This is a genomic window from Pseudomonas arvensis (genome assembly GCF_056688935.1).
On sequence record NZ_CP162038.1, the window covers coordinates 4,635,625 to 4,860,198 of the forward strand.

A 224,574-nucleotide genomic window follows, 5' to 3' on the forward strand; every position below is an offset into this window, starting at 1 on the left:
ACTGATGGTTTGGGTGGAAAAGGCGGATATCTGGGACATCTGGCGTCGCATCAGAGGGGGCACCTGATATGCCGAACATCGAACTGGCCGTGCAGTTGATCGCGGCGATCGCTTACCTGCTGAGTGCCCTGCGCCTGGCCTGCTATACCCGAGGCGATGCGCGGTACCGGCGCAGCATCTCTCTGCTGGCAAGCCTGTTTGGCGCCACATTGTGCATCTGCGGTCTGGAGATCCTGCTGGAGCGCCAACCCACCAGCCTCGGGCAAGCCGCTGCCATCGTGCTGCTCTGCATCCTGATTTTCCGTTCACGCGGCAATGTCGCCGCCCTGTTGAGGCCCAGCGCATGACCACCACCCTTCGCCATGGCGACCGCTCGCAAGCGGTGCTGATGTTGCAAAAGAACCTCATCAAGCACGGCGCCAAGCTGTTACCGGACGGACACTATGGCGATGTCACTGAATCCGCCGTGCGTGCGTACCAGGCGAAAGCCGGCCTGGTCGCCGATGGCGTCGCCGGTACCAAGACGCAAACCAGCCTTGCAGGCGGCGACTGCGCCCAGTTGCTGCGCAACAACGACCTGGTGGCCGCAGCCGAACGCCTCGACGTGCCTTTGGCGAGCATCTACGCGGTCAATGAGGTGGAGTCCAAAGGCAAGGGCTTTCTCGACAACGGCAAGCCGGTGATCCTGTTCGAACGGCATATCATGTACCGCCAGCTCGCTATGGTTCGGCACCCTGGTGATGACCCGGCTGAACTCAAGCGGCACGCCGACCAACTCGCCACCGCCAACCCTGCCCTGGTCAACCCGAAGGCCGGCGGTTACATCGGCGGTACCTCCGAGCACCAGCGCCTGGCCATGGCCCGCCTGATCGATGACAAAGCAGCCCTGGAGTCTGCGTCCTGGGGTGCCTTCCAGATCATGGGGTTCCATTGGAAGCGTCTCGGCTACGCCAGCGTGCAGGACTTTGTGGCGGCAATGAGTGCCGGCGAATCGCAGCAGTTCGAGGCATTCACCCGCTTCATTGAAACCGACCCGGTACTGCATAAGGCGCTGAAGGCCCGCAAATGGGCCGAGTTCGCCAAGCTCTACAACGGGCCGGACTACCTGCGAAATCTCTACGACACCAAGCTCCAGCGCGCCTATGAGCGGCACGCCGGCTGCGAGTGCGGACAAGGGGTGGCGGCATGATTGACTTCGAAGCGCTGCAAAAACTGCGGGTGCAGGACGGCGATCTGCTGGTAGTGCCTGAGTCGACCGAACAGAGCGACATGGAACTGTTGGCCGAATCCATCCAGATCATGAATGGCTCACGCGCTGTCATCGTGCGCGGCCCTATCAAGCTGCTCGACACTGCGGCCATGAACAAACTCGGGTGGTACCGCGCATGAGCACCCTGCGCCAGGCCTTGTACGGCATCGCCCTGCTCGGTGTCCTGGTGCTGCTGATCTGGGCCCAGGAAACACGCATCGACGTCGCTGAAGGCGAAACTGAGCGGGCACAAGCTGCCGCAAAGACCGCCCGCGACGATGCCGACCGCAACCTGAAAACCGCCAACACGCTCACCGACACCCTGAAACAGGAACGCGACGCACAGAGCAACCTGCGCGCCCAGCAGGATCAGTTGCGCCAAAGCCTGGCAAAACGCGAGCGAACTATAGAGGAGCTGAAACGTGAAAACGACGAACTACGCAACTGGGCTGGTCAGCCTCTGCCTGACGCTGCTCGCCGGCTGCGCGAGCGCCCCGCCCTCACCGGCGCCGCCGCTTATCGTGACTGGCTGTCCGGCCGTAGTTCCGTGCCATCTGCCGGCGACCAGCCCCCTCAACAACGGTGACCTCCTGACCGACGGAGACCGCGCCGAAGCCGCCTGGGCTGACTGCGCAGATCAGGTCGACATGGTCTACAAACACCAGCAGGCCAATCCATGAACAAGCCCGAAAGCCTACGCGCTCACCTGCTGGCCACCGTCGCCGACTTCAAACACGACCCCGACCGCCTGTTGATCTTCATCGACAATGGGAAGGTCCGTTGCACGGCCGCACGTACACTGTCTTTTGAATACAGCTTTGACCTGCAGATCATCCTCACCGAGTTCGCCGGCCACCCTGACAGCGTGATGCTGCCAATTCTGGGCTGGCTCAGTGTCAACCAGTCCGAGCTGCTGGAAAACCTCGACAAGGTCAAAAACGGCATTCAGTTCGAAGCCGATATCCTCGACAAAAATAAGGTAGACCTCAGCATTACCCTGGCACTTACAGAGCGCGTAGTCGTTGGCAAGGATGACCAAGGTGTCACCACCGTGAGGCATCAGAACGAACCGCAGTACGTGGCGAGCTACCTCGATCCGAACTGGACGCCAGGGGCACAAGGCAACACCAGTGAATGGATGTTGCCTGATGGCAAGTAACCTGGAAGCGCTGGAGACCTGGGCAGCGGTCCTGCTCGATCGGCTGGAGCCGGTGGAGCGCAGCAAGCTCGCCCGGAGCATTGGGCAGGAGCTGCGTCGCAGTCAGCAGAAACGCGTGATGGCTCAAGAGAACCCGGACGGGTCCAAGTTTGCGCCGCGAAAGCAGCGAAACCTGCGCGGAAAGAAGGGCCGTATTCGTCGGAAGCTGGCAATGTTCAAGAAACTGCGTACGGCGTCGTACCTGAAAGCACGGTGCGATAGCAATACCGTAACGGTTGGCTTCACTGGACGAATCGCTCGGATTGCTAGGGTCCACCAGTACGGTCTGAAAGATCGTGCAGAGCGCGGCGCGCCCGACGTCCGTTACGAACAACGTGAGGTACTTGGCTTCACAGATGCAGACCTTGATGTGATTCGTGATGGTTTACTCGCACACCTGACACTGTAACGCCCCTTCTTACAAGTCGACGAAGCTGCACTCGCACGCGCGCAACGCCACCATCGGCGCCATGAACGACTTCGCCGCCCTCTCCCGCATGCTCGAAAACCTCATCCGCTTCGGCGTCATCGCCGCCGTGCAGATGGACCCCCCGCGCGTGCAGGTAAAAACCGGAACGCTGACTACTGCCTGGCTGCCGTGGCTCGCCCTGCGTGCTGGAGCCGATCAGGAGTGGGATCCGCCCACCGAAGGCGAACAGGTGATCCTGTTCAGCCCATCAGGCCAGCTCGCAAACGGCATCGTCGTAACCGGCCTCTTCAGCGACCACATCCCCGCCAACGGCAACCGCGCCGGCCTGCACCGTCGCACCTACGCCGACGGCGCGGTGATCGAGTACGACAGCGTAGCCCATCACCTAAACGCCACTCTGCCCGACAGCGGTACCACCAGCCTGGTCAGCAAGGGCGGGATCAACATCATCGGGCCGATCAATCACCAGGGCGACTACAACCAAACCGGCAACCAGAACGTGGTCGGCCTGGTGACCGTCTCCGAAGACGTGATCGCAGCCAACATCAGCCTGGTCAAGCACCCGCACGGTGGGGTACTGGTGGGCAGCGCGAAGACGGGGAAACCAGAATGAACCGAGAGACCGGCGCAGCCATGAGCGAACTGGACCACATTGGCCAGGGCATCGCAGACATTCTCACTACCCGCATCGGCACCCGAGTGATGCGCCGCGAATACGGCAGCCTGTTGCCCGAGCTGGTAGACCATCCTTTCAACGACGCCACACGTCTGCGCGTTTACGCCGCTACCGTAATGGCGCTGATGCGTTGGGAGCCGCGTATCAGCCTCAGCCGTGTGCAGTTCCTCGGCGCGAACCTGCAAGGGCAGTCGGTGCTGGAGCTGGAAGGTTCTGTCGTCGACAGCAATGAGCCGTTGAGCTTGAGCGTGCCGCTGCAAATGGGTGGCAGCGTATGAATTCTTTTGCCGCTATCGACCTCAGCCAGCTCCCCGCGCCGCAGATCGTCGAGCAGATCGACTTCGAATTGATCCTGGCCGAGCGCAAGGCCTACATGATCAGCCTGTGGCCGATCGAGGAACAAGCGCAGATTGCCGCCCGCCTCGAACTGGAATCGGAGCCCCTGGCCAAGCTGCTGCAAGAGAACGCTTACCGCGAGACCATCTGGCGTCAGCGGGTGAATGAGGCGTCCATGGCGAACCTGCTGGCCCTAGCCAAAGGCCCCGACCTGGACCAACTGGCGGGTAACTTCAACGTCCAGCGCCTGGTGGTTCAGGAAGCCAAGCCGATGGCTGTCCCGCCGGTAGCGCGGCTGATGGAAAGCGACGAAAGCTTGCGGGAGCGAGCGCAAATGTCCTGGGAGGGACTGAGCACCGCCGGCCCACGCCAGAGCTATATCTTCCATGCCCGAGGGGCTGACGGCCGTGTTGCCGATGCGACAGCTGAGAGCCCATCACCCGCCGTGGCAGTGGTCACCGTGCAGGCCTTGCTCGGCGACGGCACTGCCTCGGCCGACTTGCTCGCCGCAGTCAAAAAGCACTTGAGTGACGACGACCGCAGGCCCGTGGCCGACCGCCTGACTGTTCAGGGCGCGCAGATCCTGCGCTACCAGGTCAAAGCCAAGCTGTACCTCCTGACCAGCGGCCCCGAGTCGGAGCCGATTCTGGCTGCGGCTGAGCAAAGCCTGCAGGCGTACGTCAATCAACGTCGGCGCCTAGCGATGGAAGTGTCGGAGTCGGCCCTGCATGCGGCGCTGTTCGTCGAAGGGGTGCGCAAGGTCGAGCTGGAAAACTGGGTCGATATCGTCGCCACCAAAGCACAGGCGCCGTACTGCACCGGCGTCACCATTACACGGGGCGCCGAGTAATGGGCGCGCAGCAGCTGGTGCCGAGAAACTCCACGCCGCTTGAGATCCAGGCTGCACAGGCGCTTGCGGAAATTCAACGCGTTCCGATCCCATTACGGGATCTGTGCAACCCGAACACCTGCCCAGCGGTGGTGCTGCCCTACCTGGCCTGGGCCTTCTCCGTCGATCGCTGGGACAGCAATTGGACCGAAGCCACCAAGCGCGCAGCCATCCGTTCATCCCGCTACATCCACGCGCACAAAGGCACCATCGGCGCCCTGCGCCGCGTGGTTGAGCCGCTGGGTTACCTGATCGAGGTGATGGAGTGGTGGCAGACCGTGCCGGAAGGCGTTCCCGGCACCTTTGCCTTGAAGGTCGGCGTCCTGGACACCGGTATCACCGAAGAAATGTACCAAGAGCTGACCTGGCTGATCGATGACGCCAAGCCACTCACCCGCCCACTAACGGGCCTGGCGATCAGCCTGGAAAGCACCGGCACCGTTTTTATTGGGGCCTGCGTGTACGAAGGCGACGAACTCAGCGTTTACCCACCGACACAGCGCGACATTGACGTAAGCGGTGTGACCCGCATCGGTGGCCGCGAACATCATATCGACACGATGGACATCTACTCATGACCGATCAAAACAGCCAGTTCTTCGCGATTCTCACCGACATTGGCAGAGCCAAGCAGGCCAACGCGACTGCCCTCGGCACTACGTGGACCTTTGCCCAGATGGCCGTGGGTGATGCCAACGGCACAGAGCCCATTCCCAACAGCTCGCAAACCAAGCTGATCAACGAACGCCGCCGGGCACCGTTGAACCAAGTGAAGGTCGACCCAGCGAATGCCAACGTGATCATCGCTGAGCAGATCATTCCCGAGAGCGTTGGCGGCTGGTGGGTTCGCGAGCTTGGCCTGTACGACGCTGCCGGTGACATGGTCGCGGTAGCGAACTGTGCTCCGACATTTAAACCGCTGCTGGCACAAGGATCAGGCCGGACGCAGGTGATTCGAATCAACCTGATCGTCAGCAACACGGCGAACATTGAGTTGAAGATCGATCCGAGCGTGGTACTGGCAACACGCGAGTATGTCGACCTGGCGGTCACCGAGGTTATGTCGCGGCTCGACTTCAAGCACTCGGTGTTGGTGGCCACCACGGCGAACATCGTGCTGAGCGGGATTCAAACCGTCGACGGTGTGTTACTTGCGGCAGACTCACGCGTTCTGGTGAAAGACCAGGCGCAGGCGAAAGATAACGGTATCTATGTCGTGCCGGCAGCCGGCGCCTGGAAGCGCGCCCAGGATGCTGACGCGAGTGTCGAGGTGACGCCGGGGCTGTTCGTCACCGTCGAGAAAGGTACTGCAAACGGCGACAGCGTTTGGCAGCTCGTGACGGATGCGCCGATTGTGCTGGGCACCACTTCGCTCACCTTTGAAGTGGTTGCAGGGCGCACGGGCATTATCGCTGGCACCTACCGCAGCTTGACCGTGGATAAGCTCGGTCGCGTTATTGCGGGCACCAACCCCACGACGCTTTCGGGCGCGGGTATTACTGATGCCCTTTCGTCCACCCCGCAAGGTGTTCTTGTTGGGGCAATTGCTGATATTGCAAAACATGATATCGGTACGTACTCCGGACCTACGACCGACAAGCCGACGGCAGGCGGTATTTATTTGCGGTTGAAATATCCCGGCATTAATACATTGGCGTTCGATTTTTACGCTCACATGGCTAGTGGTGCGGATACATTCGGATTCAGGCGAGTAGGTGCGGACGGAACTTCTACTTGGCGTGAGGTTTATCACTCCGGCAACTTTGACCCGTCTTCAAAAGCCGATAAGTCGCAGCTTGGAACTGCTGCTGCTCTGACGTCTACAGTTTCAACAACAGACTCGACTCCGGGGCGTGCTCTTCGGGTTGGCGATTTTGGTTGGGGCGCGCCAACCGCTGTAACTGCGACTGACGCTAACCTCATAGAGGCGTCGGGTATCTACTCCATCGGCTCTGGCACCTTGAACGTTCCTGCTGGTGCCGGATCTGGCTCAATGCTCTTTCACATGAACTATACGGTTAACACCGGAAATCGGACGGCGACTCAAGAGGTAGTTTCGAGGTCTGCTCCTGCACGGAAATTCTGGCGTGCGCGTGTTGTTGATGTTTGGGGGGCTTGGGTTGAGGCGGCAGCGAGCGGCGTTAACAGCAGTATTACTGCCCTTACAGGCCTGACTGCGCGACCTTCGTTTGGGGGTAACTTGGCGTGGGATGCCGGAAACTTCGACCCGTCGTCGAAAATCAACAAAGACCAATCTCAAGCAGTCGGTTTTTTTGGGGGAGCTAAGACTGCGCCTTACCTCCTGCACGCTGACGGGACATTTGTTTATTTGCAGGTTGATCGGCCCAAAGATACCGCTCTACTTACGGCAAATGGCTGGAGTAAGAACGCAGACACCGGTGAAATTACTCAACGAGCAGAGGTTGCTATTGGCGACTCCGTTGGTTCAATGCAGGTGTCAGTAACCTGGCCTTTTCAATTCCCGACCAAATGTTTGAGGGCGGATTATTCCTTAAGAGTTGCAAATGGCTCTCCTATTGCAATTATTGCGGGGTTTTATGACATCACAACTACAGGCGCCACGGTAAAATTCGAAGAGCTGAACTCTGCTGTTCAGTCAGGTTTGGTTTTAATGGTAGAGGCCGTGGGGTACTAATAAATGAAGATCTTCTATAGCGCACAAGAGAATACTTTCTTCAATGAGGTATTCCACGGTACTCGAACGGTTCTGGTACCCGATCCCGAGTGGGTGCGACCAACCGTGCCTGTTCCAGATCCCGAGTGGGCTCGGCCAACCGTGCCTGTTCCAGATCCCGAGTGGCTTCCGCCAATGATTTCAGCTCCTAATCCGGCGTGGGTTGTGGGTGAGGAATCAGAGTCTCAATCTGAGCCTGAAACTATTCAGATTCTTGATCCTGATGCTGTCCAGCCAACGATTAATGTGCCTGATCCTGATGCTGTCCAGCCAATGATTGAAGTGCCAGATGAGCAAGCCTCGGCCCCGCTCATTACCCTGCCTAACCCAGCGTGCTTGCTTCCACCCGAGTCTGAGCTTGTCGACGTATCGCAGGATGAACACGACGAGATATTCCGCGTGCTGGCCCTCGGCGGCTCGGTGCTTGCGCCTGACGAGAATGGGCGACCAACAACTATCCCCGCGCCAGGCCCTACGGTGGAGGAGCTGAAAGCCCGCGAGCGTGCAATCCGCGACCGAGTATTACTGCTCACTGACCCGTTAATCTCGCGCCACCGTGACGAGGTAGAGGCCGAGCGACCAACGACCTTCACCGCCGAGCAGTACAAGCAGTTGCAGGGCTACCGCCAGGATCTGCGGGAGTGGCCTGAATCGGTGCTCTTTCCTGCACTTGAGCACAGGCCGGAACAACCAGCCTGGCTTGCAGATCAACTCGGCTAATCAACTCGCACCTGTAACACCCGATCCTACAACCCGCCGCGCTCGCCCAACCGGCGCGCGCGCGGCAGCCTGTGCACTGTCATTCCATCACAGCGCAGGCAACCACCCATGGCCGGTTCAGACTATCTCCACGGCGTGCGGGTTCTCGAACTCAACGACGGCACCCGCCCCATTCGCACCATCGCAACCGCAGTCATCGGCCTGGTTTGTACGGCTGAAGATGCGGACCCGCTCGCCTTTCCTCTGGACACACCTGTCCTGCTGACCAACGTGCAAAGCGCCATCGCCAAAGCCGGCGTGAAAGGCACCCTGGCGTCCAGCCTGCAAGCCATCGCGGACCAGACCAAGCCCTACACCATCGTGGTGCGGGTGAAGGAAGGCGCAGACGCAGCCGCTACCACCACCGCGCTGATCGGCACCACCACCGCCGACGGCAAATACACCGGCATGAAAGCCCTGCTAGCTGCCAAGGCCCGTGTGGGCATGACGCCGCGCATTCTTGGTGTGCCAGGTCTCGACAGTCAGCCGGTGGCCACCGCCCTGGTATCGATCGCCCAAGACCTGCGCGCCTTCGCCTACGTCAGTGCGTGGGACTGCAAAACCAAGGAAGAGGTGGTCGCCTACCGCGAAAACTTCGGTGCCCGTGAGGTTATGGTGATCTGGCCGGAGTTCCAGAATTGGGACACGGTCACCAGCGCGACCGTTACCGCGTCGGCGGTGGCCCGAGCCCTGGGCCTGCGGGCGAAGATCGATAAGGAAACCGGCTGGCACAAGACCCTGTCCAACGTCGCGGTCAACGGCGTGACCGGCATCAGCGCCGACGTGTTCTGGGATCTACAAAACCCGGCGACCGACGCCAACTACCTCAACAGTAACGAGGTCACCACCCTGATCAACGAGGGGGGCTTCCGCTTCTGGGGTAGCCGTACGTGCAGCGAGGATCCTCTGTTCGCGTTCGAAAACTACACCCGCACAGCGCAGATCATCGCCGACACCATGGCTGAGGCGCACATGTGGGCAATGGACAAGCCGATGCATGCGTCCCTGGTCAAAGACATCATTAATGGGATCAACGCCAAGTTCCGCGAGCTGGTTACCCAGGGCTACCTCATCGGCGGTGAATGCTGGTATCCGGAAGATATCAACGACAAGGACACCCTCAAGGCCGGCAAGCTGACCCTCGACTACGACTACACCCCCGTGCCGCCCCTGGAAGACCTCACCCTGCGTCAGCGCATCACTGACCGCTACCTGATGCAGTTCGCCGCCGCCGTCAACGCTTAAACCGGGCCTCCCCGCGAGGGGAGTTAACCCCGTGCCATAACTCCGGAGATTCCCGCCATGGCCATGCCTCACAAACTGAAAAACATGAACCTGTTCAACGACGGCGGCAGCTACCAGGGCAAAGTCAAGACCGTCACCCTGCCCGCCTTGGGCCGCAAAATGGAAGCTTGGCGCGCCGCCGGCATGAATGGCCCGGTCAAGGCTGACCTGGGTATGTCCGATGACGGTATCCAGATGGAATGGAAACTGGGTGGCCTGGACCTGATCGTGCTCAAGCAGTTCGGCGCGGTCAACGCAGCGGGGATTGCCCTGCGCTTCGCCGGTGCTTTCCAACAGGACGACACTGGTGAAATCAGCGCCGTCGAGGTGATTGTTCGCGGACGTCACGAAACCATTGAAATGGGTGACGCCACACCTGGTGAAGACACCGAGCACTCCATCACCACCACCTGCAGCTACTACAAGCTAACCGTCGATAACGAAGACATCATCGAAATCGACCTGCTCAACTTTATTGAGAAGGTCGGCGGCGTCGACATGCTGGAGAAACAGCGTAGCGCTATCGGCCTCTGAGCCCTGTCCTCGATCGATAACTAAGAACCCTCAGCACTAGGAGCTCTACCCATGAAAGACGAAGCCATCGAACAACCCGACGTTAAGCCGGTCGACGACAACACCGTCATCCTCGACACGCCGATCCGCCGGGGCGTCACCACCATCGAAAGCATCACGCTTCGCAAACCCAACTCGGGCGAACTGCGTGGCGTGAGCTTGTCTGAGCTGTTGCAGATGGACGTCAACAGCCTGGTAAAGGTGGTGCCGCGCATTAGCAACCCCACCCTCACATCAGTCGAAGTTACGTCGATGGACCCGGCAGACCTGTTCGCACTCGGCACCAAGGTGTCTGGTTTTTTGCTACAGAAATCGATGAAGACGGACGCATCCCTCGTTGCGTAGAGGACGCCATGGCCGATCTGGCCGTGGTCTTTCACTGGGCGCCGGCTGACATGGATCAACTGGGCCTGAACGAACTGATGGAATGGCGCGAGCGCGCCAGGGTGCGGAGCTCCACCGATGGCAAATGATCTGAGACTTCAGGTGCTGCTCAGTACCATCGACAAGGCCACCCGACCGCTAAAGCACATCAGCGAAGGGGGTATTGAGACAGCTCGGGCCCTCAAAGCCGCTCGCGACCGCCTGAAGGAACTCACATCCCAACAAAAGGACGTCAGCGCCTGGAGGGCTCAGCGTGCGGCTGCTGAGCAAACCAGCGCGTCTCTCACTGCCGCACGGGACCGCGTCAAATCCCTCAGTCAAGAACTCGCCGCTACCGACACGCCGACCAGAGCAATGACCCGCAGCTTCCAGGCAGCGGTGCGCGAGGCCACTCGGCTCAAGCAGCAGCACCAACAGCAGAGCGAGCAACTGCAGGGCCTTCGATCGAAGCTCTACGACGCTGGCATCAGCACCAAAAACCTTGGCACCCACGAGCGCCAGCTGCGCGAGCAAATCAACGCCACCAATGCCAGCATCAGCACGCAAGGCAAGCGCATGGCAGAGCTGAGCGCCCAGCACAAGCGCGCGGCGGCAGCCCGAAGTCAGATGGAAAAATCCCAGCGCGCCGCCGGCAATCTCGCGGTGAACGGCGCCTCAGGTCTGGGGGTTGGCTATGCAGCGAGCCGCCCCATCGCCTCCGCAATTAGGGCCTTCGCGCCGAATGAGGATTCCGCCACACAGCTCAAGGTGTCGATGATGGACGACACCGGCAAGGTAGCCGAAGACTTCCAGAAGATTACGAACCTGGCCACAAAGCTGGGTGACCGTTTGCCAGGTACAACGGCCGACTTCCAGGAAATGATGACTATGCTGAGGCGCCAAGGCCTTAGCGCACAAAGCATTCTCGGTGGTACGGGTGAGGCAGCCGCATACTTGGGCGTACAGCTAAAAATGCCGGTGGCCGAGGCCGCTGAGTTTGCGGCCAAAATGCAGGACGCTACCCGCACCTCCGAGAAAGACATGATGTCGCTGATGGACACCATCCAGCGCGGTTTCTACGCGGGTGTTGACCCGACCAACATGCTCCAGGGCTTCAGCAAGATCGCGCCGGTGATGGACACCATCAAAAAATCGGGCATCGACGCCGCCGCTGAACTGGCACCGCTGCTGGTCATGATGGATCAAGCGGGCATGGAAGGCGGCGCCGCCGGCAACGCCTACCGGAAGATCTTTCAGGCAGGCCTGGACAAGGACGGGGTTAAGGACGTCAACGAGATCATGGCGCTGGAGGGAAAGTCCATCCGCTTCAAGTTCACCGATGACAAGGGCAACTTCGCCGGCCTGGAAAACCTGTTCGCCCAGGTCGAAAAGCTCAAGACCCTGAACGACGAAGATCGAACCGCCACCATCAAGGCTCTGTTCGGTGATGATTCCGAAACGATGACCACCTTGAACACCATGATGAACAAGGGGCTGGATGGGTATAAAGAGGTTCAGCAGAAGCTGCAAACCCAGGCCGATCTGCGTACTCGCGTCAACGAACAACTCAGTACCCTCACCAACGTCATGGAAGCCGCAGAAGGCAGTTTCACCAACGCCATGGCAGAGTTCGGTGCAGCAGTAGCGCCGGAACTCAAGGATCTGATCAACACGCTGGGCGAGATCGCCAACAGCGTCGGCACCTGGGCCAGGGAGAATCCAAAGTTGGCCGGTGGCCTGGTCAAGGTAGTGGCCGCGATTGCTGCGCTGGCATTCGTTTTCGGCGGCTTGGCGTTGACCATGGCGAGCATGCTGGGACCGTTCGCGGTACTGCGCTACGGGATGGCAATGTTCGGCCTTCAGGGTGGTGGTATCACCAGTATGCTGGGCCGCTTAATGCCCACACTGACCGGACTGGCCCGTAACGTTTTCCCAATGTTTGCCCAGGGTGTTCGCATGCTCGCCATGACAATGGGCGGTGCGCTGGTCACTGCTCTGCGCACCGTAAGCATTGCACTGTGGGGGCTGTCCGCGAACCCGATTGTCTTGATCATTGCAGCTGTCGTAGCCGCACTGGCCGCCGGTGCCTACCTGATCTACAGAAACTGGGACGCGGTGAAGAGTTACTTCACCAACGCATGGACAGAGATCAAGGCAGGTTTCGACGGGGGTATCGGCGGCATCATCACCACGATGGTCAATTTCAGCCCGCTCGGCCTTGTGTACCAGGCGTTTGCGGGTGTGCTGAGTTATCTGGGCATCGAACTGCCCAGCCGCTTCACTGAGTTCGGCAACATGATCGTCAACGGCCTGGTGAATGGTTTGATGGCAGGTCTCGGCAGCGTCAAAACGGCCATCAGCTCAATCGGCGACGCCAGCATCGGTTGGTTCAAGGAAAAGCTCGGTATCCACAGCCCGTCGCGGGTGTTCGCGGAGCTGGGTGGTTTCACCATGGCCGGCCTCACCCAAGGCCTGGAAGTTGGGCAGAAAGGCCCGCTTGACGCCCTGAGCAGTATGACCAAGCAGATGACAGCGGCAGGCACCTTGGCCCTCGGCGCCACGGCCATGCCGGCGTTTGCCGTGGACAACACGCCGCCAATCAGCAGCTCGCCTTCAGCAGCGGTTTACGACAGCCACGACACCTACGAAATCAGCATCACAGCAGGCCCTGGCACCGACATGCAAAGCCTGGAAAAGAGCGTGCGCGCCATGATGACCCGCATCGAAAACGAAAAGAAAGCGCGTCAGCGCAGCAAACTCTCGGACCTGGATTAACCACCATGATGATGGCCCTCGGCATGTTCGTGTTCAGCCTGCACACCGCTGCCTACCAGGAGCTGCAGCGCCAAACGGATTGGCGCCATGCCAGCAACAATCGAATCGGCGCGGCGCCCGCGCGGCAGTTTGTAGGCCGTGGGGACGACGCCATCACCCTCCCCGGCGTCATCTTCCCCGAGCTGGCCGGTACCGCCCTCAGCCTCGACGCCATCCGTTTAATGGCAAACACTGGTAAGGCCTGGCCCATGGTCGAGGGCACCGGACGGATCTACGGCCTGTGGGTGATCGAGAGCCTGAGCGAAACCAAGACCCTCTTTTTCAGCGACGGGACTCCACGGCGTATTGAATTCACCCTGAGCCTCAAGCGCATCGACGACGACCGCATCGACCTGCTAGGCGCCGCTACCAGCATCGGCGTCAACATCCTGCGGGGCCTGCTGTGATCGAAGCCATCATCTCCAAGGTCACGGGTTACGTGCGCAACACGGCCGAGCGCTACATGCGTGACGCGGCCTATCCCGTGCCGGCCTTCCGGCTCACCGTCGACGGCCTCGACATCGCTCAACTGATCAGCCCGCGGCTGATGAGCCTGGAGCTGACCGACAACCGCGGCGTCGAGGCCGACCAACTGAGCATCACCCTCAGCGACCACGACGGCCTGCTGACAATCCCACCCAAGGGCGCGGTGCTGCGACTATGGCTGGGCTGGAGTGACACCGGCCTGGTCGACAAAGGCACGTACACTGTCGACGAAACCGAACACAGCGGCGCGCCGGACGTGCTCAGCATCCGCGCCAGATCGGCAGACTTGCGCAAGGGCCTGAAAACCAAGCGCGAGCGCAGCTGGAGCAACACCACACTCGGCGACGTCCTGGGCGATATCGCCATCGGCAACGGCCTCACCGCCACGATCGCCAGTGCACTGCACGGCTTGCCCATCCTGCAGCTAGACCAGGCGAACGAATCCGACGCCAACCTGATAAGCCGCCTGGCCGAAGAATTCGACGCGGTGGCCAGCGTCAAAGCCGGCTGCCTGCTGTGCCTTCCGGCGGGCGGCGGCAAGACCGCCAGCGGCATGGATCTGCCACACATCACCCTCACCCGCGCCGACGGCGACCAGCACCGCTACCTACAAGCCGACCGTGACAGTTACGACGGCGTGCGTGCCTATTACTACGACGTGAACAGCGCCAAGAAACAGGAAGCCATTGCCGGCGGCGGCGACAATCTCAAAGACCTGCGCCACACCTACAGCGACCAGCAGTCAGCCCTGCGCGCTGCCCGTGCAGAGTTCCGGCGCCTGCAACGTGGTAGCGCCACGCTTAGCTACAACCTGGCGATGGGCCGGCCGGATCTGATCCCGGAGCTGACCTACACACTCCAAGGCGTGAAAGAGGAAATCGACGAGATCATCTGGTACGGCGGGAATGTGCAGCACAGCCTGAGTGCGGATGGTGGCTACACCGTCAGCCTGGAACTGGAGAGCAAGCTGCCGGAGGACAACGTTGAGGATCTGGCGGAGGAGAACAAGGGGGATTACACGGGGATCATCGCGTACTACCGCGACAAGAAAACCGGGAAGGAAAAGACGATTACTGCGGGGGATCAGGCAAAGCCAAGGCGGTTGCGGTGGTTGTATGCCAGTGAAAGGACGGCTAAGCGGGCGGTGGATCGGGAGTGGAAGAAAATGCAGATGGCAGCAACATGAGAGTTCAAGCGACCCTAAAAAACCCGGCATTAGCCGGGTTCCTCATTCACTTCGCGTGCAACAGAACATCAATGAACCGCAGAATGTCCTTTTGCTGCTCCTGATCAAGTTGCCTGAACATCTGCAAAACCAACCTTTCGCGATGATTCAATTTCTCAAACTCAACGCTCTCGGCCTGCTTGGCTTGCATATCGTTACTCGCGGACATGTGTCACTCCCTTCAACACCTCCAGGTGCCCGGCACCAACCTAGGTGCCAACCAAAGCACCCTGAGGGGCGAGGGATTGTCAGCGTGTGTAGATGTGCCACCAGCCTACGTAAAAACTTTCAGAAAATGGATCAAGGCTTCGAGCATAAATCCTGCGCGAGTGCGACGAAGTCGCTGTAGTCCATCTTTATCGACGGAATGGTCGGGGATGGCTTTGTTATGTCCTGACCGTCTGCCCAGCCACGACTTTTAGCCTCGCTTCGGGCACTTCCACTTAACGCATAAACAGTGCCGTCGGCGGCTCGTGCCAGCGCTTTAGGTGAAGGGCCATCACACATTAGATCGACGCTATCGACCGTGAAAGGCCAGGCATCCCCGAAATCTTTACTCGATACGGTCTGGACCTTTTCGTCGGCATCACACCCCGCGAGCGCTGACAGCAATATGATCAGCGCAGCAACCTTGTTTCCTTGGCTCAAATGTAGCTCCTTATTTTTTTTGGCTGAACGCACGTAGAAGCCTTTTCACTGCTCCCTTGTCATCCTCATCCAACGTCCTAACGTGCTCGACCATCTCGACTTCATCAGGTGACAACGTTGGCTCTGCTACTGGCACGCGTTGGCCGATGACCACGTAAAGGATGTCCACGCCTTTCTCCGACACAGCTGCGAGATACGCTGCATCAGGGCTTCTATCACCCTTTTCGTAGTTGAACTGAGAGGTCTTGGCAACGCCCGCAATTGCGGCGAAATCCGCTTGGTTGAAACCCAAACGGACACGCTCCTCCCTCAGCCTTTCACCAATATTCAACAAAACGACCCCTTATTGAGTTGACTATTCAACGCTCGTTGAATATTCTCCCCATGTCATCACACGAAACCACACGAAACGAGACTATGCCGAACGCATCCCCCATTGAGCAAGCATGCCAACAGGCCCGTGATCGTCTCGCACGTCTCGGGATTACGGCCAAAGACTGGGCTAAAGAAAATGAATTCAACCCATCGACGGTCTACGCGGTTTTGAACGGACAGAAGAAATGCCTGCGTGGTGAAGCTCACCGCGCGGCCGTACTGCTCGGAATCAAAGACGGCGTGATTACAAACTAGGGGCTCTGGCTCCAAGGGGAAACCAGAAGATGAAACGCCCAGTTCTAGACAGCAGAAAGAGCGTCGTAATGGCCGTCATAGGCGCCTACCCAGGCGGTCGGTCGTATGCCTCGGCAGACCTCGGTATGCCGCTGAAGAAGTTCGACAACCAGGCCTACGAGAACGCCGGCAGCCGCCCGCTGACCGATGAACACATTCACCGTTTGGAGCAAGTAGCCGGGACCACATTCCTGGCCGACTACATCGCCTCAATGTACGGCGGCATGTTCGTACCGCTGAGCGTCCCGGAGAACCTGGACAACGTGGAGTTGTACAGCCGGTCCCTGAAGGCCTCGGCCCAGCGGGGCAAAGTCGACCAGATCATGTCTGCGGCCCTGGATGACGGTGTTATCGAAAGGCGTGAAGCCGACGCGATCATCGCTGCCCTGATCACTTACATGTCCGCCCGCTACGCCGAGGTGTTTGCGACTATCCAGCTGTACAGCCAGGGAGCTGTTTAGTGAGCACTTACAAACTGGTCTGCCCCTGCTGCAACAGCTCGATGCGCATCCGTACTTCCGAAGGCCAGACGCCTTGCTTTCGCTCTATGTACTCGGAATGCACCAACCTGCTGTGCGGCGCCACGTTCTCCGGCTCATTGGTTTGGGAATACCAGCTCAGCCCATCGGGCATTGACCGCCCCCTTACGGTCCTGCCCATGGCCCCAACAAAGGTGCGTTTGCTTGCACGTCGAAACCTCACGGTAAACAACGATCAACCCGATCTGCTGGACCAACTGGAAATGGAGCGCGCGTGATGAACCTCGATCAACAGACTCATGACTACCGCAGCAGCATGCAACAAGCTGCTTTCGCTTACCTGCAACGCCATGAGGCAGAACACCTGGTGGATTCCGATCTGTTGTTCGATCGCTGCATTCGCCATCTGACCCTTGCATTGGAAGTGCCTGTATTCATGGCACCCAAACTTGTCCACAACGCTTGGACTGAACTGCAGGTGATCAAAAAGCGCCGCTGGATTGGCATTGACTGGGCCAGTGGATCGGACAGCACCCGTGTCCTCTTGGTGGATGTTCTCGCCGGCAAAGCCTTCCCAATGTCGGCTAGGTTTCTGCCGCAGAAACTGCTCGACCAGCGCAACACCGCATACAAGCCACACCCTCAGTAACGCTCCCTTTTAAACCCCGCCCTGCCCCGTTCCCAATGGGTTTGGGTGAGCTTTGCCCGCAATCCGAGGTGGACCATGGAAATCGACATCGCCATCACCGCAAAACTGCCCCGCGACCAGGCCGAGGCACTGCTCGTTGAGCTGCGCGCTCAGTACGCGTTGCTGTTCAACGAGCATTGGTATGACGACCGTTTTCGCTTGATCCCCGAGGGTTTGCGGCACGGCTCGTTGCTGGTGGCCTTCCCTGGATTGGCCGCACGAAAAAGCCTGATTGGCGCCCTTAAACACAGTCTCGACGAAGCGAAGTAAGCCACGATGGAAATGGAACAAAGGCTGCGAGCCGACGTCATCCAACGCATTGAGCGGGACTACCAGCTCAAGCACATGGCCAACACCAATTACATGCGCAAGGGGGTGTGCCCTGCCTGCCGCCAGAAAACCCTTTACACCTTCTACGACTCGCCCTGGACGTTGATCTGCGGACGGCCGGAAAAGTGCGACCACCGCGTCTACGTGAAAGACGTCTACGACGATCTATTCAACGACTGGAGCAAGACCGCGCCGTCGACAGCGGAAAACCCCCAGGCCACAGCACGCGCCTACCTTGAGTTTGCGCGGGGTTTCAAATTTGAGCTGATCGCCGGCTTGTTCACTCAGGATAACTACTGGGATGGACGGCTAAACATCGGGAGCGCCACGGTGCGTTTCGCCTTGGAGAAAGGTGGCTACTGGGAGCGCCTAATAGATCGGCCTGACCGCTTCGGCAAGATGAAGGCACGCTTTCGTCCTACCGGCGAAGGCTTGACCGGTTACAAAGGCGTCTGGTGGTGCCCACCGAGTGTGGACCTGCTGGAAGTCGACGAGCTATTCATAGTCGAGGGAATCTTCGACTCCATCGCTCTGCTGCACAACGAAGTGCCGGCCGTGTCGATGATGTCCAGCGCTCCCTGCCCCATCGACTCACTCAAGGCCCTGGTCAAGTTACGTCAGGACGCTGGCAAACGTCTGCCGCGCCTGGTGTGGGCACTGGATAACGAGCCAATCGCCAAGGCCAACATGCGCCGTTGGGCGAAGGAAGCGAGCGAGCTGGGCTTCACCTCTAAAGCAGCCGTAATCCCGCAGCCCAACGGAAAAAAGGTCGATTGGAACGATCTGCACTTGCGGTGGAAATCGATCGAGGGCGACGACAAACGCGCAGACCGCATTGAGCAAGACCTTAGCGAAGCGCGCCACCAAGGCGATTTGCTGCTGGCTGATTCGGCGGAGGAAAAAGCGTTCCTGATCTACGTCCGCAACGAACGCAAGGAATTTCACTTCACCTTCCGCAAGCGCCTGTACTGGTTTCGGCTGGACCTTGAAAAGTACGACCGAGCAATGACCGATCTGGAAAGCTCGGAACGCCACGAAGACCAGTTGCTCACTGAGGAACAGCGACGCTACAAGGCACTGCGCCAATCTGGCTCAGTCACTAGCATCGCCAACTGCAATTTCCAGGCGCTGTACTACATGCGCAACGACCTGACCGACGAGGCCTGGTACTACTTCCGCATTGAGCGCCCGCAGGGGCCGGCTATCAAAAGCACGTTCACGGCCAAACAGCTCACCTCGGCGCCTGAGTTTGCGAATCGCCTGCTCAATGTCTCCAACGGCGCAATGTTCGAGGGCAGCGCCCAACAACTGAAACGGATCCTGGCCCCCCAACTGGATTGCCTGAAAACCGTCAACACCATCGAATGGATCGGCTACAGCCGCGACCATGGCGCCTATGTCTTCAACGACCTGGCCTTTCACGGCGGCAAGGTGCAGGTGCGCAACAAGGAAGACTTTTTTGACCTCGGAAAACTGAGCATCAAGTCCCAGAGCCAGTCGCCGGTGCTGCATATCAATACAGACCTCAACGCCTACAACGAAGGGTGGTTCGACATCTACTGGCGCTGCTTTGGCGTACAGGGTCTGGTGGTGCTGGCCTGGTGGCTGGGCGCGTTGCACGCCGAGCAGATCCGCCAGATCCACAAGTCACTGATGTTCTTGGAGCTGGTTGGCGAAGCCGGCTCGGGCAAGACCACTCTGGTGGAGCTGCTGTGGAAGTCGGTCGGGCGCACTGATTACGAAGGCTTCGACCCGTCCAAAGCGACTGCCGCAAGCCGTGCACGCAACTTTTCGCAGGTCAGCAACTTGCCGGTGGTGCTGATCGAGTCCGAGCGTGAACAAAAGGAAGGCCAGCCGGTTAAACACTTCGACTGGGACGAACTGAAAACCGCTTACAACGGCCGCAGCGTTCGCTCCACCGGTGTGAAAAACAACGGCAACGACACTCACGAACCGCCGTTCCGCGCCGCCTTGCTGATTGCGCAAAACAACCCGGTGAACGCATCAGAGCCAATCCTGCAGCGTATTTGCCACGTCCACCTGACACGCGAGCACCACACGCCGGAGACCAAGCAATACGCCGAGCAGCTGGAGCGCATGCCGATGGACAGCATCAGCGGCTTCCTGGTCAAGGCGCTGCAACGCGAAGCCGAAACCATGCGGCTGTTGGAGGAAAACACCTCCGGCTACGAACAGGAACTGCTGGCCTTGCCTGGCGTGCGCACCGTACGTATCGCCAAAAACCACGCACAACTGCGCAGCCTAGTGGACGCACTGGCCGGCGTCGTACCACTCGGCGATCGCCGCAAGGCCCTCGCCCACGCTGAAATCAGCCGCATGGCGCTGGAGCGGCAGCAGGCAATCAACGCCGACCACCCGACCGTGCGCGAGTTTTGGGACCTTTATGAGTTCCTCAATGGCATGGACGAGAAAGCCGCGCTGAACCATGCGCGTCGCGATGGGCTGATCGCAGTGAACCTTAACGAGTTTGTGGAAATGGCTGCCAATAAACGCCAGCAAGTCCCGCCGCTGAGCGACCTGAAACGCCTGCTCAAGACCAGCAAGTCACCCAAGTTTCTGGAATCGAACAAGCCCGTCAACTCGTCGCGCCAGGTCGACGCCTTCGACAAGCCAAAAACCATTCGCTGCTGGGTTTTCCAGGGCGCGTAACCACCGCAACAACAGGAGCAGCACCATGCAAAACGAACTCAAATCAGCCATTCGCTTCAACGAATTTGCCGCGTACTTCGGCGCGCGCGGGGTACTGGCTATGGCTTGGTGGATGGGGGCCGTGCATGCCGCCCGAATTCGTCAGGACCAGAACAGCTTCCCGTTCCTTCAGATCGTCGGTACCGCCGGCAGCGGCAAAACTCTTCTTTTGGATTACCTCCAAAAGCTGAACGGGCAAACGCCTTACTCCCATGCACTTTCCCATGCCACTCCGGCCGGGCGAGCGCGCACATTTGCCGGCGCAGGGCAGCGGATTGTCATTTGCGAGGAACACGGTGAATTAGGCCAGTCCATTGATTGGGATGAACTGAAGCCGCTTTTTAGCTCAGGCAGCATGAGCCTGCGATCTGGGGACGGGCGGAGTGAAGAGGTGACATTTCGCGGGGCTCTGGTGATAACCGCAAACCAGCAACTGGACTGCAGTGATGCGGTCACCAGCCGAATGGTTATGCTCGATCTTTCAGCTGCCGACGCCCATACACCTAAAATCCGGCCGGAAGACATCAGCAGCCTCAACGCTTCGGAGGCAAGTGGATTCGGTATCGCGGTTTCTCAGTCAGGAGAATGGATTTGCGGCAGTCTTCGGGCTTTTTTGCCTTCCTACCAAGGCCAGCTCACTCGTAAATACGGGACAGGCCTGAACGCGCGTACAGCACTCAACTGCGCACAAATGATCTGTCTGATCGATCTGCTTTGCAATCTTCTGGCGATTCCGCAGGACCTCCAGCTTGAGGCCAGGAAGCTGGTTCACGACATCGCCTTCCTTGACACGATCCCCTATTGATCCGGCCTTCGAAAGGAGAATCCGCATGAATACGCCTGCCCAAAAACCGCAGCCCAACTGGTTTCAGCAGCTGCAGGAGTTTGAAGCCAACCGCCCCGCCATCCGTAAAGCAGGTATCGAAGCACTTAACCGCTTGGTTCCTGTCGCCCAGCGGGATACAGGCCAGAGCGCAGTCATCGGTCGCTTTCTGCTCGGGCTCTACAACGGCCGCGACTACCCCTTCGTCCTGACCAGCTTGCGCGGCCTCGACACCGCACTGTTCGACGACTGCCTGGCAGTGCTGCAACTGGACTACTCGCCTGAGCAAGAGGTGCACACGTACCTCCCCGACGGCGATGCGATCTGGGAAGAACTGATAGGTACCTGGGCATGAAATGGGCGCCGAAACGCAATAGAGACGGGCAAGTCCAGCAGAACTGCTGGGTTACCGACAACGGCTACACCGTCGCGCTGTGCCGGTTGCCTGAGTCGCGTTACCCCGTTACTCGGCCTGGGGGCGAACTGCCCTTCGCTTATGCGAAAGACAGAGACGAAGTCATAACGATCATTGAGCAAGACCAGGCCAAACCGGCCTGAAAGATGGTGTTGAGGAGCGCCAACTCCCCGACACCTACCACTACAAAGGAGCAGCACCATGCAAGCACAGAACCTAAGCAGCAGCGCCGGAGAGGCTAACACAACCCCATTCGCCGTCGGCGACAAGGTCAGCTACGTCGCAATCAGCGGTGGTGGCCGCAGCTACCGTTTCAGCGCCCGCAAAGCCGTAATCGAGGCAATCACTGACGATGTCGCGACATTGCGCAGTGCAAATGGCCGAACCACCACACAGCCGCTGAGTAAATTGACACCCGACGGCCAGCCCAACGCCCTGACGCGCATGCTTATGGGAGGGGAGTGATCATGGCTGACTACTTTTATAAGTCCAGCGAGCCAGCAACCGTCGAAATTGTTCGGAGCTATTACGTCATGAGGGATGCTTTCAGCGCTCTACTGATCGCGCTGGGTGTGCATTTCGGCGGCAAGGTCGCACCAATGCGTGACGTCGACTCCCATTTCGCAGGCGGCGTGAAGCTCAGCGGTGGTGCCGAGCTGGATGTGCACTGGTGCCGTCCTGACGACCATGGATATCGGAAACTGCGCACTGCTGCCAAGCCTGGAAAAGGCATATCGAAAGACGAACGAACTGCCATCCGGGCGGAACATCAGCGTCTTGTCGCACTGTGGAACGAGCATTGCCCAGCACGCTTGAGCACCACCGAATACTGGGATCGACTCGGCGTGAATAGCGGCAGCCTTTGGCTGTGTGGCGGCGTCAAGTTTGAACTCGATGGCACCGCCTACTTCCACCTGGGATTCCAGATAAACAAAGCCGAACACCACTGCCAGATCGCAGCAGGCCAACCAACAAACGGATGGATCGAAGGTGCAGTAGAGATCCTGGCCAGCGAGTACGAGACCGCCCGCCTTGCGAAAGTCGGAGGTACAGCATGAAAGCACTGAGCATCCGTCAGCCTTGGGCCTGGCTGATCGTCAACGGTCAAAAGGACATCGAAAACCGTAGCTGGCCGACCCGCTTCCGCGGACCGGTGCTGATCCACGCCGCCAAGGGCATGACCAGCGCCGAGTACAACGACGCCTACTTCTTCGCCCTCGAACAGGGCATCACCATCCCGCACTTCAACGACTTGGAGCGCGGCGGCATCGTCGGCCAGGCCACAGTCACCGGCTGCGGCGACGACTGCCTGTCGCCCTGGTTCTTCGGCAAGTTCGGCTTCGAGCTGGCCGACGCCAAGCCCCTGCCGTTTCTCCCATACAAGGGCCAGCTGGGCTTCTTCGATATCGACTATCAGGAGGTGGCCCATGGCTGATCCGTGCGACTGCCTGAACCAGTGCGGCGATGACGAGCGCGTCATCCAGTATATGGTTGAACCATGCGAGTGGCGGATGAACCGGGCTCTTCGAGAAAAAGCACGGCTAGAGGCTGAAGTTTCTCTGCATGAAAACGCCGCAAAGTGGCGAGCTTTCTGCGCCGACGTGGAGGTGGCCAATGTCTGACCTCTTCTTCTTGCAGGACAGCCGCAATAACGTCGGTAGCCGGGCGATGTTTTGGCGTAACGGCGGCGGCTACACCTCGAATCTCGACGAGGCAGAACAGTTCTCGTGGGAACAAGCTCTGAAGCAATACGAGTGCAGGGAAACCGATTTGCCCTGGCCAGTGGAGTACGTCAGCACTCGCGCAGAGGTCGGCGTTGACTGCCAGTACCTCAGCAGGTCAGAGGCCGAGGCCTACCGCAACGAAGACGGCCGCGTATATGTGGCCTACGCACGCGAGTGGGACGGCAATGATCTGGTGTGGCGCGGCGGCACAGGCCCAACCGCCAATCTGGATGACGCCATCCACCCGGGAGCGGCAGACGCCGCTGGGTACCTGGCCCAAGGCTTGGAGCTTTGGCCGTGCGGGTACATCGTCGAGCGTTCCCGGCCAGTGGCCCAGGTCGCGCAGCTCGACCACAGGCAGGCACTTCGCTCAGTCGGCCTCAAGCTGCCCAAGCTCAAGCGCCCGCGCAACCGTATCTACCGCGACCGGATCAACTGCGAAGGCTGCGGGCGTTTTCTCAGCGAGCGCCAGCGCTTCGACGACTGCCCGAACTGCGGCGCGGGGAACGCACCATGACCGTTTTCCTTTTGCTTTACCTGTGCGCGGATGCGACCCGAACGGATTGCCAGGTGGTTAGGGCTGATAGCTGGAGTGGCCCTAGCGCCTACGAGCTATGCACCGACGTCGTACCTGGGCTGACAGAGGCGCTGACGGCGCCCAACCAAAAGCGGCATCGGTTTGTATGTGAGGTCCAAGGCCACACCGCAAAACCCGCAGAACACAAAGCTCCGCCGGGCTTTGCTCATCAATCATTTCGGATGTAACGGAGAGAACTCATGACCAGAATTGTCACTGAGCGAGACTTCAGAAAACCAGAGTTCGCCAATGCTGACCCTATCGACTACGAGTTTCGTGAGGACGGCGCAGTTGTACGCAAGGATCGCTGGCAAACAGCCGTTCACCAAATTCGCAGCTTAGTGGGTCCCAAAGGCCGTGAGTTCGAGATTGCGGATGTGATAACGGCCGTTGAGAAACTGACCGTTAGCTGGTGCGACGCAGACCCTGATGACTTCCCGGATGCCCCAGCATTCATTGACGTAAGGCTCTCTTGCGGAAGCGTACTGAAACGACTGGAGCGTTTTGGCGATAAGTACGCTTGGACATTTAGCACGCTGGAATTCGTTGCCGTGGATTTTGGAGCGGACATCGTCCAATGGACCAAAAGCGAGGTAGCCCCTTGAACAACGGTAAATCCTTCCCCTGGAACCTCGACCTCACCGGAGTCTGTGACCAGTGCGGTAGATCCCGTGCTCACGGCAACCACCAGAAGTGCAGCAAAGCGCGCCAGGCTGCCAACGCCAAGCGTCGGGCCGAGGAGTCTCAAGCCGGAGTCACACCGGTACCTAGAAAAAGTGCCAGCCTGTTCTGGTTACTTCGCCAGCAGTGATCGGCAACACTAAAACCGCAATACATCAGGCCCGGCGACGGGCCTTTTTTCTGCCTGTCGGCAGAATCTTTCAATACATCGCGTGGGGACGCATATGGCAGATGGCGTAGAGGCCCGTGGCAATTCGGTACGGGTCTATTTCCGTTTCAATGGCGAACTGTGTCGGGAGCTGGTGCCCGGTGGTAACACACCGGAAAATAGGGAGCATGCAAAGCGTCTGGTAACGGTGATCGAGTACGAGATACAGGCCGGCACCTTCGATTACCGCCGGCATTTTCCCGAATCGACCAAGCTGGCCGAGAACACTTTCGGGCATTACCTGGACCTTTGGCTCACGATCAAGAGCAACAGCGTGGCCGCTACCTCTTTCCGGGGGTACAAGAACAAGGCTGAGGTCCATGTTAGGCCGCGCTGGGGTGACGTTCAGATCGATCAGATTGACCACCTTGACCTGCAAGAGTGGATTCAGGGGCCGCTGTCGAAGCGCCTGAAAAACAAGACCATCCGCGACATCATCAGCAACGTGCGCCAGGTGTTCCGGCTTTACCGCACCCGGAAGAAGGTCGCACACGACCCAACCGAGGGGTTATTCGTTCGCCTGCCCGACCCAGAAGCCCCGGACCCGTTCACCAGGGCGGAAATCAAGCAGATCCTCGAAACACCCACCAGCCGCACCCAAGAGCTGTTAATGGTGCAGTTCATGATTTGGGCAGGCCCACGGGTGTCGGAGACCATTGCATTGGCATGGGAGGATGTCGATCTGAAACAGGGGATGGTGACTTTTCGCCGATCCAAAGTGCGTGGTGCCTATCGGGTGACGAAGACCCGGCGATCTACTCGCAAAGTGCGCCTGCTGGAGCCGGCGTGGGATGCACTGCGCAAACTGGACGCTATCAACCAGCTCAAAACGGTGGACACGGTCGACGTCGTCGAGCGGGACAACAAGACCGTCCGGAAGCACAAGCTGCACTTTGTATTCCTGAATACCAAGAGTGGTCTGCCGCACGTCAGCGACTTTGTGGTGAGGGACAGGTTCTTTAAAGCGCACTTGAAAGCGGCCGGCGTTCGTTATCGCGGGCCAGGCCAGTGCCGACACACTTACGCCAGCCAGTTGCTCACCACCGGCGTGGCTTCGGTTGACTGGATCGCGGAGCAGATGGGCCACACCAGCGCTAACATGATCCGACAGCACTACGGCATGTGGATCAACGAGGACGGCCCGGATGTCATTGGCATGCTGCATCTAGCCTTGAAGATATAACTACTTAATCAGTTTGATCCAATCACAATATCGTTAAGCGATGGCTGCGATCACGCAGCCATCCCAACAACATGAGCAATTAACCGAGAAGCTTTACTAACCCGCCTACAGCAGAGCCAAGAATTGAGGTAACCAACGGATGTTTAAGCATATCTGCTACACCTTTCTTGGCATCCTCTATCTCCGCTTTAGACCCACCACTCTGTTCAATCCGAGTAATCAGCTCAGAGACGCCCTGCTCAATATGCAGAGTATTGTGATCGCCTACTTGGAAAGACGTAGAGTTATTGATGTTGATCGTGGTCTGTTTTACAGAGGAGTCACTTTTCGCCGGACCTTTACGCAACTTCAAAGTCCAATGAGGGCCGATTTGATGGAGGCCAGGGGAATAATGCGCATCTATTACGGTATGCAACTCAACTTTATTTCCTGGAAGAATTCTTTCTAGAAAGTCGTCTACATCAACATCCAACTCTTTTTCGTAAATCGTGGCTCCCTTAGGCCCTATATTCGTTTTATAGGGACCTAAACGGCGACCATCTTGTTTAACGATTGTGACGCTGTCTTTCTGCATAGATGCGAATGGATTCATTTCCAGCATACCTCCCGTTGTGATGCCACGGTAATACCACAACCCACGCGTTTCCAACCAGCACTACGTCTGCGGAGGGGCCCCAACTGGCCCAAGGGGGGACTCCCCTGGCGCTCGGACCGATTTGGGCTGATACCAAAGGACCCGCGCTCATTCCCATGGATGTTCCCATAGGTGCCTTTTTTGACCCTCTGAAAACACAAAACCCCTGAAAACTTTAACGTTTTCAGGGGTTTAGTCATTTCAAATTTGGCGGTGAAGGAGAGATTCGAACTCTCGATACAATTTCTTGTATACACACTTTCCAGGCGTGCTCCTTAAGCCACTCGGACACTTCACCGTATCTCGTCAAACAAGTTCAGTCTGTCGAGGCGCGCTAATGTAGTCGAAAGCCTTTCTGATGGCAAAGGTTTTTTTGAGAATTTTCATGCGGTTAGGCAGTTATGCAGGAATGGTCCCGGTGCAGGGCGGTGATTGTGCCAATCTCGGGCAGGGTTTTGATGGTCTAGGCTGGGTGCTGTGCCCTGCCGCGGGCCATTTGCGGCCGGGGATGCGGGAAAAGGCTGACTGGCCAGTCAGTCACGGCGCTTTACCGGGGCGGGCGTGGTGGGTAACGTCTGCTGCATTCTTCTATAACAAGTCCTACAAGGAACCGCGTCATGAGTGAGTTGATTGCCTACCACCTCGAAGACGGTATTGCGACCCTGACCCTGAGCAACGGCAAGGTGAATGCCATTTCTCCGGATGTGGTCAGTGCGTTTAATACGGCGCTGGATCAGGCCGAGAAAGATCGGGCAGTGGTGGTGATCACCGGGACGCCGGGGATTTTGTCGGGTGGTTATGATTTGAAGGTGATGACGGCAGGCCCTAAAGAGGCCATCGGCCTGGTGACGTCGGGCTCGACGTTGGCGAGCCGCCTGTTGTCGCACCCCTTCCCGGTGATTGTGGCGTGCCCAGGGCATGCGGTGGCCAAGGGCGCGTTCCTGTTGCTGTCGGCGGATTACCGGATTGGTGTGGAGGGCCCGTTCAGCATCGGCCTGAATGAAGTGGCGATCGGCATGACCATGCACCACGCCGGGATCGAGCTGGCGCGGGATCGCCTGCGCAAATCGGCGTTCCACCGCTCGGTGATCAATGCCGAGATGTTTGACCCGCAGGGCGCATTGCAGGCCGGGTTCCTCGATAAGGTGGTGGCGCCTGAAGAGTTGCACGCGGCCGCACTGGAAGCGGCGCGCCAGTTGAAGAAGATCAATATGAACGCCCACAAGCACACTAAGCTGAAGGTGCGTAAGGCTCTGCTTGAAGCCTTGGACGATGCGATTATTCAGGATCAGGGGCACAACCTGAGCTAAATCCTACACCTGCCGTGCCAGAGCCCGACCTTGTGTCGGGCTTTTTCTTACACGCAAATCCGAAACGCCCTCAACCGCTCTAGCCAGCCAGTGTTGGCACATGTTGAAACATGCACTTAAACATCGCCTATCTCCGACCTCTACCCGGCTAATTGCCGAAGACAGTGCACATCCGTACACTGCGCCACCTTTTGTCCCGATAGGCCGTGTCGATGCTTTTTCTGCTGCGTATGTTGTTGATGAGCCTGCACTTTATGGTGGCGGGCGTGCTGGGGGTGCTGCTGGGTATCTGCCGGCCGTTCAACCCGGACAACAGTCGCCTGTGCGCGCGTTTATATGCACTGCCCGCAATGCGCATCTTGGGGCTGAACGTGAAGGCCGATGTCGACTCGTTGCGCAACAAGCCCGGCACCTGTGTGGTGATCGCCAACCACCAGTCCAACTATGACCTGTTCGTGGTCGGCAATGTGGTGCCCTACCGCACGGTGTGTATCGCGAAAAAGAGCCTGAAATGGGTGCCGTTGTTCGGCCAGTTGTTCTGGCTGGCGGGCAATGTGTTGATTGACCGCGGCAATGCGCACAAGGCGCGTCGTGCGATGTTGACCACCACCCATACGCTGCAACACAAAGACACGTCGATCTGGGTGTTCCCGGAAGGCACGCGCAATCTGGGCAAGGGCCTGCTGCCCTTCAAGAAAGGCGCGTTTCATATGGCGATTGCGGCGGGCGTACCCATCGTGCAGGTGTGCGTCAGCAATTATGTTGTCCATATGAAGCTCAATCGCTGGAACAGTGGTGATGTGCTCATACGTTCGTTGCCGCCAGTTCCTACAGCCGGGCTGACGGTGGATGACGTCCCGGCGTTGATGCAGGCGTGTCAGGCGCAGATGGATGAATGTATTGCGCAGATGGATCGCGAAGTGCAATCCGCCTGAACACCGTTGAGGCGCGCTTCGCACCCCAGCACGAGCCAGCTCGCTCGCCACACAAAGCGCACCGCAACGGCGGCTACAACGGAACGTCATTCAGGCTAAGCTGCCCAACATCTGTCCTCCTAACAAGAAGTGATCAGCACCATGGGTAGAGTTGTTGCGGCCGCCGTCTACAGCGCCGGTAAGAAAGTCACTGATATCACCCTTGATGAAGGCGCCGCCTGGGCCGCCAAGCCCGGGCACTTTGTGTGGATCGGCCTGGAAGAGCCCGACGCCCAGGAACTGGCGAACCTGCAACGCCAGTTCAACCTGCATGAACTGGCCATCGAAGACGCGCTGGAAAAACACAGCCGCCCCAAGCTCGAAACCTTCGGCGATGCGCTGTTTATCGTCACCTACTCACCGGTGCGCGAGAACGGCAAGCTGGAGTTTATCGAGACCCATATCTTTGCCGGCAATGGCTACATCATTACCGCACGCAACGGGCATTCGGCGTCCTACGGCTTTGTGCGCCAACGCTGTGAGGCACGGCCACTGTTGTTGGAGCACGGGGAAGATTTCGTACTGTATGCGTTGCTGGATTTCGTCACCGAAAACTACCAGCCGGTCAGCGAGGCGATCCACGCCGAGATCGATGAACTGGAGCGCAACGTGCTGTGCAGCTCATTGAGCGAGCGCGATATCCAGAAGATCCATGGCCTGCGCCGCGATGTGCTGCGGCTCAAGCGCCATGTGGCGCCGATGGTGGAGATCAGCCAGGAGTTGCAGAAGCTGAGTTTCCCGTTTATCGACAAGAACATGCGCCCGTACTTCCGTGATGTGCAGATCCATGTGACCCGGCAGATGGAAGACCTCACCACCCTGCGCGACATCGCCAGCCAGACCATCGAGATCGGTGTATTGCTGGAGGCGTCGCGCCAGAGCGTGGTACAGCGCAAGTTCGCCGCATGGGCGGCGATCCTGGCATTCCCCACCGCGGTGGCAGGGATTTATGGGATGAACTTCCAGAACATGCCCGAGCTGCAATGGCACTACGGCTATTTTGCGGTACTCGGGTTTATCGCGGTGGGGTGCACCAGCCTGTGGGCCAGTTTCAAACGCTCGGGCTGGCTTTAGGCTTTGTGCGCGACAAAGCGCATCATCCATTCCGCCACGGTGGCGCCGTGGTGGTCGCGCTCCAGGCTGGCGACGCCGTTCGTGTAGACCGTTTCACCCAGGGTTGTCTGAAGAATCTCCAGCAGTTCGCGGGAATAATCGTGGATAAACTCCGGGTGGCCCTGGAAGCACAGTACCTGGTCGCCGATGTGGTAAGCGGCGAACGGGCAAAAATCGCTGGAAGCGATCACCGTGGCATTGTCCGGCAAGGTGGTGACCTGATCCTGATGACTGATCAGCAGCGTCAACTCGGGCACCTCAGGGCTCATCCACGGGGCCTTGGCGTCGAGTTTGTAGTCGTGGATGCCCATGCCCCAGCCTTTGCTGGCGCGCTCGGTCTTGCCGCCCAGCAGCAATGCCAACAATTGATGGCCGAAGCAGATGCCGAGTAATTTGTCGCCGCGCTCATAGCGCTTCAGCAGGTAGGTCCTGAGGGTCTGGATCCAGGGGTCGGTGCCGAAGGAGTCGGCCTTGCTGCCCGTCACGAGGTAGGCGTCAAACACCTCGTCGTCCGACGGGTATTCGTCCTGCACCACGTTGTAGACCACAAATTCGGCGGCAATCGGCTGCTTGGAGAACAGGCGCTTGAACATCTGCCCGTAACCTTGGTACTGATCGATCAAACCTGGACGCAGGATATCGGTTTCCAGGATGCAGACGCGTAGCGACATAAAAAATACCTGACACGGCGATGGGAATATTGAACACCCAGAGCCTGCCTTGAAACACCCCTTCAAGGCAAGCCCCTCCCTTGATCACCGAAACACTTCACCCCTCGCCGCTTTCTCCAGCAACAACACCGGCGGCGCAAACCGCTCACCGTACTGTTCAGCCAAGTAGCGCGCCCTGGCAATGAAATCATTCAAACCGTACTGATTGATAAACTGCAACGCGCCGCCGCTCCACGCCGCGAAACCAATCCCAAAGATAGAACCGACGTTGGCATCAGCCGTCGACATCAACACGCCCTCCTCCACGCAGCGCACGGTTTCGATGGCCTGGATAAACAGCAATCGGTCGCGCACATCCTGCGCTGAAATCCGCTGGCCGGGCCGTTCAAAGCGGTGTTTCAACTCAGGCCACAAGTACTTCTGCCCTCCTGCGGGGTATTCGTAAAAACCGCCTCCCGCCGCCTTGCCTGTGCGCTTGTACTCATTCACCAACAGATCGATGACCGCCGTTGCCGGATGCCCAGGCACCGACTTACCTTCGGCTTGCAGATCCTTCGCCGCCTGCTGTCGGATATGGCTCATCAGGCTGAGGGACACTTCATCGGAAACCGCCAGCGGCCCCACCGGCATACCGGCCTTGCGCGCCTCGGTCTCAATCATCGGCGCAGCCACACCTTCACCCAGCATGGCGATGCCCTCGTTGGTGAACGTGCCAAACACCCGCGACGTGAAAAAGCCGCGACTGTCGTTGACCACAATCGGAGTCTTCTTGATTTGCATGACGAAATCGAACCCTCGGGCCAGGGTTTCGTCCGAGGTCTGCGCGCCCTTGATGATTTCTACCAGGGGCATCTTGTCCACCGGGCTGAAGAAATGCAGGCCGATAAATCTGCCTTGATCAGGCACGGCCTTGGCCAGGCCGCTGATGGGCAAGGTGGAGGTATTGGAGGCGATTACCGCATCGGCGCCGACCACGCTCTGGGCGGCGGCTGACACCTTGGCCTTGAGTTCGCGGTCTTCAAAGACGGCCTCGATGATCAGGTCGCAGCCTGCCAAATCAGCATCCGAATCCGTAGGATAAATCCGCGCCAACGTGGTTTCCCGCTGCTCGGCGGTCAATTGCCCACGGCCAACCTTCTTGTCCAGCAGCGCGGCCGAGTGAGCCTTGCCCTTCTCGGCGGCAGCGAGGTGGATGTCCTTGAGCACCACCTCGATCCCTGCGCAGGCGCTGACATAGGCGATTCCCGCCCCCATCATCCCGGCGCCCAGCACACCCACTTTACGAGTCACATAAGGTGCAAAGCCCTGGGGCCGCGAGCGGCCGGCGTTGATGTCATTGAGCTGGAACCAGAAGGTGCCGATCATGTTTTTCGCCACTTGCCCGGTGACCAGCTCGGTGAAGTAACGGGTTTCGATCAGGTGTGCGGTGTCGAAGTCCACCTGGGCGCCTTCAACGGCGGCACAGAGGATTTTCTCCGGGGCCGGGAAACAGCCGTTGGTTTTACTGCGCAGGATCGACGGCGCAATCGCCAGCATCTGCGCGACTTTTGGGTTCGAGGGTGTGCCGCCGGGAATCTGGTACGCCTTATTGTCCCAGGGTTGTTTAGCCTCTGGATTGCCGAGAATCCAGGCGCGGGACTTGGCCAGCAGCTCATCGCGGCCCACCGCCAACTCGTTGATCAACCCGGCCAGCAGCGCCTGCTGCGGCCGTACTTTTTTACCTTCCAGCAAATACGGCAGAGCTTTTTCCAATCCCAGCATGCGCACCATACGCACCACGCCACCGCCGCCCGGCAGCAAGCCGAGGGTGACTTCCGGCAAGCCAAGCTGCACCGATGTGTCGTCCAGCGCGACGCGGTAATGACATGCCAGGCAAATCTCCCAGCCGCCGCCCAGGGCTGCACCATTGATTGCAGCCACCACCGGCTTGCCGAGGGTTTCCAGACGGCGCAGTTGTGCTTTGAGCAGTTGCACGTTGTCGTAGAAATCCTTGGCGTGGGCCTTGTCGACCTTGATCAGTTCATTGAGGTCACCGCCGGCGAAAAAGGTCTTCTTGGCCGAGGTGATAATTACACCGGCAATGTGGTCCTTTTCCGACTCCAGGCGCAGGACCGTGGCGGCCATGGCCTCGCGGTAAACACTGTTCATGGTGTTGGCGCTCTGGCCTGGCATGTCGAGGGTCAGCACCACGATCCGGTCCTGGCCTTTTTCGTAACGAATGGCATCGGTCATCAGAAATTCCTTAGGCTCAGAGGCGTTCGATAATCGTGGCGATGCCCATGCCACCGCCAACACACAGGGTGGCCAGGCCGTAGCGCTGCTGGCGCACTTCAAGCTCGTCGAGCAAGGTGCCAAGGATCGCGCAGCCCGTTGCCCCCAACGGATGGCCCATGGCGATGGAACCGCCGTTGACGTTGACCCGTGCAGCATCAATGCCCATGTCCTTGATGAACTTGAGCACCACTGAGGCAAAGGCTTCGTTGACCTCGAACAGATCGATGTCTTCCACGCGCAAACCGGCCTTGGCCAGGGCTTTTCGGGTGGCTGGCGCGGGGCCGGTGAGCATGATGGTGGGGTCGGTGCTGGTGACCGCCGTGGCGACAATGCGCGCCCGGGGTTGCAGGCCCAACTCGCGGCCCTTCGCTTCGGAGCCGATCAACATCAGTGCGGCGCCATCGACGATGCCGGAGCTGTTACCTGGAGTATGTACGTGGTTGATGCGCTCTACCTGGCTGTAGACCCGCAGTGCAGTAGCGTCGAAGCCCATCTGCCCCATCATCTCGAAGCTGGGCTTAAGCTTGCCCAGACCTTCAAGCGTCGAGTCGCCACGGATAAATTCGTCATGGCCCAGCAGCACAATCCCATTCTGGTCCTGCACTGCAATCAGCGACTTGCTGAAGGAACCGTCGGCACTTGCCCTGGCCGCTTTCTGCTGGGACTGTAGGGCAAAGGTATCGACGTCTTCGCGACTGAATCCCTCCAAGGTGGCGATCAGGTCCGCGCCGATGCCTTGGGGCGTGAAGTGACTGTGCAGATTGGTCTGCGGGTCCAGCACCCAGGCACCGCCATCACTGCCCATGGGCACGCGGGACATGGACTCCACACCGCCGACCACGACCAGATCCTCAAAGCCGGAGCGCACTTTCATCGCGCCCAGGTTGACTGCTTCCAGGCCCGAGGCGCAGAAACGGTTGACCTGTACGCCCGCGACGCTGACGGCCCAGTCCGCCACCAGGGCAGCCGTCTTGGCGATGTCCGCGCCTTGGTCGCCCACCGGGGTTACGCAGCCGAGCACGATGTCATCGACTTGCTGGGTATCGAGGTCGCTGCGTTGCGCCAACGCCGTGAGCAAACCCGCCACCAGGTTTACCGGCTTGACGCTGTGCAGGGCGCCGTCGGCCTTGCCCTTGCCTCGGGGCGTGCGGATCGCATCAAAGATCAAAGCTTGGGTCATGACATCCTCGAACCATTACGCAGTAGTGCCCTTACCTTAGGCCCGATTGACACGGTTTCAATGACGGATGCGCTCATTGCTTTTGACCCCCACGCTCGGACGAACGGTAGGCCCCTAAGTGCCGAAGCCGATTAATCGTTTTAGCTGTCTAGCCAAGGCATTGGCGCCAAGATGGCGTTCTGCCTCATGCGCTTTTAAGCAGAAATACTGATTAGCTGATATGAAATGGATCTAAGCCGCGAAGAACGAGGGCTCTAAGGTTCAATCAGTAAGAGGTTGCTGCCGGGTTTTGCTGGAGCAGCTGTAAGAAAAGTGACACGTCAAAGCGCCATACTGAAATAAAACGGCACGTATTTGACGCTCAGGAATAACAACAAAAGGCAGTCAGCCATGTTCAAGCACTCGAAAGTACGTCAGGCGGGACTTATTCTTTTCGCCACCACACTGATTCTGATCTTGCCCAACTTGACCAAGGTCATTGGGTAACCTCCTTATCCTCCGCATTTTTTGCATCAGGATTGCAGCTTTTGGCAGCACCCGCCGGGACTTCGTGCATAGCGCCCCCGTTGCAGGGGCTGCCTTTTTACGGGCGTTTTTCCGGTATCGTGAGCCCTATCGCCACTTAACACGGGGCCTCTGTCTTGAAACCGATCATCGCACTCCTGGCCTTGCTGCTCGCCCTCCCCGCTGCTGCGGCGCAATTGACCATCGAGTTGGACCACAGCCGCAAGACCTGGCAGACCGCCGACTTGCTCAAACACCCGGATGCGCAGATGGTGCAAATCATCGATGACGTGTCCTACAAACGCAGCATGACCTATCGTGCAGTGCCGCTGGCGGTGCTCCTACCAGGCCTTACACCGCAGAGCCATCTGCAAGCGGTTGCCCTGGATGGCTTCGCTGCCGAACTCAGCGCCGCACCGCTGCTGGAACAGCACGGCGCCCGCGCCTGGCTTGCGGTGGAAGACCCCGCCCAACCGTGGCCCGCCCTGGGCGAAGGCAAACACAGCGCCGGGCCGTTTTACCTGGTGTGGACCGACCCGCAAGCCGGGCCTATCAGCCCTGAGCAGTGGCCGTTCCAAGTCTCGGCGATCAAACAATTAAAGACCGTGGCGGAGCGGTTTCCGGCGCTGTTGCCCGACCCGAAACTGGCAGCGAATGATCCCATCAACCAGGGCTTTGCACTGTTCCAGAAAAACTGCCTGGCCTGTCACCGCCTCAATGGCGCGGGCGATGCGCAGGTGGGTCCGGATCTGAATATTCCCTACAGCCCTACGGAATATTTCAGCGCAGATTTCCTCAAGCGCTATATCCGTGACCCACAGAGCTTGAGGCATTGGCCACAGGCGAAGATGCCAGCTTTCGCTGCCAGCGTGTTGCCTGACAGCGAGCTGGATTTATTGGTGGGCTATTTGAAGCATATGGCGAGCCGTAAGCAGCCGTGAAGCAAGTGAACTGGCTGGTTAGGTTGAGCGAGCAGTTTGTGGTGAGTAGGCTTCTGTGGTGAGCGGGCTTGCCCCGCGCTGGGCTGCGAAGCAGCCCCAATAAAAGCAGAATGCGGTGTGCCAGACATTACGCAGCGGATGGTTTTGGGGCTGCTTCGCACCCCAGCGCGGGGCAAGCCCGCTCACCACAGAAGCCTGCTCACCACAGAAGCCCGTTCACCATAGAGGCCGGTCACCACCGAAACCGCTATCAACTTGTCGCTTACTGCTGCTGTACGGACACCAGCGGCGTCGGCGCCACAAACACTTTGGCATGCATTTGCTCATGCCCGCCGCCACGGCGCATGCCTCGAACCGGGCACGCATCCAGGTAATCCAGGCCGACCGCCAGTTTGAGATGCCGCTCCGGGCGCGCCAGTTGGTTGGTCACGTCGAAGCTGTACCAGGCGTCATCCAGCCAGGCTTCGGCCCAGGCGTGGCTGGCCAGGTGCGTGCTGTCTTCGGTGTACAAATACCCCGACACATACCGCGCCGGAATCCCGAGGCTGCGCGCGCAGGCCAGGAACGCGTGGGTATGGTCCTGGCACACGCCCGCAGCACCAGCAAAGGCCTCGGCGGCGCAGGTGTCGACTTCGGTGACACCCGGCGTGTAGACCATCGCCTGGTGGAGCGCGTGCATCAGGTCGATCAACGCCGTGCGGTCGCGACGCTGGTGACAATGCTGCGCGGCAAAGCCACGCAAGGCTTCATCCGGCTCGGTCAGGCGGGTGCAACGCAGGAACGGGAACGCCGACTGACTCTCGTGCTCGGCCTCGCGTAATTCGTCGATATCCACCTGGCCACGGGCGCCGATGATGATGGCGTCGTGGGGTTCGTCCAGGGTCAGCACATGCAGGATGTTGCCGAAGGGGTCGACCTGGGCACGCACCGGGCGCGGCAGGTCGAGTTGCCAACTGAGCACATGCTGACGCTCGCTGTCATGGGGCGTCAGGCGCAGATACTGGATGCTGGCGCGCACCTGGTCGTCATAGTGGTAGGTGGTTTCGTGACTGATGGAGAGTCTCATGCAGCCTCCAGGTAGGAACCGTAGATGGCGTCGCCCAACTGGCGGACCAAGGGGATAAAGTCGGTCAGCCAGGCGTGCAGGCCTTCCTCAAGGATTTCATCGATGGCCGTAAAGCGCAGGCGGGCATCCATCTCGGCGGCCAAGCGCTGGGCCGGTCGACCGTTGAGGCCAGGCAGGCTGGCGAGGATCTGGTCGATTTCCTCGCTGCACGCCCGCAGTGAGCGCGGCACATCGGCGCGCAACAGCAGCAACTCCGCCACTTGCCGGGCGCCGGGAGCATCGCGATAAATCTCGGTGTAGGCCTCGAACGACGACAACGCCCGCAGCAAGGCGCTCCATTGATAGTAAGCGTGGGCCGTGCCATCGGTGACGGCTTCGGCACGGTCGCCGGCCATTTCATAGCGCGCATCGAGTAACCGCAATGTGTTGTCGGCGCGCTCGATAAAGGTGCCCAGCCGAATGAAACGGAAAGCATCGTTACGCATGATGGTGCCGTAGGTCGCGCCCCGAAACAGATGGGAGCGTTCCTTGACCCACTCACAGAAGCGACTCATGCCATAGCGACTCAGGCCTTGCTGGGCGATATCGCGGATATCCAGCCAGGTGGCGTTGATGTTTTCCCACATGTCGGCGGTGATTCGCCCACGCACCGCGTGGGCACTGGCTCGCGCCGCGCCGAGGCAGCTATAGATGCTCGCCGGGTTGGCCGCGTCCAGGGCAAAGAAGTGCAGCAAGTGCTCAGCGTGCAATTCACCGTGGCGCTCGCGGTAATCCTCCAGGGTGCCGGTGATCAGCAGCGGCATGGCCAGTTCGTGCAAGCCATCGCCGCGCCCATCCTGAGGCATCAGCGACAGCGAATAGCTGACATCGAGCATGCGCGCGAGGTTTTCGGCGCGCTCCAGATAGCGCGACATCCAATACAAATCCGAGGCAGTTCTACTCAACATGGCATTCAGTCCTCAACCACCCAGGTGTCTTTGGTGCCGCCGCCCTGGGACGAGTTGACCACCAGCGAACCTTCGCGCAGCGCCACGCGGGTCAAGCCGCCGGGTACCACGCGGGTTTCTTTGCCGGACAATACAAACGGGCGCAGGTCGATATGGCGCGGGGCGATGCCGTTTTCGACAAAGGTCGGGCAGGTGGATAAACACAGGGTCGGCTGGGCGATATAGGCATGGGGCTTGGCCTTGATGCGCGCACGAAATGCTTCGATTTCCGCCGCCGTCGACGCAGGGCCGACCAGCATGCCGTAGCCGCCCGAGCCTTGTGTTTCCTTGACCACCAGGTCCGGCAGGTTAGCCAGCACGTGGGACAATTCGTCAGGCTTGCGGCACTGGAACGTAGGAACGTTCTTCAGGATGGGTTCTTCATCCAGGTAAAAACGGATCATCTCGGTGACGAAGGGGTACACCGACTTGTCATCCGCCACCCCAGTGCCGATGGCGTTGGCCAGCACCACGTTGCCGCAGCGATAGGCCGCCAGCAGGCCGGGCACACCGAGCATGGAGTCCGGGTTGAAGGCCAGCGGGTCGAGGAACGCGTCATCAAGACGGCGATAGATCACGTCTACCGCCTTGGGGCCGTCGGTGGTGCGCATGAAGACGCGGTCATCGCGCACGAACAGGTCGGCACCTTCTACCAGCTCTACGCCCATTTCCCGGGCGAGAAACGCATGTTCAAAGAACGCACTGTTGAAGCGCCCCGGCGTCAGCACCACCACGCTGGGGTTATCCAGTGGGCTGGAGCTTTTCAGGGTGTCGAGCAACAGGTTGGGGTAATGGTCGATGGGCGCAATGCGCTGGGCGGCGAACAGTTCGGGGAACAGGCGCATCATCATCTTGCGGTCTTCGAGCATGTAGCTGACGCCGCTCGGTGTGCGTAGGTTGTCCTCCAGCACGTAGTAGGTGCCGTCACCATCGCGTACGAGGTCGACTCCGGAGACGTGGGAATAAAGATCGCGGTGCAGGTCCAAGCCCTGCATCGCCAACTGATATTGCTCGTTGGCCAATACCTGTTCGGCCGGGATGATGCCGGCCTTGACGATGCGTTGTTCGTGGTACAGGTCGGCAAGGAACATGTTCAGCGCCTTGACCCGTTGAATGCAGCCGCGCTCGACAATTTGCCATTCACTGGCGGGGATACTGCGGGGAATGGTATCGAAGGGAATCAGGCGTTCGGTGCCCTGCTCGTCCCCATAGAGCGTGAACGTGATCCCGGCGCGGTGAAACAGCAAATCGGCTTCACGCCGGCGCTGGGCCAGCAGTTCTGCGGGGGTTTCGGCCAACCAGCGGGCGAACTCGCGGTAATGGGGGCGGACCTGCCCTGCCCCGTCGTACATTTCGTCGTAATAAGTGCGGATCATGCCGTACTCCTTGTCACCCGGACGCAAGAACCATCGCAAGGCCCGTGCCAGCGGCATAAACACTTAAAAAACAGTGAGTTAAATATAAGCGAACAGCTGACCGCACCGTCCTGGTGCGCGGAATGCCCGTCGCATTGCTGCACGCTTCATCGCAATGCAGGCTTTGCCTATCAACAGCATAGTCAGAGTTGATTTCACTGCCCGGCCAAGCCTGCGGATAATCGCCTCCATCAGCTGAACAGGATGTGTCCTACAGCTTTAACCCTTACGCACTCGGTACCGTGACAGCTCGTGTACCGACCGGCTCCTCGGTCTTCCCTTTCAGCCACCCACTTTGGGTGGCTTTTTTTTGTGCACGAAAAGGCAGCTCAAGTTCCGGGAGTTTTCATACAGCGCACACAAAATCGGCCGACCCTAAGGTCAGCCGATACGCTGCGTTACTCATACAATCTCGCTACATGGGTAACCCACGCACCTCCTGCTTGACGCCCCATCCTTCGATAATCCCGCCCAACGGCTCGACCACCGCCTCAAAGTCTTGCTCGAAGTCTCCTATGCCGTCGTAGGTGGCGAACATGATTTTGCTCAGTTCCAGGTACCAGGCGCCATCATCGCGCGCACTGACCTGGGCATTCAGGGATTCTCCACGAAACTCACCCGCAGCCCTGCGCGCCCGTTCCTCATCCGGGAAAATGGCGTAGAACTCGATGGGGTGGAAACGTGAAAAGTCGAAGCCGCCTTCTTTCATGCGGCGCAGAACGTTGGTGCTGATGTCTTCTTGATAGGCTGTGCTCATGAAACGTCCTCCTCAAACCGATGGATAGACTTTCCGTGCTTCCCCAATCCGCGCCTGGCTGGCGCGGAATCTATGGCAATGAAACAAGTCACTGAGGGAAAACAAGCATGTAGCTGACAAGACCAGACCTTAGCGATTCATTCGCTGATCTCTCTTGCAGAGTAGCGCGAAGCTACCACCTCCACCAGAGGCGGTTGGATGGCATACAAGGAATATTCAGGCGGCGGGGGAAATGTCGAGGATCTGGATGCTGTTCTGGTCTTTCAGGATCTTGACCGTAGGCTCGGGCTGGCGGCCCTCAAGGTCATTGAGGTCGAGTTCGGCGGCGACGGGCACCAGCTTGCTGCGGATCATGTGCGCAGCATCTTCGAGGCTGGGCTTTTGTTCGCAGGTGAACTGCTCCACGGACGTTTCGCCGTGATCATCAACGAAGGTAATTTGCCACGTTTGCATCGGTGCCTCCTCGATAAAGCCCGTGTGTGGGCTCACATCTATCTGGACCTTGAGGGATCGCCAAACGTTCCACTCAAGGTCACAGGCACCGGATCAACTGCGCTTACTTCTCGGCGTGATCCTTGAGGGCTTTCAAGGTGTTGAACGGCGCATCCACCACGAACTTGTTGGCCAGCCACGATGGCACGCTGCCGCCTGGCTCGGTGTGGACCTGATACGTAACTTCGGTCTGGTTGTCGCCTTTGGGCACCAGTTTCCAGAAGCCTTCAACCTGGGCCACACGCACGTAGCCTTTTTCTTCCGGCTTGTAGGTCGGTACGCCCTCCAACTTGCGCGTTACACTGCCATCTGCATCCTTGGTGGTGGTGACATGGATATACGAATCGCGATCGGTCACCGGGAACGGCGCCTTGAATTGAGTATAGGTCCAAGCCTCATCGCCTTTCTTGTCCACCAGCTTCTGGGATTTGCACTCGTGAATCCACGAACAGGCACCGGCCACATCTTCCTGCAGCGCCTGGATCCTGGCCACGGGCGCCTTGATCACCGTCACACCGCGATAGGCCTTGTACTTGGAGCCAGCGACTTCGCTTAACGACACCTTGATACCGTCTTCATCCTTGGCGACTTGCCAATCCTCAGCCTGCGCAGTAGCCGCGAACAACACCGTAAACCCGCACAGCACAGCCATTCGTTTCAGCGAACCCATTGTTGTATTCCTTATTGTTGACGTTGCGATAGTAAAGCCCATCAAGCCGCCGTCATCTGCTCCCACCAGCCGATCAACCGGATCGCATCGGCCTGGTCGGTGCCGCAGACATCGATATCCGCCTTGAAATCACTGCACACCGCCGGACGCTCCGGTTGGCCGAACAGTTGGCACAGCTGTTCGACCGATAGGTGCAGGCAGCGTTCGCCCGCCGGTTTGCCATGGGGCATTCCGGGTAACGGCGAACTGATGGAGGGGGCGATGCAGCATGCGCCACAGCCTTCACGGCAATTCATGACCAGCAGGTCCTCGACGACTCAATGGGGATGGCCGGGCTAGACTACGCCCTTAAACAGCCGTTTTAAAATGGTCTAACAGGGGTTTTTCGCACAAAACAAACATGACTGACCAGTCTGCGACAGATGGTCGGTGGCCTGCGTCACGTCTGTGGGAAAAGTTTACTGCTTGAACTCGAATTCCAGCGCAGCACCTTCCACGTCACGGCGTTCTTCGTTGCGCAGTTGCAGTTTCATCTCGTTACTGAGCAAACGGCCGTTGATCTGGAACGCACTGTTGTCGGTGGGCTTTTCGCCAAACATCGGCGGCAGCAACGGCACGCTCTGGGGCTTGGGCATCGTACCGAGGGGTTGCAGGTGCCTGACCATGTCCGATGGCAGTGTCAGGTCCAACTGTGCCGGTGGCAATTTGGTTTGCGCGACCTCTTGGGCCGACTTGGATTTTTTCGCCTTCGCGGCACGTTTTTTCGCCGTGGCGGTTTGCTTCTTGGTAGCGGCGGCTGGCTTGGCAGCGCTTGGCTTTTTCGCGGGAGTGTTCTGCTCGGTCGTGGCAGCAGGCTTGTTTTCAGTCACAGGTGCCGCCGCCAGCACTGTGCTGACGTTGCACAGGCTCAACAGGCCAATCACCAAAGCAGCGCGAACAATCGAGGTCATAGTGCCTACAGCATTAACGGCAGAGGGCCATATGCTCGCTTGTTGTGCGCGGCATGACAAGCCCGGTGACTAGCCCGCTATCGGAGTTGTCCCCTTTCTGCGCCTCAAAGTCCTGCTGCGGTTTCCTGACACAACTGGCTGGCCAACATCCCCAGCGTCATCAGCGCCCGCTCTGCCTCGCGGTTCCACGGCGTGCCGCAGTTAAGGCGAATACAGTGGTTGAACTGTTCGGTGTTACTGAAGATCAACCCCGGCGCAATGCTGATGCCCTGCTGCAGGGCGCGCACGTGCAGTTCCTGGGTATTGACCCGGCCGGGCAAACTGACCCACAGGATAAAACCGCCGGTCGGACGGGTCATCTGGGTGCCTTCGGGAAAATACTGCTGCACTGCCAGTTGGAAGGCGCTGAGGTTCTTGCGGTATTCCTGGCGGATATAGCGCAGGTGCCGGTCGTAGCCGCCGTTCTCCAGGTACGCCGCCACGCCCATCTGGGTGACGCTGCACGCCGAATGGGTGCTGAACATTTGCAGACGCTGGATTTCCTGCTGGTACTTGCCGGCGATCATCCAGCCGATGCGCACACCCGGCGACAACGTCTTGGAGAAGCTGGAGCAATAGATGACCCGGTCCAGGCGGTCGTAGGCCTTGAGGGCCTTGGTGCGACCGATTTCGAACATCAGCTCGCCGTAGATATCGTCCTCGACAATCTGAATGTCGAAATCCGAGGCCAGGCGCAGCAACTGTTTCTGCCGCTCCTCGGGCATGGTGCCACCCAATGGGTTGCTCAGGCGCGTGGTCAGCACCAACGCTTTGATCGACCATTGGTTGGCGGCGAGTTGCAGGGCTTCCAGGCTCATGCCGGTGGACGGATCGCTGGGGATCTCAATGACTTTGAGGCCCAGCAAGTCGGCCAGTTGCAACAAGCCGTAATACGTCGGTGATTCCGCTGCAATCAAATCGCCAGGGCGCGTCAGCACGCGCAAAGACATCTGCAAAGCATCGACGCAACCGTGGGTGATGACCACCTCGGACGGGTCCACCACAACGCCTGCATCACGCATGCGGATCGCCACTTGGCGGCGCAGCGGTTCAAACCCCGGGCTGAACATATAGCTGAACGCGCGAGGGCTCTGGAACCGCGTGACCTTGGCCAGTTGCTGGTGCAGCGCGCGCACCGGCAAGTAGTCGACACTCGGCACGGCGGCACCCAGCGGGAACACACCTTCGCGGCGCGACTCGCCCAATACCTGCTGGATGATGCTGCTGCGCGTAACCAACCCCGGGCGCTCGACCCGTGCAATATCCGGCGTCGGCGCCGTGAGGGCCGGCGTCTGGTGCACGTAGTAGCCGGACTGCGGCCGCGCCCGGATCAGCCCCTGGTCTTCCAGGTTGGCGTAAGCCTGCAAGACCGTGGCGTGGCTCACATTGAGCTGGGAGCTCATCTTGCGCACCGAAGGCACACGCTCACCCGGCTGATAGACACCGCGTCGGATGTCCTCAGCCAGTTGCTGGGCGATACGTTGGTAAAGCAACAGATTGGTCATGACGCAGCACTCGATTTCACGGGTATTTTATTTTTGTGTGAAACATACCGGCACAGTTTAGAAGTGTACGGGGACAGTTGCCACAATAGTCGAGCGCGCGCGGGAGTGACAGTAAAAACTGTAAGGGTGGCGGATAGAGTTTTCAGGTGTGTGCAGCGCTTTAGCGCGCGGCGCCCAGTTGGCCTTTCTCGTCAGAGAAGACTATTTCAACACGACGATTCTGCGCCCTGCCCCGCTCGGAAGCATTGGCTTCCACCGGGTACTGGTCGCCATAGCCTTCTACCTGGATGCGTTTTTCATCGATCCCCAGGTCCACCAGCACATCGGCTACCGACTGCGCACGGTCGCGGGACAGTTTGAGGTTTTCCTGCTGGCCGCCGGTATTGTCCGCATAACCCTCGATGCGCACTACGCGCTTGGGGTTCAGTTGCAAGAACTGCACGATCTTCAGCACAGTGCGGTTGGCCGAGTTTTTCAGCTCCGCCTCGCCGGTATCGAACAGCACGTCGCCCAAGGTCATCACCAAACCGCGATCGGTCTGAGTGGTGGTCAGGCTGGCGATTTGCTCTTCAAGCCATTTGCCCTGTTGCTGCACGCTGATCAGCTTGCTTTCTCGCAGGGCCAATTGCAGGCGCTGGCGTTCCAGTTCGAGCTTGGCGGCGCGTTCTTCGTTGAGTGTCTGCTCAGTGTGCTCACGGGCGATGGCACTGTATCGCTGGCTCAGGTAAGCGTAATGCACCACGTCTGCGCCGCTGCCCCAGTAGCTGGACAAACGGTCGGCGCGAGCCAGGGACTCACCGGCACGAATCACGTCCTTGGGCGCGATGCGCAGCACGTTGGCGTCTTCCTTGACCTTCTGGAAATCGCTGCCGGCCTGTTGCAAGGCGTGCTCGCCATTCGGATGACTGGCGCAACCGCCCAAGACTGCACTGCCCAGCAACACGGCACAGCCCAACCCACGGATCATCCGGCTCATTGGGCTTCTCCCAACTGCAATTGCTTGCGCAGGCGCGTGATGCGGGTGTTAAGCACGTTAAGTTGCTCCTGGCTCTTGCGGGTCAGCACCTGGGCTTCGGCCAGGCGCGCGTCCAACTCGGCCTGCTCGGCCTGCATGCGCGCGTCCTTGTAGGACTCGTCGGCCATGTCGGCCTTGGCCTGGGCGAATTTGTCTTCGGCCAGTTTCAGTTCGGCGGATTCATCGGCGCTGGCGCCCACCGCATTGGCTTGCTCCAGGGCTTGCTGGGTAAGGCGAATCTGTTCATTCGGCGCAGGATCGGCCGCACATCCCGCCAGAGCGACAACGGCGAGGGCCGCGAAAAAAGGTCGAAGAGTCACTGAAAATCCCTACTTTGTTGGGGTGCCCACGGGTTGTTGCAATTGCGCTTTCCAACGCTCCAGATTGCGCTGCAGCGCGGCTTGCGCCACACCAGACCCGGGCAATTCTGTCATCTTTTTGGTGAGCTGTCCGCGTAACCAAGGATCATTGCAGGCCGAGTTGTGGGAAATCGCCAGGTACAGGCCCGGCTGGTCGACAGGCATATCACGGGCGATCAGGTCGTTGCTCATGCCCAGTGTCTGGGCCATGGCCATGCCGGAGTAACGTCCGGCCAGCACGTAGTCCACTTCCCCCAACAGCAGTTTCTGGAACGCCGGAGTCAACGTTGGCAGACGCTGCAAGGTCAGTTGCTCGCTGGCAAAGATTTCAAATCCGGCACTCAAACGTGAACGTTCCGACACTGCACCCTTGTGCCCGTGCAGGTCGGCAGCCGTGGTGTAGACCAGTGCCGAATCCTTGCGCGTCCAGACCAGATAATCAGTCTGCACCAACGCCGGGTGGATGTAGTCGAGGTTGTCCAGCTCGCCAAGGTTCAGCGGCGTATCCGCGAGGATATCCATGCGACCGCTGCGCACCTCGTCCAGGGCCAGGGAGCGTTTGCCGCCATAGAGCAGGTCGATTTTCAACCCGAGGTCCTTGGCCACATATTGCAGCACGTCAGCGGTGGCGCCGATCAAGTGCGTGGGGTCTTGGGGGTCACGCCATAGCAACGGCGGTGCGTCAGGGCTGCCGGTGATGACCAGGCGCTCACATTTGCCGGCGGCCAGGGTCAGGCTCGGCAGCAGCGACAGGCCCAGCAGCACGGCCCAAGGGCGCAGTTCCATGGCGGTTTCTCCGATATTCACAAAAAGCCGGGCAAAAAAAACCCGGTCACACGACCGGGCTCTTTATAAGTGAAGCGGCTGGATTAGACCAGCTTCTCCAACTCAGGTACGGCTTCGAACAAGTCCGCCACCAGGCCATAATCAGCCACCTGGAAGATCGGTGCTTCTTCGTCCTTGTTGATCGCAACGATCACTTTGGAATCTTTCATACCGGCCAAGTGCTGGATCGCGCCGGAGATACCGACCGCGATGTACAGCTGTGGCGCAACGATTTTGCCGGTCTGGCCGACCTGCATGTCGTTGGGTACGAAACCTGCGTCGACGGCAGCGCGGGAAGCGCCGACCGCAGCGCCCAGCTTGTCGGCCAGGGCGTACAGGTGCTTGAAGTTGTCACCGTTCTGCATGCCACGTCCGCCCGAAACGACGATCTTGGCAGCGGTCAGCTCAGGACGGTCCGACTTGGCCAGCTCTTCGCCGACAAAGCTGGAGGTGCCAGCGTCGTGTGCAGCAGCGACGGCTTCAACGGCAGCCGAACCACCTTCAGCGGCAACCGGATCGAAACCGGTGGCGCGCACGGTGATGACTTTGATGGCAGCGGTCGATTGCACGGTGGCAATGGCGTTACCGGCATAGATCGGGCGCTTGAAGGTGTCGGCGCTTTCAACCGAAACGATCTCGGAGATCTGGTCAACGTCCAGCTGCGCGGCAACGCGTGGCAGGATGTTTTTGCCGTTGGAGGTGGCGGCGGCCAGGATGTGGCTGTAGCCAGCGCCGAGCTCTGCAACCAATGGCGCAACATTCTCCGGCAGCTGATGCGCGTAAGCGGCGTTGTCAGCGTTCAGTACTTTGCTCACACCAGCAATCTTCGCAGCGGCTTCAGCCACGGCGCCAGCGCCTTGGCCTGCAACCAGAACGTGGATGTCGCCGCCGATTTTGGCAGCAGCAGCCACGGTGTTCAGCGTGGCCGGGGCCAGCACTTTGTTGTCGTGTTCGGCGATTACCAAGATAGTCATGATCAGGCTCCTAAGCTCAAAGCACCTTCGCTTCGTTTTTCAGTTTCTCGACCAGTTCAGCCACCGACTTGACCTTGATGCCCGCGCTGCGTGCAGCCGGCGCTTCGACTTTGACGGTCTTGTTGGTAGAGGCGGTGGAAACGCCCAAAGCGTCCGGAGTCAGCACTTCAAGAGGCTTCTTCTTGGCTTTCATGATGTTTGGCAGGGACGCGTAGCGCGGCTCGTTCAAACGCAGGTCGGTGGTGACGATGGCCGGCAGTTTCAGGGAAACCGTCTGTGCACCGCCGTCGATTTCGCGGGTCACGGCAACGCTGTCGCCGCTCACTTCCACTTTGGAAGCGAAGGTGCCCTGGCCGTAACCGGTCAGTGCAGCCAGCATCTGGCCAGTCTGGTTGTTGTCGCTGTCGATGGCTTGTTTGCCGAGGATCACCAGCGAAGGCTGTTCCTTGTCGACAACGGCCTTGAGCAACTTGGCCACGGCCAGGGAGGTCAGCTCTTCAGCGGACTCAACCAGCACGGCGCGGTCGGCGCCCAGTGCCAGAGCGGTACGCAGTTGCTCCTGGGCAGTGGTCGGGCCGATGGAAACCACGACGATTTCAGTCGCCACGCCTTTCTCTTTCAGGCGTACGGCTTCTTCCACGGCGATTTCACAGAAAGGGTTCATCGACATCTTGACGTTAGCAAGATCGACGCCGGAATTGTCCGCCTTGACGCGAACTTTCACGTTGTAATCGACAACGCGTTTGACAGCTACAAGAACCTTCATGGATTCCTCGTTACTCTCCGGTGAAAAGAAAGTCGCCTAGGCGAACCTGGCGGTTGATGCTCATCGGCACACAAGGGCACCTCCAAAAACCTGGACAAATGACCTTGCTCACGGGAAATGATGACCGTTCGTCAGTGGTGACTGAGAGGTCATTCTTTATCGCGGCGTGTAAACTGCGCGCCGGTGCTCGGGCGTGCGTCACCTGTTTCGCTTTTGGACGTGCTCTTGAAACCTGCTGTCTGCCTACGGTAAGCGCAAAACCGACCGTATATTGACCGGAACGCCTATTCTGGTCAATACGGCAAAATGGTCAGTCATAAGCCGCGTTGCTTTGATTTACCTAGCCTGCGGGCAATTCAAACAAACGTTTGTATTGGACGCTGACAGTGGTCTATATATAATGCGCCACCTAGAGAGAAAGGCGAGTCTTGCCGTTGCCGCAAGACGACACCGAACCTCCACCCATTAGAAAAAAAGCCTGTTGAGCCTTGAGTAGGAGATAGCCTGTGGAACGCGAATACATGGAATTCGACGTGGTCATCGTCGGCGCTGGCCCGGCTGGCCTGTCCGCCGCCTGCCGACTGAAGCAGAAGGCCGCCGAAGCCGGTAAGGAAATCAGCGTCTGCGTGGTCGAGAAAGGCTCCGAAGTCGGCGCACACATCCTCTCCGGTGCCGTGTTTGAACCGCGCGCCCTGAACGAACTGTTCCCGGACTGGAAAGCACTCGGCGCCCCGCTCAACACTCCTGTGGTGCGCGACGACATCTATGTACTGCGCAGCCCCGAAGCCTCCACCAAGGTCCCTGACTTCTTTGTGCCCAAGACCATGCACAACGAAGGCAACTACATCATCTCCCTCGGCAACCTGTGCCGCTGGCTCGCCCAGCAGGCCGAGAACCTGGGCGTGGAAGTCTACCCAGGCTTCGCCGCCCAGGAAGCGCTGTTCGACGAGAACGGCGTGGTGCGCGGGATCATCACCGGTGACCTCGGCGTCGACCGCGAAGGCAATCCCAAAGAAGGCGTCTACACCCCCGGTATGGAACTGCGTGGCAAGTACACGCTGTTCGCCGAAGGCTGCCGTGGCCATATCGGCAAGCAACTGATCCAGCGCTTCAACCTGGACAGCGACGCCGACGCCCAGCACTACGGCATCGGCCTCAAGGAAATCTGGGAAATCGACCCGGCCAAGCACCAGCCAGGCCTGGTGGTCCACACCGCCGGTTGGCCGCTGGACATCATGAGCAACGAGAACACCGGCGGCTCCTTCCTTTATCACCTGGAAAACAACCAGGTGGTCGTGGGCCTGATCGTCGACCTGTCCTACAGCAACACCTTCCTGTCGCCGTTCGATGAGTTCCAGCGCCTCAAGCATCACCCGGTGCTGGCCCAGTACCTGGAAGGCGGCAAGCGCATCAGCTACGGCGCACGTGCGCTGGCCAAGGGCGGCATCAACTCGTTGCCGAAAATGGTCTTCAAGGGCGGCGCGCTGATCGGCTGCGACCTGGGCACCATGAACGTGGCCAAGATCAAAGGCAGCCACACCGCCATGAAGTCCGGCATGCTCGCCGCCGACGCCGTGGCCGAGCGCCTGTTCGCCGAGTCCGAAGGCGGTGACGAACTGACCAACTACGTCGACGGTTTCAAAGCCAGCTGGCTCTACGAAGAACTGTTCGCCACCCGTAACTTCGGCCCGGCGATGCACAAGTTCGGCCCGATCATCGGCGCCGGCTTCAACTGGTTCGACCAGAACATCCTCGGCGGCAAAATGCCGTTCACCCTGCACGACACCAAGCCGGACTACGCCTGCCTCAAGCTGGCCAAGGACAGCACGAAGATCGACTACCCAAAACCCGACGGCAAGCTGAGCTTCGACAAGCTGAGCTCGGTGTTCATCTCCGGTACCAACCACGAAGAAGAGCAGCCGTGCCACTTGAAGCTCAAGGACCCGAGCATCCCGATCGGCACCAACCTGCCGCTCTACGATGAACCGGCGCAGCGCTACTGCCCGGCCGGTGTGTATGAAGTGATCACCAAGGAAGACGGCGAGAAACGCTTCCAGATCAACGCCCAGAACTGCGTGCACTGCAAGACCTGTGACATCAAGGACCCTTCGCAGAACATCACCTGGGTCACGCCGGAAGGCGCAGGTGGGCCGACTTACCCGAACATGTAAGACGGTTGCCAGAAACACAAAAAGCCAACGCCCCAGCGCGTTGGCTTTTTTGTTTGCGTCAGCTCAGCAGGTAAACCGGAAAGCATTCACACAGGTGCATCACCCGGCGCCGGGTATTCTCAAGCAGCGTCGGGTTGTTCGGTTGCTCCAACAGGTCGGCGATCAAATTCGCGACTTCCGCACACTCAGCCTCCCCAAAACCCCGCGTCGTCAGCGCCGGGGTGCCGATACGGATGCCGCTGGTGATCGCCGGTTTTTGTGGGTCGTTGGGGATCGCATTCTTGTTCAGTGTGATGTGCGCACTCTCCAGCAACGCCTCGGCATCCTTGCCGGTGATGTCCATCGCACGCAAGTCGAGCAGGAACATGTGGCAATCGGTACCCCCGGAGACCACGCGCAAACCACGGCGAGTGAGGATATCGGCCATGGTGCGGGCGTTGTCGATCACCCGTTGCTGGTAATGCTTGAACCCCTCGCTCAGCGCCTCGTTGAACGCCACGGCCTTGGCCGCGATGACATGCATCAGCGGCCCGCCCTGATAGACCGGGAAGATGGTCTTATCGAGCAGCGCCGCGTATTGCGCCTTGGCCAGGATCAGCCCACCCCGCGGGCCGCGCAGGGTTTTGTGGGTGGTCGAGGTGATGAAGTCGGCAATCCCCACCGGCGATGGGTACAGCCCCGCCGCGATCAAGCCTGCGTAGTGCGCCATGTCCACCATCAGGTAGGCGCCAACTTCATCGCAAATCTTGCGAAAGCGCTGGAAATCGAGGGTGCGTGAATAGGCGGAGGCCCCGGCGATGATCATCTTCGGTTTGTGTTGCCGGGCCAGGGCTTCCATTTCGGCGTAGTCCAGGGTCTCGGTGTCCGGGTCCAGGCCGTAGGAAAACGCCTGGTAGAACTTGCCCGAAAAATTCACCGAGGCGCCATGAGTCAAGTGACCGCCGTGGGCCAGGGACATCCCCAGAATGGTGTCTCCAGGCTCCAGCACTGCAAGGAACACCGCCTGGTTGGCCTGCGACCCGGAATGCGGCTGAACGTTGACGTATTCGCAATTGAACAGCTTGCGGGCGCGTTCGATGGCCAGGTTTTCAATCTCGTCGACCACCTTGCAACCGCCGTAATAGCGCTTGCCCGGATAGCCCTCGGCGTACTTGTTGGTGAGCACCGAGCCCTGGGCCTGGAGCACTTCGTCGCTCACATAGTTTTCTGAAGCGATCAGCTCCAGGTGGGTTTCCTGGCGATTGCGTTCACGGTCGATCAGGCGGGCAACGGCGGGGTCGAAATTTTGCAGGCTCATGATGAGGTTCCTAGGTCAGCAGGTCGGCCAGGGGCTGGGATTGCAAGCGTGTCTGGCCCCTGGTCGAGTTGGAGAGAAAAATCGAGGTGTCTTTCAAACCGCTGCCGGTGATCAGGATCACGGCGGTCTGCGGGGTATCAGGGTGGGCTTCGGCGTACTTGAGCAGCCCGGCGAAGGCACTGGCGGCGCCGGCTTCGGGAAACACACCGGTGCTGGCGGCCAAGCGGGACGCCGCCGCGACAATGCTCGGGTCGCTGACGCACATGAACTCGCCGCCGCTGGCCGTGACGGCGCGCATGGCTTTGAGACGATCACGCGGCAAGGCCACATTGATGCTGCTGGCCAGGCTTGTCGGCGCAATGCGTTCTATCTGCTGCATCGGCCGCTCACTGCGCCAGGCCCGGTACATAAAGTTGCTGTGCTCGGCCTGCACGCCGATCAAGCGCGGGATGCGCTCGATCCAGCCCAGTTGCAGCAGGTCGTAGAACCCCTTGTAGACCGAACCGAGAATGCAGCCATTGCCGACCGGCACGAACACCAGGTCCGGCACCTGCCAATTGAGTTGCTCGCACATCTCGAAGGCGACGGTTTTCTTGCCTTCGCTCATGTAGGAGTTGATCCCGGTGGTGCGGTTGTACCAGCCGTGGGTTTCGCAGGCGTCGAGGCATTGGTCGAAGGCTTCGTCGTATTGGCCGTCCACCAACACAATCTCGGCGCCATAGCCCTGCATCTGCGCGAGCTTTTCGCGGGGTGCACTTTTTGGCAGGTAAATCACGTTATGCAGGCCCAGGCTCGCACTCATCCCGGCCAGGGCCGAGGCGGCGTTGCCGGTACTGGCCACCGCCACGGTGCGCGCGCCGGACTGCAAGGCATGGGCCACCGCCAGGGCGCTGGCGCGGTCTTTCAGCGAGCCGGTGGGTTGGCGGGATTCATCCTTGATAAAGACCTTGATCTGCGCGCCCCTGCCGAGCAGTTCCGGGCGCGAATAAAGCGGCGTGTTCCCCACCAGTAGCGGCGGAATGAACTGCGTCGAACGCAACGGCATCAGCCGGTCATAGCGCCACATGCCACGGGCGTGGTCTTGGGCCAGGCTGTCCTTGGACCATTCGCGCTTGAGCGTCGAGTAATCGTAAAGCGCATCGAGGGCACCTTCGGTTTTGCAATGGGGGCAGTAGTAACTGACCTCATGCGGCTGGTAGCTGCGATCGCAGACCAGGCACTGCAACACATATTCGCTGTACGAATGCTTCATGGCCAAGCCCCTGAAAATACGCGGTGCGGGTGCTTTTGCTGCCGACGTCGGCCCATTGCTGCGGACCGACGGGCACTGCACGCGGAGAGTGGGCTTCAGACCACCATGATGGCGTCGATGGCGACCAGGGTATTGCGCGCCAGGGCGCTGGCACCGGCGGTGGTGCGCGCCGGGTATGGCTGGGTGAAGTACTCCTCCATCACTCGGTTGAGGGTCGGGAACTCGCTCAAGTCCGTGATGAATGCGGTGACCTTGACCACGTTCGCCAGGGTACCGCCTGCGGCTTCGGCCATTTGTTGCAGATTGTCCAGGGTCTGACGCAATTGGCCTTCGAAGTCATGGGCCAGTACCTCGTTGTTCAGCGCCGAGACCGGGGTCTGTGCCGACAGGTAGATGGTTTGCCCGTGACTGACCTTGATCCCTTGGGAATACGTGCCCAGGGGCAGCGGCGCCTTGTCGGTGAAGATCACGTTTTCTTCGCCCAGGAAAGGCTTGGCGACGGACTGGAGTTGAGCGTTGGTCTGCATGGTGACGTTCCTTGTGAAGTGGGTGAAGGGTTAGTGCAAATCAGCAACCTGTTTGACGGCCAGGCTGGAAAACGCCTCGTCGCGGCAACGCGCCGGGGAGAAATGCTGGTAGTTGAGTTGCAGCGCCGCCAGGTCCGCCGGCATGGCGACCCCCAGTGCCGCGTGGCTGCACAACCGGGCGATGGCCGGCGCGGCTTGAATGCCATAGCCACCGAGGGCAGCGAGCCAGATAAAGCTCTCGTGCTGCGGGTCCTGGCCGAGCACCGGGGAGCGGTCGGCGACAAAAGTGCGCAGGCCCGCCCACTTGTTGATGATCGAGCGTGGCCGCAGGCGCGTGGTGCTTTGCAGACGGTCCATGGTGATCGCCAGGTCCAGCTCGTCGGGCAGCGCATCACAGGGCAACGACGGGTTTTCATCGCAGGGCGAGACGATCAGGCGCCCGGCTTCCGGCTTGATGAAAATGTCTTCGTCCACGGTGCCCAGGTACGGCGTGTGGTGCACGTCGCACTGTGGGTCCACCGCCAGCACCGTGCGGCGCAGCGGCCGCACACCGACCTTGGGCACGCCGCAACGCTGGGCGAACTCATCAGCCCAGGCCCCGGCCGCGTTGACCACGATCGCCGCCTCCAGCCGTTGGCCGTGCGCGGTGTGCAAGGTCCAGTGACCGTTGCGGTGTTCGCCGCGCAGCACTTCGGCTTCGCGCTTGACCACACCGCCGCGAGCCCGCAGGCCGCCGAGGTAGGCGCCATGAATGCCGTGCACATCCAAATCGAACGCGCTGGGCTCATAGATGCCGGCGCTCCAGGCGCCTTCCGCCAGGTAGGGCACCAGTTCGAGCACCTGTTTGTCGTCGAGGAATCTCGCCGTGGGCACTTGCCCGAGTACGGCGGTAAACCGGGCGGCCAGTTTGTCCACTCGCGCCGCTTGCGCCACGATCAACGCACCCCGTGGCGACCACAACGGGTGTTCGGCCAGGCCTTCGGGCGGGTTCTCGAAAAAGCCTCGGGAAGCGCAGGTCAGCGAGCGGATCTGCTGGTTGCCGTAGCTTTCCATCGAGATCGCCGCCGAGCGGCCGGTGGTGTGATAGGCCAGTTGCTGCTCCTGCTCCAGCAGGCAAACGCTGCCGTGGGCCGCCAGCTCATACGCCGCAGAAACGCCAGCGATGCCGCCGCCCACCACAATGAAATCGTAACGTGCGGTCATGGTCGGCTGCCCTGCGCCATCGCGACGGCCTTGCTTTCGCGGCTGTAGGTCAGCACGAAGTGCGCGACGAGACCGAAGATCAAGCCCCAGAACGCAGCAGCCAGGCCGAGGAAACTCATGCCCGAGGCGGTGACCAGGAAGGTGATCAACGCGGCTTCCCGTTGCTTCTCATCGGCCATCGCGCCGGTCAGCCCGGCGCTGATAGCACCGAACAGTGCCAGCCCGGCGAGGGACGCAATCAGCTCTTTAGGCAAGGCGGAAAACACCGAGGCCAGGGTTGCGCCGAAGGTGCCCATGAGGATGTAGAACACCCCGCAGGCGATCCCGGCGATGTAGCGCTTGTCGCGATCTTCGTGGGCTTCACGGCCGGTGCAGATGGCGGCGGTGATCGCGGCCAGGTTGAAGCCGTGGGAGCCGAACGGCGCCATCAGCACCGAACCAATGGCTGTCACCGAAATGATCGAGCGCGCCGGGGTGTTGTAGCCCGAGGTGCGCAACACGGCCATGCCTGGCACGTACTGCCCGGTCAGCGTCACCAGCGCCAACGGCAGGCCGATGTTGATAATGGCGTGCCAGCTCCACTCTGGCGCGATAAACACCGGGTGCGCCACGGCAATGGTGATTGCACCGCTGTTCAATTCACCAAACGACGCGGCGACGGCGCAGCCGACAATCAGCACCGACAGAATCGCGTAGCGCGGCGATAGACGTTTGAAGATCAGGTACGCCGCAATCATCGCCAGCACCAACGCGGGTTGCAGCTTGATCGAGGTGAACAGCTCGGCGCCGAAGCGGAACAGGATGCCCGCAAGCATGGCGGCGGCGATGGCCTTGGGCAGACGACTCATCAACTTGTCGAAGGCGCCGGACAAGCCCACCACGGCAATGATCACCGAGGCGACCACATACGCGCCGATGGCTTGTGGCAGCGTGACCGTCGGCAGCATCGACACCAGCAATGCCGCACCGGGTGTGGACCACGCGGTAATCACCGGAACCCGCAGGCGCCAGCTGAGAAACAGGCCGGTGATGCCGCTGCCGATGGAGATCGCCCAGATCCACGAAGACACCACGTCATTGGGCAGGTGCGCTTCCTTGGCCGCCTGGAACACGATGATCAACGGGCCGGCATAGGAAATGATCACGGCAATAAAGCCCGCGATGACGGCTGACAGGGATAGATCCTTTCTGAGTGTGTCCATGATGTCTCGACTTGGCGCGGCGGTGCCGGCGGTGAACGTGGGGAGATTGAGTCGATTGCTTCGATTCGAGATGAGTGTATTTGAAGGAATTGAGTTGATTCAATAGGCGACAAGGTTGTTACGAGATGTTTTTTTGCCGTTGACGCCGGTTTTCCCGCGATTAAGCAGTTAATAGATTGATTTATAAGGCGATTAAAAAACCAAAAAATATCTGAACCTGGCGATCAACATCGATTCAATCACGGCATCAATCGACTCAATTTATCGATTGTGTCGATTTATTAGTTGCCTAACCTCCCTGTGATATGCTCGGATATTCATCATTTCTACGATGGGCAGTGATCATTCATGTGGGTTCCCCAGCTAAGCGAATTCGGCCAGCCGATGTATTTGTCGATTGCCGATGCGTTGGCACGCGATATCGGCAACGGTGTATTGAACGAAGGCGATCGCCTGCCGACCCTGCGGGAGCTGGCCACGACCCTGAATGTCACGCCGGGCACCATCAGCCGCGCGTACAGCGAAGCCCAGCGCCGTCGCCTGGTGCAGGGTGAAGTGGGGCGCGGGACGTATGTGCTCAATCAGAAGCAGCTGGAGTTACCGGCGAGTAACAGCGCGTCGATGCCGTTGAACCTGGGGCAGTCCGAACTGCTCGACCTGTCGATCATCAAGCCCTACAGCGAAACCCTGGAATACTGGCTGCGCGACGCGCTGGTGGGCATGGCCAAGAGCACCGATTTCGCCCGTGCCCTGGACTACGCCCCGGATGGCGGCCATCCGGCGCATCGCGAGGCGGGCGCACAGTGGTTGCGGCATTCATTGCCCGACGCGCAGTGGCAGCAGGTGATCATCACCGCCGGCGCCCAGCACGGTTTGATGGTGGCAATGAGCGCCCTGACCAACGCTGGCGACCTGGTGCTCTGCGAAGCACTTTGCTACCCCGGCATCATCTCCCTGGCCCATGGCCTGGAGCGCCGCCTGCGGGGCGTGCCGATGGATGACGAAGGCATCATTCCCGAAGCATTGCGCGAGCTGTGCCAGCGCGAAAAACCCGCGATGCTGGTGTGCGTGGCAACCTGCCAGAACCCGACGGCGGCGATCATGTCGCAAAAGCGCCGGGCGCAAATCGCGGCGCTGGCCGAAGAGTTCGACTTCATCATCCTCGACGACGACATCTATGGTTTTCTCGCCACCGATCCGTCCATCAAACCGCTGTCGGCGTTTGCCCCGGACCGCTCGGTGTACCTCACCAGCCTGTCGAAGTCGGTGATGCCGGCGCTGCGTATCGGCTACCTGTACAGCCCGCCAAAACTGCTGTCACGCCTGACCTCGATGGTCCGCAGCAGTGTGTGGATGCCATCGCCACTGACGGCGCAACTGGCCAGCAATGTCGTCACCGAAGGCCTGGACAAGAAACTGATCCGCATCCAGCGCAACGAAGCCGCCGGACGCCAGGCGATTGCCCAGGAGATCTTCGCCAATTACGAACTCAAGACCCAGCCGTATTCCTACCATGTGTGGCTGACGCTGCCCGAGCCCTGGACCGCTGACGAATTCACCATGCTGGCGCGGGCCAATGGGGTGCTGGTGCTCAGTGGCACACAGTTCCAGGCCGAACGTTCCGGGGTGACGCGCAGTGTGCGGCTGGTACTGATGTCGCCCACCAGCCAGGACGAGTTGCGTTTCGCCCTGACCAAATTGGCCAGCCTGATCGATTCCGACCCGCGACGTTACTACTAGGCTGCGCGCTCTTCGCCCGGATTGCGCTCGAAGTAGCGCTTGTACTCGCGGCTGAACTGCGACGTGCTCTGATAGCCCACATTGTGCGCTGCCTGGGCCACGCCCATGCCTTCGACCAGCAGCAATTGCTGGGCCTTGAGCAGGCGCAGGCGCTTGAGGTACTGCACCGGCGACAGCAAGGTGCAGCGTTTGAAGTGCTCGTGGAAGGTCGACGCACTCATGTGCGCATACCCGGCCAACGTCTCGATATTCAGCGGTTCGGCGAAATGGGCATGCAGGTGATTCAGTGAAGTGGCGATCCGCGAGAACTGCCCCTGCTGCTCCACCAGCGCACGCAGCACATCCGCCTGCGGCCCGCGCAGCGCGGTGAACAACAACTCGCGCACCCGCGCCGGGCCCATGATCCGGCTTTCCAGCGGATCGTGCAGGCACTGCAACAGCCGCTCGACGCAACCGCGCATGGCGTCATCGAGTATCACCGAACTCATCGACTCCAGGGTTTGCGCGGTCGGCGGCGGCCCGGCCTGCATACCCATGGCCATCACCAATTCCCCCAGCACCACACGGTCGATCCCCACCGACACCCCCAACAGCGGCGCGCCAGGCGCCATGGCGAATGTCTCGCACTCAAACGGCACCGGCATCGCCTGGATCAGGTAATGCCCGGCGCCATACTCCAGGGTCCGCGGCCCCAGGTACGCGAGTTTGCTGCCCTGGGCCACGAACATCAGGCTTGGCTCATAGATCTGCGGCCCACGCGCCACGTCACAACTGGCGCGCAGCACCTTCACACCGGGCAGGTGGGTCGGGGAAAAACCGTCACAGGGCGTAAGCCCCTCAATCAGGGAAACCAGCGTGGCGTTGGCGTCGAGATGGCGGGTCAACAACATGGCAAAAAACTTCGCGAAAAAGGGATGTGAACATCATCGCAGGTCTGGCGACACATAAATCCAAACAAGGGGCACTCCCGGACGAATAGGCATGAGACTCGGAGCAATCGCCATGGCTGCCCCGAGGGTCGATGGGGAGAATGGCCCGCCTCACTTGTCACTGCTTTTTGCGAGGTTTCATCATGTACACCGCCATCGGTTATGCCGCCCAGTCGGCCACCACTCCCCTCGCCCCCATGTCGTTTGAACGCCGCAGCCCGCGCGCCGATGACGTGGCGATCGAGATTATGTACTGCGGCGTCTGCCACTCCGACATCCACCAGGCACGCAACGAATGGGGCATTGCCGTGTACCCACTGATGCCGGGCCACGAGATTGTCGGCAAGGTCACTGCCGTCGGCGCCAGCGTCACCGCGCATAAAGTCGGCGACCTGGTCGGCGTGGGCTGCATGGTCGATTCGTGCCGTCACTGTGAAGCGTGCCAATCGGACCTGGAGCAGTACTGCCTCGAAGGCCCGACCATGACCTACGCCACCCCGGACCGCGTGGACGGCAGCAACACCATGGGCGGCTATTCGGACAGCATCGTGGTCAGCGAGCACTTTGTGGTGAAGATCCCGGCCAAGCTCGACCTGGCCAGCGCCGCGCCGATTCTGTGCGCCGGCATCACCACTTACTCGCCGCTCAAGCACTACGGCGTAAAAGCCGGCGATAAAGTCGGGATTCTGGGCATGGGTGGCCTGGGTCACATGGGCATCAAGTTCGCCAAGGCCATGGGCGCGGAAGTCACGCTGTTCACCCGCTCGGCGAGCAAAGCTGAAGAAGGCCGTCGCCAGGGCGCCGATCATGTGATCGTGTCCACCGACGCCGAGCAGATGAAAGCCGCTGCCGGGCACTTCGATTTCCTGCTGGACACCATCCCGGTACAGCACGACCTCAACCCCTACCTCGACGTGCTGCGCTTTGATGGCGTGCACATCCTGGTCGGTTTGATCGAGCCGGTAGACCCGCCGGTGAACGCCGCCAAACTGGTGCTCGGCCGTAAGGTACTGGCCGGCTCGCTGATCGGTGGCATTGCCGAAACCCAGGAAGTCCTGGATTTCTGCGCCGAGCATGGCATCACCTGCGACATCGAAATGCTCGACATCCGCCAGATCAACGAGGCCTACGCCCGCATGATCGCCGGTGATGTGAAGTACCGTTTTGTCATCGACATGGCGACCCTGAAGGCCTGATCAGGCCTTCGCGCCCAACTCCGCTGACAGCCGCGCTGCGACCTGTTTGATCACAGGGATCAGCTCGGCCATTTTCTCCAGCGGCATGTAGGGCACGGTACTGGCGATGCTGATGCCGGCGACGATTCGCCGGCTGGCATCGCGCACCGGTGCCGCGACGCAACGGATCGACGGTTCGTTGTCTTCCAGATCGAACGCATACCCGCCCACCACGTATTCATGCATGCGCTGCTCGAACTGTGCCCAGGATTGTTCCGGGTGCTGCGGCCACTGCAGGTTTTTTCCGCCCGCCGGCAGGCTGGTTTCGTACAAGCGTTGCCACTCTTGCACCGTGTCATCCAGCAGCATCGCTTTGCCCACGCCCGTGCGCGCCAGCGGCATGCGATGGCCGACCCGCGAGCGCATTTCCGGGCCGTTACGGCCAGGGTTCTTGTGCAGGTACAGCACGTCGTCGTATTCGCGAATCGCCAGGTGGATGGTGTCGCCGGTCAGTGCCGACAGCTCGTCCAGGTACGGCACCGCCAGGCTCACCAACGGCAGCTCTTCACGGGCCTGGAACCCCAGCTCGATCAACTTCGGCCCCAGCAGGTAACCGACTTGCGGCACCACGCGCAGATAACGCTCGTCCACCAGGCAACTGGCCAGGCGATGGGTGGTGCTGCGGGTGGTGCCGATGCGCTTGGCGATCTCTTTCAGATCCCGTGCTCCGGCCGCCACTGCCTGCACCACGCCAAGGCCACGCAGCAGGGTCTGGGTGCCGGTGGGGGCGGTGTCTTTGCTCGGGCTGTCGGGAGGTTGTTGCATATCAGGCCTATAAGTAAAAAAGCGCGGGCATTATGGCAAAAACCTCAATGCAGTGGAGATCCAAATGTGGGAGGGGGCTTGCCCCCGATAGCCATGGGTATCTACACAACTCTCAAAGGCTTACACATAACACTGTGGTGAGCGGGCTTGTCCCGCGCTGGGCTGCGAAGCGGCCCCAATAAGGTCACAGCAGAGTGCCAGAACCAATCGAGGTGAAGGTTTTGGGGCTGCTTCGCAGCCCAGCGCGGGACAAGCCCGCTCACCACAGAGTTTTGTATAAACCGGTGAGAGTTGTGTAGATACGCACCCTCATCGGGGGCAAGCCCCCTCCCACATTTGGCCTTCATATGATTCAAATCAGCGTTGTTTCATGCGGTCGATGACGACGGCCAGCAGCAGGATCGAGCCGCGAATTACGTACTGGTAAAACGTGTCGATGTTCTTCAGGTTCATCGCGTTTTCGATGATCGCCAAAATCAGCACCCCCGCAATCACATGCCGGATCATGCCGATCCCGCCGCTCAACGACACCCCGCCCAGTACGCATGCCGAGATCACCGTCAGTTCAAAACCCTGGCCGATCATGGGCTGGCCCGAGGTCATGCGCGAGGCGAGGATCACCCCGGCCAGTGCGCCGATCAAGCCGTGTACGGCGAAGATCAGGATCTTGGTGCGGTCAACGTTCACCCCGGCCAATAGCGCTGCTTCCGGGTTGCCGCCGATGGCCATGGTGTTGCGCCCGTAGGTGGTGTAGTTGAGCAGCCAACCGAAAAACACGAAGCACACGATGGTGATCAGGATCGGCACCGGCACGCCGAACAACTGGCCGTTGCCGAACACGAAGAACTGCTCCTGGGACACGCCGACCGCCTTGCCGTCGGCAAAGATGTAGGCCAGGCCGCGCACGATCTGCATGGTCGCCAAGGTGGTGATCAGCGCGTTGACCCGCAGCTTGGCGATGACGATGCCGTTGATCAGCCCGACGATCAGGCCCATCAGCAATGCGGCGCCGATGCCGAGCATGACGCTCTCGGTGTCGCGCATGACGATAGCTGCGACCACACCGGCGCACGCAATTACCGAGCCCACCGACAAGTCAAAGTGACCCGACGCCAGGCAGAACAGCATGGTGCAGGCGGCGATGCCGACGGTGGAAATCGCCAGGCCCAGGCCGCGCATGTTCAGCGGCGAGAGGAAGTTGTCGATCAGCAAGGCGCACAGCACAAAGATGCCCACCGCCGCCAACAGCATCGCCCAGTTGTCGAGCAGTGCGCGCATATCGAGGGGTTTGCGTGCGGTTGGCAACGCGTTGTTTTGAGTGGTCATGGTCGTCTCTCAGTTCGTCACGCGGCGCGGCAGGGCCAGCTGCAGCAGGTTGGATTCGGTGGCGTGTTCACGGGTTTGCTCACCGCGCAGAGCGCCTTCGCACAGCACCAGGATGCGATCGGAAATCCCCATCACTTCCATCAAATCGCTGGACACCACAATCACCGCAATGCCGCTGGCCGCGAGGTTGTGGATGATCTGGTAAATCTCCGACTTGGCGCCGATGTCGATGCCCCGCGTCGGTTCATCCAGCAGCAGGACCTTCATCGGCATCGACAGCCAGCGGCCCAGAATGGCCTTCTGCTGATTGCCGCCGGACAGGTACATGATTTTCTGTTGCGCATCCGGGGTTTTGACCTTCATCGCCTTGATTTGCTGGTCGGCGTTGCCCTTTTCCCAGGTCTCGCGCAGCAACCAGCCAAACGAGGAATGGGCGCCACGGGCGCTGATGTTGATGTTCTCGGCGACACTGGAAAGCGGAATGATGCCCTCCTTCTTGCGGTCCTCGGGACACAGCAGAACACCGGCGGCGATGGCGTCGCGCGGGGAGCGCAGTTGCAGGTTTTCACCGCACAATTGCAGGCTGCCAGCGCTGCTGCGTTCCAGGCCGCTGAGCAAGCGGAACAGCTCCGTGCGCCCTGCCCCGACCAAGCCGAACAGGCCGAGAATCTCGCCTTTGCGCACGTCAAAACTGATCGGTTCACGCAGGCCGGGGCCGAGCAAACCATCGACCTTGAGCGCCACCTCGCCCTGCTCACGCGGGCGGTAGTCGTAGATGTCCTGAATGTCGCGGCCGACCATGCAGGTCACCAACTGGTCGTGAGTCAACGCGCTCATGTCGTCAAAGGTGCGCACGTAACGGCCGTCCTTGAACACCGTCACCGCGTTGCAAATGCGGAACACTTCTTCCATGCGGTGCGACACGTAGAGCACCACTTTGCCCTCATCGCGCAGGCGCGTGATGATCGCCATCAAGCGGTCGATCTCCCGCGCCGACAGGCTGCTGGTGGGTTCGTCGAAGGCAATCACATGGGCGCCACGGGACAACGCCTTGGCGATTTCCACCAGTTGGCGTTGGCCCAGGGACAGCCGCCCGAGCTTTTCTTCAGGATCGATCTCATCCGCCAGCCCCTTGAGGCAAGCCAGGGCCTGCTTGCGCAGCAGGCCCCGATTGACCACGCCGAAGCGCGACGGCAGATGGCCGAGGAACAGGTTCTCGGCGACGCTCATTTCCGGCACCAGGTGCAGCTCCTGATGGATCACCGCGACACCGCTGGCGATGCTGTCCGCCGCGCATTTGAACGCCATGGTCTGCTCGCCGATTTGCACGGTGCCGGTGCTTGGGATGTAAGCGCCGCCGAGAATTTTCAGCAGCGTCGACTTACCCGCGCCGTTCTCGCCCATCAACGCGTGCACCTGCCCCGGCTGGGCGCTGAAGCTGATGCCGTCCAGCGCCTTGACCCCGGGAAAGGTCTTGCCGATCCCCTCGAACCGCAGGGCCGCCGTACTCATTTCCACAGCCCGATCTTGGTCAGTTCTTCCTGGAAGTTGGCGCGGGTGATCAGGGTCACTTCATCCATCGCGGTGTACTTGGCGGGTTCCTTGCCGGTGGTCACCCACTCGTACATCGCCAGCGCGGTGTTGTAGCCCTCGATATGCGGGCTTGGCAGCATCGAGCCGAAGAAGCCGCTGTCGGCCTTTTTCAGTTCGCCGATGGCGTCGGTGCCATTGATGCCGATGCCGATCACGTTGGCCGCCTTGAAGCCGGCGCTTTCCGTGGCGCGCACGCCGCCGAGCACGGTGTTGTCGTTCATGCCGCCGATGATCAGGTTTTTCGCGCCGCTGGGCAGCTTGACCAGCGCCGAGTTGGTGGCGTCCATGCTGCCGGGCACGTCGAGGGTTTTCAGCGCGGCGGTGAGGATATGGTCTTTCGGGATGCCAGCTTCTTCGAGGGATTTGATCGAGCCGTCGGTGCGTTTTTTGCCGGTGTCGAGTTCATTGAAGGTGTTGATCACCGCGTAGGTGTCTTTCCAATCCCAACCGCGTTTTTTCGCTTCGGCGGCCATGGCGGCGCCCTGTTTCTGGCCGACTTCAAACGCGGCCATGCCCAGGTACGGCACGTCCTCCATGAAATTGCCCTTGGCGTCGACAAAGCGGTCATCCACGGCCATGACTTTCAAGCCATTGAGCTTGGCCTTGGCCACGATGGCCGGGCCGAGCGACACGTCCGGCGGGCAGATCACAAAGCCCTTGGCGCCGTTGGCGGCCAGGCTGTCGATGGCAGAGAGGGTTTTTTCGCCATCGGGCACGGCAATCTTGATCACGGTAAAACCGTGGTCCTTACCGGCTTTTTCGGCGAAGGCCCATTCGGTCTGGAACCAGGGTTCTTCGGCTTGTTTGACCAGGAAGCCGATCTTTACTTCTTCGGCCGATACCACCCCGCTGAATGCCAGGGCGAGTGCCAGAGTGCCAACTGCTTTCTTGAACATGGACCACCTCTTGTTGTTATTGAGCGTTACAAGTTCTAGTCGTGATACATCACAGACCGCCCGCCATCGATCATCAGGCAGGTGGCATTGATAAAGGGCGCCTCGTCGGTGGCCAGGAACAACGCCGTCATCGCCACCTCGACCGGCTGGCCGATGCGTTTGGGCGGGTGCAGGTCAAAGGCACGCTGGCGCTCGGCATGAGGGTCGGGGAAACCGTTCCAGTAGTCGACGTTGAGTTGGGTTTCGATGTAGCCCGGCGCGATGGCATTGACGCGAATGCCTTTGGGCGCGTACTCGATGCCGAGGGCGCGGGTAAGGCCCAGCAGGCCATGTTTGGCCACCGGGTACGGGAAACAACCGGGAATAATGTGGCTGGAATGGGTGGAGGCGATGTTGATGATATTGCCGATACCCTGCTCGATCATGTGCGGCAGCACCGTGCGACAGCCAAACCAGGCGCCGTCGAGGTCGATGGCGAAGCAGCGGCGCCAGTCTTCGTCGGTCATTTCCAGGGGGTCACGGAACACATTGACGCCCGCGCAGTTGACCAACACATCCACGCGGCCGAAGCGCTCGATGGCCACATTGACCAGAGCCTGCCATTGCTCTTTTGAAGTGATGTCGACGGCTTGCGCGACAATTTCAGCGCCGCGTTCGCGCCAATGGGCGGCCACCTTCTCGACTTTTTCGCCCTGGATATCGGCGATGACCAAGCGCGCCTGCTGGGCCTGAAAGCACGCGACGATTGCCTCGCCAATGCCTTGGGCGGCGCCGGTGATGATCACCACCTTGCCTTTGAGCCGCTCGCCGTAAGTGGGCTCGGGCACGGCGGGGAGTGACAATGGTTGTGCCTGCATCGCTTCACCTGTTTTATTTTTGGTAGTGAGTGCTGATGCCGCCGACTATAAACCCAGATCTTGAAACATCTCAATATATAAATTTGCATCCCATATTGTGAGCTAACCCATAAAAAAACCGGCCTTGGATTAGCCGGTTTTTTTGAGACGGGATGCCCCTCAGCCTAGGGCAAAATCGCGCAATGCGTCACCTTCCATGCGATAGCGCACCCACTCTTCCTGTGGCTGGGCGCCGATGGATTTGTAGAAAGCAATCGCCGGCTCGTTCCAGTCCAGCACGCTCCACTCAAAGCGCCCGCAGCCGTTATCAAACGCGATCTTGGCCAAGTGGCGCAGCAGCTTCTTGCCCGCCCCGCCACCGCGTTGCTCGGGGTTGATGTAAAGGTCTTCCAGGTACAGGCAGTTGCTGCCCAGCCAGGTGGAATAGCTGAAGAAGAACACCGCAAAACCAATCGGCAGGCCATCGCGCAGGCAAATCAGGCCATGGGCGGTGGCGCCCTCGCTGAACAGGCTACGCTCGATATCCACCACGCTGGCGATCACTTCATGCCGGGCTTTCTCGTACTCGGCGAGTTCGGTGATGAACGTCAGGATCTGCGCAGCATCGCTGGGCACGGCGGGGCGAATCTCGATGGTCATGGGCACGCCTTGGGCAATTTCAAAGCCGACATACTAAGGCGCTTTGATGACGGATTGCAGCGCATTTTCATGCGCCGCGCCGTTACTCCGGCCGGCACTGATGCAAGCACCAGCAACTACAGAACAAACCCGCTCAAGGTGCGTGATAAACAGTGGCCACTACTCCAACCATCTCCAGGCGGCCCCAATGCAGTCCACGTCCCCGGTGAGCACCCAACTGTTCGCCCTGTTTTGCCTCGCCAGTTTCCTGTTGTCGCTGTCTTACGGCTCGACGTTTTTGTTGTCGTTGCTGATTCATACACGCGGTGGCAATGAACACGATGCCGGCAGTGTGATTTCCACGGCGATGCTCAGCACCTTCGTCGCAGTGCTGCTTTCCGGGCACTTGGCGGATGCCTTGGGCGCGGCGCGGGCCATTGCCGGGATGGGCGTGTTGCTGGTGGTGGCGTGCCTGGGCTTTGCGTTGATGCCGGGGTTTGGTGAAGGATTGATGCTGTTCGGATTGTCCCTGGGCTTGGGTTGGGGGGTGTTCTACACGTTAGGGCCAATCATCGTGACCATGTTGGTGGAGCCCCGGCAGCGCGCCAAATATTTCGCACTGTTGTCGGGCAGCATGATGAGCGGCATCGGTTCTGGCCCTCTGCTGGGCCGGGCCGCGAATGCACTGGGGCTGCCTCTGACAAGCGCCTTCTACATTGCCGCATTGGCCAGCCTGGTCGGGGTGGGGATGTTCTGGTTGCTGGGCTCGGCACTCAAGCGTCATGCCACGGCGCCGGTGTCGAAAATTTCCTGGGGCGCCTGCCGTCGCGTGCTGTCTTCACGGGCAGTGTTTGCCATCGTCATGGTCGGGCTCGGGGGTTGCGTGTTTGGTGGGTTGTCTTCCTTCCAGACCAGCTGCGCGGCGGCCCACGGCCTGGATTATTCGCTGTTCTTTGCCGGTTTTGTCAGTGCGGCGATCAGCAGCCGCCTGTTGATCGCCGGCTATGTGGTCAAGCGTGATGCCTATGTGGCCGCCTGCGTGCTGTCCGGGGTGATGCTGGGGTCGATTCTGCTGTTTGCCTTTGGCGTCAGCGGCAACGCGAGTTACCTGTTGGCTGCCGTGACGCTGGGGGTCGGATACGGCCTGACGTATTCGGTCATCAACGGCTTGGTGGCCAATGAGGCGCCAACCGGCACCACGTCCCAGGCGCTGCTGTTGTTCAGCCTGGCGTATTTTGTCGGGGTCTTCGGGTTTCCCTGGCTGGCGGGCTGGATCATCGTCGATTTCGGTCTGCCGGCGCTGATGCTCAGCGTGCTGGCCGTGGCCTTGGGCAATTGGTTGATCAGCGTGGCGCGTCTGATTTGGCGTCGGGCAACGTCACACAAAATCTTACAGGTAGTCTGATACCGTTCGTCGCCATCCAGGCACCTTCAACAAATGACGGCTGACCAATAAAGGGTAAGGACATTAATTCTACGGAGATATCCTCATGAAGCCTTCAAAGTTTGCTGCCTTCGCCCTCACCGGCCTGCTGTCCGCTGCCTCGCTGAGCGCCATCGCTGCCAGCTCGACCACCGGCCCGACCGATCCGACGCCGGACGCCACCACCGAGTCGCAGAAATCCATGGGCACCGGCCTGGATACCAATGGCGGCGCCATCATCGATAACACCAACGGCGCCGACCCGCACACCAAGGGGCATGACACCGAGCGCCAGGCTCCCGCCGCAGTCGGCAACGGCAAGATGGGCCCGTCGGTCAATGAGCCGAAGATCAACAAAGGCGACGACTCGAACCTGCCGGGCGCGCCAAAACAACCTGCGCCCTAAGCCCTCGACCGTTAGACGAACACCCGATCATTTCCCCGTGAAGAGGTACGCATGAACGTCGATAGAAACCTTGAAAAAGAAGTCCTCACCCGCCTGCTGCACGCCCACCCGCAAGGTTTGGGCAAGGAGGTGCTGGATAATTACCGCGGCGAAAAAGAGGTGGCCAGTGTGTTGGCATTTCTGCAGGACCGCGGGCTGATCAAGGATGGGCATGTGACCACCGACGATGCCGGTGAATATTCACTGAATCTGCCGATCAAGCTGACGGCGTCCGGGGTAGATGAAGCGCGTAAGTTGGACGCCCTTCAGTAGCCTTCACGCAAACCCAATGTAGGAGGGGGAAAGCTCCCTCCCACATTTTTGATCTGCGTTTATTGGGTGAGCAAGGCGTCAACTTCTTCGGTGCCCGGCGAGGTTGCAGGGCCCCACCGTGTCACTGCCAGCGCCGCTGCCGCATTCGCCCTGCGCGCCGCCTCAGCAGGTTTCAAACCCGCAGCCAACCCGGCAATAAACACCCCTGCGTGCGCGTCACCCGCCCCATTGCTGTCCACCGCCTTCACCTTGAAACCCGGCACATGCTCGGCGCGCCCGGCGCGGCTGACCCAACACCCGTTCGGCCCATCACGCACTACCAGCAGCGCCTCCTTAGGCAGATGCCGATTGAGGTCAAGCAGTGCGTCCGCCAGTGTTTTCGCACCGGTAAATGCCAAGGCTTCCGGGCCATTGCTGGTCCAGATATCGATGCGTGGCAACAAGGCAGCCATCAGCGCTGAATCCGGCGCCTTGACCAACGGGCCCGGGTCGAATACCACGGTGATCTCACGCGGCAAACCCAGCAACCAGTCGAGCAAGGCCTGGGCCTTGCCCTCCAGCAACAGGCTGTACCCGCTGACGTAAACATAGTCGTCGGCTTGCGGCACAACGCGAGCCAAATCCTCAGCACTCAAGTCGCCCTCAACGCCGATATGGGAGATAAAGGTGCGCTCGGTAGTGACTTCGGTCAGCGAGACACACAACCCGGTGTCCTTGCCCTCACTCGCCGCCTGAGCCATTTCCACGCCTTCGGCCTGCATCGCCGCGCGGGCCAGGTCGCCAAAACGGCCATCGCCGTGGCGGCCCAGGTAAACCACCGGCAACCCGTTGCGTCGCGCCGCCGCCATCACATTAAAGCCGCCGCCGGCTTCGAAACTGGCCGATCGCGCCAGCACGTCGCCGCCGCTGGCGGGCAAGGTATCGAGGGCCATGACCAGGTCGACGATGACCTGGCCGGTGTGCAGCAATCTAGACATTGGGGCTCTCGACTAACGCCGGGCGACGATCAGCCGCGCCGCCCAGTACGGCATAAATCCCGCCTGCCACCAGGAAGGTGACGATCCAGCCCAGGCCGTTGTGGCCCAGCCAGGAGTCGGACAACGGCCCGGCGAACCAGATGTTCTCGGCGGTGGTGCCAATGGTGGTGAAGCTGAAACCCAGAACAATCGCCACGGCCCAGGCGCCAAACGCACGCCATTCCACACCACCGCGGTACCAGTAGGCGCTGCTTGGGCTGACGTCGAGCAGATCCTTGGGGCTGTAGTAGTGACGGTGGATCAGGTCGACCACAAAGATCCCGACCCATGCGGTGATCGGCACCGCCAGCAACGAAATGAAGGTGATGAACGGGCCGTAGAAACTGTCGGCGATCAGCATGAAGTAGATCGAGCCAGCGAAGATCGCCACGATGTCGACGATCACCGCGTGTACGCGCTTGACCTTCAAACCGAGGGTCAAGGTGGTGAGACCGGCCGAGTACACCGACAGGTTATTCGACAGCAGTAACCCACCGAACGCGGTGATCAGGTACGGCACAGCCATCCAGGTGGGCAGCATGTCGCGGATCGCAATGATCGGGTCGGTGGCCGAAGCCAGGTCATTGTTGCCCACCGACAGCAGGCCACCGAGGGTGATCAGCAGCACCAGTGGAATCCCCGCACCAAACGCGGCGGATGCCACCAGGCGCACGGCCTTGACGCTGCGGTGCTGGTAGCGCGACATGTCGGCACCGGCGTTGGCCCAACCGATACCGGTGCCGGCGGCCATGGTGCCGACGCCGATGATCATTGCGCTCAGCGGTGCAGGCGTGGCGTTGAACACGGCGCTCCAGTCGATGGTGGCGCACAGGAAACCGCCGACCAGGATGTTCAAGGCGCCGAACACATAGGTGGCCCACTTCTGGATCACCAGCAAGGTAGCGTGGCCCAGGCCGGAAACGGACAGGGTCAGCAGCACGAAGATGGCGATAAAGATCAAGGTCAGCACCGGCGCGCTTTTGGCCTCGACTGGCGAGCCGAACAGAATCGAACACAACGACAGCAGCACAAAGGCGGCGGTGGTGGTGTTGACGGTTTCCCAGCCCAGGCGCGACATCAGTGACACCAGCGTCGGGCCGATATTGCCGCGCACGCCGAAGATGGCGCGGGACAGGGTCAGGCTCGGCGCACGGCCACGACGACCGGCGATGGAGATGATGCCCACCACCGCAAAGGAGCCAGCAGCGCCGAGGATCGCCACGATGATTGCCTGCCAGATCGCCAGCCCCCGGAACGCCACCAGCGTCGCGCCCAGCGGCAAGCCGAGGATGCTGATGTTGGCGGCGAACCACACCCAGAACAGCTGCACCGGATGGCCATTGCACTCGCCTTCGGGGACGGGCTCGATGCCGCGTGTTTCCAATTGCCCGGCGTTTTGGCCGGAAGATGTGCTGCTCATGAGGGGCGCTCCTGGTGCCTGTATTATTGTGGTTGTGGCAGGTATGCAAGGTGAATCGGTATTCCGGTCGTCCTGGCTCAGCGCAGTTTCAACAGCGCTTCAACCAACGGCTGCAAGTCCAAGCTGTTCACGGCCTTGACCTGTTCGATCATTGCCACAGGCCAGCACTGCATGCCCAGACAAGCGCCGAGCATCGCCCCCAGAATCGCCGCGATGGTGTCGGTGTCTCCGCCCAGGCTGGCGGCCAGGCACAGGGCTTCGAAGGCGTTCATATCCCCCACCGCCACTTGCTGGGCCAAGGCAAACGACACCACCACCGATTCCTGGGAGGCAACGGAGGTGCCGATCAATTCGTAGAGCAGGTCGGCAAACAGCGCTGTGTCGCCACTGCCGACACTCAAGGTGCGCGCCCAACTGATGCGGGTGGATACACGCCCGCCGGCAACCCAATGCCCGTGGCCTTCCGCCTGCTGGGCGATCTGTGTGCCGATGTTCAAGGCTTCGCCGAGGTCCACACCGTTGATGCCAGCGGACACCACTGCCGCCACCGCCGCCGCACTGGAGATGCCCAGCGTGGTGTTATGAGTGACCTGGCACGCCTGGATCACCGCCTGGATAAACGCTGCCGGCTCGCTGACATCGGCGGCGATGCCCACGGGCGTGATGCGCATGGCAGCACCATTGGTGGTGCCGTAGCGGCCGGATTCCTCCGGGGTATGCCCGGCCAGGATCATGTCGATAGCGCGTTTGGTCGACGGGCCGAGCAGGTCCTGGGAACCCTTGGCACGCATCACCGCTTCCCAGTCGATCAGGCGCTGGGCGAGCACGATGGGCTCGATCGTGCCTTGGCCTTCGACCAGCAACTCGCCGACCAGAATGGCCTGTTCGGTATCATCAGTGATGGAACCAGCGGGCATATTCGGCGCGATGGGTTGATCGGCACCGGCATCCTCCAGGGCGGTGATCGCACCGAAGCGCTGTCGCACCAGCTCGCGGCTCAGGGACTGAGTGGGCATGCCCAGAGCATCGCCCAGCGCGAGGCCGTAGAAAGCGCCGAGGGCGCGAGTATCCGTGGTCATTTCGAAGATCCAAATTGCAGGTGCAGGCGAAAGTGCAGAGGGTCGAGCAAGCTTTCGACGTATTCCATAAAGCGCTCGCGCCGGTCGTAGGTGGTGCGCGAGGCCTTGAGGAACACGCTGCCCGCCGGGCGGCCGAGCAACTGGGCGTCTTCATCGCTGAGGGGTTCGGCGCCTATCCACTGGTCCCCTTCAGCGCCGATATAGCCGTATGCCGCGAGGGTGATGGTCAGGGAATTGTCGATCAGGCCGACACGGGGCAGGCTTTCCAGGCCACCGGACTCGGGCATCAGCGAACGCTCCAGGGACACCGCAGTGCCATCGCTGGTGCGCCGGCGACGGTCGAGGGCGATAAAGCGCTCGGTGCCGAACCGGCTGAACAGATCGGGGCGCGTCACCGCTTCCAGGCGCAGGATATCGGTGGTCACCAATGCACCGGTGTCCGCCAGAGCCTGTGCCCACCCGCTGTTTTGATCGAGCACCATGCCGTCAAACGTGACGATGGAGCCGACGCCACTCTGGGTCGCGATGTAATTGCGCCGCTTGAGTTCGGCCAGGGCTTCGCGCAAGGTGCCGCGGCTGACCGCAAACTCCTCGGCGAGCTGGTGCTCGCCCGGCAGCAGGAAACCGTCGGCCATCACTCCACCCTCGATACGGCGGATGAGCTCGTCGACGACACGTTTTTTCTTGTCAAATCGGACATGTCTAATCATGTACAAATTGATAACCGAAACGGTCCTTATGCAGCAAGCGAATTATTTCAGGGAGATGAAAATAGCGGCCTCAGGGTTCCAGGCCAATCGGGAAAAACTCGCCGCCGCTCCAGACGCCCAGCCAGTTCTGACCGTTGATCGGGCGGCGTACAGCAAGCTCCACCAATTGGTAGAACACGTTGCGATGCACCAGGGCTTCGAGGTTGGTGCGTACCCGTAGATAGGGCGCAGGTTCCTGGGTGACGGGGTCGATGACCACCCGCAGCGGGTGTTCGATATCGGCTTCGATCTGTTCATCGACGTTGGTGGTGAAGCGCAGCAACTGGCTTTCGCCCTGCCCTTCGACCTCCAGGGTCAGTGCGACAAAGGGCGCATCGTCGACGGTGATGCCGACTTTTTCCACCGGAGTAATCAGGAAGTAATCATCGCCGTCGCGGCGGATGATGTTGGAGAACAACTTGACCATCGGCTTGCGCCCGATGGGCGTGCCTTGGTAGAACCAGGTGCCATCGCGGGCGATGCGCATGTCGATATTGCCGCAGAAATCCGGGTTCCACAGGTGCACCGGCGCCGGTCCCTTGCCTTTGGGCAACTGGGCCAACAGGTCGTTGGCCTTGGCGGAATCGGTCATGAGGTTCTCCCTTTTTTTGATCTGGCCCTACTGATCACCCATGCCCAGCAGACCTCGGGCGTACTGCGCGAGCGGGCGGGCAATCAGGTCTTGTGGCCGATTGTCGTGGAACGTCAGTAAACCGCCACGACTGCGAATGCGTGCAGTATCAATCAAATACTGGGTGCTGGTCTCGATCAACATGATCTGGATCACGCCGCTGTCCAGCCCAACCCGGTCCAGGGCCTCTTGATCGGCCCACTCATCGGCGTTGCCGATCCGGTCATCCGCCTTGGCGAATCGGCAGTACAGCAGGTAGTGGGCACCGGCCGCACGGGCTTCGGCCATCGCCTGCTCCAGACCTTCGGGCTGACGGGCGCGGCGCACCATAGGGAAGTATTCGACGAAGCCGTTGAAGGCTTCCTCGGCTACCACGTTCGGACGCGGATAGGCGCTGCCCGGCGGCACGAAGGCGCCCTGGGCGATAAAGACAAAGGAGTCCGGCTGTATGCGAACCGACGCCGTACGGCGGGTATCGCTGTGGTCGAGCAACCCGGCATCGCTCATCTGATAGCGGGTGCCTTCGGCCATATCGCTGACGGTCATGCAACCACTCAGCGTCAACGACGCCAGCAACAAAACCAGACTACGCATCCTAATCCTCCAGAAGCCGGTGACGGAAAACCGGCGAATGGGCATGAGATGCAGGTTCTGGGCCAGGGGAGCAGCTTGAAGCTACACGCTCGGCGTCAGCCGCCGATGATCTTCATGATCGTGGCCCCGCCCGAGAACGCCACCTCCTGTTTGTCGCCCAGGGCCTTCATCAGCAATCCTTGCAGCGCCGGCAGCGCTTGGTGGCGCGGCTTGTCGAGCAGGTCGCCGACGTAGTGACGGTTGCTCGACGACAGGCAACCATGCAACCAGCCGGTGGACGACAGGCGCAATCGCGAGCAGGTACGGCAGAACGGCACGCTTTCATTGGCGATCACGCCAAAGTAGCCCTTGCCCGGCACCTCGTAGCGAACGGCGGTTGCATCCACAGGGGCGTTGGCTTGCAGGTATTCGTGATGTTCGCCGATCAGGCTGAGCAGTTGCTGCAGGCTGACGAATTGTTGCAGGAACGCATTGGAATCCTTGGCCAGGTGGCCCATGCGCATCAACTCGATAAAGCGCAGTTCATAACCACGCTCCAGGCAGTAGTCGAGCAGCGGCATGACCTGGTCGAGGTTCTGGCCGCGCAACGGCACCATATTGACCTTGATCTTGATTCCAGCGGCGCGAGCCTGGTCCATGCCATCAAGCACGGTGGCCAGGTCGCCGCCACGGGCGATGCTGCGGAAAGCATCGGCATCCAAGGTGTCGAGGGAGACGTTGATACGTCGAATGCCGGCATCCACCAGCAATGGCAGTTTGCGCGCCAGCAACTGGCCGTTGGTGGTCAGGCTGATATCGCTGAGCCCCATGCCGCCGACTGCGCCCATAAAGGCTTCCAGCTTGGGGCTGACCAACGGCTCGCCGCCCGTGATGCGCAGGCGGTCGATGCCCGCCGCTTCGATCAGGTAAGCCACGCCACGGGCCATGGCCTCGGCCGAGAGTTCGTCCTGGGCAGCCACCAGCCGCTTGCCGTTGGGCACGCAGTACGTACACGCGTAATTGCAGGCTGAGGTCAGGCTGATCCGCAAATTGCGAAAACGCCTGCCTTGACGATCAACGATCATGGATCACTCCGGCAGAGGATGATTCGGGCGCGCTAAAAGCTGACTGATAAATCAGCTTTTAGCAAGATCCTTGCCTGAGTATATTCCTGGGGTACTACGCCTGGCAGTAAAGATTACGACGCCGGCGTCTCAACACGCGCAGAGTCGACAGCTGCTGGCTCGGTGCTGTGCTTGCGCTTGTTGCCCATGCGCACGCCGATGTCCATCAGGAACTGGAAGAACCCTTCCTGGTCTTCCAGCACATTGCTCCAGAACGGCGAGTGGTACAGCGCCACGGCGCCGTGCACCAAGGCCCAGGCGGCGCAGTAATGGAAGTACGGCGGCACGTCTTCAAGCTTGCCTTCGCTGATGCGACCCTTGATCAACAGGGTCAGGCGTTCGAAGTTCGAGGCGCGGATCTTGTGCAGTTCCTCGACCATCTCCGGCACCTGATGGCCCTTGACGACTTTCTCTTCCAGGCGGTCGAACAGGCGGTACCGCTGCGGGTCGCGCATGCGGAACTCGAAGTAGGCGCGGGACAGGGCTTCCTTGTCCTTGTCGACATCGGCAGAGTGCAGCAGCTCGTTCAAATCGCGCTCGTAGTCGAGCATCAGGCGCAGGTAGATCTCGGCCTTGGACTTGAAGTGCTTATAAATGGTGCCTTTGCCGATACCCACGGCATCCGCGATCATCTCGACGGTGACGCTGTCTTCGCCCTGTTCGAGGAACAATTTGAGTGCGGTGTCGAGAATTTCCTGCTCACGGCGGCGAAACTCACGGACCTTACGGGGTTCTTTGTGCATGAGGAAGAGGTCTGCAAAGGTCGGAATAGGGAGGGTCGCGCAGGGCCACGAATACATGGCGATACGATTTACCCAGTGCGAGGGATTATCCCGACTGAACGGTCGTTGGGCAACGTCTATGTGAACCCGCTACGCACTTTACTTTCAGAGTGCCAACGAATTCATGGCTATCAGTCAGAAATAATACGCAACAACTGCACCCGTGCACCGGCCCAATGAGAACTCAAGCGAAGCCCCTGTATTCCAAATCTGTTTAAAAAACGATCAGTCGCGACTGGACTGAATCAGATACTGATCAATACTTGAACTGTTGGCGTGACATCTCCCCCAAGTGAAGCGCCGACCTGGGTACCGACGGACTGTGTGCCCTTGTTTTACTCCTAATGGTCTTAACCCGGATTCACCCCCCAGAACCCGGGTTTTTTTTGCCTGCGATTTGAGCGCGGGCCTACGCAGCAACGTGAGCCAATGGAAACAGACGCTTGAAGTTCTCGGTAGTCTGCTCGGCAAAACGCTCGTAGGACTCACCCCGCAGCATCGCCAGAAACTCCGCCACATCACGCACATACTCCGGCAGGTTCGGCTTGCCACGATGGGGGATGGGCGCCAGGTACGGCGAATCGGTTTCCACCAACAGGCGATCGGCCGGGACTTGACGCGCCACATCGCGCAACGCGTCGGCATTGCGGAAAGTGACGATGCCCGACAGGGAAATATAGAAACCCAGGTCCAACGCCGCCTTGGCCATGCCCCAGTCTTCAGTGAAGCAGTGCAATACGCCGGCCTGTGGCAACGCGGCTTCGCGTAGCAACGTGAGCGTGTCGGCACGGGCGCCACGGGTGTGGACGATCACCGGCTTGCCCGTCTGCTGGGCGGCTTGCAGGTGCAAACGGAAGGACGCCTGCTGCAACTCGGCGGCTTCGGGTTCGTAGTGGTAGTCCAGGCCGGTCTCGCCGATGGCCACCACGCGCGGGTGGTTGAGTTCACCGAGCAACCAGTCGAGGGCCGGCGCTTCGCCGGGCTTGAGGTCCAGCGGGTGGATACCCACGGAGCAATCCACGTCGGTATAACGATCAGCCAGGGCTTTGACGTCGGCGGCGTTGTCCGCGCTGACGCCGATGCACAGGAAGTGCCCTACCCCACGCTGGCGAGCAGCGTCCAGGGCGGCGTCGAGGGAGCCGCCGTGCTGGGCGAGGTCAAGGCGATCAAGGTGGCAATGGGAATCTACGAGCATAGGAAGTTACAACTTGAGTCACGGAGAGGGTCTGGCCGACGATACACCCGTCGGCCACGAAAATTAACGGCGGCCGAGCAAGCCCACCCACTGCACCAGCAGCGCTTCAAGCAACAGCACACGGTTGAGGTTGGCCTTGCCGAGGACCTTCTGGCGCTGGGCGAGGATCCAGTCCTGGATGGACAGCACCTTGTCCTGGGCACTTTTCTGCGCGAGGTACTGCACCACCTTGCGCATGTCCGGCAGGCCCAGGCCATTTTCATCCTGGGTCAGTTGGTAGCGCAGGATCAGGCTCGACCAGTCACAGAACCAGTCGAACAGCAACAACAGGGGAATGTCTTTCCAGGCGCTTTCAGCCAGTTGAGTCGCGGACATTTCCTGCTTGAGCAGTTTTTTAACGCCATCCACCACCAGCGCACGTTGCTCACGGACACCTTGGGCTTGCAGCTTCACGGCGGCCAGGGGCGAACCGGCAGCCAGGGTCAGCAGTTCGACGCGCTCGTCTGCGGAGCAGTCCGGCAGTGCCTGCGCCAGCCATTGCAGGCTCATCGCCTCGCTTGGCAACGGACAAGCCTGCTGCACGCAGCGGCTGCGGATGGTCGGCAACAGGCGGCTGGACTGATGGCTCACCAGCAATAGCACCGTGTCGCCGGAGGGTTCTTCAAGGCTTTTGAGCAGAGCGTTGGCGGCGTTGATGTTCATCGCCTCCACCGGCTCGATCAGCACCACCTTGCGCCCGCCCATCTGCGCGGTTTGCACCACGAAGCTGACGAGGTCACGCACCTGGTCGACCTTGATCGCCTTGTCGGCTTCCTCAGGCTCCAGCAGGTAATTGTCGGGATGGCTGCCGGCCTTGAGCAACAGGCAGGATTTACACTCGCCGCACGCCTCCAGGTTGACCGGGCGCTGGCACAGCAGGCTGGCCATCAGGCGCTCGGCAAGGGCCCGTTTACCAATCCCGATCGGGCCGTGCAGCAAATAAGCGTGGGCGTGCTGGGCACGACCGGCCAGTTGTTGCCAGAGACTGTCCTGCCACGGGTAGGCTTCAGCCACGGGCGCGCTCCAACAGCGTTGGCATCAGGCCGTCGATGGCCTGCTGCACCTGGGTCAACGGCTGGGCCGCGTCCAACAGGTGATAACGCGCAGGTTCTGCGCGGGCACGCTTGAGGAACGCGCTGCGCACAGCGTCGAAAAACGCCTGGCCTTCCAACTCGAAGCGATCGAGACGACCACGGGCACTGGCGCGGGCCATGCCCACTTCCACCGGCAGGTCGAACAACAGGGTCAGGTCAGGGCGTAGATCACCCTGCACAAAGGTTTCCAAGGTAGCGATGCGCTCCAGGGATAAGCCGCGGCCGCCGCCCTGGTAGGCGTAGGTAGAATCGGTAAACCGGTCACAAATCACCACGGCACCGCGTGCCAAGGCCGGGCGTATCACTTCGGCCAGGTGTTGCGCACGGGCGGCGAACACCAGCAGCAGCTCGGTGTCCGGGTTCATCTGTTCTTCGCCTGGGGCCAGCAACACTTCGCGGATGCGCTCGGCCAGCGGCGTACCGCCGGGCTCACGGGTCAACACCACCTCGATCCCTTGCGCGCGCAAACGCTCGGCCAGGTAATCGCGGTTGGTGCTCTTGCCGGCGCCTTCGGGGCCTTCCAGGGTAATAAACAAGCCAGTCACAGGCAGTCCTTAGTCAGAGTCATTGCGGGCTTTGCGGCGCTGTGGTGTCCGGCGCGGGCTCGGCGGGAGCATCCGTTGGCGGCGCTACATCTTCCGGCGGCGTGACCACCGGTGCCGGGCTGGAGCGGTAATCGGCGCGGCGCTTGAGCTGGAACTCACGCACGGCGGCATTATGCGCACCCAGGTCATCGGAGAAAATATGACTGCCATCGCCACGGGCGACGAAATACAGGCTGCTGCCCGGCACCGGGTTCAACGCGGCATGGATCGCCTCGCGGCCGACCATGGCGATGGGCGTGGGCGGCAGCCCGGCAATCATATAGGTGTTGTAAGGGTTGGCTTCCTTGAGATGAGCACGGGTCAACTTGCCGTTGTAACGCTCACCCAAGCCGTAGATCACCGTAGGATCGGTCTGCAGCAGCATGCCGATCTTCAGGCGGCGCACGAATACGCCGGCAATCTGGCCACGCTCTTGCGGCACACCGGTCTCCTTTTCCACCAGGGAGGCCATGATCAGCGCTTGGTAAGGGTCGGTGTATGGCGCATCAGCGGCGCGCTTGCTCCACTCCTGAGCGAGTACATCGTCCAGGCGGTTGTAGGCTTTTTTCAGGAATTCGACATCGGTCATGCCGCGCACGAAGCGGTAAGTATCCGGGAAGAACCGCCCTTCAGGAAACACGCCAGGGTGGCCGAGCTTCTCCATCACTTCGCTGTCACTCAGGCCGGAGAGGCTCTGCACGATCTTTTCATGCTTGGCCAGGGCCGAGCGCACCTGGCGAAAGTTCCAGCCTTCCACCAGGGTCAGGCTGTATTGCACCACTTCGCCACGCTGCCACAGGCCGATCAGGCCCTCGGCGGTCATGCCAGGCGTCATGCGGTACTCGCCGCTGTGCAGCGGTTGGCCGTCAAGGTTGAAGCGCCAGTACAGGCGCAGCCAGAACGCACCGTCGAGCACGCCGTCTGCTTCCAGGCGATTAAAGGTGCCGGTCGGGGTCGCCCCTGCCGGCACATCGAGCAACTGCTCCTGGGTCAGGTTCAACGGCTGCTTCAAGGCAGCGTCGTATTTCCAGGCGGAAAACCCCAACAGCAAAGCCGCCGAGAACAGAGCAATCAGCAGCAGTACAACCAGTTTTCGTATCAACTCAAATATCCAATAGTGCGCGAACAATGCCCTGCAGTTTACGGGTGAGCGGCCCAACCGGCCAGCTCATCGCCGCACAGCCGCGCACCGGCCAAATGCCATATACGCTGTTGCAGACGAAGACTTCGTCGGCCTGCTGCAACTGCTCGACCGTGATGTCAGCCACGGCCAGCGGGATACCCAGCGCTTGTGCCTGGTCCAGAATCTCGGCGCGCATGACGCCCGCAACCCCGCAACGAGTCAGATCGGCGGTTAGTAACAAGCCGTTGCGTACAAGGAAAAGGTTGCTGAATACGCCCTCGATCACACGCCCGGACATATCCAGCATCAGGCCTTCGGCGTGCTCGACATCTTGCCACTCGGCGCGGGCAATCACCTGCTCCAGGCGGTTGAGGTGCTTGAGACCGGCCAGCAGCGGCTGCTCGGCCAAGCGCGTCGTACACGCAAACAGACGGATGCCTTCGGTTCCATGAACGTGGGGATAGGTCGCGGGCGGATTGCCTTGCAGGATACGGCGCACCGGTGCGCCGGGATTGACGCCATAACCGCGCAGGCTATCGCCACGGGTCAGGATCAATTTGAGGACACCGTCGCCGAGGGCGGCGGCATAGGAAAGTACTTCGTTGCGGATCACACCGTGATCCACCTCGAACGCGAAACGCCTGCAGCCCTCATCGAGGCGCTGCAGGTGGCGGTCGAGCAACATGGGCTGCCCGACCTTGACGGCGATGGTCTCGAACAGGCCATCGCCATACGCCAGGCCGCGATCTTTCAGGGGCACGCTGTCCGCTGGCTGACCGTCGACCCAGCTGTGCATCACTCGGCGAACCGGCGGAACACCAGGGAACCGTTGGTGCCACCAAACCCGAAGGAGTTGGAGATCGCGACGTCGATCGGCATCTGTTGCGCTTCGTGCGGCACGAAGTTGAGGTCGCAGCCTTCGTCCGGCTCATCCAGGTTGATGGTCGGCGGAGCGACCTGGTCCTTGATGGCCATCACACTGAAGATCGCCTCGACCGCGCCCGCCGCACCCAGCAGATGGCCGGTCATGGACTTGGTGGAGCTGACCGCCAGCTTATAGGCGTGCTCGCCGAACACCGACTTGATGGCCTCGGCTTCCGCCAGGTCACCGGTCGGCGTGGAAGTGCCATGGGCGTTGATGTACTGCACCTGGTCGACATTGACCTTGGCATCCCGCAGGGCGTTGGCGATGCAACGCGCAGCGCCGGCACCGTCAGACGGCGGCGAGGTCATGTGGTAGGCGTCGCCGCTCATGCCAAAGCCGATCAACTCGGCGTAGATGGTGGCACCACGCGCCTTGGCGTGCTCCAACTCTTCCAGCACCAGGGCACCGGCGCCATCGGACAGTACGAAACCGTCACGGCCCTTGTCCCACGGACGGCTGGCACGGGTCGGCTCGTCATTACGGGTCGACAATGCACGGGACGCGCCGAAGCCGCCCATGCCAAGACCGCACGCAGCCATTTCTGCGCCACCGGCGATCATCACGTCAGCTTCGTCATAGGCGATATTGCGCGCCGCCATGCCGATGCAGTGAGTACCCGTGGTGCACGCCGTGGCAATCGCGTAGTTAGGCCCCTGTGCGCCCAAATGGATGGACAGGAAGCCGGAAATCATATTGATGATCGAGCCAGGCACGAAGAACGGTGAAATTCGACGAGGGCCGGAATCATGCAGCGTGCGGCTGGTTTCTTCGATATTGGTCAGACCGCCAATACCCGAACCCATGGCCACGCCGATGCGTTCACGGTTGGCGTCGGTGACTTCCAGGCCGGCGTTACGCACCGCCTGAAAACCGGCTGCCAGGCCGTATTGAATGAACAGGTCGAGCTTGCGGGATTCCTTGACCGAGAGATATTCCTCGACATTGAAACCCTTTACCGAGCCGCCAAAACGGGTGGAATAGGCAGAAAGGTCCGTGTGTTCGATCAGACCAATACCACTGCGGCCAGCCAGAATGCCCTGCCAACTGCTCGGCACATCCGTACCCAGTGGCGACAACATACCCATACCGGTGACTACGACGCGTCTACGCGACACAGCACTCTCCTTTTTCTAATGACGACACTTTGCTTCAGGGCTTACTTTTCATCACCGCTTAAAGAAAAAACCGCACGCCGTTACAGCAGTGCGGTTTTCCCTAACAGCAAGCGACGACTACAAACTATTACGCCTGGTGGCTAGTAACGTAGTCGATAGCAGCTTGAACAGTAGTGATTTTTTCAGCTTCTTCGTCCGGGATCTCGGTCTCGAATTCCTCTTCCAGAGCCATCACCAGCTCAACGGTGTCAAGGGAATCGGCACCCAGGTCTTCGACGAAGGAAGCAGTGTTGACCACTTCTTCTTCTTTAACGCCCAGTTGCTCGGCAACGATTTTCTTGACGCGCTCTTCGATGGTGCTCATACCTTGTTTAACTCCTAATGGACAAATTCAGGCAGCTGGCCAGTGGGTAAGTGTATAGAAAGCCATTTCAGCTTTTCAACTGAAAGCTTCACGCTGTACCCGGTCGGCCACCTGCCTATAAATTAAGTTGCAGCTTTATAACGGATTTTAGACAGCTCGTATGACATTTTTTTGAAGCGATCCGTCACAATTTAACTCATGTACATCCCGCCGTTCACCGGGATTGTAGCCCCAGTCACGTATGCCGCACCGTCGGATGCCAGGAAAGTGACCACATTCGCGATCTCTTGAGCCTGGCCCAGACGGCCCAGCGGAATCTGCGTCAGCAAGCCTTCACGCTGTGCTTCCGGCAGTTCGCGGGTCATATCGGTGTCGATGAACCCTGGGGCTACCGAGTTGACCGTAATCGACCGCGAACCGACCTCACGCGCCAACGCACGGCTGAAACCTTCCAGACCAGCCTTGGCGGCTGCGTAGTTTACTTGGCCTGCGTTGCCCATGGCACCCACTACGGAGCCAATATTGATAATTCGGCCCCAACGCGCCTTGGTCATACCGCGCAAAACACCCTTGGACAAGCGAAACAGACTGTTCAAGTTGGTATCGACCACGTCGTACCACTCGTCGTCTTTCATGCGCATCATCAGGTTATCGCGGGTGATACCGGCATTGTTCACCAGAATAGCCGGCGCACCGAACTGTGCAGTGATCTCGGCCAATACAGCCGCCACGGATTCATCGCTGGTTACGTTCAATTCAAGACCAGTGCCTTGCACGCCGTTTTCCTTCAGGGTTGCGGCGATACGCTCGGCGCCCGAAGCAGAAGTGGCGGTACCGATCACAACGGCGCCCTGACGGCCCAGCTCCAGGGCGATCGCCTGGCCAATGCCACGGCTCGCGCCGGTAACCAGTGCAACTTTACCTTGCAGACTCATGCAGGCTTCTCCTAATTCTTCAGGGTTCTGAGTTCAGGCCAGTGCCGCACGAGCGGCAGCGAAGGCATCCGGGGTATTCAGGTTGGCGGTCGACACGCCGTCAGCGCAACGCTTGTTCAGGCCGGCCAGGACTTTGCCCGGACCACACTCGACCAGCTCGGTCGCGCCGTTGGCGGCCAACGTCTGGACCGACTCAACCCAGCGTACCGGCTTGTAGAGCTGCTCCAGCAGGTCGCGCTTGAGAGTGTCGAGGTCGGCGGCGACGGCCGCGCTGACGTTCTGCACCAGCGGGATCTGCGGTGCCTGCCAGTTGATGGCTGCAATGGACTCAGCAAACCGCTCGGCCGCCGGGCACATCAATTCGCAGTGGGACGGCACGCTCACCGGCAACGGCAGCGCACGCTTGGCGCCACGGGCTTTGCAGCCTTCGATGGCACGCTCGACCGCCGCCTTGGCACCGGCAATCACCACCTGGCCAGGAGAGTTGAAATTCACCGCGCTGACGACTTCGCCCTGAGCCGCTTCGGCACAGGCTTCGATCACCACCGCGTCGTCCAGCCCCAGGATAGCGGCCATGCCGCCCTGCCCGGCCGGAACGGCTTCCTGCATCAACTGACCACGGCGCTCGACCAGCTTGACCGCTTCCGCGAGAGTCAGGCTGCCCGCCGCAACGAGGGCGCTGTATTCGCCCAGGCTGTGACCGGCGACGAATGCCGGGCGCGCGCCGCCTTCGGCCAGCCACAAGCGCCACAGGGCGATCGAAGCGGTCAGGATGGCCGGCTGGGTTTTATCGGTTTGATTGAGCTGTTCTTCCGGCCCCTGCTGGGTCAGCGCCCACAGGTCATAACCCAGGGCCTCGGAAGCTTCCTTGAAAGTATCCAGGATCAGCGGGTATTGCGCGCCCAGCTCGGCCAACATGCCGAGGGACTGCGAACCCTGCCCTGGAAAGACGAATGCGAGGGATGTAGACATGTAACAAGCCCCTAATGATCTGGTCGTCAAAAATGCGCGCGCCGACTGTGGGAGCGCACGAAACTGACAGATTGGATGGTCAATTGAACTGGCCGGTCACATTTAAGCACTCCGGGGCCAATTCGCCTAAGGCAACAGATCCTCAAGACGTCCGTGCAAGCGTTGCGGCAGGTTCTCCTGGATTTCGATCAAGGCCCGCGCAATCGCACTTTGAAAACCTTCCACGCCAGCCGAACCGTGGCTTTTCACCACGATGCCCTGCAACCCGAGAAAACTCGCACCATTGTGCCGCGCCGGAGCCAGGTCAGCCTGCAGACGCCGCATCAACGGCAGCGCCAAGGCCCCTACGAGGCGCGATGCCAGGTTGCGCTTGAACAACGTCTCGATGCGCGTGGCGATCATGGTTGCCAAGCCTTCGCTGGATTTAAGCAGGATATTACCGACAAAACCGTCGCACACCACCACATCCGCTTCGCCACGGTACAAGCCGTCACCCTCGACAAAACCGATGTAATTCAAGCCCCGAGCGCCCTGCAATAGCGTGGCGGCAAGCTTGACCTGCTGATTGCCCTTGATGTCTTCGGTGCCGATGTTCAGCAAGGCCACGCGCGGTCGGGCCACACCCAGCGCTTCGGCGGCCACCGAGCCCATCACGGCAAACTGGAACAAGTGCTCGGCACTGCAATCCACGTTCGCGCCCAGGTCCAACAACTGGCAATAGCCTTTCTGCGTTGGAATCGCCGCAACCATCGCCGGCCGGTCAATGCCGGGCAGCGTCTTGAGCACATGCCGCGACAACGCCATCAACGCTCCGGTATTACCGGCACTGACACAGGCTTGCACTTTGCCATCACGCAATAATTCCAAAGCCACGCGCATTGAAGAGTCAGGCTTGCCGCGCAGGGCCGTCGCCGGCTTGTCATCCATGCTGATGGTTTCGCTGGCCGGCGTAATTGTCAGGCGCGCGCGATCCACAACCGGATGGCTGGCAATCAATTCTTCAAGGAGTGAGGGTTGACCGACAAGGGTCAGGTGCAGCGAGGGCGTAGCAATCAGGCTGGCAATGCAGGCCTGAACAATGCTGCGGGGACCGAAGTCCCCGCCCATTGCGTCAATCGCGATGACTTGAGCAGACAAGTGATTACTCGTCAGCGCCCTTGTCGATCACTTTACGGCCACGGTATACGCCTTCTGGCGATACGTGGTGACGCAGGTGAATTTCACCAGTGGTTTTTTCTACAGACAGAGTGCTCGCCGTCAGGGCATCGTGCGAACGACGCATGTCACGGGCGGAACGGGATTTTTTGTTCTGCTGAACAGCCATAATTGATTAACTCCTAAACGTTTGGGTCACGCTTTAACTGCGCCAATACACTGAACGGGTTGGACCGCGTTACCTCGTCCTCGCTCGGTTCGGCCTCGTCATCGAGACCCTCCGGCTGCTGGCATTCTTCCGGATGATGAGCAGGCACAATGGGCAAGGCGAGCAGAAGCTCCTCCTCGATCAGTGCATGCAGATCCAATGGATCTTCGCCCAGTTCCAGCACGTCATAACCTTTCGGCAACGACTGGGTATTCGCACCCTCCTTCACCACAGCGTAACTGCATTCGCTGTGAATCGGCAGGGTGACCAGCTCAAGACAACGCTGGCAAACCATTTTGACCTCGGTGTCGATAAAGCTGTGGATTACCACAGATTTACGTTCATCTCGTTCAAAAACGAATTTGGCCTGCACCGTACCGACAGTGTCGGAAAGCGGGTCGCAGAGTCTCTCCAAATCGGCCAGCAGCAATTCACCTTGAAGGGAAGTGCCACGATCAGCCAATTTGCGCGGGTCAACGTGAGGTGGAATCGGGTCATTCAACATAGGCGCAGCATTATAGGGATGCACCCAGCCATGTCAAAGGAAATTCAGCCCTGTGCGTCAGCCGGTCGCCCCGCTAGAATCGGCGGCTGCCTTGAGGAGTCGTATATGTTGCCTTTATTGCTCGCTTCCAGCTCGGTTTACCGCCGGGAATTGCTCAGCCGACTGCAGCTGCCGTTCACCTGCAGTTCGCCGGATATCGACGAAAGCCACGGCGCAAATGAATCCGCCGTGGAGCTGGTCAAGCGCCTGGCAGAAGAGAAAGCGCGCGCCCTCGCCGCCAGTCACCCTGGCCACTTGATTATCGGCTCGGATCAAGTCGCTGCGCTGGACGGCCGCATCATCGGCAAGCCGCACACGTTCGAAAACGCCCGCGAGCAGTTACTGGCCGCCAGCGGCAAGCGCGTGAGCTTCCTGACTGGCCTGGCGCTGCTCAATGCCGAGACAGGCCGCTGCCAGGTCGACTGCGTACCTTTTACGGTGCACATGCGCGAGTTGGACGCTGAACGCATCGAGCGTTACCTGCGCATAGAGCAGCCCTATGACTGTGCAGGCAGTTTCAAGGCTGAAGGGTTGGGCGTGAGCCTGTTTCAAAGCACCGAAGGACCGGATGCGACGAGCCTGGTAGGCCTGCCACTGATCCGACTGGTAGACATGCTGCTGGCCGAAGGCGTACAGACCCCCTGAGAACGCCACAAAACCAAATGTGGGAAGGGACTTGCCCCCTCCCACATTTTGATCTGCATGTACCTGCGGCTCAGCGCAAGGTCGGGCCTTGGAAGCCCATATAGAAGGCCAGCTTCTCCGCCACGCTGGCACCGAGCTTCTTGGAGAAGCGATCAAACGGCGATTCCTCAACCGTGAAATCCACCAATTCCTTCTCGCCAATCACGTCCCGCGCCACCGAACTGGCACTGCCCAGGCCATCGATCAAGCCCAGCGGCAACGCCTGCTCGCCGGACCACACCAACCCGGAGAACAGCTCCGGATGGTCTTTATCCTTCAAACGATCGCCACGCCCCTGCTTCACGCTGGCAATGAACTGGCGATGAGTAGTATCGAGCACGCCTTGCCAGAATTGGGTTTCATCGGCCTTTTGCGGCTGGAACGGATCCAGGAACGACTTATGCTCGCCCGACGTGTAGGTGCGACGCTCAACGCCAAGCTTCTCCATGGCACCGACAAAGCCGTAACCGGCCGCCGTCACACCAATGGAACCCACCAGGCTGGCCTTGTCGGCATAAATCTGGTCAGCAGCACTGGCAATGTAATAGGCACCCGAAGCACCCAGGTCGGAAATCACCGCGTACAGCTTGATATCCGGATGCAGGCCGCGCAGACGACGAATCTCGTCATACACATAACCCGACTGCACCGGACTGCCGCCAGGGCTGTTGATGCGCAGGATCACGCCTTTGACCTTGGGATCTTCGAAGGCAGCGCGCAGGCTGCCGACGATGTTATCGGCGCTGGCTGGCTCCTTGTCGGCAATCACGCCGCGCACTTCGATCAACGCGGTGTAGTTGGCGCCACGGGTTGCGCTTTTCTCCATATCCATCAGCGGACTGAACAGCGCCAGCATGAGCAACAGATACGTGAAGGTCAGCAGCTTGAAGAAGATCCCCCAGCGCCGTGCGCGACGCTGCTCCTGGACGCCAGCCAGGAGGGTTTTCTCCAGCAGCTTCCAGCTTTTATCGTCACTACTTCCAGCCTTTTCAGGCGCTTTCCACTCGTCACTCATACCATCAACCCCAGCAAAGACTTATTGGGCCCGACTCAGCCAGGCCTGCAATTCGGAAAAATGATCAATCGTCAGCCGGGGCTCGTATTGCTGCAAGGCCTCGGCAGCCTGGGCGCCATAGCTGACCGCCACGCTGTCCATGCCAGCGTTGCGCGCCATCATCAGGTCGAAGGAGGCATCGCCCACCATCAGCGCCTGACGCGGCGACACGCCGCAATGAGCCAGGATCTGCTCCAGCATCAGAGGGTGAGGTTTGCTGGCGGTTTCATCCGCTGCGCGGGTGATGTCGAAGTAATCTTCCCAGCCATGAGCCTTGAGCACCCGATCCAGCCCGCGCCGGGCCTTGCCGGTGGCGACAGCCAAGTGATAACCCTCGGCGCGAAACACCTCCAGCGATTGCACAACGCCCTCAAACAGCGGCGAAGGCTCAGCTTCCAGCGCAATGTAGTGATCAGCGTAATGTTCGCGAAAGGCGATCAGCTCAGCGTCACTGATTTCGGGGTACAGGCTACGGATCGCTTCAGGCAGGCCCAGACCAATAATGCCCTTGACCGCCAAGTCGCTGCACAGCGCAAAGCCTGAGCGGGTGGACGCCATGTGCATCGACTCGACAATGCGACCAATGGAGTTGGCCAGCGTCCCGTCCCAATCAAAAATCAGCAGCTTGTAGTCAAGGTGCGACACTCAAACGCTCCACGGTCTTGGCCCACATCTCGTCCACCGGCGCCTGCAATTTCAGTTCGCCACCATCCGGCAGCGGTACAGTCAGCATGTAGGCATGGAGAAACAGGCGCTTACCGCCCAAGTCCCGAATTTCCTTGGAAAAGTCTTCGTCGCCGTATTTGGTATCGCCAGCGATGCAGTGGCCCGCATGCAAGGTGTGCACACGAATCTGGTGGGTACGGCCAGTCACCGGCTTGGCCTCGACCATAGTGGCGAAGTCACCGAAGCGGCGCAGCACCTTGAACAGGGTCAGGGCTTCTTTACCCTCCTCGTCCACTTCAACCATACGCTCGCCGGAACGCAGGTTGCTCTTCTGCAACGGTGCACGAACGCTTTTGATGGAGCTGGCCCAGTTGCCACGCACCAGCGCCATGTAGCGCTTGTCCACGCCATCACCACGCAGGGCGGTGTGCAGGTGGCGCAACATGCTGCGTTTCTTGGCGATCATCAACAGCCCGGAGGTGTCGCGGTCCAATCGGTGGACCAACTCCAACTCCTTGGCGTCAGGGCGCAACTGACGAAAGGCTTCGATCACCCCGAACGTCAGGCCGCTGCCACCATGGACCGCAATGCCGCAGGGCTTGTTGATCACGATGAGCTTGTTGTCTTCGAAGACAATCGACGCCTCAAGGCGTTGCAGCAGGCCCTGGGCCAGGGGCACAGGTTCGTCCCGCTCAGGCACGCGTACCGGCGGCACACGGACGATATCGCCCGCCTGCAGCTTGTACTCGGGCTTGATCCGCCCCTTGTTCACGCGCACTTCGCCTTTACGCAAAATGCGGTAAATCAAGGTCTTGGGCACGCCTTTGAGCCTGGCCAGGAGAAAGTTGTCGATGCGTTGGCCGGCATATTCCGGCGAGACCTCAAGCAGTTGGACGCTGGGGGTCTGGGGGGCGGTAGTCGTCATGGCGGCGATGATAACAATTTTTTATGGAATTGAAGCACTTAATCATTGCTGCTATAGTCGCGAACGCCGCCAAAAGCGGCCTGGACAGAGGACTTGCGGCAAACTGCCGGCCCTGACCATCGCAATTCATCAGGACGCGAGGCCGTCCTACGGGGCTTTCGTCACCCTGGAAGGTTCGAGATTGTAACAAGCGCAGGTGACATGAGGCCTGAAGCGAGTGCAGAAAGCAGAGTGAATACTCGCGTTCTGCGCCGATATTTACGGCCAGTTCACAAAGTGCAGTCAGTCTTGTGCCAGACCACGGCGAATGCGTCGGAAACAACGCCTGTTAAGAGCTGAGTGTGAGCGCAGTCGCCCACATTCAGTCTTGTTTAGCCATGAGCGTGAACTCCCCATTGGAGAACACGGTAAATGCCAACCCGCTGCGGATTCTGCGCGCGGCAGCACCCGAATTATCAGGGATACGTGTAGGGTGGAGATGCACAACCGTCGGACCGTGTAGCACTAGGCTTATATTTAGACGCTTCATCTCGTCCACAGTCGCCGGTTGATTCCTCCTCCTGACCTTAGCTTTTGTTGAAGTGGTGCCTTTGTCACCACCGCTAACAAGCAGGACGCGTCCGTCGCGATACCGGCCCACATTGGCCGATTTTGCTGGACACTGGAGTGGCCAACCACTCTTGACGCACCTGACACCGACCGTGAGAAGTCGTGTGTGCCGAACGCCGTTTCCGGCAGCCCGGAAACCGACGGTACAACATGAAAAGAATGCTGATTAACGCAACTCAACCCGAAGAGTTGCGTGTTGCACTGGTAGATGGCCAGCGCCTCTACGACCTGGACATCGAATCCGGTGCACGCGAGCAGAAGAAGGCCAACATCTATAAAGGCCGTATTACTCGCATCGAACCAAGCCTTGAGGCTGCCTTTGTCGATTTCGGCTCCGAGCGCCACGGCTTCCTGCCCCTCAAAGAAATCTCCCGCGAATACTTCAAGAAAGCTCCTGAAGGCCGCGTGAACATCAAGGACGTCCTGAGCGAAGGCCAGGAAGTCATCGTCCAGGTCGAAAAAGAAGAACGTGGCAACAAGGGCGCTGCCCTGACCACCTTCATCTCCCTGGCCGGCCGTTACCTGGTGCTGATGCCGAACAACCCACGTGCCGGCGGTATCTCCCGTCGCATCGAAGGCGAAGAGCGCAACGAACTGCGTGAAGCGCTGAACGGCCTGATCGCACCAGCCGACATGGGTCTGATCGTTCGTACTGCCGGCCTGGGCCGCAGCAGCGAAGAAATGCAGTGGGACCTCGACTACCTGCTGCAACTGTGGACCGCCATCAAAGAAGCGTCCCTGGATCGTTCCGCGCCGTTCCTGATCTACCAGGAAAGCAACGTGATCATCCGCGCCATCCGCGATTACCTGCGCCAGGACATCGGCGAAGTGCTGATCGACAGCGTTGAAGCCCAGGACGAAGCCCTGACCTTCATCCGCCAGGTGATGCCGCAGTACGCCAGCAAGATCAAGCTGTACGAAGACAGCGTTCCGCTGTTCAACCGTTTCCAGATCGAAAGCCAGATCGAGACCGCCTTCCAGCGCGTGGTCGAACTGCCTTCCGGCGGCTCCATCGTGATCGACCCGACCGAAGCCCTGGTGTCCATCGACATCAACTCGGCGCGTGCGACCAAAGGCAGCGACATCGAAGAAACCGCCCTGCAGACCAACCTGGAAGCGGCTGAAGAAATCGCCCGCCAGCTGCGCCTGCGTGATATCGGCGGCCTGATCGTGATCGACTTCATCGACATGACCCCTGCCAAGAACCAGCGCGCCGTGGAAGAGAAAGTCCGCGAATGCCTGGAAGCTGACCGTGCCCGCGTGCAAGTCGGCCGCATCTCGCGCTTCGGCCTGCTGGAAATGTCCCGTCAGCGCCTGCGTCCATCCCTGGGCGAAAGCAGCGGCATCGTCTGCCCGCGTTGCAACGGCACCGGCATCATCCGTGACGTTGAATCGCTGTCCCTGGCGATCCTGCGCCTGATCGAAGAAGAAGCCCTGAAGGACCGCACCGCCGAAGTCCGCGCACAAGTGCCGATCCCGGTTGCAGCCTTCCTGCTCAACGAAAAACGCAACTCGATCACCAAGATCGAACTGCGCACCCGTGCCCGTATCGTGATCCTGCCGAACGATCATCTCGAAACGCCGCACTTCGAAGTACAGCGCCTGCGTGACGACAGCCCGGAAGCCCACAGCGGCCAGTCCAGCTATGAAATCGCCGCTGCCGCCGCCGAAGTGGAAGAAGTCCAGCCGGCCGCCGCGACCCGCACCCTGGTTCGCCAGGAAGCTGCCGTGAAAACCGCGCCAGCCCGTGCCAACGCACCGGTCCCGGTTGAAGCTGCCGCCCCGGTTGCCGCGCCAGCCGCCCTGCCTGAGCCAAGCCTGTTCAAAGGCCTGGTGAAGTCGCTGGTCAGCCTGTTCGCCACCAAGGAAGAGCCTGCGGCTCCGGTTGTGGTTGAAAAACCAGCTTCCGAGCGCCCTGCACGTAACGAAGAGCGTCGCAACGGCCGTCAGCAAAGCCGTAACCGCAACGGTCGCCGTGACGAAGAGCGCAAGCCTCGCGAAGAACGTGCACCGCGTGAAGAACGCGCGCCACGTGAAGAGCGCGCACCTCGCGAAGCCCGTGAAGAAACCCCGGCCGTAGCCCGTGAAGAACGTGCACCGCGTGAAGAGCGCGCACCACGTACCCCACGTGCTCCGCGTGAAGATCGCAAACCGCGTGGCGAGCGTGAAGAACGCGTGCGTGAACTGCGTGAGCCACTGGACGCTGCACCTGCCGTTGCCGCCGCCGCTGCAACCACCGAAGAGCGTCCGGCCCGCCAGCCGCGTGAAGAGCGCGCCCCACGTGAAGAGCGCCAGCCGCGCCCACCGCGTGAGGAGCGTCAACCACGCGCCGAGCAAGCTGCTGCTGCCAGTGACGAAGAAGAAGTACTGACCGGCGAAGAGCAACTGCAGGAAGACGGTCAGGATAACGCCGAAGGCGATCGTCCACGCCGCCGCTCCCGTGGCCAGCGTCGTCGCAGCAACCGTCGTGAGCGTCAGCGTGATGCCAACGGCAACGTGATCGAAGGCTCGGAAGAGACCGGCGAGAACGCTGAAGGCGCGACCCACGAAGCCAACGAACCAACAGGTGCCGAACTGGCTGCCGGCTTGGCCGTTACCGCTGCCGTTGCCAGCTCGGTCATCAGCGCACCTGCTGAAGCCCAGGCTCACGAGCAAGCTGAACGCGCTACCGCCGCGGTTGAAGCTCCTGCTGTAGAAGAAGCACCCGTTGCCGAGGCCCCAGTGGTTGAAGCTCCAGTTGTTGAAGCCCCTGCTGTCGAAGCCACCACCCCGATCGAAGCCCCAGTGGTTCCGGAAGTGGAAGTGGAAGTAGCACCGGTTCGCGACGCACAGCCAGAAACCGAAGGGGTTGCCGTTGAACCTGCACCGGCTGCTGAGCCTCAACCAGTGGTTGAAGCCGTAGCAGAAGCTCCGGTTCAAGCCCCGGCTGCCGAAGAAGCTGCCCCGGCGGTGCGTGAAGTTCGCGAAGAACAGACCGCCTTCCAGTGGACTGCCGAACCTGCCGCCCCGGTTGAAGAACCTGCTCCAACACCTGTTGTAGAAGAAGCGCCAGCGCCGGTTGTCGAAGCCGTGGTTGTCGAGCCAGCCCCAGTCGTTGAGGCCGCGCCAGTGGTTGAAGCGCCAGTGGTTGCCGAAGTCGCCGCCCCGGTGGTTGAAGCCGCGCCGGCCAGCGCCCTGACCGAAAACGGCCGTGCGCCGAACGACCCACGTGAAGTGCGTCGCCGTCGCAAGGAAGCTGAAGCCGCCGCTGCGGCAGCTCAGGAAACAGAAGCACGAGACTAATCCCTCGTCTGATTCCAGCAGCTACTAAAAAGCCCCGCCTGAGTGATCAGGCGGGGCTTTTTTTATCTGCCGATTTATCGGTATTGCAACTTCGCGGGCACGTCCACATCCCACAACACGCCTGGATCCTCCACCTGCACCTCCCGCAACGCTGCCTGGTCAAACAACAGCTTGGCACCGCGATCACCGGTCAGCGCCATCAGGTGCGGCCCGAACGCCCGGCCAAACGCGACGGGATGCCCATACTGCCCCACCTGCACCGGCACACTAATACGCTCTGCCGACACCGCGCCAATCACCTGCTCAATACTCGCTGGCTGGATAAACGGCATATCGCCCAAGACCACCAGCCAACTCTCGGCTGATGCACTGGCCGCAACCGCAGCCGCGATGCTGTCGCCCATCCCCGCTGATTGCAACAGCAAGACCTGACAGCCATAAGCCTCGGCCAAGCGGATAACCTCCACACGCCCCGGCGAGGTCACCACCCAGCGATCCACTACACGCGCCGGCAAATTCATCAGCACCTGCTCGATCATTGGCCGCGTCACGCCGTCCAGGCCGATACATTGTGCCAAGAGTTTGTCCTGACCCGTCTCGGCACGGAACCGGCTGCCCTGCCCCGCCGCCAGCACAATAGCCGTCACGGTCACTCAGCCACCGCCGGCAACGGTTTTTTCTGCATCGGCGCCACGCCGTTCTTGATCGCGACAATTTCCGCCAGCAGCGACAGCGCAATTTCCGCCGGCGTGTGACTGCCGATATGCAAGCCAATCGGCCCATGCAAACGGGCAATCGCCTCTGCCGACAGACCCAGCGCGGCGAGGTTTTCGCGGCGCTTTTGGGTATTGACCCGTGAACCTAGCGCGCCGATATAGAAGGCACTGGAATTCAACGCCGTCAGCAACGCCATATCGTCCAGGCGCGGGTCGTGGGTGAGGCAGACAATGGCCGTGCGTTCGTCGGTCTGGATATTCAGCACCGCTTCATCGGGCATGCCCGGCACAAAGCGGCCATGTTGCTCTTCCCAGCCGTACACGAACTCTTCGCGTGGGTCGCAGATCAGCACTTCGAAATCCAGCAGGCGCGCCATTTCTGCCACATAGCGCGACAGCTGCCCGGCGCCAATCAGCAGCAGGCGCCAGCGTGGGCCGTAGATGGCGCGCAGGCGTTCGCCGTCGAACGTGACCACATCGGTCTTGCTCGCGCCGCTAAGTGTCACTTCGCCAGTTGCCAGATCAAGCTCCCGCGCAACAATCTGATGATCCTCGCAGCGCGCCAGCAACTGCGCGACCCAGCCCCAGTCGCCCACCCGCTCTTCCGTCAGGCGCAGCGTACCGCCACAGGGCAAGCCAAAACGCGCCGCCTCATCGCGGGTGACACCGTAGGTCACCAACTGCACCGGCGGGCCGTCATCGGGCAAGCGGCCGTCCTGCAGCCGGGCGATCAAGTCATCCTCGATGCAACCGCCGGAGACCGAGCCAATCACCACCCCATCGCCCCTCAGGGCCAGCATCGCCCCCGGTGGACGCGGAGCACTGCCCCAGGTCTGGACCACGCTGTACAACACCACTCGCTGCCCGGCGCGGCGCCATTCCAGCACGCTGCGCAGGACATTCAAATCCACACTGTCCATTCAGTCTCCCGCCAGCGTTGTTGATGAAGTATTCATTTACTGTAAAGCAAACCGATTCAAAAGTGGCCGGGCAGAAACGCAAACGCCCCGAACCAGTCGGGGCGTTTGCGGATAGCTGTTGGCGTGGATTCACGCCATCAGCGGCTTACTTGACGACAGGTGCCGGGCCTTCGGCCACGCCCAGGTCATCGATTTCGCGGGTTTCCGAGATACCGGTACCGCCGGACGCCAGCTCGCTTTGCAGCTTGTCGGTGTCCAGTTCCTTGACCCACTTGGCCACAACGATAGTGGCAACCGCGTTACCGACCAGGTTGGTCAGTGCGCGGGCTTCGGACATGAAGCGGTCGATACCCAGGATCAGCGCCAGGCCGGCAACCGGGAGGTGGCCTACGGCCGACAGGGTTGCAGCCAGTACGATGAAGCCCGAGCCGGTCACGCCAGCAGCGCCTTTGGAGGACAGCAGCAACACCAGCAGCAGGGTGATCTGGTGGGTGATGTCCATGTGGGTGTCAGTCGCCTGGGCGATGAACACGGCAGCCATGGTCAGGTAGATCGAAGTACCGTCGAGGTTGAAGGAGTAGCCAGTCGGGATGACCAGGCCCACTACGGATTTCTTCGCACCCAGACGCTCCATCTTGATCAGCATGCGTGGCAGCGCGGATTCCGAGGAGGAAGTACCCAGCACGATCAGCAGCTCTTCACGGATGTAGCGGATCAACTTGATCACGCTGAAACCGTGAGCGCGGCAGATACCACCCAGCACCACCAGCACGAACAGCAGGCACGTGATGTAGAAGCAGATCATCAGTTGGCCCAACTGCACCAGGGAACCTACGCCGTAGGCACCGATGGTGAACGCCATGGCGCCCAGGGCACCGATTGGCGCGAGCTTCATGATCATGTTGATGATGTTGAACATCACGTGGGCGAAGCGATCGATGAAGTCCAGCACCGGCTTGCCGTAGGCACCCAGGCGATGCAGGGCGAAACCGAAGATCACCGAGAACATCAGCACTTGCAGGATATCGCCGTTGGCGAAGGCGCCGACGATGGTGTTCGGAATCACGTTGAGGATAAAGCCGACGATGCTCTGGTCTTTACCGGCGGTCACGTAGGCCGCGACTTTGGAAGCGTCCAGGGTCGCGACGTCGATGTGCATGCCGGCGCCCGGTTGCACAACGTTCACCACGATCAGGCCGATCAGCAGGGCAACGGTGGAAACAATTTCGAAGTACAGCAGCGCGTAGCCGCCGGTTTTGCCGACCGATTTCATGCTTTGCATGCCAGCGATGCCGCTGACAACGGTGCAGAAGATGATCGGGGCGATGACCATTTTGATCAGTTTGATAAACCCGTCACCCAGCGGCTTGAGGGCCACACCGGTCTGCGGGTAGAAGTGACCGAGCAAAATACCGATAACGATTGCAACGATCACCTGGAAATACAGGGATTTGTAGATTGGCTGACGAGTCGTCATTGCAAAATTCCTCAATCGTCCCGTGTGGCAAATATCCGCCATTGCCCACGACACTTGAATTGCGAACCCTCCTGCACTGGAGGGATTTGTTGTTTGCGAAGCCTGTAGGTTCAGGCCTGCGCTGTAATCCTTATCGCAAACGTCGTGCCACTTTGCCGAAAAACGCCAAACGCCTTCAGGCATAAGGGCTGAGGGTTTTCAGGCGCCCTCCCAAGCGCCAGATCCGTTGGCGAGTTTCCGCCACTGTGCCCAATCGCGTCCTACAATTTGGCGGATATCCGCCTTGTCGCCCTGCCGGGTGCTGACTACCATCCGCCATTCCATGGACGAGGGCCCCGCATGCGTGAACGTACCATCGCCAGTCACTACGCCCGGGCCGCCCTCGGCGGTGCGCGTCGGGCCGGTTACGATTATTCGGCCCTGCTGCAACAACTGGGCATCACCCCGGAGCTGCTGACTGAACCTCGCGCCCGAATGGCGCCGGAGCAATTTACCCGGCTGTTGCAAATGCTCTGGTTGGCATTGGACGACGAGTACCTGGGTTTTGCCGACGGCCCAAGCAAACGTGGCACCTTCGCCATGATGTGCCATGCGTTGATCCACTGCCGCACCCTGGAGAAGGCTCTGGAACGCGGCTTATTATTTTATAGCCTATTCCCGCAAGGCCCGCGCTGGCAGCTGACGCGGGAAGGCGAAATGGCCCGACTGAGCCTGGATGACTCACAACTCTGGGACCCGGATCACTTCCTCAGCGAATGCCTGCTGGTGATCTGGCATCGCCTGGGCAGTTGGCTGATCGGCCAGCGTATTCGCTTGCACCAGGCCACGTTCAGTTACCCGATGCCTGCCCACGCCGGGGAATATGACCTGCTGTTTCCCTGCACCCAGGTGTTTGGCGCACCGAGCAGCAGCCTGGTATTTCCCGCCCGCTACCTGAGCCTGCCGCTGTTACAGGACGAGCGCACCCTCAAGCACTTTCTGGAGCGCTCCCCCGCCGACCTGCTGTCACGCCCGGACGAAGGCGACAGCTTGAGCAGCCAGTTGCGTCGCTTGCTGAGCCGCGACCGCACGCCCTGGCCAGACCTGGAAGCCGTTGCGCAGCACCTGCACATCAGCCCGCAGACCCTGCGTCGGCATTTGCGTGAAGAAGGCACCAGCTTTCAGGCGCTCAAGGATGAGTTGCGACGGGACATCGCCATCTACCATCTGGGACGGGCGGATTTGTCGTTGCAGGAGATTGCCGAGCAGTTGGGGTTTTCCGAGCCGTCGGCGTTTCATCGGGCGTTCAAGAAGTGGACGGGGCTGACGCCGGGGGCCTATCGCGCGCAGGAGAGTTAGAAGTGTGTTGTGTGTGAGGGGCTCATCGGGGGCAAGCCCAGACACTGCAGATTACACCGCCGGAAAATGAATCTTGAACGCCGCCCCACCCAACGGCGAATCCCCCAAGGTCAGCCGCGCGCCGTAGCTTTCGATGATGTCCTTGACCACCGCCAACCCAATCCCCTGCCCCGGATGCTGGCGGTCCAGCCGCTCGCCCCGTTGCAGAATCCGCGCGCGCTGGTCGGGCGGCACGCCTGGCCCATCATCTTCGATGCACAACTCGATGCCTTCGAGATTCTCCGTCAGGCTGACGCGCACTTCGCTCAGGCACAGTCGATAGGCGTTTTCCAGCAGGTTGCCGAGCAATTCGAGCAGGGCGCCCTTCTCGATCGGTACGTCGCAGGCGTGCGGCAACTCAAAGGACACCCTGACGCCCTTGTCGCGGTAGACCTTGCCCAGCGTATCGCACAGGCTTTGCAGCACCGGTTCCAGGCGCACCTGATGGCGTACCAGGCCGCTTTTGCGCAGGCTGGCGCGCTGCAACTGGTAGCTGATCTGCTGGCTCATACGCTCGATCTGCGATTGCAGCACCCAGGCCTGGTCGCGGTCTTCGGGGCGCTTGGCCATGTCTTCGCTCACGCCTTGCAACACCGCGAGCGGCGTTTTCAAGCTGTGGGCCAGGTCATCGAGTGAATCGCGGTACCGCGCCCGTTGTTCACGCTCGCTGTGCAGCAAGCGGTTAAGGGAACCGGTGAGGCGCAGCAGTTCGCGCGGGTGTTGCTCGGACAGGCTTTCGCGGGTGCCGCCTTCGATCTGGTCAAGCTCTTGGCTCAAGCGCCGCAGGGCTTGCAAACCCCAGGTCAGGCCCAGCCACAACAATGTGAGCAGCACCAGCAAGGCGGCACCGAAGCCCAGGTAGAGGTTTTCGCGCAGGCCTTCGAGGGTCAACTGATATTCACGCACCGGTTGCAGGGCAACGATACTGAACGCCGCGCTCTTGCCGCCGAGCAGTTTGACTTCCACGTCGTAGACGAAGAACTCCTGGCCGTCCGCCTCGCGAATCCGCGCAAACTCATTGCCGCGTCCGTCATAGCGCGGCTTGTAATTGATGTTTTCTTCCCGAGTCGCCCGCGAGCGCCACACCAGGTGGCCTTCGCGGTCGTAGATATAGCCGAGCAAGCGGCTGTCGGTGAGGTTGAAACGTTCGTCCGGCAACTGCGCCGGCATCATCAGGCGATTATTTTCGACCCGCGCGGCGGAGATCAGCGTCGTCACGTCCGACGCCAGGCGCTGCTCGATGGAATCCTGCAACGCCAGGCTGAATGCGCCCTGCATGGCTGGTAGCAGGCCGAGCATAAACAACACGGCCAAGGTCGCGGCCGCCAGCATCAAGCGCACGCGTAACGAGCGGATCAACGGCAGCGCTCATTGAACAGGTAGCCCAGGCCACGCACGGTGTCGATCGGCTTGAACCCGGCCGGGCCTTCCAGCTTGCGGCGCAGGCGACCGACCAAGACTTCAATGACGTTTGGATCGCGCTCGTCGTCATCCGGGTAGAGCTGTTCCATCAAGCGATCTTTGGCGACGACTTGCTGGTGATGGCGCATCAAGTATTCAAGGATGCGGTATTCGTAGGCAGTCAGCGCCAGCGGCTGTTCGTCGAGGGACGCTTGCTTGCGGTTGAGGTCCAGCAGCAAGGGCCCGGCAACGATGGTCGACTGGGTGAACCCGCTGGAGCGACGCAGCAAGGCGTTCATGCGCGCCTCCAGCTCTTCGAACTGAAACGGTTTGACCACGTAGTCGTCGGCGCCGGCGGCCAGGCCTTCGACCTTGTCCTGCCAGTTGCCGCGCGCGGTGAGGATCAGGATCGGAAACGTCTTGGCCTGGCTGCGCAGTTGGCGGATCAGGTCCAGGCCGCCCATGCCGGGCAAGCCGAGGTCGATGATCGCCAGGTCATGGTTGAATTGACCGGTCTGGTACAGCGCCTCTTCGGCATTGGCCACAGCCTCGACCACGTGGCCGCTGTCGGTCAGGCGGGTAAACAGGTGATGACGCAGCAGCGCCTCATCTTCCACCACCAGCAATTTCATAAGGCTCTCCAAAGCAAATCAACTGTCCGACAGGGGGACATCATAGCGGCCCTGCAGGTCTTGCGGGCGCAGTTTAATGCCATTGAACCGGCCGCTCAGGTGCGCATAACCGGTGCGGTACGCCGGCTGTGGTGCAGTAACGCCCAGTGACTGGCCCCAAGGCGCAGGCTGACTGCTTGCGTCATCAAAGCTGACGCGTTGAATCAAGGTGCTGGTTTTCTTGGTTTTCTCGCGACCGAATGCTGCAAAGTCACCATCAGAGGCCTGGACCCCGGCGGTGGCACCGAGCATGGTCAACGCCAACATCAGCTTTTTGATCGCAGTCATGGTGTTACCTCATACGCGTTTGGCTGTTGGAACCAGCCTACGCAAACGCCCCTGAACTCCCCCTGAACAGGCGGCACACCGCTGCGGGCTATCCTCTGGCGCCTCAACTCGGCAAACTACCGCACATGAACCGTCTACCTGCTTGCTGCACCCCACTCAACGACCACTGGCCGCTGCCCGAACCTTTACCGGGCACGGTGTTTATCGGCACCCGCTTCGACCCGGCGTTGTTAGCGGCGGGTGATTTCGAGCACTGCGCCGTGCCGCCACCGGCGAGCATCCAGCGCTCGGTGGCCAAGCGCCAGGCCGAGTTCCTGGCCGGTCGCCTGTGCGCCCGCGCAGCCTTGCAACAGCTTGACCACCTTGAATGCGTCCCGGCCATTGGCGAAGACCGTGCACCGGTCTGGCCTGGACACATCAGTGGCTCCATCACCCACAGCACCGGGCATGCTGCGGCGGTTGTCGGGTACAAGGCGCAATGGCGCGGGCTGGGAATGGACCTGGAAAATGTACTGACGCTGGAACGGGCGGAGCGGCTGGCCGGGGAAATTCTGACGGCTGATGAGCTGCAACGGATGGCCAACGTGCCGCGAGAGCAGATTGCGTTGCTGGTGACGCTGACGTTTTCGGTCAAGGAAAGCCTGTTCAAGGCGCTCTACCCGATTGTGCAGAAGCGCTTCTATTTTGAGCATGCCGAGGTGGTTGAATGGACCGAGGCCGGCCATGTGCGCTTGCGGCTGCTGACTGACCTGTCCAGCGAGTGGCGCCACGGCAAGGAGCTGACTGGGCAGTTTGCGGTGGATGACGGGCAGTTGTTGAGCCTGGTGGCCGTTGGTGCCTGATTGATCGCTATCGGGGGCAAGTCGAGTCGTCGATGAGGATGTCAGGTTTTGTCCTGATCCCTCGGCCAACTCAGGCTGAAGCACGCCCCGCCCAGATTGTTGCTCTTGCTGATCAGCGCCCGCCCGCCGTGCCAATAGATGATCCGCCGCACAATCGACAAGCCCAGACCGTGGCCGCCGGAAGCGCGGGTGCGGCTGTCGTCCAGTCGCAGGAACGGCGTAAAGATACGCTCCCATGCGCTTTCCGGCACACCAGGGCCGTCGTCCTCCACATCGATGCGACAGCGCACCTGCCCCACCTGATAACTGATCAGCACCTGGCCCTTGGCATGGCGCATTGCGTTGCTCACCAGGTTTTGCAGGGCGCGGTGCAAATAGCGGGGCTCGGCGTCGACCCAGGCGTCGTCCCAATGGGCCGATGACAAGCAGATTCCCCGCGCCACCGCCACCTGCGCACGCAGTGGCGATAATTCGCCAATCACCTGATCCAGCAACGCACTAAGGTCGACCCGCTGAAAAGTCAGCTGCGGCGCGCCCTGTTCGAGCCGTGCGTAGGTGAGCATTTCATCCACCAGGCCATCGAGGTCCTGGATATCGCCGTCCATGCCTTCCAGGTACTTGCGTCGGGCCTCGGGGGTGGCAGCATCGCCGATCATCTCCAGGCCGAAGCGCAGGCGCGCCACCGGTGTGCGCAGTTCGTGGGACACCGCACGCACGAGCTCGCGCTGGATCGCCAGCAATTGCTGCAAGTGCTCGGCCATGCCGTTGAAGGCGGCGGCGAGGCGGCCCACCGAGTCCGCGCCCCGGGCCGGCACGCGCACTTCCAGGTTGCCCTTGGCGATGCGTGTCGCCGCGGCTTCCAGGCCACGGAGCCGGCGCTCAAGCTGGCGTACCAATAAATAGACGATGAGGCCGATCAGGGTCAGGCCGATCAAGGCGATAAGGACCAGCCATTGCACCGGATACGGGTTCATTTGATACAGCGGTCCAAGTTCCAGTACCCAGGGCGTGCCAACGATGCCGGAGAACACGCGGATCGAGTCGCCGCCCTTGCCCAGGGCCATCACCGTGTCACCCTCCGACACACGACGGCGCTGGTCGTCGTCCATGTCGGCCTGATCGACGGTCATCAGGTGCATTTCAAAGCCAAAGCCCTTGGCTTGCTTTATATCCGCCAACCGTTGCGGCTGCTCGGCCACGGGGAAGCGCACCAATTCGTCGGCCAGCAGGTAAATAGTCGCACGGGCCAGTTGTTCGCTGATCTGCTGCACCTCACCCGTCAGCACCCATTGCTCTTTATCGCTGACCAGGCGCAGCACCCGGGCGGCATGGGGCCCAGTCTGCTCGACCAGTACCTGGCCGCGTTGCAGGCGGTTGCGCTGGCTGAGGTCCAACTGCGCGTCGGTGAGGCTGCGCAGCTCCAGGGGGATGCCCAGCAAACGCTCCCACACTGCCAGGGCGCGCTGGCGTTCGATGGCGCTCATGGGCTGCAGGTTGTCGCCCATCAGGGCGAAGGTGCCGTGGGCCAGGCGCTCGCGGTACTGACCGCTGCGCACCTCGTTAAGCAGGTGCAGGGCCAGCACGCCCAGCAGCGCCACCAGGATCAGCGCCGCGCACATGCCGCCATAGATGCGCAGGAAGATCGAGTTCACAGCGGCACGTCGGCGCAGGCTTCGGGGACGAACAGGTAGCCTTTGCTGCGAATGGTCTTGATCAGGCGCGGATGGATCGGATCGTCGCCGATTTTCGGGCGGATGCGTGAGATGCGCACATCGATGGAGCGGTCCTGGCCGTCATAGCCAATGCCGCGCAGGGCGATAAAGATTTCTTCGCGGGACAAGATGCGTCCGGCATTCGCCACCAGCAGCCACAGCAGGTCGAATTCGGCGCTGGTCAGTTCGATACTGCCGTCGTGCAGCCAGGCTTCGCGCAGGGCGTTGTCTACTACCAATGGGCCGAATTGCAGGCGCCGCTGGTTTTCCACGGTGGCGGGTTCGGCCGGCTCGCTGCGCCGCAGCAGCGCCTGGATGCGCGCCAGCAACAGGCGCGGGCGCACGGGCTTGCACACGTAGTCATCGGCGCCCATGTCCAGGCCCAGCACCTGGTCCATGTCGTCGGTGCGGGCGGTGAGCATCAGGATCACCCCATCGTAGCGCTCGCGTACCTTGCGGCAGATGCTCAGGCCATCTTCGCCGGGCAACATCAGGTCGAGGATCACCAGATCGGGTTGCTCGGCGATGATCCGCGCGGCGGCCAGGGCTCCGTCGCCTTCAACCGCCACGCGCAGGCCGTTGCTTTCCAGGTACTCACGGGTCAGTTCAGCCAATCGCTCGTCATCCTCGACGATCAGGATTTGCCAGGCTTCTTGCTCCATGCGCTACCTCGATTCTAATTATTGTCATGTACGGGAAGCACACTACTGCCTCTATTGAAGGTCGATTGTAGCCATGCCCCAACCCTCAAGTACAAGCCGGTAAATCCATTCGGTGATCGCGTTTTTTTGTGATAGGGTTCGCGCCCTCAAAAATCCAACCGGCTGTTTTTAACTTGGAATATTCAGTGACAAACGGCCGAATCCAGCAGCACTGCGGCCTACACGGGTGTTCTACGTTTCATACACATTTTACCCACAGCGTTATCCACAGGCAGTGCGTTGCTAAGCCCCCCAAAACGCATTATCTTGTACCTCGGCGCTAAAAAAACCCTACATGTAGGGTTTTGAGCGAAAAGACCCAACACAAATCAGACAAGAAACTCAAGCCCTTTCTTGCTCCTGTTTGGTCGAACCCAAGCATTTTTTGAAAGCCCAAACCGCTCAAGCGGATGGCAGCCGTTTTCAAGCTCCAACAGCGGAAAACGGTACGGGTGTTGCAGTGCTGGAAGCTGGCAACTGTCACCCATCAGGAATACGGCCAGGGGCATTCAAGCCCCGAACCGAAGACTTCGGCATGGAAGCGGCGCGAACAGCTCCCTTCCTCCTGTCCCGAAGTTGTTATGCCAGGCCCAGGCCTGCTGTAAGTGCTTCAGGACGGAACGGTGGGCACCGTGATGGTGCCCAAATAAATATAGAATGTGGAGACAACCCCCCATGCAAACCGACACAACTCGCGAGAACCCGCAGGGCTCCGTGCCGCAGGCAGCAGATTCGAATATGGATCTGTCCGCCACTGCACCTGGCCAACTGCGCGTGATCAAGCGTAACGGCACTGTCGTTCCTTACACCGATGACAAAATCACCGTCGCCATCACCAAAGCGTTTCTTGCAGTTGAAGGCGGCACCGCTGCCGCTTCGTCGCGCATCCACGACACCGTTGCCCGCCTGACCGAACAAGTCACCGCGACCTTCAAGCGTCGCATGCCATCGGGCGGCACGATCCACATCGAAGAAATCCAGGACCAGGTCGAACTGGCCCTGATGCGTGCCGGCGAGCAGAAAGTCGCACGCGACTACGTGATCTACCGCGACGCCCGCTCCAAGGAGCGTGCCGTGCGCACCCCGGCCGAAGAAGCAGCCGTGCAAGCGCACCCGTCGATCCGCATCACCCTGGCCGACGGTTCGTTTGCACCGCTGGACCTGGGCCGCCTGAACACCATTATCACCGAGGCCTGCGAAGGCCTGGAAGAAGTCGATGGTGACCTGATCCAGCGCGAAACCCTGAAGAACCTGTACGACGGCGTGGCCCTGACCGACGTCAACACCGCCCTGGTGATGACCGCCCGTACCCTGGTTGAACGTGAGCCGAACTACTCGTTCGTGACCGCGCGCCTGCTGATGGACACCCTGCGTGCCGAAGGCCTGGGCTTCCTGGGCGTGGCCGACAGCGCCACCCACCACGAGATGGCTGACCTGTACGCCAAGGCCCTGCCTGCCTACATCGCCAAGGGTATCGAATTCGAATTGCTGAACCCGATCCTGGCCACCTTCGACCTGGAAAAACTGGGCAAGGCGATCAACCACGAGCGTGACCAGCAGTTCACGTACCTGGGCCTGCAAACCCTGTACGACCGTTACTTCATCCACAAGGACGGGATCCGCTTCGAACTGCCGCAAGTGTTCTTCATGCGCGTGGCCATGGGCCTGGCGATCGAAGAGAAGCACAAAGAAGACCGTGCGATCGAGTTCTACAACCTGCTGTCGTCCTTCGACTACATGTCGTCGACGCCGACCCTGTTCAACGCCGGTACCCTGCGTCCACAGCTGTCGAGCTGCTACCTGACCACCGTGCCGGATGACCTGTCGGGCATCTACCACGCGATCCACGACAACGCCATGCTGTCCAAATTCGCTGGCGGCCTGGGCAACGACTGGACTCCGGTACGTGCCTTGGGTTCGTACATCAAGGGCACCAACGGCAAGTCGCAGGGCGTCGTGCCGTTCCTGAAAGTCGTGAACGACACCGCCGTAGCGGTCAACCAGGGCGGCAAGCGCAAAGGCGCTGTGTGTGCGTACCTGGAAACCTGGCACATGGACATCGAAGAGTTCATCGAGCTGCGCAAGAACACCGGTGATGACCGCCGTCGCACCCACGACATGAACACCGCCAACTGGATCCCGGACCTGTTCATGAAGCGTGTCTTCGATGACGGCCCATGGACCCTGTTCTCGCCATCCGAAGTGCCGGACCTGCACGACCTGACCGGCAAGGCTTTCGAAGAGCGTTACGAGTACTACGAAGCCCTGTCCCAGTACCCAGGCAAGATCAAGCTGTTCAAGACCATCCAGGCCAAAGACCTGTGGCGCAAGATGCTGTCCATGCTGTTCGAAACCGGCCACCCTTGGCTGACCTTCAAGGACCCATGCAACCTGCGCAGCCCGCAGCAGCACGTGGGCGTGGTTCACAGCTCGAACCTGTGCACCGAGATCACCTTGAACACCAACAAGGACGAGATCGCCGTTTGCAACCTGGGCTCGATCAACCTGCCGAACCACATTGTCAACGGCAAGCTGGACACCGCCAAGCTGGAACGCACCGTCAACACCGCAGTACGCATGCTCGATAACGTAATCGACATCAACTACTACTCGGTGCCACAGGCGCAGAACTCCAACTTCAAGCACCGTCCGGTCGGCCTGGGCATCATGGGCTTCCAGGATGCGCTGTACCTGCAACACATTCCTTACGGTTCGGATGCAGCAGTCGAGTTCGCCGACAAGTCCATGGAAGCGGTCAGCTACTACGCGATCCAGGCTTCCTGCGACCTGGCCGACGAGCGCGGCGCCTACGAGACGTTCCAGGGTTCGCTGTGGTCCAAAGGCATCCTGCCGCTGGATTCGCAACAGATCCTGATCGAGCAACGTGGCCAGAAGTACATCGATGTTGACCTGGAAGAATCCCTGGACTGGGCGCCGGTACGTGCCCGTGTGCAGAAAGGCATTCGTAACTCCAACATCATGGCCATCGCGCCGACCGCGACCATCGCCAACATCACTGGCGTATCGCAGTCGATCGAACCGACTTACCAGAACCTGTATGTGAAATCGAACCTGTCGGGCGAATTCACCGTGATCAACCCGTACCTGGTTCGCGACCTCAAGGCCCGCGGCCTGTGGGACTCGGTCATGATCAACGACCTGAAGTACTACGACGGTTCCGTGCAGCAGATCGAGCGCATCCCGCAAGAACTCAAAGAGCTCTACGCGACTGCCTTCGAAGTGGACACCAAGTGGATCGTTGACGCCGCCAGCCGTCGTCAGAAGTGGATCGACCAGGCTCAGTCCCTGAACCTGTACATCGCCGGCGCTTCGGGCAAGAAGCTGGACGTGACCTACCGCATGGCTTGGTACCGTGGCCTGAAAACCACTTACTACCTCCGTGCCCTGGCCGCGACCAGCACCGAGAAGTCGACCATCAACACCGGTAAGCTGAACGCTGTGTCCAGCGGCAACCATGGTGATGATTCGGTACTCGCTGCTCCAGCCGGCCCGGCACCTGTGCCAAAGGCCTGCGCGATTGACGAGCCGGATTGCGAAGCTTGCCAATAAGCTGAATCCGCCTTGGGCCTGATTTCCCAAGGCTGAAAAGCCCTCGATATGCCTACGGTGTATCGGGGGCTTTTTTTGCCAGATACATTTCCACCGTGTCCCGTCCTGAATAAGGTTTACACCTTCTGACCTTTGTTCAGGAGGACTCAATGGATACGAGAAAAAGGCGCAGCCAACGCGATTACACGCTAGCTTTTAAATTGTCGGTCGTAGACCAAGTCGAAAAAGGCGAGTTGAGTTATAAAGAGGCTCAACGGCGCTTTGGCATCCAGGGCCGGTCCACGGTACTGGTTTGGCTACGCAAGCATGGCCGACAGGACTGGAGCCAAGGCGCCTCAATCCGAGCGCCGCGGAGCAGGCCGATGACCGACCCCAACCTCCCGCTGACACCCGAGCAGCGGATTAAAGAGCTTGAAGAACAGTTGGCGCTGAGCAATCAAAAGGCCCAGTTCTTTGAAGCTGTCGTGAACGTCTTGAAAAATGATTACGGTGTGTCCATCGTAAAAAAGCGACCCGGCAAGTCCTCTCGCAAGGGCAAATCCAAGACCTGAGCATTACCAGGGCTTGCCTGTTCATGGGAATTTCGCGCCAAGCGTATTACAAACGTAACCGAGCCGTTGATGCGAGAGCTCACCAAGACCAGCAAGTAGTGGACTTTGTTCTGGAAAAGCGGCGTCGCCAGCCGAGGCTAGGCACGCGCAAGCTGCATTATCTGATGAGCACTGAGGCTGAAGCGCAGGTAATTGTTGGTCGAGACCGTCTTTTTTCCATCTTGCGCGAAGCGCGAGAGCTGGTTCCTCGAAAGCGTGCTTATCATAAAACTACGCATAGCCATCATCGGTTCCGCCGCCATCCCAACCTGCTCAAAGCAGGCCCGGAACAAGTTGTCGCTGGCAGGCCCGAGCAGGTTTGGGTTGCAGATATTACCTATCTGCCCACGCGGGAAAGTGTTGTTTAGGTCAGCCTGATAACAGACGCGTACTCACGCAAGATCGTGGGTCATCATGTGCATGACAGCCTGCATACGGAGTCGGTGGTCAAAGCATTGCAGAAAGCTGTTAACCAGCGAAAATCCATGCAGTCGCTGATCCATCACTCGGATCGCGGGGCCCAATACTGCTCCGACCTGTACCAGCAAATGCACGCCAAGCATGGGATCAAGTGCTCAATGACTGACGGCTACGATTGCTATCAGAACGCGATGGCAGAGCGGGTAAATGGGATTTTGAAAACTGAGTTTTTGCTGCACCGACCCAAAGATTTGGCGGATGCCGTAAAAATGGTGGATGAGTCGGTGCTGATCTACAACGGGGAGCGGCCGCACTTATCCCTGAAATACAAAACGCCCGATGCGGTGCATCAGGCGTTTTGAGACTCAAACAGGTGTAAACCTATTTCAGGACTAGACACCGTCCATAAAAAAGCCCCTCTTGCGAGGGGCTTTTTTGTGGAGCGTTACCGCATCACGTCATCTGGATGATGGTCTGCATGATGGTGCTCTGGGTGGAGATAGTCTTGGCGTTCGCCTGATAGTTGCTCTGGGCCTTGATCAGGTCCACCAACTCGTTGGTCAGGTTAACGTTGGAGTTCTCCAGGGAGTTAGCCACGATCGAACCCAGGGTGCCGGCTTGCGGGGTGTCGTAACCCGGCTGGCCCGAGGAGAAGGTCTCTCTCCAGGTAGTGCCGCCTGCCGGTTGCAGGCCCTGTTCGTTGTTGAAGCTGGCCAGGGAGATCTGGCCGATAGCCTTGCTCTGCTGGTTGCTGAACGTGGCGAACAGTACACCGTTGCCGTCGATTTTCAGGCCGGTGATCTGGCCGGTAGCGTAACCGTCAGTGGTCGGCGGGTTGCGGTAGCTGGCCGAGTTGTACTGGGTGATATTGCCCATGTTCACGGCAATAGGACCGGCAGTCGCGTCGTTCGGCGTCCAAGTGCCATCGGTCACCGACCCTGGAACCCAGCCAGTGAGCGTCAAGGTCTTGCTGCTCACGCCGCCGGTCACAACGTCCTTGAGCTTACCCGCGCCATCAAAGGTAATAGTCGACGGCACAGGGGCAGTGGTGCCGGTCGTTGTCGGCGTCGAACCATCCAGGTTACGGCCGTCGATCAACGTGTAGGCGTTCCACTCGTTGGCGTCGGTTTTCACCATGTACTGCACCATGGCGTGGGAGTTGCCCTGGGAGTCGTACAAGGTGGTGCTGTACTGAGTGGTAAAGGTGGTGGTGTCGGTTGGGTTGAACGGCTTGGTAGTCTGGTTGATCACCGGCTCCGACGAGTTCAGGTTACTGGTGGAGTCCACTTTGGTGGACGCCTTCGGCGGCAGGTAAGACAAGTTCAGTTGCAGGTCGGTCAAGCCGCCCTTGATGATCTTGCCGTCGTCATCCGCCGCGTAGCCTTGCAGGCGCGAGGTGCCGGTGTTGTTGGTGATGTAGCCGTCTTTGTCGGCGCGGAACGCACCGCTACGGGTGTATTCCAGGGAACCGTCGCTGCCCTTCTGCACGAAGAAGCCGCCGCCCTGGATCGCCATGTCCAGCACGCCGCCGCTGCCGTTGACGTCACCCTGGGTGAACTGCTGGGACACCGCCGCCAGGTTCACGCCGTTGCCGATGCTGTTCTGCCCGGTGCCCAGTTTGGACGCGGCGTAGATGTCGGCGAATTCCGCACGGGACGACTTGAAGCCAGTGGTCGCGACGTTGGCGATGTTGTTGCCGGTCACGTCCAATTGTTTGTTGGCCGCATAGAGGCCGCTAAGGCCGATATTAAAAGACATGTTTCTCTCCCTCTGCCGTAGTTAGCCGGCTCTATGTACCGATAGTCTGAATTTGCGACAGTTTGACGCTGCCCATGCCGCCTGCAAGGTTCAGCAGCATTTCGCCGCCGGTCTTGCTCAATGTAACGCTGGTCACTGTTGCAGGCAGCGAAGTGGCCAGGGCCACTGAATCGCCCTTGTCGTTCTTGGTCGTGGCCGCGAAGGTGTAGGTGCCCGCTGGAGCCACCTCACCCGCGTCGTTCTTGCCATCCCAGATAAAGTCCGAGGTGCCGGCGCTCTGGGCGCCCATGTCGATGGTGCGCACCACGTTGCCGTCTTTGTCGGTGATCTTGATGGCGACGTTGCCGGTGGCAGCAGTCACCGCCACCGAACCGTTCATGCTCTTGCTCGTATCCACCAGGGCCTTGTCGGTCTGGGTGATGATCGAACGCCCTACCAGCGACGAAGCTTGCAGCGCCTGCGAAGAGCTGAAGTTGCTGGAGATTGCATTCACCGAGTCGTTCAGGGTGTTGATGCCTTCCAGGCTGCTGAACTGAGCCAACTGGGCCACGAATGCACCGTTGTCCTGAGGCGACAGCGGGTCCTGGTTTTTCAGTTGGGTGACCAGCAGCTGCAAGAATGCGTCCTTGCCCAACGACTGATTGCCGGTGGCCGCAGAAGCCGTGCTTGCGACATTGTTTGTTGCAGTGCTGACCTTGGAATTGAAAAGGTCCTGGACTGCTGAATTAGTAGTCGTATCAACGATGGCCATTATTTGGCGCCCCTTATCACTGACCCAGGGTCAGGACCTTCTGCATCATGGTTTTGGCGGTGTTCATCATTTCCGCGTTGGTCTGGAACGAGCGGCTGGCGGAAATCATGTCGGCCATTTCCTCGACCACGTTGACGTTCGGGTAGTACACGTAGCCTTTTTCGTTCGCGGCCGGGTGGTTAGGCTCGTAGCGGGCTTCGAGGTTGCTCTGGTCTTCGACCACGCCAAGCACCTGCACGCCTTTGCCGGCTGCGTCCTGCTCCTGGAACAGCGAGTCGCTGCCGCCGTTCTGACCGGCCTGGAACATGGTGGCAAACACCGGGTGACGGGCACGGTACGTCTGGTCAATGCTCGACGACACGGTCTCGGCGTTGGCGATGTTACTGGCGACGGTGTTGAGCCGCGTGGTCTGGGCGCTCATGCCGCTACCGGCAATATTGAAAACACTGGACAGGGACATGGCTTACTCTCCACGCAGGGCTGACATCAGCCCTTTGAATTTGCTGTTGAGCAGGGTAAAGCTGGCCTGGAAGTTCACCGAGTTCTCGGCATACGCCGATTGCTCCAGCTGGGCGTCGACGGTGTTCTGATCGATCGACGGCTGCATCGGCGTGCGATACAGCAACGACTCGTCACCACTGCTCAGGCCTTGCGCTTCGATATGACGGTTGTTGGTCATGTTCAAGGCGAAGGTGCCGTTCTTGGTCTTGTCCTGCTGTGCGGCGAGCACGGCGGAGAAGTCCAGATCCCGAGCCTTGTAGTTCGGGGTGTCGGCGTTGGCAATGTTATTGGCCAGGACTTCAGCACGCTGGGCGCGGAAGCCCAGGGCTTGTTCGTGGATACCGAGCGCTTTATCGAAGCTGATGCTCATGGCGGAAACCTTTAGGCTGACCTGCTGTTCGTTAACTGGGTTATAGCAAGGCGCATGCCAGTTTCTGAAAAGCCCATGAATCAAGGGTTTGCGAGGAGGTTGCCGGCGGCAATGCCAGAAAAGCGGCAACGGGTTTCCGCGTGGCGCCAGTAAAGCGGCAATGGGGAGTTGCCGCTTTCATCAACTTTGCCGCAGAAACAAATGTGGGAGGGGGTTTGCCCCCCTCCCACATTTTTATTTGGCCTGGTAGATGATGCCCGGGCTGCACTGCACCATCTGGAAGTGATCCGGCAGGCCGTTCAGCGCCTCGGAAGCACCGAGGAACAAGTAACCGCCACGCTTGAGGGTGCCGTGGATGCGCAACAGGATGTCTTTCTTCACTTCTGCCGAGAAGTAGATCAGTACGTTGCGGCAGAACACCATGTCGAACTTGCCCAGGCTGGCGTAGCTGTCGAGCAGGTTGAACGAACGGAACTCCACGCGGCTCTTGATCGGCGCCTTGATCGCCCAACGCCCTGCCCCTTTGGGGTCGAAGTAACGTTGCAGGCGCTCCTGGGACAAACCACGGCCCAGGGCCAGGCTGTCGTACTCGCCGGTCTTGCAGTTGGTGAGCATGGTGCCGGACAGGTCAGTGGCAACAATCTGCGCCCCGGCCTTCAACTGGCCCATGTTGGTCCGCTCGAACTCATCGATGGACATCGAGATCGAATACGGTTCCTGCCCCGAAGAGCAGGCCGCCGACCAGATGCGCAAGCGCTGGCCCGGGCTGGCCTTGATGGCCTCCGGCAGCACTTTGCTCTTGAGCACTTCAAAGGGATAGGTATCACGAAACCACAAGGTTTCGTTGGTGGTCATGGCATCGACCACCATCTCTTTGAGGCCACTGCGCGGCTGCCCCTGGATCCGTTGAACCAACTCGCCCAGGGACTTGATGCCCTGCTGCTCCATCAGTTTATTAAGACGGCTGGATACCAGGTATTGCTTGTTTTCACCGAGCAATATGCCACAGGCTTTTTCCAGGAAGACCCGGAACTGTTCAAAATCCAAATTACCCGTAGACACTGATACCGCCTCTAAAATCGTGTGATCGCCAGGGGAAAAAAGCCCTTAGCTGTGATCTGCTGCCTTGATCCGGGCGACTACCCGGGATGCCAGGTCATCAGGACGGAATTTGGCCAGGAAGTCATCGGCACCGACCTTCTTGACCATCGCCTGGTTGAATACGCCCGACAACGAAGTATGCAGGATGATATGCAATTTTTGCATGCGTGGATCGCTGCGTATCTCAGCCGTGAGGGTGTAGCCGTCCATTTCCGGCATCTCGATGTCGGAGATCATCATCAAGAATTCTTCTTCCGGTTTCTTGCCTTCATCTACCAGCTTGCGCAGGTAATCCAGCGCCTGGCGGCCATCATTGAGCGCCACCACTTCCACGCCGACGGTTTGCAGGCAACGGGTCACCTGCTTGCGCGCCACCGAGGAGTCATCCACCGTCAGCACACGCAGCGAGACTGCCTTGTGCGCCGTTTCGGCATCCACCACACCCACGGAAATCGATTCCGAGGTCGGCGCCACTTCGGCGAGGATCTTCTCCACGTCGATGATTTCCACCAATTGGTTATCGACCCGCGTCACTGCCGTGAGGTAGTGGTCGCGGCCGGTGCCCTTGGGCGGCGGATGAATCTCTTCCCAGTTCATGTTGACGATGCGCTCCACCGAGCGCACCAGGAAACCCTGGGTCTTGGTGTTGTACTCGGTGATGATCACGAACGGGTTTTCGCGGTCCTGCAGGCCAGCCGAACCGGTGGCCAGGGCCAGGTCAAGAATCGGGATGGTCGCGCCACGGATGTTGGCCACGCCACACACCACGGGGCTGGACTTGGGCATGATCGTCAGCTTGGGACATTGCAGCACTTCCCGCACCTTGAACACGTTGATGCCATATAGCTGTTTGCCATCCAAGCGAAAAAGCAACAACTCCAGGCGATTCTGCCCTACCAGCTGTGTGCGCTGGTTTACTGAATCCATTACTCCTGCCATGCCCAGACTCCTACGCTAAAACCTTGAAGGTGCGACGCGCACCCAACACTAAACGGCACGAGCTTTGCTATTTATTGGCCATGGATATTAAAACGACAGTTTCCCGACGCCTTCGATTCCCACAGTACCGCAGATTGCTCTGCGCCTTGGTGGCGCTGCTTGCGTTGAGCCTGAACACCACGGCCCGCGCAGATAACGTCACCTTGCCTGATCTACTTATCGGCGTCACTCAGGGCTTTCTTGAGTTCACTGTAGAAGATTATCTGGCAACCACCCAGACACCGGGGCGTTATGAAATCCAGGTCAACCAGTTGGACCCACGGCTGCGCATGCCCATGTGCGACAAGGAATTGACAGCCACCCTGGAAAGCCCCGCCCAGCCCATCGGCCGCGTAACGGTGCGGGTGCGCTGCGACGGCGCCTCGCCCTGGACGGTGTTTGTGCCGGCTCAGGTCAAGCTGTTCCGCGATGTAGTGGTAGTGGCCCGGCCGCTCAAACGCACCGGCATCATCGGTTTTGAGGACGTTGTACTGCGCGAACGCGACATCAGCCTGATCAGCCAGGGCTACTTGACGTCTGTGGACCAGGCCGTCGGGCAAAAATTAACCCGACCAGTGGTCACCGACCAGGTCATCACGTTGGTGCATCTGGAGCAGGCCGAGGTAATTCGCAAGGGCGACCAGGTGGTGATTTCCGCCAGCAGCGGTACGCTGAACGTGAAAATGCCCGGTGAAGCGCTGTCCAACGGCGGCATGAGTGAACAGATTCGCGTCAAGAACCTCAACTCCAACCGCGTGATCAAGGCGCGGGTAACAGCCCCAGGGCAAGTCGAGGTCGCTCTATAGATGACTGGTACAGGACGCCGGGTTTTCCTACACTGTGCAGGAGGTAGCCCATACGCAGATTTATTGTCATTTGCGTCTAAAGTTTATCCGGGTATGGCCGAAAACATGGCAAGCGTCCAAATACCCAGAGGTTTTTTATCATGGTCATCGATTTCAGTCGTTTAAATAACACCCCGGCAACGTCAGGCACTACGCGTACCACCGGCACCAAGGAAAGCGTAGAAGCCAAGGCCCCGCCACTGCCCGCCAAGGCAGAACAGGCCAGCCAGAGCGGGGAATCCGTACACCTGAGCAATGAGGCTCAACAGTTGCAGAAGGTCACTGACTCGCTGCGCGATCAACCGGTGGTCAATAAGGCCCGTGTGGCCGAATTGAAACAGGCAATCGCCGATGGCAGCTATAAAGTCGACAGCAACCGTGTAGCCAGCAAGCTGCTTAATTTCGAAGCCGAGCGCTAGGCAAAGGCCTGCGCAGGGCTTTTGGACGCTTAAAACCCAAGGCCAGCCATGCATCACGACGAACATTTGCTGCAACTGATCATTGATGATCTAGCGCCGACGCAACAATTGCTGGAGCTGCTAAGAGAAGAGTCACTGGCCCTTTACGGCCGGGATATGCCGCTGCTGGAAGAAATTCTGGCGCGCAAGCAGTCGTTGATTGTCCTGCTGGAACAGCACGGCAAAAAACGCAGCCAGATCCTGATCAGCCTTGGCTTGCCGGCAGACCACGATGGCCTGGCGCAGTTGGCCAGCCACTCTTCGGTCGGCGATCAGTTACTGAGCCAGAGCAAAGAACTCAATCAAGTGCTCGCCCAGTGCCAGGAAGCCAACCTGCTTAACGGTCAATCGATCCAGCTTCAGCAAGCCACGACCGCCAACCAGTTGCGTATACTCCACGGCGGCGAGCCGCCGGCACTGTATAACGCCCAAGGTTCCACCTCGCGCCTGGTCAAGCCAAGCACCCGCAGCCAAGCCTGACGCCGGTTTACCGTGCGCCCTATCCAAGGCGCGCCACATGCTGGCAAAATGCCGGTTCTTGCGTGTAGTCGTATTTTGTCTGGAGATGGAAGAACCGTGTTCAACGCCCTTAATGCGGAAGATGCCCCGCAGCCACCGAAGGTCCTCACCACGCCTCTGGAAATCGCCGGCACCTTGCGGATGCTGCAAGACAGCCATGACCCGCTGATCATCACCTTCCACGAGCGCAGCCAGCGCTTCCAGAGCTATCTGGTGGACGTCAACCGCGACAGCAACACGCTGGCGCTGGACGAAATGATCCCCCGTGATGGCGAACGCTACCTCGAAAACGGTGAACCCTTTCGTATCGAAGGCTTCCACGACGGCGTGCGCGTCGCCTGGGAAAGCAGCGGCACCCTGACCATCAGCGAAAAAGATGGCCACCGTATCTACACCGGCAGCCTGCCGGACGAGGTGGTCTACCATCAGCGCCGCAACGCCTTCCGCGCCGCGCTGAAGCTGGCGCAATTGGTGAACATCGAACTCGGCGGCGAAAAACTCAAGGCGCCGGTCAACGGCAAATTGCTGGATATCTCCGCCACCGGCTGCAAACTGCGCTTTGAAGGCGACATCTCCGAGCGGTTGCAACTGGGCCAGGTCTACGACCGCTTTATCGCCGCCCTGCCGTTTGGCAGCATGACGACCTCGGTCGAACTGCGGTACCTGCACTTCGAAGACAAGATCAACACCACCTTCGCCGGTGTGCGCTTCCACAACATGAGCGGCCTGGTGCAGCGTCAGGTCGAGCGCTTTGTATACCAATTGCAACGTGAAGCGCGACGCTTCGACAAGGACGACGATTTTTAATCCTTGAAGATCGCGGCAAAAAAAACGGGCAGATCCTTTGGGGATCTGCCCGTTTTTGCTTTCAGGGGCGCGCCCTGCTCAAGTCGTGAGGATGCTCCTCCGGCCCCAGGGGTTCCGGGGGCCCAACAAAGGCGGGCTCGTCCACCGGCGGCTGCGGATCAACTTGCGGCTCGGGGTCGGGGACAGTCTGCATCTGCTCCTGTACCACTTGCTCATCGACGCGCGGGTCAAGCGCGGCCACCAGCGGCGAACTCGACATGCTGTCGGGCATCGCCACGTGATGCAGCGGTGCGTCTTCCACCTGATGCAGGTTGGTCACCGCCTTCGGCCGGATGCGCCATACCAGGATCAACGCGCACAGGCTGAAGAAGGCATACAGCATGTGACTGCCGAACATCTTCATGATCACACCGGCCAGCAACGGCCCGATACTCGCGCCGACGCCGTAAGTCACCAGCAGCATGGCGGTCAGCGACACCCGACGATCGCCTTCCACATGGTCATTGGAAAACGCCACCGCCAGCGGGTACAGGCAGAACTGCACCAGGGAACACAGGAATCCCGCGACGAACAGCACTTCCAGCGGCACCTGGGTCATGATCGCCAGCGGTAATGCCGCTACCGCCAGGCACAGGGCAAAGCAACGGATCAGCAGCGCACGGTCATAGCGATCCGACAACCAGCCCAACGGCCACTGCACCAACAGCCCGGCAAAAATGCAGCTACCCATGAACAGACCGACTTGCTCCGTCGTCAGCCCCTGCTGAGATGCATAAAGCGGCGCCAGGCCGTAGAACGAACCAACAATCAGCCCCGCGCCCAACACCGTACTCAGCGACTGCGGCACGCGCTTTATGAAGAAGCGCGGCTCCATCGGCGCCGGATGCAGGGGGGCCGGGTGAATGCGCCGAGTCATGGCCACCGGCACCAGGCACAGGGCAAAGCACAGCGCCACCAACATCAGCAGTTCAAGGCCGAGCTGGGGATGCATGACCAGGATCAGTTGACCCAGCACCAGCCCAAGGTAGGACGCGATCATATAGCCACTGAACACCACGCCCCGCTGCTTGGCATCCGCCTGCTCATTGAGCCAGCTCTCGATGACCATGTACTGGCACATCATGCCCAGGCCGACGATCATCCGCAGCACGATCCACGCCGGCAACCAGTCGACCAGGCCGTGCCCCAATACCGCGGCGCCGACGATTCCGGCGCAGGTGGCATAGGCACGGATGTGCCCGACACGGGCAATCAGGCGGTGCCCGATTTTGCCGCCCAGCACCAGGCCGAAGTAGTTGGCCGCCATCAGCGCACCGACCCACAGGCTGTCGACATGGTCGGCCGCCAGGCGTAAAGCCAGGTAAGTGCTGAGCAGGCCGGAGCCGATCAGCATCATCAAGGAGGCGAAATAAAGGGCTCGAAAAGATTTCCAGATCTGGCGCATCGGCGTTCCGAGCGGCTCCTTGCAGTGAGAGACAGGGCTATCGGCATGATAGTCCTGGGTGGCCGGTTCCGGACAGGCGGTACGAGCTGTTTCCGGGGATTATTTTGCTTGAACAGCTCAGACGACGCGGGGTGGCGTGAGAGGTACACCGTGGCGAAAAATACCCGGCAACACCTGCTGTGAACATTGATCGGCGGCAAGGTTCGATTGATGTTTGAAAAGACCGCACACGCACAAAAAAGCCCCGCACAGAATAAGCTGTGCGGGGCTCTGAATCTGGTGTCCCAGGGCCGGTTCGAACGGCCAACCTTCCCCTTAGGAGGGGGATGCTCTATCCAATTGAGCTACTGGGACTTATGACAGCCGTCGGGCCAGTGGCGTTGTGACGGACGGCGTGCATGTTAACGGCCGAGGTCGGTTTTGTCATGTCGTCCGTGGGCTTTTTGAGTGTAGGACGAGATGCGGCCGGATAGTTGCCGTTTCGCCCCATAAATACGGGCACTTCGCCCAATCGTGCAAAATGCACTCCCCCAAAATGCCGGCATTGCAAATTGCAACCTCCCGACGCTTAAATCAAGTCTCAAGTCATTGATTATATTGACTTAATAGATTGGCACGAGACCTGCAATACTTCTCCTGCAACACCCCTTTCAACTACGGCGTTAAGCGGAGAACATGACCATGAACAGTGCCCTTCTGTTAGTCCTTAACGCCGTTGCCCTGACGGCACTGGTGACATTTCACTTTCAGTCGACTGGCAGCAACGACCCGGCTCAGATCAGCCAAGCGGTACCACATCACCTGCAACAACGCCCGCAACTGGCAGTCATGACGCCGAATGCACAACCGCCCGTACGCTTGGCCCAAGCTACCCAGGCCGCCCCAGCCGCTGAACACTGGGTTTTCTGAGGAACCGCTCATGACCAAATTTGCCTGGCTGTTTGTGTGCATGACCACCGTGACTGGAATCTATGGTTTGGTGGCCGACTCCCAAGACGTTCAACTCACCTCACTGATCGCCAGCGGTGTGTGCGCAAGCCTTCTGCTGCTAAGCCTGGTTATGGGTCGCCGCATCAAATTCGACCCGGTTTTGCGCTGATCCCCTTCCCCTTCGCCCTACCTTATGTCGCCTCGCCCTAGTAAATCGGCAAATTGCCACTAGTCTTAACACAAGGGCAAAAGGCCACTTTGCTATACCATGTGCGGCCTCAAAACCCCGTTGCGGCCCGGCCTGCGGGATGATCGAGTATCTGTCGTCCTCGCAGAAAAGATTTCCAACCAGTCCGCAAAAATACAAATGAGTGCTGGCATAAAGCCTTTAGGCAGTTCAATATTTGTCACAGAATTGACGCCAAGGAACTGGCAAATCTGAGGCATGATGCGGCCTCTTTGCAATTCGGGTTGAACTTTGGTCGTGAGTCTTGTCTTAACTCTCATCGCTTGCGGCCAATTCCAAAAACCGCTCCCCTGAACTAACCGGTTAAATATATGCGCCCATTGAAACAGGCAATTTATTCCAGCCGTACGGCTGACAAGTTCGTCGTACGTCTGCCAGACGGAATGCGGGAACGCATTGCCGAGGTGGCTCGCAATCATCACCGCAGCATGAACTCCGAAATCATCGCGCGCCTGGAACAGAGCCTTATTCAGGAAGGTGCGCTGGGTGACGAGCTAAGCATGCGCCTGGACAGCCCTGAGCTGTCGCTGCACGAACGCGAACTGCTGCAGCGTTTTCGTCAGCTCTCCCACCGCCAGCAAAATGCCCTCGTCTCGCTTATCGCGCACGACGTCGAGGCGGCCGCAGAAGCCAATTGATCTGCAACTGAAAGCCGAAGCCAGCCATGTGCTGGCTTTTTTTTGCCTGGGATTTAGACAGGCTTCGACAGCGTTAGCACGTAGCAGCTGTCGAGCCTTTTCGAGGCGGCGTAGCGGACGCATTGACACCCCGCGACCAGCGGGGACGCCAACGCAGGGGAGACAGGTCAGAGCAGGAAAATCGTCGCCAAGCCCAGGAAGATGAAGAAGCCACCACTGTCAGTCATGGCCGTGATCATCACGCTGGCGCCCATGGCCGGGTCACGACCGAGGCGCGCCAGGGTCATGGGGATCAGCACCCCCATCAGCGCGGCCAGCAGCAGGTTGAGCGTCATGGCGGCGGTCATCACCACCCCGAGCGACCAGCTGCCATACAGCAAGTAGGCCACCACACCAATCACGCCGCCCCACACCAGGCCGTTGATCAGGCCCACAGCCAGTTCCTTGCGCAGCAGCCGAGAAGAGTTGGCAGTACTCACCTGATCCAGCGCCATGGCGCGCACGATCATGGTGATGGTCTGGTTGCCGGAGTTACCGCCAATACCCGCCACAATCGGCATCAGCGCCGCCAGCGCCACCAGTTTTTCGATGGAGCCTTCAAATAGCCCGATCACACGGGAAGCGATGAACGCCGTAATCAGGTTAACGGCCAGCCACGCCCAGCGGTTATGCAGCGAACGCCAGACCGACGCAAAAATATCTTCCTCTTCACGCAGACCCGCCATGTTGAGGACTTCGGTTTCACTCTCTTCACGAATCAGGTCGACGATTTCGTCAATGGTCAGACGGCCAATCAGCTTGCCGTTCTTGTCGACCACGGGCGCCGAGATCAAGTCGTAACGCTCGAAGGCCTGAGCCGCGTCGTAGGCGTCTTCATCCGGGTGAAAACTCACGGTATCGCTGGCCATCAGGTCAGCAACCCTTTTTTCCGGATCGTTGACCAGCAGCCGCTTGATCGGCAGCACGCCCTTGAGAATGCCTTCGTAATCGACCACGAACAGTTTGTCTGTGTGGCTAGGCAGCTCTTTCAGGCGGCGCAGGTAACGCAGAACCACTTCCAGGCTGACGTCTTCGCGAATGGTGACCATCTCGAAGTCCATCAGGGCGCCGACCTGATCCTCGTCATAGGACAACGCGGAGCGCACGCGCTCACGCTGCTGGCCATCAAGAGCCTCCATCAGCTCATGGACAACATCACGGGGCAGCTCAGGCGCGAGGTCAGCCAGCTCGTCGGCGTCCATCTCCTTGGCCGCAGCCAGGAGCTCGTGATCGTCCATGTCGGCGATCAGGGTTTCACGAACCGAATCGGACACTTCGAGCAGGATGTCGCCGTCGCGGTCAGCCTTGACCAACTGCCAGAGGGTCAGTCGATCATCGAGCGGCAACGCTTCGAGAATGTAGGCAACGTCGGCGGAGTGCAGGTCATCGAGTTTGCGTTGCAACTCGACGAGGTTTTGCCGGTGGACCAGGTTTTCAACGCGGTCGTGGTTCGGACCTTCCTGGCGATGGGTAAGGTCTTCGACCACGCGCTGGCGCTGCAGCAGCTCGATGACTTGAGCCAGGCGATCCTGCAGGCTGTCCTGTGTTTTCTTTACTTCTACTTCGGTCATAGGCGAACTCCACTCCCAGCAGCGGGGCACGCCGGAAGGATCAATCAGTCAATTCATGATTGGTAAAGCGGGGTACTGAGTAACTACTGGGTAAGTCCATGGAGGTATTCCACAAGCCCCGGCGGGGCTGACGGGCGCAATGATACACCGCCCGGCCGTCTTTAACGTCAAAAAACTGGAAAGAACAAGCGCTTGCGAGCCAAAGCTGAGTATTGGCTGCATATAAGAACTGCGACGCCACCGCCTGAACGGAAAACACATGAGGAAGGAGAAAAAGATAAAGTCCGACACAAACGCCAGACGGCAAAAAGCCCGCACTAGGCGGGCTTTTTGTTTGTATGGTGCACTCGACAGGATTCGAACCTGTGACCGCTCGGTTCGTAGCCGAGTACTCTATCCAGCTGAGCTACGAGTGCAGATTGTGTTTTTAGACCAGGTCACAACTGGTTGAAGCCAAGTTACCTGCATTGCTGCAGTTAACTCTTAAATGGTGCACTCGACAGGATTCGAACCTGTGACCGCTCGGTTCGTAGCCGAGTACTCTATCCAGCTGAGCTACGAGTGCATTTGTTGCCGCGCATTATAGGCCGTTCAATCTCTATGTAAAGCTATTTTTTCGTTAATTTTCAACAACTTACCGAAAAAACCAGATTGCAACGTACTAAGCAAATAATGGCGGAGAACGGGGGATTCGAACCCCCGACACCCTTTTGAGGTGTACTCCCTTAGCAGGGGAGCGCCTTCGGCCACTCGGCCAGCTCTCCGCAACACGGGGCGTATATTAACCACGTTCCTCCCCGTTTGCAAACATAAAAAACGATAAAAATTAAAGGCTTGGTTCTTCGTCCTTCTCTTTCTTGATCCGCAGGTAGATTTCCTCGCGGTGGACCGCTACCTCTTTCGGAGCATTAACCCCGATACGTACTTGATTGCCTTTGACGCCGAGCACGGTCACGGTGATTTCGCCATCACCGATAATCAGGCTTTCTGCGCACCGACGAGTCAGAATCAGCATACCTTTCTCCTCACGCATTTCATTTCAGGAACAACAGTCTGCAAAAAAAAGGCGTTCGACCTACGACCCGAGAGTCATAGCCCCAACGGCCTAAGTATTGTCGAGCGCACGCAAAAGACCATGCGCCCTACAAAAAAAGGAAAGGCGCGGTAGACCGCGCCTTCCTGGCATTACTTCATTCGCCCTGGCGGGCCGGAGCGTCCAGCTCGAACGCGGTATGCAGCGCACGTACAGCCAGTTCCAGGTACTTCTCTTCGATCACTACCGAGACTTTGATTTCCGAGGTAGAGATCATCTGGATGTTGATGCTTTCCTTGGCCAGAGCCCCAAACATGCGGCTGGCAACGCCGGCATGGGAACGCATGCCCACACCCACGATCGACACCTTGGCAATCTTGGTATCGCCGACCACTTCACGGGCGCCAATCTCGCTCGCGGTGTTCTCCAGGATTTTCAATGCCGCATCGTACTCGTTGCGGTGCACGGTGAAGGTGAAATCGGTGGTGTTATCGTGCGAGACGTTCTGCACGATCATGTCGACTTCAACATTCGCATCGCTGATCGGCCCCAGGATCTTGAAAGCCACGCCCGGGGTGTCTGGCACGCCACGGATCGTCAGCTTGGCTTCATCACGGTTGAAAGCGATACCGGAAATGATCGGCTGTTCCATGGATTCCTCTTCATCAATAGTAATGAGGGTGCCCGGACCCTCTTTGAAGCTGTGCAATACGCGCAGCGGAACGTTGTACTTGCCGGCGAATTCCACCGCACGGATCTGCAACACCTTGGAACCGAGGCTGGCCATTTCCAGCATCTCTTCGAAGGTGATCTTGTCCAGGCGCTGGGCCACGGACACGACACGCGGATCGGTAGTGTAGACGCCGTCCACATCGGTGTAGATCTGGCATTCATCAGCCTTGAGGGCCGCTGCCAGGGCCACGCCGGTGGTGTCCGAACCGCCACGCCCCAGGGTCGTGATGTTGCCGTGCTCATCCACACCCTGGAACCCAGCTACAACTACCACGCGGCCGGCTTTCAGGTCGGTGCGAATTTTCTGATCATCGATCTGCAGAATGCGCGCCTTGGTGTGCGCGCTGTCAGTGAGAATGCGCACCTGGCTGCCCGTGTAGGACACCGCTGGCACGCCACGCTTGTTCAGGGCCATGGCCAGCAAGGCGATGGTCACCTGCTCACCGGTCGACACGATCACGTCCAGCTCACGCGGCAGCGGTTGCTGGTCGCCACTGATTGCCTTGGCCAGCTCGATCAGGCGATTGGTCTCGCCGCTCATGGCCGATAGCACCACCACCAGGTCGTCACCGGCATCGCGGAATTTCTTAACCTTGTCGGCCACCTGCTCGATTCTTTCGACAGAGCCGACCGAGGTGCCTCCAAATTTCTGTACGATCAAAGCCATTTCCAAGCCGCCTCAGCCCGTAAAGGGGCGCCTAAATATCCAATCAACCAGCACCGAACAAGCCCGCGACTAGACCACGGGCCGGTTAACAATGCCTTAAATACCTGCCTCGACAAACGGCACGGTCAAGGCCAGGGCCGCGTCCAGGGCACCGGCGTCTACACCACCGCCTTGTGCCATGTCCGGACGACCACCGCCCTTCCCGCCCACTGCCGCAGCGGCTTGCTTCATCAAATCACCGGCCTTGAGTTGGCCAGTCAGGTCTTTGGTTACACCAGCAACCAGAACGACCTTATCCTCATGGACACTGCCGAGCAGGATCACTGCGCGGCCGAGCTTGTTCTTCAACTGATCGACCAGGGCCAACAGCGCCTTGCCGTCCTGGCCATCCAGGCGTGCCGCCAGGACTTTCACGTCCTTGACGTCCACCGCAGAAGCCGACAGATCGTCGCCCGCCGCACTGGCGGCCTTGGCCTGCAACTGCTCCAGCTGTTTTTCCAGCGCACGGTTGCGCTCCAGCACGGCGGACAGTTTGTCGATCAGGTTGTCGCGGCTGCCCTTGACCAGGCTGGCCGCTTCCTTGAGTTGCTCTTCGGCCGCATTGAGGTAGGCCAGGGCCGCAGCACCGGTCACCGCTTCAATACGACGTACGCCCGACGCCACACCGCCTTCGCTGATGATTTTCAGCAGGCCGATGTCGCCGGTGCGGTTGGCGTGGATACCGCCACACAGTTCCACCGAGAAGTCGCCGCCCATACTTAGTACACGCACGTTGTCGCCGTACTTCTCGCCGAACAGCGCCATGGCGCCTTTGGCCTTGGCGGTCTCGATGTCGGTTTCCTCGGTCTCAACCGGGGTGTTCTTGCGCACTTGTGCGTTGACGATGTCTTCCAGGGCCTTGATCTGCTCTGGCTTGATCGCTTCGAAGTGGCTGAAGTCGAAACGCAAGCGCTGGCTATCGACCAACGAACCCTTTTGCTGGACGTGCTCGCCCAGCACCTGGCGCAATGCAGCGTGCAACAGGTGAGTGGCCGAGTGGTTCAAGGCAGTTGCATGCCGTACGTCGGCATCAACCTGGGTATCAACCGGTGCGCCGACCGTCAGGTTGCCCAGCACCAATACGCCGTGGTGCAGGAACGCACCGCCGGTCTTGGTCGTGTCACGCACTTCGAAACGACCCGACGTCGAGCTCAGGAACCCACAGTCACCAATCTGGCCGCCCGACTCGGCGTAAAACGGCGTCTGGTCCAGGACCACAACCGCCTCGTCGCCTTCATTCAGAACGTCGACCGACTTGCCATCTTTATAGAGGGCAACGATCTTGGCCGAGCCAACAGTCGCCTTGTAGCCGGTGAATTCGGTCGGTACATCAACCTTGACCAGGGTGTTGTAGTCCAGGCCAAAGGAGCTGGCGGAACGAGCACGTACGCGCTGGGCTTCCATTTCACGTTCAAAGCCGGCTTCATCGATAGTCAGCTCGCGCTCACGGGCGATGTCGGCAGTCAGGTCCATCGGGAAGCCATAGGTGTCATAGAGCTTGAACACCACATCGCCCGGCACCACGGTGCCTTTGAGCTCAGCCAGGTCCTGCTCCAGAATCTTCAGGCCGTGTTCCAGGGTCTTGGAGAATTGCTCCTCTTCGGCCTTGAGCACGCGCTCGATATTGGCTTGCTGCTGCTTGAGTTCCGGGAAGGCTTCGCCCATCTCGGCCACCAGCGCGGCAACGATCTTGTAGAAGAAGCTGCCGGTGGCGCCCAGCTTGTTACCGTGGCGGCAGGCCCGACGGATGATGCGACGCAGCACATAGCCCCGGCCTTCATTGGACGGCAGCACGCCATCGGCAATCAGGAAGCCGCAGGAACGAATGTGGTCCGACACAACCTTGAGCGAAGACTGGCTCTCATTGGCGCAACCAATGGCTGCCGCCGAGGCACTCAGCAGGTTGGTGAACAGGTCGATTTCGTAGTTGGAGTGAACGTGCTGCATCACCGCACTGATCCGCTCCAGGCCCATGCCGGTGTCCACCGACGGCGCCGGCAGCGGATGCAACACGCCATCGGCGGTGCGGTTGAACTGCATGAACACGTTGTTCCAGATCTCGATGTAACGGTCGCCGTCTTCTTCCGGCGAGCCCGGCGGGCCGCCCCAGATGTCGGCGCCGTGATCGTAGAAAATCTCGGTGCAAGGGCCGCACGGGCCGGTATCGCCCATGGTCCAGAAGTTGTCGGAGGCGTACGGCGCGCCCTTGTTGTCGCCGATGCGGATCATGCGCTCGGCAGGCACGCCGATTTGCTGGGTCCAGATGTCATACGCTTCGTCGTCCGTCGCGTAGACGGTGACCCAGAGTTTTTCCTTGGGCAGCTTCAGCACGCCGGTGAGGAAGGTCCAGGCGAAGGTAATCGCGTCTTTCTTGAAATAGTCGCCGAAGCTGAAGTTGCCCAGCATTTCGAAGAACGTGTGGTGGCGTGCGGTGTAACCGACGTTTTCCAGGTCGCTGTTCTTGCCGCCGGCGCGTACGCACTTCTGGCTGCTGGTGGCGCGGGTGTAGGCGCGCTTTTCCTGGCCCAGGAAGCAGTCCTTGAACTGGTTCATCCCCGCGTTGGTGAACAGCAGGGTGGGGTCATTGCCAGGGATCAGAGAGCTGGAGGCGACACGGGTGTGACCTTGCTCTTCGAAGAAGCGAAGGAAGGCTTCACGGATTTCTGCGCTTTTCATTAGGTTCTTCCACGGAGGCTGCGGCCAAAGGCCAGTGCGCAACATCATCAGACGGAGCGACGGCAAAAGGCCGCATTATATCGGCCCTTTGCCAGTGGTACAGCGTGTTTATGCGATAGAGAGGCTCAATTAGACGGTCTGCACGGTCATTTGCGCGAAAATTCGACGAATGCCCCAAGCACCTGCTCGATCTGCGCCCGGCTGACGTCCAGATGCGTGACCATACGCAGGCGCGGCGCGGCGCTCAACTTGATCCCGCGCTCGGCGGCAAAGGCCTTCAAGGCCTGGGCCTGATCGCCGATCTGCACGTAGACCATGTTGGTCTGCACAGGCTCCACCTCATACCCTGCTTTGCGCAGTTCATCGCCCAGCCACTGGGCGTTGGCGTGGTCGTCGGCCAGGCGCTGCACCTGGTGATCCAGGGCGTACAGCCCCGCTGCTGCCAGGGAGCCGGCCTGGCGCATACCGCCGCCGACCATCTTGCGCAGCCGCCGGGCCTTGGCGATCAACGCCGTGGAGCCGCACAGCACCGAGCCGATGGGCGCACCGAGGCCCTTGGACAGGCACACCGACACCGAATCGAAATGTTGGGCGATCTCCCGCGCATCCACCCCAAGCTTGACCGCCGCGTTGTAGAGGCGCGCGCCATCCAGATGCAGGGCCAGGCCATGTTCACGGGTAAACGCCCGCGCCTTGACCAGGTATTCCAAGGGCAGCACTTTGCCCTGCATGGTGTTTTCCAGGGCCAGCAAGCGGGTGCGAGCGAAGTGGAAATCGTCCGGTTTGATTGCTTCCAGTACGTGGTGCAAATCCAGGGAACCATCCGCCTGCACTTCCAGCGGTTGCGGTTGGATCGAGCCCAACACCGCTGCGCCACCGCCTTCGTATTTGTAGGTGTGGGCCTGTTGACCAACGATGTATTCCTCGCCGCGTTCGCAATGGGCCATCAACGCCAGCAGGTTGCTCATGGTGCCGGTGGGCACGAACAACGCGGCCGCAAACCCCAGGCGCTTGGCCAGTTCGGCTTCCAGCAGATTGACGCTGGGGTCTTCGCCGTAGACGTCATCACCGCTGACGGCGGTGGCCATGGCGTCGAGCATGCCGGGGGTGGGTTGGGTCACGGTGTCGCTGCGCAGGTCAATCACAGTCATGAAACAGGCCTCTAACAGATTGGATACGTCCTTTTGTCAGTGATTACTGCGGGCAACGCCACGGAATATCAAGCCCCGTTTACATTCAATCGAATACCAACCAAACAAACCGATATAGGCTATCAATACGACGCTCGTGCAGTTTTTGAAAAAGCATGTTAAAAACTCTCCGCCGCCAGGGTTCTGGTGGCAACGTTCTCAGGGCGGGGTGCAATTCCCCACCGGCGGTAATTACACGCAATGTGTATAGCCCGCGAGCGCTTGGCGCCTCGAACTGCTCACGCGGGACGGCGACAAGGTCAGCAGACCCGGTGTGATTCCGGGGCCGACGGTCATAGTCCGGATGAAGAGAGAACGGGATTGGCACCTAAGGGCCGCGCGTCTGTTGACGCATGCGTACCCTTAAATCCCATTCGATTCATAACGCCCTGTTTTTTTCTTAAACAGGAGTCAGAACATGCAACCCACCGCTATCGACAGCAAAAGCAAAAACCACCACGGCGAGCGCGTCGCGTTTATCCAGGCCTGCTGGCACAAGGATATCGTCGATCAATCCCGTAAAGGCTTCCTCGCCGAAATGATCGCCCAGGGCTACCAGGAATCGGACATCGATTTCTTCGAAGTCGGCGGCGCCTTTGAAATGCCCTTGCACGCCAAGCTGCTGGCCAAGACCGGCCGCTACGCCGGTATCGTTGCCGCCGCGCTGGTGGTGGACGGTGGCATCTACCGTCACGAGTTCGTCGCCCAGTCCGTGGTCAGCGGCCTGATGCAGGTGCAGCTGGAAACTGAAGTGCCGGTGTTTTCGGTATCGCTGACGCCGCATCACTTCCATGCGGGCAGCGAGCATCATGCGTTCTTCCATGATCACTTTGTGCACAAGGGCCAGGAAGCTGCACGCACCTGCGCCGACACGCTGCACAAGGTGCGGGCGATCCGTCGTAGCGAACAGAAACTGGCGGTCTGATACACCGCTGAAAAAAAGCCCCGACACCTTCAGGCGCCGGGGCTTTTCGTTATCCGCGTGTATATCTACCGCATCATCGCCGCGCACTTCCCGTTAAGTAAGGCCTTCTCCTTACTGACTCGACAGGTCGTGCAACATGACTCAAACCCAAAGGGCTGATGGCATCTACGTCATCGATGCCAACACGCTCACCGACAACCCCCGCCACGAGCCCACCAACGAGCGCCCCAGCGGCCCGGGCTTTATCGAAGTCCATCGGCTTCTCGAAGACGAAAATGTGCGCATCGAGCGCAGAATTTTCAGGGAGGAAGCGGTAGACCAACTGTGCATCACCAGTTTCGATGGGCACGACACGGTCAATATCTTCGCTGCCGCTCCCGCAATCGACACCTCGTTGACGCTGACTGTGCAGCTCAACCAACCGCGCTACGAAATCACGCTGAACTGGAAAAGCCAGACGCTTTTACTGAGTACCCAGGGTGGCAACGACCGCATTCATATCGATGACAACGTGATCATTCCCGTGTTTGTCTTCAGCGGCGACGGCGATGATCGTGTCTTGAGCGCTGCAAAGAATGCCAGCCTGTATACGGGCCGTGGCGATGATTTCATCTCGGCCATCAACGGCTCATGCCATATCGAAGCGGGTGAAGGTGACGATGAGGTCCACGGTTACCAGGACATCCATATGACGGTGTACGGTGGCCCCGGTAATGACGACATCAGTGGTGGCCAAGGATCCAGCTTCATCGATGGCGGAGAAGGTGATGACCATATCGTTGGCGGCGCGGGTCACAACATTATCAGCGGTGCCGGCGGCGATGACCGCATCAAGGCGGGTCCGGGCAGTAATGTCATCTACACCGGCGACGGCCTTAACGATGTCACCCAACTCAAAGCCGATGATGTGACCTACTACAACTACAAGAGCACCCTGACAGTGGACTGCGCGCTGATGATGCACACGGACGTCCCCGCAGACTTGCCTCCAGGGGCACTGGCCTCGCACGCTATTCACCTGGAGCCTGAAGCACTGAGCCGCAGTGGGGTCAGCGTGCAGGGCAGCGCGTTGTTCATCGACCGGGTCAACGATGACCTGCGCCTGCTGCTGGGCTCACCGACCGGACAACGTCTGCTGGCAGAACTGGAGCGCGCGTCACTGGCCAGCGGGCAGCCCGTCACGATCCATGAATTCTACCCGCAGCCGAATGGCCTGTTCGTACCGGACCCAACGAGTGCTGCTGGGCCGTATATCAACAATGACCAGCGAGGGCGCCCGTCATACGGAGGAAAGATCTGGTACAACACCACGGACATCGTTCCGGGCACGCCCAGTGTCATCAACCTGTTCCATGAACTGTGCCACGCCTACAACCACGTAACCGGCTCGATCATGCCGGGTGAAAGCCCGGATGGCGTCGACGGTCGCAAGCCACGTCACCAAATACGAAACATCGAATTGCAAGCAGTCGGCTTGCCAACGACAGCACAGCCCTTCGACTTTGACGCAGACCCCACCACCCCAAGCACCAACACCAACCCGCATGCGTTCAGTGAAAACGGGCTACGCCAGGAGCTAGGGCTGCCCCCGCGCAAGCAGTACAGGCTCTAGGCCAGCCCCTGCTCGGTCGTCGGCACGATCAGGATGCCTGCGCGCAAACCATTCTTCACCTTCGGGTTAGGGAAGATGATGCGTGCGCCCTCCTCCTCGATCACCCAGCGGGTCTTGGCGACATCTTCGGCCAGCAGGTAACCCTTGGCCAACGGTGAGAAGTTCTCCACATCCGCCGGCAGGTGCATTAGGAACCCGTCACTGTGCTTGATGACTTCACGGGAGACGGCAAATAGTTGCAGGCCATCGAGGCTCTCGGTGGCCGGCTCAGTGCCTTCGATGATGTGCTTCAGGCGCGTTTCCAGGCGTGACACGTCAACCCCCTGGTTCTGCCCGAATGGCCGTGCCTTGCCCAGTTCCAGGGTGAAGGCCTCGGCGTCCAGCTGTTCGTAGGTAAACGCCGTGAAAGTGATCGACGTCTTGTTCTGCAGCAGCACCGCTTCCATGCCGGCAGCGTTCAGACGCGCCAGCTCATGACGCGAATGCTGGCGCCCGTCCTTCCAGGGGTACAGCGCGAACTGCTCGATCTTCGAACCACGGATGGCGGTGTGCAAATCGTAATGCAGGCGCGAACGGCCGGGCTGGCTGAAGAAGCTGCGGGCCAGTTGCTCAAGCTCGGCGGCGCGCATGGCTTCGGGGCCGATGTTTTTTTCATGTCGGCCGTTGAACAGCCGGTTGACGTCCAGTTCAAGGTAACGCTCACCGCGGCGCATGGCCTCGGGGTTACCGAACAGGAACAGAATGCGGGTACGGGGTTTGATCTCCCCACGGGCAATACCATGCAACAGGCGGTCGAGCAGTTCGATCGGCGCGGTTTCGTTGCCATGGATGCCGGACGACAGCAGCAGGTCGCTGCCGTTGTCCCGTGCTTCAGGAGGACGCACTTCAAGCGCGCCCTCGCTGAGCCAGCGCATCTGCACGCCGTCGACAGTCGATTGAATTTTTTGCGCCGGTTCACGACCGGCGAGGGTCAGTTCAAGCAATTTGCCGAGGGCGAGCATACGCAGCTTCCTTAGTGGTTGCAGCCTGGGCCGTGGACGTGATCGTCGTCATCACCTTCAACGTCGGCCGGTTCCATTTCCAGTTGCAGGCTCATCAGGTTGGTGGCCAATGGGCGCATCAGCAGGTTGGCGTATTCGGCGTCGCCTTCTTCAACGTCCACACCGATCAGCAGTTGGCCACGGCCGTCGTGCTGGATCCAGATTTCCTTGCCCTGCCAGACCACGGCGACGCGGGTGCAGGAGGTTTCCAGCTGGGTGCCGTCGGTGTCTTCAAGGATCAGCTTCAGGGTGTCGGTCATAAATAAAATATCTCAGCCACGTGGCGTTAATTGATCTGGAAAGGATAAACCGAGCCCAGTTTAAGGATTTGCGTCAGTTCATCCAGTGCCGTCCGGCACTCAAGCAGCAACTGCGGGTCAGCCAGGTCGGTTTCGCGCAGGCTGTCACGGTAGTGCTTGCCCACCCATTGGGTCAGGGTTTCGTACAACGGCGCGGTCATGATAACCCCTGGGTTCACGGCCGCCAGCTCGGTTTCGTTCAACGCCACGCGCAAGCGCAGGCACGCCGGCCCACCGCCGTTCTGCATGCTTTGCTTGAGGTCGAAGACCTTCACTTCGCGGATCAGCCCACCGGCGGCAGTCAGGCCTTGCAGGTACTGCCACACACGCTCGTTGGCACGGCATTCTTCCGGCACGATCAGCAGCATCGAGCCGTCAGGACGGGTAAGCAACTGGCTGTTGAACAGGTAGGAACGCACCGCATCCTCGACGCTGACCTGGGCGCGTGGCACGCACACCGACTGGAAGTTGCCCCCCAGTTTGCCTAGCTTTCCTTGCAGTTCGGCGAGCATCTGTTCGGTATTGAGGAACGCGTCCTCGTGATAGAACAGCACTTCGCCATTGCCGACCGCGATCACGTCATTGTGGAACACACCGGCGTCAATCACTGCCGGGTTCTGCTGGGCGTAGACCACGCCTTCATCCTTCAGGCCATGCAGGCGCGCAACGGCCTGGGAGGCTTCGAGGGTCTGGCGTGCCGGGTATTTCTGCGGGGCCGGGTAACGGGGATCGAACGCGCTGCGGCCGAACACAAAAAACTCCACGCCGGCCTCGCCATACTCACGGCAAAAACGTGTGTGGTTGGCCGCGCCTTCGTCACCGAACTGCGCCACGGCCGGCAACGCGGCGTGGTGGGCAAAGTGCTTGCTGTCAGCAAACATCGCCCCCAACACGCGGCTGGTGGTCGGGTGTTCGATGCTGCGATGGTATTTGCAGTTGAGGTTGGCGGCGGTGAAGTGCACGCGGCCATCTGCCGTGTCGGCGCTTGGGCTGACGGTGGCGGCGTTGGCCACCCACATGCTCGATGCCGAGCAGCTTGCCACCAGCAACGGCATGGCCTGCTTGGCGGCCTGCTGGATCACCTGCGCATCGGTGCCGCTGAAACCCAAGCTGCGCAAAGCGGCCACGTCTGGACGCTCCTGGGGCGCCAGCACACCTTGCACAAAGCCCATGTCCATCAGGGCTTTCATTTTTTGAAGGCCCTGCAACGCCGCTTCCTTGGGGTTGGAATGCTGCTGGCTGTTGCTCTGGGACGCGACGTTGCCGAAGGACAAACCGCCGTAGTTATGGGTCGGCCCCACTAGACCGTCAAAATTGACTTCATAGGATTTCATCGGCGAGGCTCCACGAACATCTGTTTTTATAGGCATCAGAATTCTTCAACACACCACAAATCCAGTGTGGGAGGAGGCTTGCCTCCGATAGCTGACTGTCAGTTGATAAATCAGGTGACTGATCCACCGCTATCGGGGGCAAGCCCATCCCACATTTAGATCAGTGTAATGCCGGGGGTTAGCGTGGCGGGGACTACCAAGCTTGGGGTCTCCAGCGACGCCACCGGGTACGCGCAATAATCTGCCGCGTAATACGCACTGGCGCGATGGTTGCCCGAGGCCCCTACCCCACCAAACGGCGCGGTGCTGGCGGCGCCGGTCAGTTGTTTGTTCCAGTTGACGATCCCGGCGCGGCTTTCCAGCCAGAACTGCTGGTAACGCGCTTCGGAGTCCGACAGCAAACCCGCGGCCAGGCCGTACTGGGTGTTGTTGGCTTCGGCAATCGCCGCGGCAAAATCTGCGTAGCGGATCACCTGCAACAGCGGGCCGAACAGTTCCTCGTCTTCGCGCTCGGTCACGCCGGTCACGTCGATGATGCCTGGCGTCAGCAAGGCGGCCTGAGCCTGTGGCTGGGTCATTTCCAGCAGTGCGACAGCGCCATTCGCCAGCATCAGTTCCTGGGCCTCCATCAGGGCTTTCGCCGCACCGAGGGAAATCACCGAGCCCATGAACGGCGGCGGTTGCTGGTCGAACGCACCCACTTCGATCGTCGCGCTCACCGCCACCAGGCGCGCCAGCAGCGCATCGCCCCAGGCGCCTTCCGGCACCAGCAGGCGCCGGGCACAGGTGCAACGTTGGCCGGCAGAGATAAACGCCGACTGGATAATGGTGTAGACCGCCGCATCCACATCGGCCACTTCGTCCACCACCAGCGGGTTGTTGCCGCCCATTTCCAGGGCCAGGATCTTGTCCGGGCGCCCGGAGAACTGCTGGTGCAGGTGATTGCCGGTACGGCTCGAACCGGTAAAGAACAAACCGTCGATGCCTGGGTTGGCTGCCAACGCGATGCCGGTTTCCCGTGCGCCTTGCAGCAGGTTCAACACACCCGCCGGCAGGCCGGCGTCGATCCAGCACTGCACGGTCAGCTCGGCAACTTTGGGCGTCAGCTCGCTCGGCTTGAACAACACGGTGTTACCCGCCAGCAATGCAGGGACGATATGCCCGTTGGGCAGGTGGCCAGGGAAGTTGTAAGGGCCAAACACCGCCACCACGCCGTGGGGTTTGTGGCGCAATACGGCAGTGGCGTCGCCCAGGGGGCCGCTCTTTTCGCCGGTACGCTCGCGGTAGCTTTGCACCGAGATTGCAATCTTGTTGGCCATGCTGGTGACTTCAGTGGCCGATTCCCACAGCGGCTTTCCGGTTTCCTCACCGATGCAGCGGGCAATTTCATCGGCGCGGCTTTTCAGTGTATTGGCGAAGGCTTCCAACACGCTGATGCGCTCTTCCAGCGAACGTTTGGCCCAATCCGGGAACGCCTGGCGCGCAGCCTGCACCGCGGACTCGACCTGCTCGGCGGTGGCGCCATTACCAGCCCACAACACGCCTTGAGTCACCGGGTTGCGCGATTCAAACAGCTCACCCTGGCCAGCCAGCCAGCTACCTGCGATATACAGCGAATTCATTACTTCGACTCCCGAGCAGCAGACAACGGAACAGCACGCACTTGATCACCCACCACCAGTTGCAGGCGTTTGGCGGTCTGTGGATCGACCACCAGGGTGCCTGCCGCCAGGCGTGCCGGTGCGGCGGTGATGCGGCAGTCCTCGCGCTTGCGGTTATGGATCAGGAACGGCGTAGCGTCGTCCCCCGGCGTGCCGATGGCCAACACCAGTGACTGGCTGTCGCGCACCGCACGGATCTTGCTGGTTTCACATTCCACTGCCGGGCCGGCGTCGAAAATATCCACATAGCCCTGGTAGCTGAAGCCTTCGCTCTTGAGCATGCTCAGCGCCGGTTCGGTGTCCGGGTGAACCTTGCCAATCACGTTGCGCGCGTCTTCGGAGAGGAAGCAGCTGTACAACGGAAACTTGGGCATCAACTCAGCGATAAATGCCTTGTTGCCCACGCCGGTGAGGTAGTCGGCCTGGCTGAATTCCATCTTGAAGAAGTGCCGGCCCAGGCTTTCCCAAAACGGCGAACGCCCGGCATCGTTGGATACGCCACGCATTTCGGCGATGATCTTGTTGCCGAACAGTTGCGGGAATTCCGCGATAAACAGCAGGCGCGCCTTGGCCAGCATGCGGCCGTTGAGGCCGGTGCGGTAATCGGCATGCAAAAACAACGAGCACAGCTCGGAATTGCCGGTGAGGTCGTTGGCCAGGAACAGCGTCGGAATCTCGCGATAGATATTCAGCTCCTGGGAGGCGCTGACGGTCAGGCCGACCCGGAAGTTGTACCAGGGCTCACGCAGGCCAACGGCGCCAGCAATGGCAGAAATCCCCACCACGCGGCCTTCGTCGTTTTCCAGCACGAACAGGTAGTCGGCATCGCCACGCCCGGCGTCGCCGCGAAAGGTTTTTTCCGCCCAGCCCACGCGATGGGTCAGGCGCTCTTCGTTGGCCGGCAAGGTGGTGAGGCCGGTGCCAGTGCTGCGCGCCAGATCAATCAGGGCCGGTAAATCGCTGCTGCGTACGGGACGAACGATCATGCTATCTCCTCGAACGGGCCGCTGTTGTCAGCCACCCGCGAAACTCTCTTTTTAAACCGCTACCAGGCGCACACTCGCGCCTTCGCCAACGCCCAGGGCTTCGGCGGTTGCCAGGTCCAGGGTCACCGGTTTGCCGGGCGCGTAGTCCAGTTCCAGCATCACCGCGCGGTAATCCTGCAACTGCGCGTTGCTCACCAGGTATTGGCGGCCGACACCCTTGACCATCTCGCCGATCTTCACCGGCACCACGCGGCTCTGGGCAATCGAGCGAATGCCTGAAACCCGTGCGTGCAGCGTCGGGCCACCGTCGAAGATGTCGATGTAATGGTCGGTCTCGAAGCCTTCGCGCATCAGGATGTCGAAGGTGATCTGCGCACGCGGGTGTACCTGGCCCATCGCCTCCTGCGCTTCGTCCGGCAACAGCGGCACGTAGATCGGGTAATGGGGCATCAGCTCGGCGAGGAAGGTGCGGCTTTTGAGCCCGCACAGGCGCTCGGCGGCGGCGTAGTTGAGGTCGAAGAAGTTGCGACCGATAGCGTCCCAGAACGGCGAATCACCGTTCTCGTCGCTGTAGCCGACAATCTCGGTCACCACCGAGTCGGCAAAGCGCTCGGGATGGCTGGCGACGAACAGCAGGCGGCCACGGGAATTGAGTTCCGACCACGGCGAACCGACCAGCTCGGGCACCACGTAGAAACTGGTGAGCAGACTGTTGCCGGTGAGGTCGTGGCACTGGGAAAGCACGTGGATCTTGTTGTGGATCTTCAGCTCGCGGGAAGCGTGCACGAAGGTCTCGTTACGAAAACTGTAGAAAGGCTCCGAGTAACCGGCCGAGGCGACGATGGCCGAGCAACCGGCGAGCTTGCCGGTCTCGGTGTCTTCAAGCACGAAGAAATAGCTTTCTTCACCGTTGAAACTGACCTCGGCCGCGAAGGACGCTTCGCTGGCGGCGATCTTGTCGCTGAGGCGTTCGACATCATCCGGCAAGGAGGTAACACCAATCGGGCTGTCTGCGGCCAGACGCTGTACCTCGCCCAGATCAGCCATTTGCGCGGGGCGCATCACCAGCATGGTGTCACTCCTTTAACTCGAAAAACTCATAGAAAAAAATACCGGACAGCTCCTGATTCAACACAGGGCCAAAATGTGGGAGGGGGCTTGCCCCCGATAGCAGTCTGTCACTTGATAAATCTGGTGACTGATCCACCGCATCGGGGGCAAGCCCCCTCTCACATGACACAGTCCGGCAATAAATGTGTATCAGGCTTGCGTCAGCGTTTTTACAGCCCGCTCAAAACGAACCAGACCTTCAGTGATATCTGCCTCTTCCACCACCAGACTCGGCGCAAAACGCACCACGTCCGGGCCGGCTTGCAGAATCATCAGGTTTTCTTTCTCGGCCGCGTTGAACACGTCCTTGGCTTTGCCTTTGAAGGCATCGCTGAGCACGCAACCGATCAACAGGCCCATGCCACGTACTTCGGTGAAGATGCCGTACTGCTTGCCGATCAGTTCCAGGCGCGCCTTGAACTGATCGTGCCTGGCGTTCACGCCAGCCAGCACTTCAGGGGTGTTGATCACGTCGATCACTGCTTCGGCCACCGCGCACGCCAGCGGGTTGCCGCCGTAGGTGGTGCCGTGGGTGCCGACTACCAAGTGCTTGGCCAGCGCTTCAGTGGTGAGCATCGCCGCGATGGGGAAACCACCGCCCAGGCTCTTGGCGCTGGTGAGGATGTCTGGCACTACGCCGTAATGCTGGTAGGCGAACAGGTGGCCGCTGCGGCCCATGCCGGTTTGCACTTCGTCGAACACCAGCAGCGCGTCATGGGCGTCGCACAGTTCGCGGGCGCCTTGCAGGTAAGCCAGCTCAGCTGGCAGTACGCCGCCCTCGCCCTGGATCGGCTCCAGCACCACAGCGCAGGTCTTGTCCGACACAGCGGCTTTCAGCGCGGCCAGGTCGTTGTAAGGAACGTGGGTGATGCCGGTGATTTTAGGGCCGAAGCCATCAGAATACTTGGACTGGCCACCCACGTTGACGGTGAACAGGGTACGGCCGTGGAAGCTGTTGAGCGCGGCGATGATTTCGTACTTCTCACTGCCGAAACGGTCGAACGCCACACGACGGGCCAGCTTGAAGGCGGCCTCGTTGGCTTCGGCGCCGGAGTTGCAGAAGAACACACGCTCGGCAAACGTGGCGTCGATCAACTTATGGGCCAGGCGCAGGGCCGGCTCGTTGGTGAAGACGTTGGAGACGTGCCACAGCTTGTTGGCCTGTGCGGTCAGTGCACCGACCAACGCCGGGTGGGCATGGCCCAGCACGTTGACTGCGATGCCGCCGGCAAAGTCGATCAGCTCGCGACCCGCCTGGTCCCACACGCGCGAACCTTCGCCACGCACAGGGATGAATGCGGCAGGTGCGTAGTTAGGCACCATGACCTGATCGAAATCGGCACGTTGCACCGGGGCTTGCTCAACGGACATCGGAGTCTCCTGAAGAGGAACGCCTGCCTGGAACTGGCGGGCGATGCAGGGATTGTAAGGACAGTTTTCAGCGCGGCCTTGCCGCCAAGCGACAACTTCTTATAGCGCAAACCCCCGTTTTTGGCGGGTTTACGCCAATGCGACAAATAGCGTCGCAAAGGCGCAGTTTAAACCGTGCAAGGGCTTCGTGGGCAGGGGATGACGGGATCTTCGCAAATCCGCCAAGACTGGCCGCGCTAATTGTCTACCGCCGGCGCTGCTACCTGATCTGATCTGCTGGGCTCACTTCTAAAGCTATCAAGGACAGGCACCATGCCTTTGCAAGCTCCTCCCGACGCCCTCCACCTGACAATCCTCAGCAATGCCATCGCCCCTTGGCTGGGCGGCGCCTCTGCCGCCAAGCGCGGGGCGCTGGCAGCCAACCCGCCGGCCGTTGCCGATTGGTACAGCACGATCACCGACCTGCAACATGAAAAGCTCAAACGCCTCAACGGCGAAGCCTGGACCACACAAAACCGTGTGGACCAGGCATTTTCCGCCATCAAGAGCCCCGAAGACTTCGGCGCCGAGTTACTGCAAAAGGCGCTCAAGGATGAGTTCGACCTCGACGCCAACGTACGCACCACTTACCTGCAACTCTATATCCCGCTGACTCTGGCAGGCATCACTGTTAAACCAGGTGCCGCCAGGACCTGGTCGGTCTCCCTGCTCGACGCCGCCCTGCATAACTTCGAAGCCGCTGAAGCCACCGATGGCGCCTATGAGCGCAACTCCGGCTTCACCACCGCGCCCAGCGCCACCGGCCAGTTCGTCAGCCTGCCCGGCTTCGACGAGAAGATCAGCGTGGTGCAATTCACCACCCTGTGCCGGCGCCTGGACATCGGCGGCCAGTACCAGCGCTACCTGGACCAGGCCCTGGATCTGGACAACCCGGTGGCCCGCACCGCCCTGCAGTACTGGCTCAAACAAAGCCACCTCGCTGCGCTGAAGCTGGCTTTGTTCATGGCCGTGCTGAATAAGGACCTGCCCACGGACCACTACCTGAGGCTACTCAACCTGATCAATCAGGATCACCCAGGGCACAGCGATTGCCCCCATGTGCTGGGGCATGACCTGTTTATCATGGGCTGCCGACTCACTGGTATTGTGCTGTTTGCCCAGGACCTGCAAGCCAGTCGCGGCGTGGAGCCGGTGGTCGCCTACATTCCCGACGACCCGGAACACCCCATCAAGTACTACGCCAGCAGTGCACAGTTCAGCCAGGCGCTGGCGACAAAACTGCGCTCGACGGACTATCAACGCTTCTTCAGTCGCTTTGTACGCCACGCAGATGCCGGGGTGTTCTTTGCCAACCTCAATCAGCGTCTCAGCCAGGTAGAGTGGCACCCGCACACCGTGGGCGATCCGCGCCCCAGTTGGCGTGAGACGCCAGTGTCGCGCCCCAAGCTGCAACTCAGCAGCGAGAAAATCGACAGCGGCCTGTTCGAACACCTGTTCGAGATGAAACTGAGCAAGCTGCTGGACGACGCCCGTAGCCGCGCCGTATCCACCGCCACCGCCAACCAGAAGGCCCGTTGGGCGCGCTGGGCCTTTCTCCAGAAAATCGGCGAGGCGCTGCTGCAAGCTATCGCCTTTGTGGCCATGCCCTTCATACCGCCTCTGGGCGCGCTGATGCTGGCGTACACCGCCTACCAAGTGCTCGACGAGGCCTTCGAAGGCGTTATCGAGTGGGCCGAGGGCCTGCAACATGAGGCGCTGGGACATGCCCTCGGGCTCATGGAACAGCTTGTACAACTGGGCCTGTTTGCCACCGGCCTGCCCATTGCCGAAGCCCTGTTACGCCAAAAACTGCCCAAGGAGCTGTTGCAGTTTATCGATCGCTTCAAGCCAGTCACGCTGCCCAATGGCAACCGACGCCTGTGGCGCCCCGACCTGACACCCTACCGTCAGGCACTGAGGCTGCCGGCCGACGCCCGCGCCGATGCGAAGGGCCTGCACCAGCACGCCGGTAAAACGCTGCTGCGTCTCGACGGCGAGCATTATCAAGTGCAGCAAGATGCACGCAGTGGTCGCTATTACCTGCAGCACCCCACACGCCCCGGCGCCTACCAACCGCCAGTGATGACTAACGGCCAGGGCGCTTGGCTCACCGAGCTAGAGAATCCTCTGGGTTGGGACCGCAGCACCCTGCTGCGCCGGCTTGGCTACCAGACCGAAACACTCAGCGACACACAACTGGCGCGAGCCCGTGACGCCAGCGCCACCCACGACAACACCCTGCGACACATGCACGCCACCCAGCAAACGCCGCCACCCTTGTTGGCCGACACCCTCAAGCGCTTCAAGATCGACCAGCAGTTGCAAGACTTCATTACCCAGATGAACAGCGATGATCCGGCGATTTACACCAAAGCCGATGCACAAACCCAGCTGCAACTGCTGACCAGCTATGACTGGTGGCCCACCAGCAAAACCCTGCGCGTCGTCGACACCAGGGGCGAAACCCTCTGGCAGTACAAAGGCGAGGAAGGCGCCAGCGTGGTGCAGGTGCTCGATGCCCAACTGCGCAACGGCGATTTGTTACCCACCCTGATCGAGGGCCTCAACGAAACAGAACGCAAGCAACTTCTGGAAGAGGAATTTGGCGTGCCGCCCTCTTCGCCCCACACCCGTGCCGCCACCCTGCGCAAGAAACTGGCCAGGCTCGCCCAAGACAAGCGCTACAGCCTGTTCGACTCACACTACCGAGGCCAGAATCGTGCCGGCAACGCCCGCCTGCAAAAGATCATCGACAGTACATCACGCCCCGGCCTCCCCACCTGCATCGCCGAAGAACTGCTGGCCAATGCCACCGGCGATGAACTCAAAGCGATAGATGCCGGCAAGGTTCCGCTGCGCCTGGTGGAACTGGCCGAATGGTCGCTGCATGAAGTCCGCACTACCCGTGCCTACGAGGGGCTGTACATGGAAACCATGGAGCCCCCTGACACTGCTCGCCTGGCCCTGCATTCCCTGGAAAACCTGCCAGGCTGGCCGACCTGGATACGCCTTGAAATGCGGCAATACCACGCCGCAGGCAAGCTGCTGGACGCTATTGGCCCACGTTATGCGCTGACCCAGCGAACCTTGGTGGAAACCCCCGACGGCCAGTACATACCACAGGACGATCAAGGCCCATTGTTTGGCACCACCGACCTGTACACCGCCATTCTCCAAGCGCTTCCCGATACCGCAAGGGATGCACTGGGCATTCATATCGGCCAGGGCCCACGCCTCAAGCAGGCGATTGGCGAACACCCACTGGACCGCAACATCCTGCGCCAGTTGCTGGGCAGCGACCCGCTGCTCAAACCCACCTACAACCCGAGCGTCATGCGTCTGCGGGGCGGCATGGAAGGCTATCGCCCTGGCCCTCCCGAACAACCGGACCCCAGTCAACTGCCCTCACTTGAACAGCAGATTCAGACCTTGCGGCCCGCTCTCACCCAAGAACCGATCCGGGAGTTGCTCACCACACTGGGACGCGACCCCGAAGGCGCGCAACTGGGGCTGGACAGGTTGAGAAACGAGTACATACGCCTGGACATCGACCTGCTGGCCTGGGAGTCGAGCACACCCAGCGTACATCCGGAGTCCGGCATACCGCTGAGCGATACAGACCGCGAGTACCTGCGCCGCGATCGCCAGTTATTCAGCCATCAACTGCGACGTGCCTGGCGCCAGGAAACACCCATCGACACTTTCTACGAAACGCCAACCCTCAACGGTCACGTTCTGCGACTGACCGTGCCACGGATTGGCGAGTTACCCCATTTGAACGCCCGCTTCGATCATATCGCCTACCTGGAGCTGCAAGGCGTGAACCAGACAGTGGAGGTCAACCCGTTCCTGTCGCACTTCCCGAGACTGCGCAACTTGAGCATTCGCGACCTGCGCCTAGGCGAATTACCAGCCTCGATTTCATCACAGAGCCACCTCAATGAACTGATACTGAACAATTGCAACATCACCCTCACACCCAGCAGCCAGGCGACCCTCAATGGCATGAACCGCCTGCTGACGCTGGACCTGTACAACAACCCGCTGACGCTGCTGCCCAGCGTGGAGCAAATGCCGAACCTGAACTACCTGGACCTGGGTAATACCGGTATCAGCCAACTGCCGCCGGGCCTGCTAAACCTCAACCAACCCTCCCTGGTAATACTTTCCAACAACCACATCAGCGAACTGCCACTGCAGCTTTTCGACTTGCCCACCGCTACCACCGATCACTACGTCCTGTCTGGCAACCCGTTTTCATACCAGACCCTGGAGCACGTCAAGGCTTACTTCCGACGCACCGGCAGGTACTTGGAGGCAACCCCTGATAGCGCCGATGTCGCCCAGGCCAAACGTCTGTTTCCCCGCTCGGACGACGATACAGTCAACCGTTTTATCTTCGGCCTGCCTGGAGATCTGGCGGCAGGACGAGCAGAGATGACGCAAATGGAAGCGGATCTGCTGAAGATCCGCGAAGACCTGACACCCTGGGCTGAACACAGCGAAATCGACACCCAGGAGCGAGAGAGCCGCCATTATTTCATCACTGCCCTTGAAGCCGGCTGGCGCCGTGAAATCACCTCTGGAGAGCACTTTGAGGACGGGGCTGCAAGCTACGCCTTCATCCTGCATAGACCGATAAGCGGCGAATTGCCCCGCCTGCGCACACGGTTCAACCATATCGCTGCCCTGACCCTCAAGGGCACGGGCGAAACGTTGCGCCTGGGGGAGTTCCTGCAAAGTTTCCCGAATATCAACACCCTCACCCTTGAGCACTATAGTTTGGGCGAACTCCCCGATCTCAGCCCTCTGCACCAGCTTGCCGAGCTAACCCTGAACCAATGCGATATTCCCTTATCCCCCTCTTCGGCCACTACGCTGCAAAGCATGCGCGACCTGAAACTGCTGGACCTGAGCAACAACCCACTGGGGTGGCTGCCAGACTTTGGCCAAATGCCCCAACTCACCAACCTGTCATTGCACAACACCGGGCTGACAGCGTTTCCAGCGTCACTCATCACCCCGCCAACCGTAAGGGCACGGGTAGATTTGAGCCACAACAGCATCAGCGAACTGCCGGACGAAGCGTTCATGTTGCCGGCCAGCATCAGCGCCTCATTCGACCTGGCCGACAACCCGCTGTCGCTCGCCACCTTGAACCGTGTGAAACACTACTGCCAAGCCACCCGGGAGCACTGGAACGTCAGCCTCGCGGGCGGTAATTTGCAACGTATCAAGGCACTGTTCCCGATGCTGTCGGAGCAAGACGCCAAACGGGAGCTGTTTCTATTGCCCGGCGAGCTACAGGATGCCAGTGAGCACATCACCCGACTGGGCCTTGAATACGCACAGCTGGAAACCGACCTGCATGCCTGGGTCCTGGATGTGCCGCTCAGAGACCCGCTGCTCGATACCGTGCTGGATGAAAACAGCCGCGCGGAGGAACAGATCCGACGCCTGCATTTCAAGGATTTACTACTGCGTTGCTGGCGGCGAGAGGTAGAGCTGGACGACAGCGAAACACTGCAACGGCACACCTACAAGTTGGTCTTTCACGGCCAACTAATGGGGGATTTGCCTGTCTTGAGCGCGCGTTTCGAACATGTCACGCTCCTGGAATTGCTGGGCGAAGGCACCAACCAGCAAATCGACGGGTTGTTGCGCGGCTTTCCAAACCTCAAGAGCCTGTCCGTGGAGCGACATGCCCTCACTGCGATTCCCGACAGCGTGTTCAGTCTCAATCAACTGCACCTTCTCAACCTCAGCGAAAACCTGATCCGCTTGACGCCCGACAGCACCGATCAATTGTCGCGCCTGGGCGATCTGATTCATCTGGACTTGAGCGACAACCCGCTCAACAACCGACTCGATGTGCGCAACCTGTCACACCTGACCACGTTATACCTGCACAACTGCGGGTTGACCGAGGTTCCGCTGGGCACCTTCAACCTGCCGCGACTGCGCACCCTTGACCTGAGCGACAACCTGATCGAGCACTTGCCCACAGACCTGCTGGATATGCCCCTGCCGCTCAACGATGACACCGATCTGAGCGGCAACCCCCTGTCCGCCGAGAGCCTGACGATATTGCGCACCTATTACCGTCAAACGGGCTATGAGCTGGGGGTGGAAGAGGCTATGTATGATGAGCACGGCGTGGCGTTGACGCCGCCCGGCACACCGGACCCCATGGAAGAGTAGGCTTCAACCGCGCTCGGAAGGCGCCGACGACAACTCGAACGGGCTGCTGCTGCGCCGCTGGTTGCGGTCTTCACGGGGCGTGGCACCGAAGAAGTTACGGTAGGCGCTGGAGAAATGCGGCCCCGAGGAGAAACCGCACGACAGGCCAATCTGGATGATCGACTTGCTGGTCTGCATGAGCATCTGGCGGGCCTTGTTCAGGCGCAACTCCAGGTAGTACTGGCTGGGGACGCGATTGAGGTATTGCTTGAAGATTCGCTCCAGTTGTCGTCGGGATACGCACACATGCTGGGCAATTTCGTCGGTGGTCAGCGGCTCTTCGATATTGGCTTCCATCAGCAGCACCGCCTGGGTCAGCTTCGGATGGCTGGAACCCAGGCGGTTTTGCAGTGGAATGCGTTGGCGCTCGCCGCCTTCGCGGATGCGCTCCACCACCAACTCTTCGGAGACCGCGCCGGCCAGTTCGGCGCCGTGGTCACGGGCCAGGACCGCCAGCAACAGGTCGAGCACCGACATGCCGCCACAGGCGCTCAGGCGATCACGGTCCCAATCGAACAGATGACTGGTGGCGATAACCTTGGGGAAGCGCTCGGCAAAGTCGTCCTGCCAGCGCCAGTGCACGGCGGCGCGATAACCATCGAGCAGACCCAGTTGCGCCAACGGGTAGACCCCAGCCGACAATCCGCCAATTACACACCCGGCACGCACCAGTTGCTTGAGGGCGGAGCCGAGTTGCGAGGCGATGACGGTAGGCGGCTCATCGGCCAGCAGGAACAGTTTCTGGAAACCTTCCAACTTGCCGGCCCAAGGTTCGCCAGGCAATTGCCAGGCGCCGTCGGTAGCCGGCTCGGCGAGCAAAAACGACAGTTCGTAGACCACATCCGGATGCACCCGCTGGGCAACGCGCAAGGCCTCCTCAGCCAGCGCAAGCGTGAGTGCTTTTGTGCTGGGCCAAATCAGGAAACCAATTTTGTGGGCGGTCATGGAGTGCTATCCGAAGCGAGTAACAGTAATGAAGACAAAGGCCAATGCTAGCCCGTAAACCAACACAAAGCTCAAAAACTGATGAAGATCAATGTGGGAGGGGGCTTGCCTCCTCCCACAGGGAAACTATTTCAAACTGCCGGACAGGAACTGCTGCAACCGCTCGGACTGCGGGTTGACCAGCACTTCGCGCGGGTTGCCACGCTCCTCGACAATACCTTTGTGCAGGAACACCAACTGATTGGACACTTCACGGGCAAAGCCCATTTCGTGGGTCACCACCACCATGGTGCGGCCTTCCTGGGCCAGGTCCTGCATCACCTTGAGCACTTCGCCCACCAGCTCGGGGTCGAGGGCCGAGGTGGGTTCATCGAACAGCATCACCTCCGGCTCCATCGCCAAGGCGCGGGCAATCGCCACACGCTGCTGCTCGCCACCGGACATATGGCCGGGGAACGCATCCTTGCGATGGCCCACGCCGACCTTGGCCAGGTAGTGCTCGGCCTTTTCGCGGGCGTCTTTCTTCGACATGCCCAGCACGTGCACCGGCGCTTCCATGACGTTTTCCAGCGCGGTCATGTGCGACCACAGGTTGAAATGCTGGAACACCATCGACAGGCGCGAACGCATGCGCTGCAACTGTTTCGGGTCGGCAGCCTTCAGGGCGCCGTCCTTGTTGGCCACCAGCTTCAGCTCTTCGTTATTGAGCAGGATCTTGCCGGCATGCGGCTGCTCCAGCAGGTTGATGCAGCGCAAAAAGGTACTTTTGCCCGAACCACTGGAACCGATGATGCTGATCACATCACCCGCCGCGGCGGCCAGGGACACGCCTTTGAGCACTTCATGACTGCCATAGCGTTTATGCAGGTCTTGGACTTCAAGTTTGTACATGCTGTCGGTTCTCACAAAAACAGGTGGTCAGTCGTTGAGCAAGCGCCCGTGCCGCAGCGCTTCGCGCCCCGCCACCTTGGCCAGCCAGAAACCCGCTTGGGCATAACGTAGCCGTTCAACGGCAAACAACACCCCGGACGTGCCAGCGCAGATCACGCTGACGCGGTCTTCCAGGGGATCAATCACTTCAAAAATCGGCTCGCCCTTCTCGATCCAGTCCCCGGCTCTACGCAGGTAACTGATTACCCCGGCGTGGGGTGCAAACAGCAATTCGGTGCCTTCGAAGGGCACGCCTTCGCACGGTTCGTGCTGCGGCGCCGGCCATTCACCTTTGATCAGACCTTGCTCGGCGAGGAACGCGAGGATGCCTTCGGCGTGGAAGATCGCTTCGTCACGGCCAGTGTCCGCTTGACCGCCCAACTCCAGCGTCGTCGCCAGGCAGGCCAGTGGGATCTGCGCGTCGGGGAAGGCGCGGGACAGACGCAGCCACGGCAACGAGCAAGCCTCATCAAACGAGCTGCCGCCGGAGTCTTCCGCAAGCAAACCGACTTTCACATTCAAGTGCGCCGACAACGAACGCCACTGCGGCCAGTGCTGGGGCAGCGCGTACATGTGCAGCGCGGCTTCGGCGTCGCAATGCAGATCGAGAACGATATCAGCGGTGCAGGCGTGGCTCAGCAGGACGCGTTGCATGCCTTGCAGTTGACTGCTCGGCGCGGGCAAGGCGTTGAGTGCGTCGCTCATGGCCTGACGGATCATGCGCACATTGGCGTGAGGATCATCCCCCAGCTTGCCTTGCAGCAACGCGGCGACCGGCTCACTCAACTCGACGAAATCGCGGTTGAAATTCTTGCCGCTGCCGATCTCGAAACGCCCCTGATGGCTGCCTTGCAACAGCTGGCCAAGGCCCATCGGGTTGGCCACCGGCACGAGTTCGATCACCCCATTGAGGGCGCCTTGCTGTTCGAGCTCGGTGAGGCGTTTTTTCAGCTCCCAAGCAGCGCGCATGCCGGGCAGTTCATCGGCGTGCAGGCTGGCCTGGATATAGGCCTTGCGCTCGCCGCTGCCGAAACGGAACACGCTCAGTTGGCGCTCGCAGCCCAGGTGGCCCCAGGGCAACAGGTGATCGATACGTTCCATATCAGTGCTTCCGTGGAGCCAGGTAGCTCAGCCAGCGGCGCTCGGCCAACTTGAACAGGCGCACCAGGATGAAGGTCAGGCACAGGTAGAACAGGCCAGCGGTGATATAGGCTTCGAACGGCAGGTAGAACTGCGCGTTCACCGTGCGCGCGGCACCCGTGATGTCGATCAGGGTGACGATGGACGCGAGACTGGTGGTCTGCAGCATCATGATCACCTCATTGCTGTACTGCGGCAGCGCGCGGCGCAGGGCCGACGGCAATAGGATGCGGCGGTACAGTTTGTAGCGCGACATGCCCATGGCCTTGGCCGCTTCGATCTCACCGTTGGGCGTGGCCTTGAGGCTGCCGGCAATGATCTCGGCGGTGTAGGCACTGGTGTTGATCGCAAAGGCCAGGCACGCGCAGAAGGTCGCGCTGGACAGCAGCGGCCACATAAAGCTCTCGCGTACCGCTTCGAACTGCGCCAGGCCGTAGTAGATCAGGAACAGCTGCACCAACATCGGCGTGCCGCGGATCACATAGGTATAGAGCCAGGCCGCGCCGTTGACGACCGGTTGCTTGGACACACGCATCAAGCCCAGGGGCAAGGCGGCAAGCAGGCCGAAGAACAGCGAGATGGCGAGCAGTTTCAGGGTGGTCAGCAGGCCGCCAAGGTACAGCGGCATGGCCTCCCAGATGACGTTGTAGTCGAAGATCATAGATCAGCCGCCCTTACGCCTACCGAGTAGCGCTTCTCAAGATAGCGCAGGGCCAGCAACGACACGCTGGTGATCACCAGGTACATCGCCGCCACTGCGAGGAAGAAGGTAAAAGGCTCGCGGGTGGCATCTGCCGCCTGCTTGGCCTTGAACATCATGTCTTGCAGGCCCACCACCGAAATCAGCGCAGTGGCCTTGGTGAGGACCAGCCAGTTGTTGGTGAAACCAGGGATCGCCAGCCGGATCATCTGCGGCACCATCACCCGGAAAAACACCTGGAAACTGCTCATGCCATACGCAAGCCCGGCTTCGGCCTGGCCCTTGGGAATGGCCATGAAGGCGCCACGGAAGGTTTCCGAGAGGTAGGCGCCAAAGATGAAACCCAGGGTGCCGATACCGGCGGCCAAGGGGTTCAAGTCGATATAGTCGTCATAGCCGAGCATCGGCGCGACGCGGTTGAGCAAGTCCTGGCCGCCGTAGAAAATCAGCAGGATCAGCACCAGGTCGGGGATCCCGCGGATCACCGTGGAATACAAGTCACCCAGCCAGGCCAACCAGCGCACCGGCGACAGGCGTAACGCGACCCCGATCAGACCCAGAACAATGGCCAAGGCCATGGACGACAAGGCGAGCTGAAGCGTCAACCATGCGCCATCGAGGATGACGGCCCCGTAGCCTTTCAACATGATTCAGGTCCTCGAAAAGGGGGATGAAAAAATGGCGCAAACCGCAGGAATTCTGTTGCTTGCGCCATTTCAGACAGACAGCTAAGACGATTTACTTGGCGTCAGGGCCGTAAATGTCGAAGTTGAAGTACTTGTCCTGGATAGCCTTGTACTTGCCGTTGGCGCGGATCGCGGCAATGGCTGCGTTGATGCGCTCCAAGTTTTCCTTATCGCCCTTGCGTACCGCGATGCCGATGCCTTCGCCGAAGTATTTAACGTCGGTGAACTGTGGGCCTACGAACGCGTAGCCTTTGCCCGCAGGGGTGTCGAGGAAACCTTCCTGCAACAGGGTAGCGTCCGCCACGGTGCCGTCGAGGCGACCGGCTTCCACGTCCAGGTAGATTTCGTTCTGCGAGCTGTAAGGCACAACGGTTGCACCTTTAGGCGTCAGGACTTCCTTGGCGAAACGGTCGTGGATCGAACCGCGCTGCACGCCGATCTTCTTGCCTTTCAGTTCGTCCAGGCTATCGCTGACGGTGGTGCCTTGCTTCATCACCAGCTGCGCCGGGCTCAGGTAGTAGCGGTTGGTGAAGTCCACGGACTTCTTGCGGTCGTCAGTGATGGACATGGACGACAGGATCGCGTCGATCTTGCGCACTTTGAGCGCAGGGATCAGACCGTCGAACTCTTGCTCGACCCACGTGCACTTGACCTGCATCTCTTCGCACAAGGCGTTGCCGATGTCGTAGTCAAAACCGACGATGCTGCCATCCGGCGCCTTCGAGGCAAACGGAGGGTAGGCCGCTTCGATACCAATTTTCAGAGGCTTGCCTTCAGCGAAAGCCTGCATGGACAGCACGGACAGCGCCAGGGCGCCCAACAGCACGAGTTTCTTCATCTTGGGACTCCATCGGTATAGGGCAAAACAGCAGTATGAGCCATGGCCCACGATGCGGCGAAGGTGAAACCGAATTGCGGTGCTGCGTCCTACACCAATTCAACAACGGCGACGACGAGCGAGTGATCGGCATTCTAACGACAGGCCGGAAGCCGATATTTCCTCAATGCGACAACAATTTACAGAAGCACCGAGAAAGCGGTTCCAGCTCATTGACAGCCTCTGAATTTTATGCAGGGACAAAAGACATTAAACCTGTAGACCCTGCAAATTGCGGGCCTATTATTCGCAAACCCTTCTGGCACGGCAAGTCTGGCGTTTAATCTTATTTATTGGCGTGTCTGGAATGGGGTTTTTCGGGGCACGGGCGTAGCGCTTTGCCTCATGTTTGGGCATGGGGTTACACATTTGCGCCGCTCGGTAACATTCAGAAACCTCCTACGCGAAAAACCGATATTTATTGGCCTGGTGGTCATGCAGATCTGTCAGCTACTCCTCCATACCCACCTTGGAATGCAATCCAAATGTGCGAGGGGGCTTGCCCCCGATGAGGGAGTGTCAGTGGGCTAATTTGGCACTGACCCACTGCAATCGGGGGCAAGCCCCCTCCCACATTGGATCTACATTGGTTTCAAGACCCCACAAAAAAGCCCCACCCGACACACGCCGGATGGGGCTTTGTCCCACTCACCCGCCTTACGCGACGTTCATGGTCTTGTGCGTCTCAATCAAATGCGCCACCACACCCGGATCCGCCAGGGTGGAGATATCGCCCAACCCGTCGTACTCAGCCGTGGCAATCTTGCGCAGGATACGGCGCATGATTTTGCCCGAACGGGTCTTCGGCAAGCCCGGCGCCCACTGGATCACATCCGGCGAAGCAATCGGCCCGATCTCCTTGCGCACCCAGTTTTTCAGCTCCAGGCGCAACGCTTCGTTCGGCTCTTCGCCATTTTTCAGGGTGACATACACATAGATACCCTGGCCCTTGATGTCATGCGGCACACCCACCACCGCCGCCTCAGCGACTTTCGGGTGGGCAACCATGGCACTTTCGATCTCGGCGGTGCCCATGCGGTGGCCGGATACGTTCAACACGTCATCCACACGCCCCGTGATCCAGTAGTAACCGTCCTCGTCACGGCGCGCGCCATCACCGGTGAAGTACATGCCACGGAAGGTCTTGAAATAGGTATCGACGAAGCGGTCGTGATCGCCAAACAGCGTACGCGCCTGACCCGGCCACGAATCGAGGATCACAAGGTTACCTTCGGCAGCGCCTTCGATCAGGTTGCCCAGGTTATCCACCAGCGCCGGCACCACGCCGAAGAACGGCCGTGCCGCCGAACCCGGCTTGAGCGCGTGGGCGCCTGGCAGCGGGCTCATCATGTTGCCGCCGGTTTCGGTCTGCCACCAGGTGTCGACAATCGGGCAACGGGATTGGCCGACGTTCTTGTAGTACCAATCCCATGCTTCCGGGTTGATCGGCTCGCCCACGGAGCCGAGCAGGCGCAGGCTGCTGCCGTCTGCCCCTTCAACGGCGGCGGTGCCCGAGGCCATCATGGCGCGGATTGCGGTCGGGGCGGTGTAGAGGATATTGACCTTGTGCTTATCGACGATCTTCGCCACCCGCGTGATGTCCGGGTAGTTCGGCACGCCTTCGAAGAGCACGGTGGTCGCGCCGTTGGACAGCGGGCCATAGACAATATAGGTGTGGCCAGTGACCCAGCCGACGTCGGCGGTGCACCAGTAGATTTCGCCTGGGCGGTAGTCGAACACGCGCTCGTGGGTCAGGCCGGCGTACAACAGATAGCCGCCGGTGGTGTGCTGCACGCCTTTAGGCTTACCGGTGGAACCGGAGGTGTAGAGGATGAACAGCGCTTCTTCGGCGCCCATCTCTTTCGGCGCGCAGACAGTGCCCGCCACTTTCATCAGGTCTTCGTACCAGATGTCGCGATGCTGGTTCCACTTGATCTGGCCGTTGGTGCGCTTGCACACGATGACCTTCTGGATGCTGCTGGTTTCCGGGTTGGTCAGGGCGTCGTCGACGTTGGCCTTGAGTGGGATTTTCTTACCGGCACGAATGCCTTCATCGGCAGTGATCACCACCTTCGACTTACAGTCGATGATGCGACCGGCCAGGGCTTCCGGGGAGAAACCGCCAAACACCACCGAATGAATCGCACCGATGCGCGTACACGCCAGCATGGCGACCACGGCTTCGGGGATCATCGGCATATAGATAGTCACCACGTCACCGCGGTGTACGTCCTGGCCACGCAGGGCGTTGGCGAACTTGCAGACTTGCTCATGCAGTTCGCGGTAAGTGATGTTGCGGCTCTCGGCCGGGTCATCGCCTTCCCAGATGATCGCAATCTGATCGCCACGCTCGGCGAGATGACGGTCCAGGCAGTTGTAGGACACGTTCAGGGTGCCATCGGCGAACCACTTGATGTCGACATGGTGATCGTCGAACGAGGTCTGCTTCACCGTGGTGAAAGGCTTGATCCAGTCGAGGCGCTTGGCTTGCTCACGCCAGAAACCGTCGGGGTTGACCACCGACTGCTGGTACATGGCCTTGTAGGTCGCCTCATCGGTCAGCGTGTTGGCTGCTACTTCGGGGCGAACGGGGTACAGGGAAGCCGCACTCATCTTTCTTACCTCGGTGACAATAGTTGTTTTTGTATGCCCTGTTGTAGCCGGGGCGGCCCCATAGAACCATTCGACGATGGTAGTAACAAGCCCCTACACATTGCCCTGGTATCGACTGACAGGCCTCTGGCCTACGGCCTGCAAGGCTTTTGTCGTTGTGTGAAAAAACCTTTACCACGGGATTGTTACAAAAACCGCCAATAGTGTTTATCAAAAGCACGGGTATATGAATATAACCCGCAGGCCTAAAATCAACTCCGCCAACCAAGGCACTGTGGTTTACACAGCAGTGATTAACAACGTAACAGCCCCCACGAAGGCAACGTTAATCGCAACTAACCAATCCTAAGTTACACACGCGGCCTCACAAGGGCCACGTGACCCCTTTCGCCCTGAAGAAGGTAAGTACAGAAATGAAAGCTCTCGTAGTTATGGCCCTCAGCAGCTTGTGCGCCACCGCCGCCCTGGCCGACGAAGCCCCGACCGAGCTGGCCGGCCACAACGCCCCGATTGTTGAGGATTACACCTACAGCACCCACTTGGACGTTGCCAAAGTGGTGTCCATGAGTGAAGTTCCGAATGTATGTGAAGTTGTACCGGCCAAGATGGAATATGAAGATTCCCACGGTCAGCGCCATATTCTTAATTACAAGATCATGGGCAATGGCTGCTCTAACGGGTAATAACGTCTGAAGTTGGATTCTTATTCGCCGCAAGAAATCGTTCTTGCGGCAAAGAGCCGGTCCTCCCTCCCCTCATCGCCCCCTCGAAAAAAATCCTGCCGCTCGTCCCTTCAACCAACCCCAACAAACTCGCGACTTGGCCCGAAAAGCAGGCTTTTTGTCTGCGATCCGAGACCATCCGCCGCAACACAAAGCCGAATTTTTCCCTATAATGCGCGGGTAAATCGGGCCTGCAATATCCCTTTACACAGGGACGAAGAGCCAGACCTGAGGCCTCCGCTGGAGCATGCACCTAGCGCTCCGCACCTCAAGCCTCACGCAGAACCCGTTACCCAATTGCGTTTATTTGCCTGCGCGAGCTGTTGCAACAAACGATTCCTTTAAAGAACCACCGCGGCCTGAGGGTCGTGTGAACACCCAACCATCCGGTTTCACACGGGCACCTTTGAGCCCTCACGCAGGAGACGACACGTCATGCTGAGCTGGGACGAATTCGACAAAGAAGAAGAAGGCGAAGTAGCCACCAAAGGCGCCAACGCCGGCCACGCCACCGAAGCCAACATGGACCGCCTCGACGGTGCCGGCGCTGCTGCCGCCATCGAAGCCCGCGCCGTCACCGCGACTGACTCCGCCGCCATCGTGCGCGCCAAGGCCGCCCTGGACAAACTCGACGTCGCCGAAGGCCTCGCCGAACTCGAAGGCTCCGCCGCCCGCGTCGCCGTTGACGAAAAGCGCATGATCAACTGCCGCGCCGACCTCAACCAACTCGTACCCTTCAAGTACGACTGGGCCTGGCAGAAGTACCTCGACGGCTGCGCCAACCACTGGATGCCGCAAGAGGTCAACATGACCGCCGACATCGCCCTGTGGAAAAACCCCGAAGGCCTGACCGACGACGAGCGTCGCATCGTCATGCGCAACCTGGGCTTCTTCTCCACCGCCGACTCCCTGGTCGCCAACAACCTGGTCCTGGCCGTGTACCGCCTGATCACCAACCCGGAGTGCCGCCAGTACATCCTGCGCCAGGCCTTCGAAGAAGCGATCCACACCCACGCCTACCAGTACTGCATCGAATCGCTGGCCATGGATGAAGGCGAGATCTTCAACATGTACCACGAGATCCCATCGGTCGCCAAAAAGGCAGCCTGGGGCCTGAAGTACACCCGCTCCATCTCCGATCCGAAGTTCGAAACCGGCACCGTCGAGACCGACAAAGAGCTGCTGCGCAACCTGGTCGCCTACTACTGCGTGCTGGAAGGCATCTTCTTCTATTGCGGCTTCACCCAGATCCTGTCCATGGGCCGTCGCAACAAAATGACCGGCGTGGCGGAACAGTTCCAGTACATCCTGCGTGACGAGTCGATGCACCTGAACTTCGGTATCGACGTAATCAACCAGATCAAAATCGAAAACCCACATTTGTGGGATGCCGAGATGAAGGAAGAAGCGACCCAGATGATCCTGCAAGGGACTCAGTTGGAGATCGAATACGCGCGCGACACCATGCCGCGTGGGGTGTTGGGGATGAATGCGGCGATGATGGAGGACTACCTCAAGTTCATCGCGAACCGTCGTCTGTCGCAGATTGGGTTGAAGGAAGAGTATCCGGGGACGACGAATCCGTTCCCGTGGATGAGTGAGATCATGGACTTGAAGAAAGAGAAGAATTTCTTTGAGACTCGCGTGATTGAGTACCAGACCGGCGGCGCGTTGAGCTGGGATTGATTCCTTAGCGACTGTCACCATAAAAGCCCTGACCTGATCGGGGCTTTTTTATGCTCAGTGAATTGGCATTTCTTGAAGTACATCACATCAAGCACCTCGCCCAGAAGGGTTCGGATCGAACCTCCAATGCTGTAGCCTTGTGCCCCAATTGCCATCAGCGTTGTCACCGGTCGAGTGACCGGGAGGCTTTCACCGAAGGGCTTTACGCCAAAATCGGAAGATTGGCACGGGAGTAGACTCCTGCTGTCACAGCTGATGCGCACTAAAAAATACTAGAAAGGACCGAGGCCAACCCGTGAACCCAGACATGCTCGAAGCCGGCCCCATCGACGCCAAAGTACTCTCCGTCTTTGACTTCGACGGCACCCTCACTCACCACGACAGTTTCGTGCCCTTCCTCAAGTTTGCCTTTGGCCCCGGCGAGTTCTATGGCCGGATGGTCAAGCTGGCGGTGCCGGGGCTGCGCTTTTTGGTGCGGCAGATCAGCCGGGATGAGTTGAAGGCTCAGTTGATCCGCACCTTTATGACTGGGGTGGAGAAGGCGTGGGTGCAGCAGAAGGCCGAGGAGTATTGCCAGCGCAATTGGGCGCGGTTGATGCGCCCGGCGGGGGTGTTGTCGGTGGAGCAGGAGCTGGGTTCGGGCGCCGTGGTGACGCTGTGTTCGGCGTCGCCGGCATTGGTGTTGCAGCCGTTTGCGGATCGGCTGGGTATCAAGTTGATTGGCACTGAGCTTGAGGTGGTCGACGGGGTGTTGACCGGCAAGCTCACCGGGAATAATTGCCGGTGTGAGAACAAGGTGTTGCGGCTTGAAGCGGTGTATGGCGACTTAGGCGAGTATCGGCTGCGGGCCTGGGGCGACACGCGTGGGGATCGGGAGTTGCTGGCGGCGGCGCAGGATGCGCATTTTCGGCATTTTCATGCGAAGAAGAAAAAGCGGGCTCGGTTGCAGCGGTGATGGGGTTAATTGGGATCGGCTGGAACACCGAGTCGATCCCTTCGCAGCCCCGCTGGGCTCGACAGTTCCCACATTTGGATCGGCGTGGTGCGTAAGCCGTATTCGGCACCGCGTTTTAACACGCCGCTTACACCCAATCTTCTACCCGCAAACCTGGCACGCGGTCGAACTCGCGCCGGTTGTTAGTGACCATAATCAGGCCCTGCGAACGGGCATGCCCAGCGATCATCTGGTCGTATGAACCTATCGGAGCACCAGCTCTCGCTAGCTCAGCACGAAGTTGGCCTGTGTGCATAGCGGCATCCTGGTCGTATTTCAAAACTTCCAGACGTGCTGCAAAGCCTTCGATATCAGCCAAGTTTCGCTCTGGGTTAGGTGATTTTTCCGCGCCGCAAATCAGTTCCATCAGGGTTACGGTACTGATAGCTAGTTGGCCATAGTGTTTTTTGAATGTTTCGCGCACCTGCTGGGGTCTGTTTTTGATTGTGAAGATACAGATGTTGGTATCGAGCATGAACTTGAGCATTAAAAAGATTCCCGCTCTTGGTCAGCAGGCTGATCTCGGTCGTTCATGAAGTCCGGCGTGACACCCTCGCCATCGAACCAGCTGTCCCATGATTCACCGGCTGGGGTGATGATTCGGGCCCTACCGATTGAGACGATATCTACACGTTTTACGTCATCCGGCAGCGCAGCAGCCTTTGGCAAACGTACAGCTTGGCTGCGGTTGCTTTGAAATACAGAACCTTGGTCCATAATGGCCTACCTCCAGTGGTCGTGTGATTACGCAACGCTACACCACGAAATGGATATGTCAATGGGATATACATTTCGTTACTGGTCGAACGTCGATCCCATCAAAGCCTCGCTAAAGCTCGACACGTCCTACATTTGATCTGTGTAGCTCGGGAGAGCTATGTCGTAGCTTTGAGGTCCACGCCCAAGGCTGTGGCGAAGGCTCTTACCATCGGGCTTCGTGGCGCGTTGTGGCGCAGGATCAGGTTGAACGCGGTGCTCAGGTGGACCTGCTCCGGGCACAGTGCGCGCAGGCGCCCTTCCCTTACCAAGGGCGCGGCGTAGCGTTCCGGCAGGAAGCCGAGGAAGCGGCCAGTCAGGACCAGGATGGCGACGGCTTCGACCTGCGAGGCCAAGGCGAACTGGCTGTCGTCGCAATGACCAGCCCCTTGCTGGCCATGCTATTCAGCGCCATTGGTTTTCTGTTGCTAACCTTTGCCAGCAACCTCTACCTCACCACCCTGACCCTGGTGATCACCGAAGCCGCGTCGGCGCTGTTCCTGATCGGCCGGTTCTCAAGCGTGAACGGCTGCGCTACTGGATCCTGCTGGGAACCGTGCTGTTCATTGCGAGGCTGATCGGCTTCAGCCAGGCAAACAGCCTGCTCACCTGGTGCCTGGCGATGTTCGTGTTCACCTTGGGTGAGATGATCATCTATCCCTCGGAGTACCTGTTCATCGACACCATCGCCCCAGATGCCCTGCGCGGCAGTTACTACGGCGCCCAGAACCTGGCGGCGTTTGGCGGGGCGATGAGTCCGGTGATTTGTGGTTACTTGCTGATCAATGCGGCGCCCACGAGCATGTTCTATGCGTTGGGTGCATTGACGGCGGTGGGTGGCACCTTATGTTTCTTGAGTGGGCGGCGGGTTGCAGGTTCTTGCTGATATTTACGTGGGATCCCGCTATTAATAGCGAAACTTCTCACGGACCCGAGCCCCATGAAATTCGACACGGCCTACAGCCTGAGTCTCGATGACAAGCTGTCGATCTACGACGTACGAGACCTGAATTTCGACGAAACCGCTGCCTACGACTCCGACAAGGACAGTTTCCTCTGCCCCAACGATACGTGCCGAGCGGCATTCGATACGGGCAATGCGTTGAGCACGTTCAATGCAAAAAACGTCAACTACGTGCGCACGCCACATTTCAAGAACAAGACCAGCACCCGGCATATCGAAGGGTGCCGCTACGCCAGCACGCACAAGGGCGCTACCGATGAAACCGATGACGAGCGCGAGGACCATTTCCCGTCGGAATTTTTACTGACTCGACGGACGTACCCGCGCAGCACGCCGGTGGCCGGCGCTGAGGCGCAGATCCCACAGGAGCCTGCGAAAACTCCTTCAAACCTCGCCGGCCCATCTGCCAGCAGCAGCGACACCACCCCGGATAAAACCAGCGTATTCGCCCACCCGGTGGAATGCTTTGTGTCCAATATCGACGACAAAGACACGCTCAAGCGCATGCCGCTGAAAATCGGCGAGCACACCGCGACCTACTGGACGTTTTTCAAGAAGATCGAATACCTGCAAGACAACAAGGGTCTGATCTACTGGGGCAAGATCAAGGCGATCAAGGATTACACCAGCAGCTTTCGCATCGACTTCGAGAAGAAGGTATGGCTCGACAAGAAGCCCTACTCGGTCAATGTCTACCTGAGCAAAAAACTTATCGAAAACTACCGCAAGCGCACGGCGTTCCTGGAGCAGATCAAGGCGGCGGTGGACAGTGAGCGGACGCTGTATTGCTTCTTCTACGGGGTGACGCCGGAGCTGAAACACGTGCCCAGCAAGAAGAACCCCGAGCAATCGTTCGGGGTGTTCAGCGCGAATATCGAGAACCTGGATCACCTGATTATCCGAGAGGCGCCGGGACTCTGAAGGCATCAGCACATTCAGTGTGAGCGCCGCTTCAATGCGATGTTCAAAACCCCCTCAGTCCAGCGCTGGGTAAAAGCCCGCACAGAGGACAGCAAAAAAATCCAGTTGATGAGCGGTCAAAACAACTGTACAAAAACACAGTATAGTTTGTCCTCCCCCGTCGAACCCTGGAGAAACCCCATGTCCTCCCTGGCAATGAGCTCTTTCGTAGAACAGCAGATCGTCCTGCACCAATTCACCGCCAAGCACAGTGCACAGGCCCGCGCGATGCTGGGCTGGAGCAGGCAAGACCTGGCCCGTCACGCGGGCGTGGCTGTGGAGTTGGTTCAACAGCTTGAAAGCCAGGGCGAGGTGGATGATGAAACCCGTTTGATCCTGGCGTTTCGGCTGGAAGCGGAAGGGCTGGTGTTTTTCCCGGGGTTTGCGCCGGGGTGGGGAATGAGTGCGCGCCGCTTTGACACCGCTCCAGCTGAACCCATGGCACGGGGCATCATGTCTCGGTTGATGAGTTCAACTAGCGTATCAATCGACTCGGCCACTGCCCAACCCAATGGTGCATAGGGTCGGGCAAGCCAATACCGAGACTTAGCGTCCGACCTTGGGATGTTCTTTCGCGGCCTCTTCGTAACCATGGGCCACGGCCAGCAGCGTGGGTTCGGTCCAGCGGGCCCCAAAGAAGTACGCACTGGTTGGCGCGCCCCGCTCATCCTTGCCGGAAGGGACCGAAATCCCTGGATAGCCGGCGACGGCAACCGCAAAGTAGCTGTTCGTTTCGAAGTCCGACACCATGGCGTCGAGCTTTTGCCCGTCAATCAACTCATCCACGGTGCTTCGAAAACCCTGGATAAGGGCATCCCATAGAGGCTTGCGTTCCTCGGCCGTCAAGGTGGACGCATCGATATCCCTGAGTACAGGCTGGTGGTCAGTCTCGGTGCCATCATGCTGCTCATTGAACTGGATCAACTCGGACACTGACTTGACCGGCAACCCATTGCGCTTTTCCAGGTATTCATTCAGTTCATCCTTTACATCGGCAAGCAGCAACTCGTCATAACCTGTGGAGTCCGCTATCCGCAAGTTCACCGGTACCAGTACGGCACCTTGTGCGCGAAGTACTTCGAGGGTTTTCTTGAACTGTGGGCTATCGTCCACCGCCGAGCTTTCACCATTCGCGGAAAAGGTCGCGGGAAAACCGATGCGCTTATCCTTCAAGGCGCCAGGCTTTAGCAGCGCCGTGTAGTCAATTGCTGTTGGGGCATTCGCGTTCTGGGCATCCTGAGGGTCGTTGCCTGACATGACGTTGAGCATCAGCGCAGCATCAAATACCGAGCGCGTCATGGGCCCCGGCGTATCCTGTCGATGGCTGGCCGGAATGATGCCGCTGCGGCTCAACAAGCCCACGCTGGGTTTCAAACCGACCACGCCGTTAAACGCCGCCGGTACGATGATCGAACCATTGGTTTCAGTCCCAACGGCCAAGGGTGCAAAGCCCGCGGCGACCGCGACAGCCGAGCCTGAGCTTGACCCACCGACCTCTGCATCCGCCTGATGAGGATTGAACGTTTGCCCGCCCCGCTGGCTGAAACCATCGGGGCAGCCGCGAAAGCCGGCCAGTTCAGTCAGGTTGGTTTTACCCAGGATAACTGCGCCTTGCTCACGCAGGCGCTCGACGATAAACGCATCCTTAGTCGCAGCGGCGCCCACCAATCCATAGGCGCCTGCACTGGTTTGCTGGGTGTCGCCTGTCTCGATGTTGTCCTTGAGGAGCACCGGAATGCCGTGCAGTGGTCCCCGCACCTTGCCGTTGGCGCGTTCAAGGTCCAGTTCGCGAGCAATCTCCAGCGCTTGGGGGTTGAGTTCGATGATCGCGTTTAATGCAGGGTCGCGTTCTCGAATACGCGTTTGCAGAAAACTGACCACGTCTTTCGAGGTCAGCCCACCTGGCCGGGCCATGTGTTCACTGAGCTCGCGAACACTGGCGTATTCCGTTCCTGGCGGCACCGGTTTTGGCGCCACATCTGTCGACTGAAGCACCATCCAGGAGGCTGCGTGGTTTACGAACCTGCTCACACCATAACCAATACCAAACATGAACGACCTCTAGGGAAGAATCTGAAATAACGCAGGATCACCGTTGACCCTTGCGCCAGTCTAAAAACTTCCCTCAGCCCAGCCTGCATGACGCAGGTAACTCATCACGTAGGATTGTTCATCACCGTAGGTAGCCCCTACTGTGCATCCGCCAGGCCACGCACACTGCGATAGCCCTGCACCAGGGTAGCCAGCGAATCCTTCGACCATCGCGCCCCGTAGAACCACAACGTAGTCCCCTCCCCCAATGGCTCACCCAGCCTCGGGTATCCGCTCCAGCAGGCCCCATGGAACGCGGCACTCTGACTGTCAGACACCAGCGCATCCAGCCGGTACTCATTCATAAGGTCATCGATTTCATTGCGCGTGTGCAGGTCGAATTGCAGCGAGTCATCGACCCGTTGTGCTGGCACCGGCAGCAGCAGCACCCCGGCCTGTCGTAACAGTGCCAACGCTCGCGTGAACGGTGCCCGGTGCTTGATGGGTTCATGTTCACCGCCGCGTCCATACCGGTCGGCAAAACCAACGCGTCGACCAGCCAGCGCGCTGTCGGGGGTAAAGGTGCTGTTGTTCTGCACCAGAGGCACCTCTACCATTACCGGTCCCTCAGGTTCGATGCCACTCAAGGCAATCAGCGTCAACGCGGGGTCGCGCACGGGTTTGATAGGGAGTGCCGGTACGTTATAGCCGGGTATCAAAACACCATCCTTGGGATGGACTTGAAGGTGTTGATCGCCACCAAAAGCGATGCTGCGGGGAGGGGTTTGATCGGCGGGCGGAGGGGAACAGGCCGGCGCCCGACCTGCCATATCCGTAAGCGCAGCCACCGGCTGCCCCAGCAGGCAAGTCGCCGCCATTCGCGGATTTTTACTACATTTGCTTTCCATCAGAACGCCCCCAGAACCGTCAATTTCCGGGGATCATCGCATCCTTCGCTGGCGTGTGTCGCAGCCCTGAAACAACCTGAAAACTCCTTTTTCCCACACCTCCTCCATCAGCTCAAAAGGCGCTCTTGTGAATCTTTTCGCGTCTCTACTTCCAGCCACCAGGCAGACCCACGCTCAGGCTGATTCAAGCTGAACGCCTGGCCCATGGCAGGCGTAGTAATCGACACATTGCGCTCCCAAGCCAGCGCCATGATGCGGTCAAACGGTTCATGCCAGGCATGAAACGCCAGGTCGAACGTACCGTTGTGGATCGGCAGCAGCCAGCGCCCCTTGAGGTCGATATGCGCTTGCAGGGTTTGTTCCGGTTGCATGTGCACGTGGGGCCAGTCAACGTTGTAAGCACCGGTTTCCATCAACGTCAGATCGAACGGGCCGTACTGCTCGCCGATGCGCTTGAAGCCATCGAAATAACCGGTGTCGCCGCTGAAAAAGATCCGCCGTGCGCCATCAATCATCACCCATGAACACCACAGGGTCTGGTTGGCATCAAACAAGCCACGCCCAGAAAAATGCTGCGCCGGCGTGGCCACAAAACGGATGCCCTCAACCTCGACCCCTTGCCACCAGTCCAACTGGCGAACCTTGCTGACGTCGACGCCCCACTTGACCAGAATGTCACCCACGCCGAGCGGCGCGAGAAAGTAACGGGTCTTGGCGGCCAATTGGACGACAGCCCTGCGGTCAAGATGGTCGTAATGGTTGTGGGAAAGAATCACCGCTTCCAGATCAGGCAGCGCTTCAAGACTGATCGGCGGCTGATGGAAGCGCTTGGGGCCGGCCCAACTGAACGGCGAGGCACGCTCGGCGAATACCGGATCGGTCACCCAGAACTTGCCGCGCATTTTCAGCAATACGGTGGAATGCCCCAGGCGAAACACGCTGTGATCGGGTGCCGCCAGCAGTTGCTCGCGGGTCAGCGGTTGTACCGGGATCGTCCCCACCGGCCGCGTGGTGCGTGGTTTGTTAAACAACATGTTCCAGAAGATACGTAACGTTTTGCCAAGCCCGCCGTGTTGCACTGGGGCCTCGTTGCTGAAGTGCGTCTTGCCCTGCTCGGCAGGCTTGAGCGCTGCAGGCGCGCGGTCGACACGGGGTGAGTGGGTGGCCATTGCAGAGTGACTCCTAGGTCCGCGCATAAATTACACTGCACAGTGTAGTTTCAAGATTGCAACAAAACCGGGAGCAAGTAAACTACCGAGTGTAATTTTCCTTCAAGAGCCGAGCGCCATCCATGACTGCCCCTCAACGCCTCACTGACCGCAAACGCCAAGCCATCGTGGCGGCGGCCATCGCTGAGTTTCGCGATAACGGTTTCGAGGTCACCAGCATGGACAAGATCGCCGCCACCGCCGGGGTTTCCAAGCGCACGGTGTACAACCATTTTCCCAGCAAGGAAGAGTTGTTCGCCGAAATTCTTCACCAGCTCTGGGCGAGCAGCGTCGCCCAACTCGATGTCTGCTACGCCAGTGACCGCCCGCTGCGTGAGCAATTACGCGGATTGCTGGAGGCAAAGATGAAGATGATGGCGGACGCCAACTTCCTTGACCTCGCCCGAGTCGCCATCGCCGCCACCATCCATTCGCCGGAACGTGCGCAAGACATGGTCACCCGCCTGAGCCAGCGCGAAGAAGGCTTCACCCAGTGGGTACGCGCCGCCCAGGAAGACGGCCGCCTCTCCTGTACCGACCCGGCGTTTGCCGCGCACCAGATCCAGAGCCTGCTCAAAGCCTTCGCGTTCTGGCCGCAGATCACCCTCGGCCAGCCGACACTGGATGTCGAGAACCAGGCCCGTGTGATCGAGTCCGCCATTGACCTGTTCCTGGCTGGCTACGAAGTCAGGCCCATGCCTGCACCGTAATGCCTGTTGCCTAAGCGACACTTATGGTCGTTTTTGACGCTTTCGCCCTCTGTTTTGCGTAAATGGCCTGGAAGGCCACTGATTATTCCCACGGGAATAACTGACAATATTCATAAGCCTTTTCCGATCAACGGTTCATCCAGTGAACGGGCGCCGCCGTATAGGTATAAAAAGCAGCTCACCCAGGACTTTATGGAAAACAGACAAGGCAAGGGTCTCTCGTTTGCCAAGCGCATCTACAGGCCCAGGATCATCGGCTCTGCCCTGTGCAGCATCAGTGTGATCGCCGTCTTATATCCAATGACTGCGCCTGGGTGGATCTGGGCAGCGCTGCTGGTCAATGGTTTCGTCTGGCCGCACCTGGCGTATCAACTGGCAACCCGTGCCAAAGTCCCCTACGACGCCGAACGACGCAACTTAGTGTATGACGCTTTATTCAGTGGTTTCTGGGCTGCGACGTTGCAGTTCGCGCCCCTGACCACCGTGACGTTGCTGTCGATGGTGTCCATGAACAACGTCGCCGCCGGCGGCAAACGCCTGCTGATACGTGGCGCACTGGCCCAACTGCTGGGTGTCGGGGTCGCGGTATTGCTGTTTGGCCTGCACTTCAACCCCGGCGTCAGCCTGGCTCAGGTCTACGCGTGCCTGCCGATGCTGACGTTCTACCCCATGTCCATCGGCATGATCTGCTATCAATTGGCGATCAAACTATCCGACCACAAGCGCGCCCTCAGTGCCTTGAGCCGTATCGACAGCCTCACGGGGTTGCTCAATCACGGCTCCTGGAAAGACTTGCTGCACCTCAAGTTCCATAAGTGCCAGCAACAACACACCCACGCCACGATCGCGCTGATCGATATCGATCATTTCAAACAGATCAACGACACCCATGGGCATATTGTCGGCGACGCCGTATTGCGCCAATTGAGCCTGGAATTAAGGCGCAACCTGCGGGAAAACGACTTGGCTGGGCGTTACGGGGGCGATGAGTTCTGTGTGATTCTTCCGCAAATGACCCAGCACGAAGCCGCACGGGTCATGGAACGCATGCGCGAAACGTTCAGCAACTATCGCGCCCCGAACATCCCCGAGCTGCGCGTGAGCCTGAGCATAGGCCTGGCGGACTTCCAGCCCTCTTTCAAGGACGCGGCCATGTGGCTGAACGCGGCGGACCGGGCGCTTTATGCAGCGAAAGATACCGGGCGTAACCGGGTGAATATGAGCGACGAAAGAGTGGCTTATTCGGCCTGATACACCCCGCAGAGATAGCACAGAGCCACCATTTGTCGCCTACCCAAAAAAGGTCCTGCCCTTGGGGCGAACTTCTTGTCAGGCTGATCACTCTGAACACCTTGTTCCAACTCCCTCTGTCGGCATCAGGAAGCCGACAATGAGCACGTCAACCGTAGGCCAGGCGCCGAACGGGGCAAGCGCCCAGACATGGAAAACCCCCGATGCTGCCTGCCCGAGCCCCAACCATGCTATTCAACGCCCATAAAAAAACCATCAACACCCTGCAACACACGGTGGCCCATCAGGCCAGCATGCTGGATGCCATCGAACGGTCCATGGCGGTGATCGAATTCGACCCGCAAGGCAATGTGCTGCGGGCCAATGACAACTTCCTCAAAGCCATGGGTTATCGCGCCGAGCAGGTGATGGGGCAGCCCCATCGAATGTTCTGCACACCAGCGTTCGCCCGCAGCGCCGAGTATCAACAGCTGTGGGCGAACCTGCGCAATGGCCAATTTCAATCCGGTACATTCGAGCGCCAGGCGAGCAATGGTGAATCGGTGTGGTTGGAAGCCAGCTACAACCCGGTACGGGATGAAGCAGGCCAGGTGATCAAGGTGGTGAAGTTCGCCATGGACGTGACCCCGCGTCTGCAAGCCGAGAGCGAGGCCAACGGCAAATTGGCGGCGATCGGCCGGGCCATGGCGGTGATCGAGTTCAACCTCGACGGCACCATCATCACCGCCAACGCCAACTTCCTGCAGCGCATGGGCTATAGCCTCGCGCAAATCCAGGGCAAGCATCATCGTCTGTTCTGTACACAGGAGCTGGCCAGCAGCCCGGCCTACAGCGAGTTCTGGCAGCGCCTCAACCAAGGCGAATTGTTCAGCGGCGAATTCGAGCGCGTCGATAAAAACGGCCGGACAGTATGGCTGGAAGCCAACTACAACCCGGTGTATGACGCCAGCGGACGTTTGTGCAAAGTGGTCAAATTCGCCTCGGACGTGACCGCCAAGGTGCAGCAACATGCCGCCGATGCAGCGAGCGCTTCCCAGGCGTATCACATTTCCTTGAACACCCAGGACATCGCGGAAAAAGGCGCCGAGGTGATTCAGCAAAGTGCCAGCGGCATGCGCGAAATAGCCGCCGACATTGACGGATCATCGCAACTGATCGCCAGGCTGGGTGAGCGTTCGCAGCAGATCACCACCATCGTCAACACCATTCGTGGCATTGCCGACCAGACCAACCTGCTGGCGCTCAACGCAGCCATCGAGGCCGCGCGCGCAGGTGAGCAAGGGCGTGGGTTTGCCGTGGTGGCCGATGAAGTCCGGCAACTGGCGGCGCGCACCAGTGGTTCGACAGCAGAAATTTCCAGCATGATCGCGATGATCCAGGACGAAACCCGCCAGGCCATCGATAGCATGGACGGCACCCGCGACCGCGCAGCCCAAGGCGTGGACTTGGCCAACCGCGCCGGCACCGTGATCCTGCAAATTCGCCAAGGCACTAACGAGGCGTTACAGGCGGTGAGTGCGTTTGCCAATGACCGTGGCGGCCGCTAAGCAGGGCTTGGGTCATTCGCTCGAAAGCCGGACGTGCGAAATGCATGAGCAGCTCGTACGAAAAACCTAACGACTCGGCAGTCGCACATGCCGGCCCAACTCATCGAACAACGTCACCACCGAGCGCAATGCGCGGCAATCGGGACGCGTGAGCAACCACAGCGCGGTGTCATGCCCTGCCAGTGCAGGGCCCAGCGGTTGCAGTCCGTCATCCAGTAGAAAATCCGGCAACGCGGCCACACCCAGTCCCGCCCGTACCAGTTCGGTCACCGACAACATGCTGTTGCAGCGATAACCGGGCCGCACGCCCGGCAAGTGTTCGCGGCGCCAGGCGACGGTGGGGTGGTCGGGCAGGAAGTCGTCTGGTGCGATCCAGGCCAGGTCCGCCAGCTCACGGCCTGTATGGCGGCGGGCATAGTCGGCGCTCGCACAGACTTGGTACGACACGGTGCCAAGGCAACGTCCTACTAGATGCTCCGGCGGTGTCTTGGTCAGGCGTAGGGCGATATCCGCGTCGCGGCGGCTGAGGTTGGCAAAATCATTGGAGGTGCTCAGTTCCAGGATCAGCGCCGGGTAGTCCGGCATGAACTGCGCCAACGCCGGCAGCAGCAAGCCTTGCAGCACTGAGTCGGTACAGGTCAGGCGCACCGTGCCGCTGATCACTTCGCCGCCCTGCTCCACTCCGATACGCGCCGCTTCCAGAGCCAGCTCTGCGCGCTCTGCCTGCTGTGCCAGGTTGCTGGCCAGGCTGGTGGGCAGGTAACCGGCGCGGCTCTTTTCAAACAATGTCTGGCCCAGTGCCGCCTCCAGGCGCCGTATCGCACGGAACACGGTGGACACATCCACCCGCAGCAGCGCCGCCGCCCGCGCCAGAGAGCCGCCGCGCACCAGGGCGAGGATCAGCGAGAGATCGGGGTAATCCATTGAATAGTGCGTCGGTGCATTAAGCATGTGGGCAAACGCCAATATTGATTGCGTGGACGCCAATCTATAGTGCGCCTCAGCCCCCAACAAGCCATGGAACGCACACGATGAAAGCCAACGCCCTACGCCTCGCCTTGATTGGCGATTACAACCCGGACGTCACCGCGCACCAGGCGATCCCCGTGGCCCTGCAACGGGCGGCAGACATTCTCGGCCTCACGCTTCATATGCAATGGCTCGACACCGACACCCTGCCCGAACCCCTGCACGACTTCGACGGTTTCTGGTGCGTACCCGCCACCCCTTACCGGGATACCGACGGCGCACTGCGGGCCATCCGCTTTGCCCGCGAGCAGCGCCGCCCTTTCCTTGGCACCTGCGGTGGCTTTCAACATGCGCTGCTGGAATATGCCCGCAACGTGCTGGGCTGGGTCGACGCCGAACACGGCGAAATGGTCCCCAACGCAAAACGCGCCGTGATCACACCCTTGACCTGCGCATTGGTGGAAGCCACCGACACCGTACGTTTAGTGCCTTACACGCGCATCGCCGACGCCTACGGCACCCATGATCTTGAAGAAGGATATCGCTGCCGCTATGGGATGAACCCCGAATTTGCCAGCGCGTTGCTGGAGGGCGATCTGATCGCCAGCGGCCACGACAGCGCAGGCGACCTGCGTGCGGTGGAATTGCTCGACCATCCGTTCTTCGTCGCCACCCTGTTCCAGCCAGAACGCGCAGCGCTCAAGGGCATCACACCACCCTTGGCACTCGCGCTGCTCAAGGCCTGCCAGGAGCAATCGGCATGATCGCCAAGACTCCCGCGGTGCCTTACTACGCGGTCATTTTCAGCTCATTGCGCACCGACGGCGATCACGGCTACGGCGAGGCCGCCACACGCATGCTGGAACTGGCGCGGCAACAACCTGGTTTTCTCGGCGTGGAGTCGGCGCGGGAAGATGCCCTGGGGATTACGGTGTCGTACTGGAGCAGCGAAGCGGCGATCCTGGCGTGGAAGCAGCAGGCCGAGCACCGCGACGTGCGCGAGCAGGGCCGCGCCACCTGGTACTCGGCGTTTCAGACACGGGTGTGCAAGGTGGAGCGGGCCTACGGTTTTGAAGCGAACTAGCTCACCAGACTGCGCAACGCACTGATCTGTGGAATCTCCACCCGGCGCATATATACCCGCAGCGGCTCAGTGATATTGATGCGGTCGTCGATGTTCTGGTCCAACAGCAACTGGATGCGTTCACGGGACAGGGTCATGGTCTGCTCGGGGGCAGGCAGCCAGACAAATTCGGCGGTAGGAATGATGCCGTCATCGGCCACGTCCATGCCGAAAGAGTCTTCGCTGAAACGTACGATGTACTGGCCGGTCTTGCGGTTGAGGCCCACAAACCCGTGGAGTTGGTCGGCGGCCTGGCAGATAAGCTCGGAAGTGATGCGCATGGTAAACCTCACTGAAAAGTCCCACAGGGACTGGAAAGATGGTTTACACGCGTGGCGGAAAGTACTGCCCTCTAGCGGGGCGGCTGCGTTCAAGAGTACTGCAATGCCTGGCAAAACAACCGAGAAAATTGACGGGTACGCACGTTAATGTCGGTTTGGTGATAGCGCCTTTCGCAATCAATTGTTAAAAAGGAGGCCTTCTCAAAGCTACCTCCACGAAAGGACTTCGCATATGCCTGTCACGTTTACCAAGAGCGCCTTGCTGCTGGCCCTGATGCTCGGCCTTGGCCAGGCGCAGGCTGCCGACCCGATCAGCCCGGCTGAATTGGCAACTAACGAAGGCATTCCCTACCCTGCCGTGATCGCACACCGAGGCGCCTCCTACGACGCGCCGGAGTCCACCGCCGCTGCCTACAAGGTCGCACGCGACCTGGGTGCCGACTACCTGGAACTGGACCTGCAGCGCAGCAAGGACGGCGTGCTGTTCGCCCTGCACGACAACAACCTGCAGCGCACCACCGACGTGGCCACCAAGTTCCCTGAGCGCAAAGACGCGCCGGCCAACGAATTCACCTGGAAAGAACTGCAAAGCCTCGACGCCGGCAGTTGGTTCAACGCTGCTTACCCGGACCGTGCGCGCCCAGGGTTCGTCGGCCTGAAGATCCTGAGCCTGGACGACATCATCAAGATCGCCGAAGGCAACCCGCAGCACAAACCCGGCCTGTACATCGAGACCAAGGAGCCCAAGCAGTTCCCGGGCATCGAGGCCGACCTGAAAAACAAACTGCTGGATAAAGGCTGGTTGAGTTCCGCCGGCTCCAAACTGGGCAAGAGCAACACCGGCGTCGGCCAGGGCAAGGGCCGCGTCGTGCTGCAAACCTTCGAGACCGCCAGCCTCAAAGAGCTGCAGAAAGAAATGCCGAACACCCCGAAGATCCTGCTGTTGTGGGTGGGTGAAGGCAGCATCGAGCCGAAATCCAAGCAGACCTTCGCCGAATCCGGCGAGCCGACCAAGGCCGCCTACTACGCCAAGCAAGAGCCGAAAGACGCCGCCGAGTTCGAAAAGTGGGTCGACGAAGCCAAGAGCCTCGGCGCCATCGGCACTGGCCCTTCGGCCGAGCTGACCGACCACGGCGACCAGAGCTATTCGGACCTGGTGAAGCCCGAAATGAACAAGCTGACCCACGACAAAGGCCTGCTGGTGCATGTGTACACCGTGGATGAGCCGGTGGATTTCGAGAAAGTGATGAAAGCCGGCGTCAACGGCATCTTCACTAACCGCGCCGCCGAACTGCTGAAGTTCTACAAGCGCTGGCCTTCGTCCAGCGTGCAGGATTTGCTCAACGACCATAAGTACTGAGTGAAGCCCGAATGGTCAGGCCGCCTGTGGTTGGGGCCTGACTACGGCCTGATCATCGGCGAGCTGGGGCGCACCGCGCCCCATGCGCACTACGCCCATCAGTTGATGCAGTGCCTGGGCGAGCCCATCACGGTCAGCCTGGAGGGGCAAGTCATCACGGCCCATCGCCTGCTGATTCCTTCGCGACAAACCCACGCCATTCTCGATACACACGGTGAAGTGAGCGTGTTGTATGCCGAACCTGCAGTCTTTGAGATCGCCGCCTTGCAGCACCTGTCGAGCGCTGGCGATTTGTCCCTGACAGCCGTGCAGCAGCTCCCCAGGCGCCAGCTTGTCGACCCTCGCCTGGAACGCGCCCTCAGTGCGCTTGATCAGCGCCTCACCGGCAAAGTGTCGGCCCAGGCACTCGCCGAGGTGGCGCACCTGTCATTGAGCCAGCTGGAGCGGCTGTTCACCGATCAACTCGGGCTGCCCGTACGCCGCCTGGTGCTGTGGCGGCGATTACGTGTCGCGCTGCAATGGGCCCTCACCGGCAGCACACTGACCGAGGCCGCCCACGCTGCGGGCTTTGCCGATTCGGCGCACTTTTCGCGGACCATGAAGCAGTTGTTCGGCGTGACGGCCGCTGCGTCGTTACGTCAGCTGGAGGTGCAACTGCTAGCGTAGATCGTCGGGCAGCGGCGGTTCCTTGCCCACGCGTACCGGCACAAATGGATCACGCAGTTGCGCCCCATACGCCACGGGAAAATCCGGCCGGCTGCCGATGCCCAAATCCCCAGGCCCCATGCGATAACCCTCGCGATAAAACGCGGTGCCCAGCAGCCAATCCCACAGGTTGAAAAACAGCCCGAAATTCACGTCGCCGGCACGGCCGTATTTCATATGATGAAACCGATGCACCGGCGCCCAGGCGAACACCCAGCGCAACGGTCCCAGGCGCATATCGACATTGGAGTGCTGCAACAGCAATTGAATGCCGATGGCCAGGGCCAGCAACTGCGCCACCTCCAGCGGGATCCCCAGCAGGATCAACGGCAGCAGGCCTGCCGTGGCTTCCAGCATCTGGTGCAACGGATGCTTCATCAACCCGTTGAACCCATAGAGCCGCTGCACGCTGTGGTGCACGGCATGCAAGCGCCACAGCGGCGCAATGCGGTGGCTGGCGTAATGCATCAAGGTGATGCCTGCATCGGCGAGGACGATGGCCAGCAGCAATTGCTCCCACAATGGCCAGCCACGCGGCCAAATCCCGTCGAACGCCAGCAACGCCGTAAGCCCCGGCAGGACCAGCAAGCCGAGGACGTTCAGGCCTTCATTGACACAGGCATGCACGCTGTCACGCCAGCGATCACCCAGGCTGCGATTCCACTGCGGCTCGTAGGGCAACCACTGCTCCATGGCAAATGACACTACCACCGCCGTCGCAAACACCAGCACCAGCCAGTCTGGCTGCGCGAGTGCCCAGCCGATAGACCCTGTCCAGAACACAGGCGCATAGATCCCGCTCACTAACTGCTTCATCCGAGTCTCCCATCATGTGAGCCCTCAGCATGAAATTTTCCGTGTTGCTCGAATTGAACGAACTGCGCAACTGCTTGAACTAATTAAGGGTGAATTAAGTTGCGACGATTAATCTGAACCCACTTAAACAGCTCACCCAAGAAGGACACACCATGAAAACCTTGACCACTTTGTTCGCCGCCACTGCCCTGACCCTGACTGCCGGCCTGGCCCAGGCAGATGTTCGTCCGGATCATATTGAAGGCCTGGTCAAATCCGGCGCAGTGATGTCTTTCGACAAGCTCAACGCCGCTGCCGTAGCCACTCACCCTGGCGCAACGATTACCGACACTGAGCTGGACAACAAACACGGTGCAGCCAACGAATATGTCTACGAAGTCGACCTGACTGATACCGCTGGCAAGCGGTTTGAAGTCAAGCTCGACGCCAAGACCGGCGCTGTACTGGAAAACAAACAAGACACCTGAGTTGAATCCCCAAAACCGCGCCACCTTCGGGTGGCGCGGTTTTTTTGTGGGCGCTCGTCGGCAATGTCCGAGAAAAGCGTGGCCGCGATGAATCAAATTTCCCCTACTCAATTCAAGGTCGTTAGACTTCCCAGCATCAGCCAGGGCATTACGCCATTGCGCAGCACACCGAGATCACGCCATGGAGCAAAAAGCCGCCGACATTGCCACCATCGGCCGAATCAGTGCTGTACCCGCAATGCTCCAAGTGATCAGCGACATGACTGGCCTGCGCTTTGCCGCCGTTGCGCGGGTGACCGACGACACCTGGACCGCCTGCGCCGTGTTCGACCAGCTGGACTTCGGCCTCGGCGTCGGCGGCGAGCTGGACCTCACCACGACCATCTGCCACGAGATTCGCGGTTCCCACATTTCCGTAGTGATCGACAAGGCCAGCGAAGACCCGATCTACCACGACCACCACACTCCGCGTCTCTACCAGTTTGAAAGCTATATCTCCGTGCCGGTGTTCCGCACCGACGGGCGTTTTTTCGGCACCATTTGTGCACTCGATCCCAAGCCGGCGCCATTGCGCAGCAGCACGATCCAATCGACCATGGAATCCTTCGCCCGTGTGTTGTCGTTGCAGATCGAAGCCGAGGAAAACCAGCAGCAAACGGAAGCCGACTTGCAGGAAGAACGCGGCACCGCCGAACTGCGCGAGCAGTTCATCGCCGTGCTCGGGCACGACCTGCGCAACCCGCTGTTCGCGATCAATTTCAGCGCCGAGCGGCTGCTGCGCAAACACCCGCACCCCGCCACGGACACGCTCATACGTCACATACTCGCCAGCGGGCGCCGCGCTGCACAATTGGTCGAGGACGTGCTGGATTTTGCGCGGGGCCGAATGGGCAACGGCATCCCGCTGAGCATCACCGACTGCCAGGATCTGCAGGCGGCGTTGCTACATGTGGTTTCAGAAGTGCAAAGCGCGCCCCCGCAACGCGAGGTTCGGGCCGATATCGGCGATCTTCAGGGCGTCAAAGGCGACCGGGATCGGTTGGCGCAATTGCTCTCTAACCTGGTTGCCAATGCGCTCCATCACGGCAGCCCTGATGGCCCTGTGGAAGTCAGCGCAAAGGTCGAGCACGATCGGTTCGAGCTGACGGTGAAGAACGCTGGACAGATCAACGATCAGGCCCTGCCCCGGCTGTTTCAACCTTACTCACGCCCCACCTCAAACGCGCCCCAAGCCGGGCTCGGCCTGGGGTTGTATATCGTCAAGCAGATTGCCGATGCCCATGGCGGTCACCTGAGCGTGACCACCCACGCCCTGCAAGGCACCGTTTTTATCTTCAGCCTGCCGACCGCCTGATCAGCCACCCAAGCGCTCCGTCACTTCATTCAACTCTGCGGACAACCCACGCAAGTTCTGACTCGCCGCCTCAGTACGTCGCACGTTGTCGAGGTTAGCCGTGGCTACCGTGGTGATCTGCGTGATATTGCGCGAGATATCCTCGGCCACCGAGGTCTGCTCCTCTGCCGCCGTCGCGATCTGACGGTTCATATCGCGAATCGCTTCCACCGCCTGGGTAATGTGCGCAAGCATCGCACCGGCCTGGGTGACTTTCTCCACGCTCTCGTCGCTGCACGACTGGCCGCTGACAATCGCCTCGGCCGCATCCACCGCGCCGGTTTGCACCGCCTGGATGATCTGGTTGATCTCGATGATCGACGCCGCCGTGCGTTGCGCCAGGCTGCGTACCTCATCGGCCACCACCGCAAAACCCCGGCCCGCCTCGCCGGCGCGTGCCGCCTCGATCGCCGCGTTCAACGCCAGCAGGTTGGTCTGTTCGGCGATGCCGCGAATCACTTCCAGCACCTTGCCGATGCGTACGCTATCGGTTTCCAGGCGGCGGATGATGGTGCCGGTATTGAGGATTTCATTACGCATCTGGCCGATGGTGGCAATGGTCACTTGCATCACTTCGCCGCCTTCTCGGGCCGAATGATCCGCCTCGTCCGCGGCACGTGAGGCGCTGGCGGCGTGGTGCGCCACTTCCTGGGCGGTGGCCGACATTTCGGTCATGGCCGTGGCCACTTGATCGGTGCGGTTGAATTGTTCCTGGGTGCCGGTTGCCATCTGTCCGGCGATTGCATTCAACTCGCCGCTGGCGCTGACCAGGTCGGTGGCGCTGCGCTGCACGCGGCTGAAGGTTTCGGCGAGGAAGTCGCGCAACGTATTCGCGGCGGCGGCCAGATGGCCCAGTTCGTCCTGGCGGCGGCTGGCCACGCGCTCAGCAAAGCGGCCGTGGCTGAGTTGGGTCACGTAGTCGATCAAGCCACGGATCGGCAGGATCAGGTTGCGGTTGATCAACCACAGGCTGAACAGGCCGATCAACGCGCCGGACAGCAACATGATCGCCAGGCCCACCATTACGGTGCGCTCGGCATAGGCAGTGATGGTCTGAGATTGCTGGCTGCCTTGGGCCCGCAGGTCGCTGACCAGGGCACTCATTTGCTCACTGGCGGCGCGGTCCACGCCTTTGACTGCCGTGTCGCCGACCGTTGCATCCCCGCCCGCCGCCACATAGGCATCGCGGCCTTTCTGATAGGCCACGCCCAGTTGCTGATGCTCCTGGCGCAGGGTTTCGATGCGTCGGCTCAACGGCGCGTCACTGCTGGTCTGGGCCACCAAGCGTGCGAGGATACCTTGCACATCACGCTGGCGGTCCTGGAACTGGCCCCAGTACTTCTCCATATCCTGAGGCTGTTTGCCGCGCAGCAGCACGTTTTTCCATTCCTGCACCTGCACCTTGAACTGCAGGTTGGCTTCGTCGATCAGTTGCGAAGTGAGCAACGGCCCGTCAATCAAACTGCGGTAACTCTGCACCCCGTTGGAGAGGAAGTTGAAACAGGCCAGGGCGATCAACAATATCGCCAGCAAGCTGCCGCCGAGCAGCGACAAAATTTGTGCTCTCAAGGAGGTTCGCAAAACATTCATCGGGAAAGCCTCGATACAAGTAAGTAGCGCATGCACGCCTTGACCGCCGTGTCGACAAAAACACCGCTCATCCCTGACGGTTGTTAATGCGCTGAATCGGCCGGAATAGAGGCTTCTTGAAGGGTTTTCGATGGCCGGTCAATAAAATGTCACCAAAGCGAAATAAACAGAAAGCTGTCATAAAAATGTCAAACAACCCTGTAATGATTCGCCACGCGACCTGTGAAATGTCCTACAGGCCTTTTCTCTGCGAGCCTCCATGAACCACAGCCTCGACCACAGCCATCAGGACTCCGATCTGTTTGGCTTGCTTTACGGTTTTCGTTTTCGCCCAGGCGTCAAGGGCGAGCAGATTGATTCCGCCGCCGCCCTGGCGGCATTGAAGCAACCGCAAGACCCGGACGAGTTTTTGTGGCTGCACCTGAACCTGGCCCACGCCGCCTGTGAACGCTGGATGCAGGCGCACCTGGAACTGCCGGAAGAGTTTTTCGAGGCCTTGCACGAGGGCTCGCGCTCCACGCGCATCGAACACGTCGACTCGGCCCTGCTGGCGGTGGTCAACGATGTGGTGTTCAACTTCAGCAGCATGGTCTCGTCGGATATTTCCACGCTGTGGGTGTGCGCCCGCAGCCGTCTGTTGATCAGCGCACGTTTGCAACCGCTGCACTCGGTGGACAAGCTGCGTTCGTCGGTGAAGGCCGGCGAACACTTTCGCTCGCCGCTGGAATTGTTGGTGCATTTACTGCGCGATCAGGGCGAAGTGCTGACGCAGATCGTGCGCAAGACCAGCATCAGCGTCGACCATATCGAAGACCAGTTGCTCTCCTCGCGCCTGTCCACCAACCGCGCCGAACTCGGTGCCGCGCGCCGGGTGTTGGTGCGCCTGCAACGCCTGCTGGCGCTGGAGCCGGGCTCATTGCTGCGCCTGCTCAATCGCCCGCCACAATGGCTGCAAAAAGAAGACGTGAAGGAGTTGCGCAAATCCACCGAGGAGTTTGCGCTGATCATCAACGACCTGATGGCCCTGGGCGAACGGATCAAACTGTTGCAGGAAGAGATCGCCGCCAACCTCAACGAGCAAAGCAGCCGCACGCTGTTCACCCTGACGGTGGTGACGGTGCTGGCGCTGCCGATCAACATCATCGCCGGTTTTTTCGGCATGAACGTGGGCGGTGTGCCACTTTCCCAGGACCCGGAGGGGTTCTGGATACTGGTGGCATTGGTGGCGACGTTTACCTTGATTGCCGGGCGCTGGGCGTTCCGAAAATTTTCAAATTGAAATGCCAGTGATTGTGGGAGGGGATTTGCCCCTCCCGCATTCTGACCTGCAGTGTCAGTAGACCAGTGGCAAATCCAATGACCTAAACACTGACCTGCGGCAGCACCTCTGTAACATTCTGCAATGACTATGAACGGCATCCTTCATTACCTGGATGCTCCTGCATGGCTACCCCTTCCCTGACCGCCTCACACACCGAACCCAAACCCAGGCTGGACAAGAAGCCCGGCCTGGTCACCGTGATCATTTTCTTCGCCGTGCTCGCCATGGGCCTGTTGTTCACCGCCTACAGCCTGATGCAGGACATGCACGAACTGGGCACGGTGGTCACCACCTGGACGCCGTTCCTGCTGCTGGGCGTGGCGTTGTTGATCGCCCTGGGGTTCGAGTTCGTCAACGGTTTCCACGACACCGCCAACGCGGTGGCGACAGTGATCTACACCCACTCGCTGCCGCCGCATTTCGCGGTGGTCTGGTCGGGCTTTTTCAATTTCCTCGGCGTGCTGCTTTCCAGCGGCGCGGTAGCGTTTGGCATCATTGCGTTGCTGCCGGTAGAGCTGATTTTGCAAGTGGGTTCATCGGCGGGTTTCGCCATGATCTTCGCCCTGTTGATCGCTGCAATCCTGTGGAACCTCGGCACCTGGTGGCTGGGCTTGCCGGCCTCGTCCTCCCATACGCTGATCGGTTCGATCATCGGCGTCGGCGTGGCGAATGCCTTGATGCACGGGCGTGACGGCACCAGCGGGGTGGATTGGGCCCAGGCGACCAAGATTGGCTACGCATTGCTGCTGTCGCCGCTGATAGGCTTCGCGTTTGCGGCCTTGTTGCTGCTGGCCCTGCGCGCCTTTGTGAAAAACCGCTCGTTGTACAAAGCGCCCAAAGGGGACACCCCGCCGCCGTGGTGGATTCGCGGCATGCTGATCGCCACCTGCACCGGCGTGTCGTTCGCCCATGGTTCCAACGATGGCCAGAAAGGCATGGGCCTGATCATGCTGATCCTGGTCGGCACATTGCCAATGGCCTACGCGCTGAACCGCACCATGCCCGCAGAGCAGTCGTTGCAATTCGCTGCGGTGGCCGAAGTGACCCAGGCCGCCCTGCTGAAAACCGCACCGCAGATGTTGCCGGGCGACCCGCGCCCGATCCTGTCGACCTACGTGCGCACCAAGGAAGCCACGCCGCAACTGGTACCGGCCCTCGCCTCGCTCACCGGGCATATCGGTGAAGAAGTCAAAGGCTACGGCTCACTGGCCAAAGTCCCCGCCGAAGCCGTCGGCAACGTGCGTAATGACATGTACCTGACCAGCGAAACCATTCGCCTGATGGACAAAGGCAAGGTCGGCAACTTCGACGCCGACACCCAAGACAAGCTGCAACTGTTCAAGCAACAGATCGACAACGCCACGCGTTTTATTCCGCTGTGGGTGAAGATCGCCGTGGCCATCGCGCTTGGCCTCGGCACTATGGTGGGCTGGAAGCGCATCGTGGTGACGGTGGGTGAGAAGATCGGCAAGACCCACATGACCTATGCCCAGGGTGCCGCGGCGGAAACGGTTGCCATGCTGACCATCGGCGCGGCGGATATGTATGGCTTGCCGGTATCGACAACCCATGTGCTGTCATCGGGTGTCGCGGGGACCATGGTGGCCAATGGCAGTGGATTGCAGATGCGGACTATCCGCAATTTGGCGATGGCGTGGGTGTTGACGTTACCAGCGGCGATTGTGCTTTCAGGCAGCCTCTACTGGCTGTTCACCAAACTCTTCTGACCCAGCAAAAATCCAGATGTGGGAGGGGCAAGCCCCTCCCACATTTTCAGCCTGCGAACAAACCAGCCATCGCCTTCAGCCGCTTCTTGTAGATACGCCGCGCCTCCAGGGCCTCCTCCAGCGTCACCGCCACAAACCCCGCCCGCTGGTTCGGTTGCATCTGCCCGATCAAATCCAGATCCGCACTGATCACCGTGCCGATCATCGCGTAGCCACCGCCCGACACGGCGTCCCGATGCAGCACAATCGGCTCCAACCCCGCCGGCACCTGGATCGAGCCGATGGGGTAGCAACTGTCGACGATATTCGACGGATCCGAGCCCGCGCCAAACGGCTGTTCCCTTGGTTCAAAACTCAACGCGCTGCCACCCTTGAAGCGATAGCCGATGCGGTCCGCTTCGGAGCCCACGGTCCAGGGCTCGGCAAAAAAGCTGCTTTTGGCGGCTGCGGTCAGACGCTCGTAATACAGGCCAGGCACGACGCGCAGGGTGATATCGCCGCCCACCGAGCGGCGCAAGGCCATGGGCAGACTGTTGCCTGCCCTTCCCTGCCCACACGCCTTGCCGATAGGCAGCTCATCGCCCTCCTGCAAGCGCCGACCGTGAAACCCACCGAGCGCGCCGAGGGTGTAAGTGGAGCGACTGCCAAGCACCGCCGGTACATCAATGCCGCCGGCCACCGCCAGGTATGTCCGCGCGCCGGCCTTGGGGAATTCGAAACGCAGCACTTGCCCGGCACGCACCTGGAACGCGGTGTCCTGATGCACCACTTCACCGTCCAGGCGCGGCGACATGAGGGCGCCGCTGAGCGCTACCAACGCGTCCTGCTGGAACGCCAATTCAGGCCCGATCAACGTGCACTCCAGGCCCGCCGCACCAACCGGATTGCCCACCAGATGGTTGGCCGCGCTGAGCGCGTACTGGTCCAGTGCGCCCGACGGCGGGATGCCCAAGTGGTAATAGCCTTCGCGGCCAAGGTCCTGCACGGAGGTGGCGAGGCCGGGTTTGAGGACTTTGATCATGCCAGCGCCTCCTGCAGGGTTTTCGGATAGCCAACCGGGTCGGCGAGAAAGGCGTCGAGGGAAAATTCCACCGGGCGGATGCGCAGGTCGAAACGTCCTGCGTCCACCTCGGCAACGGCCTGGTCGTAGGCATCACGTTCTATAGGCTTGAACTGCACGATGTCGCCGGGGCGGAAGAACACCATGTGCTCCTTGAGGTAGGCCAACTGCTGCGCCGGGTCGTAGATCGGCGCCGGGGTCACACCGAACATCTGGTAACCGCCCGCGCCGCGCACCGAGTAGATACAGCCAAAGCAGCCGCCGTGGCCGAGGGTGAGTTTCGGCGTGTCGGTGCGCGGGCGCAGGTATTTGGGCACCTGCAACTGCCGTTCACGTTCGACCATCTGGAACATGAATGGCAGGCCCGCGACAAACCCGACCATCGACACAAACCACGGCGCGCCGCTGTGGGCAGCGATAAACGCGTCCACATCCGCCAGGCCATTGATGCGCGCGGCGTACTCCAGATCGGTGCCGCTGGGGTCTTGATGGCGGTCGCGAAAACGCATCAGGGTTTCGTGGGTCCAGGGGTCGTTGTACAACACCGGGATCTCGACGATGCGCGTGTGCAAGGTGCGTTCGGCCACGGCCTGGGCTTCGGCGCTTTGTACGGCATCCAGCAAGGCGTGGGGCGCAATGCGGTCGGGGTCGAAGCGAATCTGGAACGAGGCGTTGGCCAGGCACACATCCAGCACGCCTTCCAGCGCCAGGCGCTCCACCGCACGAGTCACCGCCATGCCCTTGAAAAAGGCCTCCAACGACATGCTGTCGCTGACCTCGGCAAACAGGTGCTCATCACCGCCGAAGCTGTAGCGGATGGGGGACGTTTCAGCCATGTCTGTTCCTCTTGGAATCATTGTAGAAAGGCAGGCAAAAATTGATGGGTCGATCTTATTAGGGGGTTTTGACTTCAATGCCCGCTCGATCCAGCGCTTCACGGGTAGCTTCCACCAGCTCCAGCGCACCGGGCGTGTCGCTGTGCAGGCAGATGGAATCGAACTCGATAAACAGGTCTTCGCCTTCCACGGTTCGTACCAGTCCGGTCTGACACGCACGCAGGACACGTGCCGCCACCGTCGCAGGATCCAGTGCACGCACATTGCGCGTAAACACGATGGAGCCCGTCAGGTCGTACTCACGATCAGCATAAAATTCGCGCACCACCGGTTGCCCCAGTTCCTTGGCCACCCGCCAGATCACCGAGTTGGGCATGCAGTAGAGCAACAGCGTTGGCTCGATGAGTTGCAGGTTTTGCACCAGCAATCGGGCGGCTTCTTCGTCGCGGGCCAGGTGCATGTAGAGCGCGCCATGGGGCTTGATATGTTGCAGCTTCACACGTTGGGCGCGGGCGATTTCCCGCAGGGCGCCGAGTTGGTAGAGCATGTCGTCCACCAGTTCCTGGGCCGGTGCATTGATATGCCGACGGCCAAAACCCACCAGGTCACGAAAGCCCGGATGGGCACCGATAGCCACGCCCAATTGCTTGGCGCGCTCGACGGTGCGGCGCATGGTGCCAGGGTCGCCGGCGTGGAAGCCGGTGGCGATATTGGCCGAGCTGATGTAGGCCATCAGCTCGGCGTCGACGCCATCACCGATGGTCCAGGGCCCGAAGCCTTCGCCCATGTCCGAATTGAAATCCACTGCCTGCATCGGGGTCGCTCCGCAAAAGGTCATGCTGAAAAGTAGGCTGGCGCTTGACCCCTTGGGAAGATCTATTATCAGATGCCCTATCTTCTGAAAATCAGATAACCCTAGGTATTGGAGAGGCAGATGTCCCTCACCTTGCGCCAAATCCGCTACTTCGTCGCCACCGCCGAGATCGGCCAGATTTCCCAGGCGGCGCTCCACCTGAATATCTCCCAGTCAGCGGTGACTACGGCGATCAAGGAGCTGGAAGCGATGCTCGGCGTGCAGCTGTTTGTGCGCTCGGCCCAGGGCATGAACCTGACCGACGCCGGGCGGCACTTTCTCAACCGCGCCTATGTGATTGCGCGCAGTGTGGACGATGCGCTGAACAGCCCATTGCCCGACTACCGCGCCAGCGGTGTGCTGCGGGTGGCGGCCAGTTACACGGTGCTCGGTTACTTCCTGCCCCATCACTTGCAGCGCATGGAGCACTGGCACCCGGACGTGACCATCGAGGTGTTCGAGCAGGAGCGCCAGGCCATCGAGCAAGGCCTGCTCGACGGCCAGTTCGACATGGCCGTGGTGCTTACCGCCAACCTGACTCACCCCGCGATCGTTTCCGAGATTCTGTTCAACTCGGAACGTCGCCTGTGGCTGCCCAGCCATCATCCGTTGTGCGAACGCGGCGCCGTGAGCCTGGCCGATGTGGCCCAGGAACCCTACATTCTGCTGACCGTCGATGAAGCCGAACACAGCGCCATGCGCTACTGGGAGCAGGCCGGGCAAGCGCCCAAGGTGCGGCTGCGCACCAGCTCGGTGGAAGCGGTGCGCAGCATGGTCGCCAATGGCAGCGGCGTGGCGATTCTGTCGGACCTGGTGCACCGCCCTTGGTCACTGGAAGGCAAGCGCATCGAAACCCTGACGGTCACCGACCCGGTCACGCCCATGAGTGTCGGCCTGGCATGGCACCGCGAGCGGGCATTTACGCCGGCGATGCAGGCGTTCCGGGATTACTTTCACGATGCATTCCTGGCACCGCAGCAGTTGTCGGCAAGGCGTTAAAGCTGTGACTGCAACGTATCCGCCAGCCAATCCATAAACACGCGCACCCGCAACGGTAAATGCCGTTGCCCCGCGTAAAGCAGCGACACATCCAGCGACGGTGCCGGGTAGTCCGGCAGTATCGCGACCAACTCACCGCTGGCCAACTCATCGCCCATGCCCAGGGCCGGTACCTGGATAATCCCGAAGCCACCCAGGCACGCTGACTTGTAGCCATCGGTGCTGTTGACCGTGATCCGCCCAGCCATGGGAATGCGCTGCACCTTGTTGCCCTGCTGGTATTCGAACCCCGCAGAGCGCGAACCCAACGGCCGCACGTAGTGCACTAGATGGTGGTCGGCCAGGTCGGCCAATGTCTGCGGCACACCAAAACGTTGCAGGTAGGTGGCGCTCACGCAGTTGATCATCGGCATGCTGCACAGCAACCGCGCCACCACCGTCTGGTCGGGCTGCGCGCCCACGCGCAATACGCAATCGAAGCCTTCAGCGAGCAGGTCCACCTGACGGTCGGTGGTGCTGATTTCCAGCTCGATCAACGGGTGTGCGTCCATGAACTGCGGCAGGCGCGGCAGTATCAGGTCACGTGCCATCACGTTGGGCATATCGACGCGGACGCGCCCGCTCAGTTGCGCTTCGTCCTGACGAAACAGCCCTTCCAGCTCCTCCATGTGCGCGAGCAGATCCTTGCTGCGCTCGTACAACACACGCCCGTCCTGGGTCGCCTGCACCTTGCGTGTGGTGCGCTGCAACAGGCGCGCGCCGAGCAGTTCTTCCAACGCCTGCACATGCTCGGACACGGTGGAGCGCGGCAGCCCCAGGCTCTCGCCCGCCTGGGTGAAACTCGACAGTTCGGTGACCCGCACGAAGGTGCGCAGCAGTTCAAGTTTGTTCATGGGATTGTTCGCCTTATCCGGCCAGTGATTCCGGCTCAGCCCTGTTTATCACGTTAGCGGCGGACAAATACACTCAATCCCACGCTCACATCTGAAGAGGACTGCACCATGACCCGTAAAATCGCATTGATCACCGGTGCCAGCCGTGGCTTGGGTAGAAACGCCGCTTTGCACCTGGCGGCGCAAGGCGTGGACATCATTGGCACTTATCACAGCAAGGCCGACGAGGCGCAGGCATTGGTGGCCGACATCGAACAATTGGGTGGCCGCGCCGCCATGCTGCAACTGGACGTAAGCCAAAGCGCGACGTTCGAAGGTTTTGTCGGCGACGTTGCCGGCGTGCTCAAGGATGTTTTCGCACGGGAACACTTCGACTTTCTGATCAACAACGCCGGGATTGGCATTCACGCCAGTTTTGCCGAGACCACCGAAGCCCAGTTCGACCAACTGGTGGCGATCCAATTCAAGGGCCCGTTTTTCCTGACGCAGAAGCTGTTGCCGTTGATCCGTGACGGCGGCCGCATCCTCAATATCTCCAGTGGCCTGGCGCGTTTCAGCCTGCCTGGCTATGCCGCCTACGCGGCGATGAAAGGCGCGATGGAAGTGCTGACCCGCTACCAGGCCAAAGAGCTGGGTGGGCGCGGGATCAGCGTCAACATCCTGGCCCCGGGTGCGATTGAAACCGACTTCGGCGGCGGCGCCGTGCGTGACAACGCCAACCTCAACGCGATGGTCGCGAACAACACCGCCCTGGGCCGCGCCGGTTTACCGGACGATATCGGTGGTGCGATTGCCAGCCTGCTGGCAGACGGCAGCCAGTGGATCACCGGGCAACGCATCGAGGCGTCGGGCGGTATGTTTCTGTAGGAGCTTGTCGCGCAATACGTCATAGCCCCAGTGATACACATAGGTGTACGGCAGGAAGAACAGCAGCACACCTATGTCGAGGATAAACGCCTGCATCAGGCTGATATTCAGCCACGCCGCAATCAGCGGGACGCACACCAGGATCAGGCCTCCTTCAAACATCAGCGCGTGCAGCACGCGGGTCCAGCCGTTGTTGGCCAGTTGCAGGCGTGCCTTGAGGCGGTCGAACAGGCCGTTGAAGATCACGTTCCAGGTCAACGCCATCAGGCTGATCGCCAGGGTGACCATGCCCATTTCCAGGGCGGGTTTGTCCATAATCCACGCCAGCAGCGGGGTGCAGATCAACAACGCCAGGGCCTCGAAACCAATGGCCTGGCAAACGCGTTCGGTGAGGGATTTGGTAGGGCTCATGAGCCGTCTCCGTGAGTGAGGATGGTTGCCATCATTACCCTTTGACTCGATACTTCATAACCAATAACCATCGATCAAGGCGATAGTCATGGCCTCCAATGAAGTGCTGCAGGCGTTTGTCCAGGCGGCCACCCAAGGCTCGTTTTCGGCGGCGGCGCGCAAGCTGGGCAAAAGCCAATCCACAGTCAGTGCGGCAGTCGCCAGCCTGGAGATTGACTTGGATGTGGTGCTGTTTGATCGCAGCAGCCGCAAGCCGACGCTGACCCAGGCCGGCCACGTATTGCTGCAACGGGCCGAGCAGGTGCTGGAGGCCAGCAGCCGCCTGGAGCTGGCGGCGAGCCAGTTGGCTCAAGGCTTGGAGCCGAAGCTGACCATCGCCATGTCCGATACCTACCAGTCGGACCGCTTCGAGATCGCCCTGCGGTCGTTCGACGAGCGCTACCCGGACCTTGAACTTGAATGCCTGATTGCCGAATGCGAAGACTTGATCGCCCTGGTACAGAGCGGCCGGGCGCAGATTGCGTTTATCGAACAACAAGACACCTATCCGCCCGACCTCACCGGCGCACCGGTGGAAGAGCGCACCGAAATCGCGCTGTATGTGGCGCCCAGCCACCCGTTGGCCCGACTGGACAGCATTCCCGCCGATACCTTGCAGCAACACCGGGAGCTGCGCCTGGCCAGCATCATCAACCCAAATGAAACCCGCGCCAGCGGCCGCGTGTGGTCAGCCCCCAGTTACCTGATGCTGATGGAGATGGCGCAGCTGGGTTTCGGCTGGGCGCCCCTGCCGCGCTGGCTGGTAGAGCGGTTTGACGCAGGCCAGTTGGTGGAGCTCAAAGCGCGTGGTTGGCCGCGCTCGGTGGCCGTCGATGCACTGTGGTCACGCCACCACCCACCGGGGCCGGCGGGGAGTTGGTTGTTGGGCAAGATGCTGGAGTGACCAACCCGCCCTGGCGACACTGGAGATTAATGCCGGGAGGAAGATTCGAGTTCAGCCAGGCGGCTTTCGAGGAAGCGTTTTTCGGGGATCTGCTGGGTCAGGGACAGGGCTTTTTCGTAGGCGACGCGCGCGTCCTCGCCCCGCCCCAAGCGCCGACAAAACTCGCCCCGCGCCGAATGCGCGAGGTGGTAATCCAGCAACTCGCCCCGCGCCAGAATCGCCTCCACCTGCTGTAATCCCGCCAGCGGGCCATCGCGCATGGCTACGGCAACGGCACGGTTGAGCTCAATCACCGGCGACGGCCACGCCCTGAGCAATACGTCGTAGAGCCCGACAATCTGCGGCCAATCGGTCGCCCCGGCGCTCGGCGCTTCGGCATGCACTGCGGCAATCGCGGCTTGCAGGCAATACGGCCCAAAGCGTTGTGTGGTAAGCGCCTGTTCCACCAGCGTGCAGCCTTCAGCGATCAAGGACTTGTCCCACAGGGAACGATCCTGTTTCTCCAGCAACACCAGTTCGCCGCTGGCCGAGGTGCGCGCCGCCCGACGCGATTGGTGCAGCAGCATCAGCGCCAGCAGGCCCTTCACTTCCGGCTCGGGCAGCAACTCCATGAGCAAGCGGGCCAGGCGAATGGCTTCGCGGGTTAAGTCCTCGCGGGTGAGGTCTGCGCCGATGGACGCCGAATAGCCCTCGTTGAATACCAGGTAGATCACCCGCAGCACGCTGTCGAGGCGCTCGGGCAATTCGGCCAGTGATGGCACTTGATAGGGAATTCTGGCCTCACGGATCTTGCCCTTGGCCCGCACGATGCGCTGGGCAATGGTGGCGGGCGTGGCCAGGAAAGCCCGGGCGATTTCCTCGGTGGTGAGGTCGCAGATCTCACGCAAGGTCAGCGCCGCCTGGGCATCGGCAGCCAGCGCCGGGTGACAGCAGGTAAAGATCAGGCGCAGGCGGTCGTCTTCCACATCCTCATCGCTCCAATCAGCGGCCTCCAATGCGTCGGCCTGCGCCTGCAATAACGGGGTAAACCGTGCCTGGCGGCGCAGGCGGTCGATGGCCTTGAAGCGCCCGGTCGACACCAGCCAGGCCCGTGGATGGCTCGGCACGCCGTCGTGCGGCCAGCGCTCGACCGCGACGAAGAACGCCTCGTGCAAGGCTTCTTCGGCGAGGTCGAAATCGCCGAGCAGGCGGATCAGGGTGGCGAGCACACGCCGCGATTCGCTGCGGTAGATCGCCTCGATCTGCGGCGTCAATCACGCATCTCTTTGGTCACCAGTTGCACTAAGCGGTCCAGGCTCTGGCCCCAGCCATCATGGAAACCCATGGCTTCGTGGGCGTGTTTATCTTCGGCATTCCAATGCATGGCGCGGGCGGTGTAGAGGGTTTTGCCGGCCTGTTCTTCAAAGGTCACTTCGGCGCTCATGAACGGCTTGCCCGACGGGATCCAGCCCGGCAGGAAGGCATCGGTGAACACCAGGCGATTGGGCGCGTCGATCTCCAGGAACACGCCTTGGGTCGGGTACTCACTGCCATCCGGTGCGCGCATCAGGGTGCGAAACAGTCCGCCGACCCACAGGTTCATTTCGCACTCGGGGGTGGTCATGCCGTGGGGGCCCCACCATCGTTGCAGCAAGTCGGGCTCGGTCCAGGCGCGGAACACCCGGCTGCGCGGGGCATCGATCAAGCGGCTGATGGACAGTTCAAATTCGGCAGGTTGCTGGGACATGGGATAAACCTCCTGAGTAGTGGTTTTGTTGTTGTCAGAGATTCAATTCACGCACGGGGCGTACTTCGACACTACCGACCCTGGCGGCCGGAATGCCACCGGCCACCTGGATCGCGTCGTTCAAGTCACGGGCTTCGATCAGGTAAAACCCGGCGAGCTGCTCCTTGGTTTCGGCAAACGGCCCGTCGGTGATCGACAGCTTGCCGTTGCGCATGCGCACCGTGGTGGCGGTGCTCACCGATTCCAGCGGCTCGGCGGCGAGCATGCGGCCACTGGCCTGCACCGACTGGGCGTAGGCAAGGCACTCCGGGTCGGCCGGGCTGTCAGGCGAGGTGTGCAGCACCTGTTCGTTGCTGTAGATCAGGCACAGGTATTTCATGGCGTTCTCCGTTTTGGACTACTGACTATAGTTCGCGACGCTCAAGGTTTCAGGTCGAACAGCGCAGTGCCGCTTTGCATGTCGAAGGGGGCCGACCAGTGCTCATGCACCACTTTCCATTCGCCACCGAAGCGCTGGTAACCTGCGGTGACGCGCATCCAGCACGCCTTGTCTGCACCGCCGCAGTGCGCCAGCCAGTGGGCGAAGGCGCTGTCCTGGGCCTCAACAATGCGCAGTTCGTGGAACTCGAAAATGCCGGGGCCAGGACAATGCTTCATGCATTCCTCCCAGTGTGCGCGGTAGGCCGCCTTGCCTTTGAATTGCAGGGCAGTGACGGCATCGAACGAGACGATATCGTCGGCGTAAAAGCTGACAATTTTATCGATATCCGCACCGATGACGGCCTGTTTCCATTGTTCGATCAGGGTATTGATTGCAGTGCTCATGGCGATACTCCTTGGGGGGAAAAATCATCGAAGACACCCTTAGTCGAAAGTGCTCGGAGCAAATCGACAGCCCACTGAAAAATAATTTCGCCTTCGGTAAACCCGATAGACTGCGCCCTTATTTGCAGCCGTTCGGACGTTCCGATGCAAACCTGTCTTGTCGCCTATGAGGCGCTGAATGCCGTGCAACAACAGCAAGTCAGCGCCATCGAAGTCCACCCTGAGCAGCTGCCGTTTTGCGGCGACATGTATTGCGCGCTCAATTCGCTGCTGGCCAAGCCCAGCCCCGGCGTCAAAGGCTTTGCCCTGCTGGCCGATGACATCCCGGTCGCCTTCCTTTTGCTCAAACGCCCGCCCTGCCTGCCCCATTGGGCGGATGAACACAGCGCCACGCTGCATGCACTGCAGGTGGATCGGCGGCAGCAGGGCATGGGGTTTGGTAAAGCGTGTTTACAGGCGCTGCCGGCGGTAGCGCTTGAGGCGTGGCCGCAGATCAAGGGGCTGGAGTTGTCGGTGGACAGGGAGAATGTGGCGGCGATGGGCTTGTATCTGGGCGCGGGATGGGAGGACCACGGGGAGGCGTATAAAGCGCGGGTTGGATTTGAGCGGCGGCTTATTCTGGCGTTTGCCAAAGGAAACCTGGCATCTGATTGAGCGCTGCCTACTGTTAGAATTCACAGCTATACAGGTGCTGTTCATTGTTTTTTACTGGAGCACCAACGTTGTCGCTCAAGGTTTTCCGGAGCAGGTGTGGAGACTCTCAACTTCCCGTAAGGAGAACAGCCATGAGCAGCCCATCCAGCGAAAAACAGATAAATACCCCAGGCGCCCCAGACCCTAATTTCGGCAAAGAAGGCCAGGTAATCGCAACATCCTCCGGTGGGTTGTCACGTGTCCTGAGCGATGGTTCTACCCTTACGGTGGGCATCACTGTCACTGTTGAAGCAAAACTTATCTCAGTCAGGAAATACACCCCCACGGGTACGCCGGATATAAATTACGGAGCGTGGAGCACCTTGGCCCCAGACATCATCGTTCTGGTGGACCTGCTCCTCCAGCCCGATGGAAAACCCCTGTTATTAAGTGCTCAAGGTGACGAACACGCCGCATGCATTACCCGATTCAATGTGCACAATGGCGACGTGGACCAGTCATTTGGCAATAACGGTACAACGAAGCTGGATAAATCGTTCAAGCCGAATTTGGTAATGAGAGGCGGCATAGCAGTGCAAGCGACTGGGCATATCCTTGCGGTGTTCAATGACAGTCAAACCAGTTTTTTTTACCAACTCGACCGCAGCGGCCATCCAAGCAACTTCGGAAATAATGGCCCGATTGAAGCACGTAATACCCGCCTTGATAGCGTGCTGGTCACCGACAGTGGTTTTGTTGCTGCGGGTTCCAGTGCGCAGAAGGCCCATATTGTGGGGCTCCTGCATAACGGTGAACTGAACAGCCGTTTTGGTAGTAATGGCCTGGTCGTATTGCAGTTCACAAACAATGAGGACAAACAAGTCGCTGCACTGGCCGGAGGGCAAGATGGCCAGATTGTTGTGGTGGGTGGCAGTTTCAGCACTCCGCACCTGGTGAACTTCGTCGCGGTTCTGCTCGCCAATGGCAAACCGAATCCCCCCTTCAATGGAGGGAAACCTCTGGAAAGCAACACCAGTCATGGTAGCTATGCCAGCGTACTGGTGCAGCCCGACGAAAAAATTGTGGTGTTGGCCCGCAACTCAAACAGCAGTCTGGTCAACCTGATCAGATACACCCCGACTGGTACATTGGATACCACTTTCGGCCAGGAAGGCATTGCTGAGGCGTGGAACGCAGGCGGAAGGCCTGAACCCAGCAACATTAACCTGGTGGAGTGGGTAACCTTCAGCGATACCCTGCAAAGCAGCGGTATTTTGAGCATTCAACAATCATCCTTTATTGGGAGACTGCTCAGTCAGTAAAGGTTGCGACTGAGCTGCCCCTGCAGCTCAGTCGTGTTGTTTCAGGCCTTGGGGCCTACCGGCAGCCAGATCTCCACTGTTCCCGTGCCTTTCCTCGCATCAAAATCCGCGCTGTAGCGCTCGAAATCCGCCCCCATTACCTTGTAGCCCGAGTGCGGCAACCACTCGAACATGATGCGCTCGTAGGTCTGTTCCAACGCCTGCACCGGGCCGTAATGCGCGAACACGGCGTAGTTGAGCGGTGGAATTTCGATCACTTCGAAGTTGCTCGGCACGTCGCTTTTGCCGGGGACTTCCACGCCGGCCATGTAGTCGAATTCGCCGTGGTGGGGGTTATGGCAAACGCCGTAGGTCACCCCGCCGATACGCTTTTTGATGTCTTTGATGCAGGTGTCGAACAGTTCCCACAACCTGGGAATATCGCCCACCGTCGCCTTGGAATAACGCCCCTTCACCCCGGCGATTACCAGCGCCTTGCCTGCTTCCATGCGTGGCTCTAACGGTTGTTTTGTCTGCTGATCCATACGAACAGTCTCCTTCTTATAAGGGAACAAACCCGCATCGAGTATAGGGGCATATCCAGGCTTCGCTCCACGCAGAAAATTTTCCTACACATCTGGACAACTGGCCATCACGGGTCGTATTGTCTGCCCCGCAGGCCACCGCAGTGGCCGACGTCGCTCGGACGGTTCCGGGCGCTTACGTACTTCGAGGCAACAATGGCCGACCAAGGTTCGCCGCGCCGCTTTGCGCGCATAGATCGACTCCCCCCTTATGTTTTCAATATCACTGCCGAGCTGAAGATGGCTGCGCGTCGGCGCGGCGAAGACATCATCGACTTGAGCATGGGCAACCCAGACGGCGCCACGCCGCCGCACATTGTCGAGAAACTCGTACAAGTCGCCCAGCGTGAAGACACTCACGGTTACTCCACGTCCAAAGGCATTCCGCGTCTGCGCCGGGCGATTTCGCGCTGGTACAAAGACCGTTATGAAGTGGACATCGACCCCGAGTCGGAAGCCATCGTGACCATCGGTTCCAAGGAAGGCCTGGCGCACTTGATGCTGGCCACCCTGGACCAAGGCGATACCGTGCTGGTCCCCAACCCGAGCTACCCGATTCACATCTACGGTGCGGTGATTGCCGGCGCCCAAGTGCGTTCGGTGCCGCTGGTGCCGGGCGTGGACTTCTTCGCCGAGCTGGAACGGGCGATTCGCGGTTCGATCCCTAAGCCGAAGATGATGATTCTGGGTTTCCCATCCAACCCCACCGCGCAGTGTGTGGAACTGGATTTCTTCGAGCGCGTGATTGCGCTGGCCAAGCAGTACGACGTGCTGGTGATCCACGATTTGGCCTACGCCGATATCGTCTACGACGGCTGGAAAGCCCCGTCGATCATGCAGGTGCCCGGCGCCAAAGACATTGCGGTGGAGTTTTTCACCCTGTCCAAGAGCTACAACATGGCCGGCTGGCGCATCGGTTTCATGGTCGGCAACCCGGAACTGGTCAACGCCTTGGCACGGATCAAGAGTTACCACGATTACGGCACCTTCACCCCGCTGCAAGTGGCGGCGATTGCTGCGCTGGAAGGCGATCAACAGTGCGTGAAAGACATCGCCGAGCAGTACCGCCAGCGCCGCAATGTGCTGGTCAAAGGCCTGCATGAATTGGGCTGGATGGTGGAGAATCCCAAGGCGTCGATGTACGTCTGGGCGAAGATTCCCGAGCAGTACGCGGCCATGGGCTCGCTGGAATTTGCCAAGAAGCTGCTGCTGGAAGCGAAGGTGTGTGTGTCGCCGGGGATTGGTTTTGGCGAATATGGCGATGACCATGTGCGCTTTGCGCTGATCGAAAACCAGGACCGGATTCGCCAGGCGGTGCGGGGGATTCGCGGGATGTTCAGGGCGGATGGGGCGGTGCAAAAACCTGTAGCTTGACGCGATCAAAATGTGGGAGGGGGCTTGCCCCCTCCCACATTTGATTGCATTCCAACATTTGTCTGGTGGTGTGGCTTACACCACCAACGACAGCAACATGATGAAGATCAGCGCCACGACCGACAGGATGGTCTCCATCGCCGTCCAGGTCTTGAAGGTCTCGGCCACGGTCATGTTGAAATACTGCTTCACCAGCCAGAACCCTGCATCGTTGACGTGCGACAGGATCAACGAACCCGCCCCCGTCGCCAACACCAGCAGCTCGCGGTTGACCCCTGGGATCATCCCCACCACCGGCACCACAATGCCCGCGCCCGTGATGGTGGCGACCGTCGCCGAACCCGTGGCAATACGAATCACCGCCGCCACCAGCCACGCCAGCAGGATCGGGTTGATCTGCGCGTTCACCGCCATATGGCCGATCACGTCACCCACGCCGCTGGTCACCAGCATCTGCTTGAAGCCACCACCGGCACCGATGATCAGGATGATTGCGGCGGTCGGCGCGAGGCTGGCGTCGAGCAGCTTGAGGATTTGCTTGGAGTGGATGCCCTGGCGCGTGCCAAAGGTGTAGAGCGACAGCAGCAACGCCAACAGCAGTGCACTGATCGGGTGACCGATCATGTCCATCCAGTTGCGCACCACATTGCCTTCGGCAAACGCGATGTCGGCGAAGGTTTTGAGCAGCATCAGGAACACCGGCAGCAGCACGGTGATCAGGGTGACGCTGAAGCTCGGCAGCGACTTGTTATCGGTCTCGCGGGCCAGTTGATCGACCAGTTCCTGGGACGGGTTGCCCGGAATGTACTTGGCGATAAACGTACCGAAGATCGGGCCGGCGATAATGGCGGTCGGCAGTGCGACGATCAGGCCGTACAGGATGGTCTTGCCGATGTCCGCGCCAAACACGCCAATGGCCAGTAACGGGCCAGGGTGCGGCGGCACCAGGCCGTGCACTGCCGACAGGCCGGCGAGCAGCGGGATGCCGATCTTGATCAGCGACACGCCGGTGCGGCGCGCCACGATGAACACCAGCGGGATCAGCAGTACAAAACCGATCTCGAAGAACAGCGGGATGCCCACCAGGAACGCGGCGAACATCATGGCCCACTGGACCTTCTCTTTGCCAAAGGCGCGGATCAGGGTCTGGGCGATCTGATCGGCGCCGCCGGACTCGGCCATCATCTTGCCGAGCATGGTGCCCAGCGCGAGGATGATGCCGACAAAGCCGAGCACCCCGCCGAAACCGTCCTGGAAGGCCTTGATGATCTTGTCCACGGGCATGCCCGAGGTCAGGCCGAGGAAACCGGCCGCGATGATCAGTGCGATGAACGGGTGGACCTTGAACTTGGTGATCAGAACGATCAACCCGATGATAGTGACGACTGCGTCTAGTAGCAGGTACGACTCGTGGGACATGCCAAACATGGGGGGTCTCTCCTGTTTGTTGTTGTTATTAAAGCGGGTATTCAATTTATCGCCGGGGATAGCGCTATCTTTTCCGGCAAAAAATTATTGAGTTCGTTCAAAACCGTGTCGCAGCCACCAGGCGTTGGTCTGCTCGGCCAGTTTCTCGACACTGTCTTCACTGGCGTTGAGAGCCAGGGTCAGCGGCTCGCCCTTGGGCGATTCAAGGGTGGCGAACTGGCTGTCGATCAAGCTTGCCGGCATGAAATGACCGGGCCGATGGGACACACGGTCGGAGGCCACTTCGCGGGTCAGCTCAAGAAATACGAAACCCAGGCCCGGCGCGGCTTCGCGCAGGTGGTCGCGGTATTTTTTCTTGAGCGCCGAACAGGTCAGCACCGGATGTTCACCCGCTTTGAGCGAGCGGCGCAGTTCAGCGCACAGGATGTCGAGCCAGCCGGCGCGGTCGTCGTCGTTGAGAGGGTGGCCGGCGCTCATCTTTTCGATGTTCGCGGCAGGGTGAAAGCTGTCGCCTTCAATCGCGGTGGCGCCGTTCAGCCGGCACAGGGCCTCGCTGACACTGGTCTTGCCACAGCCGGCAACACCCATGATGACCAGGGCAGTAACAGGTTGACTCATGAAACACCTCAGGACGCAGATAGCGCTACCTTTGCACGCTGTAAGGCTAGTGCAAAAACAGGCTTTTCCCGCGCCGTCTTGTCATTTTTATGGAGTGACGCGTGCATCCGCTCCAATCATTTGAACCGGATCAGGCAACCCAGCATTCAATAATTTGCAGCCATTTGGAGACAGCGCTACCTTAGTGCCTCGATTTTTGTTTGGCAAGCCGCCTGATGACCTCTAAGAACGATAAAAATACGCGCACTACGGGTCGCCCGACCCTCAACGAAGTCGCCCGTCTGGCTGGCGTCAGCCCGATTACCGCTTCACGCGCGCTGCGCGGCATCAGCACCGTGGCCGTTGAACTGGTAGAAAAAGTGCAGCAGGCCGCCGCCGAACTCAACTACGTGGTCAACCCCGCCGCCCGCGCCCTGGCCTCGGCCCAGAGCCATTCGGTGGTGGTATTGGTGCCGTCGTTGTCCAACCTGCTGTTTATCGAAACCCTCGAAGCCATCCACCAGGTGCTGCGGCCCAAGGGCTTCGAAGTGCTGATCGGCAACTCTCACTATTCCCGCGATGAAGAAGAAAACCTGCTGCGCAACTACATGGCCTACCAGCCACGGGGTTTGCTGCTGACTGGTTTCGACCGCACCGAAAGCGCCCGACGAATGGTCGAGGCGAGCAATGTGCCCTGCGTTTATATGATGGATCTGGACCCGAATGCAGGCGTGAACTGCGTGGGCTTCTCGCAATTGGCCGCCGGCGAAACAGCTGCGGCGCATTTGCTGTCCCGTGGCCGCAAGCGCCTGGCCTACATCGGCGCACAATTGGACCAACGCACCCTGCTGCGTGGCGAAGGCTTCCGCCGCGCCCTGCAAAAGGCGGGGATGTACGACCCGGCGCTGGAACTGCTGACGCCGCGTCCTTCCTCCGTGGGCCTGGGCGGCGAGTTGTTCCTGCAGTTGCTGGCTGCCCATCCGGACGTGGATGCAGTTTTCTTCGGCAACGATGACTTGGCCCAGGGCGCGCTGCTCGAAGCCATGCGCCATGGCATCAAGGTGCCAGAGCGCGTGGCGGTGCTGGGCTTCAACGACCTGCCCGCGTCGTCCTTTATGGTGCCGCGCTTGAGCAGCATCAGCACACCACGTGAGGCGATTGGTCGACGTGCGGCGGAGCATTTATTGACGATCATGGCGGGCAACAAGATCGCCAAGCCGGTGGTTGATATGGGGTTTGAGTTGCAGGTGCGGGAAAGCACGTAGGACGCTTGTAGGACCGGGCTGACATTGCTGTGAGCACTAGGCCCGATTGCCTACACTTACGTCAGAATCAGCTGGCTTGTGCACCTGGGTGGCGGTCTCTAAGGTTTACCGGTCGCTGAATGTTTCGGTGATCGGGTTTAGAAGCCCACCTTTGGACTCCCTGGACCAGGAGCACTGAAATGCTGAAAGCCGTCGAAAAACCATCATGCACGCTCTTCACCGTAATCCCCGATGTCTCCACCGAAACACTGTTGATCAACAGCTACGAAACCGTATGTTCGGTCAGCACCTTGTTGCTTGACCTGTCCGATGACCTCAGCGGAAAACAGCGTGATGTGGCATTGGCTATTCATCAGTTGAGTGAGCTCTCGGTCCTGCTGGTTGGCAAGGCCATGGACCAGCACGCACCGCGCTGTTGAGACCCGCATTTTTTACCGCTCCCGCCTGGAAATATCGCCGTCGATTGCGACCCCTGCTAGATTGGCTGCTCTCCAAATGCAAGGGAAGCACCATGGGACACTCACTGAAGATTCTGGGCCGTACTTCGTCGATCAATGTGCGCAAAGTCCTGTGGACCTGCCACGAACTGGGCATCGACTACGTGCGTGAAGATTGGGGCATCGGCTACACCCCCACCCAATCCCCCGAATTCCTTGCCCTGAACCCCAATGCGCAAATACCGGTATTGATCGACGACCACGGCGTGTTGTGGGAGTCCAACACCATCTGCCGCTACCTGGTCAGCCTCTACCAACGCCACGACCTCTTGCCCGCCGAACCCGCGCCACGGGCCAGGGTGGAGCAATGGATGGACTGGCAGGCCACCGAGCTCAACCCTTCATGGGGCTATGCGTTTCATGCGCTGGTACGCAAGCACCCGGACTACCAGGACCCGCACCGCCTCGCCGCCGGCGTACAGGCCTGGAACGACAAGATGGGCCTGCTGGAACAGCAGCTTATTCGCACAAATGCCTACGTCGCCGGCGACGAATTCACCCTCGCCGACATCCTTATCGGGCTCTCGGTGCACCGCTGGCAGATGACCCCGATGGAACGCCCACCCTACCCCGCCATCGCGGCGTACTACGAACGCCTCAGACAGCGCTCGGGCTTCCAGACCTTCGCCCTCGACGGTCACAACTGAGGACATTCGCGTGATGCTGTGCATGTATTCGCCCCCGCTTTAGGCGGCAACGGCTGGCCGTTGAGGGCCAGCCATTGCCGCTGCAGCTGGGCCAGCCCCAGTAAAACCTGGGCTTTTACGCCCGGCACACTATTTGCTCCAGCTGTCGCACCGTCTATTTTCCCAGGTGACCGATCATGCTGGTTAACAACAACACCCAAGCTATATCGACCGTCCAACAGCTCAAGCGCCCCGACATGGACCCCGCCAACGCCGCCGCCAACGCCGCCGCCAGCGCGCTGTACAGCGGCGCCGTGCAAGCCGCACAACAAAGTGTGACCGTGCCCGTCGCGCAGAAGGAACTGGACAAAGCCAGCGACCGCATCGACGAAGCCTTTGCCAAGACTCGTGTGCAGTTGCAAGCCTCCACGACCGCCACTACCTCCACGACCGAAACGCCCGCCACCACGTCCACCACTGGCGCGCGCTCGGAATTCACTGAGTACATGAGCAAATCCCCGGCCGAGCGCATCCGTGAGCAATTGCTCAAGGAGCAGGGTTTGACCGAGGCGGACGTACAGAACATGTCCCAGGAAAAACAGGACGCGATTTCCAAGCAAGTGACCGAGCGGCTGAAGCAGCAGCAAGAGCAGCAGGTAGCGGCGAAGGCGACTGATCCGGCGCAGAGCGTAAAAGAGACCCTGGCAGCGATCTAAGCCGCACAGGGGTTAAAAGCCGCTGAAGATCCATGGGCTGGACGGTGATCAGTGCCCAAACAAACCGCTCTCGGATTTCTTGGTTTTCTTGTCGGCGCGTTTTTCATCGGCGGTCTTTGCCGGTTTTTTCTTCGCGGCTTTCTTTGAATCCATACCTTTGGCCATGATGCGTGCTCCACTGAAAGGGGATGTAGCACTGGGTATAACACCGATCACCCGGCAGAAGGGGTTTATAATCCCCGCCCCTTTATCACGCCTGTCTGAACACCATGACTGAATTGTCCATCGATCTGCTGGCAGAGCCTTTGTGGCCGCTGCTGAACAAGTTTTACCGCAGCCACAACTCGTCGATGAAGGCGCTCAAAGGCGGACGTTTATGGGTGGTACGCGAGGGCGAGATTGTCGCCGGCTTGTGCTTGACGCCGGTGACAGGCGGTCAGTGGCTGACGGGGGTGTTTGTGGCGCCTGCGTATCGCGGCCAGAGGTTGGCGGCACGCTTGGTGCATCAAGCAGTGACGGAAGTGGAAGGCACAGTATGGCTGTTGTGCCATCCAGACCTGGAACGCCTGTATCAGCGCATGGGGTTCAGCCAGGACACGCTCCTGCCCCAATCTCTCAGCGAACGGCTGGTGCGTTACAAGCGCAACAAACCGATGATTGCCATGGGCTTAGAACCGTTGGTGAGGTCGACCTCGGATAATGTGTGATCGGCGGGTAGAGTGAGATTAGTCGTCAGCCGTGGGGTCCATGTCGGGAAACATCACTTCGATAAACCCGAACTTGCTGAAGTCGGTAATCCGCGACGGATACAACCGGCCAATCAGGTGATCGCACTCGTGCTGCACCACCCGCGCATGAAAACCGTCGGCAATGCGCACGATCGGCTCGCCCTTGGGATCGAAACCCTCGTAGCGGATCTGCTGGTAACGATCCACCGCACCGCGCAGGCCGGGCACCGACAGGCAACCTTCGTAACCCTCTTCCAGCACGGGGCTGAGGGGCGTGATCAACGGGTTGATCAGGATGGTCTGCGGCACCGGCGGCGCGTCCGGGTAACGTTCGCTGGCTTCGAAACCGAAGATCACCAATTGCAGGTCGACGCCAATCTGCGGCGCTGCCAGGCCTACGCCGCCGACGTGTTCCATGGTCTGGAACATGTCATCGATCAATTGCCACAGCTCGGGGCTGTCGAACATCTCCGGCGGGACCGGTGGCGCGATACGCAGCAGGCGCTCGTCGCCCATTTTCAGGATTTCACGGATCATTGATCAGGCTCAACGGGAGTGGGCTTGGAGTGGTCACGGCCGAGGCCAGAGACATGCTGTTTTTCATCGGTGTGGCCGGGTTCGTCGAACTCTTTTGCACCAGGATCCTTGCCCTCGGCCGACATGTGTTCGATCACCGCATTCATCTCCGCACCGAGCAGCAGCACCGCGGCGGAAATGTAGAAATAGAGCAGCAACACGATGATCGCACCGATACTGCCATACATGGCGTTGTAGTCGGCGAAGGTTTTGACGTAATAGCCAAAGCCCAGTGAGGCCACGATCCAGACCACCACCGCGAGTACCGAACCTGGGGTGATAAAGCGGAATTTCTGTTCGACGTCGGGCATCACGTAATACATCAGGGCCACGGCGAACATCAGCAAAATCACAATCAGCGGCCAGCGCAGAATGGTCCACAAGGTGACCACGAACTCCTGCATGCCGATCTGCCCCGCCACCCATTCCATCACTTGTGGGCCGAGCACCATCAAGGCAGCAGCGGCCAGCAGCATGCCGGCGATGCCCACGGTGTAGAAAATCGACAGCGGAAAACGCTTCCAGATCGGCCGGCCTTCCACCACGTCGTAGGCTGCGTTCATCGCACTCATCATCAGCCGCACGCCCGCCGAAGCAGTCCACAGCGCAATCACGATACCCACCGACAGCAGGCCGCCCTTGGATTGCTGCAACTGGTCAATCACCGGGTTGACCTGCTCCAGGGCCTGGGGCGGCAACACCAGTTCCGACTGAAGGCGCAGCCAGGTGAAAAAGTCGGGCAAGTGCAGGAAACCGATCAGGGCAATCAGGAACAGCAGGAAGGGAAACAGCGAGAACAGCATCTGGTAGGCCAGTGCCGAGGCGTAGGTGGGCATTTCGTCGTCGACGAATTCCTTGACGGTGCGTATCAGCACTTTGTGCAGCTTGAGACCATCGAGAACCGGAAAGATCATAGCGTCTCCTTTCGCCGCAAAAAGGTTAAGTTCGTGGGCGACTCAGGGGCCGTTTTCTACATCAAAGTAGCCCATTTGGCGACTTTGAAACAATTACGAAAGTTTAGTTGCATCGTCAGATACAAAAACGGCCATCCGTGGATGGCCGCCGGGCTGTAGGAACACAGCCAGTGACGCAGGCTTACTTGGTGGCTTTTTTTACCGCATCTTTGGTATCGCCGACCGCTTTCTGCACTTCGCCTTTCTTTTCCTGGATCACACCTTCCGCTTGCAGCTTGTCGTTGCCGGTGACTTTGCCGACGCCTTGCTTGATATTACCGACCGCTTCGTTCGCCAAGCCTTTTGCCTTATCCGATGTGCTGCTCATGGTGTTTCTCCGAAAGAACAATCAAGGGTTTTGGTGATTACCTAGAGATTGACCCGGGGCCCTTCGGCAGAGTTTCAATTATTTTCGGCGGGCATTTCGTCGAAAGCGGCAGGTTTGGCTTTATGTTTGGGAGCCAACCCACGAGAATGCCCGGCACATTCAGGCTATAACGCTGGATAACAGATCCCGTAGGAAGGTTATGAAACTCAATAAAGCACAGGCCATTGCCCGCAGAAATACCGAACTGGGCGGTGCCGTACTCGGCGTCAACAACTGCCACTTCACCGACCTGGACCGCAAGCGCAATATCTGGTGGTTCGACCTGCCGCTGGGCCGCATTGCCGTCGGCCAGTACGAGTGGATCCACCTGTTGATGCACAACGCCGAGACCGACCAGTTGCTGCACCTGAAGGTGCCGACGGCGTTTCTGCGCGAGCACATCGAAGGATTGGTGGTGCGCAATGCGGGCAAGCGCAAGCCGGAGATTACGTTGGAGCTGAGCGCAGACAAGGATTCGTTCTTGAAAGACGTGCGCCCATCAGGCGCTAACGTGAGCTTCGCGCATTTCGCGCTGTAAAACACGGTTAAACATGTGGGAGGGGGCTTGCCCCCGATGGCGGTGGGTCAGTCACAGTATGTGTTGACTGAACCAGTGCTATCGGGAGCAAGCCCCCTCCCACATTGGACTGCATTTCAATTTGGCGGGTTATTTTTTAAGGCCCAGCTTCTTCAGTTCTTCATCACGCAACTCACGACGCAGGATCTTGCCAACGTTGGTGGTCGGCAATGCATCACGGAACTCCACCGCCTTGGGCACCTTGTAGGCAGTGACGTTGGCGCGCATGTGCTCCATCACCTGGTCCTTGGTGAGGGTGGCCCCCGGTTTGACCACGATGAAGAGCTTGATGATCTCCCCGGATTTTTCGTCCGGCACACCGATGGCCGCGCATTGCAGCACGCCCGGCAGGCCTGCCAGCACGTCTTCCAGCTCGTTGGGGTACACGTTGAAACCGGAGACCAGGATCATGTCCTTCTTGCGGTCGACAATGCGCATGTAGCCGTCCGGCTGGATGATCGCGATGTCGCCGGTCTTGAGCCAGCCTTCACTGTCGAGCATCTCGTCGGTGGCGTCCTGGCGCTGCCAGTAGCCCTTCATCACTTGCGGGCCCTTGACGCACAGCTCGCCGGTTTCACCCAGCGCCAACTCAGTGCCGTCGTCGGCAATGACTTTACACACGGTAGACGGCACCGGAATGCCAATGGTACCGATCTGGATATGCTGGATCGGGTTGACGGTGGCTACCGGGCTGGTTTCGGTCATGCCGTAACCTTCGCAGATGCCACAGCCGGTCACGGCCTTCCAACGTTCAGCGGCGGCCAGCTGCAGGGCCATGCCGCCCGACAGGGTGACTTTCAGCGCGGAGAAGTCCAGCTTGCGGAAGCCTTCGTTGTTGCACAGCGCCACGAACAACGTGTTCAGGCCGACAAAACCGCTGAACTTCCACTTCGACAACTCCTTGACCATAGCAGGCAGGTCGCGCGGGTTGCTGATCAGGATGTTGTGGTTGCCGATGAGCATCATCGCCATGCAATGAAAGGTGAAGGCATAGATGTGGTACAGCGGCAGCGGCGTGATCAGGATCTCGCAGCCTTCGTTGAGGTTGGAGCCCATCAGCGCCTTGCACTGCAACATGTTGGCGACGAGGTTGCGGTGGGTGAGCATCGCGCCCTTCGCCACGCCGGTGGTGCCGCCGGTGTATTGCAACACGGCCACGTCGCTGCTGGCCGGGCTGGCGTCGCTGACCGGTTGACCGTGGCCCTTGGCGAGCACGTCGTTGAACTTGATCGCCTGAGGCAAGTGATACGCCGGGACCATTTTCTTCACGTACTTGATGACGCTGTTGACCAGCAGGCGCTTGAGCGGCGGCAACAGGTCGGCGACTTCGGTGACGATCACATGCTTGACGGCGGTCTTGGGCACGACCTTTTCCGCCAGGTGGGCCATGTTGGCCAGGCAGACCAGGGCCTTGGCACCGGAGTCGTTGAATTGGTGTTCCATTTCCCGCGCGGTGTACAGCGGGTTGGTGTTGACCACGATCAGGCCGGCGCGGATGGCGCCGAATACCGCGACCGGGTATTGCAGGACGTTGGGCAGTTGCACAGCGATTCGATCGCCGGGCTTCAAGTCGGTGTGTTGTTGCAGGTACGCGGCGAAGGCGCCGGACAGTTCATACAATTCACCGTAGGTGATTGTCTTGCCCAGGTTGCTGAAGGCCGGTTTGTTGGCGAAGCGCTGGCAGGACTGCTTCAGTACCGCCTGAATATTCGGATACTCGTCTGGATTGATTTGTGCAGCAATCCCGGCGGGGTACTTATCCTTCCAAAAGTCTTCGTTCATGGAAGCCCACTCCTCAGCGACGTCAGCGACGCGAATTCATCATCGCATTTGATGCGATTATTATTGGTGTATGTTTTTTTAAGGTGAATCTGGCGCTTTCAAGCAGGCCTAGACGTCACAAAGCGCGCCGAGAGTAGCAGCTTTGCCAAGGGCCGACTAGAGCCTAAAGAGGGCTCGACAGTCATAAACATGACTGTCCTACAATATTTAGTCACACTTTAATCGTAGCTGAAATCCCCCGACAGAAGGCTCTGGAACAAGGCTTCCAGAACAACATTAAACAAATGTGGGAGGGGGCTTGCCCCCGATGGCAGTGGCCCAGTCACCAGATCCAGTGACTGATACTCTGCTATCGGGGGGCAAGCCCCCTCCCACATTTGAATTACATTTCAATTCAAGATCAGGCGATGTCGCGCAGCTCCCGCCGCAGGATCTTGCCCACCGGCGTCATCGGCAGCGAATCGCGCAACACAATCTGCTTGGGCACCTTGTACCCCGTGAAGTTGGCCTTGCAGTAGGTCTTTAATTCTTCAAGGCTCACGCCTTCGGCCCGCGCCACCACAAACAGCTTCACGGCCTCCCCCGTGCGCTCGTCCGGTACGCCGATCACCGCACAGTTGGCTACCGCCGGGTGCGCCATCACCACGTCTTCGATTTCGTTGGGGTACACGTTGAAACCCGAGACGATGATCAGGTCTTTCTTGCGGTCGACAATACGTACAAAGCCGTCCTCATCAATCACCGCAATGTCGCCAGTCTTGAGCCAACCCTCGGCGTCCAGGGTCTCGGCGGTCGCAGCCGGCTGCTGCCAGTAACCCTTCATCACCTGCGGGCCCTTGATGCACAGCTCGCCGCGTTCGCCCAGCGGCAACTCGACGCCTTCATCATCAATCACTTTCATCGCGGTAGCCGGCACGGGGATGCCCACGGTGCCGAGGCGCGATTTGTTGCCATAAGGGTTGGTGCTGGCCACTGGCGAGGTTTCTGTCAGGCCGTAGCCTTCGCCAATGGTACAGCCGGTGATTTGCTGCCAGCGTTCGGCTGTGGCCTTGATCAGTGCCGTGCCACCGGAGTTGGTGAGTTTGAGGTGGGAGAAGTCCAGCGTCTTGAATTCCGGATGGTCCATCAACGCCACAAACAGTGTGTTAAGCCCCAGCAACCCGGTAAAGCGCCACTTTTTCAGCTCCTTGATAAACCCGCCGATGTCCCGTGGATTGGTGATCAGTACGTTGTGGTTACCCGTGACCATCATGCACATGCAGTTCGCGGTGAAGGCATAGATGTGGTACAGCGGCAGCGGCGCGATCATCACCTCCTGCCCTTCCTTGATCAACGGGTGGCCGTCGTCGCCAACCTGGGACATGCACGCACGGGCCTGCTGCATGTTCGCCACCAGGTTGCCATGGGTCAGCATCGCGCCCTTGGCCAGGCCGGTGGTGCCGCCGGTGTATTGCAGCACGGCGACGTCATCGAGGGTCACCGGATGACGCGTGATCCCCAGGCCGGCGCCCATGCGCAGCGCACGCTTGAACGACACCGCACGCGGCAGGCTGTAGGCCGGGACCATCTTCTTGACCTTGTCGACCACAGTGTTGACCAGCCAGCCTTTGGCGGCGGGCAGGAAGTCACCCATCCTGGCTTCGATCAGGTAGTCGATCTCGGTGTCGCTGCACACCTCCTGCACCCGCGCACCGAACAGGTTGAGGTAGACCAGCGCACGCACGCCGGCGTCCTTGAACTGGTGGCGCATCTCGCGCGGGGTGTACAGCGGGTTGGTGTTGACCACAATCAGCCCGGCGCGCAGGGCGCCGAACACGGCAATCGGGTAATGCAGCACGTTGGGCATCTGTACGGCGATGCGCTCGCCGGGCTTGAGGTCGGTGTGCTGTTGCAGGTAACCGGCGAACGCCGCACTCTGGCGCTCAAGCTCGGCGTAGGTCAGGGTGACGCCCATGTTGCTGAAGGCCGGACGGTCGGCGAAGGTCTTGCACGAGCGTTCGAAGACTTCGATCACCGACTTGTAGGCCGTGAGGTCGATATCATTGGGAACGCCCGCCGCGCGTTTGTCATTCCAGAAACCAGGTTGCATTATTCTTGTCCCCTTACCTGAGTGTGTCCGGCCGCTTAAAAAAAGCGGAGCTTTGGGGACGTTAGCAGCTATGACCAAACAGGCAAATACGCTAAATCGTGTCATTGATTGTATGAATCTTGCCGCTGATGCGTAGGCAGATACCCCGGCCCTCGGCAGATGAGCTATACACTGCAACGACCCCGAGCAGACCTTGAAGAAAGGAAGCGCCATGAACCACAGCACCTTCTGGCTGACCGCGAATGACCGCAGTCGCCTGTACGTCAATCAGTGGATGCCTGAAGGCCCGGTTCACGCCGTGGTCATGCTGTCCCACGGCATGGCTGAGCACAGCGGGCGTTATGCGCGGCTGGCCGAAGCGTTATGTGGCGCTGGCTATGGCGTGTATGCACCGGACCAGCGTGGCCACGGCCGCACCGCCGACGAAGGCACCTTGGGGCTCTACGCCGAAAAGGATGGCTGGAACAAAGTGGTGGGCGACCTGGCCAGCCTCAATCAGCACATCGGCCAGCAGCAACCGGGGCTGCCGATCATCCTGCTGGGCCACAGCATGGGCAGCTATATAGCCCAGGCCTACCTGCTGCATCACAGCGCCAGCCTGCACGGGGCGATTCTCAGTGGTTCGAATTTCCAGCCGGTGGCGCTGTACCGCGCCGCACGGGTGATCGCGCGGGCCGAGCGTTTGCGCCAGGGTGCGCGCGGGCGCAGTGCGTTGATCGAGTTCCTGTCATTCGGCTCGTTCAACAAAGCATTCAAGCCCAACCGCACGGCGTTCGACTGGCTCAGCCGTGACCCGGCTGAAGTGGACAAATACATCAACGATCCACTGTGCGGCTTCCGGTGTACCAACCAACTGTGGATCGACCTGCTGGGCGGCTTGCAGCAAATCAGCAAAGCGTCCAATCTCGTCCAGATCGATCCGGGGCTGCCGATCCTGGTGATGGGCGGCGAATGTGATCCGGTGAGTGAGGGCAAGCGTCTCAAAAGCCTGGCCCATGCGCTGCGTGAGGCCGGCTGTCAGCATCTGCAATTGAATATCTACCCGCAGGCGCGTCACGAAGTGTTCAACGAAACCAACCGCGATGCCGTTATCGCGGATGTACTGACGTGGCTCGACCAGGCCCTGACCTTGCGCAGGCCGGCTCACTGCGAATAACTTTTCTTTTAAAATCAGCCGTTTAAAATCGGCCGATAATTACCGATTAGCCACAGGATGCACCTTTAGATGACACAGGTAACCAACACCCCGTACGAAGCCCTGGAAGTCGGCCAGACCGCCAGCTACAGCAAACTTGTAGAAGAGCGCGATATCCAGCTGTTCGCCGCCATGTCCGGCGACCACAACCCGGTGCACCTGGACGCCGAATACGCCAAGGCGACCATGTTCAAGGAGCGTATCGCCCACGGCATGTTCAGCGGTGCGCTGATCAGCGCGGCGGTGGCCTGCGAGCTGCCTGGGCCGGGCACTATCTATATTGGCCAGCAGATGAGCTTTCAGAAGCCGGTCAAGATCGGCGACACACTGACGGTGCGCCTGGAAATCCTTGAAAAACTGCCGAAATTCCGCGTGCGTATTGCCACTCGCGTGTTCAACCAGCGCGATGAGCTGGTGGTGGATGGCGAAGCCGAGATTCTCGCCCCGCGTAAGCAACAGGTTGTAACGTTGACCGAGCTGCCGCCAATCAGCATCGGCTGACTCAAGGCCGACACAACACAAATGTGGGAGGGGGCTTTCCCCCCTCCCACATTTTTTTTACCGCATTTGGCTTACGACTGAGCGCGAGCCTGGTTACGCAGGGCTTTCACCTGGTCGTGGTTGCGCTGTACGCCATGGTACTGACGCTCAACCAGGTCACGGATGCCCAGCAGGTTGTGCTTGTTGATCTTCTCGATCGCTTCCTTGTAAGCCTTGAGTGCGTGATCTTCACCGCGCTCGGCTTCGTTCAGCACAGCCTCTTCATCTTTACCGGTGAGCATCGACTTCACATCGACCCAACCACGATGCAGGGCGCCGGCCATGCTGCCGGAGTCTTCTGGATCACCGCCCAGTGCACGTACGGCGGTTTTCAGCTCGGCGGCAGCGGTTGCGCAATCAGCGGAACGCTTGGCAAACAGCGCCTTGAGTTCTGGGTGCTTGATGTCTTCTGCGCATTCTTTGAAACCTTTCTGGCCGTCGATGCTGGTCTCGATCAGGTCGTTGAGTACGGAGATCGATTCTTTATTGATGTCAGTCATTTTTCAATTCCTCAGGCAGGTTACGAAGGGTTGTCTTAATGATTGCAGCGCTCGTGCCAGGTTTTGAAAAACAGTTTTTATGTTGAATTTCAACAACTTAAAAATATTTGAACCATCTGTATGTACGTTATTTGCATGATCTGTCATTTGGCCTTCATGCAGAATGCCTGTATTTTCCGAAGTCTCGACTCACGCCACTGACGTCCCCATGAACCCCGAAAAACTCGAATTGCTGATCACCCGCGAAATGCCCTTCGGCAAATACAAGGGCCGGATCATCGCCGACCTGCCGGGCCCTTACCTGAATTGGTTTGCCCGTGAGGGTTTCCCCCACGGCGAGCTGGGCGGTTTGCTGGCCTTGATGCAGGAAATCGACCACAACGGTTTGTCGGAACTGCTCGACCCCTTGCGCGCCAAGCACGGCAAGCCTGCCCCGCGTCATTAATCAGGAGCGTCGCCATGCCACGCAATGCTGACAACGAACTGCACTGGCAGGCCATCGCCCAGCGCTACGACCTGGAACCGGGTCCGATCAATCTGGAAAACGGCTATTTCGGGCGCATGAGCCGTGCAGTCCAGGCGCAGTACCTGGACCACGTGGCGTTTATCAACCGCAGCAATTCGTTGCACGTGCGCCAGCGTTTCGAACAAGGCGAAAACGTCGAGATCCGCCGCCAATTGGCCGAGTTGATCGATGTGGCCCCGGAGTCGGTCGCCTTCACCCGCAACGCCACCGAAGCCTTGCAGTCGCTGATTCGCAACTACAACCGCCTGCAACCGGGCGACCAAGTGCTGATCAGTGATCTGGAGTACGACACCGTCAAGGGCGCCATGCGCTGGTTGGCCGGGGTTCGCGGTGTCGAGGTGATTGAGCTTTCCCACTCGCACCCGGCCAGTTTCGACAACCTGTTACAGACCTATCGCACCGCCTTCGCTGAGTACCCGCGTATAAAGCTGATGGCGCTGACCCACGTCACCCACCGCACAGGCCTGGTGATGCCCATTGCAGCCATCGCCGAGGCGGCGCGTGAACAGGGTATCGACGTGATTCTCGACGGCGCCCATGCCCTGGGCCAGATCGACTTCAACCTCGCCGAGCTGGGCATCCAGTTCGCTGGCTTTAACCTGCATAAATGGATCGGCGCGCCGCTGACCCTGGGTTTTCTGTACATCGCCCCGGAGCGCCTCGCAGATATCGACCCGGACATGGGTGAGTTCCACTACCCCATCACGGACGTGCGCGCACGCACGTCCTACAGCACGCCAAACTTTCCGGCCTTGATGACCTTGCCACTGGTGTTTGAAGAACATCGGGCATTGGGGGGCGCGGCGGCCAAAGGTGCGCGGGTCAATTACCTGCGCGATCTGTGGGTAAGCCAGGTGCGCCCCCTCAAAGGCATTGAGGTGCTGACTTCGGATGATCCACGGCTGTATTGCGGGATTACCGCGCTCAAATTCAGCGGGCGTGACCAGCAGGTGATGGTGGATCGGTTGCTCAAGGATTACGGCCTGTTCACCACCACGCGCGCCGGGGCGGCGTTTGGTACGTGCATCCGGGTGACACCGGGGTTGCTCACATCAAAGGCGGACATTGATGTGCTGGTCAAAGCCATTACCGAACTGAGCACAGACTGAAAATGTGGTGGCCTAACGGCTTTTTGCAGGCAAAAAAAGCGGTACACCGACCAAGTGCACCGCAAAAATGCCGTTAAGCACAGCAACAACGATTCGGTAAATCAGATCAATCCAGCAGCGCCAGCGCCTCGGCGGTGACTTCCTGGATGCGGGCCCAGTCGCCGTTCTTGATCCACTCAGGATCAAGCATCCAGCTACCGCCCACACACATCACGTTTTTCAACGCCATGTAGTTTTTGATGTTGGCCGGGCCGACGCCGCCGGTCGGGCAGAATTTCACTTCGCCGAACGGGCCGCCCAGGGCCTTGATGGCCGCCACGCCGCCGCTGACTTCCGCCGGGAACAGCTTGAAGCGGCGATAACCCAGGCCATAGCCTTCCATGATGCCCGAGGCATTGCTGATGCCCGGCAACAGCGGGATCGGGCTGTGCACCGAGGCTTCCAGCAGGTCGCGGGTAATGCCGGGGGTGACGATAAATTGCGAGCCGGCAACCTCGGCTGCTTCGAGCATGTGACGGTCGAGCACGGTGCCGGCACCGGTGCACAGTTCAGGGCGCTGCTCGCGCAGCACCTGAATGGCCTTGAGGCCGAACTCGGAACGCAGGGTCACTTCCAATGCGGTCAAACCACCGGCTGCCAGGGCATCGGCCAACGGCAGGATGTCCTGTTCGCGGGCGATGGTGATCACCGGCAGGATCCGCGCCTTGGCGCAGAGGCTGTCGATCAAGGCAACTTTATCCGCCATGGACACGGTCGGTTGAGGGCTTTTCATAGCGGCTGATCCTTGGCTCATGGGCACCAGTAAATCTCTAATGTAGGTTGCAAAAACGCGCGAATCGGCATGGCAGCAACGTCGTCACTGGCCAGGGCGGCGCTCAAGGTGGTCAATTTCGAACTGCCGGAAATCGACAGCACGGTGTAGTTGGCCGTGGCCAGCAGCGCACGACTCATGGTCAGGCGCTGGTGCGGCACGGTTGGCGCAAGCATCGGCCAGCAACGGCGGGTACCGTCGGCCTGCAACGCTTGGGCAAGGTTCGGGCTGTTGGGAAACAGCGAGGCGGTGTGGCCGTCATCGCCCATGCCCAGCACCAGCACGTCAATTGCCGGCAATTCGGCCAGCAGGCGATCGGCCTGCTCGGCAGCGTCTTCGAGATTGGCGGCGGCGCTGTACAGGCTGAGGAACCTGGCCTTGGCCGCAGGACCTTGCAACAGGTGCTGTTTCAACAGGCCAGCATTGCTGTCGGCATGTTCCACTGGCACCCAGCGCTCGTCGGCGAGGGTGATGGTGACGTTGGACCAGTCCAGGCCTTGCTTGGCCAGGTGCTGGAAAAACGCCACGGGGCTGCGGCCACCGGATACCACCAACGTTGCTTCGCCACGGGCACTGATGGCCGCGCGCAGTTGTTCGGCTACATCCAGGGCCAGGCCTTCGGCCAACAGCACCGGGGTGCGGTACTCGTGGGCCGTTACGCCCTGAGGCAGTTTCAATTCAGATATCGCCATACCACGACCTCCCATCCCGCGTGATCAGTGCAATGGAGCTCATCGGCCCCCAGGACCCCGCCGCATACGGCTTGGGCGCATCACCGGATTTCTTCCACCCGGCGATCAACTGGTCACACCACTTCCAAGCGGCTTCGATTTCATCTTTGCGAACAAACAGGTTCTGATTGCCGCGCATCACTTCCAACAACAAACGCTCGTAGGCATCGGGGATGCGTGCGCTGCGATAGGTGTCGGAAAAATTCAGTTGCAGCGGCCCGCTGCGCAGTTGCATGCCCTTGTCCAGGCCCTGCTCCTTGGTCATCACACGCAAGGAAATCCCTTCGTCCGGCTGCAGGCGGATGATCAGCTTGTTGCTGATCTGCAAGCGCTGCTCGGGGGCGAAGATGTAGTGCGACGGTTCCTTGAAGTGGATAACGATCTGCGACAGCTTTTGCGGCATGCGTTTGCCGGTACGCAGGTAGAACGGCACCCCGGCCCAACGCCAGTTGCGGATATCGGCACGCAGCGCGACGAAAGTCTCCGTGTCGCTCTGGGTGTTGGAGTTGTCTTCTTCCAGGTAACCCGGCACGGCCTTGCCGGCGCTGTAACCGGCGATGTACTGGCCACGTACCACTTGGGTAGTCAGCCCATCCGGGCTGATCGGCGCCAGGGCCTTGAGCACCTTGACCTTCTCATCACGGATGCTGTCGGCAGACAGATCGGCCGGCGGGTCCATGGCGATCAGGCAAAGCAGTTGCAGCAGGTGATTCTGGATCATGTCCCGCAGTTGGCCGGCCTTGTCGAAATAGCCCCAACGGCCTTCGATACCCACCTGCTCGGCCACGGTGATTTCCACGTGGGAGATGTAGTTCTGGTTCCACTGGGTTTCGAACAGGCTGTTGGCGAAACGCAGGGCGATCAGGTTCTGGACGGTCTCTTTGCCCAGGTAGTGGTCGATGCGGTAGGTGCGGTTTTCCGGGAAAAACTGCGCCACGGCGTCGTTGACCTTGCGCGAGGACTCCAGGTCCGAACCGATGGGCTTTTCCAGCACCACACGGGTGTTTTCGGCCAGGCCGACCTTGGACAGGTTCTCGCAGATCGCGCCATACACCGCCGCCGGCGTGGCGAAATAGGCGATCAGGCATTGCTCGGTGCCGGCCAGTTCAGCCAGGGCCACGTAGTCGTCGGCCTTCATGAAGTCGACGTGGACATAGGTCAGGCGCGCCAGGAAACGTTGGGCGATGCTTTCGTCCAATTCCTTGCCGACGTACTTGCGCAGTTCTTTTTCGATATGGGCCAGGTGCTGTTGCTCGGAACCGGCTTCACGGGCCAGGGCCAGGATGCGCGTGTCGTCGTGCAGCAGCCCGGCGCCATCAAGTTGATAGAGGGCAGGAAATAACTTGCGCAGCGCCAGATCACCCAAGGCGCCAAAGAGGGCAAAGGTGCAGGGTTCTACGGTTATCGAAGGCATGATGTTTGTTCTTTTATCAAGTTAAGCTACAAATACCTTTTTTCAAGGCATCACTCAAGGAAAAATGTAGTAATAACCACAACATTTTCCCGAAATACGCATTCCGAGTGGTGGTGTTCAGCTACCCTCAGTAGGATAGGCCACCGCGAAATGCCACTCGTCGATTGGCTACCGCCCTTTATTTGCATCGTCGCCCGAAGGAAAGACTGAATGGACCGCGTGCGAAATCTTCTGGAACAGATCCGGAACCGCCTCGAAGAATTAAACAAGGCCGAGAAAAAAGTCGCCGAGGTCATCCTGCTCAACCCGCAGCAGGCGACCCGCTTCTCTATCGCCGCCCTTGCCCAGGCCGCTTCGGTCAGTGAACCGACGGTCAACCGTTTCTGCCGTTCATTCGGCGTCAGCGGTTACCCTGAACTTAAATTGCAGCTGGCGCAAAGCCTGGCCAGCGGCGCGGCGTATGTCAGCCGCGCAGTGGAAGCCGATGATAACCCCGAGGCCTACACCCAGAAGATCTTTGGCAGCGCCATCGCCTCCCTGGACAGCGCCTGCCAGGCCCTGGACCCGAACCTGATCAGCAAGGCCGTAGACCTGTTGATCCAGGCGCGGCAGATCCACTTCTTCGGCCTGGGCGCCTCGGCGCCGGTGGCCATGGATGCGCTGCACAAATTCTTCCGCTTCAACCTGTCAGTGACCGCCCATGCCGACGTGCTGATGCAACGCATGATCGCCTCGGTGGCGCATACGGGCGAGCTGTTCGTGATTATTTCCTACACCGGGCGTACCCGCGAGTTGGTGGAAGTGGCGCGTATTGCGCGGGAAAACGGTGCGTCAGTACTGGGTGTTACCGCAGAGAACTCACCGCTGGCCAAGGCCAGCACCGTGAGTTTGAACATTCCGCTGCCGGAAGACACCGACATCTACATGCCGATGACCTCGCGGATCATCCAATTGACGGTGCTGGATGTGCTGGCGACCGGCATGACCTTGCGCCGTGGCGTGGATTTCCAGCCGCATTTGCGCAAGATCAAAGAGAGTTTGAATGACAGCCGGTATCCGGTGGGGGATGAGTTTAACTAAGCCAGCATGTGTGTTGGCTTTACTGGCCCTATCGGGGGCAAGTCGAATCGTCGCACCGCCCCTCCCACACTTTGATCTGTGAATACTTTCAAATGTGGGAGGGGGCTTGCCCCCGATAGGGCCATCAGCCACACCGCTAAACCCCAGCCCGAGCCTGCAAACTCAAATGCGCCCTCTCCCCCGGCGCCAAACTGGCCCCGGCCATCGCCGATTCCACACACACAAACCCCGACGCCTCGTTGAAGCTCACGCCCAGCAACGGCCGGCTGCCCGGATGCCAGACCACGGTGTCCGCACTGTCACCCGTGTCGATGCACAGTTCACGCTGCCAAGCATGATCCTTGAGCTGCAATTCACCCTCGTGCTGGAACACCCGCTGACACCCACCGTCCACCCGCAATTCACCTTCCTGCTGGCAAACCTGGCGACTGAGCTGGTCATAACCTTGCGCACCGTCGAGTCCAGACAGCGCTATCTCGTCGACGTGACCAATACGCCAGTAAGCGTGCAAAGCATGGCTCAACTGGCACGGGAGTTCGTCCTGATGCTCGGTGCTCAGGCGCAGTTCCAGGGTGTCGCCCAGGTGCGCGTGCAGGTCGACCTGCCAGTCGCACAGCTGCAATTGCCAGTGCAGACGCACGCCGTCGTCGTCGGTGCTGCTGTCGAGGAGCTTCCAGTCGATCAACCGCGCCCAGCCGTGAGATGGCCATGCGTTTTCGCTCGGATGGCGGCCATACCACGGCCAGCACACCGGCACGCCGCCACGGATGGCGCCGACTTGCGGCCACTTGGCCGCGCACCACAACCAGGGTTTCTGGCCACGGGGTTGGAAATGCAACAGTTGCGCACCCTGGCGGCTGAACACCGCCTGGCACAGCGGGTGGTCAATCACCAACACATCGCGCATCTGAAAGCGCTCCCAGGCGAACACCGGACGCTCGCGCAGGGATTTGAAAAAGCGTTGCAGCGGATGCTCATGCATGTGCCACGGTCCTGAATATCACAGTGCAGCCCAAAAAAAAGCGGATAGCCATGGCTACCCGCAAATGCGCACAGAGAGAAGGAGCTTATCGCAACAGCGTTAGAACGTAGACTGAATTTTCAGGCCAGCCACCAGCGCGTTGTCGACTTTATCCACGCCGCCCGGCTGGACAACGTATTGCAGGTTGGGACGCACGGTCAGCCAGTTGGTGACGTGGAAACCGTAGTTGATTTCGAAGTTGTACTCGGTCTCGCGAATCGGCCGGTACAGCGGGTTGTCGTAGTCGCTCACGCCGTTGGAGGCATTGAGCAGTTCGGCGTCTTTCTTCACGTCATCGTTGACGTGCAGACGCGCAGCACCAATACCGACGTCATCTTTTGGACGCGCATCGAATGGGCCTTTGTACACCAGCATGATCGACTGGTAGTTGTCGACGGTGTTGGTTTCCTTGTCGTGGAACGTGGCATTGGCGGCAATGTTCAGGCCACGGGAAGAGTCACCGTTGTGGCTGGTGAGTTGCTGCTGGGCAACAAACCAGTAGCCTTTTTTGCTGCTGCGGGTACGGTAGTCTGCGCCAGTAGTGGCAGCATCGTTACCGTTGACGTCTTCACGAACGTCGCTGGCGTCAGCGGCGCTCTTGTAGTAACCCACACGGTATTCGCCCGGCAGATTGTTAACCTTCGGCGACCAGACCAATTCCACCGGGATCACAGTGCCTTTGGTGCCGCTGCCACTCAGCTTGAAGCCGTTGCCGTGCTCCAGTTGCGACGGGTTCTGGTTGTACGCGCCGATTTGCGCATACAGCTCAGGCGTGATGTTGTACTTCACGCGGATCGCGGCCTGGCTGACCGGCCAGTTGTACCAGGTGCTGACGTAGTTACCCACTTGCGAGCCGCAGAACGACAGGTTCTGGAAGTCGCATGGGAAGGTGTTGAAGTCTTCGCCTTCACCGAAGTAGCCGAGCTTGACGTCCAACTTGTTGTCGAACATCTGGTGCTGGATCCAGAACTGGGTCAGACGCACCATGTGGCCACGGCCGTAGACTTCCATCGACGAGCTGAGCGTGCCGGCACGCGGGTCGCCAATGCGGTCGTTGGAGATGTTCTGGCCATTACGGTTGGTGAACTGGATCTTGGCCTGGGTGTTGTCCCAGCCCCACAGTTTTTGCAGGTCCAGGGCAACGCCCAGACCGAACTGGTCAGCGTAGCGACCGGTCTTGTCGTTGTTGTAACCACCGTGGGCGTTGTAGCCCATTTCCCCTACGTAGTCGGCCTTGATATCGATACCTTGCTCGATCAGCTTGGTACGCTCGCCGCCCCAATCGCCGGTCATCCATTTGGAATCGGCGCTGAACGCATCGGCCGCCATCGCATTGGCGGACAATACAAGGGCTGCTGCAGCTGACAGTTGGCAGATCAGCCGGGTGTTGTTGTGTTGCTTTTTCATCCCTACATCCTCGTCTTTATTGTTATTAAACTGTTTTTATCTAACGCGGGTTACATTTTTTAACTAAAACAACAACTTATCTCGCTCAGCGACCCTTGAATTGGGCCACGTTATCGGCGTGCCCCTGTGTCGGCACTGAAGTAGCCGTGCCCAGACGCTCACCGGTGTTGGCGTCAAACAGCAGCACCTTGGCCGGATCGAATTGCAGGGTCAGGGTCTCGCCCACCTGAGGTGCCACATCGGGCGCCAGTCGGCAGCAGACTTTGGTGTCGTTGAGTTGCACGAACACCAGGGTGTCCGGCCCGGTCGGCTCGGTGACCTGGACTTCGGCACGAATGCTCGACGCACTGTCGCCCTCGCCCGCCGCCAACAGGATTTGCTCCGGGCGCAGGCCCAGGATCACGTCGCGGTCTTCCAGGCCGGCATCTGTCACGTTCAGCGCCAGCTCACAACGCGCCTGGCCGCTGTCGAGCAGAGCCACCAGGCGACCGTCCTTGCGTTGCAGGCGCAGCGGCACAAAGTTCATCGGCGGCGAGCCGATAAAGCTCGCCACAAACTGGTTGGCCGGGTTGTTGTAAATCTCTTTCGGCGTGCCGAACTGCTGGATGATGCCGTCCTTCATCACCGCCACTTTATCGCCCAGGGTCATGGCTTCGATCTGGTCGTGGGTCACGTAGACCGTGGTGGTCTTGAGGCGCTGGTGCATCAGTTTCATTTCGGTGCGCATCTCGACGCGCAGCTTGGCGTCGAGGTTGGACAGCGGTTCGTCGAACAGATAGATCTTCGGCCGACGCGCCAACGCCCGGCCCATGGCCACGCGCTGCTGCTGGCCGCCGGAGAGTTGGCCCGGCTTGCGGTTGAGCAGGTGTTCGATCTGCAGCAGCTTGGCCACGCGCGCGACTTCGGCGTCGATGTCGGCTTGAGGCATCTTGCGGATCTTCAGGCCGAATTCGATGTTCTCGCGCACGCTCATGGTCGGGTACAGCGCGTAGGACTGAAACACCATGGCGATGTCGCGGTCCTTGGGGCTCATGCCGCTGACGTCTTGATCACCGATCATGATCGCGCCGCCGGTGATGGTCTCAAGGCCGGCGATGCAGTTCATCAGCGTGGATTTACCGCAGCCAGAAGGGCCGACCAGGATCAGGAATTCACCTTCCTTGATCGACAGTTCGATGTTCTTCAAGGTGTCGGGCAGGCCGGCGCCATAGGTCTTGTTTACATTGCGAAGTTCAAGCGTAGCCATGATTACCCCTTGACCGCGCCGGCCGTGAGGCCGCGCACGAAATACTTGCCTGCGATCACATAGACCAGCAGGGTCGGCAGCCCGGCGATCATCGCCGCCGCCATATCCACGTTATATTCCTTGGCCCCGGTGCTGGTGTTGACCAGGTTGTTCAGCGCCACCGTGATGGGCTGGGAGTCGCCACTGGAGAACACCACGCCGAACAGGAAGTCGTTCCAGATCTGGGTGAACTGCCAGATCAGGCAGACCATGATGATCGGTGTCGACATCGGCAGAATGATCTGACGGAAGATGGTGAAGAATCCCGCACCGTCCAGGCGCGCGGCCTTGATCAGCGCGTCCGGAATGCTCACGTAGTAGTTACGGAAGAACAGCGTTGTGAACGCCAGGCCGTAGACCACGTGGATGAACACCAGGCCAGTGGTGGTGCTCGCCAGGCCCATCTTGCCGAGGGTGAAAGACGCCGGCAGCAGCACGGTCTGGAACGGCAGGAAGCAGCCGAACAACAGCAGGCCGAAGAACAGCTGCGAACCACGGAAGCGCCAGAACGACAGCACATAGCCGTTCAATGCGCCGATGGCGGTGGAAATGAGCACGGCGGGAACGGTGATCTTGATCGAGTTCCAGAAGTAACCATCGACGGTGTCCCAGGCCTTGACCCAGCCAATGCCGGTGACCACGGTGGGCCAGCTCAGCAGGTTGCCGTTGGTGATGTCTTCCGGGGTTTTGAAGCTGGTGAGCAGCATCACCACCAGCGGCACCAGATACAGCAGCACCGCAAGGATCAGCACCGCGTAGATCGCAACGCGGCTCAGGCTGATGGCCGGTTTGTTAGCGAGACTAGTCATTACGCTTGGTCCTCAGCTCGGAGTAGAGGTAAGGCACGATGATCGCGAGGATCGCACCGAGCATCAGGATGGCACTGGCAGAGCCCATGCCCATCTGGCCACGGCTGAAGGTGAACGAATACATGAACATCGCCGGCAGGTCGGACGAATAGCCCGGACCACCCGCGGTCATGGCCGCCACCAGGTCGAAGCTCTTGATCGCAATGTGCGCCAGGATCATCACCGCACTGAAAAACACCGGACGCAGGCTGGGCAACACCACGCTCCAGTAGATGCGCGGCAGGCTCGCGCCGTCGATCTGGGCGGCACGGATGATCGATTGATCAACGCCACGCAAACCGGCAAGGAACATTGCCATGATGAAACCGGAGGCTTGCCAGACAGCGGCGATCACCAGGCAATAGACCACACGGTCCGGGTCGATCAGCCAATCGAGACGGAAGCCTTCCCAGCCCCAGTCACGCAGGAGTTTGTCCAGGCCCATGCCCGGGTTGAGCAGCCATTTCCAGGCGGTACCGGTGACGATCATCGAGAGCGCCATCGGGTACAGGTAAATAGTGCGGATGAAGCCTTCGCGACGGATTTTCTGGTCGAGGAAGATCGCCAGGGTCACGCCGATCACCAGGGTGATGCCGATAAACATGCCGCCAAACAGCGCCAGGTTCTTGCTCGCCACCCACCAGCGATCGTTGTCGAATAAACGCTCGTACTGCGCCAGGCCCGCCCACTTGTAGCTCGGCAGGAACGTAGACGTGGTGAACGACAGTACAAACGTCCACAGGATGTAGCCGTAGAAGCCCACCAACACGATGAACATGCTGGGCGCCAGCACCAATTTGGGTAGCCAGCGCTGCAGCGCATCGAACGGCGAGGCTTTGCTGAACACAGCAACAGAACTCATGGGAAAATCCAATACAGGGAAAAAGGACTACAGAAACAGGCCTTGTGAGGGGTCAGGGGTCCCCCTCACAAGGTCAGCTGTTACTTGGCTGACTTGATCGCAGCGCCGAGCTTCTTGGCGGTGTCGGCCGGGTCGGCTTTCGGGTCGTTGATGAAGTTGGTCACGACATCAAAGAACGCACCTTGCACAGCCAGGGTGGTGGCCATGTTATGCGCCATGCTTGGTTGCAGGCCGCCGGACTTGGCGTCTGCCAGGAAGTCCTTGGCGGCAGTCTGGGCGCAGGAGTCGAAGCCGAGCTTGTCCATTTCGTTGAGCATGTCGGTACGAACAGGGATCGAGCCCTTGTTGATGCTGAACACCTTCTGGAAGTTTTCACCCAGCACGACTTTGGCGATGTCCTGCTGACCGGCGGCGGTGCCTTTGTCTTTCTGCTTGAACACTGCCAGGGAGTCGATGTTGTAGGTGAAGGCTTTGTCGGTGCCCGGGAAGGCTACGCACTCGTAATCCTTGCCGGCGACTTTCTTGGCCGCCGTCCATTCGGACTTGGCCCAGTCACCCATGATCTGCATACCGGCCTTGCCGTTGATGACTTTGCCAGCTTCGAGGTTCCAGTCCTGACCTTTGCCGTCGACGTCCATGTAGGTCGCGACTTTCTTCAGCTCGGTGAGGGACTTGACCATTTCCGGGCCAGTCAGCGCAGCGTTGTCCAGGTCGACCAGGGCTTTTTTGTAACCATCGGCACCCATCACCGAAAGCACGACCGCTTCAAACACGGTGCTGTCCTGCCAAGGCTGGCCACCGTGGGCAAGCGGGATGAAGCCTGCGGCCTTGAGCTTGTCGCCGGCTGCGTAGAATTCTTCGAGGGTGGTCGGGTTCTTGGTGATGCCGGCTTTCTTGAAGACTTCCGGGTTGATCCACAGCCAGTTCACACGGTGGATGTTGACCGGTACGGCAACGTAGTCACCGTCGTACTTCACGGTGTCGGAGACTTTCTTGTCGAGCAGAGAATCCCATTTTTCTGCTTTGGCGACGTCTTTGAGCACGTCGGTGTCGAGCAGACCGGTGGACGCCCATTCCTGGATGTCGGGACCTTTGATCTGGGCAACGCCGGGCGGGTTGCCGGCGACCGCGCGGCTTTTCAGCACGGTCATGGCCGTGGCGCCACCGCCACCTGCGACGGCACCGTCTTTCCAGGTGAAGCCGTCTTTCTCAACTTGGGCCTTCAGGACATCTACAGCCGCTTTTTCGCCACCCGAGGTCCACCAATGCACAACTTCAACCGTCCCTTTGGAGTCGGCGGCAAATGCACTGAGGGGAAACAACGAGGCAACGGAAATAGCTACGGCGAGGCGATTAATCGCGTTCATCTGAATACCTTTTCTTGTTGTTATGCATGCAAGTCTAGGGCTTGCGCTGCACGGAGTTTAAACATGGTTTTTTCGAGCGCAGGTAACAAAGGGATGCACAAATGTCACCACTTGGTGACATAGCGCCCAGCACTCAACGCGCTGGTCATGCTCGGCGCCAAGGGCAGTGCAGGCAGCACCACCGCTTGCCAGGCATGGTACAGGTCCGGCTTGCCCCCCCAGATGTTGCTGCTGGGCTGGTTGTGCGGATTGAGTTCGTGGTGCCAACTGCCGTGGATACGGTCGATAAAGTGGGTTTCGCAGAACTCCCAGAAGCGCCGATACCAGGTCTCGTAATGCAGTTCGCCCGTGCGTTTAAGCAAGGCTTGGGCTGCAGCGCTGGCCTCAGCGTGCGTCCAATGCAGGCGTTCGCACACCACCGGCTGGTGGTTCCAATCCAGGGTGTAGACGATGCCGGGGGCGCCATCCACGGCCCAGGCATATTCGCAGGCACTGGCGAACAGGCCCTTGGCGTCGCTCACCAGCCACTCTGGCGTAACAAGCCCGGCTTGCAGGCGAGCGGCTTCCAGGTGCAGCACCAGCCGCGCCCATTCAAAACCGTGGCCGGGAGTGATGCCATAGGGGCGGAAGCCGTCGGCGCGGTTGTCTTCGTTGTAGTTGAGCAGCGGTTGCCAGTGCGGGTCGAAATGCTCGATGACCATGAACTGGTTGCTGGCCGCATGGGTGTGAATCACGCGTTCGACGATCCGCAGTGCACGGTCCAGCCAGCGGGTATCGCCCGTCACATCGGCCAGGGCGAGGAAGGCTTCGGTCGCGTGCATATTGCTGTTGGCGCCGCGATAGGCTTCGACGCCGCTCCAGTCCTGGGCAAAGGATTCGAGCATCACGCCCTCTTCTTCGCTCCAGAAAAACTGGTCGATGATGTGGGTCGCGTCATTGAGCAGGTTTTGTGCACCCGCCGCTCCCGCCACCACGGCCGAGCTGGCCGCCAGGGCGACGAACGCATGCAGGTAGGCGGCCTTGCCGGTGTTGCCATCCTGGGCCTGGGGCGTGGCGAACCAACCGCCGTGCTTGCTATCACGCAAAGGGCCACTGAGGGCCGCGACCCCGTGCTCGACCAGCGCCGCATAGCCCGGCAGACCCATGGCATGGGCCATGGCGAAGCTGTGGGTCATGCGGGCGGTGTTCATGGTTTCGGCGTGGGCATTGGCCGGCAGTAGGCCTTTGTCGTCAAGGTTGCCAAACCCTTCTGGCAGGCGCGACGCCTTGGCAAATGACAGCAGGCGCTGGCCTTCGGCAGCGAGCCAGGCATGGTGGGCAGGCGCGTTAAGCCAACTGCTGGCAGGCAGTGGTTGCATGGTCATGGGTGGCCCTTATTATTTTTTGTGGGATGACCGGAGTCTAAACAAGGGCGGGAGGTGGGCACGTAACGAAGGGGATGGGAAATGTCACCAAGTGGTGACATTGCAAAAGGACAGACGACTCCAGTGGTGAGCGGGCTCACCACAAGGGTCAGTCACCCCGGATGCCAGACGTCATTGGCCCAGCGGGGTGACCTTCGCCGGCGCGTTGAGCTGTTGCTGCAGGTTCTGCACCTGGCTTTGCAACGTAGTGATATTGCGCGTGGTCTGGATGCGGAACACGTCGAACTCTTTGTTGGTCGGCGCATCGCTATTGGCCGGCTGGTTGTCCTGCGCGCTTTTGAGCACCACCAAATCCTGCTCAAGACGCGCGATGGCGGCGCTTGGGTTGCCTTGTTTTTTCAACGCAGCAACGTCGGCGACCAGCTCTTTGATCTCTGTGTCGCGCTTGCCCGCATCACCCTGTGCCGCCTTGAGCGTGGCTACCGCGTCGGTCAGGGCCTGGACCTGGCCTTGCAGCTTGGCGTTGGCGCTCGACAGCTCGGTGGTGCTGGCTGTCATTTGGGCGAGGCGTTTGTCCAGTTCGGTGGCCTGGCCGGCGACGCCGAGCTGCTGCTTGCCCTGCTCCAGCAGTTGGCTTTCCAACTGCTTGATCTGCAGTTTCAATGCTTCGCTGCCGTTGTTCACGCTGGCTTCACTGGCGACGACCTTGCCGGAAATATCCTGCAGGCGCCCCGCCGCTTCTTCGCTGATGCGTGCAAAACTTTCCTGGGTGGCAACCAATTGCTGGCCCATCAGGGATATCTGCTGGAAGCTCCACCAGGCCAGGCCGGCAAAGGCGATCAGCAGCGCGCCGATCAATGCCCACAGCGGGCCGGTGTTGGCGCCCTTGACCTTGACCACTGGCGTGTTGCGCGAACGCACCGAGGTGGCCGGGGAAGGTTCGAAATCGTCGTCATCCCCAGTATCGGCCCGCAGGCTGGGAACGTTGTCGAAGTCGTCTTTAGCATCGTTACGCATGAATCAACCCTGAATCGCTGAAGTGGCTGGAACGCCGAACGACGGGAGTATAAACCGCAGCCCCGTCGCACTGATCGACTCGGAACCGCGAATTCGGTTCCCCATGTGTTGCCTGGTGTGACCTTACTTGAACCCTGGATCCTGGGCCTTCCACCAACCGCAGAACTCGTCGAGGGCGGTCCACAGGCTGACCTTGGGCTCGTAATCCAGATAATGCCTGGCGCGGCTGATGTCGAGGGTGAAATCTTTGTTCATCACTTGCATGCCCAGGCGCGACAACGCGGGTTCCGGCCGCCCAGGCCACATCGCGCAGACGGCCTCGTTCAGCGCCGCCACGCTGTAGGACAAACCATAGGACCGATATCGGCTGACCTGGGGCAATTCCATTTGGCGCATCACGTAGTTCACGACATCCCACACCGGCACGGGCGCGCCGTTGCTGATGTTGTAGGCCCGGCCCAACGCCGAGCCGGGCGCCAGCAAGCTGCTGAGCAGGGCTTCGTTGAGGTTGTGAATGCTGGTGAAGTCGACCTTGTTCAGGCCGTCACCGACGATCGCCAGGCGCTTCTTGCGCTGCATTTTCAACAGGCGCGGGAAGATGCTCATGTCCCCGGCGCCGGTGACGAAACGCGGGCGCAGGGCCAGCACTTCGAGACCGAACTCCTGGGCGCCGAAGACCTTCTGCTCCGCCAGGTATTTGGTCGCGGCGTAGGGATGCTTGAAGCGCTTGGGCACTTGTTCTTCGGTCAGGCCCAAATGATCACGGCCATCAAAATAGATCGACGGCGACGACAGGTGCACAAGGCGCCCGACCCGCTGTTTAAGGCAGGCCTCGACAACGTTTTCGGTGACCAGCACGTTGCCCTGGTGAAAGTCCTGGTAACGCCCCCACAGCCCCACGGCACCGGCGCAGTGCACCACGGCTTCGACATCGCGGCACAGGTCGCGCACCAGGTCGGCGTCATTCAGATCACCCTGGATAAACTCGGCACCGCGCCGTACCAGGTGCTCCACACCCTCGGCGCGCCGCCCGTTGACCCGCACGTCCAGGCCCTGCTCCAGGGCGAAACGCGCAAAGCGCCCGCCGATGAAGCCGCTTGCGCCGGTGACCAGAATCTTCATGTATTACCCCGTGTTCTTTCGTTTTCATCGCTGTTGCCTTGACGACCGCCATCAGTCCAACGGCACCAACCATTGGCCACATGCCTGGGCGAGATGGTCGGTCAGCAGGCCCAACAACTGCCCGCCACTGCGCCAATGATGCCAGTACAACGGTACATCGATGGGCTTATCTGGCAACAACTCCACCAGCACGCCCTTTTCAAGTTGGTCGCGCACCTGCAATTCGGGCACCAGGCCCCAACCAAGCCCGGATTCCGCCAGGCGGATAAAGCCTTCGGAAGATGGGCATAAATGGTGTTCGAAACCGCCGTCCACGCCCAGGGATGCCAGGTAGCGGTGCTGTAGGAAGTCATCCGGGCCAAACACCAGCGCCGGGGTGCGAACCAGTTGATCGGCGCGCACGCCTTGCGGGAAGTGACGAGCAATAAAGGCCGGACTGGCCAGCGCCCGATATCGCATGGCGCCCAGCAACAGGCTGCGGGCTCCGGCCACCGGGCGTTCACTGGCACAGATACACGCCGCCACTTCACCGGCGCGCATGCGTTTGAGGCCGACTGTCTGGTCTTCCACAATCAGATCCAGCAACAAATGCTGTTCGGCGCAGAAGTCACTGACGGCCTCGGCCCACCACGTCGCAAGGCTGTCGGCATTGAGGGCGATGCGCAGGCGTTCGGGCATGCCCTCGTCGTCCAGCGCGGGCACCTGGCTTTGCAGGTCGCGCTCCAGCAACCGCACTTGCTGCACATGGTTAAGCAGGCGCCGCCCGATATCGGTGGGGGTGGGCGGTGATGCGCGCACCAGCACCGGCTGGCCGATACGCGCTTCCAATAACTTGATGCGCTGGGAAATGGCCGATTGCGACAGCCCGAGCACTTGGGCGCCGCGTTCGAAGCCAGCCTGTTCCACCACCGCCGCGAGGGCGGAAAGCAATTTATAGTCGAACATCAGTTTCTCTAATGAGCGATCAGCAATATTGGTTTTTCTTATACAGCCTCGCCCGTGAGAATGACCAGCATTGCTTACCTCTATAAGGAACCTCCCATGGCTGGCGAAACCGCCCTGGCAACCCTGCTGCGCAGCATGAGCCCGCACCTCAATGACGGTGACTACGTGTTCCGCACCCTGCCCGACCACCGGATCCCAACCGGCTACTACCACGATCATCTGTCTGTCGGCCGCGCCGATGCCGAGCGCGCAATGCACGTGCTGCGGCAACTGGCGGCGGACGCGGAGTAAATCCTATGTGGCAAAGCTATCTGAACGGGCTGCTGGTAGCCCTCGGCCTGATTATGGCCATCGGCACCCAGAACGCCTTTGTCCTGGCACAAAGCCTGCGCCGCGAACATCACTTACCCGTGGCGGCATTGTGCGTGGTGTGTGATGCGCTACTGGTTGCCGCCGGAGTGTTCGGCCTGGCCACGGTGCTTGCGCAAAACCCGCTGCTGTTGGCGATTGCGCGCTGGGGCGGCGCGGCATTCCTGTTGTGGTATGGCACTCTGGCACTGCGGCGGGCGTTCTCCACGCAGAGCCTGGAACAAGGCGGCAACCTGAAAGTGCGCTCGTTGCGCGCCGTGTTGCTCAGTGCCTTGGCGGTGACGCTGCTCAACCCCCACGTTTACCTGGACACCGTGCTGCTGATCGGCTCGCTCGGCGCACAACAGACCCAACCTGGCGCCTATGTCGCCGGGGCCGCAAGCGCATCATTCCTGTGGTTCACCACCCTGGCGCTCGGCGCGGCGTGGCTCGCACCCTGGCTTGCACGCCCCGCCACCTGGCGCCTGCTGGACCTGCTGGTGGCGGTGATGATGTTCAGCGTGGCCTACCAATTAATAAGCGCGCCATGAACTTATTCCAAAAGGCTCTGGAACCTCTATTCCACACAGTTGTTGCGTGGTTTTGCCGCACCCCCGGTGCTATGATCCTGCCCCTGCGCCGCAAAGAGTACAAACTCCCCGGCGCTTGTTTGGCCGCCCGTGATCGGCCTTGCGCTCACCGCAACTGACCTGATTAGGAGAATCATCATGGCTTTCGAATTGCCGCCGCTGCCCTACGCACACGATGCCCTGCAGCCGCACATCTCCAAGGAAACCTTGGAATACCACCACGACAAGCACCACAACACCTACGTCGTGAACCTGAACAACCTGGTGCCTGGCACCGAGTTCGAAGGCAAGACCCTGGAAGAGATCGTCAAATCCTCTTCGGGCGGCATCTTCAACAACGCCGCTCAGGTCTGGAACCACACTTTCTACTGGAACTGCCTGGCGCCTAACGCCGGCGGCCAACCTACCGGCGCACTGGCTGAAGCCATCAACGCTGCGTTCGGTTCGTTCGACAAGTTCAAGGAAGAGTTCACCAAGACGTCCGTCGGCACCTTCGGTTCCGGTTGGGGCTGGCTGGTGAAAAAGGCTGACGGTTCCCTGGCCCTGGCCAGCACCATCGGCGCCGGCAACCCGCTGACCAGCGGCGACACCCCGCTGCTGACCTGCGACGTATGGGAACACGCCTACTACATCGACTACCGCAACGTGCGTCCAAAGTATGTGGAAGCGTTCTGGAACCTGGTCAACTGGAAGTTCGTGGCTGAGCAGTTCGAAGGCAAGACCTTCACTGCCTAAGCAACCCTTGCAGTAAAAAGAGCCCGGCGATTGCCGGGCTTTTTTATGCTGTAAAAAAGGCGGAACCCAACAGGCCGTTTTTGCCACGCAATCAGCGAGAGGAATTTTCCTCTACTACCTGTCGGAGAAATAACAATGATTAATGGTGCAACGGCAGCAATTCCGGTGGTTGGAGACCTGTTGAAAGCAGCCATTCCCGTCGTGGGAGATGTGGTCAAGGCGATTGCGCCACTGCTTCAACCCTTTGCGGATGCGATGGCAAAGAAAATTGGAGGCGAGGACACTGAGGCTTCAGACAAACCCGTAGATTTTTCCGCGCCAAAGGCTGAAAAGATGACGGTCACGTTCTCGCAATAAACAAGAAGACGCTGGTAGCTCAAGGGGGCAAGCAGTCTTGCTTGCCCCCTCACTCAGGGCTTTTCGGCGCGGGCATCAGGCCTGCGCCATTAGAATGTGATTTGCGGCGGCTGGCTCGAACTCCCGCCGGCAGAACCCACTGAGCCACTCAACACGGTTTTTGCGAGGTCCGCTGCCATGCTTGCAGCCTGGCCCACCAGTGGAAGAACCATAGGGGCCAGCGCCGATGCTGCTGCCATTCCTGCTCCTGCTGCGATCATCCGTCAATACTCCGAAATGTGTGAAAGGGGTATTCCTTTCATGACTTGGGTGGCCAGTTCCGAGTCTTCGGTTCCGTTTTTCGTAACTTTTTACGGATGGCCCAATGTCCCTTTGACTGCCATCACCAGATTGCCAATACTCATGGCATAGTGAAGGCCACCCGCATGAGACAAGGAATGCCCCTTTGAAGCTGGAACTCAAGAACAGCTTGTCGGTGAAGTTGCTACGGGTTGTGCTGCTGTCGGCGTTGATCGTGGGCGTGGCGCTGAGCGTGGCGCAGATCGTTTTCGATGCGTACAAGACGCGCCAGGCCGTTGCGGGCGATGCCCAGCGCATCCTCGACATGTTTCGCGACCCCTCGACCCAGGCCGTCTACAGCCTGGACCGCGAGATGGGTATGCAGGTGATCGAAGGGCTGTTTCAGGACGACGCCGTGCGCATGGCCTCCATCGGTCATCCCAACGAAACCATGCTCGCGGAAAAAAGCCGTGCCTTGCAGCAATCCTCCAGCCGCTGGTTGACCGATCTGATCCTGGGACGGGAACGCACCTTCACCACCGCATTGGTCGGTAAGGGCCCCTACAGCGAGTATTACGGCGACCTGAGCATCACTCTGGACACGGCCACCTATGGCAAAGGTTTTATTGTCAGCTCGGTGATCATCTTTATTTCCGGGGTGTTACGTGCCTTGGCCATGGGCCTGGTGTTGTACCTGGTTTACCACTGGCTGCTGACCAAGCCGCTCTCGCGGATTATCGAGCACCTGACATCGATCAACCCGGACCGCCCCAGCGAGCACAAGATCCCGCAACTCAAGGGCCACGAGCACAACGAGTTGGGGTTGTGGATCAACACCGCCAACCAGTTGCTCGAATCCATCGAGCGCAACACCCACCTGCGCCATGAAGCAGAAAGCAGCCTGTTGCGCATGGCTCAATACGACTTCCTGACCGGGCTGCCGAATCGCCAGAAACTGCAGGAGCAACTGGACAGGATCCTCATCGACGCCGGCCGCCGCCAGCGCCGCGTGGCGGTGTTGTGCGTGGGGCTGGATGACTTCAAAAGCGTCAACGAGCAGTTCACCTACCAGGCTGGCGACAAATTGTTGCTGGCCCTGGCAGACCGGTTGCGTGCCCACAGCGGCCGCCTCGGCACCCTCGCCCGCCTGGGCGGCGACCAATTCGCCCTGGTACAGGCCGATATTGACCAGCCCTACGAGGCGGCGGAGCTGGCGCAAAGTATCCTCGACGACCTGGAGGCGGAGTTTGCCCTCGATCATGAGGAAATTCGCCTGCGCGCCACCATCGGCATCACCCTGTTCCCGGAAGACGGCGACAGCACCGAGAAGTTGCTGCAAAAAGCCGAACAGACCATGACCCTGGCCAAGAGCCGTTCGCGCAACCGCTATCAGTTCTATATCGCCAGCGTCGACAGCGAAATGCGCCGTCGCCGCGAGCTGGAAAAAGACCTGCGCGACGCCTTGGGCCGTGAGCAGTTCCACTTGGTATACCAGCCGCAAATCAGCTA

The 224,574-nt window shown here is 60.0% G+C and carries 227 protein-coding genes, 5 tRNA genes, 8 pseudogenes and 1 riboswitch (2 of these 241 cut by a window edge); of the genes and pseudogenes, 104 read left to right on the plus strand and 136 right to left on the minus strand.

The window, feature by feature from the left end; genetic code table 11:
- From AB3G88_RS20820 to AB3G88_RS20920, 21 genes and pseudogenes are all read left to right on the plus strand, one after another.
- A protein-coding gene (locus tag AB3G88_RS20820) for a putative holin (RefSeq protein ID WP_046035109.1) crosses the window boundary here: on the plus strand, positions 1-67 show its 3' portion. The gene continues 287 nt to the left of window position 1, outside the view; 67 of the gene's 354 nt are visible here — the last part of the coding sequence; the start codon falls outside the window, past its left edge; its stop codon occupies positions 65-67.
- Position 68: 1 nt separating this feature from the next.
- Positions 69-347, plus strand: a complete 279-nt coding sequence (locus AB3G88_RS20825) for a phage holin family protein (RefSeq protein WP_046035110.1) — start codon at positions 69-71, stop codon at positions 345-347.
- On the plus strand, positions 344-1,189 hold the full coding sequence (locus AB3G88_RS20830) for an N-acetylmuramidase domain-containing protein (RefSeq protein WP_480451458.1): 846 nt from the start codon (positions 344-346) through the stop codon (positions 1,187-1,189). Before AB3G88_RS20825 ends, AB3G88_RS20830 begins: the two co-directional genes overlap by 4 nt.
- The gene (locus AB3G88_RS20835) at positions 1,186-1,389 is read left to right on the plus strand and encodes a hypothetical protein (protein WP_480451461.1); all 204 of its coding nucleotides are present in this window, start codon (positions 1,186-1,188) and stop codon (positions 1,387-1,389) included. The genes AB3G88_RS20830 and AB3G88_RS20835 overlap by 4 nt, the downstream gene beginning before the upstream one ends.
- Positions 1,386-1,751, plus strand: a pseudogene (gene lysB, locus AB3G88_RS20840) (Rz-like lysis system protein LysB); the annotation flags it as partial. The gene AB3G88_RS20835 and the pseudogene lysB, both read left to right, overlap by 4 nt.
- Positions 1,672-1,929: an Rz1-like lysis system protein LysC gene (gene lysC, locus AB3G88_RS20845; RefSeq protein WP_480451463.1), complete on the plus strand. Its 258-nt coding sequence runs from the start codon at positions 1,672-1,674 to the stop codon at positions 1,927-1,929. The pseudogene lysB and the gene lysC, both read left to right, overlap by 80 nt.
- Positions 1,926-2,408: a phage tail protein gene (locus AB3G88_RS20850; protein WP_480451465.1), complete on the plus strand. Its 483-nt coding sequence runs from the start codon at positions 1,926-1,928 to the stop codon at positions 2,406-2,408. Before lysC ends, AB3G88_RS20850 begins: the two co-directional genes overlap by 4 nt.
- Positions 2,398-2,856, plus strand: a complete 459-nt coding sequence (locus AB3G88_RS20855) for a phage virion morphogenesis protein (RefSeq protein ID WP_480451467.1) — start codon at positions 2,398-2,400, stop codon at positions 2,854-2,856. The genes AB3G88_RS20850 and AB3G88_RS20855 overlap by 11 nt, the downstream gene beginning before the upstream one ends.
- 61 nt (positions 2,857-2,917) lie before the next feature.
- The gene (locus AB3G88_RS20860) at positions 2,918-3,490 is read left to right on the plus strand and encodes a phage baseplate assembly protein V (RefSeq protein ID WP_480451469.1); all 573 of its coding nucleotides are present in this window, start codon (positions 2,918-2,920) and stop codon (positions 3,488-3,490) included.
- Entirely contained in the window at positions 3,487-3,831 is a 345-nt protein-coding gene (locus AB3G88_RS20865) for a GPW/gp25 family protein (RefSeq protein ID WP_122822330.1), read from the plus strand. The genes AB3G88_RS20860 and AB3G88_RS20865 overlap by 4 nt, the downstream gene beginning before the upstream one ends.
- A complete protein-coding gene (locus AB3G88_RS20870) occupies positions 3,828-4,739 on the plus strand; it encodes a baseplate J/gp47 family protein (protein WP_480451471.1) in 912 nt (303 codons plus the stop codon). Before AB3G88_RS20865 ends, AB3G88_RS20870 begins: the two co-directional genes overlap by 4 nt.
- Positions 4,739-5,356 carry a phage tail protein I gene (locus tag AB3G88_RS20875; RefSeq protein WP_095184147.1) on the plus strand — a complete coding sequence of 206 codons (618 nt, stop codon included), beginning with the start codon at positions 4,739-4,741 and terminating at the stop codon, positions 5,354-5,356. Before AB3G88_RS20870 ends, AB3G88_RS20875 begins: the two co-directional genes overlap by 1 nt.
- Positions 5,353-6,174 (plus strand): annotated as a pseudogene (locus AB3G88_RS20880) (phage tail protein); the annotation flags it as partial. The gene AB3G88_RS20875 and the pseudogene AB3G88_RS20880, both read left to right, overlap by 4 nt.
- Before the next feature lie 1,263 nt (positions 6,175-7,437).
- Positions 7,438-8,193: a hypothetical protein gene (locus AB3G88_RS20885; protein WP_480451473.1), complete on the plus strand. Its 756-nt coding sequence runs from the start codon at positions 7,438-7,440 to the stop codon at positions 8,191-8,193.
- A 108-nt stretch (positions 8,194-8,301) separates the two neighbouring features.
- Positions 8,302-9,477 carry a phage tail sheath protein gene (locus tag AB3G88_RS20890; protein WP_480451475.1) on the plus strand — a complete coding sequence of 392 codons (1,176 nt, stop codon included), beginning with the start codon at positions 8,302-8,304 and terminating at the stop codon, positions 9,475-9,477.
- A gap of 57 nt (positions 9,478-9,534) precedes the next feature.
- Positions 9,535-10,050, plus strand: coding sequence for a phage major tail tube protein (locus AB3G88_RS20895; protein WP_480451477.1), 516 nt, complete (start codon positions 9,535-9,537; stop codon positions 10,048-10,050).
- A gap of 51 nt (positions 10,051-10,101) precedes the next feature.
- A complete protein-coding gene (locus tag AB3G88_RS20900) occupies positions 10,102-10,434 on the plus strand; it encodes a phage tail assembly protein (RefSeq protein WP_480451479.1) in 333 nt (110 codons plus the stop codon).
- An 8-nt stretch (positions 10,435-10,442) separates the two neighbouring features.
- Positions 10,443-10,562, plus strand: a complete 120-nt coding sequence (locus tag AB3G88_RS20905) for a GpE family phage tail protein (RefSeq protein WP_095184142.1) — start codon at positions 10,443-10,445, stop codon at positions 10,560-10,562.
- Positions 10,552-13,227 (plus strand): phage tail tape measure protein, encoded by a 2,676-nt coding sequence (locus AB3G88_RS20910; RefSeq protein WP_480451482.1) that lies wholly within the window; start codon positions 10,552-10,554, stop codon positions 13,225-13,227. The genes AB3G88_RS20905 and AB3G88_RS20910 overlap by 11 nt, the downstream gene beginning before the upstream one ends.
- Positions 13,228-13,232: 5 nt before the next feature.
- Complete coding sequence (locus AB3G88_RS20915) at positions 13,233-13,673, plus strand: phage tail protein (RefSeq protein ID WP_480451484.1); 441 nt, start codon at positions 13,233-13,235, stop codon at positions 13,671-13,673.
- Positions 13,670-14,938 (plus strand): phage late control D family protein, encoded by a 1,269-nt coding sequence (locus AB3G88_RS20920; RefSeq protein ID WP_480451486.1) that lies wholly within the window; start codon positions 13,670-13,672, stop codon positions 14,936-14,938. Before AB3G88_RS20915 ends, AB3G88_RS20920 begins: the two co-directional genes overlap by 4 nt.
- Positions 14,939-14,984: 46 nt before the next feature.
- Here AB3G88_RS20920 and AB3G88_RS20925 read toward each other — a convergent pair whose 3' ends face one another.
- The 3 genes from AB3G88_RS20925 to AB3G88_RS20935 all read right to left on the minus strand — a co-directional run bounded on the left by AB3G88_RS20925 (position 14,985) and on the right by AB3G88_RS20935 (position 15,956).
- Positions 14,985-15,146: a hypothetical protein gene (locus AB3G88_RS20925; RefSeq protein WP_480451488.1), complete on the minus strand. Its 162-nt coding sequence runs from the start codon at positions 15,144-15,146 to the stop codon at positions 14,985-14,987.
- 131 nt (positions 15,147-15,277) lie between these two features.
- Positions 15,278-15,625: a DUF2511 domain-containing protein gene (locus tag AB3G88_RS20930; RefSeq protein WP_480451490.1), complete on the minus strand. Its 348-nt coding sequence runs from the start codon at positions 15,623-15,625 to the stop codon at positions 15,278-15,280.
- A gap of 10 nt (positions 15,626-15,635) precedes the next feature.
- Entirely contained in the window at positions 15,636-15,956 is a 321-nt protein-coding gene (locus AB3G88_RS20935; protein ID WP_480451492.1) for a helix-turn-helix domain-containing protein, read from the minus strand.
- Between the two features lie 86 nt (positions 15,957-16,042).
- On the opposite strand from AB3G88_RS20935, the gene AB3G88_RS20940 reads away from it, so the two are divergent.
- The 16 genes from AB3G88_RS20940 to AB3G88_RS21015 all read left to right on the plus strand — a co-directional run bounded on the left by AB3G88_RS20940 (position 16,043) and on the right by AB3G88_RS21015 (position 26,111).
- Positions 16,043-16,255, plus strand: a complete 213-nt coding sequence (locus AB3G88_RS20940; protein ID WP_480451494.1) for a DNA-binding protein — start codon at positions 16,043-16,045, stop codon at positions 16,253-16,255.
- Positions 16,256-16,284: 29 nt separating this feature from the next.
- Positions 16,285-16,755: a YmfL family putative regulatory protein gene (locus AB3G88_RS20945; RefSeq protein WP_312403961.1), complete on the plus strand. Its 471-nt coding sequence runs from the start codon at positions 16,285-16,287 to the stop codon at positions 16,753-16,755.
- Positions 16,755-17,051, plus strand: a complete 297-nt coding sequence (locus AB3G88_RS20950) for an ogr/Delta-like zinc finger family protein (RefSeq protein WP_080519942.1) — start codon at positions 16,755-16,757, stop codon at positions 17,049-17,051. Before AB3G88_RS20945 ends, AB3G88_RS20950 begins: the two co-directional genes overlap by 1 nt.
- On the plus strand, positions 17,051-17,422 hold the full coding sequence (locus tag AB3G88_RS20955) for a hypothetical protein (RefSeq protein WP_455911396.1): 372 nt from the start codon (positions 17,051-17,053) through the stop codon (positions 17,420-17,422). Before AB3G88_RS20950 ends, AB3G88_RS20955 begins: the two co-directional genes overlap by 1 nt.
- A gap of 75 nt (positions 17,423-17,497) precedes the next feature.
- Positions 17,498-17,731 carry a hypothetical protein gene (locus AB3G88_RS20960; protein WP_094950367.1) on the plus strand — a complete coding sequence of 78 codons (234 nt, stop codon included), beginning with the start codon at positions 17,498-17,500 and terminating at the stop codon, positions 17,729-17,731.
- A gap of 12 nt (positions 17,732-17,743) precedes the next feature.
- Entirely contained in the window at positions 17,744-20,461 is a 2,718-nt protein-coding gene (locus AB3G88_RS20965; protein ID WP_480451498.1) for a toprim domain-containing protein, read from the plus strand.
- 25 nt (positions 20,462-20,486) lie between these two features.
- Positions 20,487-21,305 (plus strand): hypothetical protein, encoded by an 819-nt coding sequence (locus AB3G88_RS20970; RefSeq protein WP_480451500.1) that lies wholly within the window; start codon positions 20,487-20,489, stop codon positions 21,303-21,305.
- 25 nt (positions 21,306-21,330) lie between these two features.
- Positions 21,331-21,678 (plus strand): DUF7673 family protein, encoded by a 348-nt coding sequence (locus AB3G88_RS20975; RefSeq protein ID WP_480451502.1) that lies wholly within the window; start codon positions 21,331-21,333, stop codon positions 21,676-21,678.
- The gene (locus AB3G88_RS20980; protein ID WP_080519936.1) at positions 21,675-21,881 is read left to right on the plus strand and encodes a hypothetical protein; all 207 of its coding nucleotides are present in this window, start codon (positions 21,675-21,677) and stop codon (positions 21,879-21,881) included. The genes AB3G88_RS20975 and AB3G88_RS20980 overlap by 4 nt, the downstream gene beginning before the upstream one ends.
- A gap of 58 nt (positions 21,882-21,939) precedes the next feature.
- Positions 21,940-22,203, plus strand: coding sequence for a hypothetical protein (locus AB3G88_RS20985; protein ID WP_480451505.1), 264 nt, complete (start codon positions 21,940-21,942; stop codon positions 22,201-22,203).
- A 2-nt stretch (positions 22,204-22,205) separates the two neighbouring features.
- Complete coding sequence (locus AB3G88_RS20990) at positions 22,206-22,796, plus strand: Mu-Gp12 family protein (protein WP_480451507.1); 591 nt, start codon at positions 22,206-22,208, stop codon at positions 22,794-22,796.
- Positions 22,793-23,173: an ASCH domain-containing protein gene (locus AB3G88_RS20995; RefSeq protein WP_480451509.1), complete on the plus strand. Its 381-nt coding sequence runs from the start codon at positions 22,793-22,795 to the stop codon at positions 23,171-23,173. The genes AB3G88_RS20990 and AB3G88_RS20995 overlap by 4 nt, the downstream gene beginning before the upstream one ends.
- Positions 23,166-23,360, plus strand: a complete 195-nt coding sequence (locus tag AB3G88_RS21000) for a hypothetical protein (RefSeq protein WP_480451511.1) — start codon at positions 23,166-23,168, stop codon at positions 23,358-23,360. Before AB3G88_RS20995 ends, AB3G88_RS21000 begins: the two co-directional genes overlap by 8 nt.
- Positions 23,353-23,979 carry an FmdB family zinc ribbon protein gene (locus tag AB3G88_RS21005; RefSeq protein WP_480451513.1) on the plus strand — a complete coding sequence of 209 codons (627 nt, stop codon included), beginning with the start codon at positions 23,353-23,355 and terminating at the stop codon, positions 23,977-23,979. The genes AB3G88_RS21000 and AB3G88_RS21005 overlap by 8 nt, the downstream gene beginning before the upstream one ends.
- 260 nt (positions 23,980-24,239) lie before the next feature.
- A complete protein-coding gene (locus AB3G88_RS21010; RefSeq protein ID WP_269131732.1) occupies positions 24,240-24,644 on the plus strand; it encodes a hypothetical protein in 405 nt (134 codons plus the stop codon).
- 300 nt (positions 24,645-24,944) lie between these two features.
- Entirely contained in the window at positions 24,945-26,111 is a 1,167-nt protein-coding gene (locus tag AB3G88_RS21015) for an Arm DNA-binding domain-containing protein (protein WP_480451516.1), read from the plus strand.
- 79 nt (positions 26,112-26,190) lie between these two features.
- On the opposite strand, the gene AB3G88_RS21020 is transcribed toward AB3G88_RS21015, so the two are convergent.
- Together AB3G88_RS21020 and AB3G88_RS21025 are read right to left on the minus strand one after the other, a co-directional pair.
- Positions 26,191-26,703, minus strand: a complete 513-nt coding sequence (locus AB3G88_RS21020; protein WP_480451518.1) for a hypothetical protein — start codon at positions 26,701-26,703, stop codon at positions 26,191-26,193.
- 250 nt (positions 26,704-26,953) lie between these two features.
- A tRNA-Ser gene (locus AB3G88_RS21025) sits at positions 26,954-27,043 on the minus strand.
- Between the two features lie 319 nt (positions 27,044-27,362).
- On the opposite strand from AB3G88_RS21025, the gene AB3G88_RS21030 reads away from it, so the two are divergent.
- From AB3G88_RS21030 to AB3G88_RS21040, 3 genes are all read left to right on the plus strand, one after another.
- Positions 27,363-28,055, plus strand: coding sequence for a crotonase/enoyl-CoA hydratase family protein (locus AB3G88_RS21030; RefSeq protein WP_480451520.1), 693 nt, complete (start codon positions 27,363-27,365; stop codon positions 28,053-28,055).
- A 212-nt stretch (positions 28,056-28,267) separates the two neighbouring features.
- The gene (locus AB3G88_RS21035) at positions 28,268-28,990 is read left to right on the plus strand and encodes a 1-acylglycerol-3-phosphate O-acyltransferase (RefSeq protein ID WP_099582734.1); all 723 of its coding nucleotides are present in this window, start codon (positions 28,268-28,270) and stop codon (positions 28,988-28,990) included.
- A gap of 141 nt (positions 28,991-29,131) precedes the next feature.
- Positions 29,132-30,103 (plus strand): magnesium and cobalt transport protein CorA, encoded by a 972-nt coding sequence (locus AB3G88_RS21040; RefSeq protein WP_099582735.1) that lies wholly within the window; start codon positions 29,132-29,134, stop codon positions 30,101-30,103.
- Here AB3G88_RS21040 and AB3G88_RS21045 read toward each other — a convergent pair.
- From AB3G88_RS21045 to AB3G88_RS21055, 3 genes are all read right to left on the minus strand, one after another.
- Positions 30,100-30,813, minus strand: coding sequence for an amidotransferase (locus AB3G88_RS21045; protein WP_480451522.1), 714 nt, complete (start codon positions 30,811-30,813; stop codon positions 30,100-30,102). The two genes, AB3G88_RS21040 and AB3G88_RS21045, sit on opposite strands and share 4 nt — an antisense overlap.
- 84 nt (positions 30,814-30,897) lie before the next feature.
- Positions 30,898-33,045 carry a 3-hydroxyacyl-CoA dehydrogenase NAD-binding domain-containing protein gene (locus AB3G88_RS21050; RefSeq protein WP_480451524.1) on the minus strand — a complete coding sequence of 716 codons (2,148 nt, stop codon included), beginning with the start codon at positions 33,043-33,045 and terminating at the stop codon, positions 30,898-30,900.
- 16 nt (positions 33,046-33,061) lie between these two features.
- Positions 33,062-34,267, minus strand: a complete 1,206-nt coding sequence (locus AB3G88_RS21055) for an acetyl-CoA C-acetyltransferase (protein WP_112196480.1) — start codon at positions 34,265-34,267, stop codon at positions 33,062-33,064.
- A gap of 641 nt (positions 34,268-34,908) precedes the next feature.
- Here AB3G88_RS21055 and AB3G88_RS21060 point away from each other — a divergent pair.
- A complete protein-coding gene (locus AB3G88_RS21060; RefSeq protein WP_099582739.1) occupies positions 34,909-35,712 on the plus strand; it encodes a c-type cytochrome in 804 nt (267 codons plus the stop codon).
- 262 nt (positions 35,713-35,974) lie between these two features.
- Here the strand turns inward: AB3G88_RS21060 and AB3G88_RS21065 are convergent, their stop codons facing one another.
- The 14 genes from AB3G88_RS21065 to AB3G88_RS21130 all read right to left on the minus strand — a co-directional run bounded on the left by AB3G88_RS21065 (position 35,975) and on the right by AB3G88_RS21130 (position 47,531).
- Complete coding sequence (locus AB3G88_RS21065) at positions 35,975-36,778, minus strand: transglutaminase family protein (RefSeq protein ID WP_099582740.1); 804 nt, start codon at positions 36,776-36,778, stop codon at positions 35,975-35,977.
- Positions 36,775-37,725, minus strand: a complete 951-nt coding sequence (locus AB3G88_RS21070; RefSeq protein ID WP_480451528.1) for an alpha-E domain-containing protein — start codon at positions 37,723-37,725, stop codon at positions 36,775-36,777. The genes AB3G88_RS21065 and AB3G88_RS21070 overlap by 4 nt, the downstream gene beginning before the upstream one ends.
- Positions 37,726-37,730: 5 nt before the next feature.
- Entirely contained in the window at positions 37,731-39,140 is a 1,410-nt protein-coding gene (locus AB3G88_RS21075; RefSeq protein WP_400527785.1) for a circularly permuted type 2 ATP-grasp protein, read from the minus strand.
- Between the two features lie 454 nt (positions 39,141-39,594).
- On the minus strand, positions 39,595-39,936 hold the full coding sequence (locus tag AB3G88_RS21080) for a ribonuclease E inhibitor RraB (RefSeq protein ID WP_015885395.1): 342 nt from the start codon (positions 39,934-39,936) through the stop codon (positions 39,595-39,597).
- A gap of 216 nt (positions 39,937-40,152) precedes the next feature.
- Positions 40,153-40,389 carry a hypothetical protein gene (locus tag AB3G88_RS21085; protein ID WP_099582742.1) on the minus strand — a complete coding sequence of 79 codons (237 nt, stop codon included), beginning with the start codon at positions 40,387-40,389 and terminating at the stop codon, positions 40,153-40,155.
- A 103-nt stretch (positions 40,390-40,492) separates the two neighbouring features.
- Entirely contained in the window at positions 40,493-41,098 is a 606-nt protein-coding gene (locus tag AB3G88_RS21090; protein ID WP_480451530.1) for an START domain-containing protein, read from the minus strand.
- 41 nt (positions 41,099-41,139) lie between these two features.
- On the minus strand, positions 41,140-41,394 hold the full coding sequence (locus tag AB3G88_RS21095; protein ID WP_032887441.1) for a YkgJ family cysteine cluster protein: 255 nt from the start codon (positions 41,392-41,394) through the stop codon (positions 41,140-41,142).
- Between the two features lie 162 nt (positions 41,395-41,556).
- A complete protein-coding gene (locus tag AB3G88_RS21100; protein ID WP_191947624.1) occupies positions 41,557-42,048 on the minus strand; it encodes a translation initiation factor 2 in 492 nt (163 codons plus the stop codon).
- A gap of 104 nt (positions 42,049-42,152) precedes the next feature.
- Positions 42,153-43,592 carry an aminotransferase-like domain-containing protein gene (locus tag AB3G88_RS21105; RefSeq protein WP_099582745.1) on the minus strand — a complete coding sequence of 480 codons (1,440 nt, stop codon included), beginning with the start codon at positions 43,590-43,592 and terminating at the stop codon, positions 42,153-42,155.
- Between the two features lie 160 nt (positions 43,593-43,752).
- Positions 43,753-44,568 carry an OmpA family protein gene (locus tag AB3G88_RS21110; protein WP_099582746.1) on the minus strand — a complete coding sequence of 272 codons (816 nt, stop codon included), beginning with the start codon at positions 44,566-44,568 and terminating at the stop codon, positions 43,753-43,755.
- Positions 44,565-44,927, minus strand: coding sequence for a DUF4398 domain-containing protein (locus AB3G88_RS21115; RefSeq protein ID WP_099582747.1), 363 nt, complete (start codon positions 44,925-44,927; stop codon positions 44,565-44,567). The genes AB3G88_RS21110 and AB3G88_RS21115 overlap by 4 nt, the downstream gene beginning before the upstream one ends.
- Positions 44,928-44,936: 9 nt before the next feature.
- Positions 44,937-45,752, minus strand: coding sequence for a substrate-binding periplasmic protein (locus AB3G88_RS21120; protein ID WP_480451533.1), 816 nt, complete (start codon positions 45,750-45,752; stop codon positions 44,937-44,939).
- An 83-nt stretch (positions 45,753-45,835) separates the two neighbouring features.
- Entirely contained in the window at positions 45,836-46,765 is a 930-nt protein-coding gene (locus AB3G88_RS21125) for an electron transfer flavoprotein subunit alpha/FixB family protein (protein WP_112196485.1), read from the minus strand.
- A 16-nt stretch (positions 46,766-46,781) separates the two neighbouring features.
- A complete protein-coding gene (locus AB3G88_RS21130) occupies positions 46,782-47,531 on the minus strand; it encodes an electron transfer flavoprotein subunit beta/FixA family protein (protein ID WP_191947623.1) in 750 nt (249 codons plus the stop codon).
- Positions 47,532-48,037: 506 nt separating this feature from the next.
- Between AB3G88_RS21130 and AB3G88_RS21135 the strand changes: the two genes are divergently transcribed.
- Positions 48,038-49,702 (plus strand): electron transfer flavoprotein-ubiquinone oxidoreductase, encoded by a 1,665-nt coding sequence (locus AB3G88_RS21135; protein WP_099582751.1) that lies wholly within the window; start codon positions 48,038-48,040, stop codon positions 49,700-49,702.
- A 58-nt stretch (positions 49,703-49,760) separates the two neighbouring features.
- On the opposite strand, the gene glyA is transcribed toward AB3G88_RS21135, so the two are convergent.
- The 5 genes from glyA to AB3G88_RS21160 all read right to left on the minus strand — a co-directional run bounded on the left by glyA (position 49,761) and on the right by AB3G88_RS21160 (position 55,183).
- On the minus strand, positions 49,761-50,999 hold the full coding sequence (gene glyA, locus AB3G88_RS21140; RefSeq protein ID WP_122306179.1) for a serine hydroxymethyltransferase: 1,239 nt from the start codon (positions 50,997-50,999) through the stop codon (positions 49,761-49,763).
- A 10-nt stretch (positions 51,000-51,009) separates the two neighbouring features.
- Entirely contained in the window at positions 51,010-52,251 is a 1,242-nt protein-coding gene (thrC, locus tag AB3G88_RS21145) for a threonine synthase (protein WP_099582753.1), read from the minus strand.
- Positions 52,252-52,346: 95 nt separating this feature from the next.
- Positions 52,347-52,778, minus strand: a complete 432-nt coding sequence (locus AB3G88_RS21150; RefSeq protein WP_112196487.1) for a Rid family detoxifying hydrolase — start codon at positions 52,776-52,778, stop codon at positions 52,347-52,349.
- A 30-nt stretch (positions 52,779-52,808) separates the two neighbouring features.
- The gene (locus AB3G88_RS21155; RefSeq protein ID WP_099582755.1) at positions 52,809-53,981 is read right to left on the minus strand and encodes an NAD(P)/FAD-dependent oxidoreductase; all 1,173 of its coding nucleotides are present in this window, start codon (positions 53,979-53,981) and stop codon (positions 52,809-52,811) included.
- Positions 53,978-55,183 (minus strand): benzoate/H(+) symporter BenE family transporter, encoded by a 1,206-nt coding sequence (locus AB3G88_RS21160; protein WP_158877961.1) that lies wholly within the window; start codon positions 55,181-55,183, stop codon positions 53,978-53,980. Before AB3G88_RS21160 ends, AB3G88_RS21155 begins: the two co-directional genes overlap by 4 nt.
- Positions 55,184-55,531: 348 nt before the next feature.
- Here AB3G88_RS21160 and AB3G88_RS21165 point away from each other — a divergent pair, with 348 nt between their 5' ends.
- Positions 55,532-56,923, plus strand: a complete 1,392-nt coding sequence (locus tag AB3G88_RS21165) for an aminotransferase-like domain-containing protein (protein WP_112196489.1) — start codon at positions 55,532-55,534, stop codon at positions 56,921-56,923.
- Here AB3G88_RS21165 and AB3G88_RS21170 read toward each other — a convergent pair.
- Positions 56,920-57,813: an AraC family transcriptional regulator gene (locus AB3G88_RS21170; protein WP_099582758.1), complete on the minus strand. Its 894-nt coding sequence runs from the start codon at positions 57,811-57,813 to the stop codon at positions 56,920-56,922. The two genes, AB3G88_RS21165 and AB3G88_RS21170, sit on opposite strands and share 4 nt — an antisense overlap.
- A 182-nt stretch (positions 57,814-57,995) precedes the next feature.
- Here AB3G88_RS21170 and AB3G88_RS21175 point away from each other — a divergent pair, with 182 nt between their 5' ends.
- A complete protein-coding gene (locus AB3G88_RS21175; protein ID WP_099582759.1) occupies positions 57,996-59,048 on the plus strand; it encodes an NAD(P)-dependent alcohol dehydrogenase in 1,053 nt (350 codons plus the stop codon).
- Here the strand turns inward: AB3G88_RS21175 and AB3G88_RS21180 are convergent, their stop codons facing one another.
- From AB3G88_RS21180 to AB3G88_RS21205, 6 genes are all read right to left on the minus strand, one after another.
- Positions 59,049-59,852: an IclR family transcriptional regulator gene (locus AB3G88_RS21180; RefSeq protein ID WP_099582760.1), complete on the minus strand. Its 804-nt coding sequence runs from the start codon at positions 59,850-59,852 to the stop codon at positions 59,049-59,051.
- A gap of 357 nt (positions 59,853-60,209) precedes the next feature.
- Positions 60,210-61,178 (minus strand): L-arabinose ABC transporter permease AraH, encoded by a 969-nt coding sequence (gene araH / locus AB3G88_RS21185; protein ID WP_112194770.1) that lies wholly within the window; start codon positions 61,176-61,178, stop codon positions 60,210-60,212.
- 9 nt (positions 61,179-61,187) lie between these two features.
- Positions 61,188-62,690: an L-arabinose ABC transporter ATP-binding protein AraG gene (araG, locus tag AB3G88_RS21190; RefSeq protein WP_099585032.1), complete on the minus strand. Its 1,503-nt coding sequence runs from the start codon at positions 62,688-62,690 to the stop codon at positions 61,188-61,190.
- Positions 62,687-63,667 carry a substrate-binding domain-containing protein gene (locus tag AB3G88_RS21195; RefSeq protein ID WP_480451540.1) on the minus strand — a complete coding sequence of 327 codons (981 nt, stop codon included), beginning with the start codon at positions 63,665-63,667 and terminating at the stop codon, positions 62,687-62,689. Before AB3G88_RS21195 ends, araG begins: the two co-directional genes overlap by 4 nt.
- Before the next feature lie 35 nt (positions 63,668-63,702).
- The gene (locus AB3G88_RS21200; RefSeq protein ID WP_099587155.1) at positions 63,703-64,524 is read right to left on the minus strand and encodes an SDR family oxidoreductase; all 822 of its coding nucleotides are present in this window, start codon (positions 64,522-64,524) and stop codon (positions 63,703-63,705) included.
- Positions 64,525-64,683: 159 nt separating this feature from the next.
- A complete protein-coding gene (locus tag AB3G88_RS21205; protein ID WP_010208407.1) occupies positions 64,684-65,163 on the minus strand; it encodes a GNAT family N-acetyltransferase in 480 nt (159 codons plus the stop codon).
- 187 nt (positions 65,164-65,350) lie between these two features.
- Here AB3G88_RS21205 and AB3G88_RS21210 point away from each other — a divergent pair, with 187 nt between their 5' ends.
- The 3 genes from AB3G88_RS21210 to AB3G88_RS21220 all read left to right on the plus strand — a co-directional run bounded on the left by AB3G88_RS21210 (position 65,351) and on the right by AB3G88_RS21220 (position 67,283).
- A complete protein-coding gene (locus tag AB3G88_RS21210; protein ID WP_480451542.1) occupies positions 65,351-66,547 on the plus strand; it encodes an MFS transporter in 1,197 nt (398 codons plus the stop codon).
- Between the two features lie 85 nt (positions 66,548-66,632).
- Positions 66,633-66,971 (plus strand): hypothetical protein, encoded by a 339-nt coding sequence (locus tag AB3G88_RS21215; RefSeq protein ID WP_099587157.1) that lies wholly within the window; start codon positions 66,633-66,635, stop codon positions 66,969-66,971.
- Positions 66,972-67,022: 51 nt separating this feature from the next.
- Positions 67,023-67,283 carry a hypothetical protein gene (locus AB3G88_RS21220; protein ID WP_112196493.1) on the plus strand — a complete coding sequence of 87 codons (261 nt, stop codon included), beginning with the start codon at positions 67,023-67,025 and terminating at the stop codon, positions 67,281-67,283.
- 59 nt (positions 67,284-67,342) lie between these two features.
- Here AB3G88_RS21220 and AB3G88_RS21225 read toward each other — a convergent pair whose 3' ends face one another.
- The 20 genes from AB3G88_RS21225 to AB3G88_RS21320 all read right to left on the minus strand — a co-directional run bounded on the left by AB3G88_RS21225 (position 67,343) and on the right by AB3G88_RS21320 (position 84,871).
- The gene (locus AB3G88_RS21225; protein ID WP_400527808.1) at positions 67,343-68,260 is read right to left on the minus strand and encodes a PfkB family carbohydrate kinase; all 918 of its coding nucleotides are present in this window, start codon (positions 68,258-68,260) and stop codon (positions 67,343-67,345) included.
- Positions 68,253-69,719, minus strand: a complete 1,467-nt coding sequence (locus tag AB3G88_RS21230; protein ID WP_480451546.1) for a purine-cytosine permease family protein — start codon at positions 69,717-69,719, stop codon at positions 68,253-68,255. Before AB3G88_RS21230 ends, AB3G88_RS21225 begins: the two co-directional genes overlap by 8 nt.
- A 77-nt stretch (positions 69,720-69,796) precedes the next feature.
- Positions 69,797-70,798, minus strand: a complete 1,002-nt coding sequence (locus tag AB3G88_RS21235) for an ADP-ribosylglycohydrolase family protein (protein WP_480451548.1) — start codon at positions 70,796-70,798, stop codon at positions 69,797-69,799.
- A complete protein-coding gene (locus AB3G88_RS21240; protein ID WP_099587162.1) occupies positions 70,795-71,508 on the minus strand; it encodes a GntR family transcriptional regulator in 714 nt (237 codons plus the stop codon). Before AB3G88_RS21240 ends, AB3G88_RS21235 begins: the two co-directional genes overlap by 4 nt.
- Positions 71,509-71,578: 70 nt before the next feature.
- Complete coding sequence (locus tag AB3G88_RS21245; RefSeq protein ID WP_480451550.1) at positions 71,579-72,139, minus strand: DUF1285 domain-containing protein; 561 nt, start codon at positions 72,137-72,139, stop codon at positions 71,579-71,581.
- Positions 72,140-72,166: 27 nt separating this feature from the next.
- Complete coding sequence (locus AB3G88_RS21250; RefSeq protein ID WP_099587164.1) at positions 72,167-72,772, minus strand: DUF4823 domain-containing protein; 606 nt, start codon at positions 72,770-72,772, stop codon at positions 72,167-72,169.
- Between the two features lie 95 nt (positions 72,773-72,867).
- Positions 72,868-73,836 (minus strand): GTP 3',8-cyclase MoaA, encoded by a 969-nt coding sequence (locus AB3G88_RS21255; RefSeq protein ID WP_122753526.1) that lies wholly within the window; start codon positions 73,834-73,836, stop codon positions 72,868-72,870.
- 113 nt (positions 73,837-73,949) lie between these two features.
- The gene (locus AB3G88_RS21260) at positions 73,950-74,618 is read right to left on the minus strand and encodes a TetR/AcrR family transcriptional regulator (protein WP_099587216.1); all 669 of its coding nucleotides are present in this window, start codon (positions 74,616-74,618) and stop codon (positions 73,950-73,952) included.
- 448 nt (positions 74,619-75,066) lie between these two features.
- Complete coding sequence (locus tag AB3G88_RS21265; protein ID WP_099587166.1) at positions 75,067-75,852, minus strand: TatD family hydrolase; 786 nt, start codon at positions 75,850-75,852, stop codon at positions 75,067-75,069.
- A gap of 63 nt (positions 75,853-75,915) precedes the next feature.
- A complete protein-coding gene (locus tag AB3G88_RS21270; RefSeq protein ID WP_191948350.1) occupies positions 75,916-76,905 on the minus strand; it encodes a DNA polymerase III subunit delta' in 990 nt (329 codons plus the stop codon).
- Positions 76,898-77,530 (minus strand): dTMP kinase, encoded by a 633-nt coding sequence (gene tmk, locus AB3G88_RS21275; RefSeq protein ID WP_158878367.1) that lies wholly within the window; start codon positions 77,528-77,530, stop codon positions 76,898-76,900. Before tmk ends, AB3G88_RS21270 begins: the two co-directional genes overlap by 8 nt.
- A 19-nt stretch (positions 77,531-77,549) precedes the next feature.
- Positions 77,550-78,671: an endolytic transglycosylase MltG gene (gene mltG, locus AB3G88_RS21280; RefSeq protein ID WP_112196500.1), complete on the minus strand. Its 1,122-nt coding sequence runs from the start codon at positions 78,669-78,671 to the stop codon at positions 77,550-77,552.
- A 1-nt stretch (position 78,672) separates the two neighbouring features.
- Positions 78,673-79,488 carry an aminodeoxychorismate lyase gene (pabC, locus tag AB3G88_RS21285; protein ID WP_480451554.1) on the minus strand — a complete coding sequence of 272 codons (816 nt, stop codon included), beginning with the start codon at positions 79,486-79,488 and terminating at the stop codon, positions 78,673-78,675.
- A complete protein-coding gene (fabF, locus tag AB3G88_RS21290; RefSeq protein WP_480451557.1) occupies positions 79,488-80,732 on the minus strand; it encodes a beta-ketoacyl-ACP synthase II in 1,245 nt (414 codons plus the stop codon). Before fabF ends, pabC begins: the two co-directional genes overlap by 1 nt.
- Positions 80,733-80,859: 127 nt before the next feature.
- The gene (acpP, locus tag AB3G88_RS21295; RefSeq protein ID WP_003175607.1) at positions 80,860-81,096 is read right to left on the minus strand and encodes an acyl carrier protein; all 237 of its coding nucleotides are present in this window, start codon (positions 81,094-81,096) and stop codon (positions 80,860-80,862) included.
- A gap of 191 nt (positions 81,097-81,287) precedes the next feature.
- Positions 81,288-82,031 carry a 3-oxoacyl-ACP reductase FabG gene (fabG, locus tag AB3G88_RS21300; RefSeq protein ID WP_032886802.1) on the minus strand — a complete coding sequence of 248 codons (744 nt, stop codon included), beginning with the start codon at positions 82,029-82,031 and terminating at the stop codon, positions 81,288-81,290.
- A 33-nt stretch (positions 82,032-82,064) separates the two neighbouring features.
- A complete protein-coding gene (gene fabD / locus AB3G88_RS21305; RefSeq protein ID WP_480451559.1) occupies positions 82,065-83,003 on the minus strand; it encodes an ACP S-malonyltransferase in 939 nt (312 codons plus the stop codon).
- 126 nt (positions 83,004-83,129) lie between these two features.
- Positions 83,130-84,140 (minus strand): phosphate acyltransferase PlsX, encoded by a 1,011-nt coding sequence (gene plsX, locus AB3G88_RS21310; protein WP_099587173.1) that lies wholly within the window; start codon positions 84,138-84,140, stop codon positions 83,130-83,132.
- A 4-nt stretch (positions 84,141-84,144) separates the two neighbouring features.
- On the minus strand, positions 84,145-84,327 hold the full coding sequence (rpmF, locus tag AB3G88_RS21315) for a 50S ribosomal protein L32 (RefSeq protein WP_008152339.1): 183 nt from the start codon (positions 84,325-84,327) through the stop codon (positions 84,145-84,147).
- Between the two features lie 13 nt (positions 84,328-84,340).
- Positions 84,341-84,871, minus strand: a complete 531-nt coding sequence (locus AB3G88_RS21320) for a YceD family protein (RefSeq protein ID WP_032886799.1) — start codon at positions 84,869-84,871, stop codon at positions 84,341-84,343.
- A 105-nt stretch (positions 84,872-84,976) separates the two neighbouring features.
- Here AB3G88_RS21320 and AB3G88_RS21325 point away from each other — a divergent pair, with 105 nt between their 5' ends.
- Positions 84,977-85,555 carry a Maf family protein gene (locus tag AB3G88_RS21325; RefSeq protein ID WP_099587174.1) on the plus strand — a complete coding sequence of 193 codons (579 nt, stop codon included), beginning with the start codon at positions 84,977-84,979 and terminating at the stop codon, positions 85,553-85,555.
- A 70-nt stretch (positions 85,556-85,625) separates the two neighbouring features.
- Here AB3G88_RS21325 and AB3G88_RS21330 read toward each other — a convergent pair whose 3' ends face one another.
- From AB3G88_RS21330 to rluC, 3 genes are read right to left on the minus strand one after another with little or no spacing between them, the layout of a single operon-like run.
- A complete protein-coding gene (locus AB3G88_RS21330) occupies positions 85,626-86,609 on the minus strand; it encodes a S49 family peptidase (protein ID WP_099587175.1) in 984 nt (327 codons plus the stop codon).
- 21 nt (positions 86,610-86,630) lie between these two features.
- A complete protein-coding gene (locus AB3G88_RS21335) occupies positions 86,631-87,293 on the minus strand; it encodes an HAD-IA family hydrolase (protein ID WP_191948354.1) in 663 nt (220 codons plus the stop codon).
- Entirely contained in the window at positions 87,280-88,239 is a 960-nt protein-coding gene (rluC, locus tag AB3G88_RS21340; protein WP_071483181.1) for a 23S rRNA pseudouridine(955/2504/2580) synthase RluC, read from the minus strand. Before rluC ends, AB3G88_RS21335 begins: the two co-directional genes overlap by 14 nt.
- A gap of 759 nt (positions 88,240-88,998) precedes the next feature.
- Between rluC and rne the strand changes: the two genes are divergently transcribed.
- Positions 88,999-92,130, plus strand: coding sequence for a ribonuclease E (gene rne / locus AB3G88_RS21345; protein ID WP_480451563.1), 3,132 nt, complete (start codon positions 88,999-89,001; stop codon positions 92,128-92,130).
- 74 nt (positions 92,131-92,204) lie between these two features.
- Here the strand turns inward: rne and AB3G88_RS21350 are convergent, their stop codons facing one another.
- The 3 genes from AB3G88_RS21350 to AB3G88_RS21360 form a co-directional block, all read right to left on the minus strand.
- Positions 92,205-92,783 carry a nucleotidyltransferase family protein gene (locus tag AB3G88_RS21350; RefSeq protein ID WP_480451565.1) on the minus strand — a complete coding sequence of 193 codons (579 nt, stop codon included), beginning with the start codon at positions 92,781-92,783 and terminating at the stop codon, positions 92,205-92,207.
- Positions 92,780-93,766 carry an XdhC family protein gene (locus tag AB3G88_RS21355; protein WP_480451567.1) on the minus strand — a complete coding sequence of 329 codons (987 nt, stop codon included), beginning with the start codon at positions 93,764-93,766 and terminating at the stop codon, positions 92,780-92,782. Before AB3G88_RS21355 ends, AB3G88_RS21350 begins: the two co-directional genes overlap by 4 nt.
- Before the next feature lie 145 nt (positions 93,767-93,911).
- Entirely contained in the window at positions 93,912-95,243 is a 1,332-nt protein-coding gene (locus AB3G88_RS21360; RefSeq protein WP_099587180.1) for a dicarboxylate/amino acid:cation symporter, read from the minus strand.
- A gap of 339 nt (positions 95,244-95,582) precedes the next feature.
- On the opposite strand from AB3G88_RS21360, the gene AB3G88_RS21365 reads away from it, so the two are divergent.
- Positions 95,583-96,581: an AraC family transcriptional regulator gene (locus tag AB3G88_RS21365; protein ID WP_099587181.1), complete on the plus strand. Its 999-nt coding sequence runs from the start codon at positions 95,583-95,585 to the stop codon at positions 96,579-96,581.
- A gap of 51 nt (positions 96,582-96,632) precedes the next feature.
- Here AB3G88_RS21365 and AB3G88_RS21370 read toward each other — a convergent pair whose 3' ends face one another.
- The 3 genes from AB3G88_RS21370 to AB3G88_RS21380 are packed head-to-tail and all read right to left on the minus strand — an operon-like array spanning position 96,633 to position 98,980.
- Entirely contained in the window at positions 96,633-97,979 is a 1,347-nt protein-coding gene (locus AB3G88_RS21370) for an ATP-binding protein (RefSeq protein WP_112196507.1), read from the minus strand.
- Entirely contained in the window at positions 97,976-98,653 is a 678-nt protein-coding gene (locus AB3G88_RS21375; protein WP_017138377.1) for a response regulator, read from the minus strand. The genes AB3G88_RS21370 and AB3G88_RS21375 overlap by 4 nt, the downstream gene beginning before the upstream one ends.
- Positions 98,654-98,671: 18 nt before the next feature.
- Entirely contained in the window at positions 98,672-98,980 is a 309-nt protein-coding gene (locus AB3G88_RS21380) for a hypothetical protein (RefSeq protein WP_480451570.1), read from the minus strand.
- A gap of 125 nt (positions 98,981-99,105) precedes the next feature.
- Here AB3G88_RS21380 and AB3G88_RS21385 point away from each other — a divergent pair, with 125 nt between their 5' ends.
- Positions 99,106-99,822 (plus strand): 4'-phosphopantetheinyl transferase family protein, encoded by a 717-nt coding sequence (locus tag AB3G88_RS21385; RefSeq protein WP_480451572.1) that lies wholly within the window; start codon positions 99,106-99,108, stop codon positions 99,820-99,822.
- Positions 99,823-99,863: 41 nt separating this feature from the next.
- On the opposite strand, the gene AB3G88_RS21390 is transcribed toward AB3G88_RS21385, so the two are convergent.
- On the minus strand, positions 99,864-101,474 hold the full coding sequence (locus tag AB3G88_RS21390) for an ATP-binding protein (RefSeq protein ID WP_191948358.1): 1,611 nt from the start codon (positions 101,472-101,474) through the stop codon (positions 99,864-99,866).
- Positions 101,471-102,196 (minus strand): response regulator, encoded by a 726-nt coding sequence (locus AB3G88_RS21395; RefSeq protein ID WP_158877905.1) that lies wholly within the window; start codon positions 102,194-102,196, stop codon positions 101,471-101,473. Before AB3G88_RS21395 ends, AB3G88_RS21390 begins: the two co-directional genes overlap by 4 nt.
- A 714-nt stretch (positions 102,197-102,910) precedes the next feature.
- On the opposite strand from AB3G88_RS21395, the gene AB3G88_RS21400 reads away from it, so the two are divergent.
- The gene (locus AB3G88_RS21400; protein ID WP_099587187.1) at positions 102,911-105,805 is read left to right on the plus strand and encodes a ribonucleoside-diphosphate reductase subunit alpha; all 2,895 of its coding nucleotides are present in this window, start codon (positions 102,911-102,913) and stop codon (positions 105,803-105,805) included.
- Between the two features lie 149 nt (positions 105,806-105,954).
- A pseudogene (locus tag AB3G88_RS21405) lies at positions 105,955-107,177 on the plus strand (IS3 family transposase).
- Positions 107,178-107,268: 91 nt separating this feature from the next.
- Here the strand turns inward: AB3G88_RS21405 and flgE are convergent.
- The 6 genes from flgE to AB3G88_RS21435 all read right to left on the minus strand — a co-directional run bounded on the left by flgE (position 107,269) and on the right by AB3G88_RS21435 (position 112,235).
- Positions 107,269-108,573, minus strand: coding sequence for a flagellar hook protein FlgE (gene flgE / locus AB3G88_RS21410; protein WP_191948360.1), 1,305 nt, complete (start codon positions 108,571-108,573; stop codon positions 107,269-107,271).
- Positions 108,574-108,604: 31 nt separating this feature from the next.
- Positions 108,605-109,324, minus strand: coding sequence for a flagellar hook assembly protein FlgD (gene flgD, locus AB3G88_RS21415; RefSeq protein WP_099587189.1), 720 nt, complete (start codon positions 109,322-109,324; stop codon positions 108,605-108,607).
- A 16-nt stretch (positions 109,325-109,340) separates the two neighbouring features.
- Positions 109,341-109,784: a flagellar basal body rod protein FlgC gene (gene flgC, locus AB3G88_RS21420; protein WP_003175632.1), complete on the minus strand. Its 444-nt coding sequence runs from the start codon at positions 109,782-109,784 to the stop codon at positions 109,341-109,343.
- Between the two features lie 3 nt (positions 109,785-109,787).
- Positions 109,788-110,195, minus strand: coding sequence for a flagellar basal body rod protein FlgB (flgB, locus tag AB3G88_RS21425; RefSeq protein ID WP_017529461.1), 408 nt, complete (start codon positions 110,193-110,195; stop codon positions 109,788-109,790).
- A gap of 234 nt (positions 110,196-110,429) precedes the next feature.
- A complete protein-coding gene (gene cheR / locus AB3G88_RS21430) occupies positions 110,430-111,257 on the minus strand; it encodes a protein-glutamate O-methyltransferase CheR (protein WP_032886774.1) in 828 nt (275 codons plus the stop codon).
- 45 nt (positions 111,258-111,302) lie between these two features.
- Positions 111,303-112,235, minus strand: coding sequence for a chemotaxis protein CheV (locus AB3G88_RS21435; RefSeq protein ID WP_099587191.1), 933 nt, complete (start codon positions 112,233-112,235; stop codon positions 111,303-111,305).
- An 80-nt stretch (positions 112,236-112,315) separates the two neighbouring features.
- Here AB3G88_RS21435 and flgA point away from each other — a divergent pair, with 80 nt between their 5' ends.
- The 4 genes from flgA to AB3G88_RS21455 all read left to right on the plus strand — a co-directional run bounded on the left by flgA (position 112,316) and on the right by AB3G88_RS21455 (position 114,903).
- A complete protein-coding gene (flgA, locus tag AB3G88_RS21440) occupies positions 112,316-113,080 on the plus strand; it encodes a flagellar basal body P-ring formation chaperone FlgA (RefSeq protein WP_099587192.1) in 765 nt (254 codons plus the stop codon).
- A gap of 140 nt (positions 113,081-113,220) precedes the next feature.
- Positions 113,221-113,538 (plus strand): flagellar biosynthesis anti-sigma factor FlgM, encoded by a 318-nt coding sequence (gene flgM / locus AB3G88_RS21445; protein WP_099587193.1) that lies wholly within the window; start codon positions 113,221-113,223, stop codon positions 113,536-113,538.
- Positions 113,539-113,586: 48 nt separating this feature from the next.
- On the plus strand, positions 113,587-114,057 hold the full coding sequence (locus tag AB3G88_RS21450; RefSeq protein WP_112196512.1) for a flagella synthesis protein FlgN: 471 nt from the start codon (positions 113,587-113,589) through the stop codon (positions 114,055-114,057).
- Between the two features lie 96 nt (positions 114,058-114,153).
- Complete coding sequence (locus AB3G88_RS21455; RefSeq protein WP_191948361.1) at positions 114,154-114,903, plus strand: flagellar regulator YcgR PilZN domain-containing protein; 750 nt, start codon at positions 114,154-114,156, stop codon at positions 114,901-114,903.
- Positions 114,904-114,964: 61 nt separating this feature from the next.
- Here the strand turns inward: AB3G88_RS21455 and AB3G88_RS21460 are convergent, their stop codons facing one another.
- On the minus strand, positions 114,965-116,347 hold the full coding sequence (locus tag AB3G88_RS21460; protein ID WP_112196513.1) for an MFS transporter: 1,383 nt from the start codon (positions 116,345-116,347) through the stop codon (positions 114,965-114,967).
- 277 nt (positions 116,348-116,624) lie between these two features.
- Positions 116,625-116,701, minus strand: a tRNA-Arg gene (locus tag AB3G88_RS21465).
- Between the two features lie 327 nt (positions 116,702-117,028).
- Here AB3G88_RS21465 and AB3G88_RS21470 point away from each other — a divergent pair.
- From AB3G88_RS21470 to AB3G88_RS21480, 3 genes are all read left to right on the plus strand, one after another.
- Positions 117,029-117,256: a hypothetical protein gene (locus AB3G88_RS21470; protein WP_099587217.1), complete on the plus strand. Its 228-nt coding sequence runs from the start codon at positions 117,029-117,031 to the stop codon at positions 117,254-117,256.
- 10 nt (positions 117,257-117,266) lie between these two features.
- Complete coding sequence (locus AB3G88_RS21475; RefSeq protein WP_099587197.1) at positions 117,267-117,446, plus strand: PA3371 family protein; 180 nt, start codon at positions 117,267-117,269, stop codon at positions 117,444-117,446.
- Between the two features lie 389 nt (positions 117,447-117,835).
- Positions 117,836-118,162 carry an Arc family DNA-binding protein gene (locus AB3G88_RS21480; protein WP_003175643.1) on the plus strand — a complete coding sequence of 109 codons (327 nt, stop codon included), beginning with the start codon at positions 117,836-117,838 and terminating at the stop codon, positions 118,160-118,162.
- A 167-nt stretch (positions 118,163-118,329) separates the two neighbouring features.
- Here AB3G88_RS21480 and mgtE read toward each other — a convergent pair whose 3' ends face one another.
- From mgtE to ltaE, 8 genes are all read right to left on the minus strand, one after another.
- Positions 118,330-119,772 carry a magnesium transporter gene (mgtE, locus tag AB3G88_RS21485; RefSeq protein ID WP_099587199.1) on the minus strand — a complete coding sequence of 481 codons (1,443 nt, stop codon included), beginning with the start codon at positions 119,770-119,772 and terminating at the stop codon, positions 118,330-118,332.
- Positions 119,773-120,111: 339 nt separating this feature from the next.
- Positions 120,112-120,188, minus strand: a tRNA-Arg gene (locus AB3G88_RS21490).
- A 72-nt stretch (positions 120,189-120,260) separates the two neighbouring features.
- Positions 120,261-120,337: transfer RNA gene (locus tag AB3G88_RS21495), tRNA-Arg, on the minus strand.
- 108 nt (positions 120,338-120,445) lie between these two features.
- Positions 120,446-120,536, minus strand: a tRNA-Ser gene (locus AB3G88_RS21500).
- Between the two features lie 62 nt (positions 120,537-120,598).
- Positions 120,599-120,787 carry a carbon storage regulator CsrA gene (gene csrA / locus AB3G88_RS21505; protein ID WP_003175645.1) on the minus strand — a complete coding sequence of 63 codons (189 nt, stop codon included), beginning with the start codon at positions 120,785-120,787 and terminating at the stop codon, positions 120,599-120,601.
- A gap of 175 nt (positions 120,788-120,962) precedes the next feature.
- Positions 120,963-122,204 carry an aspartate kinase gene (locus AB3G88_RS21510; RefSeq protein WP_090400445.1) on the minus strand — a complete coding sequence of 414 codons (1,242 nt, stop codon included), beginning with the start codon at positions 122,202-122,204 and terminating at the stop codon, positions 120,963-120,965.
- A 96-nt stretch (positions 122,205-122,300) separates the two neighbouring features.
- Positions 122,301-124,919, minus strand: a complete 2,619-nt coding sequence (alaS, locus tag AB3G88_RS21515; protein ID WP_099587200.1) for an alanine--tRNA ligase — start codon at positions 124,917-124,919, stop codon at positions 122,301-122,303.
- A gap of 146 nt (positions 124,920-125,065) precedes the next feature.
- Positions 125,066-126,070, minus strand: coding sequence for a low-specificity L-threonine aldolase (gene ltaE, locus AB3G88_RS21520; RefSeq protein WP_112196516.1), 1,005 nt, complete (start codon positions 126,068-126,070; stop codon positions 125,066-125,068).
- Between the two features lie 190 nt (positions 126,071-126,260).
- Positions 126,261-126,430: riboswitch (FMN riboswitch) on the plus strand.
- Between the two features lie 97 nt (positions 126,431-126,527).
- Between ltaE and AB3G88_RS21525 the strand changes: the two genes are divergently transcribed.
- Together AB3G88_RS21525 and AB3G88_RS21530 are read left to right on the plus strand one after the other, a co-directional pair.
- Positions 126,528-127,034 (plus strand): 6,7-dimethyl-8-ribityllumazine synthase, encoded by a 507-nt coding sequence (locus AB3G88_RS21525; protein ID WP_112196517.1) that lies wholly within the window; start codon positions 126,528-126,530, stop codon positions 127,032-127,034.
- 136 nt (positions 127,035-127,170) lie between these two features.
- A complete protein-coding gene (locus AB3G88_RS21530; RefSeq protein ID WP_099587203.1) occupies positions 127,171-128,646 on the plus strand; it encodes a M91 family zinc metallopeptidase in 1,476 nt (491 codons plus the stop codon).
- Here the strand turns inward: AB3G88_RS21530 and astE are convergent.
- From astE to AB3G88_RS21565, 7 genes are all read right to left on the minus strand, one after another.
- Positions 128,643-129,647, minus strand: a complete 1,005-nt coding sequence (gene astE / locus AB3G88_RS21535; RefSeq protein ID WP_112196519.1) for a succinylglutamate desuccinylase — start codon at positions 129,645-129,647, stop codon at positions 128,643-128,645. The two genes, AB3G88_RS21530 and astE, sit on opposite strands and share 4 nt — an antisense overlap.
- An 11-nt stretch (positions 129,648-129,658) precedes the next feature.
- Positions 129,659-129,946: a hypothetical protein gene (locus tag AB3G88_RS21540; RefSeq protein ID WP_003175651.1), complete on the minus strand. Its 288-nt coding sequence runs from the start codon at positions 129,944-129,946 to the stop codon at positions 129,659-129,661.
- 26 nt (positions 129,947-129,972) lie between these two features.
- Entirely contained in the window at positions 129,973-131,319 is a 1,347-nt protein-coding gene (gene astB, locus AB3G88_RS21545) for an N-succinylarginine dihydrolase (RefSeq protein WP_158877908.1), read from the minus strand.
- Positions 131,320-131,474: 155 nt separating this feature from the next.
- Entirely contained in the window at positions 131,475-132,941 is a 1,467-nt protein-coding gene (astD, locus tag AB3G88_RS21550; RefSeq protein ID WP_112196521.1) for a succinylglutamate-semialdehyde dehydrogenase, read from the minus strand.
- Positions 132,941-133,966: an arginine N-succinyltransferase gene (gene astA / locus AB3G88_RS21555; RefSeq protein ID WP_060757323.1), complete on the minus strand. Its 1,026-nt coding sequence runs from the start codon at positions 133,964-133,966 to the stop codon at positions 132,941-132,943. Before astA ends, astD begins: the two co-directional genes overlap by 1 nt.
- A 51-nt stretch (positions 133,967-134,017) precedes the next feature.
- A complete protein-coding gene (aruF, locus tag AB3G88_RS21560) occupies positions 134,018-135,037 on the minus strand; it encodes an arginine/ornithine succinyltransferase subunit alpha (RefSeq protein ID WP_032886753.1) in 1,020 nt (339 codons plus the stop codon).
- Between the two features lie 189 nt (positions 135,038-135,226).
- Entirely contained in the window at positions 135,227-136,447 is a 1,221-nt protein-coding gene (locus AB3G88_RS21565; RefSeq protein WP_480451583.1) for an aspartate aminotransferase family protein, read from the minus strand.
- Positions 136,448-136,759: 312 nt separating this feature from the next.
- Here AB3G88_RS21565 and AB3G88_RS21570 point away from each other — a divergent pair, with 312 nt between their 5' ends.
- Positions 136,760-142,687, plus strand: a complete 5,928-nt coding sequence (locus AB3G88_RS21570; protein WP_480451585.1) for a dermonecrotic toxin domain-containing protein — start codon at positions 136,760-136,762, stop codon at positions 142,685-142,687.
- A gap of 3 nt (positions 142,688-142,690) precedes the next feature.
- Here the strand turns inward: AB3G88_RS21570 and AB3G88_RS21575 are convergent, their stop codons facing one another.
- The 7 genes from AB3G88_RS21575 to acs all read right to left on the minus strand — a co-directional run bounded on the left by AB3G88_RS21575 (position 142,691) and on the right by acs (position 150,617).
- Complete coding sequence (locus AB3G88_RS21575; RefSeq protein WP_099587210.1) at positions 142,691-143,671, minus strand: GlxA family transcriptional regulator; 981 nt, start codon at positions 143,669-143,671, stop codon at positions 142,691-142,693.
- 126 nt (positions 143,672-143,797) lie between these two features.
- On the minus strand, positions 143,798-144,562 hold the full coding sequence (locus AB3G88_RS21580) for an ABC transporter ATP-binding protein (RefSeq protein WP_090400457.1): 765 nt from the start codon (positions 144,560-144,562) through the stop codon (positions 143,798-143,800).
- A gap of 27 nt (positions 144,563-144,589) precedes the next feature.
- Positions 144,590-145,702: a succinylglutamate desuccinylase/aspartoacylase family protein gene (locus AB3G88_RS21585; protein WP_480451588.1), complete on the minus strand. Its 1,113-nt coding sequence runs from the start codon at positions 145,700-145,702 to the stop codon at positions 144,590-144,592.
- Between the two features lies 1 nt (position 145,703).
- Complete coding sequence (locus AB3G88_RS21590) at positions 145,704-146,402, minus strand: ABC transporter permease (protein WP_099587212.1); 699 nt, start codon at positions 146,400-146,402, stop codon at positions 145,704-145,706.
- Entirely contained in the window at positions 146,399-147,088 is a 690-nt protein-coding gene (locus AB3G88_RS21595; protein ID WP_032886746.1) for an ABC transporter permease, read from the minus strand. The genes AB3G88_RS21590 and AB3G88_RS21595 overlap by 4 nt, the downstream gene beginning before the upstream one ends.
- Before the next feature lie 91 nt (positions 147,089-147,179).
- The gene (locus tag AB3G88_RS21600; RefSeq protein WP_099587213.1) at positions 147,180-147,965 is read right to left on the minus strand and encodes an L-arginine-binding protein AotJ; all 786 of its coding nucleotides are present in this window, start codon (positions 147,963-147,965) and stop codon (positions 147,180-147,182) included.
- A 696-nt stretch (positions 147,966-148,661) separates the two neighbouring features.
- Positions 148,662-150,617 (minus strand): acetate--CoA ligase, encoded by a 1,956-nt coding sequence (acs, locus tag AB3G88_RS21605; RefSeq protein WP_099587214.1) that lies wholly within the window; start codon positions 150,615-150,617, stop codon positions 148,662-148,664.
- A gap of 413 nt (positions 150,618-151,030) precedes the next feature.
- Here acs and AB3G88_RS21610 point away from each other — a divergent pair, with 413 nt between their 5' ends.
- The 4 genes and pseudogenes from AB3G88_RS21610 (at position 151,031) to AB3G88_RS21625 (ending at position 153,980) form a co-directional block, all read left to right on the plus strand.
- On the plus strand, positions 151,031-151,300 hold the full coding sequence (locus AB3G88_RS21610) for a DUF2790 domain-containing protein (protein ID WP_099587215.1): 270 nt from the start codon (positions 151,031-151,033) through the stop codon (positions 151,298-151,300).
- A gap of 474 nt (positions 151,301-151,774) precedes the next feature.
- Entirely contained in the window at positions 151,775-153,025 is a 1,251-nt protein-coding gene (locus AB3G88_RS21615; protein WP_480451591.1) for a ribonucleotide-diphosphate reductase subunit beta, read from the plus strand.
- Positions 153,026-153,087: 62 nt separating this feature from the next.
- Positions 153,088-153,261: pseudogene (locus AB3G88_RS21620) on the plus strand (HNH endonuclease); the annotation flags it as partial.
- Positions 153,262-153,332: 71 nt separating this feature from the next.
- Positions 153,333-153,980, plus strand: a complete 648-nt coding sequence (locus tag AB3G88_RS21625) for an HAD-IB family hydrolase (protein WP_191947398.1) — start codon at positions 153,333-153,335, stop codon at positions 153,978-153,980.
- A 127-nt stretch (positions 153,981-154,107) separates the two neighbouring features.
- Here AB3G88_RS21625 and vapC read toward each other — a convergent pair whose 3' ends face one another.
- The 3 genes and pseudogenes from vapC to AB3G88_RS21640 all read right to left on the minus strand — a co-directional run.
- The gene (gene vapC / locus AB3G88_RS21630; protein WP_480451593.1) at positions 154,108-154,506 is read right to left on the minus strand and encodes a type II toxin-antitoxin system tRNA(fMet)-specific endonuclease VapC; all 399 of its coding nucleotides are present in this window, start codon (positions 154,504-154,506) and stop codon (positions 154,108-154,110) included.
- Positions 154,506-154,736, minus strand: a complete 231-nt coding sequence (gene vapB / locus AB3G88_RS21635) for a type II toxin-antitoxin system VapB family antitoxin (RefSeq protein WP_191960426.1) — start codon at positions 154,734-154,736, stop codon at positions 154,506-154,508. The genes vapC and vapB overlap by 1 nt, the downstream gene beginning before the upstream one ends.
- A 158-nt stretch (positions 154,737-154,894) precedes the next feature.
- Positions 154,895-155,146, minus strand: a pseudogene (locus tag AB3G88_RS21640) (LysR substrate-binding domain-containing protein); the annotation flags it as partial.
- Between the two features lie 132 nt (positions 155,147-155,278).
- Here AB3G88_RS21640 and AB3G88_RS21645 point away from each other — a divergent pair.
- The 3 genes and pseudogenes from AB3G88_RS21645 to AB3G88_RS21655 form a co-directional block, all read left to right on the plus strand.
- Positions 155,279-155,661: pseudogene (locus AB3G88_RS21645) on the plus strand (MFS transporter); the annotation flags it as partial.
- A gap of 54 nt (positions 155,662-155,715) precedes the next feature.
- Entirely contained in the window at positions 155,716-156,660 is a 945-nt protein-coding gene (locus tag AB3G88_RS21650) for a hypothetical protein (protein WP_480451595.1), read from the plus strand.
- A gap of 180 nt (positions 156,661-156,840) precedes the next feature.
- Positions 156,841-157,221 (plus strand): helix-turn-helix domain-containing protein, encoded by a 381-nt coding sequence (locus AB3G88_RS21655; protein WP_099585390.1) that lies wholly within the window; start codon positions 156,841-156,843, stop codon positions 157,219-157,221.
- A gap of 24 nt (positions 157,222-157,245) precedes the next feature.
- Here AB3G88_RS21655 and AB3G88_RS21660 read toward each other — a convergent pair whose 3' ends face one another.
- From AB3G88_RS21660 to AB3G88_RS21670, 3 genes are all read right to left on the minus strand, one after another.
- Positions 157,246-158,751, minus strand: coding sequence for an amidase family protein (locus AB3G88_RS21660; protein ID WP_480451598.1), 1,506 nt, complete (start codon positions 158,749-158,751; stop codon positions 157,246-157,248).
- 137 nt (positions 158,752-158,888) lie between these two features.
- The gene (locus AB3G88_RS21665; protein WP_256673675.1) at positions 158,889-159,347 is read right to left on the minus strand and encodes a hypothetical protein; all 459 of its coding nucleotides are present in this window, start codon (positions 159,345-159,347) and stop codon (positions 158,889-158,891) included.
- Between the two features lie 398 nt (positions 159,348-159,745).
- Positions 159,746-160,807: an MBL fold metallo-hydrolase gene (locus AB3G88_RS21670; RefSeq protein WP_480451600.1), complete on the minus strand. Its 1,062-nt coding sequence runs from the start codon at positions 160,805-160,807 to the stop codon at positions 159,746-159,748.
- A 122-nt stretch (positions 160,808-160,929) separates the two neighbouring features.
- Between AB3G88_RS21670 and AB3G88_RS21675 the strand changes: the two genes are divergently transcribed.
- The 4 genes and pseudogenes from AB3G88_RS21675 to AB3G88_RS21690 form a co-directional block, all read left to right on the plus strand.
- Complete coding sequence (locus AB3G88_RS21675) at positions 160,930-161,556, plus strand: TetR/AcrR family transcriptional regulator (protein ID WP_099585393.1); 627 nt, start codon at positions 160,930-160,932, stop codon at positions 161,554-161,556.
- Positions 161,557-161,748: 192 nt separating this feature from the next.
- Positions 161,749-162,807 carry a diguanylate cyclase gene (locus tag AB3G88_RS21680; protein WP_480451602.1) on the plus strand — a complete coding sequence of 353 codons (1,059 nt, stop codon included), beginning with the start codon at positions 161,749-161,751 and terminating at the stop codon, positions 162,805-162,807.
- Positions 162,808-163,124: 317 nt separating this feature from the next.
- Positions 163,125-163,757, plus strand: a pseudogene (locus AB3G88_RS21685) (PAS domain-containing protein); the annotation flags it as partial.
- Between the two features lie 159 nt (positions 163,758-163,916).
- Positions 163,917-164,354: pseudogene (locus tag AB3G88_RS21690) on the plus strand (methyl-accepting chemotaxis protein); the annotation flags it as partial.
- Positions 164,355-164,420: 66 nt separating this feature from the next.
- On the opposite strand, the gene AB3G88_RS21695 reads toward AB3G88_RS21690, so the two are convergent.
- Positions 164,421-165,305 carry a LysR family transcriptional regulator gene (locus AB3G88_RS21695; protein ID WP_099585395.1) on the minus strand — a complete coding sequence of 295 codons (885 nt, stop codon included), beginning with the start codon at positions 165,303-165,305 and terminating at the stop codon, positions 164,421-164,423.
- An 80-nt stretch (positions 165,306-165,385) separates the two neighbouring features.
- On the opposite strand from AB3G88_RS21695, the gene AB3G88_RS21700 reads away from it, so the two are divergent.
- Positions 165,386-166,087 carry a CTP synthase C-terminal region-related (seleno)protein gene (locus AB3G88_RS21700; protein WP_250926331.1) on the plus strand — a complete coding sequence of 234 codons (702 nt, stop codon included), beginning with the start codon at positions 165,386-165,388 and terminating at the stop codon, positions 166,085-166,087.
- Positions 166,084-166,407, plus strand: a complete 324-nt coding sequence (locus tag AB3G88_RS21705; RefSeq protein ID WP_480451605.1) for an antibiotic biosynthesis monooxygenase family protein — start codon at positions 166,084-166,086, stop codon at positions 166,405-166,407. The genes AB3G88_RS21700 and AB3G88_RS21705 overlap by 4 nt, the downstream gene beginning before the upstream one ends.
- Here AB3G88_RS21705 and AB3G88_RS21710 read toward each other — a convergent pair.
- Complete coding sequence (locus tag AB3G88_RS21710) at positions 166,404-166,727, minus strand: DUF2025 family protein (RefSeq protein WP_032891062.1); 324 nt, start codon at positions 166,725-166,727, stop codon at positions 166,404-166,406. The two genes, AB3G88_RS21705 and AB3G88_RS21710, sit on opposite strands and share 4 nt — an antisense overlap.
- 232 nt (positions 166,728-166,959) lie before the next feature.
- Here AB3G88_RS21710 and AB3G88_RS21715 point away from each other — a divergent pair, with 232 nt between their 5' ends.
- Positions 166,960-168,087, plus strand: a complete 1,128-nt coding sequence (locus AB3G88_RS21715) for a glycerophosphodiester phosphodiesterase family protein (protein WP_480451607.1) — start codon at positions 166,960-166,962, stop codon at positions 168,085-168,087.
- Positions 168,088-168,753, plus strand: a complete 666-nt coding sequence (locus AB3G88_RS21720) for a helix-turn-helix domain-containing protein (protein WP_480451609.1) — start codon at positions 168,088-168,090, stop codon at positions 168,751-168,753.
- Here AB3G88_RS21720 and AB3G88_RS21725 read toward each other — a convergent pair.
- Positions 168,745-169,608 (minus strand): sterol desaturase family protein, encoded by an 864-nt coding sequence (locus tag AB3G88_RS21725; RefSeq protein WP_480451611.1) that lies wholly within the window; start codon positions 169,606-169,608, stop codon positions 168,745-168,747. The two genes, AB3G88_RS21720 and AB3G88_RS21725, sit on opposite strands and share 9 nt — an antisense overlap.
- A gap of 152 nt (positions 169,609-169,760) precedes the next feature.
- Between AB3G88_RS21725 and AB3G88_RS21730 the strand changes: the two genes are divergently transcribed.
- Both AB3G88_RS21730 and AB3G88_RS21735 read left to right on the plus strand, forming a co-directional pair.
- Complete coding sequence (locus AB3G88_RS21730) at positions 169,761-170,075, plus strand: PepSY domain-containing protein (RefSeq protein WP_400524220.1); 315 nt, start codon at positions 169,761-169,763, stop codon at positions 170,073-170,075.
- Positions 170,076-170,256: 181 nt separating this feature from the next.
- The gene (locus AB3G88_RS21735; protein ID WP_480451613.1) at positions 170,257-171,429 is read left to right on the plus strand and encodes a GAF domain-containing sensor histidine kinase; all 1,173 of its coding nucleotides are present in this window, start codon (positions 170,257-170,259) and stop codon (positions 171,427-171,429) included.
- Here AB3G88_RS21735 and AB3G88_RS21740 read toward each other — a convergent pair whose 3' ends face one another.
- Positions 171,430-173,058, minus strand: coding sequence for a methyl-accepting chemotaxis protein (locus AB3G88_RS21740; RefSeq protein ID WP_099585403.1), 1,629 nt, complete (start codon positions 173,056-173,058; stop codon positions 171,430-171,432).
- 259 nt (positions 173,059-173,317) lie between these two features.
- Between AB3G88_RS21740 and AB3G88_RS21745 the strand changes: the two genes are divergently transcribed.
- Positions 173,318-174,337, plus strand: a complete 1,020-nt coding sequence (locus AB3G88_RS21745) for a transporter (protein ID WP_099585404.1) — start codon at positions 173,318-173,320, stop codon at positions 174,335-174,337.
- Between the two features lie 164 nt (positions 174,338-174,501).
- Positions 174,502-176,106 (plus strand): inorganic phosphate transporter, encoded by a 1,605-nt coding sequence (locus AB3G88_RS21750; RefSeq protein WP_480451616.1) that lies wholly within the window; start codon positions 174,502-174,504, stop codon positions 176,104-176,106.
- Positions 176,107-176,152: 46 nt separating this feature from the next.
- Here AB3G88_RS21750 and AB3G88_RS21755 read toward each other — a convergent pair whose 3' ends face one another.
- From AB3G88_RS21755 to AB3G88_RS21765, 3 genes are read right to left on the minus strand one after another with little or no spacing between them, the layout of a single operon-like run.
- On the minus strand, positions 176,153-177,127 hold the full coding sequence (locus AB3G88_RS21755) for a 5-oxoprolinase subunit C family protein (protein WP_480451618.1): 975 nt from the start codon (positions 177,125-177,127) through the stop codon (positions 176,153-176,155).
- The gene (locus tag AB3G88_RS21760; RefSeq protein ID WP_112196547.1) at positions 177,124-178,002 is read right to left on the minus strand and encodes a 5-oxoprolinase subunit B family protein; all 879 of its coding nucleotides are present in this window, start codon (positions 178,000-178,002) and stop codon (positions 177,124-177,126) included. Before AB3G88_RS21760 ends, AB3G88_RS21755 begins: the two co-directional genes overlap by 4 nt.
- A 58-nt stretch (positions 178,003-178,060) precedes the next feature.
- Positions 178,061-178,816, minus strand: coding sequence for a 5-oxoprolinase subunit PxpA (locus AB3G88_RS21765; RefSeq protein ID WP_480451620.1), 756 nt, complete (start codon positions 178,814-178,816; stop codon positions 178,061-178,063).
- Positions 178,817-178,936: 120 nt separating this feature from the next.
- Between AB3G88_RS21765 and AB3G88_RS21770 the strand changes: the two genes are divergently transcribed.
- Positions 178,937-179,854, plus strand: coding sequence for a LysR family transcriptional regulator (locus AB3G88_RS21770; RefSeq protein ID WP_099585409.1), 918 nt, complete (start codon positions 178,937-178,939; stop codon positions 179,852-179,854).
- On the opposite strand, the gene AB3G88_RS21775 is transcribed toward AB3G88_RS21770, so the two are convergent.
- Entirely contained in the window at positions 179,851-180,747 is an 897-nt protein-coding gene (locus tag AB3G88_RS21775; RefSeq protein ID WP_400524211.1) for a LysR family transcriptional regulator, read from the minus strand. The two genes, AB3G88_RS21770 and AB3G88_RS21775, sit on opposite strands and share 4 nt — an antisense overlap.
- 108 nt (positions 180,748-180,855) lie before the next feature.
- On the opposite strand from AB3G88_RS21775, the gene AB3G88_RS21780 reads away from it, so the two are divergent.
- Positions 180,856-181,614: an SDR family NAD(P)-dependent oxidoreductase gene (locus tag AB3G88_RS21780; protein ID WP_480451623.1), complete on the plus strand. Its 759-nt coding sequence runs from the start codon at positions 180,856-180,858 to the stop codon at positions 181,612-181,614.
- Here the strand turns inward: AB3G88_RS21780 and AB3G88_RS21785 are convergent.
- Positions 181,513-182,025, minus strand: coding sequence for a multidrug/biocide efflux PACE transporter (locus tag AB3G88_RS21785; RefSeq protein ID WP_480451625.1), 513 nt, complete (start codon positions 182,023-182,025; stop codon positions 181,513-181,515). The two genes, AB3G88_RS21780 and AB3G88_RS21785, sit on opposite strands and share 102 nt — an antisense overlap.
- A gap of 88 nt (positions 182,026-182,113) precedes the next feature.
- Here AB3G88_RS21785 and AB3G88_RS21790 point away from each other — a divergent pair, with 88 nt between their 5' ends.
- The gene (locus AB3G88_RS21790; protein ID WP_158877286.1) at positions 182,114-182,968 is read left to right on the plus strand and encodes a LysR family transcriptional regulator; all 855 of its coding nucleotides are present in this window, start codon (positions 182,114-182,116) and stop codon (positions 182,966-182,968) included.
- Between the two features lie 26 nt (positions 182,969-182,994).
- Here AB3G88_RS21790 and AB3G88_RS21795 read toward each other — a convergent pair whose 3' ends face one another.
- The 4 genes from AB3G88_RS21795 to AB3G88_RS21810 are packed head-to-tail and all read right to left on the minus strand — an operon-like array spanning position 182,995 to position 185,519.
- A complete protein-coding gene (locus AB3G88_RS21795) occupies positions 182,995-184,221 on the minus strand; it encodes an RNA polymerase sigma factor (protein ID WP_480451628.1) in 1,227 nt (408 codons plus the stop codon).
- Positions 184,218-184,694 carry an SRPBCC family protein gene (locus AB3G88_RS21800; RefSeq protein ID WP_400524203.1) on the minus strand — a complete coding sequence of 159 codons (477 nt, stop codon included), beginning with the start codon at positions 184,692-184,694 and terminating at the stop codon, positions 184,218-184,220. Before AB3G88_RS21800 ends, AB3G88_RS21795 begins: the two co-directional genes overlap by 4 nt.
- 34 nt (positions 184,695-184,728) lie before the next feature.
- Entirely contained in the window at positions 184,729-185,073 is a 345-nt protein-coding gene (locus AB3G88_RS21805; RefSeq protein WP_099585416.1) for a YciI family protein, read from the minus strand.
- A gap of 41 nt (positions 185,074-185,114) precedes the next feature.
- Positions 185,115-185,519, minus strand: a complete 405-nt coding sequence (locus tag AB3G88_RS21810; protein WP_099585417.1) for a YybH family protein — start codon at positions 185,517-185,519, stop codon at positions 185,115-185,117.
- Positions 185,520-185,663: 144 nt separating this feature from the next.
- Between AB3G88_RS21810 and AB3G88_RS21815 the strand changes: the two genes are divergently transcribed.
- Both AB3G88_RS21815 and AB3G88_RS21820 read left to right on the plus strand, forming a co-directional pair.
- Positions 185,664-186,173 carry a GNAT family N-acetyltransferase gene (locus AB3G88_RS21815; protein ID WP_191960443.1) on the plus strand — a complete coding sequence of 170 codons (510 nt, stop codon included), beginning with the start codon at positions 185,664-185,666 and terminating at the stop codon, positions 186,171-186,173.
- 131 nt (positions 186,174-186,304) lie between these two features.
- Positions 186,305-187,474: a delta-60 repeat domain-containing protein gene (locus AB3G88_RS21820; protein ID WP_480451631.1), complete on the plus strand. Its 1,170-nt coding sequence runs from the start codon at positions 186,305-186,307 to the stop codon at positions 187,472-187,474.
- Between the two features lie 41 nt (positions 187,475-187,515).
- Here the strand turns inward: AB3G88_RS21820 and AB3G88_RS21825 are convergent, their stop codons facing one another.
- Positions 187,516-187,998, minus strand: a complete 483-nt coding sequence (locus tag AB3G88_RS21825; RefSeq protein ID WP_480451633.1) for a GyrI-like domain-containing protein — start codon at positions 187,996-187,998, stop codon at positions 187,516-187,518.
- 195 nt (positions 187,999-188,193) lie between these two features.
- Between AB3G88_RS21825 and alaC the strand changes: the two genes are divergently transcribed.
- Complete coding sequence (gene alaC, locus AB3G88_RS21830) at positions 188,194-189,411, plus strand: alanine transaminase (RefSeq protein ID WP_099585420.1); 1,218 nt, start codon at positions 188,194-188,196, stop codon at positions 189,409-189,411.
- 75 nt (positions 189,412-189,486) lie between these two features.
- Here the strand turns inward: alaC and AB3G88_RS21835 are convergent, their stop codons facing one another.
- Positions 189,487-190,839 (minus strand): GntP family permease, encoded by a 1,353-nt coding sequence (locus AB3G88_RS21835; RefSeq protein WP_099585421.1) that lies wholly within the window; start codon positions 190,837-190,839, stop codon positions 189,487-189,489.
- An 84-nt stretch (positions 190,840-190,923) separates the two neighbouring features.
- Positions 190,924-191,457, minus strand: coding sequence for a gluconokinase (locus tag AB3G88_RS21840; RefSeq protein ID WP_400524196.1), 534 nt, complete (start codon positions 191,455-191,457; stop codon positions 190,924-190,926).
- 212 nt (positions 191,458-191,669) lie between these two features.
- On the opposite strand from AB3G88_RS21840, the gene gntR reads away from it, so the two are divergent.
- From gntR to AB3G88_RS21865, 5 genes are all read left to right on the plus strand, one after another.
- Positions 191,670-192,701, plus strand: coding sequence for an HTH-type transcriptional regulator GntR (gene gntR, locus AB3G88_RS21845; protein WP_400524652.1), 1,032 nt, complete (start codon positions 191,670-191,672; stop codon positions 192,699-192,701).
- Positions 192,702-192,880: 179 nt separating this feature from the next.
- A complete protein-coding gene (locus AB3G88_RS21850; RefSeq protein ID WP_112196560.1) occupies positions 192,881-193,120 on the plus strand; it encodes a DUF6124 family protein in 240 nt (79 codons plus the stop codon).
- Between the two features lie 92 nt (positions 193,121-193,212).
- The gene (locus tag AB3G88_RS21855; RefSeq protein WP_400524194.1) at positions 193,213-193,845 is read left to right on the plus strand and encodes a glutathione S-transferase family protein; all 633 of its coding nucleotides are present in this window, start codon (positions 193,213-193,215) and stop codon (positions 193,843-193,845) included.
- Positions 193,846-194,021: 176 nt separating this feature from the next.
- The gene (locus tag AB3G88_RS21860) at positions 194,022-194,540 is read left to right on the plus strand and encodes a hypothetical protein (protein WP_480451636.1); all 519 of its coding nucleotides are present in this window, start codon (positions 194,022-194,024) and stop codon (positions 194,538-194,540) included.
- A gap of 269 nt (positions 194,541-194,809) precedes the next feature.
- On the plus strand, positions 194,810-195,247 hold the full coding sequence (locus tag AB3G88_RS21865; protein WP_400524190.1) for a GNAT family N-acetyltransferase: 438 nt from the start codon (positions 194,810-194,812) through the stop codon (positions 195,245-195,247).
- Between the two features lie 18 nt (positions 195,248-195,265).
- Here the strand turns inward: AB3G88_RS21865 and def are convergent, their stop codons facing one another.
- The 3 genes from def to AB3G88_RS21880 form a co-directional block, all read right to left on the minus strand.
- Complete coding sequence (gene def / locus AB3G88_RS21870; protein WP_099585428.1) at positions 195,266-195,805, minus strand: peptide deformylase; 540 nt, start codon at positions 195,803-195,805, stop codon at positions 195,266-195,268.
- Positions 195,802-196,758: a YihY/virulence factor BrkB family protein gene (locus tag AB3G88_RS21875; RefSeq protein ID WP_099585429.1), complete on the minus strand. Its 957-nt coding sequence runs from the start codon at positions 196,756-196,758 to the stop codon at positions 195,802-195,804. The genes def and AB3G88_RS21875 overlap by 4 nt, the downstream gene beginning before the upstream one ends.
- Positions 196,759-196,939: 181 nt before the next feature.
- Positions 196,940-197,125, minus strand: coding sequence for a CsbD family protein (locus AB3G88_RS21880; protein ID WP_099585430.1), 186 nt, complete (start codon positions 197,123-197,125; stop codon positions 196,940-196,942).
- A gap of 199 nt (positions 197,126-197,324) precedes the next feature.
- On the opposite strand from AB3G88_RS21880, the gene AB3G88_RS21885 reads away from it, so the two are divergent.
- The gene (locus tag AB3G88_RS21885) at positions 197,325-197,702 is read left to right on the plus strand and encodes a hypothetical protein (protein ID WP_099585431.1); all 378 of its coding nucleotides are present in this window, start codon (positions 197,325-197,327) and stop codon (positions 197,700-197,702) included.
- 129 nt (positions 197,703-197,831) lie between these two features.
- On the opposite strand, the gene fadD1 is transcribed toward AB3G88_RS21885, so the two are convergent.
- Together fadD1 and fadD2 are read right to left on the minus strand one after the other, a co-directional pair.
- Positions 197,832-199,523, minus strand: coding sequence for a long-chain-fatty-acid--CoA ligase FadD1 (fadD1, locus tag AB3G88_RS21890; RefSeq protein WP_099585432.1), 1,692 nt, complete (start codon positions 199,521-199,523; stop codon positions 197,832-197,834).
- Positions 199,524-199,923: 400 nt separating this feature from the next.
- Positions 199,924-201,612, minus strand: a complete 1,689-nt coding sequence (gene fadD2, locus AB3G88_RS21895) for a long-chain-fatty-acid--CoA ligase FadD2 (RefSeq protein ID WP_099585433.1) — start codon at positions 201,610-201,612, stop codon at positions 199,924-199,926.
- A gap of 211 nt (positions 201,613-201,823) precedes the next feature.
- On the opposite strand from fadD2, the gene AB3G88_RS21900 reads away from it, so the two are divergent.
- Both AB3G88_RS21900 and AB3G88_RS21905 read left to right on the plus strand, forming a co-directional pair.
- A complete protein-coding gene (locus tag AB3G88_RS21900; RefSeq protein WP_099585434.1) occupies positions 201,824-202,768 on the plus strand; it encodes an alpha/beta hydrolase in 945 nt (314 codons plus the stop codon).
- A 69-nt stretch (positions 202,769-202,837) separates the two neighbouring features.
- A complete protein-coding gene (locus AB3G88_RS21905) occupies positions 202,838-203,308 on the plus strand; it encodes a MaoC family dehydratase (protein WP_010208208.1) in 471 nt (156 codons plus the stop codon).
- A 71-nt stretch (positions 203,309-203,379) separates the two neighbouring features.
- Here the strand turns inward: AB3G88_RS21905 and AB3G88_RS21910 are convergent, their stop codons facing one another.
- Positions 203,380-203,847, minus strand: a complete 468-nt coding sequence (locus tag AB3G88_RS21910) for a ferritin-like domain-containing protein (RefSeq protein WP_099585435.1) — start codon at positions 203,845-203,847, stop codon at positions 203,380-203,382.
- A 208-nt stretch (positions 203,848-204,055) separates the two neighbouring features.
- Between AB3G88_RS21910 and AB3G88_RS21915 the strand changes: the two genes are divergently transcribed.
- Complete coding sequence (locus tag AB3G88_RS21915) at positions 204,056-204,292, plus strand: DUF3820 family protein (RefSeq protein ID WP_099585436.1); 237 nt, start codon at positions 204,056-204,058, stop codon at positions 204,290-204,292.
- 14 nt (positions 204,293-204,306) lie between these two features.
- Positions 204,307-205,482, plus strand: a complete 1,176-nt coding sequence (locus AB3G88_RS21920; protein ID WP_480451642.1) for an aminotransferase class V-fold PLP-dependent enzyme — start codon at positions 204,307-204,309, stop codon at positions 205,480-205,482.
- Between the two features lie 106 nt (positions 205,483-205,588).
- Here AB3G88_RS21920 and AB3G88_RS21925 read toward each other — a convergent pair whose 3' ends face one another.
- From AB3G88_RS21925 to zwf, 3 genes are read right to left on the minus strand one after another with little or no spacing between them, the layout of a single operon-like run.
- Entirely contained in the window at positions 205,589-206,254 is a 666-nt protein-coding gene (locus AB3G88_RS21925) for a bifunctional 4-hydroxy-2-oxoglutarate aldolase/2-dehydro-3-deoxy-phosphogluconate aldolase (RefSeq protein WP_099585438.1), read from the minus strand.
- Between the two features lie 17 nt (positions 206,255-206,271).
- On the minus strand, positions 206,272-206,985 hold the full coding sequence (gene pgl / locus AB3G88_RS21930; protein WP_480451644.1) for a 6-phosphogluconolactonase: 714 nt from the start codon (positions 206,983-206,985) through the stop codon (positions 206,272-206,274).
- The gene (gene zwf, locus AB3G88_RS21935) at positions 206,972-208,438 is read right to left on the minus strand and encodes a glucose-6-phosphate dehydrogenase (RefSeq protein ID WP_112196568.1); all 1,467 of its coding nucleotides are present in this window, start codon (positions 208,436-208,438) and stop codon (positions 206,972-206,974) included. Before zwf ends, pgl begins: the two co-directional genes overlap by 14 nt.
- Before the next feature lie 219 nt (positions 208,439-208,657).
- Between zwf and AB3G88_RS21940 the strand changes: the two genes are divergently transcribed.
- Entirely contained in the window at positions 208,658-209,518 is an 861-nt protein-coding gene (locus AB3G88_RS21940) for a MurR/RpiR family transcriptional regulator (protein ID WP_169851198.1), read from the plus strand.
- A 136-nt stretch (positions 209,519-209,654) separates the two neighbouring features.
- Here AB3G88_RS21940 and AB3G88_RS21945 read toward each other — a convergent pair whose 3' ends face one another.
- The 10 genes from AB3G88_RS21945 to AB3G88_RS21990 all read right to left on the minus strand — a co-directional run bounded on the left by AB3G88_RS21945 (position 209,655) and on the right by AB3G88_RS21990 (position 220,756).
- On the minus strand, positions 209,655-210,500 hold the full coding sequence (locus tag AB3G88_RS21945) for a D-hexose-6-phosphate mutarotase (protein WP_099585441.1): 846 nt from the start codon (positions 210,498-210,500) through the stop codon (positions 209,655-209,657).
- 99 nt (positions 210,501-210,599) lie between these two features.
- Positions 210,600-211,946: a carbohydrate porin gene (locus tag AB3G88_RS21950; RefSeq protein WP_112196569.1), complete on the minus strand. Its 1,347-nt coding sequence runs from the start codon at positions 211,944-211,946 to the stop codon at positions 210,600-210,602.
- 85 nt (positions 211,947-212,031) lie between these two features.
- A complete protein-coding gene (locus AB3G88_RS21955; RefSeq protein ID WP_099585443.1) occupies positions 212,032-213,192 on the minus strand; it encodes an ABC transporter ATP-binding protein in 1,161 nt (386 codons plus the stop codon).
- A gap of 2 nt (positions 213,193-213,194) precedes the next feature.
- Positions 213,195-214,040 (minus strand): carbohydrate ABC transporter permease, encoded by an 846-nt coding sequence (locus AB3G88_RS21960; protein ID WP_099585444.1) that lies wholly within the window; start codon positions 214,038-214,040, stop codon positions 213,195-213,197.
- Positions 214,033-214,941: a carbohydrate ABC transporter permease gene (locus tag AB3G88_RS21965; protein WP_003175732.1), complete on the minus strand. Its 909-nt coding sequence runs from the start codon at positions 214,939-214,941 to the stop codon at positions 214,033-214,035. The genes AB3G88_RS21960 and AB3G88_RS21965 overlap by 8 nt, the downstream gene beginning before the upstream one ends.
- 80 nt (positions 214,942-215,021) lie before the next feature.
- Positions 215,022-216,308: an ABC transporter substrate-binding protein gene (locus AB3G88_RS21970; protein ID WP_099585445.1), complete on the minus strand. Its 1,287-nt coding sequence runs from the start codon at positions 216,306-216,308 to the stop codon at positions 215,022-215,024.
- A gap of 104 nt (positions 216,309-216,412) precedes the next feature.
- On the minus strand, positions 216,413-217,672 hold the full coding sequence (locus AB3G88_RS21975) for a D-mannose isomerase (protein WP_480451649.1): 1,260 nt from the start codon (positions 217,670-217,672) through the stop codon (positions 216,413-216,415).
- 171 nt (positions 217,673-217,843) lie between these two features.
- Entirely contained in the window at positions 217,844-218,689 is an 846-nt protein-coding gene (locus tag AB3G88_RS21980; RefSeq protein WP_099585447.1) for an ATPase, read from the minus strand.
- A 123-nt stretch (positions 218,690-218,812) separates the two neighbouring features.
- Complete coding sequence (locus AB3G88_RS21985; RefSeq protein ID WP_480451651.1) at positions 218,813-219,811, minus strand: NAD-dependent epimerase/dehydratase family protein; 999 nt, start codon at positions 219,809-219,811, stop codon at positions 218,813-218,815.
- A gap of 51 nt (positions 219,812-219,862) precedes the next feature.
- On the minus strand, positions 219,863-220,756 hold the full coding sequence (locus AB3G88_RS21990) for a LysR family transcriptional regulator ArgP (RefSeq protein ID WP_112196573.1): 894 nt from the start codon (positions 220,754-220,756) through the stop codon (positions 219,863-219,865).
- Positions 220,757-220,852: 96 nt separating this feature from the next.
- Between AB3G88_RS21990 and AB3G88_RS21995 the strand changes: the two genes are divergently transcribed.
- The 5 genes from AB3G88_RS21995 to AB3G88_RS22015 all read left to right on the plus strand — a co-directional run.
- Complete coding sequence (locus AB3G88_RS21995; RefSeq protein WP_480454465.1) at positions 220,853-221,047, plus strand: ACT domain-containing protein; 195 nt, start codon at positions 220,853-220,855, stop codon at positions 221,045-221,047.
- Positions 221,048-221,052: 5 nt separating this feature from the next.
- Positions 221,053-221,655: a LysE/ArgO family amino acid transporter gene (locus AB3G88_RS22000; RefSeq protein ID WP_480451654.1), complete on the plus strand. Its 603-nt coding sequence runs from the start codon at positions 221,053-221,055 to the stop codon at positions 221,653-221,655.
- Between the two features lie 177 nt (positions 221,656-221,832).
- The gene (locus tag AB3G88_RS22005) at positions 221,833-222,429 is read left to right on the plus strand and encodes a superoxide dismutase (protein WP_003212997.1); all 597 of its coding nucleotides are present in this window, start codon (positions 221,833-221,835) and stop codon (positions 222,427-222,429) included.
- Positions 222,430-222,564: 135 nt separating this feature from the next.
- Positions 222,565-222,786: a hypothetical protein gene (locus AB3G88_RS22010; protein WP_099585452.1), complete on the plus strand. Its 222-nt coding sequence runs from the start codon at positions 222,565-222,567 to the stop codon at positions 222,784-222,786.
- A 445-nt stretch (positions 222,787-223,231) separates the two neighbouring features.
- On the plus strand, positions 223,232-224,574 hold the 5' portion of the coding sequence (locus tag AB3G88_RS22015; RefSeq protein WP_099585453.1) for a putative bifunctional diguanylate cyclase/phosphodiesterase. It continues 709 nt past the right edge of the window; only the first 1,343 of its 2,052 coding nucleotides appear in the window; it begins with the start codon at positions 223,232-223,234; its stop codon lies beyond the right edge, outside the window.

Excerpts from the sequence above, each read along its gene's own strand:
- AB3G88_RS20825 (WP_046035110.1), top strand. The coding sequence starts at position 69 with ATGCCGAACATCGAACTGGCCGTGCAGTTGATCGCGGCGATCGCTTAC.
- AB3G88_RS20830 (WP_480451458.1), top strand. The coding sequence starts at position 344 with ATGACCACCACCCTTCGCCATGGCGACCGCTCGCAAGCGGTGCTGATG.
- AB3G88_RS20835 (WP_480451461.1), top strand. The coding sequence starts at position 1,186 with ATGATTGACTTCGAAGCGCTGCAAAAACTGCGGGTGCAGGACGGCGAT.
- AB3G88_RS20850 (WP_480451465.1), top strand. The coding sequence starts at position 1,926 with ATGAACAAGCCCGAAAGCCTACGCGCTCACCTGCTGGCCACCGTCGCC.
- AB3G88_RS20855 (WP_480451467.1), top strand. The coding sequence starts at position 2,398 with ATGGCAAGTAACCTGGAAGCGCTGGAGACCTGGGCAGCGGTCCTGCTC.
- AB3G88_RS20860 (WP_480451469.1), top strand. The coding sequence starts at position 2,918 with ATGAACGACTTCGCCGCCCTCTCCCGCATGCTCGAAAACCTCATCCGC.
- AB3G88_RS20865 (WP_122822330.1), top strand. The coding sequence starts at position 3,487 with ATGAACCGAGAGACCGGCGCAGCCATGAGCGAACTGGACCACATTGGC.
- AB3G88_RS20870 (WP_480451471.1), top strand. The coding sequence starts at position 3,828 with ATGAATTCTTTTGCCGCTATCGACCTCAGCCAGCTCCCCGCGCCGCAG.
- AB3G88_RS20875 (WP_095184147.1), top strand. The coding sequence starts at position 4,739 with ATGGGCGCGCAGCAGCTGGTGCCGAGAAACTCCACGCCGCTTGAGATC.
- AB3G88_RS20885 (WP_480451473.1), top strand. The coding sequence starts at position 7,438 with ATGAAGATCTTCTATAGCGCACAAGAGAATACTTTCTTCAATGAGGTA.
- AB3G88_RS20890 (WP_480451475.1), top strand. The coding sequence starts at position 8,302 with ATGGCCGGTTCAGACTATCTCCACGGCGTGCGGGTTCTCGAACTCAAC.
- AB3G88_RS20895 (WP_480451477.1), top strand. The coding sequence starts at position 9,535 with ATGGCCATGCCTCACAAACTGAAAAACATGAACCTGTTCAACGACGGC.
- AB3G88_RS20900 (WP_480451479.1), top strand. The coding sequence starts at position 10,102 with ATGAAAGACGAAGCCATCGAACAACCCGACGTTAAGCCGGTCGACGAC.
- AB3G88_RS20905 (WP_095184142.1), top strand. The coding sequence starts at position 10,443 with ATGGCCGATCTGGCCGTGGTCTTTCACTGGGCGCCGGCTGACATGGAT.
- AB3G88_RS20910 (WP_480451482.1), top strand. The coding sequence starts at position 10,552 with ATGGCAAATGATCTGAGACTTCAGGTGCTGCTCAGTACCATCGACAAG.
- AB3G88_RS20915 (WP_480451484.1), top strand. The coding sequence starts at position 13,233 with ATGATGATGGCCCTCGGCATGTTCGTGTTCAGCCTGCACACCGCTGCC.
- AB3G88_RS20925 (WP_480451488.1), bottom strand. The coding sequence starts at position 15,146 with ATGTCCGCGAGTAACGATATGCAAGCCAAGCAGGCCGAGAGCGTTGAG.
- AB3G88_RS20940 (WP_480451494.1), top strand. The coding sequence starts at position 16,043 with ATGCCGAACGCATCCCCCATTGAGCAAGCATGCCAACAGGCCCGTGAT.
- AB3G88_RS20945 (WP_312403961.1), top strand. The coding sequence starts at position 16,285 with ATGAAACGCCCAGTTCTAGACAGCAGAAAGAGCGTCGTAATGGCCGTC.
- AB3G88_RS20955 (WP_455911396.1), top strand. The coding sequence starts at position 17,051 with ATGAACCTCGATCAACAGACTCATGACTACCGCAGCAGCATGCAACAA.
- AB3G88_RS20960 (WP_094950367.1), top strand. The coding sequence starts at position 17,498 with ATGGAAATCGACATCGCCATCACCGCAAAACTGCCCCGCGACCAGGCC.
- AB3G88_RS20965 (WP_480451498.1), top strand. The coding sequence starts at position 17,744 with ATGGAACAAAGGCTGCGAGCCGACGTCATCCAACGCATTGAGCGGGAC.
- AB3G88_RS20970 (WP_480451500.1), top strand. The coding sequence starts at position 20,487 with ATGCAAAACGAACTCAAATCAGCCATTCGCTTCAACGAATTTGCCGCG.
- AB3G88_RS20975 (WP_480451502.1), top strand. The coding sequence starts at position 21,331 with ATGAATACGCCTGCCCAAAAACCGCAGCCCAACTGGTTTCAGCAGCTG.
- AB3G88_RS20980 (WP_080519936.1), top strand. The coding sequence starts at position 21,675 with ATGAAATGGGCGCCGAAACGCAATAGAGACGGGCAAGTCCAGCAGAAC.
- AB3G88_RS20985 (WP_480451505.1), top strand. The coding sequence starts at position 21,940 with ATGCAAGCACAGAACCTAAGCAGCAGCGCCGGAGAGGCTAACACAACC.
- AB3G88_RS20990 (WP_480451507.1), top strand. The coding sequence starts at position 22,206 with ATGGCTGACTACTTTTATAAGTCCAGCGAGCCAGCAACCGTCGAAATT.
- AB3G88_RS20995 (WP_480451509.1), top strand. The coding sequence starts at position 22,793 with ATGAAAGCACTGAGCATCCGTCAGCCTTGGGCCTGGCTGATCGTCAAC.
- AB3G88_RS21000 (WP_480451511.1), top strand. The coding sequence starts at position 23,166 with ATGGCTGATCCGTGCGACTGCCTGAACCAGTGCGGCGATGACGAGCGC.
- AB3G88_RS21005 (WP_480451513.1), top strand. The coding sequence starts at position 23,353 with ATGTCTGACCTCTTCTTCTTGCAGGACAGCCGCAATAACGTCGGTAGC.
- AB3G88_RS21010 (WP_269131732.1), top strand. The coding sequence starts at position 24,240 with ATGACCAGAATTGTCACTGAGCGAGACTTCAGAAAACCAGAGTTCGCC.
- AB3G88_RS21015 (WP_480451516.1), top strand. The coding sequence starts at position 24,945 with ATGGCAGATGGCGTAGAGGCCCGTGGCAATTCGGTACGGGTCTATTTC.
- AB3G88_RS21020 (WP_480451518.1), bottom strand. The coding sequence starts at position 26,703 with ATGAATCCATTCGCATCTATGCAGAAAGACAGCGTCACAATCGTTAAA.
- AB3G88_RS21030 (WP_480451520.1), top strand. The coding sequence starts at position 27,363 with ATGAGTGAGTTGATTGCCTACCACCTCGAAGACGGTATTGCGACCCTG.
- AB3G88_RS21035 (WP_099582734.1), top strand. The coding sequence starts at position 28,268 with ATGCTTTTTCTGCTGCGTATGTTGTTGATGAGCCTGCACTTTATGGTG.
- AB3G88_RS21040 (WP_099582735.1), top strand. The coding sequence starts at position 29,132 with ATGGGTAGAGTTGTTGCGGCCGCCGTCTACAGCGCCGGTAAGAAAGTC.
- AB3G88_RS21045 (WP_480451522.1), bottom strand. The coding sequence starts at position 30,813 with ATGTCGCTACGCGTCTGCATCCTGGAAACCGATATCCTGCGTCCAGGT.
- AB3G88_RS21050 (WP_480451524.1), bottom strand. The coding sequence starts at position 33,045 with ATGACCGATGCCATTCGTTACGAAAAAGGCCAGGACCGGATCGTGGTG.
- AB3G88_RS21055 (WP_112196480.1), bottom strand. The coding sequence starts at position 34,267 with ATGACCCAAGCTTTGATCTTTGATGCGATCCGCACGCCCCGAGGCAAG.
- AB3G88_RS21065 (WP_099582740.1), bottom strand. The coding sequence starts at position 36,778 with ATGAGACTCTCCATCAGTCACGAAACCACCTACCACTATGACGACCAG.
- AB3G88_RS21070 (WP_480451528.1), bottom strand. The coding sequence starts at position 37,725 with ATGTTGAGTAGAACTGCCTCGGATTTGTATTGGATGTCGCGCTATCTG.
- AB3G88_RS21075 (WP_400527785.1), bottom strand. The coding sequence starts at position 39,140 with ATGATCCGCACTTATTACGACGAAATGTACGACGGGGCAGGGCAGGTC.
- AB3G88_RS21080 (WP_015885395.1), bottom strand. The coding sequence starts at position 39,936 with ATGAGCACAGCCTATCAAGAAGACATCAGCACCAACGTTCTGCGCCGC.
- AB3G88_RS21085 (WP_099582742.1), bottom strand. The coding sequence starts at position 40,389 with ATGCAAACGTGGCAAATTACCTTCGTTGATGATCACGGCGAAACGTCC.
- AB3G88_RS21090 (WP_480451530.1), bottom strand. The coding sequence starts at position 41,098 with ATGGGTTCGCTGAAACGAATGGCTGTGCTGTGCGGGTTTACGGTGTTG.
- AB3G88_RS21095 (WP_032887441.1), bottom strand. The coding sequence starts at position 41,394 with ATGAATTGCCGTGAAGGCTGTGGCGCATGCTGCATCGCCCCCTCCATC.
- AB3G88_RS21100 (WP_191947624.1), bottom strand. The coding sequence starts at position 42,048 with ATGACCTCGATTGTTCGCGCTGCTTTGGTGATTGGCCTGTTGAGCCTG.
- AB3G88_RS21105 (WP_099582745.1), bottom strand. The coding sequence starts at position 43,592 with ATGACCAATCTGTTGCTTTACCAACGTATCGCCCAGCAACTGGCTGAG.
- AB3G88_RS21110 (WP_099582746.1), bottom strand. The coding sequence starts at position 44,568 with ATGAGCCGGATGATCCGTGGGTTGGGCTGTGCCGTGTTGCTGGGCAGT.
- AB3G88_RS21120 (WP_480451533.1), bottom strand. The coding sequence starts at position 45,752 with ATGGAACTGCGCCCTTGGGCCGTGCTGCTGGGCCTGTCGCTGCTGCCG.
- AB3G88_RS21125 (WP_112196485.1), bottom strand. The coding sequence starts at position 46,765 with ATGACTATCTTGGTAATCGCCGAACACGACAACAAAGTGCTGGCCCCG.
- AB3G88_RS21130 (WP_191947623.1), bottom strand. The coding sequence starts at position 47,531 with ATGAAGGTTCTTGTAGCTGTCAAACGCGTTGTCGATTACAACGTGAAA.
- glyA (WP_122306179.1), bottom strand. The coding sequence starts at position 50,999 with ATGAGCCTGCAAAATTTCGACCCCGCCGTTGCCCGCCTGATCGACCGT.
- thrC (WP_099582753.1), bottom strand. The coding sequence starts at position 52,251 with ATGAAGCATTCGTACAGCGAATATGTGTTGCAGTGCCTGGTCTGCGAT.
- AB3G88_RS21150 (WP_112196487.1), bottom strand. The coding sequence starts at position 52,778 with ATGCAGACCAACGCTCAACTCCAGTCCGTCGCCAAGCCTTTCCTGGGC.
- AB3G88_RS21155 (WP_099582755.1), bottom strand. The coding sequence starts at position 53,981 with ATGACCGCACGTTACGATTTCATTGTGGTGGGCGGCGGCATCGCTGGC.
- AB3G88_RS21160 (WP_158877961.1), bottom strand. The coding sequence starts at position 55,183 with ATGGACACACTCAGAAAGGATCTATCCCTGTCAGCCGTCATCGCGGGC.
- AB3G88_RS21165 (WP_112196489.1), top strand. The coding sequence starts at position 55,532 with ATGTGGGTTCCCCAGCTAAGCGAATTCGGCCAGCCGATGTATTTGTCG.
- AB3G88_RS21170 (WP_099582758.1), bottom strand. The coding sequence starts at position 57,813 with ATGTTGTTGACCCGCCATCTCGACGCCAACGCCACGCTGGTTTCCCTG.
- AB3G88_RS21175 (WP_099582759.1), top strand. The coding sequence starts at position 57,996 with ATGTACACCGCCATCGGTTATGCCGCCCAGTCGGCCACCACTCCCCTC.
- AB3G88_RS21180 (WP_099582760.1), bottom strand. The coding sequence starts at position 59,852 with ATGCAACAACCTCCCGACAGCCCGAGCAAAGACACCGCCCCCACCGGC.
- araH (WP_112194770.1), bottom strand. The coding sequence starts at position 61,178 with ATGACCACTCAAAACAACGCGTTGCCAACCGCACGCAAACCCCTCGAT.
- araG (WP_099585032.1), bottom strand. The coding sequence starts at position 62,690 with ATGAGTACGGCGGCCCTGCGGTTCGAGGGGATCGGCAAGACCTTTCCC.
- AB3G88_RS21195 (WP_480451540.1), bottom strand. The coding sequence starts at position 63,667 with ATGTTCAAGAAAGCAGTTGGCACTCTGGCACTCGCCCTGGCATTCAGC.
- AB3G88_RS21200 (WP_099587155.1), bottom strand. The coding sequence starts at position 64,524 with ATGCAGGCACAACCATTGTCACTCCCCGCCGTGCCCGAGCCCACTTAC.
- AB3G88_RS21205 (WP_010208407.1), bottom strand. The coding sequence starts at position 65,163 with ATGACCATCGAGATTCGCCCCGCCGTGCCCAGCGATGCTGCGCAGATC.
- AB3G88_RS21210 (WP_480451542.1), top strand. The coding sequence starts at position 65,351 with ATGCAGTCCACGTCCCCGGTGAGCACCCAACTGTTCGCCCTGTTTTGC.
- AB3G88_RS21215 (WP_099587157.1), top strand. The coding sequence starts at position 66,633 with ATGAAGCCTTCAAAGTTTGCTGCCTTCGCCCTCACCGGCCTGCTGTCC.
- AB3G88_RS21220 (WP_112196493.1), top strand. The coding sequence starts at position 67,023 with ATGAACGTCGATAGAAACCTTGAAAAAGAAGTCCTCACCCGCCTGCTG.
- AB3G88_RS21225 (WP_400527808.1), bottom strand. The coding sequence starts at position 68,260 with ATGTCTAGATTGCTGCACACCGGCCAGGTCATCGTCGACCTGGTCATG.
- AB3G88_RS21230 (WP_480451546.1), bottom strand. The coding sequence starts at position 69,719 with ATGAGCAGCACATCTTCCGGCCAAAACGCCGGGCAATTGGAAACACGC.
- AB3G88_RS21235 (WP_480451548.1), bottom strand. The coding sequence starts at position 70,798 with ATGACCACGGATACTCGCGCCCTCGGCGCTTTCTACGGCCTCGCGCTG.
- AB3G88_RS21240 (WP_099587162.1), bottom strand. The coding sequence starts at position 71,508 with ATGATTAGACATGTCCGATTTGACAAGAAAAAACGTGTCGTCGACGAG.
- AB3G88_RS21245 (WP_480451550.1), bottom strand. The coding sequence starts at position 72,139 with ATGACCGATTCCGCCAAGGCCAACGACCTGTTGGCCCAGTTGCCCAAA.
- AB3G88_RS21250 (WP_099587164.1), bottom strand. The coding sequence starts at position 72,772 with ATGCGTAGTCTGGTTTTGTTGCTGGCGTCGTTGACGCTGAGTGGTTGC.
- AB3G88_RS21255 (WP_122753526.1), bottom strand. The coding sequence starts at position 73,836 with ATGATCGTTGATCGTCAAGGCAGGCGTTTTCGCAATTTGCGGATCAGC.
- AB3G88_RS21260 (WP_099587216.1), bottom strand. The coding sequence starts at position 74,618 with ATGCACAAAGAACCCCGTAAGGTCCGTGAGTTTCGCCGCCGTGAGCAG.
- AB3G88_RS21265 (WP_099587166.1), bottom strand. The coding sequence starts at position 75,852 with ATGCTCGTAGATTCCCATTGCCACCTTGATCGCCTTGACCTCGCCCAG.
- pabC (WP_480451554.1), bottom strand. The coding sequence starts at position 79,488 with ATGCACAGCTGGGTCGACGGTCAGCCAGCGGACAGCGTGCCCCTGAAA.
- acpP (WP_003175607.1), bottom strand. The coding sequence starts at position 81,096 with ATGAGCACCATCGAAGAGCGCGTCAAGAAAATCGTTGCCGAGCAACTG.
- fabG (WP_032886802.1), bottom strand. The coding sequence starts at position 82,031 with ATGAGTCTGCAAGGTAAAGTTGCACTGGTTACCGGCGCGAGCCGTGGC.
- fabD (WP_480451559.1), bottom strand. The coding sequence starts at position 83,003 with ATGTCTACATCCCTCGCATTCGTCTTTCCAGGGCAGGGTTCGCAGTCC.
- rpmF (WP_008152339.1), bottom strand. The coding sequence starts at position 84,327 with ATGGCTGTTCAGCAGAACAAAAAATCCCGTTCCGCCCGTGACATGCGT.
- AB3G88_RS21320 (WP_032886799.1), bottom strand. The coding sequence starts at position 84,871 with ATGTTGAATGACCCGATTCCACCTCACGTTGACCCGCGCAAATTGGCT.
- AB3G88_RS21325 (WP_099587174.1), top strand. The coding sequence starts at position 84,977 with ATGTTGCCTTTATTGCTCGCTTCCAGCTCGGTTTACCGCCGGGAATTG.
- AB3G88_RS21330 (WP_099587175.1), bottom strand. The coding sequence starts at position 86,609 with ATGAGTGACGAGTGGAAAGCGCCTGAAAAGGCTGGAAGTAGTGACGAT.
- rluC (WP_071483181.1), bottom strand. The coding sequence starts at position 88,239 with ATGACGACTACCGCCCCCCAGACCCCCAGCGTCCAACTGCTTGAGGTC.
- rne (WP_480451563.1), top strand. The coding sequence starts at position 88,999 with ATGAAAAGAATGCTGATTAACGCAACTCAACCCGAAGAGTTGCGTGTT.
- AB3G88_RS21355 (WP_480451567.1), bottom strand. The coding sequence starts at position 93,766 with ATGGACAGTGTGGATTTGAATGTCCTGCGCAGCGTGCTGGAATGGCGC.
- AB3G88_RS21360 (WP_099587180.1), bottom strand. The coding sequence starts at position 95,243 with ATGACGACTCGTCAGCCAATCTACAAATCCCTGTATTTCCAGGTGATC.
- AB3G88_RS21365 (WP_099587181.1), top strand. The coding sequence starts at position 95,583 with ATGCGTGAACGTACCATCGCCAGTCACTACGCCCGGGCCGCCCTCGGC.
- AB3G88_RS21375 (WP_017138377.1), bottom strand. The coding sequence starts at position 98,653 with ATGAAATTGCTGGTGGTGGAAGATGAGGCGCTGCTGCGTCATCACCTG.
- AB3G88_RS21380 (WP_480451570.1), bottom strand. The coding sequence starts at position 98,980 with ATGACTGCGATCAAAAAGCTGATGTTGGCGTTGACCATGCTCGGTGCC.
- AB3G88_RS21385 (WP_480451572.1), top strand. The coding sequence starts at position 99,106 with ATGAACCGTCTACCTGCTTGCTGCACCCCACTCAACGACCACTGGCCG.
- AB3G88_RS21395 (WP_158877905.1), bottom strand. The coding sequence starts at position 102,196 with ATGGAGCAAGAAGCCTGGCAAATCCTGATCGTCGAGGATGACGAGCGA.
- AB3G88_RS21400 (WP_099587187.1), top strand. The coding sequence starts at position 102,911 with ATGCAAACCGACACAACTCGCGAGAACCCGCAGGGCTCCGTGCCGCAG.
- flgE (WP_191948360.1), bottom strand. The coding sequence starts at position 108,573 with ATGTCTTTTAATATCGGCCTTAGCGGCCTCTATGCGGCCAACAAACAA.
- flgD (WP_099587189.1), bottom strand. The coding sequence starts at position 109,324 with ATGGCCATCGTTGATACGACTACTAATTCAGCAGTCCAGGACCTTTTC.
- flgC (WP_003175632.1), bottom strand. The coding sequence starts at position 109,784 with ATGTCCCTGTCCAGTGTTTTCAATATTGCCGGTAGCGGCATGAGCGCC.
- flgB (WP_017529461.1), bottom strand. The coding sequence starts at position 110,195 with ATGAGCATCAGCTTCGATAAAGCGCTCGGTATCCACGAACAAGCCCTG.
- AB3G88_RS21435 (WP_099587191.1), bottom strand. The coding sequence starts at position 112,235 with ATGGCAGGAGTAATGGATTCAGTAAACCAGCGCACACAGCTGGTAGGG.
- flgA (WP_099587192.1), top strand. The coding sequence starts at position 112,316 with ATGGATATTAAAACGACAGTTTCCCGACGCCTTCGATTCCCACAGTAC.
- flgM (WP_099587193.1), top strand. The coding sequence starts at position 113,221 with ATGGTCATCGATTTCAGTCGTTTAAATAACACCCCGGCAACGTCAGGC.
- AB3G88_RS21450 (WP_112196512.1), top strand. The coding sequence starts at position 113,587 with ATGCATCACGACGAACATTTGCTGCAACTGATCATTGATGATCTAGCG.
- AB3G88_RS21460 (WP_112196513.1), bottom strand. The coding sequence starts at position 116,347 with ATGCGCCAGATCTGGAAATCTTTTCGAGCCCTTTATTTCGCCTCCTTG.
- AB3G88_RS21470 (WP_099587217.1), top strand. The coding sequence starts at position 117,029 with ATGAACAGTGCCCTTCTGTTAGTCCTTAACGCCGTTGCCCTGACGGCA.
- AB3G88_RS21475 (WP_099587197.1), top strand. The coding sequence starts at position 117,267 with ATGACCAAATTTGCCTGGCTGTTTGTGTGCATGACCACCGTGACTGGA.
- AB3G88_RS21480 (WP_003175643.1), top strand. The coding sequence starts at position 117,836 with ATGCGCCCATTGAAACAGGCAATTTATTCCAGCCGTACGGCTGACAAG.
- mgtE (WP_099587199.1), bottom strand. The coding sequence starts at position 119,772 with ATGACCGAAGTAGAAGTAAAGAAAACACAGGACAGCCTGCAGGATCGC.
- csrA (WP_003175645.1), bottom strand. The coding sequence starts at position 120,787 with ATGCTGATTCTGACTCGTCGGTGCGCAGAAAGCCTGATTATCGGTGAT.
- AB3G88_RS21510 (WP_090400445.1), bottom strand. The coding sequence starts at position 122,204 with ATGGCTTTGATCGTACAGAAATTTGGAGGCACCTCGGTCGGCTCTGTC.
- alaS (WP_099587200.1), bottom strand. The coding sequence starts at position 124,919 with ATGAAAAGCGCAGAAATCCGTGAAGCCTTCCTTCGCTTCTTCGAAGAG.
- ltaE (WP_112196516.1), bottom strand. The coding sequence starts at position 126,070 with ATGACTGTGATTGACCTGCGCAGCGACACCGTGACCCAACCCACCCCC.
- AB3G88_RS21525 (WP_112196517.1), top strand. The coding sequence starts at position 126,528 with ATGCAACCCACCGCTATCGACAGCAAAAGCAAAAACCACCACGGCGAG.
- AB3G88_RS21530 (WP_099587203.1), top strand. The coding sequence starts at position 127,171 with ATGACTCAAACCCAAAGGGCTGATGGCATCTACGTCATCGATGCCAAC.
- astE (WP_112196519.1), bottom strand. The coding sequence starts at position 129,647 with ATGCTCGCCCTCGGCAAATTGCTTGAACTGACCCTCGCCGGTCGTGAA.
- AB3G88_RS21540 (WP_003175651.1), bottom strand. The coding sequence starts at position 129,946 with ATGACCGACACCCTGAAGCTGATCCTTGAAGACACCGACGGCACCCAG.
- astB (WP_158877908.1), bottom strand. The coding sequence starts at position 131,319 with ATGAAATCCTATGAAGTCAATTTTGACGGTCTAGTGGGGCCGACCCAT.
- astD (WP_112196521.1), bottom strand. The coding sequence starts at position 132,941 with ATGAATTCGCTGTATATCGCAGGTAGCTGGCTGGCTGGCCAGGGTGAG.
- astA (WP_060757323.1), bottom strand. The coding sequence starts at position 133,966 with ATGATCGTTCGTCCCGTACGCAGCAGCGATTTACCGGCCCTGATTGAT.
- aruF (WP_032886753.1), bottom strand. The coding sequence starts at position 135,037 with ATGCTGGTGATGCGCCCCGCGCAAATGGCTGATCTGGGCGAGGTACAG.
- AB3G88_RS21565 (WP_480451583.1), bottom strand. The coding sequence starts at position 136,447 with ATGTCCGTTGAGCAAGCCCCGGTGCAACGTGCCGATTTCGATCAGGTC.
- AB3G88_RS21570 (WP_480451585.1), top strand. The coding sequence starts at position 136,760 with ATGCCTTTGCAAGCTCCTCCCGACGCCCTCCACCTGACAATCCTCAGC.
- AB3G88_RS21575 (WP_099587210.1), bottom strand. The coding sequence starts at position 143,671 with ATGACCGCCCACAAAATTGGTTTCCTGATTTGGCCCAGCACAAAAGCA.
- AB3G88_RS21580 (WP_090400457.1), bottom strand. The coding sequence starts at position 144,562 with ATGTACAAACTTGAAGTCCAAGACCTGCATAAACGCTATGGCAGTCAT.
- AB3G88_RS21585 (WP_480451588.1), bottom strand. The coding sequence starts at position 145,702 with ATGGAACGTATCGATCACCTGTTGCCCTGGGGCCACCTGGGCTGCGAG.
- AB3G88_RS21590 (WP_099587212.1), bottom strand. The coding sequence starts at position 146,402 with ATGATCTTCGACTACAACGTCATCTGGGAGGCCATGCCGCTGTACCTT.
- AB3G88_RS21595 (WP_032886746.1), bottom strand. The coding sequence starts at position 147,088 with ATGTTGAAAGGCTACGGGGCCGTCATCCTCGATGGCGCATGGTTGACG.
- AB3G88_RS21600 (WP_099587213.1), bottom strand. The coding sequence starts at position 147,965 with ATGAAGAAACTCGTGCTGTTGGGCGCCCTGGCGCTGTCCGTGCTGTCC.
- acs (WP_099587214.1), bottom strand. The coding sequence starts at position 150,617 with ATGAGTGCGGCTTCCCTGTACCCCGTTCGCCCCGAAGTAGCAGCCAAC.
- AB3G88_RS21610 (WP_099587215.1), top strand. The coding sequence starts at position 151,031 with ATGAAAGCTCTCGTAGTTATGGCCCTCAGCAGCTTGTGCGCCACCGCC.
- AB3G88_RS21615 (WP_480451591.1), top strand. The coding sequence starts at position 151,775 with ATGCTGAGCTGGGACGAATTCGACAAAGAAGAAGAAGGCGAAGTAGCC.
- AB3G88_RS21625 (WP_191947398.1), top strand. The coding sequence starts at position 153,333 with ATGCTCGAAGCCGGCCCCATCGACGCCAAAGTACTCTCCGTCTTTGAC.
- vapC (WP_480451593.1), bottom strand. The coding sequence starts at position 154,506 with ATGCTCAAGTTCATGCTCGATACCAACATCTGTATCTTCACAATCAAA.
- vapB (WP_191960426.1), bottom strand. The coding sequence starts at position 154,736 with ATGGACCAAGGTTCTGTATTTCAAAGCAACCGCAGCCAAGCTGTACGT.
- AB3G88_RS21650 (WP_480451595.1), top strand. The coding sequence starts at position 155,716 with ATGAAATTCGACACGGCCTACAGCCTGAGTCTCGATGACAAGCTGTCG.
- AB3G88_RS21655 (WP_099585390.1), top strand. The coding sequence starts at position 156,841 with ATGTCCTCCCTGGCAATGAGCTCTTTCGTAGAACAGCAGATCGTCCTG.
- AB3G88_RS21660 (WP_480451598.1), bottom strand. The coding sequence starts at position 158,751 with ATGTTTGGTATTGGTTATGGTGTGAGCAGGTTCGTAAACCACGCAGCC.
- AB3G88_RS21665 (WP_256673675.1), bottom strand. The coding sequence starts at position 159,347 with ATGGTAGAGGTGCCTCTGGTGCAGAACAACAGCACCTTTACCCCCGAC.
- AB3G88_RS21670 (WP_480451600.1), bottom strand. The coding sequence starts at position 160,807 with ATGGCCACCCACTCACCCCGTGTCGACCGCGCGCCTGCAGCGCTCAAG.
- AB3G88_RS21675 (WP_099585393.1), top strand. The coding sequence starts at position 160,930 with ATGACTGCCCCTCAACGCCTCACTGACCGCAAACGCCAAGCCATCGTG.
- AB3G88_RS21680 (WP_480451602.1), top strand. The coding sequence starts at position 161,749 with ATGGAAAACAGACAAGGCAAGGGTCTCTCGTTTGCCAAGCGCATCTAC.
- AB3G88_RS21695 (WP_099585395.1), bottom strand. The coding sequence starts at position 165,305 with ATGCTTAATGCACCGACGCACTATTCAATGGATTACCCCGATCTCTCG.
- AB3G88_RS21700 (WP_250926331.1), top strand. The coding sequence starts at position 165,386 with ATGAAAGCCAACGCCCTACGCCTCGCCTTGATTGGCGATTACAACCCG.
- AB3G88_RS21705 (WP_480451605.1), top strand. The coding sequence starts at position 166,084 with ATGATCGCCAAGACTCCCGCGGTGCCTTACTACGCGGTCATTTTCAGC.
- AB3G88_RS21710 (WP_032891062.1), bottom strand. The coding sequence starts at position 166,727 with ATGCGCATCACTTCCGAGCTTATCTGCCAGGCCGCCGACCAACTCCAC.
- AB3G88_RS21715 (WP_480451607.1), top strand. The coding sequence starts at position 166,960 with ATGCCTGTCACGTTTACCAAGAGCGCCTTGCTGCTGGCCCTGATGCTC.
- AB3G88_RS21725 (WP_480451611.1), bottom strand. The coding sequence starts at position 169,608 with ATGAAGCAGTTAGTGAGCGGGATCTATGCGCCTGTGTTCTGGACAGGG.
- AB3G88_RS21730 (WP_400524220.1), top strand. The coding sequence starts at position 169,761 with ATGAAAACCTTGACCACTTTGTTCGCCGCCACTGCCCTGACCCTGACT.
- AB3G88_RS21735 (WP_480451613.1), top strand. The coding sequence starts at position 170,257 with ATGGAGCAAAAAGCCGCCGACATTGCCACCATCGGCCGAATCAGTGCT.
- AB3G88_RS21740 (WP_099585403.1), bottom strand. The coding sequence starts at position 173,058 with ATGAATGTTTTGCGAACCTCCTTGAGAGCACAAATTTTGTCGCTGCTC.
- AB3G88_RS21745 (WP_099585404.1), top strand. The coding sequence starts at position 173,318 with ATGAACCACAGCCTCGACCACAGCCATCAGGACTCCGATCTGTTTGGC.
- AB3G88_RS21750 (WP_480451616.1), top strand. The coding sequence starts at position 174,502 with ATGGCTACCCCTTCCCTGACCGCCTCACACACCGAACCCAAACCCAGG.
- AB3G88_RS21755 (WP_480451618.1), bottom strand. The coding sequence starts at position 177,127 with ATGATCAAAGTCCTCAAACCCGGCCTCGCCACCTCCGTGCAGGACCTT.
- AB3G88_RS21760 (WP_112196547.1), bottom strand. The coding sequence starts at position 178,002 with ATGGCTGAAACGTCCCCCATCCGCTACAGCTTCGGCGGTGATGAGCAC.
- AB3G88_RS21765 (WP_480451620.1), bottom strand. The coding sequence starts at position 178,816 with ATGCAGGCAGTGGATTTCAATTCGGACATGGGCGAAGGCTTCGGGCCC.
- AB3G88_RS21770 (WP_099585409.1), top strand. The coding sequence starts at position 178,937 with ATGTCCCTCACCTTGCGCCAAATCCGCTACTTCGTCGCCACCGCCGAG.
- AB3G88_RS21775 (WP_400524211.1), bottom strand. The coding sequence starts at position 180,747 with ATGAACAAACTTGAACTGCTGCGCACCTTCGTGCGGGTCACCGAACTG.
- AB3G88_RS21780 (WP_480451623.1), top strand. The coding sequence starts at position 180,856 with ATGACCCGTAAAATCGCATTGATCACCGGTGCCAGCCGTGGCTTGGGT.
- AB3G88_RS21785 (WP_480451625.1), bottom strand. The coding sequence starts at position 182,025 with ATGAGCCCTACCAAATCCCTCACCGAACGCGTTTGCCAGGCCATTGGT.
- AB3G88_RS21790 (WP_158877286.1), top strand. The coding sequence starts at position 182,114 with ATGGCCTCCAATGAAGTGCTGCAGGCGTTTGTCCAGGCGGCCACCCAA.
- AB3G88_RS21800 (WP_400524203.1), bottom strand. The coding sequence starts at position 184,694 with ATGTCCCAGCAACCTGCCGAATTTGAACTGTCCATCAGCCGCTTGATC.
- AB3G88_RS21805 (WP_099585416.1), bottom strand. The coding sequence starts at position 185,073 with ATGAAATACCTGTGCCTGATCTACAGCAACGAACAGGTGCTGCACACC.
- AB3G88_RS21810 (WP_099585417.1), bottom strand. The coding sequence starts at position 185,519 with ATGAGCACTGCAATCAATACCCTGATCGAACAATGGAAACAGGCCGTC.
- AB3G88_RS21815 (WP_191960443.1), top strand. The coding sequence starts at position 185,664 with ATGCAAACCTGTCTTGTCGCCTATGAGGCGCTGAATGCCGTGCAACAA.
- AB3G88_RS21820 (WP_480451631.1), top strand. The coding sequence starts at position 186,305 with ATGAGCAGCCCATCCAGCGAAAAACAGATAAATACCCCAGGCGCCCCA.
- AB3G88_RS21825 (WP_480451633.1), bottom strand. The coding sequence starts at position 187,998 with ATGGATCAGCAGACAAAACAACCGTTAGAGCCACGCATGGAAGCAGGC.
- alaC (WP_099585420.1), top strand. The coding sequence starts at position 188,194 with ATGGCCGACCAAGGTTCGCCGCGCCGCTTTGCGCGCATAGATCGACTC.
- AB3G88_RS21835 (WP_099585421.1), bottom strand. The coding sequence starts at position 190,839 with ATGTTTGGCATGTCCCACGAGTCGTACCTGCTACTAGACGCAGTCGTC.
- AB3G88_RS21840 (WP_400524196.1), bottom strand. The coding sequence starts at position 191,457 with ATGAGTCAACCTGTTACTGCCCTGGTCATCATGGGTGTTGCCGGCTGT.
- AB3G88_RS21850 (WP_112196560.1), top strand. The coding sequence starts at position 192,881 with ATGCTGAAAGCCGTCGAAAAACCATCATGCACGCTCTTCACCGTAATC.
- AB3G88_RS21855 (WP_400524194.1), top strand. The coding sequence starts at position 193,213 with ATGGGACACTCACTGAAGATTCTGGGCCGTACTTCGTCGATCAATGTG.
- AB3G88_RS21860 (WP_480451636.1), top strand. The coding sequence starts at position 194,022 with ATGCTGGTTAACAACAACACCCAAGCTATATCGACCGTCCAACAGCTC.
- AB3G88_RS21865 (WP_400524190.1), top strand. The coding sequence starts at position 194,810 with ATGACTGAATTGTCCATCGATCTGCTGGCAGAGCCTTTGTGGCCGCTG.
- def (WP_099585428.1), bottom strand. The coding sequence starts at position 195,805 with ATGATCCGTGAAATCCTGAAAATGGGCGACGAGCGCCTGCTGCGTATC.
- AB3G88_RS21875 (WP_099585429.1), bottom strand. The coding sequence starts at position 196,758 with ATGATCTTTCCGGTTCTCGATGGTCTCAAGCTGCACAAAGTGCTGATA.
- AB3G88_RS21880 (WP_099585430.1), bottom strand. The coding sequence starts at position 197,125 with ATGAGCAGCACATCGGATAAGGCAAAAGGCTTGGCGAACGAAGCGGTC.
- AB3G88_RS21885 (WP_099585431.1), top strand. The coding sequence starts at position 197,325 with ATGAAACTCAATAAAGCACAGGCCATTGCCCGCAGAAATACCGAACTG.
- fadD1 (WP_099585432.1), bottom strand. The coding sequence starts at position 199,523 with ATGAACGAAGACTTTTGGAAGGATAAGTACCCCGCCGGGATTGCTGCA.
- fadD2 (WP_099585433.1), bottom strand. The coding sequence starts at position 201,612 with ATGCAACCTGGTTTCTGGAATGACAAACGCGCGGCGGGCGTTCCCAAT.
- AB3G88_RS21900 (WP_099585434.1), top strand. The coding sequence starts at position 201,824 with ATGAACCACAGCACCTTCTGGCTGACCGCGAATGACCGCAGTCGCCTG.
- AB3G88_RS21905 (WP_010208208.1), top strand. The coding sequence starts at position 202,838 with ATGACACAGGTAACCAACACCCCGTACGAAGCCCTGGAAGTCGGCCAG.
- AB3G88_RS21910 (WP_099585435.1), bottom strand. The coding sequence starts at position 203,847 with ATGACTGACATCAATAAAGAATCGATCTCCGTACTCAACGACCTGATC.
- AB3G88_RS21915 (WP_099585436.1), top strand. The coding sequence starts at position 204,056 with ATGAACCCCGAAAAACTCGAATTGCTGATCACCCGCGAAATGCCCTTC.
- AB3G88_RS21920 (WP_480451642.1), top strand. The coding sequence starts at position 204,307 with ATGCCACGCAATGCTGACAACGAACTGCACTGGCAGGCCATCGCCCAG.
- AB3G88_RS21925 (WP_099585438.1), bottom strand. The coding sequence starts at position 206,254 with ATGAAAAGCCCTCAACCGACCGTGTCCATGGCGGATAAAGTTGCCTTG.
- pgl (WP_480451644.1), bottom strand. The coding sequence starts at position 206,985 with ATGGCGATATCTGAATTGAAACTGCCTCAGGGCGTAACGGCCCACGAG.
- zwf (WP_112196568.1), bottom strand. The coding sequence starts at position 208,438 with ATGCCTTCGATAACCGTAGAACCCTGCACCTTTGCCCTCTTTGGCGCC.
- AB3G88_RS21945 (WP_099585441.1), bottom strand. The coding sequence starts at position 210,500 with ATGCATGAGCATCCGCTGCAACGCTTTTTCAAATCCCTGCGCGAGCGT.
- AB3G88_RS21950 (WP_112196569.1), bottom strand. The coding sequence starts at position 211,946 with ATGAAAAAGCAACACAACAACACCCGGCTGATCTGCCAACTGTCAGCT.
- AB3G88_RS21955 (WP_099585443.1), bottom strand. The coding sequence starts at position 213,192 with ATGGCTACGCTTGAACTTCGCAATGTAAACAAGACCTATGGCGCCGGC.
- AB3G88_RS21960 (WP_099585444.1), bottom strand. The coding sequence starts at position 214,040 with ATGACTAGTCTCGCTAACAAACCGGCCATCAGCCTGAGCCGCGTTGCG.
- AB3G88_RS21965 (WP_003175732.1), bottom strand. The coding sequence starts at position 214,941 with ATGAGTTCTGTTGCTGTGTTCAGCAAAGCCTCGCCGTTCGATGCGCTG.
- AB3G88_RS21970 (WP_099585445.1), bottom strand. The coding sequence starts at position 216,308 with ATGAACGCGATTAATCGCCTCGCCGTAGCTATTTCCGTTGCCTCGTTG.
- AB3G88_RS21975 (WP_480451649.1), bottom strand. The coding sequence starts at position 217,672 with ATGACCATGCAACCACTGCCTGCCAGCAGTTGGCTTAACGCGCCTGCC.
- AB3G88_RS21980 (WP_099585447.1), bottom strand. The coding sequence starts at position 218,689 with ATGCGTAACGATGCTAAAGACGACTTCGACAACGTTCCCAGCCTGCGG.
- AB3G88_RS21985 (WP_480451651.1), bottom strand. The coding sequence starts at position 219,811 with ATGAAGATTCTGGTCACCGGCGCAAGCGGCTTCATCGGCGGGCGCTTT.
- AB3G88_RS21990 (WP_112196573.1), bottom strand. The coding sequence starts at position 220,756 with ATGTTCGACTATAAATTGCTTTCCGCCCTCGCGGCGGTGGTGGAACAG.
- AB3G88_RS21995 (WP_480454465.1), top strand. The coding sequence starts at position 220,853 with ATGGCTGGCGAAACCGCCCTGGCAACCCTGCTGCGCAGCATGAGCCCG.
- AB3G88_RS22000 (WP_480451654.1), top strand. The coding sequence starts at position 221,053 with ATGTGGCAAAGCTATCTGAACGGGCTGCTGGTAGCCCTCGGCCTGATT.
- AB3G88_RS22005 (WP_003212997.1), top strand. The coding sequence starts at position 221,833 with ATGGCTTTCGAATTGCCGCCGCTGCCCTACGCACACGATGCCCTGCAG.
- AB3G88_RS22010 (WP_099585452.1), top strand. The coding sequence starts at position 222,565 with ATGATTAATGGTGCAACGGCAGCAATTCCGGTGGTTGGAGACCTGTTG.